This window comes from Vibrio profundi, from assembly GCF_005281835.1.
GTDB lineage: Bacteria > Pseudomonadota > Gammaproteobacteria > Enterobacterales > Vibrionaceae > Vibrio > Vibrio profundi.
This window is the reverse complement of sequence record NZ_RZIS01000006.1, coordinates 1-230686: the sequence shown is the minus strand read 5'-3', so window position 1 is coordinate 230686 and position 230686 is coordinate 1. Positions and strand designations below refer to the sequence as shown.

188 protein-coding genes, 1 tRNA gene, 1 rRNA gene, 1 other RNA gene, 3 pseudogenes and 2 other annotated features (1 of these 196 cut by a window edge) are annotated in these 230686 nt (G+C 44.2%); of the genes and pseudogenes, 120 read left to right on the top strand and 74 right to left on the bottom strand.

The window, feature by feature from the left end; all coding sequences use genetic code 11:
- Positions 1-829, top strand: the 3' portion of a protein-coding gene (gene tldD, locus ELZ11_RS16125) for a metalloprotease TldD (protein WP_137358440.1). Its footprint begins 617 nt before the window's first position; the window shows 829 of its 1446 coding nt (coding positions 618-1446); the start codon falls outside the window, past its left edge; it ends in the stop codon at positions 827-829.
- Positions 830-900: 71 nt separating this feature from the next.
- Here the strand turns inward: tldD and ELZ11_RS16120 are convergent, their stop codons facing one another.
- Positions 901-2277 carry a PhoH family protein gene (locus ELZ11_RS16120; RefSeq protein ID WP_137358439.1) on the bottom strand — a complete coding sequence of 459 codons (1377 nt, stop codon included), beginning with the start codon at positions 2275-2277 and terminating at the stop codon, positions 901-903.
- A gap of 449 nt (positions 2278-2726) precedes the next feature.
- Here ELZ11_RS16120 and rapA point away from each other — a divergent pair, with 449 nt between their 5' ends.
- The 3 genes and pseudogenes from rapA (at position 2727) to ELZ11_RS16105 (ending at position 7441) form a co-directional block, all read left to right on the top strand.
- Entirely contained in the window at positions 2727-5636 is a 2910-nt protein-coding gene (rapA, locus tag ELZ11_RS16115; protein ID WP_137358438.1) for an RNA polymerase-associated protein RapA, read from the top strand.
- Positions 5637-5666: 30 nt separating this feature from the next.
- Positions 5667-6440 (top strand): annotated as a pseudogene (gene rluA / locus ELZ11_RS16110) (bifunctional tRNA pseudouridine(32) synthase/23S rRNA pseudouridine(746) synthase RluA); the annotation flags it as partial.
- A gap of 38 nt (positions 6441-6478) precedes the next feature.
- Complete coding sequence (locus ELZ11_RS16105) at positions 6479-7441, top strand: D-2-hydroxyacid dehydrogenase (RefSeq protein WP_137358436.1); 963 nt, start codon at positions 6479-6481, stop codon at positions 7439-7441.
- Between the two features lie 96 nt (positions 7442-7537).
- On the opposite strand, the gene ELZ11_RS16100 is transcribed toward ELZ11_RS16105, so the two are convergent.
- The 4 genes from ELZ11_RS16100 to argR form a co-directional block, all read right to left on the bottom strand.
- The gene (locus ELZ11_RS16100; RefSeq protein ID WP_137358435.1) at positions 7538-7975 is read right to left on the bottom strand and encodes a universal stress protein; all 438 of its coding nucleotides are present in this window, start codon (positions 7973-7975) and stop codon (positions 7538-7540) included.
- A gap of 95 nt (positions 7976-8070) precedes the next feature.
- Positions 8071-10650: a TRAP transporter permease gene (locus tag ELZ11_RS16095; protein WP_137358434.1), complete on the bottom strand. Its 2580-nt coding sequence runs from the start codon at positions 10648-10650 to the stop codon at positions 8071-8073.
- A 262-nt stretch (positions 10651-10912) separates the two neighbouring features.
- Complete coding sequence (locus tag ELZ11_RS16090) at positions 10913-11881, bottom strand: TAXI family TRAP transporter solute-binding subunit (RefSeq protein ID WP_137358433.1); 969 nt, start codon at positions 11879-11881, stop codon at positions 10913-10915.
- 348 nt (positions 11882-12229) lie between these two features.
- Complete coding sequence (gene argR, locus ELZ11_RS16085) at positions 12230-12700, bottom strand: transcriptional regulator ArgR (RefSeq protein WP_137358432.1); 471 nt, start codon at positions 12698-12700, stop codon at positions 12230-12232.
- A 334-nt stretch (positions 12701-13034) separates the two neighbouring features.
- On the opposite strand from argR, the gene mdh reads away from it, so the two are divergent.
- A complete protein-coding gene (gene mdh, locus ELZ11_RS16080) occupies positions 13035-13970 on the top strand; it encodes a malate dehydrogenase (protein ID WP_137358431.1) in 936 nt (311 codons plus the stop codon).
- Between the two features lie 111 nt (positions 13971-14081).
- Here the strand turns inward: mdh and ispB are convergent, their stop codons facing one another.
- Complete coding sequence (gene ispB / locus ELZ11_RS16075) at positions 14082-15053, bottom strand: octaprenyl diphosphate synthase (RefSeq protein WP_137358430.1); 972 nt, start codon at positions 15051-15053, stop codon at positions 14082-14084.
- 268 nt (positions 15054-15321) lie between these two features.
- Between ispB and rplU the strand changes: the two genes are divergently transcribed.
- The 6 genes from rplU (at position 15322) to folA (ending at position 19220) form a co-directional block, all read left to right on the top strand.
- Positions 15322-15633, top strand: a complete 312-nt coding sequence (gene rplU / locus ELZ11_RS16070) for a 50S ribosomal protein L21 (protein ID WP_137358429.1) — start codon at positions 15322-15324, stop codon at positions 15631-15633.
- 19 nt (positions 15634-15652) lie between these two features.
- Positions 15653-15910: a 50S ribosomal protein L27 gene (gene rpmA, locus ELZ11_RS16065; RefSeq protein WP_032553028.1), complete on the top strand. Its 258-nt coding sequence runs from the start codon at positions 15653-15655 to the stop codon at positions 15908-15910.
- Positions 15911-16161: 251 nt separating this feature from the next.
- Positions 16162-17328: an Obg family GTPase CgtA gene (gene cgtA, locus ELZ11_RS16060; protein WP_137358428.1), complete on the top strand. Its 1167-nt coding sequence runs from the start codon at positions 16162-16164 to the stop codon at positions 17326-17328.
- Positions 17329-17450: 122 nt separating this feature from the next.
- On the top strand, positions 17451-18218 hold the full coding sequence (locus ELZ11_RS16055; protein ID WP_137358427.1) for a threonine/serine exporter family protein: 768 nt from the start codon (positions 17451-17453) through the stop codon (positions 18216-18218).
- Positions 18218-18691 carry a threonine/serine exporter family protein gene (locus ELZ11_RS16050; RefSeq protein ID WP_167494708.1) on the top strand — a complete coding sequence of 158 codons (474 nt, stop codon included), beginning with the start codon at positions 18218-18220 and terminating at the stop codon, positions 18689-18691. The genes ELZ11_RS16055 and ELZ11_RS16050 overlap by 1 nt, the downstream gene beginning before the upstream one ends.
- Positions 18692-18740: 49 nt before the next feature.
- The gene (gene folA / locus ELZ11_RS16045; protein WP_137358425.1) at positions 18741-19220 is read left to right on the top strand and encodes a type 3 dihydrofolate reductase; all 480 of its coding nucleotides are present in this window, start codon (positions 18741-18743) and stop codon (positions 19218-19220) included.
- Positions 19221-19273: 53 nt separating this feature from the next.
- Here the strand turns inward: folA and ELZ11_RS16040 are convergent, their stop codons facing one another.
- The 6 genes from ELZ11_RS16040 to lptD form a co-directional block, all read right to left on the bottom strand.
- Positions 19274-20077 (bottom strand): symmetrical bis(5'-nucleosyl)-tetraphosphatase, encoded by an 804-nt coding sequence (locus tag ELZ11_RS16040; protein ID WP_137358424.1) that lies wholly within the window; start codon positions 20075-20077, stop codon positions 19274-19276.
- Between the two features lie 12 nt (positions 20078-20089).
- On the bottom strand, positions 20090-20470 hold the full coding sequence (gene apaG / locus ELZ11_RS16035; protein WP_137358423.1) for a Co2+/Mg2+ efflux protein ApaG: 381 nt from the start codon (positions 20468-20470) through the stop codon (positions 20090-20092).
- A 133-nt stretch (positions 20471-20603) separates the two neighbouring features.
- A complete protein-coding gene (gene rsmA / locus ELZ11_RS16030) occupies positions 20604-21419 on the bottom strand; it encodes a 16S rRNA (adenine(1518)-N(6)/adenine(1519)-N(6))-dimethyltransferase RsmA (RefSeq protein WP_137358422.1) in 816 nt (271 codons plus the stop codon).
- Entirely contained in the window at positions 21416-22405 is a 990-nt protein-coding gene (gene pdxA / locus ELZ11_RS16025; RefSeq protein ID WP_137358421.1) for a 4-hydroxythreonine-4-phosphate dehydrogenase PdxA, read from the bottom strand. Before pdxA ends, rsmA begins: the two co-directional genes overlap by 4 nt.
- Positions 22395-23690 carry a peptidylprolyl isomerase SurA gene (gene surA, locus ELZ11_RS16020; RefSeq protein ID WP_137358420.1) on the bottom strand — a complete coding sequence of 432 codons (1296 nt, stop codon included), beginning with the start codon at positions 23688-23690 and terminating at the stop codon, positions 22395-22397. The genes pdxA and surA overlap by 11 nt, the downstream gene beginning before the upstream one ends.
- Before the next feature lie 51 nt (positions 23691-23741).
- The gene (gene lptD / locus ELZ11_RS16015; RefSeq protein WP_137358419.1) at positions 23742-26084 is read right to left on the bottom strand and encodes an LPS assembly protein LptD; all 2343 of its coding nucleotides are present in this window, start codon (positions 26082-26084) and stop codon (positions 23742-23744) included.
- 148 nt (positions 26085-26232) lie between these two features.
- Here lptD and djlA point away from each other — a divergent pair, with 148 nt between their 5' ends.
- Complete coding sequence (gene djlA, locus ELZ11_RS16010) at positions 26233-27087, top strand: co-chaperone DjlA (protein ID WP_137358418.1); 855 nt, start codon at positions 26233-26235, stop codon at positions 27085-27087.
- A 31-nt stretch (positions 27088-27118) separates the two neighbouring features.
- Positions 27119-27664, top strand: a complete 546-nt coding sequence (locus ELZ11_RS16005) for a DUF924 family protein (protein ID WP_137358417.1) — start codon at positions 27119-27121, stop codon at positions 27662-27664.
- A gap of 46 nt (positions 27665-27710) precedes the next feature.
- On the opposite strand, the gene ELZ11_RS16000 is transcribed toward ELZ11_RS16005, so the two are convergent.
- From ELZ11_RS16000 to leuA, 5 genes are all read right to left on the bottom strand, one after another.
- Positions 27711-28493: a DUF547 domain-containing protein gene (locus tag ELZ11_RS16000; RefSeq protein WP_137358416.1), complete on the bottom strand. Its 783-nt coding sequence runs from the start codon at positions 28491-28493 to the stop codon at positions 27711-27713.
- A 124-nt stretch (positions 28494-28617) separates the two neighbouring features.
- Positions 28618-29220: a 3-isopropylmalate dehydratase small subunit gene (gene leuD / locus ELZ11_RS15995; RefSeq protein ID WP_004740809.1), complete on the bottom strand. Its 603-nt coding sequence runs from the start codon at positions 29218-29220 to the stop codon at positions 28618-28620.
- 14 nt (positions 29221-29234) lie between these two features.
- A complete protein-coding gene (gene leuC / locus ELZ11_RS15990) occupies positions 29235-30647 on the bottom strand; it encodes a 3-isopropylmalate dehydratase large subunit (RefSeq protein ID WP_137358415.1) in 1413 nt (470 codons plus the stop codon).
- Positions 30648-30758: 111 nt separating this feature from the next.
- Positions 30759-31850, bottom strand: coding sequence for a 3-isopropylmalate dehydrogenase (gene leuB / locus ELZ11_RS15985; protein WP_004740807.1), 1092 nt, complete (start codon positions 31848-31850; stop codon positions 30759-30761).
- 98 nt (positions 31851-31948) lie between these two features.
- A complete protein-coding gene (gene leuA / locus ELZ11_RS15980) occupies positions 31949-33496 on the bottom strand; it encodes a 2-isopropylmalate synthase (protein ID WP_137358414.1) in 1548 nt (515 codons plus the stop codon).
- Between the two features lie 567 nt (positions 33497-34063).
- Here leuA and ELZ11_RS15970 point away from each other — a divergent pair.
- The 10 genes from ELZ11_RS15970 (at position 34064) to ELZ11_RS15925 (ending at position 48893) form a co-directional block, all read left to right on the top strand.
- On the top strand, positions 34064-34726 hold the full coding sequence (locus ELZ11_RS15970) for a TetR/AcrR family transcriptional regulator (RefSeq protein ID WP_137358413.1): 663 nt from the start codon (positions 34064-34066) through the stop codon (positions 34724-34726).
- Positions 34723-36033, top strand: a complete 1311-nt coding sequence (locus tag ELZ11_RS15965) for an efflux RND transporter periplasmic adaptor subunit (protein WP_137358412.1) — start codon at positions 34723-34725, stop codon at positions 36031-36033. The genes ELZ11_RS15970 and ELZ11_RS15965 overlap by 4 nt, the downstream gene beginning before the upstream one ends.
- On the top strand, positions 36030-39137 hold the full coding sequence (locus tag ELZ11_RS15960; protein ID WP_137358411.1) for an efflux RND transporter permease subunit: 3108 nt from the start codon (positions 36030-36032) through the stop codon (positions 39135-39137). Before ELZ11_RS15965 ends, ELZ11_RS15960 begins: the two co-directional genes overlap by 4 nt.
- A gap of 171 nt (positions 39138-39308) precedes the next feature.
- Positions 39309-39833 (top strand): phosphatase PAP2 family protein, encoded by a 525-nt coding sequence (locus ELZ11_RS15955; protein ID WP_137358410.1) that lies wholly within the window; start codon positions 39309-39311, stop codon positions 39831-39833.
- A gap of 9 nt (positions 39834-39842) precedes the next feature.
- The gene (locus tag ELZ11_RS15950; RefSeq protein WP_137358409.1) at positions 39843-40907 is read left to right on the top strand and encodes an MJ1255/VC2487 family glycosyltransferase; all 1065 of its coding nucleotides are present in this window, start codon (positions 39843-39845) and stop codon (positions 40905-40907) included.
- Between the two features lie 345 nt (positions 40908-41252).
- Complete coding sequence (gene leuO / locus ELZ11_RS15945) at positions 41253-42212, top strand: transcriptional regulator LeuO (protein ID WP_137358408.1); 960 nt, start codon at positions 41253-41255, stop codon at positions 42210-42212.
- A 185-nt stretch (positions 42213-42397) separates the two neighbouring features.
- Positions 42398-44206 carry an AMP-dependent synthetase/ligase gene (locus tag ELZ11_RS15940; RefSeq protein WP_137358407.1) on the top strand — a complete coding sequence of 603 codons (1809 nt, stop codon included), beginning with the start codon at positions 42398-42400 and terminating at the stop codon, positions 44204-44206.
- A gap of 456 nt (positions 44207-44662) precedes the next feature.
- Positions 44663-46402, top strand: a complete 1740-nt coding sequence (locus ELZ11_RS15935; protein ID WP_137358406.1) for an acetolactate synthase 3 large subunit — start codon at positions 44663-44665, stop codon at positions 46400-46402.
- A 2-nt stretch (positions 46403-46404) separates the two neighbouring features.
- Complete coding sequence (ilvN, locus tag ELZ11_RS15930; protein ID WP_137358405.1) at positions 46405-46899, top strand: acetolactate synthase small subunit; 495 nt, start codon at positions 46405-46407, stop codon at positions 46897-46899.
- A gap of 110 nt (positions 46900-47009) precedes the next feature.
- Positions 47010-48893, top strand: coding sequence for a sensor domain-containing diguanylate cyclase (locus ELZ11_RS15925; RefSeq protein ID WP_137358404.1), 1884 nt, complete (start codon positions 47010-47012; stop codon positions 48891-48893).
- Between the two features lie 453 nt (positions 48894-49346).
- Here the strand turns inward: ELZ11_RS15925 and ELZ11_RS15915 are convergent, their stop codons facing one another.
- Both ELZ11_RS15915 and pykF read right to left on the bottom strand, forming a co-directional pair.
- Complete coding sequence (locus ELZ11_RS15915) at positions 49347-50006, bottom strand: GntR family transcriptional regulator (protein WP_137358402.1); 660 nt, start codon at positions 50004-50006, stop codon at positions 49347-49349.
- 183 nt (positions 50007-50189) lie between these two features.
- Positions 50190-51599 carry a pyruvate kinase PykF gene (gene pykF, locus ELZ11_RS15910; protein ID WP_137358401.1) on the bottom strand — a complete coding sequence of 470 codons (1410 nt, stop codon included), beginning with the start codon at positions 51597-51599 and terminating at the stop codon, positions 50190-50192.
- Between the two features lie 428 nt (positions 51600-52027).
- Between pykF and ELZ11_RS15905 the strand changes: the two genes are divergently transcribed.
- The gene (locus tag ELZ11_RS15905; RefSeq protein WP_137358400.1) at positions 52028-52789 is read left to right on the top strand and encodes a DeoR/GlpR family DNA-binding transcription regulator; all 762 of its coding nucleotides are present in this window, start codon (positions 52028-52030) and stop codon (positions 52787-52789) included.
- 96 nt (positions 52790-52885) lie between these two features.
- Entirely contained in the window at positions 52886-54718 is a 1833-nt protein-coding gene (glmS, locus tag ELZ11_RS15900) for a glutamine--fructose-6-phosphate transaminase (isomerizing) (RefSeq protein ID WP_137358399.1), read from the top strand.
- Between the two features lie 236 nt (positions 54719-54954).
- Here glmS and ELZ11_RS15895 read toward each other — a convergent pair whose 3' ends face one another.
- The 7 genes from ELZ11_RS15895 to rpsU form a co-directional block, all read right to left on the bottom strand.
- On the bottom strand, positions 54955-55566 hold the full coding sequence (locus ELZ11_RS15895; protein WP_137358398.1) for a redoxin family protein: 612 nt from the start codon (positions 55564-55566) through the stop codon (positions 54955-54957).
- 157 nt (positions 55567-55723) lie between these two features.
- A complete protein-coding gene (locus ELZ11_RS15890; RefSeq protein WP_244291675.1) occupies positions 55724-56779 on the bottom strand; it encodes a TRAP transporter substrate-binding protein in 1056 nt (351 codons plus the stop codon).
- Positions 56780-57164: 385 nt separating this feature from the next.
- Positions 57165-57240, bottom strand: a tRNA-Ile gene (locus ELZ11_RS15885).
- Positions 57241-57404: 164 nt separating this feature from the next.
- Complete coding sequence (rpoD, locus tag ELZ11_RS15880) at positions 57405-59255, bottom strand: RNA polymerase sigma factor RpoD (protein WP_137358396.1); 1851 nt, start codon at positions 59253-59255, stop codon at positions 57405-57407.
- 98 nt (positions 59256-59353) lie between these two features.
- Complete coding sequence (gene dnaG / locus ELZ11_RS15875) at positions 59354-61105, bottom strand: DNA primase (RefSeq protein WP_137358395.1); 1752 nt, start codon at positions 61103-61105, stop codon at positions 59354-59356.
- A gap of 113 nt (positions 61106-61218) precedes the next feature.
- Positions 61219-61662 (bottom strand): GatB/YqeY domain-containing protein, encoded by a 444-nt coding sequence (locus tag ELZ11_RS15870; RefSeq protein WP_137358394.1) that lies wholly within the window; start codon positions 61660-61662, stop codon positions 61219-61221.
- Positions 61663-61687: 25 nt separating this feature from the next.
- Positions 61688-61903, bottom strand: coding sequence for a 30S ribosomal protein S21 (rpsU, locus tag ELZ11_RS15865; protein WP_001145625.1), 216 nt, complete (start codon positions 61901-61903; stop codon positions 61688-61690).
- A 230-nt stretch (positions 61904-62133) separates the two neighbouring features.
- On the opposite strand from rpsU, the gene tsaD reads away from it, so the two are divergent.
- Together tsaD and ELZ11_RS15855 are read left to right on the top strand one after the other, a co-directional pair.
- Positions 62134-63150, top strand: coding sequence for a tRNA (adenosine(37)-N6)-threonylcarbamoyltransferase complex transferase subunit TsaD (gene tsaD, locus ELZ11_RS15860; RefSeq protein WP_137358393.1), 1017 nt, complete (start codon positions 62134-62136; stop codon positions 63148-63150).
- A gap of 94 nt (positions 63151-63244) precedes the next feature.
- Positions 63245-64060 (top strand): alpha/beta fold hydrolase, encoded by an 816-nt coding sequence (locus ELZ11_RS15855; protein ID WP_137358392.1) that lies wholly within the window; start codon positions 63245-63247, stop codon positions 64058-64060.
- Between the two features lie 20 nt (positions 64061-64080).
- On the opposite strand, the gene plsY is transcribed toward ELZ11_RS15855, so the two are convergent.
- On the bottom strand, positions 64081-64677 hold the full coding sequence (plsY, locus tag ELZ11_RS15850; protein WP_137358391.1) for a glycerol-3-phosphate 1-O-acyltransferase PlsY: 597 nt from the start codon (positions 64675-64677) through the stop codon (positions 64081-64083).
- Positions 64678-64815: 138 nt separating this feature from the next.
- Here plsY and folB point away from each other — a divergent pair, with 138 nt between their 5' ends.
- From folB to ELZ11_RS15835, 3 genes are read left to right on the top strand one after another with little or no spacing between them, the layout of a single operon-like run.
- Complete coding sequence (gene folB, locus ELZ11_RS15845) at positions 64816-65175, top strand: dihydroneopterin aldolase (RefSeq protein ID WP_137358390.1); 360 nt, start codon at positions 64816-64818, stop codon at positions 65173-65175.
- A complete protein-coding gene (gene folK, locus ELZ11_RS15840) occupies positions 65172-65654 on the top strand; it encodes a 2-amino-4-hydroxy-6-hydroxymethyldihydropteridine diphosphokinase (RefSeq protein WP_137358389.1) in 483 nt (160 codons plus the stop codon). The genes folB and folK overlap by 4 nt, the downstream gene beginning before the upstream one ends.
- Before the next feature lie 14 nt (positions 65655-65668).
- Complete coding sequence (locus ELZ11_RS15835) at positions 65669-66472, top strand: undecaprenyl-diphosphate phosphatase (RefSeq protein WP_137358388.1); 804 nt, start codon at positions 65669-65671, stop codon at positions 66470-66472.
- Positions 66473-66538: 66 nt separating this feature from the next.
- Here the strand turns inward: ELZ11_RS15835 and ELZ11_RS15830 are convergent.
- Positions 66539-67780: pseudogene (locus tag ELZ11_RS15830) on the bottom strand (multifunctional CCA addition/repair protein); the annotation flags it as partial.
- 85 nt (positions 67781-67865) lie between these two features.
- On the opposite strand from ELZ11_RS15830, the gene ELZ11_RS15825 reads away from it, so the two are divergent.
- The gene (locus tag ELZ11_RS15825) at positions 67866-69503 is read left to right on the top strand and encodes an ExeA family protein (RefSeq protein WP_167494707.1); all 1638 of its coding nucleotides are present in this window, start codon (positions 67866-67868) and stop codon (positions 69501-69503) included.
- Positions 69503-70318: a general secretion pathway protein GspB gene (locus ELZ11_RS15820; RefSeq protein WP_137358386.1), complete on the top strand. Its 816-nt coding sequence runs from the start codon at positions 69503-69505 to the stop codon at positions 70316-70318. Before ELZ11_RS15825 ends, ELZ11_RS15820 begins: the two co-directional genes overlap by 1 nt.
- 72 nt (positions 70319-70390) lie before the next feature.
- Here the strand turns inward: ELZ11_RS15820 and ELZ11_RS15815 are convergent, their stop codons facing one another.
- From ELZ11_RS15815 to ELZ11_RS15805, 3 genes are all read right to left on the bottom strand, one after another.
- On the bottom strand, positions 70391-71002 hold the full coding sequence (locus ELZ11_RS15815; RefSeq protein ID WP_137358385.1) for a TIGR04211 family SH3 domain-containing protein: 612 nt from the start codon (positions 71000-71002) through the stop codon (positions 70391-70393).
- 191 nt (positions 71003-71193) lie between these two features.
- Positions 71194-72456, bottom strand: a complete 1263-nt coding sequence (locus ELZ11_RS15810; protein WP_137358384.1) for an inorganic phosphate transporter — start codon at positions 72454-72456, stop codon at positions 71194-71196.
- A gap of 128 nt (positions 72457-72584) precedes the next feature.
- Positions 72585-73265 (bottom strand): TIGR00153 family protein, encoded by a 681-nt coding sequence (locus ELZ11_RS15805; protein WP_137358383.1) that lies wholly within the window; start codon positions 73263-73265, stop codon positions 72585-72587.
- A 208-nt stretch (positions 73266-73473) separates the two neighbouring features.
- Between ELZ11_RS15805 and ELZ11_RS15800 the strand changes: the two genes are divergently transcribed.
- The gene (locus tag ELZ11_RS15800) at positions 73474-74991 is read left to right on the top strand and encodes a CYTH and CHAD domain-containing protein (protein ID WP_137358382.1); all 1518 of its coding nucleotides are present in this window, start codon (positions 73474-73476) and stop codon (positions 74989-74991) included.
- A gap of 38 nt (positions 74992-75029) precedes the next feature.
- Here ELZ11_RS15800 and ELZ11_RS15795 read toward each other — a convergent pair whose 3' ends face one another.
- Complete coding sequence (locus tag ELZ11_RS15795) at positions 75030-75782, bottom strand: potassium channel family protein (RefSeq protein WP_167494706.1); 753 nt, start codon at positions 75780-75782, stop codon at positions 75030-75032.
- Positions 75783-75874: 92 nt separating this feature from the next.
- On the opposite strand from ELZ11_RS15795, the gene ELZ11_RS15790 reads away from it, so the two are divergent.
- The 3 genes from ELZ11_RS15790 to hldE all read left to right on the top strand — a co-directional run bounded on the left by ELZ11_RS15790 (position 75875) and on the right by hldE (position 81661).
- Positions 75875-77131: a methyl-accepting chemotaxis protein gene (locus ELZ11_RS15790; RefSeq protein ID WP_137358381.1), complete on the top strand. Its 1257-nt coding sequence runs from the start codon at positions 75875-75877 to the stop codon at positions 77129-77131.
- 147 nt (positions 77132-77278) lie between these two features.
- On the top strand, positions 77279-80128 hold the full coding sequence (gene glnE, locus ELZ11_RS15785; protein ID WP_137358380.1) for a bifunctional [glutamate--ammonia ligase]-adenylyl-L-tyrosine phosphorylase/[glutamate--ammonia-ligase] adenylyltransferase: 2850 nt from the start codon (positions 77279-77281) through the stop codon (positions 80126-80128).
- A gap of 102 nt (positions 80129-80230) precedes the next feature.
- Positions 80231-81661, top strand: coding sequence for a bifunctional D-glycero-beta-D-manno-heptose-7-phosphate kinase/D-glycero-beta-D-manno-heptose 1-phosphate adenylyltransferase HldE (gene hldE / locus ELZ11_RS15780; protein WP_137358379.1), 1431 nt, complete (start codon positions 80231-80233; stop codon positions 81659-81661).
- Between the two features lie 93 nt (positions 81662-81754).
- Here hldE and tolC read toward each other — a convergent pair whose 3' ends face one another.
- Positions 81755-83065, bottom strand: a complete 1311-nt coding sequence (gene tolC / locus ELZ11_RS15775) for an outer membrane channel protein TolC (RefSeq protein WP_137358378.1) — start codon at positions 83063-83065, stop codon at positions 81755-81757.
- Positions 83066-83292: 227 nt separating this feature from the next.
- Here tolC and nudF point away from each other — a divergent pair, with 227 nt between their 5' ends.
- From nudF to parC, 6 genes are all read left to right on the top strand, one after another.
- Positions 83293-83922 (top strand): ADP-ribose diphosphatase, encoded by a 630-nt coding sequence (nudF, locus tag ELZ11_RS15770; protein ID WP_137358377.1) that lies wholly within the window; start codon positions 83293-83295, stop codon positions 83920-83922.
- A gap of 5 nt (positions 83923-83927) precedes the next feature.
- A complete protein-coding gene (locus ELZ11_RS15765) occupies positions 83928-84377 on the top strand; it encodes a DUF1249 family protein (protein ID WP_137358376.1) in 450 nt (149 codons plus the stop codon).
- 37 nt (positions 84378-84414) lie between these two features.
- Positions 84415-85239 carry a 3',5'-cyclic-AMP phosphodiesterase gene (cpdA, locus tag ELZ11_RS15760; RefSeq protein ID WP_137358375.1) on the top strand — a complete coding sequence of 275 codons (825 nt, stop codon included), beginning with the start codon at positions 84415-84417 and terminating at the stop codon, positions 85237-85239.
- A gap of 1 nt (position 85240) precedes the next feature.
- Positions 85241-85828, top strand: coding sequence for an esterase YqiA (gene yqiA, locus ELZ11_RS15755; RefSeq protein ID WP_137358374.1), 588 nt, complete (start codon positions 85241-85243; stop codon positions 85826-85828).
- Positions 85829-86056: 228 nt separating this feature from the next.
- Positions 86057-87937, top strand: coding sequence for a DNA topoisomerase IV subunit B (gene parE, locus ELZ11_RS15750; protein ID WP_137358373.1), 1881 nt, complete (start codon positions 86057-86059; stop codon positions 87935-87937).
- 3 nt (positions 87938-87940) lie between these two features.
- Complete coding sequence (gene parC / locus ELZ11_RS15745) at positions 87941-90208, top strand: DNA topoisomerase IV subunit A (RefSeq protein WP_137358372.1); 2268 nt, start codon at positions 87941-87943, stop codon at positions 90206-90208.
- 53 nt (positions 90209-90261) lie between these two features.
- Here parC and degS read toward each other — a convergent pair whose 3' ends face one another.
- The 3 genes from degS to zapG form a co-directional block, all read right to left on the bottom strand.
- Positions 90262-91323 carry an outer membrane-stress sensor serine endopeptidase DegS gene (gene degS / locus ELZ11_RS15740; protein ID WP_137358371.1) on the bottom strand — a complete coding sequence of 354 codons (1062 nt, stop codon included), beginning with the start codon at positions 91321-91323 and terminating at the stop codon, positions 90262-90264.
- A gap of 173 nt (positions 91324-91496) precedes the next feature.
- Positions 91497-92852, bottom strand: a complete 1356-nt coding sequence (locus tag ELZ11_RS15735) for a DegQ family serine endoprotease (RefSeq protein ID WP_137358478.1) — start codon at positions 92850-92852, stop codon at positions 91497-91499.
- A 123-nt stretch (positions 92853-92975) separates the two neighbouring features.
- Positions 92976-93419, bottom strand: coding sequence for a Z-ring associated protein ZapG (gene zapG / locus ELZ11_RS15730; RefSeq protein ID WP_137358370.1), 444 nt, complete (start codon positions 93417-93419; stop codon positions 92976-92978).
- Positions 93420-93571: 152 nt separating this feature from the next.
- On the opposite strand from zapG, the gene zapE reads away from it, so the two are divergent.
- The 8 genes from zapE to sspB all read left to right on the top strand — a co-directional run bounded on the left by zapE (position 93572) and on the right by sspB (position 99905).
- Positions 93572-94675: a cell division protein ZapE gene (zapE, locus tag ELZ11_RS15725; protein WP_137358369.1), complete on the top strand. Its 1104-nt coding sequence runs from the start codon at positions 93572-93574 to the stop codon at positions 94673-94675.
- 245 nt (positions 94676-94920) lie between these two features.
- A complete protein-coding gene (gene rplM / locus ELZ11_RS15715) occupies positions 94921-95349 on the top strand; it encodes a 50S ribosomal protein L13 (RefSeq protein WP_102405969.1) in 429 nt (142 codons plus the stop codon).
- A 15-nt stretch (positions 95350-95364) separates the two neighbouring features.
- The gene (gene rpsI / locus ELZ11_RS15710) at positions 95365-95757 is read left to right on the top strand and encodes a 30S ribosomal protein S9 (protein ID WP_004740758.1); all 393 of its coding nucleotides are present in this window, start codon (positions 95365-95367) and stop codon (positions 95755-95757) included.
- A 331-nt stretch (positions 95758-96088) separates the two neighbouring features.
- Positions 96089-96679 (top strand): ubiquinol-cytochrome c reductase iron-sulfur subunit, encoded by a 591-nt coding sequence (gene petA / locus ELZ11_RS15705; protein ID WP_137358368.1) that lies wholly within the window; start codon positions 96089-96091, stop codon positions 96677-96679.
- Entirely contained in the window at positions 96679-97944 is a 1266-nt protein-coding gene (locus ELZ11_RS15700; protein WP_137358367.1) for a cytochrome b, read from the top strand. Before petA ends, ELZ11_RS15700 begins: the two co-directional genes overlap by 1 nt.
- Positions 97941-98678, top strand: a complete 738-nt coding sequence (locus tag ELZ11_RS15695; protein ID WP_137358366.1) for a cytochrome c1 — start codon at positions 97941-97943, stop codon at positions 98676-98678. Before ELZ11_RS15700 ends, ELZ11_RS15695 begins: the two co-directional genes overlap by 4 nt.
- A 98-nt stretch (positions 98679-98776) precedes the next feature.
- Positions 98777-99412, top strand: coding sequence for a stringent starvation protein SspA (sspA, locus tag ELZ11_RS15690; protein WP_137358365.1), 636 nt, complete (start codon positions 98777-98779; stop codon positions 99410-99412).
- A 19-nt stretch (positions 99413-99431) separates the two neighbouring features.
- Positions 99432-99905 carry a ClpXP protease specificity-enhancing factor gene (gene sspB, locus ELZ11_RS15685; protein WP_208746717.1) on the top strand — a complete coding sequence of 158 codons (474 nt, stop codon included), beginning with the start codon at positions 99432-99434 and terminating at the stop codon, positions 99903-99905.
- Positions 99906-99967: 62 nt separating this feature from the next.
- On the opposite strand, the gene ELZ11_RS15680 is transcribed toward sspB, so the two are convergent.
- From ELZ11_RS15680 to ELZ11_RS15665, 4 genes are read right to left on the bottom strand one after another with little or no spacing between them, the layout of a single operon-like run.
- Positions 99968-100546 carry a BON domain-containing protein gene (locus ELZ11_RS15680; protein ID WP_137358363.1) on the bottom strand — a complete coding sequence of 193 codons (579 nt, stop codon included), beginning with the start codon at positions 100544-100546 and terminating at the stop codon, positions 99968-99970.
- Between the two features lie 11 nt (positions 100547-100557).
- Positions 100558-101148 (bottom strand): phosphoheptose isomerase, encoded by a 591-nt coding sequence (locus ELZ11_RS15675; protein WP_004729817.1) that lies wholly within the window; start codon positions 101146-101148, stop codon positions 100558-100560.
- 3 nt (positions 101149-101151) lie between these two features.
- The gene (locus ELZ11_RS15670) at positions 101152-101520 is read right to left on the bottom strand and encodes a YraN family protein (RefSeq protein WP_137358362.1); all 369 of its coding nucleotides are present in this window, start codon (positions 101518-101520) and stop codon (positions 101152-101154) included.
- Positions 101507-103318 carry a penicillin-binding protein activator gene (locus ELZ11_RS15665; protein WP_137358361.1) on the bottom strand — a complete coding sequence of 604 codons (1812 nt, stop codon included), beginning with the start codon at positions 103316-103318 and terminating at the stop codon, positions 101507-101509. The genes ELZ11_RS15670 and ELZ11_RS15665 overlap by 14 nt, the downstream gene beginning before the upstream one ends.
- A gap of 61 nt (positions 103319-103379) precedes the next feature.
- Here ELZ11_RS15665 and rsmI point away from each other — a divergent pair, with 61 nt between their 5' ends.
- The 21 genes from rsmI (at position 103380) to carB (ending at position 131046) form a co-directional block, all read left to right on the top strand.
- Positions 103380-104243, top strand: a complete 864-nt coding sequence (gene rsmI / locus ELZ11_RS15660) for a 16S rRNA (cytidine(1402)-2'-O)-methyltransferase (protein WP_137358360.1) — start codon at positions 103380-103382, stop codon at positions 104241-104243.
- A gap of 109 nt (positions 104244-104352) precedes the next feature.
- Positions 104353-104744: RNase P RNA component class A (gene rnpB / locus ELZ11_RS15655), an RNA gene on the top strand.
- Positions 104745-104951: 207 nt separating this feature from the next.
- The gene (gene rsmH, locus ELZ11_RS15650; RefSeq protein WP_137358359.1) at positions 104952-105902 is read left to right on the top strand and encodes a 16S rRNA (cytosine(1402)-N(4))-methyltransferase RsmH; all 951 of its coding nucleotides are present in this window, start codon (positions 104952-104954) and stop codon (positions 105900-105902) included.
- A gap of 9 nt (positions 105903-105911) precedes the next feature.
- On the top strand, positions 105912-106226 hold the full coding sequence (gene ftsL, locus ELZ11_RS15645; RefSeq protein ID WP_137358358.1) for a cell division protein FtsL: 315 nt from the start codon (positions 105912-105914) through the stop codon (positions 106224-106226).
- Positions 106223-107959 (top strand): penicillin-binding transpeptidase domain-containing protein, encoded by a 1737-nt coding sequence (locus ELZ11_RS15640; RefSeq protein WP_137358357.1) that lies wholly within the window; start codon positions 106223-106225, stop codon positions 107957-107959. The genes ftsL and ELZ11_RS15640 overlap by 4 nt, the downstream gene beginning before the upstream one ends.
- A gap of 18 nt (positions 107960-107977) precedes the next feature.
- The gene (gene murE / locus ELZ11_RS15635; RefSeq protein ID WP_137358356.1) at positions 107978-109468 is read left to right on the top strand and encodes a UDP-N-acetylmuramoyl-L-alanyl-D-glutamate--2,6-diaminopimelate ligase; all 1491 of its coding nucleotides are present in this window, start codon (positions 107978-107980) and stop codon (positions 109466-109468) included.
- Positions 109461-110822 carry a UDP-N-acetylmuramoyl-tripeptide--D-alanyl-D-alanine ligase gene (murF, locus tag ELZ11_RS15630; RefSeq protein ID WP_137358355.1) on the top strand — a complete coding sequence of 454 codons (1362 nt, stop codon included), beginning with the start codon at positions 109461-109463 and terminating at the stop codon, positions 110820-110822. Before murE ends, murF begins: the two co-directional genes overlap by 8 nt.
- Positions 110819-111901 carry a phospho-N-acetylmuramoyl-pentapeptide-transferase gene (gene mraY / locus ELZ11_RS15625; RefSeq protein WP_137358354.1) on the top strand — a complete coding sequence of 361 codons (1083 nt, stop codon included), beginning with the start codon at positions 110819-110821 and terminating at the stop codon, positions 111899-111901. Before murF ends, mraY begins: the two co-directional genes overlap by 4 nt.
- A gap of 30 nt (positions 111902-111931) precedes the next feature.
- Positions 111932-113245, top strand: a complete 1314-nt coding sequence (gene murD, locus ELZ11_RS15620) for a UDP-N-acetylmuramoyl-L-alanine--D-glutamate ligase (protein WP_137358353.1) — start codon at positions 111932-111934, stop codon at positions 113243-113245.
- Between the two features lie 21 nt (positions 113246-113266).
- On the top strand, positions 113267-114484 hold the full coding sequence (ftsW, locus tag ELZ11_RS15615; protein WP_137358352.1) for a cell division protein FtsW: 1218 nt from the start codon (positions 113267-113269) through the stop codon (positions 114482-114484).
- Positions 114471-115532: an undecaprenyldiphospho-muramoylpentapeptide beta-N-acetylglucosaminyltransferase gene (murG, locus tag ELZ11_RS15610; RefSeq protein WP_137358351.1), complete on the top strand. Its 1062-nt coding sequence runs from the start codon at positions 114471-114473 to the stop codon at positions 115530-115532. Before ftsW ends, murG begins: the two co-directional genes overlap by 14 nt.
- Positions 115533-115545: 13 nt before the next feature.
- Positions 115546-117006 (top strand): UDP-N-acetylmuramate--L-alanine ligase, encoded by a 1461-nt coding sequence (gene murC, locus ELZ11_RS15605; protein ID WP_137358350.1) that lies wholly within the window; start codon positions 115546-115548, stop codon positions 117004-117006.
- A 191-nt stretch (positions 117007-117197) separates the two neighbouring features.
- Positions 117198-117977, top strand: a complete 780-nt coding sequence (locus tag ELZ11_RS15600) for a cell division protein FtsQ/DivIB (protein WP_137358349.1) — start codon at positions 117198-117200, stop codon at positions 117975-117977.
- Entirely contained in the window at positions 117970-119235 is a 1266-nt protein-coding gene (gene ftsA, locus ELZ11_RS15595; RefSeq protein ID WP_137358348.1) for a cell division protein FtsA, read from the top strand. Before ELZ11_RS15600 ends, ftsA begins: the two co-directional genes overlap by 8 nt.
- Before the next feature lie 31 nt (positions 119236-119266).
- Positions 119267-120496, top strand: a complete 1230-nt coding sequence (ftsZ, locus tag ELZ11_RS15590) for a cell division protein FtsZ (protein WP_137358347.1) — start codon at positions 119267-119269, stop codon at positions 120494-120496.
- Positions 120497-120595: 99 nt separating this feature from the next.
- Positions 120596-121513 (top strand): UDP-3-O-acyl-N-acetylglucosamine deacetylase, encoded by a 918-nt coding sequence (gene lpxC / locus ELZ11_RS15585; RefSeq protein ID WP_137358346.1) that lies wholly within the window; start codon positions 120596-120598, stop codon positions 121511-121513.
- Positions 121514-122006: 493 nt separating this feature from the next.
- Positions 122007-124733, top strand: coding sequence for a preprotein translocase subunit SecA (secA, locus tag ELZ11_RS15580; protein WP_137358345.1), 2727 nt, complete (start codon positions 122007-122009; stop codon positions 124731-124733).
- 125 nt (positions 124734-124858) lie between these two features.
- Positions 124859-125257: an 8-oxo-dGTP diphosphatase MutT gene (gene mutT, locus ELZ11_RS15575; RefSeq protein WP_137358344.1), complete on the top strand. Its 399-nt coding sequence runs from the start codon at positions 124859-124861 to the stop codon at positions 125255-125257.
- A gap of 96 nt (positions 125258-125353) precedes the next feature.
- Positions 125354-126178 (top strand): 4-hydroxy-tetrahydrodipicolinate reductase, encoded by an 825-nt coding sequence (dapB, locus tag ELZ11_RS15570; RefSeq protein WP_208746716.1) that lies wholly within the window; start codon positions 125354-125356, stop codon positions 126176-126178.
- A gap of 481 nt (positions 126179-126659) precedes the next feature.
- Positions 126660-127799, top strand: coding sequence for a glutamine-hydrolyzing carbamoyl-phosphate synthase small subunit (gene carA / locus ELZ11_RS15565; protein WP_004740731.1), 1140 nt, complete (start codon positions 126660-126662; stop codon positions 127797-127799).
- A 16-nt stretch (positions 127800-127815) separates the two neighbouring features.
- Positions 127816-131046 (top strand): carbamoyl-phosphate synthase large subunit, encoded by a 3231-nt coding sequence (gene carB, locus ELZ11_RS15560; protein ID WP_137358343.1) that lies wholly within the window; start codon positions 127816-127818, stop codon positions 131044-131046.
- Between the two features lie 81 nt (positions 131047-131127).
- Here carB and ELZ11_RS15555 read toward each other — a convergent pair whose 3' ends face one another.
- The 10 genes from ELZ11_RS15555 to gltB (ELZ11_RS15510) all read right to left on the bottom strand — a co-directional run bounded on the left by ELZ11_RS15555 (position 131128) and on the right by gltB (ELZ11_RS15510) (position 148211).
- Entirely contained in the window at positions 131128-131694 is a 567-nt protein-coding gene (locus ELZ11_RS15555; protein ID WP_137358342.1) for a flavodoxin family protein, read from the bottom strand.
- Between the two features lie 372 nt (positions 131695-132066).
- Positions 132067-132687: a TRIC cation channel family protein gene (locus ELZ11_RS15550; protein ID WP_137358341.1), complete on the bottom strand. Its 621-nt coding sequence runs from the start codon at positions 132685-132687 to the stop codon at positions 132067-132069.
- Between the two features lie 72 nt (positions 132688-132759).
- Positions 132760-133572 carry a vitamin B12 ABC transporter substrate-binding protein BtuF gene (btuF, locus tag ELZ11_RS15545; protein ID WP_244291674.1) on the bottom strand — a complete coding sequence of 271 codons (813 nt, stop codon included), beginning with the start codon at positions 133570-133572 and terminating at the stop codon, positions 132760-132762.
- Positions 133573-133600: 28 nt separating this feature from the next.
- Positions 133601-134554, bottom strand: a complete 954-nt coding sequence (locus ELZ11_RS15540) for a cobalamin biosynthesis family protein (protein ID WP_137358340.1) — start codon at positions 134552-134554, stop codon at positions 133601-133603.
- A 9-nt stretch (positions 134555-134563) separates the two neighbouring features.
- Positions 134564-135259, bottom strand: coding sequence for a 5'-methylthioadenosine/S-adenosylhomocysteine nucleosidase (gene mtnN / locus ELZ11_RS15535; protein ID WP_137358339.1), 696 nt, complete (start codon positions 135257-135259; stop codon positions 134564-134566).
- Positions 135260-135349: 90 nt separating this feature from the next.
- Positions 135350-135784, bottom strand: a complete 435-nt coding sequence (locus tag ELZ11_RS15530) for a DUF1499 domain-containing protein (RefSeq protein ID WP_137358338.1) — start codon at positions 135782-135784, stop codon at positions 135350-135352.
- A gap of 113 nt (positions 135785-135897) precedes the next feature.
- Entirely contained in the window at positions 135898-137310 is a 1413-nt protein-coding gene (locus ELZ11_RS15525; protein ID WP_137358337.1) for an FAD-dependent oxidoreductase, read from the bottom strand.
- Positions 137311-137327: 17 nt separating this feature from the next.
- Positions 137328-141791 (bottom strand): glutamate synthase large subunit, encoded by a 4464-nt coding sequence (gltB, locus tag ELZ11_RS15520; protein WP_137358336.1) that lies wholly within the window; start codon positions 141789-141791, stop codon positions 137328-137330.
- 403 nt (positions 141792-142194) lie between these two features.
- Positions 142195-143664, bottom strand: a complete 1470-nt coding sequence (locus ELZ11_RS15515; RefSeq protein ID WP_137358335.1) for a glutamate synthase subunit beta — start codon at positions 143662-143664, stop codon at positions 142195-142197.
- Positions 143664-148211: a glutamate synthase large subunit gene (gltB, locus tag ELZ11_RS15510; protein WP_137358334.1), complete on the bottom strand. Its 4548-nt coding sequence runs from the start codon at positions 148209-148211 to the stop codon at positions 143664-143666. The genes ELZ11_RS15515 and gltB (ELZ11_RS15510) overlap by 1 nt, the downstream gene beginning before the upstream one ends.
- Before the next feature lie 528 nt (positions 148212-148739).
- Between gltB (ELZ11_RS15510) and mnmL the strand changes: the two genes are divergently transcribed.
- The 4 genes from mnmL (at position 148740) to ELZ11_RS15490 (ending at position 154382) form a co-directional block, all read left to right on the top strand.
- Positions 148740-149699, top strand: coding sequence for a tRNA modification radical SAM protein MnmL/YtqA (gene mnmL / locus ELZ11_RS15505; RefSeq protein ID WP_137358333.1), 960 nt, complete (start codon positions 148740-148742; stop codon positions 149697-149699).
- Between the two features lie 42 nt (positions 149700-149741).
- Positions 149742-151493 (top strand): sensor domain-containing diguanylate cyclase, encoded by a 1752-nt coding sequence (locus tag ELZ11_RS15500; RefSeq protein ID WP_137358332.1) that lies wholly within the window; start codon positions 149742-149744, stop codon positions 151491-151493.
- A 110-nt stretch (positions 151494-151603) separates the two neighbouring features.
- Positions 151604-153937, top strand: a complete 2334-nt coding sequence (gene arcB / locus ELZ11_RS15495; RefSeq protein ID WP_137358331.1) for an aerobic respiration two-component sensor histidine kinase ArcB — start codon at positions 151604-151606, stop codon at positions 153935-153937.
- A gap of 4 nt (positions 153938-153941) precedes the next feature.
- On the top strand, positions 153942-154382 hold the full coding sequence (locus ELZ11_RS15490; protein WP_137358330.1) for a hypothetical protein: 441 nt from the start codon (positions 153942-153944) through the stop codon (positions 154380-154382).
- An 83-nt stretch (positions 154383-154465) separates the two neighbouring features.
- Here the strand turns inward: ELZ11_RS15490 and arcA are convergent, their stop codons facing one another.
- Complete coding sequence (arcA, locus tag ELZ11_RS15485) at positions 154466-155182, bottom strand: two-component system response regulator ArcA (RefSeq protein WP_137358329.1); 717 nt, start codon at positions 155180-155182, stop codon at positions 154466-154468.
- Between the two features lie 329 nt (positions 155183-155511).
- Here arcA and ELZ11_RS23955 point away from each other — a divergent pair.
- Positions 155512-155913, top strand: a pseudogene (locus tag ELZ11_RS23955) (DUF3293 domain-containing protein).
- An 85-nt stretch (positions 155914-155998) separates the two neighbouring features.
- The gene (locus ELZ11_RS15470; protein ID WP_137358328.1) at positions 155999-156481 is read left to right on the top strand and encodes a putative 4-hydroxy-4-methyl-2-oxoglutarate aldolase; all 483 of its coding nucleotides are present in this window, start codon (positions 155999-156001) and stop codon (positions 156479-156481) included.
- Here ELZ11_RS15470 and ELZ11_RS15465 read toward each other — a convergent pair.
- The gene (locus ELZ11_RS15465; RefSeq protein ID WP_137358327.1) at positions 156478-156939 is read right to left on the bottom strand and encodes a ribonuclease regulator; all 462 of its coding nucleotides are present in this window, start codon (positions 156937-156939) and stop codon (positions 156478-156480) included. The two genes, ELZ11_RS15470 and ELZ11_RS15465, sit on opposite strands and share 4 nt — an antisense overlap.
- Positions 156940-157278: 339 nt before the next feature.
- Positions 157279-157397: a sequence feature (Thr leader region), on the top strand.
- A gap of 31 nt (positions 157398-157428) precedes the next feature.
- Here ELZ11_RS15465 and thrA point away from each other — a divergent pair.
- The 4 genes from thrA (at position 157429) to ELZ11_RS15445 (ending at position 162878) form a co-directional block, all read left to right on the top strand.
- Positions 157429-159888 (top strand): bifunctional aspartate kinase/homoserine dehydrogenase I, encoded by a 2460-nt coding sequence (gene thrA / locus ELZ11_RS15460; protein ID WP_137358326.1) that lies wholly within the window; start codon positions 157429-157431, stop codon positions 159886-159888.
- A gap of 17 nt (positions 159889-159905) precedes the next feature.
- Positions 159906-160862, top strand: coding sequence for a homoserine kinase (gene thrB, locus ELZ11_RS15455; protein WP_137358473.1), 957 nt, complete (start codon positions 159906-159908; stop codon positions 160860-160862).
- Positions 160859-162142 carry a threonine synthase gene (thrC, locus tag ELZ11_RS15450; RefSeq protein WP_137358325.1) on the top strand — a complete coding sequence of 428 codons (1284 nt, stop codon included), beginning with the start codon at positions 160859-160861 and terminating at the stop codon, positions 162140-162142. The genes thrB and thrC overlap by 4 nt, the downstream gene beginning before the upstream one ends.
- Positions 162143-162218: 76 nt before the next feature.
- Complete coding sequence (locus ELZ11_RS15445) at positions 162219-162878, top strand: NADPH-dependent FMN reductase (RefSeq protein WP_137358324.1); 660 nt, start codon at positions 162219-162221, stop codon at positions 162876-162878.
- Positions 162879-162969: 91 nt separating this feature from the next.
- Here ELZ11_RS15445 and grcA read toward each other — a convergent pair whose 3' ends face one another.
- Entirely contained in the window at positions 162970-163347 is a 378-nt protein-coding gene (grcA, locus tag ELZ11_RS15440) for an autonomous glycyl radical cofactor GrcA (RefSeq protein WP_137358323.1), read from the bottom strand.
- Between the two features lie 326 nt (positions 163348-163673).
- Between grcA and nfo the strand changes: the two genes are divergently transcribed.
- From nfo to ELZ11_RS15425, 4 genes are all read left to right on the top strand, one after another.
- Complete coding sequence (gene nfo / locus ELZ11_RS15435; RefSeq protein WP_137358322.1) at positions 163674-164564, top strand: deoxyribonuclease IV; 891 nt, start codon at positions 163674-163676, stop codon at positions 164562-164564.
- A gap of 75 nt (positions 164565-164639) precedes the next feature.
- Positions 164640-164762: a hypothetical protein gene (locus ELZ11_RS24035; protein WP_257619119.1), complete on the top strand. Its 123-nt coding sequence runs from the start codon at positions 164640-164642 to the stop codon at positions 164760-164762.
- A gap of 67 nt (positions 164763-164829) precedes the next feature.
- Entirely contained in the window at positions 164830-165516 is a 687-nt protein-coding gene (gene ung, locus ELZ11_RS15430; RefSeq protein ID WP_137358321.1) for a uracil-DNA glycosylase, read from the top strand.
- An 81-nt stretch (positions 165517-165597) separates the two neighbouring features.
- On the top strand, positions 165598-166149 hold the full coding sequence (locus ELZ11_RS15425) for a hemerythrin domain-containing protein (RefSeq protein WP_137358320.1): 552 nt from the start codon (positions 165598-165600) through the stop codon (positions 166147-166149).
- Positions 166150-166227: 78 nt separating this feature from the next.
- Here ELZ11_RS15425 and ELZ11_RS15420 read toward each other — a convergent pair whose 3' ends face one another.
- Complete coding sequence (locus ELZ11_RS15420) at positions 166228-166413, bottom strand: DUF3545 family protein (RefSeq protein WP_137358319.1); 186 nt, start codon at positions 166411-166413, stop codon at positions 166228-166230.
- 711 nt (positions 166414-167124) lie between these two features.
- On the opposite strand from ELZ11_RS15420, the gene ELZ11_RS15410 reads away from it, so the two are divergent.
- Together ELZ11_RS15410 and yaaA are read left to right on the top strand one after the other, a co-directional pair.
- The gene (locus ELZ11_RS15410) at positions 167125-168555 is read left to right on the top strand and encodes an alanine/glycine:cation symporter family protein (protein ID WP_137358317.1); all 1431 of its coding nucleotides are present in this window, start codon (positions 167125-167127) and stop codon (positions 168553-168555) included.
- Positions 168556-168757: 202 nt separating this feature from the next.
- Positions 168758-169534, top strand: coding sequence for a peroxide stress protein YaaA (yaaA, locus tag ELZ11_RS15405; RefSeq protein ID WP_137358316.1), 777 nt, complete (start codon positions 168758-168760; stop codon positions 169532-169534).
- Between the two features lie 81 nt (positions 169535-169615).
- Here the strand turns inward: yaaA and srmB are convergent, their stop codons facing one another.
- Together srmB and ELZ11_RS15395 are read right to left on the bottom strand one after the other, a co-directional pair.
- The gene (srmB, locus tag ELZ11_RS15400; protein WP_137358315.1) at positions 169616-170851 is read right to left on the bottom strand and encodes an ATP-dependent RNA helicase SrmB; all 1236 of its coding nucleotides are present in this window, start codon (positions 170849-170851) and stop codon (positions 169616-169618) included.
- A 107-nt stretch (positions 170852-170958) separates the two neighbouring features.
- Positions 170959-171678 carry a tRNA1(Val) (adenine(37)-N6)-methyltransferase gene (locus tag ELZ11_RS15395; protein WP_137358314.1) on the bottom strand — a complete coding sequence of 240 codons (720 nt, stop codon included), beginning with the start codon at positions 171676-171678 and terminating at the stop codon, positions 170959-170961.
- 316 nt (positions 171679-171994) lie between these two features.
- On the opposite strand from ELZ11_RS15395, the gene brnQ reads away from it, so the two are divergent.
- Positions 171995-173308, top strand: a complete 1314-nt coding sequence (brnQ, locus tag ELZ11_RS15390) for a branched-chain amino acid transport system II carrier protein (RefSeq protein ID WP_137358313.1) — start codon at positions 171995-171997, stop codon at positions 173306-173308.
- A gap of 98 nt (positions 173309-173406) precedes the next feature.
- Here brnQ and fldB read toward each other — a convergent pair whose 3' ends face one another.
- A complete protein-coding gene (gene fldB / locus ELZ11_RS15385; RefSeq protein ID WP_137358312.1) occupies positions 173407-173928 on the bottom strand; it encodes a flavodoxin FldB in 522 nt (173 codons plus the stop codon).
- 151 nt (positions 173929-174079) lie between these two features.
- On the opposite strand from fldB, the gene xerD reads away from it, so the two are divergent.
- The 9 genes from xerD (at position 174080) to ELZ11_RS15340 (ending at position 183330) form a co-directional block, all read left to right on the top strand.
- Entirely contained in the window at positions 174080-174997 is a 918-nt protein-coding gene (gene xerD / locus ELZ11_RS15380; protein ID WP_137358311.1) for a site-specific tyrosine recombinase XerD, read from the top strand.
- 28 nt (positions 174998-175025) lie between these two features.
- On the top strand, positions 175026-175847 hold the full coding sequence (locus ELZ11_RS15375) for a thioredoxin fold domain-containing protein (protein ID WP_137358310.1): 822 nt from the start codon (positions 175026-175028) through the stop codon (positions 175845-175847).
- Positions 175848-175904: 57 nt separating this feature from the next.
- Positions 175905-177644 carry a single-stranded-DNA-specific exonuclease RecJ gene (gene recJ, locus ELZ11_RS15370; RefSeq protein ID WP_137358309.1) on the top strand — a complete coding sequence of 580 codons (1740 nt, stop codon included), beginning with the start codon at positions 175905-175907 and terminating at the stop codon, positions 177642-177644.
- Between the two features lie 137 nt (positions 177645-177781).
- A protein-coding gene (prfB, locus tag ELZ11_RS15365; protein WP_137358308.1) for a peptide chain release factor 2 occupies positions 177782-178880 on the top strand; the annotation gives its coding sequence in 2 pieces (ribosomal slippage) (positions 177782-177856 and positions 177858-178880; 1098 coding nt in all).
- A gap of 34 nt (positions 178881-178914) precedes the next feature.
- Positions 178915-180432 (top strand): lysine--tRNA ligase, encoded by a 1518-nt coding sequence (gene lysS / locus ELZ11_RS15360; protein ID WP_137358307.1) that lies wholly within the window; start codon positions 178915-178917, stop codon positions 180430-180432.
- Positions 180433-180677: 245 nt separating this feature from the next.
- Positions 180678-182012, top strand: a complete 1335-nt coding sequence (gene vpsR, locus ELZ11_RS15355) for a cyclic-di-GMP-binding transcriptional regulator VpsR (protein ID WP_137358306.1) — start codon at positions 180678-180680, stop codon at positions 182010-182012.
- Positions 182013-182285: 273 nt separating this feature from the next.
- A complete protein-coding gene (locus ELZ11_RS24030) occupies positions 182286-182408 on the top strand; it encodes a hypothetical protein (RefSeq protein ID WP_257619113.1) in 123 nt (40 codons plus the stop codon).
- Between the two features lie 121 nt (positions 182409-182529).
- Entirely contained in the window at positions 182530-182781 is a 252-nt protein-coding gene (locus ELZ11_RS15345; RefSeq protein WP_137358305.1) for a DUF1127 domain-containing protein, read from the top strand.
- Positions 182782-183018: 237 nt separating this feature from the next.
- Positions 183019-183330 (top strand): DUF6482 family protein, encoded by a 312-nt coding sequence (locus ELZ11_RS15340; RefSeq protein WP_137358304.1) that lies wholly within the window; start codon positions 183019-183021, stop codon positions 183328-183330.
- A 9-nt stretch (positions 183331-183339) separates the two neighbouring features.
- Here ELZ11_RS15340 and mutH read toward each other — a convergent pair whose 3' ends face one another.
- Positions 183340-184005 carry a DNA mismatch repair endonuclease MutH gene (gene mutH / locus ELZ11_RS15335; RefSeq protein WP_137358303.1) on the bottom strand — a complete coding sequence of 222 codons (666 nt, stop codon included), beginning with the start codon at positions 184003-184005 and terminating at the stop codon, positions 183340-183342.
- Positions 184006-184620: 615 nt separating this feature from the next.
- Between mutH and rppH the strand changes: the two genes are divergently transcribed.
- The 5 genes from rppH to ELZ11_RS15310 are packed head-to-tail and all read left to right on the top strand — an operon-like array spanning position 184621 to position 189898.
- Positions 184621-185139 (top strand): RNA pyrophosphohydrolase, encoded by a 519-nt coding sequence (rppH, locus tag ELZ11_RS15330; RefSeq protein ID WP_167494704.1) that lies wholly within the window; start codon positions 184621-184623, stop codon positions 185137-185139.
- Positions 185140-185141: 2 nt separating this feature from the next.
- Entirely contained in the window at positions 185142-187391 is a 2250-nt protein-coding gene (ptsP, locus tag ELZ11_RS15325; RefSeq protein WP_137358301.1) for a phosphoenolpyruvate--protein phosphotransferase, read from the top strand.
- Positions 187392-187399: 8 nt separating this feature from the next.
- Positions 187400-188191, top strand: a complete 792-nt coding sequence (locus tag ELZ11_RS15320; protein WP_137358300.1) for a sulfite exporter TauE/SafE family protein — start codon at positions 187400-187402, stop codon at positions 188189-188191.
- 24 nt (positions 188192-188215) lie between these two features.
- A complete protein-coding gene (lgt, locus tag ELZ11_RS15315) occupies positions 188216-189037 on the top strand; it encodes a prolipoprotein diacylglyceryl transferase (RefSeq protein ID WP_137358299.1) in 822 nt (273 codons plus the stop codon).
- A gap of 9 nt (positions 189038-189046) precedes the next feature.
- Positions 189047-189898, top strand: a complete 852-nt coding sequence (locus ELZ11_RS15310) for a thymidylate synthase (protein ID WP_137358298.1) — start codon at positions 189047-189049, stop codon at positions 189896-189898.
- Positions 189899-190423: 525 nt separating this feature from the next.
- On the opposite strand, the gene ELZ11_RS15305 is transcribed toward ELZ11_RS15310, so the two are convergent.
- The gene (locus ELZ11_RS15305) at positions 190424-191569 is read right to left on the bottom strand and encodes a Na/Pi symporter (RefSeq protein WP_137358297.1); all 1146 of its coding nucleotides are present in this window, start codon (positions 191567-191569) and stop codon (positions 190424-190426) included.
- A gap of 384 nt (positions 191570-191953) precedes the next feature.
- Here ELZ11_RS15305 and nhaR point away from each other — a divergent pair, with 384 nt between their 5' ends.
- Together nhaR and ELZ11_RS15295 are read left to right on the top strand one after the other, a co-directional pair.
- Positions 191954-192844: a transcriptional activator NhaR gene (nhaR, locus tag ELZ11_RS15300; RefSeq protein WP_137358296.1), complete on the top strand. Its 891-nt coding sequence runs from the start codon at positions 191954-191956 to the stop codon at positions 192842-192844.
- 123 nt (positions 192845-192967) lie between these two features.
- Positions 192968-193261 carry an ArsR/SmtB family transcription factor gene (locus ELZ11_RS15295; protein WP_137358295.1) on the top strand — a complete coding sequence of 98 codons (294 nt, stop codon included), beginning with the start codon at positions 192968-192970 and terminating at the stop codon, positions 193259-193261.
- 122 nt (positions 193262-193383) lie between these two features.
- On the opposite strand, the gene rpsT is transcribed toward ELZ11_RS15295, so the two are convergent.
- The gene (gene rpsT, locus ELZ11_RS15290) at positions 193384-193644 is read right to left on the bottom strand and encodes a 30S ribosomal protein S20 (RefSeq protein WP_012603273.1); all 261 of its coding nucleotides are present in this window, start codon (positions 193642-193644) and stop codon (positions 193384-193386) included.
- A 248-nt stretch (positions 193645-193892) separates the two neighbouring features.
- On the opposite strand from rpsT, the gene murJ reads away from it, so the two are divergent.
- The 6 genes from murJ to ispH all read left to right on the top strand — a co-directional run bounded on the left by murJ (position 193893) and on the right by ispH (position 201426).
- Positions 193893-195455, top strand: coding sequence for a murein biosynthesis integral membrane protein MurJ (gene murJ, locus ELZ11_RS15285; RefSeq protein WP_137358472.1), 1563 nt, complete (start codon positions 193893-193895; stop codon positions 195453-195455).
- A gap of 70 nt (positions 195456-195525) precedes the next feature.
- Positions 195526-196461, top strand: coding sequence for a bifunctional riboflavin kinase/FAD synthetase (ribF, locus tag ELZ11_RS15280; protein WP_137358294.1), 936 nt, complete (start codon positions 195526-195528; stop codon positions 196459-196461).
- Positions 196462-196524: 63 nt separating this feature from the next.
- Positions 196525-199365, top strand: a complete 2841-nt coding sequence (gene ileS / locus ELZ11_RS15275) for an isoleucine--tRNA ligase (RefSeq protein ID WP_137358293.1) — start codon at positions 196525-196527, stop codon at positions 199363-199365.
- Between the two features lie 12 nt (positions 199366-199377).
- Positions 199378-199881, top strand: a complete 504-nt coding sequence (gene lspA / locus ELZ11_RS15270; RefSeq protein WP_137358292.1) for a signal peptidase II — start codon at positions 199378-199380, stop codon at positions 199879-199881.
- Between the two features lie 100 nt (positions 199882-199981).
- The gene (fkpB, locus tag ELZ11_RS15265) at positions 199982-200413 is read left to right on the top strand and encodes an FKBP-type peptidyl-prolyl cis-trans isomerase (RefSeq protein ID WP_137358291.1); all 432 of its coding nucleotides are present in this window, start codon (positions 199982-199984) and stop codon (positions 200411-200413) included.
- Positions 200414-200469: 56 nt separating this feature from the next.
- Positions 200470-201426: a 4-hydroxy-3-methylbut-2-enyl diphosphate reductase gene (gene ispH, locus ELZ11_RS15260; RefSeq protein ID WP_137358290.1), complete on the top strand. Its 957-nt coding sequence runs from the start codon at positions 200470-200472 to the stop codon at positions 201424-201426.
- 92 nt (positions 201427-201518) lie between these two features.
- Here ispH and btsR read toward each other — a convergent pair whose 3' ends face one another.
- The 3 genes from btsR to ELZ11_RS15245 all read right to left on the bottom strand — a co-directional run bounded on the left by btsR (position 201519) and on the right by ELZ11_RS15245 (position 205679).
- Positions 201519-202250, bottom strand: a complete 732-nt coding sequence (btsR, locus tag ELZ11_RS15255; protein WP_137358289.1) for a two-component system response regulator BtsR — start codon at positions 202248-202250, stop codon at positions 201519-201521.
- A 46-nt stretch (positions 202251-202296) separates the two neighbouring features.
- Positions 202297-203973: a sensor histidine kinase gene (locus tag ELZ11_RS15250; protein ID WP_137358288.1), complete on the bottom strand. Its 1677-nt coding sequence runs from the start codon at positions 203971-203973 to the stop codon at positions 202297-202299.
- A 209-nt stretch (positions 203974-204182) separates the two neighbouring features.
- The gene (locus ELZ11_RS15245; protein ID WP_137358287.1) at positions 204183-205679 is read right to left on the bottom strand and encodes a carbon starvation CstA family protein; all 1497 of its coding nucleotides are present in this window, start codon (positions 205677-205679) and stop codon (positions 204183-204185) included.
- A gap of 243 nt (positions 205680-205922) precedes the next feature.
- Between ELZ11_RS15245 and ELZ11_RS15240 the strand changes: the two genes are divergently transcribed.
- On the top strand, positions 205923-206267 hold the full coding sequence (locus ELZ11_RS15240) for a DUF2799 domain-containing protein (protein ID WP_137358286.1): 345 nt from the start codon (positions 205923-205925) through the stop codon (positions 206265-206267).
- A gap of 55 nt (positions 206268-206322) precedes the next feature.
- Here the strand turns inward: ELZ11_RS15240 and murQ are convergent, their stop codons facing one another.
- Both murQ and ELZ11_RS15230 read right to left on the bottom strand, forming a co-directional pair.
- The gene (gene murQ / locus ELZ11_RS15235) at positions 206323-207249 is read right to left on the bottom strand and encodes an N-acetylmuramic acid 6-phosphate etherase (RefSeq protein WP_137358285.1); all 927 of its coding nucleotides are present in this window, start codon (positions 207247-207249) and stop codon (positions 206323-206325) included.
- Between the two features lie 51 nt (positions 207250-207300).
- Positions 207301-208416, bottom strand: coding sequence for an anhydro-N-acetylmuramic acid kinase (locus tag ELZ11_RS15230; RefSeq protein ID WP_137358284.1), 1116 nt, complete (start codon positions 208414-208416; stop codon positions 207301-207303).
- A gap of 100 nt (positions 208417-208516) precedes the next feature.
- Here ELZ11_RS15230 and nagZ point away from each other — a divergent pair, with 100 nt between their 5' ends.
- The 3 genes from nagZ (at position 208517) to tyrA (ending at position 212012) form a co-directional block, all read left to right on the top strand.
- Entirely contained in the window at positions 208517-209503 is a 987-nt protein-coding gene (nagZ, locus tag ELZ11_RS15225; protein WP_137358283.1) for a beta-N-acetylhexosaminidase, read from the top strand.
- A gap of 259 nt (positions 209504-209762) precedes the next feature.
- Positions 209763-210836 carry a 3-deoxy-7-phosphoheptulonate synthase gene (locus ELZ11_RS15220; RefSeq protein WP_137358282.1) on the top strand — a complete coding sequence of 358 codons (1074 nt, stop codon included), beginning with the start codon at positions 209763-209765 and terminating at the stop codon, positions 210834-210836.
- Between the two features lie 48 nt (positions 210837-210884).
- Positions 210885-212012 (top strand): bifunctional chorismate mutase/prephenate dehydrogenase, encoded by a 1128-nt coding sequence (gene tyrA, locus ELZ11_RS15215; RefSeq protein ID WP_137358281.1) that lies wholly within the window; start codon positions 210885-210887, stop codon positions 212010-212012.
- Between the two features lie 82 nt (positions 212013-212094).
- Here tyrA and ELZ11_RS15210 read toward each other — a convergent pair whose 3' ends face one another.
- The 3 genes from ELZ11_RS15210 to ettA form a co-directional block, all read right to left on the bottom strand.
- Entirely contained in the window at positions 212095-213117 is a 1023-nt protein-coding gene (locus ELZ11_RS15210) for a M23 family metallopeptidase (protein ID WP_137358280.1), read from the bottom strand.
- A gap of 48 nt (positions 213118-213165) precedes the next feature.
- A complete protein-coding gene (locus tag ELZ11_RS15205) occupies positions 213166-213534 on the bottom strand; it encodes a PilZ domain-containing protein (RefSeq protein WP_137358279.1) in 369 nt (122 codons plus the stop codon).
- 100 nt (positions 213535-213634) lie between these two features.
- Positions 213635-215302 (bottom strand): energy-dependent translational throttle protein EttA, encoded by a 1668-nt coding sequence (ettA, locus tag ELZ11_RS15200; protein ID WP_137358278.1) that lies wholly within the window; start codon positions 215300-215302, stop codon positions 213635-213637.
- A gap of 265 nt (positions 215303-215567) precedes the next feature.
- On the opposite strand from ettA, the gene ELZ11_RS15195 reads away from it, so the two are divergent.
- Positions 215568-217517 (top strand): transglycosylase SLT domain-containing protein, encoded by a 1950-nt coding sequence (locus tag ELZ11_RS15195; protein ID WP_137358277.1) that lies wholly within the window; start codon positions 215568-215570, stop codon positions 217515-217517.
- Positions 217518-217644: 127 nt separating this feature from the next.
- Complete coding sequence (gene trpR, locus ELZ11_RS15190; RefSeq protein ID WP_137358276.1) at positions 217645-217938, top strand: trp operon repressor; 294 nt, start codon at positions 217645-217647, stop codon at positions 217936-217938.
- 74 nt (positions 217939-218012) lie between these two features.
- On the opposite strand, the gene yjjX is transcribed toward trpR, so the two are convergent.
- The 6 genes from yjjX to bamD form a co-directional block, all read right to left on the bottom strand.
- Positions 218013-218534, bottom strand: a complete 522-nt coding sequence (gene yjjX / locus ELZ11_RS15185; protein ID WP_137358275.1) for an inosine/xanthosine triphosphatase — start codon at positions 218532-218534, stop codon at positions 218013-218015.
- A 1-nt stretch (position 218535) separates the two neighbouring features.
- Entirely contained in the window at positions 218536-220857 is a 2322-nt protein-coding gene (locus ELZ11_RS15180) for an EAL domain-containing protein (RefSeq protein ID WP_137358274.1), read from the bottom strand.
- A 240-nt stretch (positions 220858-221097) separates the two neighbouring features.
- On the bottom strand, positions 221098-222273 hold the full coding sequence (gene pheA, locus ELZ11_RS15175) for a prephenate dehydratase (protein WP_137358273.1): 1176 nt from the start codon (positions 222271-222273) through the stop codon (positions 221098-221100).
- 12 nt (positions 222274-222285) lie between these two features.
- Positions 222286-222407: a sequence feature (Phe leader region), on the bottom strand.
- 112 nt (positions 222408-222519) lie between these two features.
- Positions 222520-222855 (bottom strand): ribosome hibernation-promoting factor, HPF/YfiA family, encoded by a 336-nt coding sequence (gene hpf, locus ELZ11_RS15170; protein ID WP_137358272.1) that lies wholly within the window; start codon positions 222853-222855, stop codon positions 222520-222522.
- A 368-nt stretch (positions 222856-223223) separates the two neighbouring features.
- Positions 223224-224681, bottom strand: coding sequence for an MltF family protein (locus ELZ11_RS15165; protein ID WP_137358271.1), 1458 nt, complete (start codon positions 224679-224681; stop codon positions 223224-223226).
- Between the two features lie 159 nt (positions 224682-224840).
- Positions 224841-225566: an outer membrane protein assembly factor BamD gene (gene bamD, locus ELZ11_RS15160; RefSeq protein WP_137358270.1), complete on the bottom strand. Its 726-nt coding sequence runs from the start codon at positions 225564-225566 to the stop codon at positions 224841-224843.
- A gap of 138 nt (positions 225567-225704) precedes the next feature.
- Here bamD and rluD point away from each other — a divergent pair, with 138 nt between their 5' ends.
- The 4 genes from rluD to ELZ11_RS15140 form a co-directional block, all read left to right on the top strand.
- On the top strand, positions 225705-226679 hold the full coding sequence (gene rluD / locus ELZ11_RS15155; RefSeq protein WP_137358269.1) for a 23S rRNA pseudouridine(1911/1915/1917) synthase RluD: 975 nt from the start codon (positions 225705-225707) through the stop codon (positions 226677-226679).
- Entirely contained in the window at positions 226679-227404 is a 726-nt protein-coding gene (pgeF, locus tag ELZ11_RS15150) for a peptidoglycan editing factor PgeF (protein WP_137358268.1), read from the top strand. Before rluD ends, pgeF begins: the two co-directional genes overlap by 1 nt.
- Positions 227405-227515: 111 nt before the next feature.
- Positions 227516-230089 (top strand): ATP-dependent chaperone ClpB, encoded by a 2574-nt coding sequence (gene clpB / locus ELZ11_RS15145; protein WP_137358267.1) that lies wholly within the window; start codon positions 227516-227518, stop codon positions 230087-230089.
- A gap of 520 nt (positions 230090-230609) precedes the next feature.
- A 16S ribosomal RNA gene (locus ELZ11_RS15140) occupies positions 230610-230686 on the top strand; the annotation flags it as partial.

Here is a 230686-nt window from a genome sequence, read left to right as displayed (position 1 = left end):
CCGTTTTGGCTACGACTTCTTTTTGAGTGATGATAACGGTACTCAGATCGCGTATCAGTTTGCCGATGAAGCGATTCGTCAAGCGCTTGTGAATCTAGAAGCGGTAGCGGCTCCAGCTGGCGCTATGCCGGTGGTATTGGGTTCTGGCTGGCCGGGTGTACTATTGCACGAAGCAGTAGGTCACGGGCTAGAAGGTGACTTTAACCGTAAAGAGTCGTCGGTATTTTCTGGCAAGGTTGGCGAGCAAGTGACGTCGAGCCTATGTACGATTGTGGATGACGGTACATTGAAAGATCTTCGCGGCTCTTTGAATGTGGATGATGAAGGTGTGAACGGTCAATACAACACACTTATCGAAAATGGTGTGCTGAAGGGCTACATGCAAGATAAGCTGAACGCTCGCTTGATGGGCGTTGCACCAACGGGTAATGGCCGTCGTGAATCCTACGCGCACTTACCGATGCCACGTATGACGAATACTTATATGCTTCCAGGCGAGCACACACCTGAAGAGATCATTGCTACCGTTGAAAAGGGTATCTACGCGCCTAACTTTGGTGGTGGTCAGGTAGATATCACATCGGGTAAGTTTGTATTCTCAGCCTCTGAAGCGTACATGATTGAAAACGGTAAGATTACTCATCCGGTTAAAGGTGCGACGCTGATCGGCTCGGGTATTGAGGCGATGCAGCAAGTATCGATGGTCGGTAACGACTTGAGCATTGATCGCGGTGTAGGCGTATGTGGTAAAGCGGGACAAAGTGTTCCTGTAGGTGTTGGTCAACCAACGCTTAAACTGGATTCGCTAACGGTTGGTGGCACAGAGTAACTCTGGCTTTAAATTGATAGTAAAAAGCGCTTCCAACTGGAGGCGCTTTTTTATTGCGTTTTCTAAAAAGGTTACATGTTTTCTTCGGCGAATTCGGCCAATCGACTACGAACCACACCATTGAGGTGAATATTGGCACTGCCTTCGAAGTTTTTGAAACGCTCAACCATATAGGTGAGGCCGGATGTCACAGGTGTGAGGTAAGGAGAGTCGATTTGCGCCAGGTTACCCGAACACACAATCTTAGTGCCTTCGCCACAACGAGTGATGATGGTTTTTATTTGTGAAGCCGTCAGGTTCTGACATTCGTCGAGCAACACAAAGGCGTTTTGAATGGAACGTCCACGCATGAAGTTGATCGATTTAAATTGAATGTTGGCTTTGTCACAAATGTATTTTAAGGATCCCTCAGTGCAATGATCATTTTTGTGTAAGGCTTCCAGAGTATCGGTCACGGCCGCTAACCACGGCAGCATTTTTTCTTCCTCGGTGCCGGGCAAGAAGCCGATAGATTCCCCAATGTCTGGCGTATTACGCGTCACAATGATCTTATCGAACATGCTACGTTCTATGGTTTGCTCAAGAGCCGCAGCCATCGCCAGTAGAGTTTTACCACTACCCGCTGCACCAGTGAGGATCACCAAGTCGATATCAGGATCGAGCAGCGCATCCATTGCCATGCCTTGATAGATGTTTTTTGGGGTGATATCCCACGCTCTGCGATGCATCATTCGCTCGCGGCTGAGGTCGCGAAGGGTGACGGTATCTTGCGTGATTTCTTCGACTCGCCCTGCGAAATCACTGTCTTGATCGATCACGTACTGGTTGATGAAAGTTGGTTCAAAAGGCGCGCGGTCTATTGTGTGGAATGTTTTTCCTCCGAGCACCTTGCTTTCGACTTGCTCTACATCTTGCCAGAACTCACCTTCACGTTGCTGAAATCCTTTGGTTAGATATTGAACATCATCGATCAGTTGATCGGTTTGATAATCCTCAACAAAACGCACACCGGCACCTTTGGCACGAAGGCGCATATTGATGTCTTTGGTAATGAGTATGACTTCACGTGGAGCACGTTTATTTTGGAGGTGGAGTACACCGTTGAGAATACGGTTGTCGCCTGCTTTGTCTGCAAACGCTTTTACCGTTTCTTGCAGTTCGTAATCCGCAAGTATGGAAATAGTGCCGGAGGCATCAATGTCTTTAGAAAATGGGATGCCTTCTGAGATCTTATCAGGGGTAGCATCATGGAAAAGGTCTTCTAAGGCTCGAATCGCGACACGTGCATCACGAGCAACATCACGCTTGCTGTCTTTGATTCGGTCTAGTTCTTCAAGCACTGTCATGGGAATGACGACGTCGTGCTCTTGAAATGAGTAAATGGCGAAAGGTTCATGAAGTAGGATATTGGTATCCAGTACAAACAGTTTCCGATCGGTATCGCCCATAGCATCTCCTTGCCGCGGTGCGGCTTGCCTAGCATTGATTTATTGCCAGCAGAGGTAGCGGAGCATTCTACTTAGGTTGGTATTTCGGTAGGTTACTCAGCTACATACTTGCAAACCCAATTGATACCAGATGCGTATTTTAAGTTGAATCAAAATACGCATCGTTAGTATGAGTATAGCAATCTGTTTTCAATAGATTAGTCATGATTTTTTGACAGTTTGATTTCAATATCGAAAACGGAAAAAAAACCGTTGAAACTGCCCCTTTAAGCGTGACCTAAATCACAGCTTCAAGTAAGATTAGCGACCTTTTTCTGCGCCATTTACTCACAAGCTTTATTATCGTGAGTCGCATTTTTAGTGGCGGAAAGTTGAGCGTTTTTGACTAAGATAAAATGACCAATTGAGAAAAGATCACATAACAATATAAAAGATGAGGTAGTCGATTCATGACATTTGCTTTGGGGCAACGCTGGATAAGCGATACGGAAAGCGATTTAGGTTTAGGTACCGTTGTAGCAATGGATGCTCGAACCGTCACATTAATGTTTGCAGCATCAGAAGAAAACCGTGTGTATGCACGAAGCGATGCTCCCGTAACCCGAGTAACATTCAACGTTGGCGATGTCATTGAAGCCCAAGAAGGCTGGTCGCTAAAAGTTGAGCAAGTCATCGAAGACCAAGGTTTATTTACCTATCTTGGTACGCGAGAAGATACCGAAGAAGCTGAAGTGGCGTTACGTGAGATCTTCTTAAGCAACCAAATTCGTTTCAACAAGCCTCAAGACAAACTGTACGCTGGTCAAATTGATCGCATGGACAATTTCGTCCTGCGTTACCGTGCGCTTAGCAATCAATATCAGCAGCATAAGAGCCCGATGCGTGGCCTATGCGGCATGCGTGCAGGTTTAATTCCCCATCAACTTTATATCGCCCATGAAGTTGGCCGTCGTCATGCGCCTCGTGTTTTATTGGCCGATGAAGTTGGCTTAGGTAAAACGATTGAAGCGGGCATGATCATCCACCAACAAGTGTTGGCGGGCCGAGCGGAACGTATTCTTATCGTGGTACCTGAAACACTGCAGCACCAATGGTTAGTGGAAATGATGCGTCGTTTTAACCTGCACTTTTCTATCTTTGATGAAGAGCGCTGTATTGAAGCGTTCGCAGAGTCGGACAATCCATTTGATACTCAGCAATACGTATTATGCTCTCTTGATTTCCTACGTAAGAGCCGTAAGCGCTTTGAACAAGCGTTGGAAGGCGAGTGGGATCTATTGGTTGTCGATGAAGCGCACCACCTTGAGTGGAGTCAAGATAAGCCAAGCCGCCAGTACCAAGTGGTAGAAGGCCTTGCAGAAAATACACCTGGCGTACTGCTACTAACGGCAACTCCAGAGCAGCTAGGCCGTGAAAGTCACTTTGCTCGCCTGCGTCTCCTTGATCCAGATCGTTTCTACGATTACGAAGCCTTTGTAGCAGAAGAAGAACAGTACGCACCAGTGGCGGATGCGGTGACCGCACTGTTTTCAGGAATCAAGCTAGAAAATGAAGCCAAGAACCAGATCACCGAACTCTTGTCTGAGCAAGATGTAGAGCCACTATTCCGCATTATCGAAGGGGCTAGCTCTGAAGAAGACAAAGCTGCGGCTCGTCAGGAGCTGATTGATAACCTGATGGACCGCCATGGGACCGGGCGTGTTCTGTTTAGAAACACCCGCGCAGCGATCAAAGGGTTCCCTAAACGTAACGTACACCTTCTGCCAATGGATATCCCGAGCCAGTACACTACCTCTATGCGTGTATCTGGCATGATTGGTGGCAAGATGGCGCCTGAAGCGCGTGCGATGAAAATGCTTTACCCAGAAGAAATCTTCCAAGAGTTTGAAGGTGAAGATTCTAGCTGGTGGCAGTTTGATTCACGTGTGAATTGGCTACTTGATAAGATTCAAGAAAAGCGCAGCGAGAAGATCTTAGTGATCGCGTCTCGTGCGAGCACTGCTTTACAACTAGAGCAGGCACTGCGTGAGCGTGAAGGCGTGCGTGCAACGGTATTCCACGAAGGCATGTCGATTCTAGAGCGTGATAAAGCCGCGGCTTACTTTGCTCAAGAAGAGGGCGGTGCTCAGGTCCTTATCTGTAGTGAAATCGGCTCTGAAGGTCGTAATTTCCAGTTTGCGAACCAATTGGTGATGTTTGATTTACCATTTAACCCAGACTTGCTAGAGCAACGTATTGGCCGTTTGGACCGTATTGGCCAGCAGCGTGATATTGATGTACATGTTCCTTATTTGAAAGGCACATCACAAGCGATTCTGGCACGTTGGTTTGATGAAGGCTTGAATGCCTTTGCTGAAACTTGCCCGACGGGACGCACGGTTTACGATAAGTTCTCGGCTGATCTGATTGATATGCTGGCTTCTGGTAACACCGAACAGCTAGACGAAGTGATTGAAGAATCTGCGAAATTAAATCAAGCGTTGAAAGCGGATCTTGAGAAAGGCCGTGATCGTTTATTGGAAATGCATTCGAATGGCGGCGATAAGGCGCACGAAATTGCAGAGAAAATTGCGGCAACCGATGGCGATACCAACTTAGTCACATTTGCACTAAGCCTGTTCGATACGATTGGCTTAAACCAAGATGATAAAGGTGAAAACGCATTAGTGGTGACGCCATCTGAGCACATGATGGTACCAAGCTACCCAGGTTTGCCATACGAAGGTGCGACAATCACGTTTGATCGTGAAACAGCTTTGTCTCGCGAAGATATGAATTTCATCAGCTGGGAACACCCAATGATTCAAGGCGGTATTGATTTACTACTGAGTGAAGGCGTTGGCGCTTCTGCTGTATCATTGTTGAAAAACAAAGCGCTGCCAGTAGGTACCATTTTGCTTGAGTTGGTTTACCTTGTAGATGCGCAAGCACCTAAACGTAGTGGCATTAGCCAATTCCTTCCACAAACGCCAATCCGTTTGATGATGGATGCTCGCGGTAATGATTTATCGGCTCAAGTGGAGTTCGAAAGCTTTAATCGTCAGTTGAGCCCTGTGAACCGTCACTTAGCGAGTAAGCTAGTGAATTCGGTACAAGCCGATGTTCACAAGCTGATTGAAGCCGGTGAAGCGCAAGTATTACCGAAAGTGGAAGCGGTTCGTGAGCAAGCTCAAAAAGATATGCAAGCGAATCTAAATGGTGAGTTAGAGCGCCTTCAGGCTTTGAAAGCCGTCAACCCGAACATTCGTGATGAAGAGTTGGAAGCGATTGAGTCTCAAATTGAGCAACTGACAGGCTATATTGCCAAAGCGCAAGTTCAACTAGACTCGCTGCGTTTGATCGTGGTTTCACACAACTAGTTAGTTGTTGATTTAGAAAAAGATAACAAAAGCTCGAGTGTGAACTCGGGCTTTTTTGTGAGGTATAAAATGGCAATGCTTGAGTACACACCGCCAACGGAGCCTTGGATAGACATTGTTTACCAAGATGACGATATTTTGGTGGTGAACAAACCTTCAGGGTTACTTTCGGTTCCTGGACGACTCGCAGAACACTACGACAGTATGTGGAGTCGCTTGGTTGTCGAGTTTCCTGAGATTCAAGTTGTACATCGCTTGGATATGTCGACGTCAGGCTTAATGCTATTAGCAAAGCATAAAGAAGCGGAGCGTCATCTTAAAAAGCAGTTTCAGTATCGTTTAACACATAAGATCTACTATGCGCGTGTTTGGGGAAAAGTCGAAGAACAAGAAGGGTTAATCGACTTACCTTTGATCTGTGATTGGCCAAATCGACCAAGACAGAAAGTGTGTAATGAAGATGGCAAACCTTCGCAAACGCGTTATCAAATCGCAGAGCATGAAGAGCAAACCACCTTGCTACGTTTGCTGCCAATCACAGGCAGGTCTCATCAATTGCGTGTTCACACGATGGAAATTGGCCACCCGATCGTAGGAGATGAATTTTATGCAACGCCGGAAGCGCTAGCGTACTCTGATCGTCTTGAATTACACGCCTGCGAATTGAGTTTTTATCATCCGGCTGATGACCAGTTGTTCACAGCGTTCGTGCCGTGTGACTTCTACCCACAAGCGACGCCACAGGTTAAAACACATTTCGAAATTGCGCCTGAACTACCAGATTATAAAACGTTGAAAGCGTAGACTATCGAGTTCTATTTATCGTTTTGCAAGGAAGTCATATGTCTAAGTTAACCGTGGTCTTTTTAGATAGGGCGACGATACCGACTCAAATTACACTGAATACTCCGAGTTTCGAGCATGAGTGGATTGAATATGACTTTACAAAGCCAGAGCAAGTCGCTGAACGAATCATTGATGCCGATATCGTTATTACGAATAAAGTCATATTGAGTAGTGAGTCTCTTAAAGAGGCTGCCAAATTACGGTTAATCGCAGTGTCTGCTACTGGGGTGAATAACGTTGATTTGAGTTATTGCGCAAGTGCGAATATTGCTGTGACAAATATTCAAGGTTATGCCACCCAATCCGTGCCTGAACATGTGATGGCGATGTTATTCGCGTTAAAGCGCAATCTCGTTGGTTATCATCAAGATATAGCGGCTGGTGAATGGCAACGTAATAAGCAATTTTGCTTTTTCACTCATCCTATTCAAGATATCGCGGGGAGCACGCTTGGTATTATTGGCAGTGGCGGTTTAGGGCAAGCGACGGCAGCATTAGCAAAATCTCTCGGTATGAATGTGATGTTTGCAGAGCGCAAAGGTGTTCAAAATTGTCGTGAAGGGTATCTTCCATTTGAGTTGGTCTTGCAGCTAGCCGATGCGATTACAATGCACTGCCCGTTAACAGACGACACGCATAATCTTATTGGTGAGCGAGAGCTGAACATGATGAAGGCTTCCTCTGTGTTGGTGAATGCTGGGCGAGGCGGTCTAGTCGATGAGCAAGCGCTCGTTGCGGCTTTAAAAGAAAGTAAGATCGCAGGGGCAGGAGTGGATGTGTTCACTCAAGAGCCTGCGGATGAGAGTAATGTGTTAATTGCTAACATGGCGATGCCTAACTTGCTACTTACACCGCATGTAGCGTGGGGAAGCGACTCCTCAATTCAAAAGTTGTCTGATATCTTAATCGACAATCTCAATGCATTTGTTCGAGGTGAGATGCAAAACCGAGTGGTGTAACTACTTGGCTATCGATTCAAATATTTATATCGATTCCAATAAAAAGGGTGACATTACGTCACCCTTTTTCGTTGTATTCCATTCAACGCTGCGTGTCTAACCTTGCGGTTTCACAACCAGTACGTTGATTGGTGAATTCTGTACGACTTTGCTCGCAACTGAGCCTAGTACCACCTTGTCGATCTTAGAGCGCTTATGGCTTGGCATGATGATAAGATCCGCGCCTAGCTTCTCTGCGTGCTCTAGAATCGTTGAGTATGCTTTACCTTCCGCTACGTGAACCTTATAAATCACTTCGTCATCGATATGTTGATCAGCGAATTCTTTAAGCTGGTTCTTAACGTCGATCTTCATTTGATTAGCGGCATCTTTTGGGAAGTAAGACGCGACCATAGACATATGAATGCCAGGTAAAACATTCAGTAGATGCACTTCTGCATTACTGTGTTTTGCATGCCAAACTGCAAGTTCAACGGCTTTGTCAGAAAAGCCTTTATCGTTTAAATCTACTGGAACAAGGATCTGTTTATACATGTTTTACTCTCTTATTAATGAACACCTAGTGATGACCTAGGTGCTGCCATTATCCTTTCCATTACTTAGGGCTAGCCAGAAGCTAGCCCTAGGTATTACGCGCTGATTTCATCCTTACGAGCGCGTCTTCTTTGATTCATTGCTAAGCCAATCAAAATGATTAGAGATGGTAAGAATACCCACTCTTTCATTGGACGGTCTGCATCTTGGATAACCGACTTGATTTCCCAATCGAAATCGATACCTGAAGCTTCAGCTGGACTACCAAACTCAACCATGTCGACAATCATCTTGCCGTCAGTTTCCGTTAGCATTAAACCCATTGACGCCACGCGGTCTTCACCGGTTGTTGCAGAATCTTCAAATGGAAGACGAACGGTTTTCTCTGAGTAATCACCTTCTAGGTTTTCACCACCCACTCTTAGCTCTAGCGATTCTCCCACAGATAGACCTTCTGTGATTTGAGCAATCTCAACTCCAGGAGAAAGAACCTTCGCCGGGTAAATCATGTCCCACCAGAAGCCTGGACGGAAAAAAGAGAACGTTAGTACGATAAGCAGTACCGTTTCCCACCACTTGTTCTTAGTAAACCACCAACCTTGCGTTGCAGCTGCAAAGATTAATACTGCGGTTACGGAAGAGAAGATCGTTAATGCTAAATGCCACCAAGAATCAATGCCCATCAACAGTAGTTGGGTATTGAAGATGAACATGAATGGCAATATCGCAGTTCGAATATCGTAGGTGAAACCTTGGATACCAGTTCGAATTGGATCTGACTTCGCAATTGCCGCTGCTGCAAATGCCGCTAGGCCTACAGGAGGAGTATCATCTGCGAGAATACCGAAGTAGAACACGAATAAGTGAACCGCAATCAGAGGGATGATTAAGCCGTGCGCCGCGCCTAAAGTCACAATTACTGGTGCCATTAGAGTCGATACAACGATGTAGTTTGCCGTTGTTGGCAAGCCCATACCTAAGATTAAGCTGATCACTGCGGTAAATAGCAACATAAGGATGATGCTACCGCCTGAGATAAACTCAACGAAGTCGGTCATCACAAGGCCAATACCAGTCAGTGTTACCACACCAACCACAGTACCAGCAGCAGCTGTCGCCACACCGATACCGATCATATTACGAGCACCAGAAACTAAACTCTCGGCTAGGTCAACAAAGCCCGCTTTAGTTTGTTCTGCAATATCATCAGTTTTTGACATCATCGCCATTAGTGGGCGCTGAGTGATCAAAATGAAGATCATGAAGACCGTTGCCCAGAATGCAGATAAACCTGGAGAGAAACGTTCAACTGTTAAACACCATACCAATACAACGATAGGCAATAGGAAGTGTAGGCCTGACTTAATCGTTGGGCCTGGATCTGGAACTTCTTTCAGATCTGCATCGATTTCCATGCCGCCTTCTTTCGCGTACTTCGCAGATACACGAACAAGTGCTAAGTATGAGATCAATAGAGCAACGGTGACAATTGGAGTTGCCGCAGCGCCAAAGACATCTTTCGTCCAACCAACACCGTAGTAAACTAGCGCGCTGATCACGCATAAACCTAAAATGGTTCCGGTGAACGACAGCAAGCTTTGTATGATAGTAGGAGTATGGCGACGAGGTAAACCAGTCATGCCCGCTTTACATGCTTCTAAGTGAACAATGTAAATTAGCGCTACGTATGAAATTAGCGCTGGCAATAGAGCCGCTTTGATAACTTCAACGTAAGAAATACCCACGTATTCCACCATCAAGAATGCGGCAGCACCCATGATTGGTGGAGTCAACTGGCCATTGGTTGAAGCCGCAACTTCTACCGCACCCGCTTTTGTGCCCGGGAAACCAACACGTTTCATTAACGGGATTGTGAAGGTACCAGTCGTTACTACGTTTGCGATAGATGAACCAGATACAAGGCCTGAAAGACCTGACGCTACAACGGCTGCTTTCGCTGGGCCACCTTTCATATGACCAAGCAGTGAGAATGCTACTTTAATGAAGTATGCACCTGCACCTGCTCGCTCAAGCATCGCGCCAAATAAAACAAACAAGAATACAAAAGAAGTGGATACACCTAGTGCAACACCGAATACGCCTTCAGTTGTTAGCCATAGATGTGACATTGCTTTATTTAGGCTTGCACCTTTATGTGCAATAACGTCTGGCATGTAAGGGCCGCCAAAGGTGTACAGCAAGAATACAGCTGCCACAACCATGAGTGGTGGACCTAATGCACGACGTGTCGCTTCTAACAGCAGTACCATACCGGTAACTGCAGCCACAATATCAAACGTGGTAGGAGCGCCCGAACGGCCGGCCAGCTCTGTATAGAAGACATAGATATAAGCCGCTGAAAAACTACCAGCCAGCGCGAGTACCCAATCCATTGCTGGAATGTAGTCACGTGGAGAATTTTTCAGAGCGGGATATGCTGTGAATGCTAAGAAAATAGCAAAAGTTAAGTGAATTGCTCGTGCTTGCGTGTCGTTTAGTACAGCAAAATCAAATATAAACGGTAGTGGTGATGCATACCAAAGTTGGAATAGCGACCAACACAGCGGTACAAACCATAAAATTCGTCCTTGAATACCTTTAGGGCTTCTTGCCCCAGTATCGGCTTGGGCCACCATTTCTTGCACATCTGAAGACGGTGTATTTGTCTGCGTCATGTACTTTATCCTTATTATTGATGGTCTAGTCATTATCAATGACTGATTAGAACCATATTTAGCATCTATTAGTGTAGTGAATAGATGGAAAATTGCTCTTAGTTTCGATTTATCTCAGGCTTATTACGAAGGTTAGTCATCAAAAATGAGACGACTTTAAAAGTGTTTCTCGTATCGCACTGAATTGGTTTTATTTTATAAAGTGCGAAAAACCAATAAGGAGGCTCAGGCCTCCTTATTGGGTCAGTAGGCTAAAGTCAGATTACTTTAGAAGACCTACTTCTTTGTAGTATTTAGCTGCACCTGGGTGAAGAGGGATAGAAAGACCAGCTTTCACCATGTCTTCTTTCTTCAGGTTAGCAAACGCTGGGTGTAGGCGTTTGAATGTATCGAAGTTTTCGAATACTGCTTTAGCAACATTGTAAGCAACATCTTCAGAAACTTCTGTCGTTGTTACCATAGTTGCTGCAACACCAAAGCTGTTTACGTCAGCATCAGTACCACGGTACATGCCAGCTGGAACTGTGCTGTATGCGTAGTATGGGTTATCTGCAACGATTTTATCGATTTGAGCACCAGTTGCTGATACTAATTTAGCATCACAAGATGTTGTTGCTTCTTTGATTGAACCGTTCGGGTGGCCAACCATGTAGATGAATGCATCAATCTTGTTATCACATAGTGCTTGAGAACGCTCAGAACCTTTAAGCTCAGATGCTAGTTTGAAGCTGTCGTTAGTCCAGCCCATAGCATCCATCACAACACCCATAGTTGCGCGGTCACCTGAACCAGGGTTACCGATGTTTACACGCTTACCTTTTAGGTCAGAAACGTTATCGATACCCGCGTCAGAGCGCGCAATGATGTTGAATGGTTCTGTGTGTAGAGAGAACATTGCACGTAGCTTCTTGTACTCGCCTTGCTCTGCAAACTTACTTGTACCGTTGTAGCCGTGGTACTGCCAGTCAGACTGAACAACACCAAAATCAAGCTCACCTGCACGCATAGTGTTTACGTTGTAGATAGAACCGCCAGTTGATTCAACTGAACAACGAATGTTGTGGTCTTTACGACCCTTGTTCACTAGCTTACAGATAGCACCACCAGTAGGGTAGTAAACACCAGTTACAGAACCAGTACCGATAGTGATGAACTCTTGAGCGTTAACCGCGCCAGCGCCCATTACAGCAGCTGCAATTGCACCGACTTTAACAAGTTTGTTAAATGCCATGAATTTCCCTTCCTTTATTCATTATTAACCCTGAAACAATTGTAGTTGTTTCTGGAGTTTCCTATGTGGAAACGGCATCTTTTTCAATCCGTCCGATGAAAAAGTGGCTGAATAATAACAAAAATTGGCAGAAAATTACCCAATTGTTAAAACATATAACGAAAAAGTCTAAATTTTGATGCAATAATAATGAAGTTTTAGTTAGATTATGTTTTTAAAAATCAATGATTTGCTGCGAAATTTGGAAGGGGAGGTGGATATTCTAGGATGTGAGATGGATCACGGAAGAAATGATTGTTAGTGATCCATCGAATTTTAGAATGTTTTACTGGATTTTTTGTATGCTTCTTAACCTGCGTATTCGAAAAGCTCACATACAGAATCAAATAACTGTTTAGTTGTAACAGAAAGAGTCGGTGTGATGAAGATTGTGTCATCGCCTGCGACGACTCCTAAAATACCTTCAGACTTACCTAAAGAATCCAGCAAGCGAGCGATAAGTTGTGCTGCACCTGGGCCAGTATGGATCACGACAAGCGCTGCGTTGTGGTCGATATCTAGAACCAACTCTCTAAGTGAGCTCGACACGGTTGGTACACCCAGCTCTGCAGGTAGGCAGTAAACCATTTCCATTTTAGCATTGCGAGTTCTCACTGCGCCAAACTTAGTCAACATGCGTGAAACTTTAGATTGGTTGATGCTTTCAAACCCTTCGTGTTTCAGAGCATCGACAATTTCACCTTGGGAGCCAAAACGCTCTTCTTTTAGTAACGCTTTAAAAGCGCGAACTAAGTTGTCTTGTTTTTCTGTATTGCGCATGGTTTTAATCTTTTTTGTTAACAAAGTCATTGCTGCATATTCTCGCATACATATTCACTATTAACCAAAGTATCCGAGTAATTTGTTAGTCACATCACTGTAAAAACTATATGGAATATTATGCTTTTTGGGCGTTTGGCTTTTGTCCTAAATCGTGTTTATCCGCATAATGCTATTGCCTTGCATCGCACGTGTTTATTGACTTGCGCAAGGTCGCAAAGATGACGTTAATTGATTGTAATCAGTTTGTGATTACTATAGTTTTCTACTCGAATTCGATTAGAAAACACCCTATAAAAACCTTATAAGAGAATTACTCTCAAGGAGAATAACAATGAAAGTAGCTGTTATTGGTGCCGCTGGTGGCATCGGTCAAGCCCTAGCTCTATTACTGAAAAACCGTCTTCCTGCTGGATCTGATTTAGCTTTATACGATATCGCACCGGTAACACCTGGTGTTGCTGCCGATCTAAGCCACATCCCAACACCTGTTTCGATCAAAGGTTACGCTGGCGAAGATCCAACGCCTGCGCTTGAAGGTGCTGATGTAGTACTTATCTCTGCTGGCGTTGCTCGTAAGCCTGGTATGGATCGTGCGGATCTTTTTAATGTAAACGCTGGCATTGTTAAATCTCTAGCAGAAAAAATTGCGGTTGTTTGTCCAACGGCTTGTGTAGGTATCATCACTAACCCTGTGAATACAACAGTGCCAATCGCTGCTGAAGTTCTTAAGAAAGCAGGTGTTTACGATAAGCGTCGTCTATTCGGTGTAACCACTCTTGATGTTATCCGCTCAGAAACTTTCGTTGCAGAACTTAAAGATAAAGATCCAGGTGATATCCGTGTTCCTGTTATCGGTGGTCACTCAGGTGTAACGATTCTTCCTCTTCTTTCTCAAGTTGAAGGCGTTGAATTTACTGCTGAAGAAGTTGAAGCGCTAACTAAGCGTATTCAAAATGCTGGTACTGAAGTTGTTGAAGCAAAAGCGGGTGGCGGTAGTGCAACTCTATCTATGGGCCAAGCAGCATGTCGCTTTGGTTTAGCACTTGTGAAAGCTTTACAAGGTGAAGAGAACGTAATTGAGTGTGCATATGTAGAAGGCGCAGGTGAGCATGCACCGTTCTTCGCACAACCAGTTAAACTAGGCAAAGAGGGCGCAGAAGCGATCCTTAGCTACGGCGACCTAAGTGATTACGAGCAGTCTGCACTAGACAGCATGCTTGATACACTAAACGGTGACATCGAAATTGGTGTTGAATTCGCTAAGTAGTGAATGACGTTAGATAAAAGAAAGCCGATCAAAAGATCGGCTTTTTTGTGTCTGCAATATAACTATTTATATTGAAGAACTGCTGACGTTAGCGACGCCAGCATTCAGTGATTACTTAGTTCGTTTAACGGCTAGGTGAGCGAGCGTCACCAAAGCTTGTTTGTATTCAGACTCAGGCAGCACATCAAGCTCTTTGATTGCTTTGTCTGCTTCTTCATAAGCTTTATTGGTTGTGTACTCTAGAGAGCCTGTATCACTCATAGCAGCCAGAATCTCATCGAGCCTTTCCATGCCATTTGCTTTTTCAATTGCTTCACGGATCATGGCAGATTGCGCTTCTGTACCATTATGCATAGCGTAAAGAAGAGGTAGTGTCGGTTTTCCTTCTGCTAGGTCGTCACCAACGTTTTTACCCATTTCTTTACCGTCAGAAGTGTAATCCATGACATCGTCAATGAGCTGGAATGCAGTGCCTAAATACTTACCGTAGTTCTGCATCGCTGTTTCTACTTCCGGAGATGATTCAGTCAATATCGCGCCAATCTGTGTGGCTGCTTCAAACAGTCGAGCTGTTTTTGAGTAAATCACCTGCATGTAACTTTCTTCGGTCGTGTCAGGGTTATTACAGTTCATCAATTGCTGAACTTCACCCTCTGCAATCACATTCACCGCTTCACTCATCAGGTCAAGGATCTTTAAAGATCCTAGTTTTGTCATCATTTGGAATGAGCGTGTGTAAATGAAATCACCAACTAGGACGCTTGCTGCATTTCCGAAAGCTGCATTTGCAGTCGCTTTGCCGCGACGCATATCCGATTCATCGACAACGTCGTCGTGAAGCAAAGTTGCGGTATGAATGAATTCAATAAAGGCCGCAGAGGTGGTGTGAGCTTCGCCTTGGTAACCCAGTGCGCGAGCTGACAAGATAGCAAGCAAAGGGCGAAGGCGTTTACCGCCACCGCTTACGATATAAAAACCGAGCTGATTGATTAAACTTACGTCAGAATTGAGTTGAGCTTGAATTGTTTCATTCACTTTTGCCATATCATCGGCAGTAAGCGCTTGGATAGCTTTAAAATCCATTATTCATCCGGCTGAGGTTAGAACCTGTAAGGCTTATTCGTTATATTTAATTGACGAATGATACACTAAAAAACGTTGATTAATACATCACTTAAGGGCATGATTGCCGCACTTTTCTTCGGCGATTAGCTTTTCGCCAATTTTTTAAAAATATGGCTTGTCATAGCCGCATGATTCCCGTAGAATCTGCGCCCTATTGATTAGTTTAGCGCACACCCGAGTTGTACAAATAACAACCATAGGCTGTGCGGAAAAAGCGGAGTAAAATATGTACGCTGTTTTCCAATCTGGTGGCAAACAACACCGTGTAAGCGAAGGTCAAACTCTTCGTTTAGAGAAATTAGACGTTGAAACTGGTGCAACTGTTGAATTTGATAAAGTTCTTCTAGTTGCTAACGGTGAAGAAATCACTGTTGGTGCACCTCTTGTTGAAGGTGGTAAGATTACTGCGGAAGTAGTACAACACGGTCGTGGCGATAAAGTAAAAATCGTTAAGTTCCGTCGTCGTAAGCACTCTCGTAAGCAAGCTGGCCACCGTCAGTGGTTCACTGAAGTGAAAATCACTGGCATCAACGCTTAAGTTATAGGAGAGTTTAACAATGGCACACAAAAAAGCTGGCGGTTCTACTCGTAACGGCCGCGATTCAGAAAGCAAACGTCTTGGTGTTAAGCGTTTCGGTGGTGAATCTGTTCTTGCAGGTAACATCATCGTTCGTCAACGTGGTACTAAGTTCCACGCTGGCACTAACGTTGGTATCGGTAAAGACCACACTCTTTTCGCTCTTACTGAAGGTAAAGTGAAGTTTGAAGTTAAAGGTCCTAAAAACCGTAAATTCGTTAGCATCGATTCTGAGTAATTAGATGTTAGCTGAATAGCTTTAATTAGCTTTAAGCTGAATTCAAAAGCCCTGCCGATTCGGCGGGGTTTTTTATTTATAGCGGGATCAAAAAAGCAGTTACTCTTTTAACGTGTACAGAGAGTCGCTTCTTTTTTGTTCCTGATTGCAGAAAGGCCCTAGATCTTAGGTGATCGATCTAAACTCGGATCTGCTAGAATTTATATCATCCCCTGAGGATGGTATTGCAACGCAAACATGCGGAGTGAAAGATGAAATTCGTTGATGAAGCGGTAGTAAAAGTTGAAGCCGGTGATGGCGGTAATGGTACCGTTAGCTTTTGGCGTGAGAAGTTTGTAGCTAAAGGTGGCCCTGATGGTGGTGACGGTGGCGATGGTGGTGACGTTTATATCCAAGCGGATGAAAACTTAAATACGCTGATCGATTACCGTTTTCAACGCTTTTACAACGCTGACCGTGGTGAGAATGGCCGCGGTGGTAACTGTACTGGTAAACGTGGTAAAGACATTACCTTGAAAGTACCAGTTGGTACACGTGCTGTAGACATCCACACAAATGAAATTGTGGCGGAAGTTGCTGAGCATGGTAAGAAAGTGATGGTCGCGAAAGGCGGTTGGCACGGCTTAGGTAACACGCGTTTCAAATCTTCGGTAAACCGTGCTCCTCGTCAGAAGACGATGGGTACTAAAGGTGAAGTACGTGAACTACGTTTAGAGCTTCTGCTACTTGCTGACGTTGGTATGCTTGGCTTACCAAATGCAGGTAAATCAACCTTTATCCGTTCTGTATCAGCAGCTAAACCTAAAGTAGCTGACTATCCATTTACTACTCTAATTCCAAGTTTGGGTGTAGTGAGTGTGGTTCCAGAGAAAAGCTTTGTTGTAGCCGATATTCCAGGTCTTATCGAAGGCGCTGCAGATGGCGCAGGCTTAGGGATTCGATTCTTGAAGCACTTAGAACGTTGTCGCGTTCTGCTGCATATGATCGATATCATGCCAATTGATCAGTCTGATCCAATTCAAAATGCTCTAACGATCATTGATGAGTTGGAACAATACAGCGAAAAAGTAGCGGCTAAGCCTCGTTGGCTAGTGTTCAACAAAGTTGACCTAATGCCAGAAGAGGAAGCGCAAGAAAAGATCCAAGAGATCTTAGACGCGTTAGGTTGGGAAGGTGAGTACTTCCAGATTTCAGCAGTGAACAAGCAGGGCACGAAAGAGCTTTGCTACAAGTTAGCTGATTTTATGGAAACTCTACCTCGCGAAGCCGAAGAAGTTGAAGAAGAAGATAAAGTCGACTTCATGTGGGACGACTACCACAAAGATGCAATGAGTGGTAAGAACGTCGTGACCGAAGATGACTGGGATGATTGGGATGACGAAGAAGATGACGGACATGTTATCTACGTTCGAGACTAATTAGCTCTATGCTTAATAAAAACCGCAATGAAAATTGCGGTTTTTTTGTATCTAAATCATGTCAGGGTCAGTGAAAGTCATGCAAACTTCTGTCTAGGAACTTTAATCACATGGAAGGAATCATGACTTCGAAACAAAGGGCGATTTCTCGCCTTGTAGCTCAGTCCGGGCAAACGCTGTTGGCTCATGGAGCGGAAAGTACTTTGGTCGGTGATATTATGCGAAGAATAGGTATCGCAAGTGGTGTCGATGAAGTGGAGGTGGCGCTCTCGGCTAACTCTTTAGTGGTTACTACTCGTATCGGAGATCATTGCATCACCACCACACGAAGTTGTGTTGATCGTGGTATTAACATGCGTGCTATTACTCAGATTCAACGCATTTGTATCATGATGGAGAAAGGCATTCTAGACGCTACGCTTGCTCAGCGTAAGCTGAATTCGATAAGCCCTGAGCGATACAATCGCTGGTTAGTTGTTTTTATGATCGGGCTATCGTGTGCTTCTTTTAGTCGCTTGGCCGGAGGTGATTGGCATGTATTTGCTATGACTTTTCTTGCGTCCTCCCTTGGAATGATCGTTCGCCAAGAAATCGGCCATCGTCACTTCAATCCACTCTTAAATTTTGCCGTAACCGCTTTTGTTACGACCTATGTATCTGCTCAAGCTGTGATGCATGGTATTGGGAATCAACCAACCATCGCGATGGCGTCTTCTGTACTCATGCTCGTACCCGGTTTCCCTTTAATTAACTCGGTTGCCGATATGCTGAAAGGCCATATCAATATGGGAATAGCGCGATTTACAATGGCGAGTTTACTTACTCTTGCGACCAGCCTGGGCATTGTGGGGGCAATGAGTATCACTGGTGTATGGGGGTGGATAAGATAATGGATCTAACTGCACTATTCACAGGCCTAGCTAATGATATGTTTTTTGCTGCGATCCCTGCGGTGGGGTTTGCTCTAGTATTTAACGTTCCACAACGAGCACTTATCTATTGCGCATTGGGTGGGGCACTTGGCCACGGAAGCCGATACTTGATGATGGAATTTGGCATACCAATCGAATGGGCGACATTTTTCGCTGCGACGGTTGTCGGAATGATCGGTGTTCATTGGTCGCACCGATTACTTGCTCACCCTAAAGTGTTTACCGTTGCTGCTTTGATTCCTATGGTGCCTGGGGTATTCGCGTTCAAAGCAATGATCGCAATGGTGGAAATTAATAATCTTGGTTATACGCCAGAATTGTTAGCAACGTTGATGGAAAATTTCTTGAAAGCGATGTTTATTATTGCTGGCTTAGCGATTGGATTAGCCATGCCGGGACTGCTATTCTATCGCCGTCGCCCGATCGTCTAGAGCGTATTCGGGATAACGGAACGTTACCAAGCACAGATAGGACCCAGAAATGATCATTAGTATGGTTGCCGCGATGGCAAACAATCGAGTTATTGGCAAAGATAATCAAATGCCTTGGCACTTACCTGCAGATTTTGCGTGGTTTAAGCGCTGCACTATGGGTAAGCCAGTCGTAATGGGCCGAAAAACTTATGACTCGATTGGCCGACCGCTCCCTGGACGTCAGAATATTGTGATCAGCCGTGATGAATCACTACAAATTGAAGGTGTGGCTACGGTAACGTCCATTGAGCAAGCGCTGGAAGCAGCAGGTGATGTTGAAGAAGTCATGATCATCGGCGGCGGCTCAATTTATGCGAGCTGCTTACCGAAGGCGGATAAACTATACCTTACTTATATCGAGCTAGAGGTCGATGGTGATACTCAATTCCCTGATTGGGGAAAGAATTGGAATCAGACTTTTTCTGAACATTATCAAGCGGATGAAAAGAATTCTCATGACATGGAATTTGTGGTTCTAGAGCGCTAGTTTGTTTAATGTGGCCTAATCAATGATTAGGCCATTATTTTCTGATTAAAGGCTCACAGAGCTTTTTGTGTAAAGAATTGCTTGTCTTCCCACCTGAGTAACGTGAGCTCACCGCCCCACACACAGCCAGTGTCTAAGCCAATGACTTTTTCCCCTGAATAGCCTTCAAGTGCTGCCCAATGACCAAAAATGACGGTCTTTTCAATCGGTTCACTGTTCTCAACTTTAAACCAGGGAAGCAAACCATTCCCAGATACATCACTAGGTGGCAGTTTGCAGGCCATATCGAGTTTGAAATCTTCGGAGCAATAGCGCATACGGGTAAAGCTATTAATAATATAGCGATAACGTTCAATCCCTTCTAAGTTCTCACTCCATGTATCAGGTTCATTACTGTACATATTTTCAATGAGCCATTGCCATTGCTCAGACTGTAGTAAAGCTTGAATTTCAGAGTTAGCTAGGCGAGCCGTAGCCAAATCCCACTGTGGTGAGATGCCCGCATGACACATGACAAACTCATCATGCTCTTGCATCAAAGGTTGTTGACGTAGCCAGTCGAGCAGTGCTTTTTTATCTTCCGCATCTAAAATGGGCTGAGTTTTATCTTTTTTCTTTATCGGAAATAGCCCTAGAGAAACAGCCAGCAAATGTAAATCGTGATTACCTAGCACCACTTTTGCTTGAGTACCTAAGCTTTTAATAAACCTAAGTGTTTCAAGGGATTTTGGGCCGCGAGCGACCAGATCGCCAGCCACCCATAAGGTATCGAGTTCGCGATTAAAGTCCACGTTATCAAGAAGCAGCTTGAGTTCATCAAAGCAGCCTTGTATATCACCTACGATATAAGTCGACACAATATTCTTCTTTTAGTTAAGTATGTTAGGGATAGCGAGTCGGAATGGATCAACTTGTGCTAAGAAGTCTTGACCCAAATGATCATTCATCACGTAGTGGCCTTGCATGACTCCAACTGGCGTTTCAATCACAGTGCCGCTGGTATAAGTGTATTCATCGTTGGCTTCAATGACGGGCTGTTTACCTACGACGCCATCACCCTCAATGGTTAGCTGCTTTCCGTTAGCGTCGGTGATCAACCAGCGACGAGTTAACAATTGAACGGGTGTTTTACTGAGGTTTTTAATCGTAATAATGTAGGCAAATACGTATCGGTTTTGTTCGGGCTCGGATTGCTCGGGGACGTATTTAGTGTGCACTTGGCATTTGATACAGGGCGTTGATATATCCATATTCGCTCCTTGGTTGAGCCAATTAGGCCTTTGTTATCTCAGACTAATATTTTAATACGGTATGTGAAAATGCAATTTAGAACAAGACATAGATAAAAAAGAGGCTCCTAATTGAAGTTTAGGAGCCTTTTTATTAATTCGCTGCGTTGTGGTTGTCTTCCAACCAGTTAGCCATATCGACGAACTGTTCTAAGGTCAGATTCTCAGGACGCATACTTGGGTTGATACCAAGTTCTTCTAAGATTTCTTTGCTGATTAAGCTCTTGTAACAGTTACGAACCGTTTTACGACGTTGGTTGAAGCCTTCACGGCAAACTCGATCTAACCATTTTAAGTTCTTGGCTGGGTATGGAAGCACTTCGTAAGGTTGAAGACGAACCACTGCAGAGTCCACTTTTGGCGGCGGAACGAAAGCAGTTGGTGGTACTTCTAGTACTGGTGTTACTTTACAGTAGTACTGAGCCATTACCGTTAGACGACCGTAGGCTTTGCTACCTGGGCCTGCTGCCAAGCGGTTAACTACCTCTTTTTGTAACATAAAGTGCATGTCTTGAATGTCTTTATGGAACTCAAATAGGTGGAACATTAACGGTGTCGAGATGTTGTAAGGCAAGTTACCAAAGATGCGCAGTTTGTTGTTTGGCTTCACAAGTTGCTCGAAGTCAAACTTCATCGCATCGCCTTCGTGAATCGTTAACTTGTCGGCTAAATCTGGGTGGTTGCGCAGACGTTCTGCTAGGTCTCTATCTAGCTCGATAACAGTAAACTTATCAACGAGCTTACCAACGGGTTCTGTAATAGCACCAAGACCTGGGCCAATCTCTACCAAGTTTTGGCCAGGTAAAGGGTTAATGCTAGATACGATCCCATCGATAATGTATGGATCGTTCAGGAAGTTTTGACCAAAACGTTTACGCGCTTTGTGTCCTAAGTGGACATCATTTCTCATTGCTTTTTCTCTACTAATTCAATGGCGTGCGTGAGCGCTGTTCTAAAGCTCCCTGTATCGGCTTGGCCTGTCCCTGCCAAGTCTAGAGCGGTACCATGATCAACCGAAGTACGAATAAATGGTAGGCCGAGTGTAATGTTCACTGAACGACCAAAACCTTTGTATTTCAATACAGGTAATACTTGGTCGTGATACATACCTAAAACAGCGTCTGCTTCTTGCAAATATTTTTCGTTGAAGATGGTATCTGCAGGCAATGGGCCTATTAGATTCATTCCATCTTGTTGTCGAATTTTTTCTAGGGTTGGTGTGAGCGTTTCGATTTCTTCATGCCCTAGACAACCATCTTCACCGGCATGTGGGTTTAGGCCACATACGTAGATGGTTGGTTTCTCTATAGCGAACTTTTCGACTAAGTCTTTGTGAAGGATTTGGATGATTTGTTCCAAACGGTCTTCAGTAACAGCTTTAGAGACGTAAGCGAGAGGAATATGAGTTGTTACTAAGGCAACTCTTAGACCTTCTGTTGCCAACATCATCACCACTAGGGGAGTGTCGGATTTTTCAGCAAAAAACTCAGTATGGCCGCTAAACGCTACGCCAGCTCGGTTAATTACCCCCTTATGAACAGGGCCGGTGACAATAGCATCAAATTCATCATTCATACAGCCTATTGCTGCGCTTTCTAGCGTATTTAATACATAATGGCCGTTAGCTTCGTTGAGGGTTCCCGCAACACTTGCTTCTGCTAATGGAATATCCTGTACAACTAAGGTGCCCGCGCTTTGTGCTTGAGCGGGTTGAGAGGCATCATAATCCAATAACTCAACCGTGATTCCTAGCAGCTCTGCTCGCTCAGCTAGCATACGCTTATCAGCTGACACAACAATTTGATGAGGCCAGCTTTCTTGAGAAAGAGCCAGAACCAAGTCTGGGCCAATGCCTGCGGGTTCACCAGCGGTGACTACAATACGCTTAATCGTCATTTTGTTCTTCCCCGACCATTTCAACAAATGCACTTGCTCGGATTTCTTGAAGCCAAGCGCCTGCTTCTTCATTGAACTTACGGTTGAATAAGATGCGGTAGGCTTTATTTTTCAAAGCTGAGTCTGTTCTGTCGACTTCGCGTCGATCCAATACTTCAACGATATGCCAACCGTGTACCGTTTTAAAAGGCTCACTGATTTTACCTTTTTCCAGCGTTTCAACTTGGTGCTTAAATTCCGGTACGTACAGATCTGGGGTTTGGTAGCCTAGTTCGCCATTCTGAACCGCGGAACCTGGGTCTTGGCTGTATTGCTGAGCTAAATCACCAAATGTGGTTTCACCATCATTGATACGGCGTATGAAATCTTTTAGTTGCTGCTGCGCGCCTTCATCACTCAAGATAACGGTTGGTTTTAGTAGAATGTGACGAGCATTGACCTCGGTTACTGCAACGGTCTCTAAGCCTTTCACATCTTCAATTTTTAGGATATGGAAACCAACTCCACTGCGGAATGGACCGATGATACTGCCTGTGTTTTGCATTTTGATTTGGTCTGCAAAAATGGTCGGCATTTCTTCTTTACGCATCCAGCCCCAATCACCGCCTTGGAGAGCTTTTGGGCCTTTGGAGTAGGTGTATGCCATTGTGCTGAAATCGGCACCATCGTTTAGCTTCGCTGCTAGCTCAGTTGCTTGCGCTTCTAGTTCTTCTTTCGTTTGTTCGTCATTGAAGCGTAGTTGGATGTGGCCAATCTTATACTGAACTGTTGCATTGGTTTCTTGAGCAAGAATATCGGCTAGGTTATCCACTTCAGCAGGAAGAATATTGATGCGCTGACGAACCAAGGCATTGCGAGCTTCACTGGCTGCAAGCTCTTTACGTACTTGTTCACGAAATGCACTATAGGTTAGACCTTCCGCTGCAACAGATGCTGTTAGTTCATCCAACGACTGATTATTGTTTTTGGCAATCTCGGCGATAGCTTCATTTAGACGGTTGTCATCAATACGAACACCTATACGTTCTGCTTCTTGAGTTTGAATTGTATCGACGATCAACTTTTCAAGCACTTGATCAATCAATACATCTTGAGGAGGTAAGGTTTGATTATTCTTTTTCGCATTAGCACGAAGCGTTTTCAATGAGGTATCGATATCACTCTGCAGTATTACGCCTTCGTTGACGATCACGCTCACTTTATCAAGTTCAACAGGCGCTGCGAATACAGTTGAAACGCTGCAAGTCGCGGCTAAACTGATTAAAGTTTTTTTCCACAATTTCATTTGTAGTCCTTTCAGATTTACCGATGGTAGTGAATCAGTAAATGATAAAAATTAGTTATTTAAGAAGAACGGGCGGCCATAACCAAGCGAGTTATCGCCGCTGTCTAAATCAACAGAATCAGAGCCTGAGCCTAAGTTGGTGCCAAAACCTACAATGCCAAAGTTGACGCTGAAGTTGTTTTCGTACACAGGATCAGCGTTGATGTCGCTGTAACCATCTCCGGTCCAGTTACGTAGCTGATTGCTGTAACTCACACCGAAATACCAACAATCCGAGGTGTATCGAACATTGGTTTGCCATTCGATATGAATATCTTCATTCATGTCATAGAAGTATTGCGCACTTGCTGCCCATTTCGGTGAAAATTGATAGCCACCTAATAGCCCTGCCTGGGAAATACCATCACGTGTAATGGAGTCAAGATCCTCAATACTTTCACCAACTGTATCTTCAATGTATTCCTTAGTTACGAAGCGGTAGTTCGCCTGGATAAAACCTTTATTCAGTTTGTATTCCAGCGTACTGTTGGCTAACTGCATTTGGCCTGAGTCGATATCGTATTGAACGCCACCGTGGTAGAAAAGGTAATCATCGTAGTTGAAGTCAGCTTCTACTGCCCAAGACGAATAGTTCGATTGCGATTCGCTATCACTGGCCCCGATATTGGGGGATTTAGTATCTTTGTCGATAAAGAAAATTTGGCCGAAAGAGATGTTTAGGCGCTCTTTATAATTGTCATCGAAAAAACGAGACGAAGCACCATAGCTGATTTGGTTTGCGGCGGCGACTTGATCTACGCCACTGAACTTTCTACTTCGAAACAGACCGTAGTAGTCAGTTTGCAATAGCGTAGTATCATATGAGCCTATATTACTTTGATCTTGCTCTGGCACATATAAGTATTGGACTTGTGGCTCTAAGGTCTGAGTGTAGTTATCTAAAAGCGTGGTATCACGTTCTAGTACAATACCAGCGTGAGTTCTAAACTCAGGAATGGTTCTATAAACAGTTTCTTCGAGTTCACTAAACTCGGAGCTGGTATTGGTTAGATCTTGTTGATAATAGGTACCGAGTAAGCGAGCTTCGGTAGTCCAAGTACCCCAAGTGTTACTTAAAGGAACAGTAATGCCAGGCTCAACGTGAAGTCGAGTAGCAGATGGTTTGCCTTCCGCTTCTGTTTCAAAGCGGGAAACATGGCTAACCATATCGAATTCAATGACTTCGAGTATTGTTGGTGCGTAGTAGTTGAATTTGACCTGAGGCATTAATTGATAGGGCTGGTTGCCGTCAGTCGTTAAAATTTGGAAATCACGAACTTCGATAGAAGTATCCCAATTCGCTGAACGGAACGAGGCTTTACCTGATTGGAGTAATTGTCCGTCTTCACGGCTACCGATAGACGAGTCAATATCGGTAAAGTAATCAATATCACTGACTCGTGAATAGTCGATATCAAACTTCCATGATTGCTGATAGATTCCATTGAATGTCAGTTGACCACCCCAACGGCTGTCGAGGTCTTCGTATTTTTTATCTTCGTGCAAATATTCAGACTTAATACTGCCTTGCCCGTATTCGGTTAAGTATCTGAATTCACTGTTGAGTTGATTACCACGCTGTTGCATGTGTTTGAGAGTGGTATTTAAGTCGTAATTTGGTGCTAGGTTCCAATAAACAGGAATCTCAGCTTCAAAGCCATCACTCGAACCATACGAAACCGTTGGGTACAGGAAACCCGTTTTACGCTTATCACCTACAGGAACCGTTAGGTAAGGTACGTAAAATACAGGGACTTCAAGAATTTCAAATCGAGGGTGAGTGAAGGTAGCTTGCTCCTCATCTTGATCGACAGTGATACTCGACGCTACGAGCCTCCATGATTTATCACCTTCAGGGCAAGAGGTTATGGAGCCATCTTCAAGTTCATAAACGGCTTTGCCTGTTTTCGCTATATAGTTAGCATCTCCGCGGCCGGGCTCACAAAGGAATTGATACTTGGTATTCTCCAGCGTGAATTCATTGGTGGTTAAGTTATTGGTAACTTTGTCAGAGACCGCTTTGACTTGACCGTCATTAAATGTCACTCCACCTTCTGCAACGACGATATTTTCTTGCTGATGCAGGGTGACATTATCAGCCAATATCGTTTTAGTGCCTTGCGTGACTTTAACATCACCAGAGTAATTCGCTTTGTCGCCGTTAATAGCCTCTAATCGATCGGCCTCAACTAATGCTGGCTCATTCAGTTCATTATCTGAAGAAGGTTCGATCAAACATTGATCTATAGAGGGCATTTCCTGCACACTATCGTTTGTAGTTTCAGCTTGAGTTGTCGACACGTATAACGCCGTGCTAATAGAAGCGGCTAACAAGGTGCGGGAAAAACATTGCATGAAGTTGAACTATCCTGTGTCACGAAAGAATCGGCTGAGTGAAATCATCCGAATAAATAAACTGTTTTCCTTATGATAAAGGAAATAATTGCATCCAGCACTATAAGACCGCTGAACACAGAAAAAATTCATTACTAGAGAAGATATAATGCAGATATTTGGCAAAATCCTTGGTGCCTTTTTTGGCTTCTTATTTGGTGGCGTTGTGGGCTCAATCTTTGGATTGTTTTTAGGTCACCAGTTCGATAAAGCTCGTCGTTTGAATCAAGCGGGTTTTAAACGTTCAGGATTTGGTGGAGGCCCAAGCCAAGCAGAGCGTCAAGAAGAGTTTTTTAAAGCCGCATTTGCTGTAATGGGGCATGTGGCAAAGGCTAAAGGCCAAGTGACTCGTGAAGAAATTCAATTGGCGAGTACTATGATGGACCGCATGAGCCTGCATGGTAATTTACGCAAATCTGCGCAAGATGCGTTCAGAGCAGGCAAAGAATCTGACTTCCCGCTTGAAGAAACGCTAGAGCGAGTGAAAATCTCATCAGGTGGCCGTTTTGACTTGATGCAGTTTTTTTTAGAATTACAAATATCAGCAGCATTTGCTGACGGGGATTTACATCCAAGTGAGCGCAATGTTCTACACAAAATCGCCCGTGGCTTAGGGTTCTCCTCTCAGCAATTAGAACAACGCTTACAGATGCAAGAAGCGGCGTTTCGTTTTCAGCAACAAGGCGGTGGCTTTGGCGGACAGCAAGGGCAGCAGCAATCTTCAGGTTGGCAACAAGCTTCACAAGTCGATCAAGTTGCCGATGCATACAAAGTGCTTGGGGTGAGTGATAATGCAGAAGGTAAAGAGGTGAAACGTGCTTATCGTAAACTCATGAACGAGCACCATCCGGATAAGCTGATGGCAAAAGGTTTACCTCCAGAAATGATGAATGTCGCGAAAGAAAAATCGCAGGAAATTCAAAATGCTTATGACCTAATCAAAAAAGTGAAAGGTTTTAAGTAGCTCCGATTATACCTAGCAAAAGGAATGCGTAATGAATATTGGCTATCAAGATGTTTTGGATTTTTGGTTTCAAGAGTTAACGCCTGCTGACTGGTTTATGGGAGGGGAGCGTGTTGATCAACTGATAATCGATAGATTTTCGTTACTGCTAGACTCGGCGGTTCAAGGTGAGTTATTTGAATGGCGAAAAAGTGCTCAAGGTCGATTAGCGGAAATTATTGTGTTGGACCAGTTCTCTCGCAATATTGGTCGTAACACACCCAAAGCCTTTTCAGCTGATCCCATGGCACTTATGCTCGCTCAAGAAGCCGTGGCTGCTGGCTTTGACAAAGAGTTATCCGTACAACAAAGAAGCTTTTTGTATATGCCGTATATGCACAGTGAATCTCTTGTTATTCATGAACAAGCGGTTCAGCTATTCAGTGAAAATGGCGTAGAAAGCAATCTCGAATTTGAAATTAAACATAAAGTCATTATTGAACGGTTTGGCCGCTATCCACATAGAAACGAGATTTTAGGACGGGAGTCGACGCCAGAAGAAGTGGCGTTTTTAACTGAACCTGGATCGAGCTTTTAGCTCCCTGTTTGAAGAAAAATAAAGGAGGCAAAGGCCTCCTTTATTGTTATTGAGCTTGGTTTAATGACCAATCGTAATCGTATTTTATCTTACCTTTAAAAGTAATCGGTTCTTTGCGGTAACTTTCCAAATGTTGGAGAAGTTGCGGTTGGGAGCCGAAGTCATCAATGAACCACTCATAAATAGAAGAGAGCTCTAACCTTCCATTAGAGATATTGACGCCTTTCTTACTATTCACAAATTCTTGCGCTGCTTGTTCAAGTAAAGCTTGGGTGTTATTTGCGGTGAAGGCTTGAGACTGTAGGTTTGGGCAACCTAAGCTGGCGCAATTGACTGCGTAATGTGTACGAGGGTCATTCCAAATGGGCCTTAGAATTCGATGTTCGATATCGTTTAACGTTAGGTCTTTGCCATTAATATTAATTACCTCGTCTCCCCACGGTCCGAAGCTGAATAGCCCGCCAAGTTTAGTGATTGATTTAATTGGGTAGGCGTCCAAAATCAAATCGACAGTAAGGGCATTATAAAGGTTGACCCAATACGCGTATTGCTCTGCTTTGGAATAGGCTAAAGGATCAAGCTGAGCACTAGTTTTTATGTAGCTTTTGAGTGCTTGTTTGTCGCTTTCAGATACATTTGAATATCGAATTAAGGTGTTTTCCCCTTTGGAGATGAGGTATTTGTTTAAAAAACTTTGCCATTCAATATGGGAAATAGTTTGAGTGCTATCAGATGAGTGCTGGTCCCAATAAGCCCATAAGTCAGATTTAGGAGCTGAGAATGCACTGAAAGGTAGCAATAGCAGAGTTAACCAAACGAATGATTTCATAGAAAAGCCTTCTTCAAAATAGAGCGTAAATGCTTCTTCATTAATTGACCTTATAAGGGGCAAGAATCTTTCAAATAAAAAAGGCTGACATAGTGTCAGCCTTTGAAGTTAATTGAAGAGGTGCCTATTTCAAGAAGCTTGGAATCTTCTCTTCATACGCAGAAATCTTATCAGCGTGCTGCAGCGTTAGGCCGATGTTGTCTAAACCATTCAGTAGGCAATGACGACGGAACTCATCAATCTCAAACGAGTACTCTTTACCATTTGCGCTTACTTTCATTGCTTCTAGATCAACGGTAACTTCTGCGCCTTCGTTTGCTTCTACGAATTGGAAAATCTCATCCACTTCTTGATCTGTTAGGCGAACAGGAACCATTTGGTTGTTGATTGAGTTACCGTAGAAGATGTCTGCAAAGCTTGGCGCAATCATCACTTGAATGCCGTAATCAGCAAGTGCCCAAGGTGCGTGCTCACGAGATGAACCACAACCAAAATTTTCACGAGCAAGCAGGATTGAAGCGCCTTGGTAACGTGGTGCGTTCATCACGAATTCTGGGTTTGGTTGTTCGCCCGCGTCGTCTAGGAAGCGCCAGTCATGGAATAAGTGTTTACCAAAACCAATGCGGTTCACTTTCTGTAAGAACTGCTTTGGAATGATCGCATCAGTATCGATGTTGGCCGTATCTAGAGGAACGACTAATCCGGTGTGTTGTTGAAAACCTGACATGTTAAATCCTCTAATTAAAGTTCACGAATATCGACAAAGTGGCCAGCGATCGCTGCAGCTGCAGCCATTGCAGGGCTAACTAGGTGCGTTCGGCCATCACGGCCTTGGCGACCTTCAAAGTTACGGTTTGATGTAGACGCACAGCGCTCTTGTGGACCAAGACGGTCGTTGTTCATTGCAAGACACATAGAACAACCCGGTAGGCGCCACTCAAAACCGGCTTCTTTGAAGATAACATCTAGGCCTTCAGCTTCAGCTTGCGCTTTTACTTGCTCAGAGCCCGGAACGATAAGCGCTTGTACATGTTTTGCAACTTGGCGACCTTTCGCAACTGCAGCGGCTGCACGCATGTCTTCGATACGAGAGTTAGTACAAGAACCAACAAACACTTTATCCACGTTGTAATCTGATAGAGATTTACCCGCTTCTAAGCCCATGTATGCCAGTGCTTTTTCAGCCGATGCTTTTTCAACAGGGTCTGCGAAGCTTTCTGGTGCAGGGATAGGTGCATCAACAGAAATTACCTGACCAGGGTTAGTACCCCAAGTCACTTGTGGCTTGATGTCTGCGGCTTCTAGAGTGACTACAGCATCAAACTCTGCGTCAGCATCGGTTTTTAGTGTGTTCCAGTATTCAACGGCTGCTTCAAACTCTTCACCCTCTGGAGAGAACTTACGGCCTTTGATGTATTCGTAGGTGGTTTCATCCGGTGCAATTAGACCTGCTTTAGCGCCCAACTCGATAGCCATGTTACATACCGTCATGCGGCCTTCCATAGTAAGGTCGGTAATCGCCTCACCACAGAATTCAACCACGTAGCCAGTACCGCCAGCTGCTGTTGTTTTACCGATGATCGCCAGCACGATATCTTTGGCAGTGATGCCTGGAGCAACCTTGCCTTTTACTTCGATCTTCATGGTTTTAGCACGAGCCTGTTTTAGCGTTTGGGTTGCTAGAACGTGCTCAACTTCTGAAGTACCGATACCGAATGCAAGAGAACCAAATGCACCGTGTGTTGCAGTGTGCGAGTCACCACAAACGATAGTCATACCCGGCAGAGTGATACCTAGTTCAGGGCCCATTACGTGCACAATACCTTGGTATTTGTGGTTTAGGTCGTAAAGCGTTACACCAAACTCTTCACAGTTTTTTGATAGCGTTTCCATTTGGATACGCGCCATCTCGCCAGAAGCATTAATGTCTTTGGTTTGGGTTGATACGTTGTGATCCATGGTCGCGAAAGTCTTACCTACTTGGCGAACTTTACGGCCTTTTTCACGCAGGCCATCAAAGGCTTGAGGTGAGGTTACTTCGTGAACTAGGTGACGGTCGATATAAAGAATCGGGTTTTCGCCTTCCGCTGCTACTGCAACGTGCGCGTCGTAAACTTTTTCGTATAAGGTTTTGGCTTGCTGGTTTGTCGACATAGCTTTTCTTCCTTGGGAGCATCAGTCCCAGTGTTTGTTTCTAGCCAAGTCACGCACTTTGGATGACTTGGCTGGATATTATTCTTATGTACTTGCTTTAGAGCGTTATGCTTATGAAGCTAAGATGTACTCTGCAATCTTGTCACCCATTTCAGAGGTGGTTAGCGCTTGTTTGTCGCCTGCAAGGTCAGCTGTTAGCTCGCCTGCTGAAAGTGCTTTAGATACCGCTGTTTCAATATCTTGTGCTGCCGCTTCTTCGCCTAGGCTGTAACGAAGCATTAGCGCTGCAGAAAGAATCTGCGCAACAGGGTTTGCGATGTTCTTACCTGCGATGTCTGGTGCGCTGCCGCCTGCTGGTTCGTATAGGCCGAAGTTGCTTTCGTTCAAGCTTGCAGAAGGAAGCATACCCATAGAGCCCGTGATCATTGCGCACTCATCAGAAATGATGTCGCCGAAGATGTTTGAACATAGCATTACGTCAAACTGAGATGGGTCTTTGATTAGCTGCATGGTCGCGTTGTCGATGTACATATGGTTTAGCGTGACATCTGGGTAGTCTTTTGCGATCTCTTCGACAACTTCGCGCCATAAGATAGAACTTTGTAGAACGTTCGCTTTATCAATGGAGTAAACGTTTTTGTTACGTAGACGTGCAGATTCAAAAGCAATCTTTGCGATACGTTCTATTTCGTAGCGGTGGTAAACCTCGGTATCAAACGCTTTTTCCGTTGCGCCTTCGCCTTCACGACCTTTAGGTTGGCCGAAGTAGATACCGCCAGTTAGCTCACGTACTACCACAATGTCAAAACCGCGCTCAGAGATATCCGCACGAAGTGGAGAGAAAGACTCTAAACCCTTGTGAATTTGCGCAGGACGTAGGTTACAGAACAGTTGGAAGTGTTTACGTAGAGGAAGTAGGGCACCACGCTCAGGTTGGTCATTTGGTGGAAGGTGTTCCCACTTAGGACCACCAACTGAGCCGAAAAGTACTGCGTCAGACTCTTCACAACCTTTCACTGTAGACTCTGGTAGTGGGCAACCGTGGTTATCAATTGCAATACCACCAACATCATACTCTTCGCGAGAGAAGCTAATCGCATGCTTCTTTTCGATCGCGTCTAGCACCTTATGTGCTTGCTGCATTACTTCTGGGCCAATGCCATCACCAGGTAGTACGGCAATTTTGTATGATTTATCAGTCATGTTAATCCTTTAATTCTTGTTACTGAGCACTTTTGGCTCGTTTAAATTTTCTGTCCCTAAAGCCAATAACGTGGCTCTAGGGCGCTGTTATTGGTTGCTTAAACGGTGGCGACTTTCTTTTGCTTAATTTCTGCAATTTGGTCTGCACGGTGAATGCTATTGATTACGTGCAATAGCGCCTGACCTGAAGCTTCAACGATGTCGGTTGAAACGCCCGTACCGTGGTATTTACGACCTTTATAGTTAGCAATGATATCTGCTTGACCTAGACCATCTTCACCTTCGCCTTTTGCGGTAAGGTCGAATTTATCTAGCGCAATTTCGTATCCAGTTAGGCGATAAATACATTGGTAAAGTGCGTCTACAGGGCCATTACCGACTGCGGCTTCACATTGCTCTTCATCACCACATTGCAGCTTAATGCTAGTAGTAGACATAACACTACCAGATTGCACGCTTAGGTAGTTAAGTTTATAGAAGTCGTCTTCTTCGCGTAGGTTTGCGAAGTGCATTAACGCTTCTAGGTCGTAATCGAATACTTGGCCTTTACGGTCAGCCAGTTTCAAGAAATCTTCATACAATGCATCTAGGCTGTACTCGTCTTCTTTATAACCCATCGCGTCCATGTGGCTCTTAACAGCAGCACGGCCAGAGCGACTGGTTAGGTTCAATGCCTTGTTTTTCAAGCCAATAGACTCAGGAGTCATGATCTCGTAAGTGTTTTTGTTCTTTAGCATGCCATCTTGGTGAATGCCTGAAGAGTGGCTAAATGCGTTAGCGCCCACAATTGCCTTGTTGTCTTGAATCGGCATATTACAAAGCTGGCTAACCAATTTACTGGTGCGGTGAATTTCTTCGTGTTTAAGGCCAGTATGAACACCAAGTAACTCTTGACGAGTTTTGATGATCATGGCGATTTCTTCTAAAGAACAGTTACCCGCGCGCTCACCAATACCATTGATTGTACCTTCAATTTGACGCGCACCCGCTTGAACAGCGGCGATAGAGTTCGCTACCGACATACCAAGGTCATCATGGCAGTGCACTGAGATAATTGCTTTGTCGATGTTTGGAACACGGTTGAATAGTGTTTGGATAATGCCACCAAACTCGTTTGGTACTGTGTAGCCTACCGTGTCTGGAATATTGATGGTTTTCGCACCCGCATCGATAGCGGATTCGACCATGCGACATAGGTTATCGATAGGTGTACGACCTGCGTCTTCGCAAGAGAACTCAACATCATCCGTGTATTTACGAGCGTGTTTAACCGCTTTTACACCCATCTCAACAACATCATCATAACTACGGCGAAGCTTATCTTGTACGTGAACGGTAGACGTTGATATAAAGGTGTGGATACGGAACGCTTCTGCGACTTTTAGCGCTTCTGCTGCAGCATCGATATCTTTCGCAACGGCACGAGAAAGGCCACAAATACGGCTGTTCTTAATGTGTTTCGCGATAGTTTGAACGGATTCGAAATCACCTGGAGAAGAAACAGGAAAGCCCGCTTCGATTACGTCCACACCCAGTCGCTCAAGTGCATACGCAATTTGCAATTTTTCCTTAACCGTTAGGCTTGCAGATAACGCTTGCTCGCCATCACGCAATGTGGTGTCGAAAATTATCACTTGATCGTTCATAGGTGCTTCCTTATGTCGATTATTAATCGATTGCTTCCAAAATATTATTGAGAATGATGTTCTTTAATTAGTGCTAGTTACAAAAAAACCCGCTAAGCGCGGGTTTTAATATTTGTGCGGTTCTTCACCCACAAGCTACCCACGCGATCTGGTCACGATAAGGAGGAGCTTTAGAAGTCGAGTTGAAGAAAATGTCATTGCACAAATATCCGTAAATAAACTGTTAACACCATATTTACCGCAATTTATTTAGGCCGTCAAACAAGAAAATCCAATATAGAGGCTGTGAGGAGGAAAATTCATTTTGTTTATGCTGTTAATTCTGGTTTTTATGGTTATATATTTTGGTTTTTCCTTGTTGTGTGGCGAGGAAGTTTATCGTCTATCGTATGTTTAGGTTAAAACTTTGTAGTAATTCTTTTTAATAGAACGAATAACGGGTAAAAACAGTACGAGTAAAAATTAATTAATCAAATGATTAAATAGTGAGTAATTAATGTTCTGCTGATTGTCGGAATTTGCCTCTATAATTAATCAAATGATTAATTCTTAAGTAAGGTACGCAGGATGACAGCGCGTAAAGCCGGGCGACCTCAGCAAAGCTTAGATGTCAGGGCGTTATTGATCCAGAACGCCCGAGATCTTTTTGTTGTGCAACCGTATGACAAAGTCTCTACTCGTTTAATCGCAGAGCGAGCAGGGGTCAATATCGCGATGATTCGCTATTACTTTGGTAATAAAGCGGGATTGTTTGAGGAAATGCTCCGTGAAACGTTACGGCCGATGCAGCTGCAAATGCAAAAGCTGGTGCAAGAGAGTAGCCATGAAAACTTTCTCGATTTGATGCGAACCTATTATAAAGAAATGGTGAAAGTTCCTAAGTTTCCTCGTTTGATTGCGCAAGTCATGAATATGCCTCCTTCCGAAGTGCAAAGAGAACTACTTGAAAAGGTGTTTATCGATGTTACTAAGCCTGCCCAGGATGTGATTTTCGAAAAATTGATGGACCAAGGCGTGATTAAGCAAGGTATGGATCCGCGCTTATGTCGTGTCTCTTACATGAGCCTGATGGTTTTCCCATTTATTGCTCCTCCTCCATTATTGGCGCTACATGGCATTGAACTAAACGAAGCTTTTTTAAACCGATTAATCGAACACAATATTCAGCTAATGACAGAAGGATTTGTCAATGTCCCAACGTCTGAGACCCATCAGGAAATAGAACAATGAAATTAAATCGAAAACTCTTATTTTTTCCGGCATTGGCTGTTGGAGTGTTGAGCTTAGTGGCTGCGATTAACTTACGTCCAGACTTACCGACTAAACCCGCTGGAGACCGAGCTAGGTTAGTGGATGTCATGCCTTTGGAGCTAAAAGCCATGGCACCAAAAGCGATTGGTTTTGGCAAAGTAACGCCTAAGGTTGAATGGAAGGCCATTGCAGAAGTCACGGGCAAAGTAGTTTATCGACACCCTTCGTTGAACAAAGGCCAAATTCTTGCAGCGGGTACCGAAGTGCTTCGTATCGACCCTCTCGACTATGAACTTAAGCTGGTTCAAGCTCAGGCTGACCTGAAATCGAGCCAAACCTCGCTAGCGAAATTAACTCAAGAAGAACACAATCTTAAGCAAACTTTGAAAATTGAGAAAAATCGCTTATCAATCAGCAATAAAGAGTTGGAGCGAAAGCTGAACTTGCGCAAGAAAGGGCTGACATCTCAGTCGGATGTCGACCAACAGCAGCAAAACACTTTGTCTCAGCAGAAATTGGTTTTAGATATAGAAAACCAAATTGGTTTGATGCCAGATGAAAAGCGTGTCGCGGAAGCCGTAGTCAAGGTGAATGTCTCTAAGGTGCAAGAAGCGCAGCGCTCTTTGGAAAAAACGTCGATTACCTTGCCGCAAGCAATGCGTATCGCTCAAGTGGATATTGAACAAAACCAAGTTGTAAACCTACAGCAGACCATGTTCGTTGGGCACGGTATTGATGTCATGGAAGTTGAGGCTCAGCTTTCTATTCACGACATGCAAGTGCTGGCGTCGAGCTTAAGTGATTTTACACGCGATGATTCGGGCATGCCTCGCCCAGATATGGCCAATATTAAAGCCAGTATTGGGCTTAATAGCGGAACTTTACATGCCACTTGGTCTGCGAAAGTTGCTCGCATTAGTGAAACTGTGGATGAGAACCAAGCGACGGCTGGAGTGATTCTTGAAATTGCCCAAGATTATGCTCAGCTCAAACCTAGCAGTGTACCGCCGTTGGTGAACGGTATGTTTATTCAAGCTGAAATAGAAGGTCAAGCTAACCCAAGTTGGGTGATCCCAGAGCGTGCGCTGCATGGTGACAAAATCTATCTAGTCGATGATCAAAGCCGCTTGCTCATCAAACCTGTCACTGTGCTGTACCGTCGAGACAATCAAGTGATCATTGATGGTGAATTAGAACAGGGCGATAAGCTGATTTTGAATGATCTTTTACCAGCTATAGAAGGCATGTTGCTGCGTGAATCTGATAAAGAGGAGAATCCATCATGATCCAATTCTTCTCTAGGCATCCGACAGCCGCCAATTTATTGATGTTGGCGCTGCTGATCATGGGTTTAGTTTCGCTACCAACGATTAAGCGAGAAACTTTTCCTGAATACGATCCGCCGTACATTATGGCAGGCGTGGTATACCCGGGAGCATCGCCTCAAGAGGTGGAAGAAAGCTTATGTATTCGTATGGAAGATGCGGTCGATGGGTTAGCTAATATTGAAGAAACACAGTGTGAAGCCATTGAAGGCAGCGCACGACTGATCTTGAAGTTGAATGAGAAAGCGGACATCGGGCGTATGCTGGTGGATGTTCAAACTCAGATCAATTCTATTAATGATTTCCCATCAGAAATTGAATCTCCAATCGTTCAAGAGTTGGATTGGAACGAGCCGGTGGTCGATGTGGCGATCACGGCGAATACGACTTGGCCAGAACTAAAGTCTTATGCAGAAGATCTCAAGCGGATCATGAAGCTCGATTACGGAGTCTCGCTGGTTGAAGTAAGTGGCTTTTCTGATCACCAATACCGAGTGGAATTAGATAGCCAAGCGATCCGTCAATTGGGGTTAAGTGTTGGTGACATAGCCGATCAAATTGGTCGTCAGAACATAAAGTTACCCAGTGGTAATGTCGAAACGCCAGACAAAAACTTTTTAATTCGTTTTGATGAAAGGCGTGTCACTCCTCTTGAACTCGAAAGTATCGTTGTCGGCTCTGCGCCAAATGGCTCTGTGATCCGTTTACGTGATATTGCCAAAATTACCGATCGTTTTGAGTTGGATGAACAAAAGGTACTGTTTGACGGCAAGCCTTCAGCCTTACTTAAGATCAGTAAGAATAAAGAAGACGATGCGCTGCGTATCAAAGAACGCGTGACCCAGTTTGTTGAAGATCAGCGAGAAGTGGCACCAGATGGCGTGACATTACAACTGACCAACGATCTGTCCTCAGTACTGTGGGATCGTTTGACTATGATGGTAAGTAATGGCTGGCAAGGGATTGTCCTCGTATTCGCTACTATGTGGCTGTTCTTCAGTTTACGTTACTCCTTCTGGGTGGCGGCTGGTTTGCCCGTCGCTTTCCTTGGCGGACTGTTCCTAATGGCGAACCTTGGCCTATCGATCAACATCATGTCGTTAGTCGGCCTGTTGATGGCGATTGGTATCATGATGGACGATGCGATCGTGATCGCTGAATCCATCGCTTCTCACTTGGATAGGGGGCAAAGCGTAGACGATGCGGTGTATAACGGAGTGCGCAAAGTATTCCCCGGTGTATTGTCGTCGTTTCTGACCACAGTATGTATCTTCGGTAGCTTGTTGTTTCTCGATGGGGAAATGGGCGCGGTATTAAAAGCAGTACCGCAGGTGCTGATCTTAGTCTTATCGCTGAGCTTGGTTGAAGCCTTTTTGATATTGCCAAATCACTTGGCACATTCGCTACACAAAGAGAAAAAAGAAAAACAGGCACTGCGCTTTAAAGTGGTATTGCTGGAAAAATTTGAGAACTTTCGTAACACCACTTTGATGAATGCGGTCGAAAAAGTCGTAAGCTTTCGCTATGCCTTTATGGGAGGCGTGATCGCGCTGTTGCTTATCTCGGTATCTTTGATCGCGGGTGGCGTTGTGAAATTTCAACCTTTCCCAGAGCTAGATGGTGATATCGCAGAGGCAAGAATCATTCTTCCACCGGGTGCATCGCTTTCACAAACTGAAAAAGTAGTAGAGCAAATCGTGGCGTCTGCACAAAAACTGAATGTGCAGTGGAGTGAGGAAGTGGAAGGTGGCCGTGAACTGGTACAACACATTACCAGTCAGTTCAATGTGAATGCGGATGCAAACGAGTCAGGGCCACACCTTGCCACTGTTCGTTTGGACTTACTCGGCGCTGAATCACGAAATACCTTAATTGATGAGTTCGTTGATGCGTGGCGAGAAGACATTGGTGAATTGGCCGATCCTATTTCCTTAGTGTTTAAGCAGCCGACTTTAGGGCCGGGTGGCCGTGCAATTGAGATCAGGGTTAAACACGACGATCTCGACGAACTCAAATCAGCATCAATAGACATTCAAAACTACCTCAATGAGTTTGAAGGTGTTCATGGGGTGCTCGATGACATGCGAATGGGTAAAGAAGAAGTTTTAGTGAAGTTGCGCTCTGGTGCTGAGACCTATGGCGTTAATGGGCAAATGATAGCGTCTCAACTTCGTGCTGCTTTCTTTGGCCAAACGGCCGATGAGATACAGTTGGGTGTTGAAAACATTGCTATCGAAGTTCGCCTAGATAAAGTGCAGGCTGGGGATTTACAACAACTGGCGAACTTCCCAATTATTACGCCAGAAGGATATCAAATTCCATTAGCGACGTTAGCTACCTTAGATTTTCAGCGTAACTACGTGCGCATCCAGCGTATCGATGGTTTAAGAACCATCAGTGTATTTGGAGATACCGATAATACCAAAGTCAGTTCTTCAGCGATCTTGGCTAAGTTCCAACAAGAAAAAGCGCCTGAGCTTCTCAAGAAATACCCTGGCCTGCGCTTCGATTTTGAAGGTGAAGCAAAAGATGCAGCGAAAACTGGGGCTTCAATGGGTAAAGGCTTCTTGCTTGGTTTGTTTGGAGTGTTTGCCATCTTAAGCTATCAGTTCCGCAGCTATTTAGAGCCAGCAGTAGTGATGCTTGCAATACCGCTGGCCTTTATCGGGGTGGTATTTGGTCACTGGTTATTAGGCCACTCTTTAAGTATGCCAAGCATGATGGGCTTTGTGTCACTGGCTGGTATTGTTGTGAATGACTCGATCTTGCTGGTGCAATACATTCGCCATCATGTGGATGAAGGTGATTCGGTACATGACTCTGTTGTAAAAGCGAGCCGAGAGCGTTTTCGCGCCGTATTTTTAACTTCGATGACCACTGCCGCGGGCTTATTACCGTTGTTGCTTGAAACCAGTTTACAGGCTCAAGTCATTCAGCCGTTGGTGATATCAATTGTGTTTGGTATTTTTGCTTCAACACTTTTAGTGCTGTTTATGATCCCAGCGGCCTACGCCATATTGGCGGACTTTGGGTTGGTGAAGAAGCATGAGCCTTTGACGGCGTAATCAATATCAGCAAGATAAGAAAAGCGACCTTGTGTCGCTTTTCTTTTGTTATCAACGAGTAAAAAGCGGCATATTCAAAGTTCATTTTACCTCCGCACAATCGTCACTCAATTGTCATTTACGACGCATAACGTGAGCCTAACTTAATAAAGGAATTTTAAGGAAGGTCGTATGCGTACCATCGAGCCTATTGTCCGCTGGGATGTGGCATTCTCTCTATTTTGTCTTCGTAGCCGATACAGTCAGCAAAGCGCCGCGATTAGTAAGGCGGTTTCACATACTGGTGACGGGCATTTGTACGTCTTGTTGGCCGTGGCTGCATTGTTTATTGACCAGCAAGCTGGTGGTCAATTTTTATTAGCAGGGCTGGCCGCTTTTGCTTTAGAACTGCCAATCTACTGGTTAGCCAAAAATACGCTCAAAAGGCGCCGTCCTTCTGAGTTTTCAACTCTGCTTCACTCTCATATTACGCCTTCAGATAAATACAGTTTGCCTTCTGGGCATACCGCTGCTGCGTTTTTAATGGCGACGTTAATCGGCCATTTTTATCCAAGTTTGTATCCGTTCTGTTTGGTTTGGGCGAGTGCGATAGGCTGCGCACGAATTTTATTAGGGGTGCATTTTTTAACGGATGTTTTGATTGGTGCAGCACTTGGCGTTGCGTGCGCCAACTTGGCAATTAATGGCGTGTTATAGGGATTGATGATGAAGATTTTGTATGGCGTACAAGGGACTGGAAATGGCCACATTGCAAGAGCACGTGCGATGGCGGTAGCGTTTCGAAAGCAGAACATCGATGTTGATTTCTTATTCTCGGGGCGTGAACAAAGCAAGTATTTTTCCATGGATGAGTTTGGCGATTATCAAACTCGTCGCGGCTTAACCTTTTACAGTGAGCAAGGTCAGGTTAACTATCTCAAAACTGTACTCAACAATAGCCTTTGGCAGTTCCATAAAGAAGTAAAGCAACTGGACTTAAGTGAGTATGACTTGGTGTTGAATGATTTCGAACCAGTGAGTGCATGGGCGGCGAAACAGCAAAATGTACCTTGCATTGGTATCAGTCACCAAAGTGCTTTCCGTTATTCCGTTCCTAAAAAAGGCTGTAGTTGGATTGATCATGGCGTGATCCGTTATTTTTCTCCGACTGAGCAATGTTTGGGGCTCCATTGGTATCATTTTGATCAACCAATACTGCCGCCGATTGTCCACACGATTGCATCCCATGAACTGAATTCTCAAATGGCAATGTCGAATGATTTCACCTTAGTGTATTTACCCTTTGAAGATACGCAAGAAATCAGTGAGCTATTGATGAAGTTCACTTCTCATCGCTTCATTTGTTACCACCCCGAAATCATCGAGCAACACACCGTTGAAAACACTGTCTTCAAACCTTTAAGCCATGAACGCTTTCAAACCGATTTGCATCTATGTTCAGGCGTGGTCGCGAACGGAGGTTTTGAACTGCCGTCTGAAGCGCTGACACTAGGCAAAAAATTGTTACTGAAACCACTCGATGGCCAGTTTGAACAACAAAGTAATGTCGCAACATTAGAGGCGTTAGGGCTAGCGCAAATGATGGCCTTTTTAGACCCTTCAGCACTGCGTTCATGGCTCGACGAGCAACAGGCTGAAATGGTCACTTACCCTGATGTTGCTAGTGCGATTGTTGAGTGGGTTTTGGCGGGAGAATGGCATGATCATGATGAATTGAGAAAGCAGTTATGGGGCAAAGCGGACTTCCCTAGTTATGCAACAATCTCATGAAGTATCAATGAGGCTTTTGCTTTGTGGCTTTCATTAATTCATCAATTCAATAAATTGTAACAAATGTAACCAAAACATTTAGCGTAATAATATGGGATTTTGAAATCATAAAATAATCCATTTTATGATTTTTTATAATTATATAAGTGTATGTTTTTAAATTAGATATTAATAAATGAGGTAAAATTACATTATTAATTATCAATCTTGTTGGTGACAGGCGAATGATTGGTTAATAGTAGATACCAGCTCAAACATATCGAGCACATAAATATTAGAAAGAACGGTTATCTATTCCAACCTAATTACAAATTAAAGCTGTCGAGACCAACAAGAGGCGACCTAATGTTAGATAAAAAAGATGCGATGAGTGCGATTGCAAGTTACAGAATGGAAAGCACATTACGTGGAGTAGATTTAAACCTATTAACTGTGTTTGATGCGGTAATGCAAGAGCAAAATATTACTCGAGCAGCACATAACTTAGGTATGTCTCAGCCAGCAGTTAGTAACGCTGTTGCTCGCCTAAAAGTGATGTTTAACGACGAACTATTTATGCGTCAAGGTCGTGGTATTCAACCAACGCAGCGCGCTCGTCAACTGTTTGGCCCGATCCGCCAAGCACTACAGCTTGTTCGTAACGAACTTCCAAGCTCAGTATTCTCACCAGAGACTTCATCTCGTCTATTTAAACTAGCGATTTGCAGCCCATGTGACATGCGTTTTGCTCCAAAAATCATGTCTACGATCAACACTCAAGCGCCAAATGTTCAATTGCACATGGACGCGGAATTTGACCGTCAGCTTTCAGAGCGCATGCGTTATCAAGAAATTGATTTCGTGATCGACTACGCTCGTTTCGATGAGCAAGGTTTCTCAAGCACTGAAATCTTCCAAGATGAGCTAGTGGTTGTGGCATCTAAGTCTCACCCTCGCATTGATGGTGACGTAACTGCAGCAGATCTACTAAACGAGAAGCATGCAAAACTGTCTAAGATCCACGGTCAGCGTAGCTTCTCTGAGCAAGCTTATCGTGAACTCGATTGCCAAGCGTACTACGAAGGCACAAGCCTAAGTAACGTTCTATATGTTGTAGGCCAATCTGAGTTGGTGACTATCGCTCCTCGTTGGATGGTAGAAAATGCAGCGAATAAAGACCAGCTTCAAGTTCTAGATTTCCCATTTGATAACGCTGCTATTTCAGGCTTCCTAAGCTGGCACGAATCAAGTGAAAAAGACAAAGGTCACATTTGGTTACGAGATCAACTAATGATGATCTGTGGCGAAGTGGTTGCACTAGCGTAACCTTAAGCTACATCTGTTATTGAGCCCCAAGTTATCTTGCATAACTTGGGGCTTTTTGTTGGTAATTATTTGAGTAAAAACTCACTAAAACAGAGAACTTTGACGTTCATCAGTTGCCTTTTTGAGTCCCAAAGGTACACTTGTGCGCTCAAAAAAGCTTACAGGTGTAAGCCAAAGGTAAAGACATGGCCAATTTAGATTTTCATATCGTAAAAAGACTTCGAGACCAGATTGCTCAGGGCGGTGATCGTACAGCGCTCAAACATAAAGTAAGCAATGCTTGGCAAGGCATTAGCTGGAAGCAATTTGGGCAACAAATCGATGCGCTTTCATTAGCGTTATTGGCTCAAGGACTGAGAGTTCAAGATAAGATAGGTATCTTTTCAAACAACATGCCTCAATGGACTGTGGCTGACTTTGCATCCCTTCAAGCTCGACTTGTTACGGTACCTATCTACCCGACCAACACTGCTGCGCAATCTTCTTATATCATCCAAAACGCCGACGTAAGGGTGCTGTTTGTGGGTGAGCAACCTCAATTTGACGCAGCGGTTAATATTTTCGGTGAGTGTGAACAGCTAGAGCTGATCGTGGCGATGTCTGATGACATTGATACCCAAGGCCATGAGTTTGCGATCGGCTGGCAAGATTTCTTAGCCCGTGGTTGTGATTCACAACAATCAGAGCTAGATACGCGCTTAGGCGATGCCAATATGGATGATTTGCTAACGCTCATTTATACCTCTGGCACGACTGGCCAGCCAAAAGGGGTGATGTTGGATTACGCCAACATTGGCTCTCAGTTAGAAGGCCATGACGAGCGCTTAAGCTTAACTAATGACGACGTGTCATTATGTTTCTTGCCTTTATCACACGTATTTGAACGCGCTTGGACATTCTATGTTTTGTATAAAGGAGCAACGAATTGCTACTTACAAGACACGATGCAAGTGCGTGATGCTCTGAGTGAGGTTCGCCCCACCGTGATGAGCGCTGTACCTCGCTTCTACGAAAAAATCTTTTCGGCGATTCATGAGAAAGTCTCTAAGGCTCCCGTTATCCGCAAAGTACTGTTTACTTGGGCAGTTAACATGGGCGCGAAAATGGTACTGTGTCATCAAGAAAATCGCAAGCCATCTTTCATGCTTCAAAAAAGCTACAACCTAGCGGATAAGCTAGTGCTGTCGAAATTACGTGCACTACTCGGCGGTCGTATTAACTTCATGCCTTGTGGCGGCGCGAAGCTTGACGAAACTATTGGTCGTTTCTTCCATGCGATTGGCATAAACGTTAAGTTGGGCTATGGAATGACGGAAACCACTGCGACGGTTTCTTGTTGGGATGATAAGTGCTTCAACCCTGACTCTATCGGTATGGCGATGCCTGGCGCAGAAGTTAAAATTGGTGAGAATAATGAAATTCTTGTCCGCGGGCCGATGGTTATGCGCGGTTACTACAAGATGCCAGAAGAGACTGAGAAAACGTTTGATGAGCATGGCTTCTTAAAGACGGGTGATGCTGGTCAGTTTGATGAAAACGGCAATTTGTTCATTACCGATCGTATTAAAGAATTGATGAAAACGTCAGGGGGTAAGTACATTGCTCCGCAAATGATTGAGGGTACGATAGGTAAAGATCACTATATTGAACAAATCGCGGTGATTGCCGATACACGTAAGTTTGTTTCTGCGTTGATCGTACCTTGTTTTGATACTTTGGAAGAGTACGCCAAAGAGCTGAATATTAAGTATCACGATCGCTTAGAGTTGATTAAGAACAACCAAGTGGTAGAGATGTTTGAAAAGCGCGTCAATGGCTTACAAGATGAACTGGCTAAGTTTGAACAAGTGAAGAAGTTTAAACTGCTACCAAAAGCTTTCTCTATGGATAACGGCGAACTGACACCAACTCAGAAACTGCGTCGTAAAGTCATTAATGACAAGTATCAAGATGAAATCGAAGAAATGTACACTGAAAAACCGAAAGATAAGTAATATCTGACGAGTTAATTTCTCAGTTGTTTAAAAATCCCTCTAAGAGCTTTTGTTCATAATTAGAGGGATTTTTTACATCTATAGAAAGTGAAATGTGCCAAAGCGCACACTGAAATCCCCGTTATATTGCGTATTGAATGTGTTTTTGTTGTTATTTATCTCTCTTTTTTGTTCTTTTCTTGGTTTGTTGTTCTTGATTTATGGTGTTGTTAGGCGTTTGAGCCTGATAAATGACCACTGAATAGCATATTGATATTTATGTGCGAAATGTGGGGTTAGACCGCATGCTAAGAAAGCGTTACAGTTGTTACGTAACCCTACTTGATGTTATGACAACAAGCGGGCATAGCCGAAAAAGTGGAAGTATTTCGAATTAGGCTACGAATAAGACCTAGACTATGTAAAACCAGGCCAATACGTTAACCAAACACATTGGCAACTGGTAAGGAGAGCAATATGACGAATAAACCAGAAACAGCAATGTTATCCGGTGCTGAGATGGTTGTGCAGTCTCTTATTGAAGAGGGTGTAGAGCAAATTTTTGGTTACCCAGGCGGTTCGGTACTCGATATCTACGATGCCTTGCACGCTAAAACCGATCAAATCAAACACGTACTTGTTCGTCACGAGCAAGCGGCAACCCATATGGCGGATGGCTATACACGTTCTACCGGTAAACCTGGTGTCGTTTTAGTGTGTTCTGGCCCTGGCGCGACTAATACTGTAACGGGTATCGCGACAGCATATATGGATTCGATTCCAATGATCGTAATTTCCGGTAACGTACCGAATAGCCTCATTGGTAATGATGCGTTCCAAGAGTGTGATATTGTTGGTGTATCTCGTCCAATTGTTAAACATAGTTTCCTAGTTAAGAAAGCGGAAGACATCCCAGAAACCGTTAAAAAAGCTTTTCATATTTCAACAACAGGTCGTCCTGGACCGGTTGTTATCGATCTGCCAAAAGATACGATGAATCCGCAGATCAAACTCCCTTACGAATACCCTGAAACCATCAAGATGCGTTCTTACAACCCAACAACAACGGGTCACAAAGGACAAATCAAGAAAGCACTGAAAGCCCTTCTTGAAGCTAAGAAGCCAGTACTTTATGTCGGTGGTGGTGCGGTTATCTCGGAAGCTGATGAGCACCTTCTAAAGTTAGCGGAAACGCTAAACTTACCGGTAGTCAGCACTCTAATGGGACTAGGTGCATTCCCTGGTACTCATAAAAACTCGCTAGGTATGCTTGGCATGCACGGTTTATATGAAGCCAATATGGCGATGCATAATGCTGATTTGATCTTTGGTATTGGTGTGCGTTTTGATGACCGTACCACCAACAACTTAGAGAAATACTGCCCAGACGCTAAAATCATGCACATTGATATTGATCCTTCGTCAATATCGAAGAACGTAAAAGTCGATCTTCCAATTGTTGGCTCTGCAGAGAAAGTACTTGAAAGCATGGTGAACTTATTGGTTGAACAAGGCGGAACCAATGATGCTGCAGCGATTGAAAGCTGGTGGAGTGAGATTAAAGTTTGGCAAGATCGTAATTGCCTGTCTTACGAAAAATCGCCAGAGCGAATTAAGCCTCAGCAAGTAATTGAAACTCTACATAAAGTCACTAACGGTGATGCGTATGTCGCGTCGGATGTTGGTCAGCACCAAATGTTCGCAGCATTGTACTACCCATTCAACAAACCACGCCGTTGGATTAACTCTGGTGGCCTAGGCACGATGGGCTTTGGCCTGCCGGCTGGCATGGGAGTTAAGTTCGCGAAACCAGACGAAGAAGTGGTGGTTGTGACTGGAGATGGCAGTATTCAAATGAATATTCAAGAGCTATCGACAGCGCTTCAATACAACATTCCAGTAAAAATCATCAATTTGAATAACCGTTTCTTGGGAATGGTAAAACAGTGGCAAGACATTGTTTATCAAGGTCGTCACTCAAACTCATACATGGACTCCGTTCCAGATTTTGCCGCTATTGCGGAAGCTTACGGTCACGTAGGTATGCGTATTTCCTCCCCAGATGAATTGGAATCTGGTTTGGAAAAAGCACTCGCAATGAAAGATCGCTTAGTCTTTGTCGACATTAGTGTTGATGATACTGAGCACGTATACCCAATGCAGATTAAAGGCGAGGGTATGGATAAGATGTGGCTAAGCAAGACGGAGAGAACATAATTATGAGACATATCATTTCACTATTAATGGAAAACCAACCGGGTGCACTTTCTCGAGTTGTTGGCCTGTTTTCTCAGCGCGGTTACAACATCGAATCACTCAACGTATCACCAACTGACGATCCAACGTTATCTCGTCTTAACGTGACGACTAACTCGGATGAAATGCAGCTAGAGCAGATCCAAAAGCAGCTTCATAAGCTGATTGATGTACTAAAAGTACAGGAAGTCTCGGAGCTTGAGCACATTGAACGAGAGCTTCTGATGGTTAAAGTTCGTGCTAGCGGCTTTGCTCGTGCTGAAGTAAAACGCACAGCGGATATCTTCCGTGGTCAGATTGTTGATGTCACTGCCTCGCAGTACACAGTGCAAATGGCTGGTACCAGCGAAAAGCTCGATGCGTTCATCCAAGCGCTGTCTGAAGTGACTGAAGTTCTTGAAGTTGCACGCAGTGGTGTGGTTGGTATTGCTCGTGGTGAGCGTGCTTTAAAAGCTTAATTTGATAATATTGTTAGAAAGCCACTCTTAATGAGTGGCTTTTTATTTTGTTCGAAATCGATAGTGGGTATACTTAGCGACCAATTACCCCCCGCTTGATCGAGCTACTGATGAGAAATAAAACAACCTTCCTGACTCTTCTCGTCACTTGCTTACTATTTTGTGTACTCGTTGGCCTGTATTACACCCAGCGCTATAAAGAAGTAAAACTTGATAGCTTTGAGCAAACGGCGAAACATGCCTTACATCAACTGGCTTATACCGAGCGTGAATACAGTAACATGCGCGATCAGTTGGTATCCATTATGGATCTCCTCAGTCATAGCCAAAGCTTAATCGATTTTGCTCATACTCCTTCGCATCAGAATCGTAAAGTACTAGAAGAAGTATGGAAGTCGGTTGCCGTTAACCAAAAATGGTATACCCAAATTCGCATGATCGATTTGACGGGCCATGAGCAAGTTAGGATCAATTACTCGTCTATTTCTGGTTTAGTTACGACCCCAAAGCAGCTGCAAGATAAATCACAACGTAGCTATTTCAAGTACGCACAAGGGCTAGACATCGATGAGATTGGTTCTTGGGGGATCGACCTAGAGCTGGAATTTGGTGAAGTTGCCACACCCTACAAGCCGATTTTACGAGTCGTCACGCCAGTTCAAGATGAAGGGGTAAAGCTAGGTTATTTAGTGCTTAATATCGATGTCATGTCACTGGCTTCTCGCTTAAATTACTCGCCCGATCATGACTTTAGAGCTGAGGTGGTTAACGACTCAGGCTATTACGTATCGAGCCATAATCAAAGTAAATTGTACGGCGATTTTATCCAAGAAAGGAAAACCTTCAATCTACAAACGTTGGCTCCTAAAGTGTGGAAGGCCTTGGAATCGGAACGCATGGGGTATGTGTTCGAAGATAATAACCTGTTCGCTTTCAACACTGTCTACTTAGCAAAAAACCAGCAGTTGATTCTGTTGATCCAATTGAATGAGAAACAGCTTCTCGCTCGTGCTGAACGTGATTTGATCGATGTTGGCCAAGAATCATTGATCTTCTTATTTGTCATGCTGATATTTGCGCTGCCTGCTGCATTGATCTTCATTCACTACCGTCGACGCAATATTGAAAGTAAGCTTGCTAGAGCTGCCTTGAATGGTATGTCTGCGGTCATGATTTCAGATAAATCGCATCAAACGATCATGGTTAACAATGAGTTTGAAAGCATGACTGGGTATGGGATCAACCAGGTCCGTGGAAAAAATGCGTTAAAGTTATTGTTCAACGATGAGCATGAATTGGGTTCCATGATCAATATCTGGTCGCATTTAGTCGAGGAAGATGTCTGGGAAGGCGAAGTGACCTGTAAAACTAAGTTAGGCATTCCTTTTACCGTGATCATGAGAGTGCACGCGATGAAGAGTTCTGTTGGTAGCGTGAGTTACTACATCAGTTCTTTGGTCGACATTACTGAGCGTAAAGAACTCGAAGATCAGCTAAGACGCTTAAGTGAAAAAGATTCTCTTACTCAGTTGTGGAATAGGCGTAAGTTCGAAGAACAGCTGGAGCATTATGCTCGTATCACCGAGCGTTACCCTGAAGACTCAAATATATGCTTAGCTTTAGTCGATATTGATCATTTTAAGCGGATTAACGATGAACTTGGTCATGATGAAGGTGATAGAGTCATTAAAGAAGTTGGCGCTTTCTTGGTAAAAGGCTTACGGACGACGGACTTTGTCTCCAGAGTGGGCGGGGAAGAGTTTGCTATCTTGATGCCAAACACTTCACTCCAAGAAGCTGAAGTGGTACTGAATCGCTTACGTTTATGTATTTCTATGGAAGAAGGTACGCCAATTACAGTCAGTATTGGTTTCACCGATCTCACTGCCAATACCACACGTTCATATAAATGTGCAGATATTGCGCTCTATGAGTCGAAGTCTTCAGGGCGAAATCTCGTTTCCTTATGCCGAAGTGATGATGACATCGCCTAGCTTTACTGTGCTAGCAATCACGAATTTCCTCTTCTTAGACTAAAGTCTAATACCTGTCTGAATTTGAACTACACTGAACAATAAGTTCGCTTCAATATAGTGCGTCTATGGCTGCGCTTCTGTATTTGGTGGTGTCTTAATTGGTAATAAAGATCGAGCTGTAATCCCTACGCTTATAACAAGATGATTAGCATTAGGCGCTTTTTACTTTGAGCGTGAAGCTAACAAATAAAGGGGACGAGCAGTCTGGTTTGTGGGGCAGGGTATGTTTGTCGATTTCTTAGTGAGATTAACGATCGGGTGCTTAGTCATTTTAGGATTTAAGATAAGCGCGATCTATTTTTTGTTAATGGTATTGCTGTTAAACACTCACCATAAAGAGTTTTTCGGATGGTAATATCATGCTAAACAAAGTAAAACCGGAGCGCATTGGCTCCGGTTTTTTATTTACTTTCATGCAGCTTCAATGATTTCTTCAATGCGCTTCATAGAACCTAATAAGTGTTGGTCCAGTAAGTCAGCCGCTTGCTCTGGGTTTTTCGCCAGAACTAACTTCATGATCATTTCATGCTCGTCGATATTAAATAGTTCATCTGAAGAAGAGTCAGAAGATAGCGCTAAGTAACGGTAGCGTTTCACTTGATTGATGAGGTCGCTAAAGAATTCAAACATATTTTTTGAATCAGAACCTTCTAGTAACGCTACGTGGAATTGTTGATGACGCTCTTCCCACTCGTTGTAGTTAAACTCTTCTGCAACGTTCTTTACGCGAGATAGTTTGTGGTAAGAGGTTAATACTTCTAGTTCCCAGCTTTCGTCACCTGACTCAATCGCTTTCTTAAGAAGCACAGAAGACACGACGCGTAGACTTTCGTATAGGTCGTTCAATTCTTCTTTTGATACAGGAGCAACCCAGCAGCCTTTTTGTGGCTCAAGTTTTACGTACTTGCTCCAAGAAAGCTGAACAAGCGCTTCACGGATAGGCGATGCACCTACGTGGTATTTGTCTTTCAGATCTGCAACCACCAATTTTTGGCCGGGACGTAAGTCGCCGCTCAGAATGTCTTGACGGATCATTTTTGACACTTTGTCGGTTAGAGTAGGGCTAGACACTGGATTTCCTCACATTGCTTTATTTGCGACGGCTAATTCTTTTGGACAAGTAGGGAAGAATTAACGGTACGAAGTTCTAATGAGGTTGATAATACAGCGTACTGATTAATCGAGCAAGTTTTGTTTCATAAAAAAAGAGGGCGTTAGCCCTCTTTTTATATTCTATGCAAATGAATTCATTTCTTATAGAACTTGAACAGATGCCGTGTTCGTGCATGAAGCAACTAGAGCACCAGAAACCATTACAACGATATCGCCTTTGTTACCTAGGCCTGATTGTAGTGCAATTTCTTTACCTTCGATGTAGAACGAATCCGTGCTTGCGATTGAATCAACAAGAACAGGTGTTACACCTTTAGTAAGAACTAGCTGAGCAGCTGTCTTCTGGTTAGTTGTCAGTGCAAGAATGTTTGCTGTTGGGAAGTACTTACGTACTGAACGTGCAGACTTACCGCCTTCTGTAGCAACAACGATTAGAGGTGCAGCAAGTTTCTCAGCTGTGTCTACCGCGCCTTTACATACCGCTTCAGTGATACGTAGACGAGGGCTATCTAGACGAGAACCTAGCTCAGCTTTAAGTGCGCTATCTGTACGCTCAGCGATTTGAGCCATGATAGTTACCGCTTCAACTGGGTACTTACCTTTCGCAGTTTCGCCAGAAAGCATTACCGCGTCAGTACCATCCATGATTGCGTTTGCAACGTCACCCGCTTCTGCGCGAGTTGGACGTGGGTTGCTGATCATAGAATCAAGCATTTGAGTTGCTGTGATAACCATCTTACGTGCACGGTTACATTTTTCGATCATCATCTTCTGAGCGAAGATTACTTCTTCCGCTGGGATTTCAACACCTAGGTCACCACGAGCAACCATGATGCCGTCAGAAGCTTCAAGGATTGAATCGAAGTTATCTACACCTTCTTGGTTTTCAATCTTAGAAATGATGTGGATGTTCTCGCCGCCGTTAGCGTTTAGAAGTTCACGGATTTCTTTAACGTCTTCTTCTTTACGGATGAAAGAAGCAGCAACGAAATCTACGCCTTGCTCACAACCAAATTTAAGGTCTGCTTTGTCTTTCTCAGAAAGCGCTGGAAGCTGAACAGAAACGCCAGGAAGGTTAACACCTTTGTTTTCGCCTAGAGCACCGTTGTTAAGAACTTTACACTTAACTTCAGTTTCAGTTGTTGCGATAACTTCCATCTCAATTAGGCCGTCATCCACAAGGATAGTGTTACCTGCTGTAAGGTCAGCAGCGAAGCCTGGGTAAGTTACAGCAACAACGTCTTTGTTACCTACAACTGAAGCGTCAGTTGTGAATGTGAATTCTTGACCCGCTACTAGATCAACGTCGTCGCCGTTCTCTAGTTTGATTGTGCGGATTTCAGGACCTTTAGTGTCAAGAAGGATTGCTAGTTGCTCACCTTTTGCTTCCATTACTGTACGGAAGTTCGCAATACGAGTGCCGTGCTCTTCAAAGTCACCGTGAGAAAAGTTCAGGCGCATTACGTTCATGCCTGCATTTACAAGTTCAGTTAGTTTCTCAACAGATTCAGTTTTAGGGCCAATCGTACATACGATTTTGGTCTTTTTCATGGAAGATACTCTCCGGTAAGTATTGTTACAATTTGAAATTTGTCTGTTCCCTGAAGGAGATACATTTATCGAGCAACATTTTGTGCCTGCTGTTCAAGATAAAGCTTCTTCATTTCTCTTCAGAGCTGTAAGTCTTTCATCAAGTTTAGTCATTTTATGACCAACTCATTTCGATTCAACGTCAGGTTTTTGTGACTTGCTCCACCATATCAGGAGAAAGTTGCAAAAAAATAACGGGTAATTTCGTAATTTTTTTTCTTTTCGGGGGCGGATTCTACCACCTAATGAGTTCAATATCACTGCTTAACAATTGTCTTAGGACAAGGTTTTGGCGCAATTTATTAATTTTTTAGATCGAAATAAATGGACGAAATAGTTTCAGTTTGACTATACTTGCTTTCAAATCGAAACTTAATGGTCTTTGTTTAATGTCGAAACGAAACACTCAGCTCAGAAGACACTCAATCTCTAACCTAGTAAATGAAAAAGGTGAGGTGAGCGTTGAAGAGTTGTCCATAAAATTTGAAACCTCTGAAGTCACGATTAGAAAGGATCTCGCCTCTTTAGAGAAAAATGGTCAACTTTTACGCCGCTATGGTGGAGCAATTGCCCTACCGAAAGAAGTTGTGAGTGATGAGTTGAGCTATAAAGTTTCAAGTCGAAAGGTTTCGCTGGCATCAGCCGCAGCTTCACTGATTCGTGACCATAACCGCATCGTGATTGATAGTGGCAGCACCACAGGTGCATTGATTCAGCAGCTCAATGATAAAAGTGGCTTAGTTGTAATGACCAACTCGTTGCATGTAGCCAATGCGCTAAATGAACTGGAAAGTGAACCGACGTTATTAATGACAGGTGGAACTTGGGACACACATTCCGAATCTTTCCAAGGGCAGGTGGCCGAGTCCGTATTACGCGCTTATGACTTTGACCAATTATTCATTGGAGCCGATGGCATCGACCTAGAGCGCGGAACCACCACATTTAATGAATTAGTCGGCCTAAGTAAGGTGATGGCTGAAGTCTCAAGAGAAGTGATTGTGATGGTTGAGTCTGAAAAGGTTGGGCGAAGAATCCCTAACTTAGAATTGGCTTGGCAAGACATCGACGTACTGATCACCGATGGCAATCTAGACAAAGACACGATAGAAAAAATTGAATCACACGATGTACGAGTGATTATTAGTTAATAAAATATGAAACTAAGGTCCTATAATTAACCTTTAGGTTGAAACGACATTGCTTGCAGTCGGTAGGAACGCAAAAATTATAATAGGGGTTTAACCATGTGTGGAATTGTTGGTGCAGTAGCACAGCGTGATGTAGCTGAAATCTTAGTCGAAGGTCTACGCCGTTTAGAGTATCGAGGTTACGACTCTGCGGGTGTGGCTGTGGTTGATGGCGAACAGAACCTGACGCGTGTTCGTCGTTTAGGTAAAGTAAATGAACTGGCGGAAGCGGTAGAGCAAGAGCATGTTGTCGGTGGAACTGGTATCGCACATACGCGCTGGGCAACGCATGGTGAACCATCTGAAGCCAATGCGCACCCACACGTTTCTGGTGATATTTCTGTTGTGCATAACGGCATCATTGAGAACCACGAAGAGCTGCGCACTTTATTGAAAGAACGCGGCTACGAATTTCAGTCTCAAACTGATACTGAAGTTATCGCTCACTTAGTTGAATGGGAGCGCCGTACTTCAGAAACTTTGGTTGAAGCTTTACAAAAAACAGCGGAACAATTGGAAGGCGCTTACGGCACAGTTGTCTTTGACCGTAAAGATCCGAGCCGCATTGTCGTTGCGCGTTCTGGTAGCCCAATTGTTATCGGTTTTGGTGTGGGCGAAAATTTCCTAGCTTCAGACCAACTGGCGCTTCTTAACGTCACACGTCGCTTCATGTACTTAGAAGAAGGCGATGTTGCCGAAATTACTCGTCGTGAAGTTTCAGTATTCGATATGCATGGCACTCGTGTTGAACGTGAAGTGATTGAATCTAACGCAGAGCATGATGCGGGTGATAAAGGTAAGTACCGCCACTTCATGCAGAAAGAGATTTTTGAACAGCCAACAGCATTGATCAATACGATGGAAGGCCGTATCACCGATAACGCTGTTGTGACTGAAAGCATTGGTGTTAACGCGGTTGAAATCCTCAATAAAGTCGAGCATGTACAAATCATTGCCTGTGGTACGTCATACAATGCAGGTATGACAGCGCGCTACTGGTTCGAGTCTTTGGCTGGTGTTAGCTGTGATGTTGAGATCGCTTCTGAGTTCCGTTACCGCAAATTTGTGACTCGTCCAAATAGCCTATTGATTACTCTGTCTCAATCCGGTGAAACGGCTGATACACTTGCAGCGCTGCGCTTGGCAAAAGAGAAAGGTTACATGGCGGCGATGACAGTGTGTAACGTAGCGGGTTCATCTTTGGTTCGCGAATCTGATTTTGCCTTTATGACTCGTGCAGGCACAGAGATTGGTGTAGCTTCAACAAAAGCTTTCACTACTCAGCTTTCTGCGCTACTGATGTTAGTGACGGCTTTGGGTAAGCAAAAGCAGCTGATCAGCACTGAGAAAGAAGCTGAGATTGTGGAAGCGTTACATGCGTTACCTAAACAAATTAATGCCGCATTAGCTTATGACAAAGAAATTGAAGCGCTTGCAGAAGACTTTGCCGATAAGCACCACACGCTTTTCCTTGGTCGTGGTGAGTTTTATCCAATTGCGGTAGAAGCATCGCTTAAGCTGAAAGAGATCTCTTACATTCACGCAGAAGCATACGCAGCAGGCGAGCTGAAGCATGGCCCGCTAGCTCTTATTGATGCAGATATGCCAGTTGTGGTCGTGGCTCCAAACAATGAGTTACTTGAGAAACTAAAGTCCAACATCGAAGAAGTACGTGCACGTGGCGGGCTGTTGTATGTGTTTGCTGACGAAGACGCTGGTTTTGAAGCTGATGACAGTATGAAGATCATCACTATGCCGCATGTCAGTGATATCACAGCGCCAATCTACTACACCATTCCAATGCAGTTGTTGTCTTACCACGTGGCTTTAATCAAAGGCACGGATGTGGATCAACCTCGTAACTTAGCGAAAGCGGTAACAGTAGAATAAGCAGAATATGCAATGGGTGGGAAGCCGATAAGTGGATGCAATGGCAGTTAATGTAATATTGCATTCATTTATAAGTCTAAATAATTTATAGCTCACAACTTATACAGATTTTGTATTCTAATCAAATTGTGACTGCTAAATTTATAAATGCGGGTAATCAACTAATCATAAAGTCGATACCACCTTTGTTTTGCTGACTGGAATAAAACGGGAGCCCTTGGCTCCCGTTGTTGTATCTAGATATTGTTTTGAGCGACTTTGATTGCTTCTTCAAGATCAGGCACTGTGGTTAGCTCTGGTACTCGCTGAATGTGTAACACTGTGCTGTCTTTGCCTACAACAATAATACTACGTGTGAGTAGACCAAGTGGCTCAATTTGAGTCCCTGTTAGTTCACCAAATTGGTGGCTACGAGCATCACTCAAGAAAGTCACTTTCTCGCTAATCTTTCCCTCTTTTTGGAAGTTAGCTTGCGCAAATGGAGTATCGGCTGATACGGCATAGAAGGCGATGTTAGAAGCTTCATTCTCTTCTAGGAACTCACTTAACTCATGTGCCTGCTGCTCACATACTGGCGTATCGATAGACGGCATAATGCTATAGATACGAACGCTATCGCTACTCTGTGAAGGGTCGTGATCACCAAAGCCACCATCTTTTAATATCGCGCCTGGCATCTTCTGGCCTACTTGGATAGCTTGACCTGATAGTTCAAAAGAATTCTCTTCCAAAGTAACTTGGTTACCCTCACCTAAACCTGAAGATAAGCTAGATACTGGAAATTGAGGTTGTTGAGCACAACCAGTTGTAATTAATGCGATCGCTGAGCAAAGAAGTAATTTCTTCATAAGTAAATATTTCCCTTAATGAATAGAATAAACTAACAGTATTGTGTTCTGTTTGTTTGTTCAAGCATAAAATGAGAATATTTATGTGGTTGGACGAGTGCGTTTATTGTCAAAGAATAATGAAAGCCCACCGATTGGTGGGCTTTATCTAGAAAGGTTAATCGTTATTCAAGTAAGCTTTTGTTGAGATGTCGGTCCATGCGCGTACCTTTTTGGAGTAACTGGCTTGCGATTCAATGATTTTTTTCGCTAATGGATCTTTACTTGCTTGTTGCTCAAGTAATTCGTTGGTCGCAATTCGCATGGTTTTTAATACTTCAGGTGGGAAGTCACGTACTTTGATATTTGGGTACTCAGTTAGCATTGTGTCCCAGCTATTGGCATTGGCATCAATCGCTTGTGTGTACATATCAAATGCTGCGACTCGGAAAGAGGTCTCTAAGATAAGTTGCAAATCTTTCGGTAGCTTGTCCCACGTCTTTTTATTCACTAAGAACTGAGTTTCTGAGCCTGGTTCATGCCAAGCAGTGTAGTAATAAGGTGCGATTTTCTGAAAGCCCATACGCAAGTCAAAAGCTGGCCCAACCCATTCAAGCGCATCGATTGTGCCACGTTCTAAAGATGTAAATAGCTCTCCAGGTGCGATATTGGTCGGCTTTGCCCCTACTTTGGCAAAAACTTCACCCGCGAAACCTGGGATACGCATTTTGAGGCCTTGAAGGTCTTCTATCGAGTTAATTTCGTTTTTAAACCAGCCACCCATTTGAATGTCAGAGTTACCACCAGGGAAAGAGAGCAGGTTATGAGGGGCATACACTTCTTGCATCAACTCCATACCGCCGCCACGATAAAACCATGCGTATTGCTCGGTAGTCATCATTCCAAAAGGCATTGAAGAGAAGAACAATGTATTCGGTACTTTTCCCTTCCAGTAATAAGAGCTTGAATGGCCAAGATCGTATTGACCAGACTTCACCATATCAAAAACACCTAGAGGAGCTTTGTGCTTGTTTGCTGAGTCGATGCGAATTTGCAATCGACCATTCGACATCTCATTGGCAAGCTTGGCCATATTCTTTGTCGCATCACCAAGAATCGGTGTATTGGGTCCCCAAGTTTCAGCCAGTTTTAGGCGATAAACTTTTTCTGCGGCGGAAGCGGACATTGCAAAGGTGGTAAGTGCTGCGATCGACGTGGTCTTGATGAGCAACATGACTTTGTTCTTTATATTCATTTATTATATTTCTCGTTAGTGTTTTATCTACTGTTCGATAAAACCAGATTCACGGGATCTTTAAATGAGGTCAATAAGTTATGAGCACTACCTAAAGGAATTGGTTAGCCTTATATATTATTGTAGATGTCAATTTATAGTGAATGATAAATGGTTTACGGGGCTGAATTAGATGAAGGTGCTGATTAATAGGTTTCATTAGGTGCGTTGTCGTTATTGTTTAAGTGATGCATTTATCACGTAATTTACGAGAGAGGCGCTGAGGTAGATCTGTTGGTATAGAGAGCTGGGGCGGTAAGAAATAGTGCTGGTCAGAAAAGCAAAAAGCCTGAGAAGTATAAATACTCTCAGGCTTTTCTATATTTGGTGGCCCCTCCCAGATTTGAACTGGGGACCGAACGATTATGAGTCGTGCGCTCTAACCACTGAGCTAAGGGGCCGATAGGGCATAGATTATAGGGGATGCGTTTTACGGTGTCTAGAGACTAAGTAGGTCAATTGCGTTCACATCTTAGCCACTTAAATCAATTAGATACAAAAAAGGTGAGCCAAAGCTCACCTTTTAGATTTTTTGTTCAAACTTTAATCACAAAGCTGTTTGTGTTTACTCGTCTAAGAAGCTGCGCAGAGTTTCTGAACGGCTAGGGTGACGAAGCTTACGCAGTGCTTTTGCTTCAATCTGACGAATACGTTCACGGGTTACGTCGAACTGCTTACCTACTTCTTCTAAAGTGTGGTCAGTGTTCATGTCGATACCAAAACGCATACGAAGTACTTTCGCTTCACGAGGTGTTAGACCTGCTAGTACGTCTTTCGTCGCACCTTTTAGACTAGTCGCTGTTGCTGAGTCTAAAGGCAGCTCTAGAGTCGTATCTTCGATGAAATCACCTAGGTGCGAATCTTCGTCATCACCGATTGGCGTTTCCATTGAGATTGGCTCTTTAGCGATCTTCAGTACTTTACGGATCTTGTCTTCAGGCATTTGCATGCGTTCAGCCAGTTCTTCCGGAAGAGGCTCACGACCCATCTCTTGTAGCATTTGACGAGAGATACGGTTTAGTTTGTTGATCGTTTCGATCATGTGAACCGGAATACGGATAGTACGAGCTTGGTCGGCAATCGAACGAGTGATTGCTTGACGGATCCACCACGTAGCGTAAGTAGAGAACTTGTAACCACGACGGTATTCAAACTTATCAACTGCTTTCATTAGGCCGATGTTACCTTCTTGGATTAGATCCAGGAACTGTAGGCCACGGTTGGTGTACTTTTTAGCAATTGAAATTACTAGACGTAAGTTTGCTTCAACCATCTCTTTTTTCGCACGACGAGCTTTTGCTTCACCGATAGACATACGACGGCTGATATCTTTGATGCTTTGAACCGTTAGAGACGTTTCTTGCTCAATGATGTCTAGTTTTTGAATTGAGCGACGGATATCTTGTTCGTGACGCTTAATCTTTTCAGCGTAAGGCTTATCAGAAGCCAGCACTTCATCTAACCAAGCTTCGCTTGATTCATTGCCTGTAAATAGCGCGATAAAAGATTTCTTAGGCATTTTGCCGTACTCAACAGTCTGGCGCATGATTAGGCGCTCTTGAGTACGAACACGATCCATAGAAGTGCGTAGTTCGTTTACTAGGTGATCAAATTGCTTCGGCGTTAGGCGGAACTCTTTGAATACGTCTTGCATCATAGTCGTTGCAAGAACCGCTTTCGGGCTTTCTGGGCCGTATTCGTTGATCGCTAGCTGACGGTTTTGGTAGCTGTTACGAAGTGCTGTGAATTTCTCAAGAGCAAGCTCAGGATCGATACCTGTATCTTCTTCTTCCTCTTCTTCTGAATCTGCGTCTTCTGCATCTTCAGCGTCTTCGTCTTCTAGATCTGTTTCAGCCAGTTCTGAACCGATGTGTGTTGCTGTTGGTGCTGCTGTACCGTCATCATCAGGGTCAACGAAGCCGTTGATTAGATCCGTTAGACGGATTTCTTCAGCTTGAACTTTATCGAACTGTTCCAAGATGTATGGAATAGTACCTGGGTATTCAGCAACCGATAATTGAACTTGGTTAATACCATCTTCAATGCGTTTAGCAATGTCGATTTCGCCTTCACGAGTCAGTAGCTCAACCGTACCCATTTCGCGCATGTACATGCGAACTGGGTCAGTAGTACGGCCAATCTCGTTTTCTACGCTAGAAAGCGCAGCAGCAGCAGCTTCAGCTGCATCTTCATCTGTAATGGTATCGTCATCATTTAACGCAAGATCATCGGCATCAGGCGCGGTTTCTACAACCTTGATACCCATATCGTTGATCATCTGAATGATGTCTTCTACCTGTTCAGAGTCAACAATTTCTGCAGGTAGGTGGTCGTTTACTTCGGCGTAGGTCAGATAGCCTTGTTCCTTGCCTTTAATAACAAGTAATTTTAGCTGTGACTGCGGATTTTGATCCATAGATGATATCCAACTTCAGGTCTGGTGAAGGACGTTGCATTCGAAATGCAAACCAATAATGTTAACAAATTTATTTATTGCTGACTAATCAAACAGGGTTACGCTTTTAAATCTAGCATTAGTGCTAGCAGCTCCCTTTTTTCGTCGGCTGATAAGCCGATACTTCTTGCTTTGGCCTGCAGGTTTTCAATTTGTTTTTCAACGCACTGGGCAAGTATATTGTCCAATGAGTCTAAAAATATATCTTCTTGATTGTCTTCATCGAGGGGGATTTCCCAGCTCGCGAGACGAGACAGAAGCGCCTCATTCTTACTATTTCGCCAATGTTCTAATAATTGGCCCGTGTTGATATGGGGATGCTCACGGCATTTATCAAGGACCTCGATTAATAAACTTAGCCCAGGAAGAGTGAGTTCTCTCACACTTGAAATATCCGGTACCATATCAGCATAGCTCGGATTTTGAATAAGCAAAGCGATTACCTCACGCATTGGAGTTCGCTTGAGCTCTTTATGCGGTTGAGGTTGCGTTTTATTTGTATGGACGCGTGCTCGCCTTAATTGGTTATCAAATCCAGTTCTCTCATCGAGTAATTTCTCAAGTAATTCTTGGAAATAGCTGTCTGGGATTTTGTTAATAAGTGCTGTCGCATGTGCACGTAAAGCTGACTTTCCTTCATTTGTACCTAAGTTAATTTGATGAAGCTCGATAAGGTTCTCAAATAAATAGGTAGAAAGTGGCGTCGCATTTTTCACTAATTGCTCAAAGGCTTCTTTTCCATTTTCACGGATGAAGCTGTCTGGGTCTTCGCCATCAGGCAAGAACAAAAACTTGAGCGTATTACCTGTCTTTAGGTATTCCAGAGCGTTTTCAAGTGCGCGCCATGCGGCTTCTTTACCCGCTCGGTCACCGTCATAACAACAGACAACGGTGTTGGTTTGGCGAAATAGCATTTGCACGTGATCGCCAGTGGTAGATGTACCCAAAGACGCAACAGAGTAATCAACGCCATATTGAGCCAGCGCGACCACGTCCATATAGCCTTCAACCACTAAAATTTGTGGCGGTTCACGATAGGCTTGCAGTACTTCATAAAGGCCGTAGAGCTCTTTACCTTTATGGAATATTGGTGTTTCTGGTGAGTTCAGATATTTAGGGGTACCGTCACCCAGTACTCGACCACCAAATCCAATCACTCGGCCACGGCGATCGCGAATCGGGAACATAACACGGCCGCGGAATCGGTCGTAGCGATTGCCTTTATCGTTTTCGATTAGCATGCCGCCAGTTACTAGCATGTCTTGCGCTTCTTTTTGCTGACCAAAATTCTTGCGAACTAGGTCCCATTCATCAGCAACAAAACCGATCCCGAACTTTTGAACTATCTCACCGGATAGGCCTCGATTTTTGAGGTACTCAATCGCTGGTTTATTGGCTGATAACTTTAATTGAGAGCGGTAAAACTGGCTGATCCCGCCCATTAAATCATACAGGTTACGTTTTTGTTCTGTGTTGGCTCTTGGTGCTGTCGATATTTCGCCGCTGCGTTGTTCTCTTGGAACATCGAGCCCTAAAAAAGAGGCGAGCTCTTCAATCGCTTCAACGAACTCTAAGCGTTCAAACTCCATAATGAAGTCGATGGCGTTACCATGTACGCCGCAGCCAAAGCAGTGATAAAACTGTTTCTCTTGGCTAACACTGAATGAAGGTGTTTTTTCGTTATGGAATGGGCAACAAGCGCCGTAGTTTTTGCCTTTTTTCTTAAGTTTCACGCGTGCGTCAACGATGTCGACTATATCAAGACGCGCTAGGAGATCATCAATGAAACTGCGAGGGATGTGTCCTGCCATAAAACCTTAGAAAAATGCACTAACCAGAAGGTGATAATAAATGAATAAGCTCTAGATACAAACAAGCCGTGCGTTCCAAAGGATTGCACGGCTTGTTGCAATTTGATCTGGGATTAAGCGAGTTTAGAACGAACTAAACCACTAACTTTACCCATATCTGCACGCCCTTGAATTTGTGGTTTCAAGATAGCCATTACTTTACCCATGTCTTGCATGCCCGCTGGGTTAGACTCTGCAACGGCGCTATCAACTAGTGCTGCTACTTCTTCATCTGTAAGCGGTTGAGGCATAAAGCCTTCAAGTACAGTAATTTCTGCTTTTTCCACGTCTGCTAGGTCTTGACGATCAGCAGATTCATATTGAGCAACAGAATCGCGACGCTGTTTAACCATTTTAACCAGCACAGCAAGAATGTCGTCATCGCTCAGAGTGATCTGTTCGTCAACTTCACGTTGCTTGATTGCTGAAAGGGCTAAACGGATAGTGCCAAGGCGCGGTTTGTCCTTGGCTTTCATCGCTAATTTTTGCTCTTCTTTGAGTTGTTCAATCAGAGCCATAACTCAGTCCTTATGGATTAAGTTATTAGTACAGGCGAACGCGACGTGCGTTTTCGCGAGCTAGCTTCTTAGCGTGACGCTTTTGAGCTGCTGCTTTAGCGCGTTTGCGAACTGTAGTTGGTTTTTCATAGTGCTCACGACGACGCACTTCAGAAAGGATACCTGCTTTTTCGCAAGAGCGCTTGAAACGACGTAGTGCAACGTCGAACGGTTCGTTTTCACGTACTTTAACTACTGGCATATGCCTTTCACCTCAGGGGTTATTCGTTAACGCTGGTAACTTAGTGGACTGAATCAATATTCTTCAGTCATAACCAGCTTGATCAAAAATGGTGCGGAATTTTAATCCGATCACAGTGGCTTTGTAAAGCACTTTGTCGATTATAGTCTGTACAATATTTGTTTGAGAAGCGAAGGCGAGGTAATATTGCGCCAATTTCCCATTTTAAACGAAAGCGTGCCGAGAAAATTATGCGCATTATTGGTATTGAAACCTCTTGTGATGAAACAGGTATAGCGATTTATGACGACGAGCAAGGCCTGCTTTCTCATCAGCTATATAGCCAAGTAAAACTGCATGCCGATTATGGTGGTGTAGTCCCAGAGCTAGCATCACGTGACCATGTTAAGAAGACTATCCCGCTGATTAAAGCAGCGCTAGCAGAAGCTAACCTAACATCGAAAGACATTGATGGCATTGCTTACACTGCTGGCCCTGGTTTGGTCGGGGCGTTACTTGTGGGCGCTACGATAGGTCGCAGCATTGCTTACGCATGGGATGTACCTGCTGTGCCGGTTCACCATATGGAAGGCCACCTTTTAGCACCAATGCTTGAAGATAACCCACCGCCTTTCCCATTTGTTGCTCTGCTGGTTTCTGGCGGACATACCATGATGGTGGAAGTAAAAGGTATTGGCGAATACAAGATTCTTGGTGAGTCGATTGATGATGCTGCTGGCGAAGCGTTTGATAAAACCGCGAAGCTCATGGGACTGGATTACCCAGGTGGCCCATTGCTGTCACGCCTTGCTGAAAAAGGCACACCGGGGCGCTTTAAATTCCCACGACCAATGACAGATCGCCCTGGCTTGGACATGAGCTTCTCTGGTCTAAAAACATTTGCAGCGAATACCATTCGTGATAATGACGACGATGAGCAAACTCGCGCTGATATTGCTTATGCATTCCAAGAAGCAGTCTGTGGCACATTAGTCATTAAATGTAAGCGCGCCTTGGCGCAAACTGGCATGAAACGTATAGTGATTGCGGGTGGCGTGAGTGCGAACAAGCAGTTGCGCGTTGAACTAGAAGCGTTAGCAGATAAAATCGGTGGTGAGGTGTACTACCCACGTACTGAATTCTGTACAGATAACGGTGCTATGATCGCGTACGCTGGCATGCAGCGTCTGAAAAATGGTGAAACTGCCGATTTATCGGTACACGCAACACCACGTTGGCCAATCGATCAGTTAGAGCCAATTGAATAATATCTCTTAAGCGTCTTTTGGCGCTTGATGAATTCCAGAAATGGTCGCTTAAATGCGGCCGTTTTTTTATGTCGCCTGTTATTAGGGAAGAAAAATGGAAAAGTTTACTGTAGACAATCAGACAATGACCTACCTCGATAAAGGGGAAGGCCCAGTATTACTGCTCGGCCATAGCTATTTGTGGGACAGCAATATGTGGTTACCTCAAGTTGAACACTTGAGCCAATCATACCGTTGTATCGTGCCTGACTTATGGGCTCATGGTCAGTCTGATTTTGCTCCCTCAGCTACTCGTAATTTAAAAGATTACGCAGAGCATATATTGGTTTTAATGGATCATTTGAAGATCGAAGAGTTTTCAATCATAGGTTTATCCGTTGGAGGTATGTGGGGGACGGAACTCGCGGCACTCGCACCAAGCCGAGTAAAATCTTTGGTATTGATGGATACCTTTGTTGGGCTTGAACCTGAAGTGGCGCATGCTAAGTATTTCGGGATGCTAGACACCATCAGCCAAGTAAAGTTAGTTCCGCCTCCAATTGTAGAAGCGGTTGTGCCATTGTTTTTTGCTAACGATGTGCAAATAGATTCGCCTGACCTTGTCTCTTCATTCACTAAACACCTAGAAAGCATTCAAGGTGAACAAGCAGTTGAAGTGGCACGAGTAGGGCGCATGGTGTTTGGTCGTCGAGACTTGATTGAGACGGTAGAACAGTTTGCGTTACCTGTATTAATTGCTGCGGGCCAAGAAGATAAGCCTCGTCCAGTATTAGAGTCTTATTTAATGCATGACTGCATTACAGGAAGTGAGTTAGTGCAAATTCCAAAAGCTGGCCATATCAGCAACTTAGAACAGCCTGAATTCGTCAATCAAATGCTATCTACGTTTTTAGATAAGGTATACGCCTAGATATAATGAGTGAGAAGCGATCAAGCGGATTTCTTCTCGCCAATTTTAGGTTCGCTGCCATCAAGAAGTCGACGGATGTTTTGGTGGTGGCGTAATACAATTAAGCAGCACAGCATAGCTACCGGCAGAGTATATTGAGGCTTGGCAAGCCAAGTATAAAAAGGCGCGAGCAAAACGGTGATGATGGCAGCCAGCGACGAGTAACGAAACAAAAATGCGATACATAGCCATGTCGCCATAATCATTCCTGTTAAATCTAATCCGATTGGCGCAATCGCACCTAAAGCCGTCGCCACCCCTTTTCCGCCTTTAAAGTGGAAAAACAGCGGGTACATATGACCAAGGCAAGCGGCAATCGCCACCACACCTAACATCAACGAATCAATTTCTAGGTAGTAACCAAGCCACACTGGAATTGTGCCCTTGAGCATATCGCAAAGCAGCACAGAGGCCGCTGCGTATTTTCCGCCAATCCGCAGTACGTTTGTTGCACCTGGGTTGTTTGATCCCACGGAGCGGGGATCGGGCAATCGGGCGATCCGGCAAATTAAGACAGCACTAGAGATTGAACCTAATAAATAGGCCGCAATGATCATGATTAGTGCTAAAGGGGTCATGTCTATCCTTACACGGTATTCAACCTAAAGGTGGGAAAGTAATGCTCTATCCAAGAGTAATTGATATCATATCTCGAATTTTGCAAATAATACGTTTTTTTCCCAACTTTGGGTATCCGACCTCTAAAAGGACAAGGCATGGCACTGGATAAAGTCTTTATTGAACAACTAGAAGTGATCACTACCATTGGTGTTTACGATTGGGAACAAGAGATTAAGCAGAAGTTAGTATTAGACATCGAAATGGCTCATGACAACCGCCCAGCGGGGAAAAGTGATGATGTGGTTGATGCTCTTGATTACTCAAAAGTGAGCACCGCAGTATTAGATCATATTGAGAATGGCCGCTTTCTGCTCGTTGAACGAGTGGCAGAAGAGATTGCGGAATTGATCATGACTCAGTTTTCAGTGCCTTGGATCAAAATTCGTTTAGCCAAACCTGGCGCAGTCCCACAAGCGAAATCGGTTGGAGTGGTCATCGAAAGAGGTCAAGCATGACGACTGTCTATGTTGGTGTTGGCACGAACATAGACCGCGATAAACATGCCCAAGCGGCATGGGATGAACTCAAGCAGATCGGCCAAGACTTAAAATGCTCTCCAATTTATGAGTGTGCTCCTGTCGGTTTTGATAGCAGTGCTTTCTATAACTTTATGGTTGAACTGAAAACTTCCCAGACCTTAACGGAATTTTCACAGACACTCCGTAAAATAGAGATAAAGTGGGGACGATCGGAAAATGCTCATAAGTTTCAGGATCGTAACCTCGATCTTGATATTGTGCTATTTGGTGATTTGGTTTCGGAAAAAGATCCAGAATTGCCCCGCAGCGATATTTTCAAATACCCATTTGTCATTCAGCCTCTCTATGATCTTTGCCCTAATAGGGTGATTCCAGATGATGGCCGTTCGGTTAGTGAAATCTGGCAGAAGATGGATCAATTAGACTCGTTGTCAGTTGTGGATCTACATTTGTAATTTTTAGGTAAGTCATGAGTTATTTTGAAGCATTTATTTTGGCATTAATTCAGGGGTTAACTGAGTTTTTGCCAATTTCTAGTTCTGCCCATTTGATTCTCCCTTCCGCTGTTCTTGGCTGGGAAGATCAAGGGTTAGCGTTTGATGTCGCAGTGCATGTAGGTACGCTTGCTGCAGTTGTGATTTATTTCCGCAAAGAAGTGATCTCGTTATTGAATGCTTTTTTCGCCTCGATCTTTAAAGGAGATCGCAGCAAAGAAGCTAAGCTAGCGTGGATGATCATTCTCGCTACGATCCCAGCTTGTGTATTTGGTTTACTGATGAAAGATTTCATTGAACTGTACCTGCGCAGCGCTTGGGTGATTGCAACCACAACCATCATATTTGGTTTGTTACTGTGGTGGGTGGATAAGAACTCCTCTCTTGCGAATGATGAATACAAAGCTGGCTGGAAACAGGCTCTATTTATTGGTGTGGCGCAAGCGTTAGCCATGATTCCAGGGACTTCTCGTTCTGGCGCTACGATTACGGCTGCACTCTATTTAGGCTTCACTCGCGAAGCTGCGGCTCGTTTTTCATTTTTAATGTCAATCCCTATTATCACCTTGGCGGGTAGCTACCTAGGGTTAAAGTTAGTTACCAGTGGGGAGCCGATTCATGTTGGTTTCCTATTAACAGGAATCGTGACTTCATTTATTAGTGCTTACATCTGTATTCACTTCTTCTTGAAGCTCATTTCTCGAATGGGAATGACGCCATTTGTGATTTATCGTTTGATTCTTGGTTTCGGATTGTTTGCATTCTTGATGCTGCAGTAAGCCGTTCACCTAATAGAAAAAGCCCGTTCAATGAAAGTTGAGCGGGCTTTTTATTTGAGGAACCAATTAGTGGCGGAGGGAAGCGAGCGCTTTGGTTATTGCAGCGATACGTCTTTTGTCTTGTTCGTCACGTATGTCCTTCCCTTTGAAACCATCCGCGATAATGTGCTTCACCTCTACGCTGAGTGCGGCTTGGAAGGCTTGTTCAAATAGGTGTTTTTGAGGGTAGGGGCTGTGCTCTAACCCTTTACGGCCAGCATGATCGGCTTGGCAGCAAAGAAGGATATCGTTCAAGCGTTCTGGTTTACGCCACACGTCCATTTTATTGAGCACTTTCAAGTAGGTTGAAGGTTTTAACTCAGCAGCGCGATGGACGTTCGAATGCTGTTCACATACAAGTAGGGCTAGATCTCTAAATTCATTAGGTACTCGAACTCGCTCGGAGAGAGCTTTGATGATGCTAAGCCCGGTATGACAATGCATCTTATGGCTTGGCCATTCATTTTCTGGCGTGACGGCTTTACCTAAATCGTGAACTTGAGAAGCAAAGCGGACGGGTAGGCTGTCACTTAATAGAGCGGCCTGCTGAGCGACCATTAATGTATGTATTCCTGTATCAATTTCAGGGTGCCATTTCTCTGGTTGCGGGATACCAAATAATGCGTCTAGCTCTGGCAGTACTACTTTGAGAGCTCCGCAATCACGCAATGTTGCCAGGAAAACTTCAGGGCTTTGAGTGCTTAGCGATTTGTGCCACTCTTGCCACACGCGTTCTGCGGTTAGGTGGCTTAACTCGCCTGACTGTACAATGTCAGACATTAACGTTTTAGTTTCAGGAGCAATAGAAAAGCCCAAATGCGCGAGTTTGGCTGCAAAACGTGCTACTCGTAATACGCGAAGTGGGTCTTCTACAAAGGCATCAGAGACATGGCGTAGCACTCTATCGTCGAGATCTTGCTGGCCACGATATGGGTCATATAATTTGCCGTTCTCATCTTGTGCAATTGCATTGATGGTAAGATCGCGACGCATTAAGTCTTCTTCGAGAGTAACGTCTGGTGCAAAGTGGCATTCAAAGCCAGTGTAGCCAGAACCTGATTTTCTTTCGGTACGAGCAAGTGCGTGTTCTTGTTTGGTTTCAGGGTGGAGAAAAACCGGGAAGTCTTTCCCTACAGCGGTAAAGCCTTGTGCTTGCATTTGTTCTGGCGTACTTCCAACCACCACCCAATCTTTATCGTAGCTTTCAATATGAAGTAATCGATCGCGAACAGCGCCACCTACTAAGAATATTTGCAATGTGTTACCTCGAACTTTTTCTAACAGTAGGCTTATCACTACTGGACATTATCATGAGCAATGGTACTTTCCTTTAATCATCATTATAGGGTTGCTCATGTATAAGGATTATTTTGGCTTTGTCGAAATGCCATTTTCGATTGTACCAAATTCTCGATATTTGTTTTTAAGTCAGCGCCACCAAGAGGCGATGCAGAACTTACAGGCAGGATTAGGAGAAGGTGGCGGCTTTGCCATGTTAACTGGTGAAGTAGGCACTGGGAAAACTACCGTTGCTAAAGCGATGTTGTCTGAACTTGATGAGCAGACTATTGCGGGCCTAATCCTTAACCCAACCTTCTCTAGTACAGATTTACTAGAAGCGATCTGTGATGAATTTGATATTGAGTACCCATCTCAGCCTAGTTTAAAAGAGCTTAACCAAGCCATTTACGATTACCTTCTCGATAACAATGATCAGGGCATTCAAACCTTATTGGTTATTGATGAAGCGCAGCATTTAGCTGCCGATGTATTAGAGCAGTTACGATTACTGACGAACTTGGAAACCGATAGCCGTAAGCTATTGAAAGTATTGTTAGTCGGACAACCCGAATTACAGCAGCACTTACAAACGACACAATTGCGCCAGTTGGCTCAACGAATTACTGGTCGTTATCACTTACTCCCGTTAAATATTGCAGAAACTGGTCAGTACATTGATTTCCGTTTAGATACGGCTGGTGGGCAAGTGGCTATGTTTTCTAACCGCAGTATTAAGTTGATCGCCCAACACACTCACGGTATTCCACGGCTAATCAATTTAGTCTGTGATAAAGCGCTGCAACTTACTTTTCATGCAGGCTTAGATAAACCTGATACCGCGACGGTAGAGCGTGCGTGTCAGCAAGTCATGTCTTTTCAAGCTTCTATATACCAGCAAGAAACTTCTTCAACGAATGGCGCGTTTCGTACTGCGATCGCCTATGCGGTTGCTGGTGTCATGGGTTTAGGGCTAGCAGCGGCTAGCTACACTTGGTTACCTCAACTAATGCAGCCAGACCAAGTTCAGGTGGAGCAAACTCAGAAACAGAAAGTAGCCCCCGCTCAAATTGAACGAATGATGATCGCTGCATTACCTGACTTTTCAGAACAAGCACAAGCTTTCTTAACTACTGCGACCAGTCGCGCTGCTGCGATTCAAAACTTATACCAGCTGTGGGGATATCAACCCTCAATGCGAGATGGATTATGCCTATCTGAACCGCAAAGCATTTTCACGTGCGGCCAAGCATCAGCAAGTTTGTCGGATCTCATTGAATGGGATATGCCAGTAGTACTTTCTCTGGAATATCAACAATCACCTACCTATGCGGTGCTGTATAGCGTGGATGACGATGAAGTTGAGCTACTTGCTAATGATCAACTGTTACGTATTTCTTACCAGCAGTTGACTCAGTTGTGGCAAGGTGAATATTTCGCAATTTGGCAGCAGCCGTTAAGGCAAACCTTAAAACGAAACTTCCAAGGCGATGCGGTCATGATGTTGGACTTACTATTATCCGAAGTGTTGAATGAAACGACTTCTGGCAGTGATGTCTATGATGCCGAGCTAGAGAAAAAGGTGGAAGCATTCCAAAGTTGGCAAGGCATGGCGGTCGACGGTATCGCAGGGCGGAATACACTGGCGCGATTGCAAAGGCTAGCTCAACTTGATGCGCCTAAATTACAGCGTTTACCTGAGGAGGAGTACTAATGTCTCAGGTCATGAAAGCGTTGGAAAGCACGCAGCGTGCGACGTTGAATCAGTCTAATTCAGGTATGTATCCATCTCCTCAAGGTGTAAGGTCCACAAAAAAATGGTCGCTTACGGGCATTGCTTGTGTGGTTTTACTGCCATCTATAGCGGTGGTAGGGTCTCAGGTGTTGCCAGATTACGTTAACAACGAACCCACTCCTGTACCTGTTGTGGTTGAGGTGGAGCCAATACCAGTTGAGGCGCCAGCAATCGAAATCAAAGACCTGCGGCCTGCTCCTCAGCTTACCGAACTCAAGCCTTTGCTTCGCCAAGAAAGCTATCTCACCGCGCAGCCAATGCTTAGAACTGTAGAAAGTAACTCATCAGCTCCGCGCCCCGTTGAAGCCCCTGTTCCAGCTACTGAAGCTGCTAACGTCCAGGGTCAGCCGACAGCAAATGAGAACTTGGCGCTAGAAAATTTAGACATGAGTGAATTCTCCCCTGAGTTAGCTTTGACGATTGAGTCTATTCTCAATGGTACTAACGACTCTAACTCTGCTGATGAGACCACAAGCTCGGTATACGGTGATGCATTGGATATTGAGAAAGATGCTGCTCAGCTTGAAGGGTGGTTACCTAAATTAAACTTCCAAGCGCATATGTATTCGAGCGATGAAAATAAGCGCTGGATAAAAGTGAATGGCCAAGAAGCGAGTTCGGGTGATTGGGTTGATGAAGGCATTCAGATCATTGATATCGAACCGCAGTTTGTGATGATTCAATTTAAGCGTTTGAATATTAGAGTACCAGCACTGTACGAATGGCAGGGCTAAAGGTTACTTCTGCCTCTCGAATTACAAGCAATAAAAAAGGTCACCGAGGTGACCTTTTTTATTGAAGAGAGATTATGCCCAACCGTTTGGAGACTTCTTACGGCGAGGAATAATATGCGGCAAGATCAGTCCAAGTAACAGACCGATGCCAGCCACGCCACCACCGTACATGAAGTACTTCAGTAGTAGGTCGTCTTTTTGAGTATCAAGTTTTGCGCGTAGCTCACGGTTCTCAGTTTGAGAAGACGTTAGTTGTTGGCTGATTTCGCTGTAGTTCTGCTCAAGATCTGAGATTTGCTTGTTACGAGAGTCAAGAGAGCTGATTAAGCCGGCTTTTTCACTGTCTGCACTTTGGCGAGCGTTAGCGAGCTTGTCTTTCACTTCAGCCAGTTCTTTTTCAAGTTTAGGTAAACGAAGCGCCATGCTTTCTTGACGGCTAACAAACTTACTTTCTACCCAACCTTTACGGCCACGACTATCCACGATTTCACTGTAGCCAGTTTGTTTGTTCGCTTGTAGAAGTTTGATTTTTTCACCTGCATCAACACTGCCAATAATACGGTATGTATTGTTCGGGCCAGAGTGCATGTAAGTAAATAGTTTATCGGCGATGTAACGGTCTTGAGCAAATGCCGCAGGAGCCGCTAGCATTGCGAACAAAACCATGCAGATCAGTTTTTTCACAGTAAATCCCTTAACGATTCTAATTGGGAGGCGAAGAGTCAGCCTTAATTACCAAATAGTATTTAGTTTCTTTATCTGGTGCAACAAAGAAGGGAGGCTAAGCCTCCCTTTCTGTGCGTTTGAGTCAATAATGACATTGTATTTACATATCGTTATTCGGACTCACATATTCTTGACTTAGTAGCAAGTGCTTACAGAGCGAACATTGCTTGAATCATGTAGAAGAATACAACCGCTAATAGTGCGCCAGCTGGCAGCGTTACAATCCAAGATGCCACGATGTTACGTACAACGCCTAAGTTTAGTGCTGCGATACCGCGAGCGAAACCAACACCTAAAACCGCACCAACTAGTGTTTGGGTCGTAGAGATTGGAAGACCAGTACCAGACGCAAGAACAACCGTACATGCTGTTGCAAGTTGCGCTGCAAAGCCACGGCTTGGTGTTAGTTCTGTAATACCAGTACCAACGGTTGCCATTACTTTATGACCCATTGTTGCAAGGCCAACAACGATACCAATACCACCTAGTGGAAGAATCCACCATGCGATAGTGCTTTTACCTGAGATTTCACCCATATGTTCAACTGTTGAAACAACCGCTGACAGTGGACCAATTGCGTTCGCTACATCGTTCGAACCGTGCGCAAATGCCATTGCACAGGCCGTGATAACCATAAGAACAGAGAAGATGCCTTCAACACCTGCAAAGCCGTGGTCGTCTTCGCGGTTAGCGAATTTCTTCTGGATGTATAGGTAGCCGCCAATCATGACCATAGCAGAAACGCCTGCTGACCAAACCCATGCTTCAGTATTGCTCAGGTGTAGTCCAACGTGCTTAAGACCTTTCTTGATGGTTACCAGTGCAATCACCATGGTAGTGATGAACATGTAAACCGGAACAAAACGTTTTGCATTGAACAGTGGGTTTTCAGTGTCGAAAATTAAACGTTGTGCACTGATGAATATGACGTAAGCAAAGAAGCCAGAGATAAGAGGGGTAACAATCCAGCTACCAACAATACCTTGAACACTGCCCCAGTCCACTGCTTCTGTACCAACAGAAATACAAGCGAAACCGATGATTGCACCGATGATTGAGTGAGTAGTAGATACAGGCCAGCCCATGTACGAAGCTAGAAGTAACCATGTACCCGCAGCAAGAAGTGCCGACATCATACCGAATACAAGTACGTCTGGTTGATGTGCGAATAGAGATGTCTCGATAACACCTTTACGGATCGTATCGGTAACTTCGCCACCGGCAAGATATGCACCAGCGAATTCAAAGATCATTGCGATAATGATCGCTTGTTTAACGGTTAGAGCTTTAGAGCCTACTGAGGTGCCCATTGCGTTTGCAACGTCATTTGCACCAATACCAATAGCCATCAAGAAACCGAAAGCTGCTGCAACAATAATCAGGACAGTGCCGTAGTTAGCAAGGATATCCATCGTAATACCTAGTTGTTTGATAACAAGCGGAGCAAATTTAGACGCAAAAAACCGCTCAGCGAGAGAAATACTCAACGCATAAGTGGTTTGTTTAAAAAATGCTCTTCGTTATATGGTTAACGTATGTTTTAAGATCGAGAAAGCATTACTTCAAGACGAGCGCCTACACGCTGAGCTTGATCTGCAATACCGCCGACCCATTCAAGAATTTTGTATAAGAACATGATATCAACTGGATTCAGATCGCCTTCAATCGCCATTAGTTGTTGGCGCAGTTCTATCTGCATCGCGTCCGTGTCATCTTCAATTACATCTAATTGATGAATCATCTCTGCCACAAGAGTCACTTCACGGCCTTTAAAGCCAGTTTCTAGTAGTTCATCTAGTTCGTTAATTACGTTTTGAGCTTGGTTAGCTGCATCAAGACAACGTTTAACGTAAGCAAGGAAGTTTTCTTGTAGAGGTGCTGGAATGACAAGCTGACGACCGTAAACACGGCCTGCAATGTCTTTCGCAAGGTTAGCTAATTTGTCTTGCTGAGTTAATAGCTCCAACATGTCGGTGCGATCAACTGGCATAAACAAACCGCGAGGAAGTTTAAGACGGATTTCGCGCTTAAGCACGTCGGCTTCTTTCTCTAGGTGAGAAATTTGAGCACGAATTTCAGCCGCTTTTTCCCAATCCCCTTTTGAACTTACTTCAAAAAAGTTAACTAGGTGAGAGCAACATTCATTCACGCACACAACGTGGCGCTGCAAAGGTTTAATTGGGGACTTTGCAAATAACCCCATAATTGTATTTACTGGCATGGTCGTCCAACCTAATAAATAATAACCTTGAAAAAACAAATCCCGTGATTCACGGTGAAATGTTGAGCGATGGCTACAAAGTCGCGCATGTTAACCCAATCAATCCCGCATTAAAACTGTTTTAGATCATCAATAGCGCGATATTTCTTTCTTGCCCACATTTAAAATTGGCAATATCCTGTTCCTATCTTCCCAGAAAGGCATAGCTATGGAAACCGAGATAGAACTGAAGTTTTTTGTTTCTCCAAACTTTTCAAAGGTTTTGCGAGAAAAAATCTCTGAAACGAAGGTACTTCAGCACAGTTGTCGTGAATTAGGTAACACTTACTTTGACACCCCAGATAACTGGTTGCGTAAGCATGATATTGGCTTGCGTATTCGACGTTTTGATGACGTTTTTGTACAAACCGTAAAAACTGCAGGCCGAGTGGTTGCAGGTTTACATCAACGACCTGAGTATAACGCAGAACACGACTGTGATGATCCTAAGCTATCATTACATCCTGCGGATATCTGGCCAACGGGCAAAGATGCAGACACGCTGCAATCTGAATTATTCCCACTATTCTCTACTAACTTTACGCGTGAGCAATGGCTGATTGGCATGCCTGATGGCAGCCAAATTGAAGTCGCTTTTGACCAAGGTTGGGTAATTTCGGGTGATAAAAAAGAACCCATCTGTGAAGTTGAGTTAGAGCTTAAATCTGGGCAAACAGATGCGCTATTCACGTTGTCTCGTCAGTTTGGCGAACAAGGTGGCATGCGTTTGGGTAACCTAAGTAAAGCTGCTAAAGGTTATCGTTTAGCGCAAGGTTACGCAGGCGATGAAGTGAAAGAGCTAGAGCTCGTAAAAACAGACAACAACGATACGGTTGAGTCTTGCTTTATTCAGTCTTTAGAACACGCACTTTCACATTGGCACTATCACGAGCAGATTTACACTGAGCGCCAGTCAATTGAAGCATTGCATGAAATCAGTCACTCGATCAGCTTTATCCGTCAAACCTTCACGATTTACGGTGGCATAGTTCCGAGGCGTGCAAGTGCGATCCTTCGTCAAGAATTAAAGTGGCTAGAACAAGAGCTGAAGTGGTTGAAAACCTATGACTACTTGGAAGACCTGCTTGAAGATAAAGGCCATGTCCTACGTAAACTGGATGCGCGAAAATTCTTAGTCGGTGAGCTCAAAGAAATGCAAGAACAACTTCCTGAGCGTGAAGAGTTATTAACGTTGCTGAGTTCTTCTCGTTATACCGGGTTATTGCTTGATTTAAGTCGCTGGATTTTGTCTCGTGGCTGGCAACCTTTCTTGGATGATAAAGCGCGTCAACAGATGTCTCGTGGTATTGAATGGTTTTCGGTCAAGCAATTAGACAGAACTTGGGCGGAGCTAATGGAAGCTTTCCCACCTGAACGAGTGATGTCTAGCCAGGCGTATATCGACCAGCAATATCGCTTGATGCGTAACCTGTATTCTGGAGTTGGCTTTGCGAGTTTGTATGATGCCGATGAGCGTAACAGCTTCCGTTTACCATGGGCAGATCTTATCCAAGGTATTGATGACTTGTTGATGTTGCGTACGTTGTCGCCGTTGACGGAAAAGCTTGAAGGCGATGAGAAAGATCAGTTAGAACGCTGGTTGGCTCGCCAAGAAGTTTCAATCTTGCATGCGATGGAGCAAACCCGCCAGATTAGCGTAGAAGTTGAGCCATATTGGCAAGATTAGCGCTTCAATGACATGATAAAAATAGAGCTCTGTGAGCTCTATTTTTTTGCCTGTTTTTCGAGCTTATCGAGCCGTTCGATAATCTGTTGTTGCTGATCGAGTATCTGTAACAGGAGCTTTTCTTTGTTTTCCGAGCGTTGGTCTTGCTGCTCTGTTGGTGACGTAATTAACGAAGTAATTAAGCCAGAAATCATACCGAAAATCCCTACACCGCAAATGATCACCAATGACGCGACTAACTTCCCTGCCATGGTTACTGGGTAGTGATCGCCGTAGCCTACCGTTGAAATTGTCACGAACGCCCACCACAGCGCATCTTGGCCTGTTGTGATGTTGGCGCCTGGGTCTTTCCCTTCGATAACTAAAACCGTGCCAGCACCGAGTGTCAGCAACACCACCAAAAGCAAAATAATTGAAGCTAAGGTGGTTTCTTTTCGGCTTTTGAGTAGCTGCGTAAAGATGGTTTGGCTAGAGCGAATAACAAGGATTACTCGCAAGATATGGAAGATGCGTGCGTAGCGTAGCGGCTCGATCATAGGAATGCTTGCTAGGAAGTCGATCCAGTGAGTTTTTAAAAACTGCGATCGATCCGACGATCTGACAAGATCGATGGTGAGCTGGAAAAGAAAAACGCTACAGATAATAAAGTCGAGGCCGATAAGAACTTGTCGAGATTCTTGATCAATCGGAGCAAACAATAAGCCGGAGATCACAAATAACGCCAAGAAAGACAGTATAAGTGACATTAAGCTCATTGGCCGAGTGGCGTCTTTGGTATCATGACAATTCATACGAAGCTCAAAATAAATAGCGAACCCCGTTATTTGTGAGATTGCGGCTAGTGTAAAAATATTAATATATAAGACTTAGTGGAGAACTGACAATGACAAAGCTGGCATTTAAGCCGTGGGAAAGGATTATCTCTGATATTCGTCTTGTTCCTAAGATGATCATGTTAATGGTGTTCAGTACTATTTTGATCATCGCTAAGCAGCTCTGGGATGCAAGTACATTCCATAAAGCTTTATTATCGGCAACTAACGATGCGGTAGTGGCTCAGCAGCATTATGAAGCATACTTAGTACAAGTAGCTTGGCAAACGGCAATCATGATTATCGTGTTTGTAGTGTTGTTGCTGGCAGCTGCGAAAGTGATGCTGCGTCAAACGCAATATTTAAGCGATTCGATCAAGCGCATGGCGAGCAAAGATTTATCGGTACCAATTGGTATGGACTGTAAAGATGAGTACGGCGACGTTGCTCGTGAACTAGAGAAGACTCGCGTTCAGCTGCATGATGTAATTAAAACGCAGGTTACATCATCAGCAGAGTTGTTCACGTTGACCGAAGTGATGACGATGAGCATGTCAGAAACCAAAGAATCGGCTCAGGAAGAATTCCAAGAGATTGATCAATTGGCGACAGCGATGAGCGAGATGACTTCTACCGTTCAAACGGTGGCTGACCATGCACAAAATGCGTCTGCTCTTACAGAACAAGCATCTACTCAAGCGGGTACAGGCCAACGCTTTGTTCAAGGCACCGTGACTAAGATGAGTGAACTATCGACAGACATTTCAGCGTCTGCAGCAGCCGTGAACCAAGTGGAAGAACGAGTGGACTCTATTGGCAGCGTAGTCGGTACGATTCAAGGCATTTCAGAACAGACGAACTTACTGGCATTGAACGCCGCTATTGAAGCCGCTCGTGCGGGTGAAGCGGGCCGTGGTTTTGCTGTGGTTGCGGATGAAGTTCGTAACCTAGCGCAGCGTACCCAAAATGCCACAATTGAAATTCAAGACATGATCAGTCAGCTGCAAAGCAGTGCTAACTCTGCCGTAGAGCTGATGGAAAAAAGTGTGGTTGAAGCGGCTGAAGGTGTTGAGCTGGTGACTAATGCTGGCAGTGAATTAGATGGTATCGTTGAACAAGTAAATCAAATCAATGACATGAATTTCCAAATTGCGACTGCTGCGGGTCAGCAAAGTAGTGTTGCAGAAGAGATGAATCAGAATTTGACCAATGTTCGTGAGTTAGTTGAAGCTTCAGTCGTAGTGGTGGGTGAACTTCTGGAAACTTCAGAAATGATGCAAGGCAATGCGGAAGAGCTCGACGGTAAGATCAAGTCATTCAAAGTTTAAATGTAACCCTTTGTCTTAATCGGCATAGTGAAAATATACAGATACTTAACGCCCACAATTCTTCTTGTGGGCGTTTTTTATTAGCTTAAGTTTGGTATAAATGTGACTCGGTGCTTGGTGCACCAAAGGTTACTACAAGGAAGAATCATGCAATTGCCGTCAGAACTCACTTCTTATTCTCAATCTGCTCTCGAACATTTAACTGAACACCAAGGTGAACACCTTGAATCGTGGGAGCCGTCGATGCGTGACCAACTTCAGTATGTACTCGGTTTGAGTTCTTTTGTTGGTGATTGTATGCAGCGTGACTCGCTATTGTGTCAGGCGCTTCCTGAAATGTTGTCTGACGACAGTCGGTCTGAAAACTATCGCAAGCGATTGGCAGAATTGCTACAAGGCTGCAGCGATGAAATGAGTGGGCAGCGTGTACTGCGACAATTTCGTAACCGAGAAATGACCTACATAGCATGGCGTGATTTCACGGCATCGTGGCCACTCCAGCAAAGCTTAGCGCACCTTTCAATGCTCGCTGAAGCGATGATATTTGAAACCTATCAGTGGCAATACGATATTTGCTGTAAAGAGTGGGGCACTCCTTGTAATAGTGAAGGAGTCGCTCAACCAATGCTTATTATTGGCATGGGTAAGTTAGGGGGTGGTGAGCTTAACTTCTCCTCCGACATCGATTTGATTTTTACCTATCCAGAAAATGGTGAAACGCAAGGCGCGAGACGCAGCATCGCCAATGCTCAATTTTTTACGCGCTTGGGTCAGCGAATAATCAAAGCGCTAGATCAACAGACTTTCGATGGCTTTTGCTATCGCGTTGATATGAGGTTACGCCCATTCGGTGAAAGTGGCCCGTTAGTGATGAGCTATGCGGCACTAGAAGATTACTACCAAGAGCAAGGGCGCGATTGGGAGCGTTATGCCATGGTAAAAGCGCGAGTAATGGGTAGTGAAATGTACCCTGAATATCAAGAGCTACGTCAAATGCTGCGTCCTTTTGTATTCCGCCGCTATATCGATTTCAGTGCCATTCAATCGCTGCGTCGTATGAAATCGATGATCAGCAGCGAAGTTCGACGTCGTGGTTTATCTAACAATATTAAGTTAGGCCCTGGCGGCATCCGTGAAGTTGAGTTTATTGCTCAAGTTTTCCAATTGATTCGTGGCGGGCGCGAGCCTAGTTTGCGAGGTCGAGGTTTACTCGAAACCTTGGCTGCGATTGATACCTTAAAGTTGTTAGAAGAAGGCGATGTTGAGAATTTGCACTCGGCGTACTTGTTCCTGCGCCGACTAGAAAACTTGCTACAGGCTATGGGGGATAAGCAGACCCAAACCTTGCCTGATGGTGAACAAGAGCAGTTGCAACTCGCAGTCGCAATGGGGTATCAAAATTGGACACTATTGATCGACGATACTCGTGAACATATGGCGAAAGTACACGCCGTCTTTGAAGAGTTGATTGGCGTCGATGAAGAAGACGCTACACCAATTGCTAGCCATTTCTCCGAGCTTTGGGATATGGCACATTCTCCTGATGTTCTGCAGCATGTGCTAGAAAATGACATTCAAGCTGAGAATCCGGACGAAGTGGTGAAAACCATCATTCAATTTAAAACGGATCTTGCAAAGAAAACACTAGGACCTCGCGGGCGAGAAGTACTAAACCGCTTAATGCCGAAAGTCTTTCAAGCGATATATGGCAATAAAGACGCAAAATTTGGCCTCGCGCGCGTATTGCATCTATTACATCGAATTGTTACACGAACTACGTATCTAGAGCTGCTTGATGAGCACCCAGCGGCATTAACTCAGCTCGTCCGGTTATGTACAGCAAGCCCGATGATTTCGGAGCAGCTTGGGCGCTACCCAATTTTATTGGATGAACTAATTGACCCGCAGCAACTGTATAACCCGGTTCCCCTAGAATCGTATAAAACGGAGTTACGAGACTACTTAGCTCGAATTCCTGAAGATGACATGGAACAGCAGATGGAAGGATTAAGGCAGTTTAAGCAAACCTGTATTCTGCGAATTGCAGCCGCTGATATTGCTGGGGTTTTACCTGTCATGAAAGTGAGTGATCACTTAACCTATCTTGCCGAAGCCATAGTGGAAGCGGGCGTGAATCAAGCGTGGCTACAAGTGGCGGCGAAGTATGGGGAACCTACCCATATTAAAGATCGTGAAGGGCGTGGTTTTGCCGTGGTCGGTTACGGAAAAGTAGGTGGCTGGGAGCTTGGTTACAATTCCGACTTAGATATCGTCTTTATGCATGATTGCCCGGTGCATGTTTATACCGATGGTAAAAAGGAAATTGACGGTCGTCAGTTCTATTTACGCTTAGCGCAGCGGATCATCCATATTTTCTCTACTCGTACCGCTTCGGGCATTCTTTACGAAGTTGATACTCGCTTACGTCCGTCGGGGGCCTCTGGATTATTGGTCAGCCCAACAGATGCGTTCGATGAGTATCAACATAACGATGCATGGACATGGGAGCACCAAGCGTTGGTTCGCGCGCGTATGATTTACGGGGATGAGGCTCTAGCAAGTGCGTTCAATAAAACGCGCCATGACGTACTTTGTTTAGCAAGAGATGAAACCAAACTGCGTAAAGAAGTGTCTGATATGCGTGTGAAAATGCGGGATCATCTGGGCAGTAAAAAAGAAGGGCGCTTTATGTTGAAGCAAGACGCTGGCGGCATTACCGATGTCGAGTTCTTAGCTCAGTATCTTGTATTACGTTATAGCCATGAAAAACCGAAACTTACGCGTTGGTGTGATAATGTACGTGTGTTTGAGTCGATGTTGTCGCAAGGTATTATCTCAGAGGAACAGGCTCAATCGCTAACGCATGCCTACACAACGTTGCGTGATGAAATTCATCATAGGAACTTACTGAATTTAGATGCTGACGTAGCCGAAGACAAATTTCTTCAAGAACGTGAGCAAGTAAAAACCGCTTGGCAGCAGTGGATGGGAAGTTAACGTTTCACTCGCCAGCTCGCTGTTTTATCAACTTTATCTATAGTTTAGCCGCTGTAATCAGTGTGCTAAACTCTATCCAGATTCGATTTTTGGAGATCCATAATGAAACCAATTCTACCTGACTACAGCCAATCAGGCGTTCTTATTGTCGGTGATGTGATGCTAGACCGTTATTGGTACGGTCCGACAGGCCGCATCTCACCAGAAGCGCCTGTGCCAGTTGTTAAAGTAGAAAATAACGAAGAGCGTCCAGGTGGTGCGGCGAACGTAGCAATGAATATTGCTTCACTTGGTGGACACGCTCATATCGTCGGTTTAACAGGGATGGATGAACCTGCCAAAGTACTGACAGAAACGTTAAGTGCTCTGAAAGTGAAATGTGATTTTGTGGCGTTACCAGAATATCCAACAATCACTAAGCTACGTGTCATGAGTCGTGGGCAACAGTTACTTCGTTTGGACTTCGAAGACAAGTTTGAAAATACGGATCCTGAGCTTGTACTTAATCGTATGGAGCAAGCGCTACCAAACGTGAAGTCTGTGATCCTTTCTGACTATGCAAAAGGCGCTTTAGAGCATGTTCAGCGCTTTATTCAGAAAGCACGTTCTGCAAACGTTCCAGTCTTTATTGATCCTAAAGGTGCTGATTTTGAGCGTTACCGCGGCGCGACTTTACTAACGCCAAATATGGCTGAGTTTGAGTTGGTGGCAGGTAAAGTTAAGTCTGAAGAAGATTTGATTGAAAAAGGCTTAGCACTGATTGAAGAATTTGATTTTGAAGCTCTACTCGTGACTCGTAGCGAGCACGGCATGACGTTGCTGCGTAAAGGAGTGGAACCTTTCCATTTGCCGACGCAAGCCAAAGAAGTATACGACGTGACTGGTGCTGGTGATACGGTTATCTCTGTGTTAGCTGCGTCAGTAGCTGCTGGTAAGCCACTTGATGAAGCATGTGCATTGGCGAATGCTGCTGCCGGTGTGGTGGTAGGTAAATTAGGTACTTCAACGCTATCGACGATTGAGCTCGCTGAAGCGATTCATGGTAGCCAAGATACTGACTACGGAGTGATCTCTGAAGCCGCTTTAGTTGAGGCGGTAAAACGTGCTCGTGAAAAAGGCGAGAAAGTGGTTATGACTAACGGCTGCTTCGACATTCTGCATGCTGGCCATGTGTCTTACATGAACCATGCCGCTGAATTGGGCGATCGCCTAATCGTCGCAGTGAACACTGATGAGTCGGTAAAACGTTTGAAGGGGCCTGGTCGCCCGGTGAATCCAACTGACCGTCGTATGGCCGTTCTTGCTGGTCTTGGTGCTGTCGACTGGGTGGTTCCATTTTCTGAAGACACGCCACAGCGCCTGATCTCTGAAGTACTACCAAGCATTCTGGTGAAAGGCGGTGACTATAAGCCTGAAGATATTGCTGGTGGTAAAGAAGTGATTGCTGCAGGTGGTGAAGTTAAAGTCCTGAACTTTGAAGACGGTTGCTCGACAACTGAGATCATTGAAGCGATTAAAGGTGGCCGAGGCTAAGCCTTAGTAATCGAAAACCAAGATCCAACAGACAATAAAAATGCCGCTCAATGAGCGGCATTTTTGTAGCTGTAGCTATTAGCGTAATACTAATTACTTGCTTGCGACTTTTAGACCTGCGTTTACATCAACAATGTCTTGTTCGCTTAGTGTACCAACCGCTTGACGCAATTGAAGCACACTTAAGATGTAGTTGTAACGAGCATCAGATAGGTTCTTGTTCGCATCGTATAGGCGGCGCGTTGAATCTAGAACATCAACGATAGTACGAGTACCTACATCGAAGCCAGCCTCTGTTGCTTCAAGTGCAGATTGAGCAGACACTACAGATTGCTCGTAAGCACGTAGAGCACCAATTGATGCACTGATGTTGTTATTAAATGCACGAACGTCTTTTACTACGCTGCGGTAGGTTGCTTCTAGGTCTTCACTTGCTGCTACATAGTTGTATTCAGCTTGCTTAGTCAATGAAGTCGTATTACCACCTGTATATAGAGGCACAACTAAGTTTAAGCCAATGTTTAGGTTGTCTGCATCGTAATCACTGTTGCTATTTGATTGGTCTGTAAGACCGTAGCTACCATCTAATGTTAGGCTAGGTAGGTGGCCAGAGCTTGCCAATGAGATGTTGTCTTTCGCAATATCTTGAGAAATTCTAGACGCTAATAGACTTAAGTTTTTCTGCTGAGCTTGTTCAACTAATGCAGCTGCAGATTCTGAAGACTTGCTTGCAGAGAAACGAGCTGTATCTAAAACGCTTAAGTTAGAGTGCTCTTGGCCTGTGATTTCACGTAAACCTTCGTAATTATTGGTTAACGTATTTTCTGCTAATACTTCGTCAGCAAGTACGCCATCGTACTGAGCTTGCGCATCATGTACATCGGTAATCGCAGACAAACCTACTTCAAAACGTTGCTTAGTTTGCTCTAGCTGGCGAGCAACGGCTGCTTTTTCAGCTCGAACAAATTCTAAGTTGTCTTGTGCGCGCAACACTTCGAAGTACGCTTGCGCAACACGAAGGATCAAACCTTGTTGTTCTGCTGCATACGCTGAATCCGCTTGGCGTGCTGTTTTCTCAGCTGTGTCTAGTGTGATCCAAGAAGAACGCTGGTATAGCTCTTGTGTGAAGCCAACGCCAACTCCCCATTGGTTGCTGTCGTTAGTAGAGCTATTTTGTTCACCACGATTAATATCGTAGTTAGCCGTTAAATTGATTTGCGGTAATAAAGAACTACGGCTAGAGGTGACTGCTTCAAACGCTGCGTCACGCTGCGCTGCTGAACGAAGAAGTGTTGGATCGTTCTGTTTTGCTTGGTCATAAACTTCAGCTAGCGTATCAGCGAATGCTGATGAACTCAGGCTGCCAATTGCTGCACTGATAAATAGTGGAAGCAGTTTTTTCATTTTCCTATTCCTGCCTTTAAAAGAAGGTTTATTCTCAAGAGTTTAACTCAAGTTGATGGTAATTTACTCGAAACTTTGCACTTTTTTACACTTAACTGTCCACTTGTGCAATATTTATTTTGCTCGACTTAACTTATTTGATAAGTTTTATATGAAAAGTTGAGCCATATCCTTGGTAGTTAAGTGCCACAATGAGTAAACTATAAGATCACCCAGTGAGGTAACGAATGCAACAGTATGACAATAGCGAACGTGAGTTTACTCCCGAAGATGTAGAAATAATCTCAAAAGAGACACTCTTTAGCGGTTTTTTCAAAATGGTTAAGTATCGCTTTAAGCATAAACGCTTTGAAGGAGGTTGGAGTCAGCCTGTAGAACGCGAAATGTTTGAGCGAGGCCATGCTGCTGCGCTGCTTCCTTATGACCCAATTCGAGATGAAGTCGTCATCATTGAGCAGATCCGTGTAGGTGCGATAGAGCACGCTCAACCTTGGCAATTAGAGATTGTCGCTGGGATTATTGATACGGATGAATCACCTGAGCAAGTTGTTCGTCGTGAAGCCATGGAAGAAGCTGGAATTGAAGTGGAGCAAATCTTGCCTATTACTTCATATTACCCTTCTTCAGGTGGGTGCTCTGAGAAGCTAGATGTGTTCGTTGGTCGAGTGGATTCTTCTCAGGCTGGTGGCGTTCATGGTCTAGATTATGAGGATGAAGATATCCGAGTACGTGTCATGACTCGCGAACAAGCTTACCAATTGGTTAAAGAAGGTAAGTTCGAGAATGGTGCCACAATTATTGCGTTGCAATGGTTGGAGCTTAACTACTTAGATTTACAATCGAACTGGATAGAGTAACGAATATGCCAAATGTAGCCGCTAAGAAACCATATCACGTCGATTTAGCTGAATTAATGCGTGTTTATGAAACCAATTATGCAAAATTGAATGCATTATTGCCGGCTGCACATAAAGTAGGTGATGTTCGCTGTTATCAAGCCGTTAATATGATGTATCAGCTGAAAGTGAAAGAAGTCACAAAATACACTACTTTAATCGACATATGTCAGAGTGATGCACTACCAGTATTTCCTTTACCAGAAATGTCTGTCAGGCTGTATCACGATGCTCGAGTGGCAGAAGTGTGCGCCAGCGGGCACATTTCGCGAGTAAAAGCGCGCTACGATTATCCAAACGCAAAACTTATGCAAAAAGATGAGAAGTTCCAGCTAAACAAGTTTTTAGGTGAGTGGTTAACTTTTTGTTTAAAAAATGGCATTAGCCGTACCCCAATCTCATTTTCAAATGACTAGGTAAGTCTAGGCAGAGAACGTATTTAGGTTTGTTATTTTGAAATTATCACACACTTCAAAATCTGAATTTGACAGTATCAAGCTTTTGCAGATTACCGATACTCATCTGTTTGCGCCTGATAATGGCAGTCTGTTGAGCATTAATACTCAAGACAGCTTTCATGCTGTTGTGGATGCTGTGTTAAAGCAAGATTTTGATTATGAAGCAATTTTGGCGACAGGTGATATTTCTCAAGATCACACGCCAGAGTCATATCAGAAATTCGAAGAAGGGATAAAGCCTTTAAAGAAGCCTTGCTACTGGCTACCTGGTAATCATGATTACAAGCCAAGTATGAGCAGTGTACTGCCTTCTCCGCAGATCCAATGTGTTGAGCATGTGATTCTTGGTGAGCACTGGCAAATGATTATGCTGGATTCTCAAGTGGTAGGGGTACCTCATGGTCGTCTAAGTGACCAACAATTATCTTTATTGGCTGATAAGCTTGAAGAAAACCCAAACTTACACACTTTGGTTTTGCTGCATCACCACCCGATTTTAGTTGGTAGCGCGTGGCTCGATCAGCATACCTTGAAAGACTCAGAGCAATTTTGGGATGTTGTCGGCCAGCATTCGAATGTTCGCGGCATCTTATGTGGTCACGTTCATCAAGACATGAACCGTTTACATATGGGTGCTCAAGTGATGGCGACACCATCAACGTGTGTTCAATTCAAACCTAACTCTGATGATTTCGCCCTAGATACCTTGTCTCCGGGATGGCGCGAGTTGGAGCTTAACGCTGACGGTACTATTGATACTCAAGTTAAACGTCTTGTGAATGGCTGCTTTTCACCGGACTTCAACGCAGAAGGCTATTAATATGTCGGCGAAACCTTCATTACTTTTATATATTCATGGCTTTAACAGCTCTTCGCAATCGCACAAAGCGAATGTGATGTTTGATTATTGTCAGGCTCATCGCCCTGATATTAAAGTGGTGAAACCTCAATTGCCGAGCTTTCCTCAGTTGGCGGCTGAACACCTTAAAACTCTCGTTGAACAATACAAAGATGATTACCAAATTGGTTTGGTTGGCAGTTCATTAGGTGGGTATTTGTCGACTTGGCTAAATAAGCAATATGGTTTTAAAGCAGTGGTTGTGAACCCTGCGGTTAAGCCTTTTGAACTATTGGCTGATTATTTAGGGGAGCAGACCAACCCTTATACTCAAGAAACTTATACGCTAGAACATAAACACATCGATGAGCTTAAAGCGTTAGAGGTAAAGCAGCTTTCGAACCCACAAGACTTTTGGTTACTGCAACAAACGGAAGATGAAGTTCTCGACTACCATCAGGCGGTAGATAAATACCAAAATAGCAAGCAGACTATTGAACAAGGCGGTGATCATAGCTTTGTTGATTTTGAGCGTTACCCCCAACAAATCTTATCTTTTTTAGAACTCTGAGTTCAGACCGTCAAATTTGAATGATAATTCGCCTATCAGTTGGGGAAATATCATAGTTTGGCGCCATAGTTTTTGAACGGGCTTGACATAAACAGTCAGCTTCCAGACTATATTCCCCAATACTTTCGCTCGTTTCGCATTGTGGTGATGGTTCACCATAAGAGTTCAAACGCCCTGTCATTTGAACCTCCGCGATTCAATGCAAATTTTTTGAGTAAACTCCGTATTATGACTGAACAATATAATGCTGGAGCCATTGAAGTTCTTAATGGCTTAGAACCAGTACGTCGCCGACCAGGGATGTATACGGATACAGCGCGCCCAAACCACTTGGGCCAAGAAGTTATCGATAACAGTGTCGATGAAGCGCTAGCCGGACATGCCTCAAAAGTGCAAGTTATTCTCCACGCCGATCAATCCCTAGAGGTTATTGATGATGGTCGTGGTATGCCTGTTGATATTCACCCTGAAGAGAAAATTTCAGGCGTTGAGCTTATTTTCTGTAAGCTGCATGCTGGTGGTAAATTCTCGAATAAGAATTACCAGTTTTCAGGTGGTTTGCACGGGGTTGGTATCTCAGTAGTAAACGCACTTTCTAAGCGTGTAGAAGTGATAGTTCGCCGTGATGGTCAAGTTTATGAGATGGCCTTTGAAAATGGTAATAAAGTCGAAGAACTGACGGTTACTGGTACTTGTGGTCGCCGTAATAAAGGCACCAGCGTACATTTTTGGCCAGATGCGAGCTATTTTGACTCTGGCAATTTCTCAGTTACCCGCCTAGTCAACAATCTACGTGCGAAAGCAGTGCTTTGCCCAGGTCTAGAGATCTCTTTCACTGATAAAGTGAATGACAAAGAACACAAGTGGTTCTATGAAGATGGCCTGAAAGATTACCTAGCAGAAGGCGTAAAAGGTTTCCCTGTATTACCAGAGTCGCCATTTACTGGTGAGTTTACTGCTGAAACAGAAGCGGCAACTTGGGCGGTGATTTGGCAGCCTGAGGGCGGTGATATGATCACCGAAAGTTACGTTAACTTGATCCCAACTGCTCAAGGCGGAACGCACGTCAATGGCCTGCGTCAGGGGCTATTAGATGCAATGCGTGAATTCTGTGAATTCCGCAACTTATTACCGCGTGGCGTTAAGCTTACGGGCGACGATATTTTTGACCGCTGTTCTTATGTTCTTTCTGTGAAGATGCAAGACCCTCAATTTGCGGGGCAAACGAAAGAGCGTTTATCTTCACGTCAAACTGCAGCCTTTGTTTCTGGTGTAGTAAAAGATGCGTTTAGCCTTTGGTTGAATGAAAAACCGCAGCTTGCAGAACTTCTAGCAGAAAGCTGCATTGCAAATGCCCATCGTCGAATGCGCGCTAGCAAGAAAGTTGTGCGTAAGAAAGTGGCTTCAGGTCCAGCACTTCCAGGTAAATTAACCGATTGTTCAGTTCAGGATTTAAGCCGCACCGAAATCTTCTTCGTGGAAGGGGACTCGGCGGGGGGCTCTGCTAAGCAAGCCCGCGACCGAGAATTCCAAGCGGTAATGCCACTTCGCGGTAAGATTTTGAATACTTGGGAAGTCTCCGCTGATCAAGTGTTGGCATCTCAAGAAGTACACGATATTTCAGTTGCACTTGGTATTGACCCTGACAGCGATAATCTTGAAAGCTTACGTTACGGTAAAATCTGTATTCTTGCCGATGCGGACTCGGATGGTCTTCACATTGCAACCTTGTTGTGTGCTTTGTTCACTCGTCACTTCCGTGCACTAGTGCAAGCTGGGCATATCTATGTGGCGATGCCGCCTCTTTATCGTATCGACTGTGGTAAGGAAGTATTCTATGCCCTTGACGACGATGAAAAAGAAGGGGTGCTAGAACGTCTCTCTAAGAAGAAAGCCAAAATCAACGTTCAACGATTCAAAGGTCTGGGTGAGATGAACCCACTTCAGCTACGCGAAACGACCATGGATCCAAACACTCGCCGTTTAGTTCAGTTGACTATTGATGATACTGAAGCGACTAACGAGATGATGGACATGCTGTTAGGTAAGAAGCGAGCTGATGATCGCCGTTCTTGGTTGCAAAATAACGGTGACATGGCCGAGGTATAATTGATGTCTAACGAAATTACATTTGATGGCGTTGAACAGTTGCCAATGCGCAAGTTCACCGAAGATGCCTACTTAAATTATTCAATGTACGTAATCATGGATCGTGCATTGCCTTATATCGGTGATGGCCTCAAGCCAGTACAGCGCCGCATTATTTATGCGATGTCTGAACTGGGCTTATCTGCGGCTTCCAAATATAAGAAATCGGCGCGTACTGTTGGTGACGTGTTAGGTAAATACCACCCACACGGTGATTCTGCGTGTTATGAAGCTATGGTACTTATGGCTCAACCGTTTTCTTACCGTTACCCGCTAGTTGATGGTCAAGGTAACTGGGGTGCTCCAGACGATCCAAAATCATTTGCGGCGATGCGTTATACCGAAGCTAAACTTTCTAAGTTTGCGGAAGTTTTACTTGGTGAATTAGGCCAAGGCACCGTTGAATGGCAGCCTAACTTTGATGGCACAATGAAAGAGCCACAAATGTTGCCAGCTCGTCTGCCTCATATCCTATTGAACGGTATTACTGGTATTGCGGTTGGTATGGCGACAGACATTCCCCCACACAACGTACGTGAAGTGGCGAATGCGGCTATCCATTTGATTGACAATCCTAAGTCTGAATTACCAGAAGTTATGGAGCACGTTCAAGGCCCTGATTACCCGACTGAAGCAGAGATTATTTCTCCTAAATCGGACATCGAGAAAATCTACCGAACGGGTAAAGGTAGCATTAAGATGCGTGCGGTATGGCACAAAGAAAGCAGCGATATTGTTATCACCGCTTTGCCACATCAAGTATCAGGTGCAAAACTGCTAGAACAGATCGCTAACCAAATGCGCGCGAAGAAGCTGCCAATGGTTGATGATTTACGTGATGAATCGGATCATGAAAACCCGACTCGAATCGTCATTGTTCCTCGTTCAAATCGTATTGATTGTGATCAACTGATGAACCATCTGTTTGCATCGACGGATTTGGAAAAAAACTTCCGTGTTAACTTGAACATGATTGGTTTAGATAACCGCCCTCAAGTGAAAGGCTTAGTTCAAATTCTTGCTGAGTGGATTGAGTTCCGCCGTACGACCGTTCGCCGTCGTTTGCAGCACCGCTTAGACAAAGTTCTGGCTCGCTTACACATCTTGGAAGGTTTGCTTGTTGCGTACCTAAACCTAGATGAAGTGATTGAAATCATTCGTACTGAAGACGATCCAAAAGCAGTATTGATGGAGCGTTTCGGTATTACAGAAATTCAGGCCGATGCGATTCTAGATACCAAACTTCGTCACTTAGCGAAATTGGAAGAGATGAAGATTCGCGGTGAGCAGGATGAACTAGAAAAAGAACGTGAGAAGCTAGAGAAGCTACTTGGTTCTGAGCGTCGCTTAAACACGCTAATCAAGAAAGAAATCCAAGCGGATGCGGATAAGTACGGTGATGATCGTCGTTCTCCGCTAGTGGTTCGTTCGGAAGCAAAAGCACTGACTGAACGTGATTTAGTACCAAGTGAACCAATCACGGTAGTATTGTCTGAAAAAGGTTGGATTCGTCATGCGAAAGGGCATGAAGTCGATGCTGAAGGCCTTAACTACAAATCTGGTGATAAATACTTAGCCAGCGCTCGCGGTAAGAGTAACCAACAAGCAGTATTCCTTGGCAGTGATGGGCGAAGTTACTCACTCGAGTCTCATTCTTTGCCATCTGCTCGTAGCCAAGGAGAACCGATTACAGGTCGCTTGAACATTAGTGTTGGTAGTTCAATTCGCCAAGTGATCATGGGTGAAGATGAACAGCTTTGGTTAGTCGGTTCTGATGCTGGTTATGGCTTTGTTTGTAAAGGCGTTGATTTACTGTCTAAAAATAAGAGCGGTAAAGCGTTGGTTAACTTACCTCAAGCGTCTGAGATTCTGCTGCCTAGCACTATTGGTGATTTAGAAAGCGATGAGATCCTTGCTATCACTAATCAAGGTCGAATGTTGTTGTTCCCAATTAAAGACCTGCCTCAATTGAGTAAAGGTAAAGGGAATAAGATCATTAATATTCCAGCGGCAAAAGCGAAAGAGCGCGAAGAGTTCGTTTCTCACTTGATGGCGTTACCTGCGAATGCAACGCTAACGATTTATGCTGGTAAACGTAAGCTTGGTCTGAAGCCTGCGGACTTAGATAACTTTAGAGGTGAACGTGGTCGCCGTGGTGGGTTGTTGCCTAGAGGGCTACAGCGAGTGACACGTATTGATGTGGACTCACCTATCGAAGATGTCTCTGAATAAATAAAGATAATAAAAAACCCAGCTTTCGCTGGGTTTTTTATTATCAAAATGAGTTAACGAACGTCTTCAGTGATCGTGACTTGTAGAGTCTTATTTTCCCCATTTCGTAGGATACCGACATCGACAGTTGTTCCCGGTCTTAAATCGGTCACTATATCCATGACACTTTGACGACCATTGATAGTCTGATTATCGATATTGAGGATGATGTCTTGAACTTCGAAACCGGCGCTAGCTGCAGGTCCATTTGGGTCTATGCCTAGTACCACAATCCCACCAATATTTTTGTTACCTAGTAAGCGTGAGGTGACTGAGTTGATGTCTTGGCCATCGATACCAATATAGCCTCGAATGACTCGCCCATCGGCGATGATCTTTTGCATGATTTTATTGGCAAGTGGGTAAGGGATCGCGAAAGAAATGCCGTATGTTTCTAAATCAGTCGCTTGTTGAAATGAAGCGGTATTAATACCAACCAATTCGCCTTGAGTATTCACTAAAGCGCCACCTGAGTTCCCTTCATTGATCGCAGCATCAGTCTGAATAAAGGCTTGGTGTCCGTCTAAGCTAATTGAAGAACGACCTGTTGCTGAAATAATGCCAAATGTGGTGGTTTGACCTAGGTTGTACGGGTTGCCAATCGCGAGAACGACATCACCGACATTTGCTTTGTAATTTGGATTGAGAGGAATAACTGGGAGGCTGTCGCCTTCGACTCGCAGAATTGCGATGTCTGTTCGTTTATCGGTACCGACAAGTTGCGCTGCGGCGATGCGGCCATCTTGCAGGGCAACGACAATTTGATCCGCTTGAGCGACAACATGGTAGTTGGTGATGATGTAGCCTTTTTCGCTCACAATCACCCCAGAGCCTAACCCTTGAGTTGAAAGCTTGTTGCGGTCACTTTCTACATATTTTCGGCTATAGATGTTTACTACAGCTGGTGCTGCTTTTCGTACTGCTTTATTAAAAGATATTTGGAGTGAACCAATATCATTAACTTGGTCCTCGATAACTTGGGGAACAATCGCTGGTCTTAGGTTGGGAAATGCGATCAGGATAATCGCTGCAGACGCAATCCCGAGAGCGATGGAACGAAGTAAGAAGCCCAGCATTTTTTTCCTCTTCAGCAAGTTCTTAAGATCTCAAGATTATTAAAGTGAGAACAATCAGTAGAAAGACTTGTGAAGCATAGCACTTTGGTTCAATTAAATAAAAGGGTGAGAAATAAGCAAATAGACAGCTATCTACTAAATTTTCTCACCCTAACTTTGAGTGGTAGATTCGTTTAGCGGACCACTAAGTAAATCGTACGGTCGCCTCGTTGAATGTTCAGTGCCAAAACATCAGGTTTCTTTTCTAAGATATCTCGCAGTTGAGCGAGGTTTTTCACTCTTTGGCGGTTAATGCCTATGATGATGTCATCTTTCATTAGCTGGTATGCTTCTGCCGGTGAACCTTTGGCCACACTTGATACTTTGACCCCTTGGATTGGTGAAGCATCCGTGGTGTTAGTTAGCTCTGCGCCAGCTAAGCCCTCATGGAGTTTTTCTGCTTGGGTCTTATTGTTAACAGATTCGCCGAGCGTCACATCGAATGATTTATTTTTACCGTCCCGGATAATACCCAGCTCAATTTCTTTACCTGCACCTAACGTTGCGACTTTTGCTCGAAGTTCACTGAAGGTATCAATCCGCTTTCCGTTGAGCGAGGTGATGATATCGCCTGCTTCGATGCCAGCTTTATCTGCGGCACTGTCAGGCATCACTTGACTAACAAAAGCACCTTTACTGGATTCATAGCCAAGTGCTTCGGCTAGTTCAGAAGTGATCTCGCCGCCTTGCACACCAAGCATGCCACGTTTTACTTCACCGAAATCTAGGATTTGCTCTGTGAGGTTCTTCATCATATTAGATGGGATCGCAAAGCCAATACCGACATTACCACCGTTAGGGCCAAGGATGGCGGTGTTAATACCAATGAGTTCGCCATTAAGGTTAACAAGTGCCCCACCAGAGTTGCCACTGTTGATCGCGGCATCGGTTTGGATGAAGTTTTCAAAGTTTTCCAGATTTAAACCGCTTCGGCCGAGTGCCGATACAATGCCTGAAGTGACGGTTTGGCCAAGACCAAAAGGATTACCAATTGCTACAGAGAAGTCACCAACTCGTAGTTTGTCTGAGTCAGCGAGCTTAATTTGAGTTAAGTTTTTCGCTTTCTCAAGCTTGAGTAAAGCGACATCTGACATTTCGTCCCCACCGATAAGTTCCGCATCATATTCGCGGCCATCGTGTAGTTTTACTTTTATTTTGTCAGCACCATTGATGACGTGATAGTTGGTAACGATGTGGCCTTTATCGGCGTCAATGATGACCCCTGAACCAAGTCCGCGGAAAGGGCGTTCTTGAAGTTGTTCTGGACCGAAGAAAAATTGGAATTGCTCAGGGATACGTTGGCGTTGAACTTGTTTGCCTTCAACAGCAATGCTTACCACCGCTGGGGTCACTTTCTCAAGCATTGGAGCAAGGCTAGGAAGTTGCTCACCATTAACACTTAGGGGTAGTGCTGCAGTCGCCTGAATTGGCGTGATGATTGAACTTAAGCTTAAAGTCAGTACCGATAAAGCAAGCAAAGGTTTTTTCATCATAAACTCCTCTCTGATTTAAGGTCTTCTCAACACATATATAGGTACGATATGTGTGAGTTCAATAGACCTGAGTGAAAGTTATGACTCAAAAACCTTTTGAAAGTTCAGCAAAAGATGAAGTTAAGACGCTTTGGCGGTTACCGCTTCTGGCGCTTCGATGATTTCTTTCTCTTTCTCTGTGAACAGCCCTGTCGACCCGTTAGCGTAGTCTTTTGGTGGCTGACTTATTGTGGTAACTGTGTCGTCAGCTTTTTCTGAATGCTGAGCCGCAGTCTTCACAAATGGGTTGTCTTGCTCTGGCAAATTAGGAAGTAGTTCAGACGTGGTTTTTTCCATGTGCTGATAAAGCTTAGTGTAATCTTTTCCTAATGTATCAAGCATTTCGGCTGTTTGAGCGAAATGGTCAGCTAGCTCTTGTCTTTGTTGCTCAAGGGCAAACTTTGCAGAATCTAATTCTTTCTGCACTGATTTTTGATTCTTATATTCTGGTTTTGTTAGGCGAGCGATCACTACACCCAAAATAGCGCCGACAAGTAAACCTACAATCGCATACATCCAAGGCATAACAGCTCCTTTTAGTTGTTTTTTAACATGTTTGTTACTGCTTAGTTACACGTATTTCGACTCCATGGTACTATGAGAACCTTAACGTATAAAGAAAAATGCGTGTGCGCTGCTTAGCAGTTTAGTGTTGCCTCCTTCGTGGATCTGTCGTGATGAACCCTATAAAAAAATACGAACTCGATATAGAAACTCATGGATTTCAGAGAGATCCAGCTCAAGAGCAAGCGGTGAAAAGCCTAGATGAGCTATTTTACCAATTTCAAGATTATTTACAGGCACCGGTCCCACAACTTAGCCGTTTACAAAAGTTGATGGGTAAAAAACCTCAGCTACCACAACCGCCTAAAGGTCTTTACTTTTGGGGCGGGGTAGGGCGAGGTAAAACTTATCTAATGGATACGTTTTATGATGCCTTGCCGACGAACAAAAAAATGCGTGTTCACTTTCATCGCTTTATGTATCGAGTTCATGACGAACTAAAAGCGCTGGGTGAAGTGAGTGACCCACTTCCTTTGGTCGCAGACAAGTTTAAACAAGAAGCCGATATTATCTGTTTTGATGAATTCTTCGTTTCGGATATTACTGATGCAATGATATTGGGCACTTTGTTCCAAGAGTTGTTTGCTAGAAAGGTAGTTTTAGTCGCAACTTCAAATATTCCACCTGCCGATTTATATCGAAATGGATTACAGCGCGCTCGCTTTTTACCTGCAATAAAATTGATTCAAGATAACTGTCATATTCTTAATGTCGATAGTGGTGTGGATTACCGATTAAGGACCTTAGAACAAGCAGAAATCTATCATTATCCTCTGGATGCCCAGGCAAACGTCAATTTAGAGACTTATTACCAACAATTAGTGGGTGAAGGAAAGCTCATCCAAAAGCAAGTTGAGATCAATCACCGCCAAATTGATGTAGTAGAGGCAAGTGAAGGGGTGCTTCACGCGACGTTTGAGCAACTTTGTCAATCAGCGCGTAGTCAAAACGATTACATTGAACTCTCTAAAATCTATCACACCGTTTTATTAGCAGATGTCATGCAAATGGGCGCCACTCTTGATGATGCAGCAAGGCGTTTTATCGCGTTAGTCGATGAATTCTATGAAAGAAACGTGAAACTTATTATTTCAGCCGAAGTTGCACTCGAATCCCTTTATACAAAAGGGCAACTAGAGTTTGAATTTAAGCGTTGCCAGTCTCGATTAGTGGAAATGCAAAGCCATGATTATTTGGCGAAAGAGCACCTTGGATAGCATTTGCTTGCGGACTTGAGAAAAGTGAATAAAAAAATCGTGATTTTGTTCAAAAAGAGGTGATTTTTTCTTCGCTCTTCTCTATAATCCTGCGACCTACCGTTACTGCGGGCCTCTAACGATGAGTTAAATCACGTTATGCCAAGAGTTGTCCAACACTCGAAGGGGTGATGAATGGGGCTCTTAGACAGTGGGAATACTAGGTATTCCTTAAGTGTAAATTTTTTTAATAGGTAATTATTAGCATGAAAACTTTCGTTGCTAAACCAGAAACTGTAAAACGCGACTGGTACGTTGTAGACGCTGAAGGTAAAACTCTTGGTCGTCTAGCAAGTGAAATCGCTTCTCGCCTACGCGGTAAGCACAAAGCAGAATACACTCCTCACGTAGACACTGGTGATTACATCATCGTTGTTAACGCTGAGAAAGTAACTGTTACTGGTAACAAAGCTAAGGGTAAGGTTTACTACCGTCACTCTGAGTTCCCAGGTGGTCTAAAATCAATCACTTTTGAAAAGCTGATCGATCGTAAGCCAGAGATGGCTCTTGAACTAGCTGTTAAAGGTATGTTACCACGTGGTCCTCTAGGCCGTGCTATGTACCGTAAGCTAAAAGTTTACGCTGGTGCTGAGCACAACCATGTTGCTCAACAACCAACAGTACTAGACATCTAATCGGGGATTATGAAAATGGCAGAGAATCAATACTACGGCACTGGTCGTCGCAAAAGCTCAGCAGCTCGTGTTTTCATCAAACCAGGCTCTGGTGAGATCGTAATCAACAAGCGTAGCCTTGATGTTTACTTCGGTCGTCCAACTTCTCGCATGGTTGTTAAGCAACCTCTTGAGCTAGTTGAACTAACTGAGAAACTAGACCTATACATCACTGTTTCTGGTGGTGGTATTTCTGGTCAAGCTGGCGCAATCCGCCACGGTATCACTCGCGCTCTTATGGAGTACGATGAAACTCTACGTCCTGCTCTACGTGCAGCTGGCTACGTTACTCGTGACGCTCGTTGCGTTGAACGTAAGAAAGTTGGTCTACGTAAAGCACGTCGTAAACCTCAATTCTCTAAGCGTTAATTTTTCTTTTACAGAAAAATACACGCTCCAGTTTTACTACTGGAATTGTGGTTCAAAGCTCGGCTATATGCCGGGCTTTTTGTTTTTTAAGACTTATCTAATCCCCCAGAATCGTTACATTTCCTTTCTCATTCTTATAATTTGACTTCTTTTGTGACCCCGCGTGCGAATTACCTCATGATTGTTACAAAAAGGTAGCTTTATCTTGTCAAAAAGTAGGGTTTTATTTATCATTTCCCGTCAATAAATAGAACTAAATTCGTATTTTGTTAGCCATGCTCTATAAGCGGAATAATAACAATCCAAAAGGAGCAAATGGGAGAATGTTTGGATGAGCAACGCGCCTTTAAATAACGGTCGCAGGCGTTTCTTAACCGCAACAACAGCTGTTGTTGGTGGTTTAGGAGCAGCAGCTGTCGCCGTGCCTTTTATTAAATCATGGAATCCGAGTGCCAAAGCGAAAGCTGCGGGTGCGCCGGTGGAAGTGGAAGTCAGCAAATTAGAAGCCGGTCAAATGGTTCGTGTCGAATGGCAAGGTAAACCTGTATGGGTTGTACGCCGTGCTGAGTCGGTATTGGAAAACCTAAAGTCTATCGGTGGTCAATTACGTGACCCACAATCTGAAGCTGAACAGCAACCTGAGTACGCTCAGAATGAATTCCGCTCTATTAAGCCTGAATTCTTTGTTGCAGTTGGTTTCTGTACTCACCTAGGTTGTTCTCCAACTTACCTTCCAGATTCATTTGCAGAACAAGTTCAAGGTGTGAAATCTGGCTTCTTCTGTCCGTGTCATGGTTCTAAGTTCGATATGGCTGGCCGAGTGTTCCAAGGTGTTCCTGCTCCTTTGAACTTAGTTGTGCCTAAGCATATGTACTTAAGCGACACTAAGATCCTTATCGGTATTGACGAGGGAGATGCGTAATGCAAGGACTACTTGATTGGGTTGAAAAACGTATACCAGCGATGAATGCTTACAAAAAGCACTTATCTGAATACCCAATGCCTAAGAACTTTAACTTTTGGTATCTTTTTGGTTCTTTAGCAATGCTTGTTTTGGTTAATCAAATCCTAACGGGTATCTGGTTAACAATGAACTACGTACCGTCTGGCGAAGGTGCGTTTGCTTCTGTTGAATACATCATGCGTGATGTTGAATACGGTTGGTTATTGCGTTACATGCACTCTACAGGCGCTTCGGCGTTCTTCGTGGTTGTGTATCTGCACATGTTCCGTGGTTTAATCTACGGTTCATACCAAAAGCCTCGTGAACTACTGTGGATCTTCGGTATGCTCATCTTCCTAGTATTGATGGCTGAAGCGTTCATGGGTTACCTACTTCCATGGGGACAAATGTCTTACTGGGGTGCTCAGGTAATCATTTCACTGTTTGGTGCAATCCCAGTTATCGGTGATGACCTAACGCTTTGGATCCGTGGTGACTACATCATCTCAGGTGCTACGCTAAACCGTTTCTTCGCACTGCACGTTATCGCTCTACCGATCGTACTTCTGCTGCTTATCGTACTTCACGTACTAGCACTACACGAAGTGGGTTCGAACAACCCTGACGGTATCGAGACTAAGCTTCCTAAAGGCACAATGGGCGACGACTACAAAACTCAATTCCCATTCCACAAGGATTACACTAAGAAATACGACATCATCGACTCTATTCCTTTCCACCCTTACGGGACTGTGAAAGACATGGTAGGTGTTGCTGGTTTCCTATTCTTCTTCTGTTACGTGCTGTTCTTCAACCCTGAAATGGGTGGATACTTCCTTGAGCCGCCTAACTTTGAAGCTGCAAACCCGCTGAAGACGCCTGAGCACATCGCTCCAGTATGGTACTTCACGCCGTTCTACGCGATTCTTCGTGCAGTTCCAGATAAGCTTCTAGGTGTAGTAGCAATGGGTGCCTCTATTGTGGTGCTATTCCTTCTACCATGGTTCGATCGTTGTAAAGTTCGCTCTTACCGTTACCGAAGTAAGCTTCATTTGCTTAATATCATCCAATTCACAATAAGCTTTATTGCGCTTGGTATTCTTGGTGCGCTTCCAGCAACACCAACTTATACGCTACTAGCTCAAATCTTTAGCTTAGGTTACTTCATGTTCTTCGTACTACTGTGGTTCTACAGTAAGAATGAAGCAACGAAACCATTACCAGAAAGGGTGACATTCAAATGAAAAAGTGGATTGTAATTTTATTTGCTATGTTGCCATCTCTAGCGATGGCAGCGGGTGCAAACGTACCATTAGATAAAGCGAATAATGATTTAACTGACAAAGCGTCATTACAAAATGGTGCTAAGTTATTCATGAACTACTGTTTTGCTTGTCACTCGACGCAGTACCAGCGTTATGAGCGAGTAGCAACGGATTTAGAGATCCCTGTGGATCTAATGAAAGAAAACCTGATTTTTGACCCAGAAGCAAAAATCGGTAACTTGATGGTAAATGCTATGCCTGCTAAGCAAGCGGCTAACTGGTTTGGTGCTCCGCCACCTGATCTAACGTTGGTTGCTCGTGTACGTGGTGCTGATTGGCTATACACTTACCTTCGTTCTTTCTACGAAGACCCATCTCGTCCATTTGGCGTGAATAACATTGTTTTCCCAAGTGTTGGTATGCCACATGTGCTTGAAGAGCTACAAGGTATTCCAACTCCAATCTACGACACTCATGTAGTAGATGGTGAGGAAGTAACCGTGGTTGTTGGCACTGAAACTGATGGCTCTGGCGAACTAAGTTCAAGCGAATACGATGATTCGGTTCGTGACCTAGTAAACTTCCTAGTTTATTCAGGTGACCCGGTACAGCTAGAGCGTCACGCACTAGGTTGGTGGGTAATGGGCTTCTTAGTTATCTTCACTATCATTGTAGTGCTGCTTAAGAAAGAGTATTGGCGTGATGTGCACTAATTGTGCTATCATACTGTGCTAATTCCTAAATTTTGTTGAATGTACAATGGAGGCTTAGCCTCCATTGTTTTTTTATTTTAAGTGTACTGGAGGGCTCCATGGCTGTAGCTGCCAATAAACGTTCTGTGATGACTCTTTTCTCAAGTGCTTCTGATATGTATAGCCATCAGGTTCGTATTGTTCTAGCAGAGAAAGGCGTAAGTGTTGAAGTTGAATTAGTCGACGAAGCAAACTTGCCGGCAGAACTTGTAGAACTGAACCCTTACAAGTCAGTACCAACTCTTGTTGATCGTGAGCTAGCGTTATACGACTCAAAGATCATTATGGAGTACCTAGATGAGCGTTTTCCTCATCCACCGTTGATGCCTGTTTACCCTGTTGCTCGTGGTAACAGCCGTCTAATGATGTATCGTATCGAACGTAACTGGTACTCAGTTGCTGAGAAGATTGTAAAAGGCAATGCTGAAGAATCAGAAGCAGCACGTATTAAACTACGTAATGACCTTCTTACTCTAGCGCCTATCTTTGCTGAATATGAATACTTCATGAGCGAAGAATTTAGCTTAATCGATTGTTACCTTGCTCCATTACTATGGCGCTTGCCTGAGTTAGGTATCGAGTTGATTGGCCCTGGTTCGAAAGAACTGAAAATTTACATGAACCGTGTATTTGAACGTGATTCATTCCTAGCTTCTCTAACTGAAGCTGAGCGTGAGATGCGTCTGACTCGCTAAGTTTATGGATATTGCAAATATGACACCTCGCCGTCCGTATATGCTGAGAGCATTTTACGATTGGCTAGTGGATAACGAGTTAACACCTCATTTGGTTGTTGAGGCGATGTTACCTGGTGTTCGAGTTCCTGAGGAATTCATCCAAGATGGCCAAATTATTTTAAACGTAGCTCCTCGAGCGGTTGGTCAACTTGAACTTGGTAATGAAGCGATTACGTTTAGCGCTCGCTTCGGTGGTCGCCCTCATTCTGTGATTGTACCGCTGTATGCGGTTCAAGCTATCTATGCCCGTGAAAATGGGGCAGGAACAATGTTTGAACCAGAAGAAGCCTATATGGAAGCGTTGGAAGAGGGAATTGAAGAAGTTCCTTTTGAAACGAAGCCGGCTTCTCCTTTAAGTGTTGCGAGTTCAGAAACAGAGCCAGTTGATGCGGAACCAGAGTCCGAACCAACTAAACCTAAAGGCAAGCCAAGCCTGAGAGTGATTAAATAAAAAAAGCAGCGTCTAACGCTGCTTTTTTGTATCTATTGCTTTTAGTTTCTAAACTTAAGAGCTTAAGCTTCAGGTGTTCCGTATTGGAAGGCTCTAATCACTTGCTTCACTCCTGATATATTTCTTGCTACTTCAGTCGCGATCTCTGCTTGCTCTTCACTTACCAATCCTAGCAAGAACACTTCTTGATTCTCAGTGATTACTTTCACCTTAATACCATTAAGTTCTGATTTAGCGAGTAAGGCGGATTTTACTTTTGTTGTGATCCAAGTGTCTTTACTGATTTCACTGACAGCGAGTGGTGGATGAACTCGTACTTGGTTGTGTATTTCGGTAACGCCAGCGACTTCACGAGCTTTGCTTTCAAAAGAGCGTCTTTCTTGTTCTGTCGTAGCTTGCCCCATTAGGATAACGGTACCTTTATAAGAACTTGCCGTAATTCTTACATTGCCACGATAAGGGGCTTTGTTTCCAATCGCTGCGACTTCAAACTCGATGTTGTTGTCGTTCCAAATTTGTTGAGTACTGCGTGTATCCGTGACTAAATTAGCGGTAGTAGCAGCGCCAGCAATAAACAAACCAGCACAGCCGGATAAGCTTACAGTTAATAGACCAACGCTGATAAGTTTTACTAGCTTCATTGATGTTACCTTTACTCTTCGTGGGCAGGGAAAAGAACTTGATCGATGAGATCACATAGGCAATGTAGTGTCACCATGTGAACTTCGTGAATACGTGCGGTACGGTGCGACGGGATACGGATTTCAACATCGTGCTCACCAAGGAGCCCTGCCATTTCACCGCCGTCTTTACCTGTGAATGCGATAATCGTCATATCACGAGTTACGGCTGCTTCCATCGCCTTGATGATATTTTTGCTATTACCGCTGGTCGAAATCGCGAGTAGGATATCGCCAGTCTGGCCGAATGCACGAACTTGCTTTGAAAAGATCTCTTCGTAGTGATAGTCATTCGCCACAGCCGTTAAGGTTGTGTTATCTGCGGTTAATGCCATCGCAGGTAAGCTAGGGCGTTCAGTTTCAAATCGATTTAGTAAACATGATACGAATTGCTGAGCATTGGAAGCGGAACCGCCATTACCACAACAAAGAATTTTATTACCATTCAATAGTGTTGCAACCATCGCTTGTGCTGCGTGGGTGATGGCATCAGGCAGCGCTTCAGCTGCTGCAATTTGAATCTGAATACTTTCTGTGAAACTTTCTTTAATGCTGTCTAGCATTGCTTATCCTTGAGTAATCGCATTTTTTATCCAGTTAATGTGTTTGCCATTTTGTTCTATTGCCATCACATCAAATCGATATTCTGTTGAGTGAGCTGAGAGCCCTTGTTTCTGTAGCCATACATTGGCTGTATTGACCAGTTTACGCATTTTCTGCGTGGTAACCATCTCAGCCGCATGGCCATATTGTGCTTGTTTTCGGTATTTAACTTCCACGAACACAATGCTTGATTGGTCACGCATTATAAGATCAATTTCACCGCATTTGGCTGAGAAATTTTCTTCAATCAGTGTTAATCCATGACGAGTCAAGTATTGGCTCGCCATGGACTCATAGTGGGAACCTATTTTACGGCGGCTAAATAGCCCCATGTTCGGCCCAACTAATTTGACGTTGTACGACACAATTATCATCGATTGTCAGTATACCTGTTTCCCCTTGAATGCTATGGCCCTCAACGGCTTTCATTTGAGGGAGAGATTCCATCAAATAGTAAGCATCCATGCCTAAAGCTTGTAAACGCTTCTCGGCATTTGAGTTATTTGGCCATAGGTTTTGCAACTGAGATTTTAGGCTGGTGTTATCTTCAATTAGTAAAGGAATGTCGCTGTAAACCACACCAGTTAGGTCTTCATACTGCTTGTCGCCGCTGTTGCTACGTGAATTAGAAAATAATTCTGGTTGTTTCGCATCAGGGTTTACGGCTACTTCAATAAACGGCTTAATAAGCGTGAGCTCAGAGTTTTTCGCAACGATATAGACTGAATCGATATCACGGCGGCTGCGTGGTTCTGTTTCTAAATCGATTTTTAACAAGCCGTCCATTTGAGCGATGCGCTGTTGGCTCTCTTGTAAACCAAAGACCTGATTAACGTTTCTTTGTAGCTGGCGCTTATCTGAGAAAAAGCTCGTTGCGACTTTATTATTGCTGTACTTGATCCACTCTTCTTCAAAAGCTTCTTTAACTCGATCACCTAAGCGCCCTTTTGGCGCTAAGATAAGTGGATATTTGTAACCTTTAGAGAACAAGTGTTTAGCAGCCTGTGCGACTTCTTGCTCCGGGGATAGCGTCAGGTAACACATGCTGCTATCTACGCTAACTTGATTAGGAATGTTCAGGGCTAACGCAGGGATTGGTTTGTCGCTGTTCATTTGAGCTTGCTGTAGTCGCTCAATGTTACTCTTTATTAGAGGACCAACGATGAAATCGACTTTATCTTCAATGATTTTAGCTTTAATTTCTTCTGCGCTTTGAGTATTGGTGTCCATGACCGTCAAAGTTGCATTTTGCTCTCGCTCTTTATCGTTCATCATTGCGAAAATGAAACCGTCACGAACCAATTGAGCTTGCTTTGAAAACTTACCTGTCAGCGGCAATAAAAGTGCGGTACTAGTTGGCTTGCTGATGTCTAGGTTTAAGATGTCAGTGATCGCAAGCGGAGTATAGATAGACGCTGGGTGAGTTGGATTTTCAGCAAACCAATGTTCTAGAGTGTTTTTAAGCTGGGGCAGGTTGTTACCCATAGTTTTCATATAAATAGCTAATTGCAGCCAGCCATCCAGTATTTCTTCATTTTGGCTTGTGACCAACGAAGTGATCTCATATTGCGAGTAAGTGTACAGGTTTTGCCAAATACGCTCCGCTAAGCGTTCGTCGTCTAAGCCATCACTATAGTCTGTAAGTAGAACTAACTCTCTGCTCGCGGCAAAGTAATCGCTTAATACTTCTAACATATCCGCGCGCAGGCTGTGGTAGTCCTTCCACTGTTCTTGTGGTAATTGCCACCATGGTTGGAAGTTCAGTTGTGTGTACGCTTCTTTTGCTTGGTGGTTATTGAAAAGGAGCTGTGAGCGTGACAATTGCCATTCAGCTTGCTGAACTTCAGACAGTGATTGTTTCGCTAAACGCTTAACGAGTAGTGATGCTTGGTCTGTACTGCCAGACTGCACGGCGGATTTTAACGCCATGATCAACCAATCATTTTGTAAGCTACCTTGGCTGCTATCGGCACGCATCATGTAGCTTTGAGTCGTTTGAGTTGGATCGAGAGTGATATCCACGCTAACAGGGGCTTCAGGCTTAGAAGAACAAGCCGCCAATGTAATTGCTAATGCAATTGGAGTTAATAAGCGTGGTACACTGAGTCTCTTATGGTTCATCATTGCCATGAGTCTTTATAATTCCGTATAAATTTGTATCTATATTAATCGTTGAAGTGATGGTAAACAAATGACAGACAACAAAACCTTGCTCACAGAGAGCCCAACTCTCTATATTGTGCCAACCCCAATCGGAAATTTGGGAGATATCACTCAAAGAGCCATCGAGGTCTTATCAAATGTTGATGTTATTGCTGCAGAAGATACGCGCCATACAGGCAAACTTCTCGCACACTTCAATATTTCAACTAGAACGTTTGCTTTACATGATCACAATGAGCAAACCAAAGCGCAAGTGCTTGTCGAAAGATTATTAGAAGGCCAGTCTATCGCATTAGTCTCTGATGCGGGAACACCTTTAATCAGTGACCCAGGTTATCACTTAGTTTCCCAGTGTCGTCAAGCCGGCGTAAGAGTTGTGCCATTACCTGGTGCGTGCGCCGTAATTACAGCTCTCAGTGCATCGGGGTTACCTTCTGATCGTTTTAGCTTTGAAGGTTTCTTGCCACCAAAGAGCAAAGGCCGAAAAGATAAATTTTTGGAAATTGCGAAAGCTGAACGAACCTGTATTTTTTATGAATCACCTCATCGTATTACAGACTCATTGCAAGATATGCTAGAAATCTTGGGGCCTGAGCGTGAAGTGGTCTTGGCTCGCGAGTTAACGAAAACCTTCGAAACCATTCAAGGGCTGCCATTAGGTAAGCTGATTGAGTGGATTGAAGAAGACGCGAACCGCAAGCGTGGTGAAATGGTGCTGTTAGTTCATGGGCACCGTGAAGAAGCGTCAACAGAGCTACCGGATGAAGCCACTCGCACGTTAAGTATTCTGACGAAAGAGTTGCCGTTGAAGAAAGCAGCGGCGATGGCGGCGGAGATCTATAACCTGAAGAAAAATGCCTTATATAAATGGGGCTTAGAAAATCTAGAGTAAGCCTAAATATACTGAGTTGGAGTTTATTTAATTGCGCTTGGCTTAGTTAATAACCAGTTAATGAGAGTTGACTAGACACCCTATAGGTTTATCTATACAATCCGCCCTCGGAGTTGAACGGGTAATCGCTGCTTCATTGATGTCCTTAGGGAGACTGATGGAGGGGAGGAACGTCCGGGCTCCATAGAGCAGGGTGCCAGATAACGTCTGGGGGGCGCGAGCCCACGACAAGTGCAGCAGAGAGAAAACCGCCGATGGCTTCATTTCTTCGGAAGAAGCACAGGTAAGGGTGAAAGGGTGCGGTAAGAGCGCACCGTGCGGCTGGCAACAGTCCGTAGCAAGGTAAACTCCACCCGGAGCAAGATCAAATAGGCCCTCACATAGCATTGCTCGTGTTTGGGGGCGGGTAGATTGCTTGAGCCTGTGAGCGATTGCAGGCCTAGACGAATGGTTACCGCCGCGCAAGCGGAACAGAACCCGGCGTATGTGTCAACTCCACCCATTTAAAGAACCCATCATTACTAACCAGTAGTGATGGGTTTTTTGCTTTATATTGACGTTAATAATCTTAGATCCACTAAACTTGGTGCAAAATCACGAGAAGTTGTACGCAAAGAGTGGAGATAAAGTACGAAATCAGTACACTAAAACGTTATCGAAATAAAACCATTGCCGTTCAAATGGCTTAATTCACTCACCGAGAAGACTATGACAGAAGCATTCAAACATATTTCAGTATTGCTTAACGAATCCATTGATGGACTTGCGATCAAACCTGATGGCACCTACATCGATGGCACATTTGGGCGTGGTGGACATAGTCGTACAATTTTGTCTAAGTTGGGTGAAAATGGTCGCTTATTCAGTATTGACCGTGATCCACAGGCTATCGCCGAAGCACAAAAGATTGATGATCCACGTTTCACTATTATTCATGGTCCGTTTTCAGGAATGGCTGAATACGCGGAACGTTACGATCTTGTAGGCCAAGTTGATGGTGTATTGCTTGATCTTGGTGTGTCTTCCCCGCAGCTAGACGATGCTGAGCGCGGCTTTAGTTTCATGAAAGATGGCCCATTGGACATGCGCATGGATCCGACTTCTGGTATGCCAGTTTCACAGTGGTTAGCGGAAGCTGATTTGGATGATATCACTTGGGTGATTCGTGAGTTTGGTGAAGACAAACACGCGCGTCGTATTGCGAAAGGCATCGTTGCTTACCGTGAAAACGAAGAGAACGAGCCTCTTACACGTACAGGTCAGTTGGCTAAGCTGATTTCTGATGTAGCACCAAAGAGTTTCAAAGAGAAAAAACACCCTGCAACTCGAGCGTTCCAAGCGTTTCGTATCTACATTAACAGCGAGCTAGAAGAGATCGATACTGCACTCAAGGGGGCGGCAAGTATTCTTGCTCCAGAAGGTCGCCTATCAGTGATCAGCTTCCACTCTTTGGAAGATCGTATGGTGAAACGTTTTATTCGTAAAGAAAGCCAAGGCCCACAAGTGCCTCACGGTATTCCTCTTACCGAAGAACAAATAAAGGCGTTAGGCAGTGCCGATCTTAAGCCTGTAGGAAAAGCAATTAAACCTTCCAAAAATGAAGTCGATGACAACACTCGCTCGCGTAGCTCTGTACTACGTATTGCTGAGAAGCTTTAAGTTGCCTTTATGAGTAGTAAACCTAACCTCGCCAAGATTATTGTACTTGACCTGTTTTCAGTGGGCAGAGTCCCACTGATGCTGCTCATTTGCATTTTTGCGAGTGCAATGGGGGTTGTGTTAACTACTCATATGTCACGACAAGCCATTACCGAAAAGGACCTAGCGCTAGTTGCCCGTGAGCAATTGGATGATGAATGGCGAAACTTAATGTTGGAAGAAACTGCCTTAGCAGAGCATAGCCGAGTGCAAGCCTTAGCTAAGAAAGAACTAGAGATGAAGCGTCCTGATTCAGATAAAGAAGTAGTGATTTCATTGAAATGATAGGCAAAAAGGATAAGGTGCAGGTGAAATCCCGCGGCACCGAAGAAAAGGATACCGGCCCAGTACTTATACGCTGGCGTTTTCATGTCATTTTACTGTTTGTCTTTTTGGCGTTTGCAGCGTTAGTAGGGCGGGTTGCCTATATCCAGATCGTTGAACCGGATAATTTGATTCGCCAAGGTGATTTGCGTTCTGTTCGTGTGAAAGCGCTCCCGTCCGCTCGAGGCATTATCTCTGATCGTAATGGTGAACCGCTAGCGGTCAGTGTCCCAGTCGAGGCCGTATGGGCCGACCCTAAAACTATTTTCGATAACGATGGGCTGAACGATAAAGATCGTTGGTATGCACTGGCCGATGTATTAGGGCTTGAACGCCAAGGGCTGATCTCTAAAATTTCTGCGAACAAATCCCGTCGTTTTATTTACCTTCAGCGTCAAGTTAGCCCGGCAATGGCAAAGTACATTCGTGAACTAAAGCTTGCTGGTGTAGGGCTTAAAGCAGAATCTCGTCGTTATTACCCTGCAGGTGAAGTTAGTGCCCACTTAATCGGTGTGACAGGTATCGATGGTCATGGCTTGGAAGGTGTTGAACGCAGTTACGATAAATGGCTGACCGGTGAAGCAGGTAAACGCACCATACGTAAAGATCGCTATGGACGTGTGGTCGAAAATATTTCATTAGAAGAGCGTGAGCAAGGTAAGCCATTAGAGCTAACCATAGACCAGCGCCTTCAAGCGATCGCTTACCGAGCGATCAAACAAGCCGTTGCCGATCATCGAGCTACCTCAGGCTCTGCGGTACTCCTCGATGTGAAAACCGGTGCGGTGTTGGCGATGGTTAATGCGCCTTCTTACAATCCAAATAACCGTTCCGACCTACAAAGCTTTAAAATGCGTAACCGCGTGTTAACCGATGCGATGGAACCAGGCTCCACAGTAAAACCATTTGTGGTTTTGGCGGCTTTAGAAAATGGTTCTGCTGATCCAAGTACTGTGATCGATACGGGCAATGGCATCATGCAAATCGGTGGCAGCCGTGTACGTGATACATCGAAAGTTGGCAAAGCTGATCTCGCTACCATCTTGAAAAAATCCAGTAACATTGGTGTCGCTAAGCTCGCGCTAGACATGCCATTAGAAGCGTTACTCGGAATGTACAGTTCGGTTGGACTGGGTGAAATGTCTGGTCTAAACCTGGTGGGGGAAACGTCAGGTATTTTCCCGAATCGTCGCCGTTGGTCTAAGTTTGAAATCGCGACCTTATCTTTTGGTTACGCTATCTCGGTCACTCCAATTCAATTAGCTCACGCCTATGCGACATTAGCTAACGCAGGTCGATATGAGCCGATCCATATTATTGAAAGCAATCAGCAAGAATTTTCCAAGCAAATAATCTCTCCAGAAAATGCCCAAATGGTGTTGGAAATGCTTGAAGGCGTGACACAGAAAGGCGGTACCGCGACAAGAGCAGCGGTACCCGGCTATCGAGTTGCAGCGAAAACCGGTACATCACGTAAAGCGGCAGCTGGTGGATATAGTGATGAATATATCGCGATTACCTCTGGTGTGGCGCCAGTGAGTGACCCGCGAGTGTCGTTAGTGGTTATTGTGAATGAACCTCAGGGTGACCAATATTACGGTGGCTCAGTGGCAGCTCCGGTATTCTCTGAAATTATGAAAGGTGCGCTTCAAATTTTGAATGTCGCGCCTGATGAAAATCAGTTTCAAAATTAATGCTTATTAGGAATGTATATGAGCAATAGTATTTCTCTATCTACGCTGCTTTCGCCTTGGGGGAAATTCCAGCAACCCACTTTCGAAGACATGCAAGTGACTCATTTAGAGCTGGATAGCAGAAAGGTTGGCCATGGTGATGTGTTTGTTGCCGTTATCGGTCATGCCATTGATGGGCGAGAGTTTATTTCGACGGCAATCGCTCAAGGTGCGTCTGCGGTCGTGGCACAATCGTGCGCGATTAAGCCTGCAGGGAGCGTGGATTTCATTGAACAAATCCCTGTGGTGTATATCGAAAATCTAAACTCAGAGTTGTCGCAACTCGCAGGGCAGCTTTATTCATTTGGTGACATGAAGTTGATTGGTGTAACGGGCACCAATGGCAAAACAACGATTACTCAGCTAATTACCCAATGGCTTGACCTTGTGAAATGTCGCTCTGCGGTAATGGGTACAACGGGAAATGGGTTTCTTGATGATTTGAAACCAGCGGCCAATACGACTGGCAGTGCCATTGAAATTCAACGTACGTTGAGCGAGTTGTCTGGAGAGTCTGCTCATTATGCGGCAATGGAAATTTCATCGCATGGCTTAGTGCAAGGGCGTGTGAAAAGTTTGAATTTTGATGTAGGTGTCTTCACTAATTTGAGCCGTGACCATTTGGATTATCACGGCACGATGGAAGAATATGCCCTCGCAAAATTGAGCCTTTTTACTCAGCATGGTTGCAAAGAGGCGATTATAAATGTTGATGATGAAGTGGGTGAGCAATGGATGTCTCAACTGCCTCATGCGATTGCTGTCTCTTTGAAAGGCAAGCCTGTATTTGAGCGTAGTTTGTGGGCCTGTGACGTGGCTTATGCTGAAACCGGCATTACTATCCAATTTGATGGAAGCTGGGGAGAAGGCACAATACAAGCGCCGTTAATCGGTGAGTTTAACGCCTCTAACTTGATGTTGGCATTTGCTACTTTGTTGAGCCAAGGCTTCTCGGTGCAACAGTTAATTGACAGCGCACCATTACTACAGCCCGTGATTGGGCGCATGGAGCTATTTCAAACTCCAGATAAAGCGAAGCTAGTCGTTGATTATGCGCACACTCCTGATGCTTTAGAAAAAGCCCTTTCAGCGTTACGTGTGCATTGCGCTGGTCAGCTGTGGGTTATCTTTGGCTGTGGTGGTGACCGAGACAAAGGTAAGCGTCCGATGATGGCGGCGATTGCTGAACAATTTGCGGATAAGATCATCTTGTCTGATGACAATCCACGAAGTGAAGACGCAAGTTTGATTGTGCAAGATATGTTGGTTGGCCTGTCAAAACCAGATGAGGCTTTCGTTGAACATGACCGCTATCAAGCCGCGAAGTTCGCGTTAGAAAACGCTTCTAACAGCGATATTATTTTATTGGCAGGCAAAGGCCATGAAGACTACCAAGTGTTGCAAGAAGGAACGGTTCACTATTCGGATAGAGAATCGGCTTGCCAGTTATTAGGTATTGCCAATGATTGATTTTACGTTACAGCAAATTTGTCATGTGCTTGATGGGAAGTTAGTAGGTAAAGATGTGTTAATTCACTCTGTGTCTACTGATACCAGAACGGTTGAGCCTGGAGCACTATTTATTGCTTTGGTTGGCGAGAGGTTTGACGCACATGATTTTTGTCAACAAGCAGCTGAGTCTGGCGCAAGTGCATTATTGGTTGAACGTGAATTGGATTTAGATGTTGCTCAAATCGTTGTTGAGGACACTAAAGTTGCGTTAGGTAAAGTCGGTGCGTGGGTCCACGAACAGTGTGCCATTCCAACCATGGCTATTACTGGCAGTTGTGGAAAAACCACGGTTAAGGAGATGGTTGCCAGTATTTTGCAGCATAAAGGAGAGGTTCTCTTTACTGCTGGCAACTTTAATAATGACATTGGTGCACCCTTAACATTACTGCGCAGTACGCCTCAGCATGACTTTGCCGTCATTGAGCTAGGAGCTAATCACATTGACGAAATTGCCTACACTACCAACCTAGTTAAACCGAAAGTCGCGCTGGTTAACAATGTTGCAGCGGCGCATTTAGAAGGCTTTGGTTCAATCGATGGTGTGAAACAAGCCAAAGGTGAGATCTTTCAGGGGCTGAGTGCGGGCGATACGGCAATTATCAACGTAGACAGTAATGGCGGTGAGATGTGGCAGTCGATACTCGCTGATAAGAGTGTACTGACTTTTTCAGACCGTGACACGAGCGCCGACTTTTTTGCTACGGATATTGAGATCAACGCAGTTGGTGAAGCCCAGTTTGAATTGCATAGCCCTAAGGGAAGTATCATTGTTCAGCTTGGCATTATTGGTAAACATAATGTTGCTAATGCGTTGGCTGCAGCAGCGCTGGCTCTGCAATTTGGTGCAACGTTACAAGATGTGCAATTCGGCTTAGCGAATTTGATGAAAGTGAAAGGGAGAGTGGAAGCTCTGCAGCTCTCTGATTCAATTAAGCTTATCGATGACAGTTATAATGCCAGTGTGCCAGCTATGAAAGCGGCAGCCGACTTACTCGCGGGTTTTAGTGGGCAACGCTGGTTTATTGTGGGCAATATGGCCGAATTGGGTGATGAAAGCCTTGCACTTCATCGCCAAGTCGGTGAACATGCTGCCCCATTTAAATTTGAGCACGTCCTTACTTATGGTGAGGATAGCAAGGTGATCAGTGAAGTGTGTCACGGTACTCACTTTACTTCTCATCAAGCAATGATAGAACACATAGAGCAGACGTTGTCTCTGCATAAGAACGCTACCCACACCTTGTTGGTTAAAGGGGCAAATAGTGCAGGCATGAGTAAAATTGCGGCTGCTTTAAAGGAGAACCTTTCATGATTATTTGGCTTGCTGAGTTATTACAGCCATACTTTTCTTTCTTTCGACTTTTCGAATACCTGTCATTTCGAGCGATCGTTAGTATCTTAACTGCGCTTTGTTTATCGTTGTGGATGGGGCCAAAGTTGATTGCACGTTTGCAAATGCTGCAAATCGGTCAGGTTGTCCGTAATGATGGGCCTGAGTCCCACTTTAGCAAGCGTGGTACGCCGACCATGGGCGGGGTAATGATTCTTGCCTCGATTGTGATTACGGTTTTGCTATGGGCTGATCTGTCTAACCCTTACGTATGGGCGGTTTTGGCTGTGCTGACAGGCTATGGTGCAGTTGGTTTTGTGGATGACTACCGTAAAGTTGTTCGTAAAAATACAGACGGTTTGATTGCTCGCTGGAAGTACTTTTGGCAATCAGCGATTGCATTGGTAGTGGCATTCGCTCTGTATGCTCACGGTAAAGATACTGCCGCAACTCAGTTAGTTGTTCCTTTCTTTAAAGATATCATGCCCCAATTAGGTTTGCTGTATATCGTACTGACGTATTTTGTTATTGTTGGTACCAGTAACGCGGTTAACTTAACAGATGGACTTGATGGCCTAGCGATCATGCCAACGGTGTTAGTCGCAGCTGGTTTTGCTGTTATTGCATGGGCGACGGGTAACGTCAATTTTGCCGCTTATCTGCATATTCCTTATATCCCTTACACGTCAGAACTGGTTGTTGTGTGTACTGCGATGGTTGGTGCTGGTCTAGGCTTCTTATGGTTTAACACGTACCCTGCGCAAGTATTTATGGGCGATGTTGGTTCATTAGCTTTAGGTGGTGCTCTGGGTACGATCGCGGTATTGGTGCGTCAAGAACTAGTATTGGTGATTATGGGCGGGGTTTTTGTGATGGAAACCTTGTCGGTTATCTTGCAAGTCGGTTCGTATAAGTTGCGTGGCCAGCGTATCTTCCGTATGGCACCGATTCATCACCACTATGAGCTCAAAGGTTGGCCTGAACCACGTGTTATCGTACGTTTTTGGATCATTTCGATCGTATTAGTACTGATTGGTTTAGCCACACTTAAAGTTCGTTAATCTCCCTCACTGAAGAGCAGTTAAGCAAAAATGGAACATTGGCAAAACATTCAGAGTGTTGTGGTTGTAGGGCTCGGTATTACCGGGCTCTCTGTCGTTAAGCATATAACTAAGTATCACCCTCAATGTAGTGTGAAAGTGATTGATACTAGGGTTCAGCCTCCAGGCAAAGATGAACTGCCAGTTGGGGTTTGCCTACATTCCGGAAGTTGGAATGTTCAGTGGTTGTTAGAATCTGATTTAGTGGTCGCCAACCCAGGAATTGCGTTAGCGACTCCCGAAATCCAACAGGCTATTGCTCACGGTGTTCCTGTTATTGGAGATATTGAGTTATTCGCATGGGCGGTGAAAAAGCCTGTGGTGGCGATTACTGGCTCCAATGGGAAAAGCACGGTAACGGACTTAACCGGTGTGATGGCTAAGGCTGCAGGGTTTAGTGTCGGAGTTGGTGGCAATATTGGTGTGCCTGCGCTTGATTTATTAGAGCAAGAGTGTGACTTGTACGTACTCGAGCTTTCCAGTTTTCAACTTGAAACAACCTCAAACCTCAAGTTAGCGGCAGCGGCGTTTTTAAATTTGTCTGAAGACCATATGGATCGCTACCACGGCATGGATGATTATCGTGCTGCTAAACTTCGTATTTTTGACAATACTGAGTTGGCTATCGTGAACCGTGAAGATACAGCCAGTTATCCTAACTCTGATATTGCATTGCAAACATTCGGCCTTGATGCGTCTGAGTTTGGTGTGATGGAACATGAAGGCCAAGAATGGCTGTGCGATCATGGTACTCCGGTCCTAGCAACGAGTGAGCTAACGTTAGTTGGTCGACACAATGTCGCGAATGCACTCGTTGCAATTGCTTTACTTAAGCAAGTTAACATCGATTACACGCTAAGCTTAAATGCACTGAAATCTTACAATGGCTTGACGCATCGCTGCCAAGTAGTGGCAGATAATCAAGGTGTTAAGTGGGTGAATGACTCAAAGGCGACTAATGTTGCAAGCACACTCGCAGCGCTTTCTGGCTTAGACTGCCAAGGAACCTTGTATTTATTGGTGGGTGGTACGGGTAAAGGCGCTGACTTTAGTGAGCTTAGCCCTGTGCTCGAACATTTACCGGTTAAGTTGTGCTGTTTCGGCGCAGATGCTAAAGAGTTCATGCCTTTGCACTCTTCCGCACAGAGGTTTGAAACCATTGAAGAGATCATTAAACACGTATCACCTAACCTTAATGCTGGTGATATGGTGATGCTTTCGCCGGCTTGTGCTAGTTTTGATCAATTTAGTAATTTTATGGCGAGAGGTGATGCGTTCACCGCTCTTGCACATCAATACGCATAGAGCTTTAGAAAGGCTAAGAGTTTGCAGAGAGTTAGGCAGATAAATCAAAACCTTATAGGCTGGTTCAGCCGTTCCGCACCAGACGCATTATTTGATCGTCAATTGGTGTGGATTGCGTTGGGGTTGATGCTGACTGGGCTGGTCATGGTTACATCTGCTTCTTTCCCTATTAGCTCTCGTTTAACAGACCAACCATTCCACTTTATGTTCAGACACGCGATGTTCTTAGTCCTTGCTCTGGGCGTGTCAGGTGTAATTCTGCAAATCCCGATGAAGCGTTGGTTGCAATACAGTTCTTACTTATTGGCAGTGTCGTTTGTATTGCTGATCATTGTATTGGCTGTCGGTAAATCTGTTAATGGTGCATCTCGCTGGATTCCCTTAGGGCTGTTTAACTTGCAGCCTGCTGAAGTCGCTAAGCTTTCATTGTTTATTTTTATGTCTGGCTATTTAGTCAGGAAGCAAAAAGAAGTGCGTGCGACTTTCTTCGGTGGCTTTATGAAACCGATTATGGTGTTTAGCGCATTAGCAGTTTTGCTTCTGGGACAACCCGACTTAGGTACCGTAGTCGTGATGTTGGTGACTTTGTTTGGCATGCTATTTATAGCTGGAGCTAAATTGTCGCAGTTTATCGCGCTAATGGTAGCTGGTATTGCAGCGGTAGTCGGATTGATCGCAATAGAACCTTACCGGGTTCGCAGGGTGACGTCATTTTGGGAACCGTGGAATGATCCTTTTGGTAGTGGCTATCAGTTAACCCAGTCTTTGATGGCGTTTGGCCGTGGTGATTGGTTTGGCCAAGGGTTAGGTAACTCGATTCAAAAATTAGAATATTTACCGGAAGCCCATACGGATTTTGTATTCGCTGTATTGGCAGAAGAGCTGGGCTTTATTGGTGTAACGCTCGTGTTGATGCTGATCTTTAGTTTGGTGCTAAAAGCGGTTTTTATTGGCAAGCGAGCGTTTGATAAAGACCAACAGTTTGGTGGCTATTTGGCGTTTGGTATTGGGATATGGTTTGCTTTCCAAACCTTGGTCAATGTAGGGGCTGCTGCTGGCTTGGTGCCAACCAAAGGGTTAACTTTGCCACTTATTAGTTACGGTGGTTCGAGCTTAATTGTGATGGCAACAGCCGTATCCATATTATTAAGAATTGATCATGAATGTCGCCTTGTCGAGACTGACCATTCGGAAGATTTAGAACAGATTAGTGCACGAGAATCCAATGACAAAAAATAAAAAACTCCTCGTTATGGCTGGTGGTACCGGTGGTCACGTATTTCCAGGGTTGGCGGTTGCCAAAAAGCTGCAACAACAAGGTTGGGAGATCCGTTGGCTGGGTACGGCAGATCGTATGGAAGCTGAACTGGTTCCCAAGCACGGAATTGAAATAGATTTTATTAAAGTAAAAGGCCTACGAGGCCAGGGTTTTAGTAAGTTAATTAAAGCGCCATTTCAGATAGTGAATGCAATCATGCAAGCTCGCCAACATATCAAAGCTTGGCAGCCGGATGTGGTGTTGGGTATGGGGGGCTATGTGAGTGGTCCTGGTGGAATTGCAGCATGGCTGTCTGGTATTCCTGTTGTTTTGCACGAGCAAAATGCGGTAGCGGGTTTAACTAACCAGTGGTTATCTAAAATAGCGAAGAAAGTATTCCAAGCTTTTCCTGGTGCTTTCCCTAATGCCGAAGTGGTGGGGAACCCTGTTCGTGAAGGTGTCGTTTCTTTAGCAGAGCCTAACGAACGAATGCAAGAGCGCACTGGTGACATTCGGATCCTGGTTATGGGTGGCAGCCAAGGTGCAAAGATACTTAACGATACGATGCCGCAAGTATTAAGTCAGCTGGGAAGCAACTTTGAAGTGCTCCATCAAGCGGGCAAAAATAATGCAGATATCGTTACTAAGGCTTATCAAACCGCAGGTGTGAATAAAGCGCAAGTTAGTGAATTTATTGATGATGTCGCACAAGCTTATGAGTGGGCTGATTTGTTAGTCTGTCGTTCTGGTGCATTGACGGTGTCGGAAGTGTCAGCGGCAGGTGTTGGTGCTATTTTTGTTCCCTTTATGCATAAAGACAGACAGCAAGCGCTGAACGCTGATCACTTGGTTGAATGTGGTGCGGCATTGATGCTAGAACAACCAGTGTTAACCGTTGAAAAGCTTTCAGAAATGATTTCACGCTTGGACAGAAAAGAATTACGAATGATGGCTACGAATGCCCGTCAGGCTGCTAAGCTTGATGCTGATGTGACCGTCGCTAAGGCGATTGAAGCCCTAGTAAAATAACGAGAAAGAATTGATGACGATTGAACATACTCAAGACCTTGCTCAGATTAGAGCAATGGTTCCAGAAATGCGCCGCGTAAAGTCTATCCACTTTATTGGTATTGGTGGTGCAGGAATGAGTGGTATTGCTGAAGTCCTTCTAAATGAAGGTTATCAGATTACGGGCTCTGACTTAGCGCAAAACCCAGTGACGGAACGTTTAACTGAAAAGGGCGCTACCGTATTTATTGGCCACCAAGAAAGCAATGTTGTAAATGCGAGTGTAGTGGTGGTTTCTACGGCAATCAATGAAGAAAACCCTGAGATTGTCGCAGCCCGTCAGGCGCGTATTCCAATTGTTCGTCGTGCAGAAATGTTAGCAGAGCTGATGCGGTTCCGACATGGTATTGCCGTTGCTGGTACGCACGGTAAAACCACTACCACGGCGTTAGTCACTCAAATCTATTCAGAAGCTGGTCTTGATCCAACTTTTGTTAATGGTGGTTTAGTGAAAAGTGTTGGTACAAATGCCCGCTTAGGCTCAAGCCGAATCCTTATCGCAGAAGCTGACGAAAGTGATGCTTCGTTTTTGCACCTTCAGCCTATGGTTAGCATAGTCACTAACATTGAAGCTGATCATATGGATACCTATGGCGGTGACTTTGAAACACTGAAGCAAACCTTTATCGACTTCCTTCATAATTTGCCATTTTACGGTCAGGCGATTATGTGCGTGGACGATCCTGTTGTACGTGAGTTGATTCCAAAAGTGAGTCGCCAAGTGATCACTTATGGTTTTTCTGAAGATGCAGATGTTCGTATTGAAAATTACCGTCAAGAAGGTCAGCAAGGTAAATTCACAGTTGTTCGTGAAGGCAAAGCAAACCTTGATATCACCTTGAACATACCTGGTCGTCATAATGCACTCAATGCTTCTGCAGCAATTGCTGTTGCAACGGAAGATGATGTGAGTGATGAGGCAATCTTAAAAGCAATGGCCGGCACACAAGGCACGGGTAGACGATTTGACCACTTAGGTGAATTTGAAACTGGTAAAGGCCAAGCGATGCTAGTTGATGATTATGGTCATCACCCAACAGAAGTGGATGTAACGATTCAAGCCGCTCGTAGTGGTTGGGAAGATAAGCGTTTAGTGATGATTTTCCAGCCTCACCGCTATAGTCGCACACGTGATTTATATGATGATTTTGCGAATGTACTAGAGCAAGTCGACGTATTGATTTTGCTTGATGTTTATTCAGCAGGCGAGCAGCCAATTGCTGGCGCTGATGGCCGGTCATTATGTCGAACGATTCGTAGTCGTGGTCGATTAGACCCTATCTTTGTCCCGGACATTGAATCTTTACCATCAGTTTTGGCTAACGTTATTCAAGGTGGAGATCTTGTTTTAACTCAAGGCGCTGGTGATGTGGGTAAGGTCGCGAAACAGTTAGCGGCTCTTGAGATAAATATTAATAGAATGCAAAACGCATAAACTTAGGCCAAACAGTTTGTGGTTAACTGCTCACTTCTAGTAATTGACCTAGAATTGTCTGAAAATCTATGTATCAGTGTTTGATAGTTTGTGTTAGCTCAGTATAATCCAAAGGTTAAAGTAAGTGCTTTTACCTCTATTAAGTATGAATAGGGAATAGAATTGCAAACCAATGACAGGGATGGCGGATTTTGGTAGAGAGTACTTTCAATGAATACCGCCAAGTATCCAGTTACCCATTATTAAAAAGGCATGCCGTAGGCGGCTCTTTTTTTGTAGTGGTGCTGCTCTTTATTGGGTTTCTCTTCTATACCACGCTAAGCTGGATGTGGGACGATCAAAGGCTTCCACTTTCTAAAATTGTACTCCAAGGTGAGCTCACTTATGTGTCCGCTAAAGATGTGCAACAAGCATTTGGTCAGTTAGACCACATTGGCACATTTATGTCGCAGGATATCGATACGTTGCAAAACAGCTTAGAGGGGTTGCCATGGGTATCCCAGGTCTCTATTCGTAAACAATGGCCTGATACAGTTAAAGTGTTCTTAACGGAGCATCAAGCGTCTGCGATATGGAATGGCAACATGCTACTCAATGAGCAAGGCGAAGTATTTAACGGAGATATTGGCATTCTTCAAGGCGATAGAGTCAAACTTTATGGCCCTGAGGGAACGAGTCAAAGTGTGATTGAACAGTGGCGAAAAGTCAGTCCAATGTTCAATTCATTAGGCCTAACGGTGACATCTTTAGTTCTAAATGAGCGCCGAGCATGGCAGATGATTTTAGATAATGGGATTCGTTTAGAGTTAGGTAAAGAATCTTTAGATGAGCGTGTTGAGCGCTTTATTTCGCTTTATACCGAATTGGGTGATAAAGCGAATCAAGTTAGCTACATCGACCTCCGGTATGACACGGGAGCGGCCGTAGGCTGGTTTCCAGAACAAGAGTTAGAAGAGAATACAGATGACTAAGACCGCAGATGACAACATTATTGTTGGTCTTGATATAGGCACTGCAACCATATCAGCTCTAGTCGGAGAAGTACTGCCAGATGGTCAGATCAATATTATCGGTTCGGGTAGCAGCCCATCTCGAGGTATGGATAAAGGCGGTGTGAACGATTTAGAGTCGGTAGTGAAATCGGTTCAACGCGCAATAGACCAAGCTGAATTAATGGCCGAGTGTCAGATCAGCCGAGTATTTATTTCATTGTCGGGCAAGCACATTGCTAGCCGCATTGAGAAAGGTATGGGGACTATCTCTGATGAAGAGGTGTCCCAAGAAGACATGGAGCGTGCTATCCATACTGCTAAATCAATTAAAATTGGTGAAGAGCAGAAAATTTTGCATGTGATACCACAAGAGTTCACGATTGATTATCAAGAGGGAATTAAGAACCCACTTGGTTTATCAGGCGTACGAATGGAAGTGAGTGTCCACTTGATTTCTTGTCATAGTGATATGGCGAAAAACATAATTAAAGCCGTTGAGCGATGTGGTTTGACCGTCGATCATCTGGTGTTTTCTGGGTTGGCTTCTAGTAATGCGGTCATCACAGAAGACGAAAGAGAGCTTGGAGTGTGTGTCGTTGATATTGGTGCTGGCACAATGGATATTTCCATCTGGACTGGCGGCGCATTGCGACACACAGAAGTATTTTCTTATGCAGGAAATGCAGTAACCAGTGACATCGCCTTCGCATTTGGCACGCCTGTTAGTGATGCTGAAGAGATTAAAGTTAAGTATGGTTGCGCTCTAAGTGAGCTAGTGAGTAAAGACGATACGGTTAACGTTCCTAGTGTAGGTGGTCGCCCATCACGCAGTTTACAAAGACAAACTTTGTCAGAAGTGATTGAACCACGTTACACTGAACTTATGGGACTGGTTAATCAAACTATCGATACCGTACAAGTTAAGCTGCGAGAAGATGGCATCAAACATCATTTGGCAGCGGGTGTTGTTCTTACTGGTGGAGCGGCACAAATAGACGGATTGGTAGAATGTGCGGAACGAGTGTTCCGCAATCAAGTTAGAGTCGGTAAACCATTAGAAGTTAGTGGTTTAACTGAATACGTGAAAGAGCCGTATCATTCTACGGCAGTTGGTTTACTTCATTATGCAAGAGATAGCCAAATGAATGATGAAGGTGAGTACAGCGAGCCAAAGCGCAGCTCATCGATGTCAGGATTATTTGGTAAATTGCGTAATTGGATACAAAAAGAGTTTTAACCTGAGTTGCAGGAAAAAACGGAGATAACACATGTTTGAACCGATGATGGAAATGTCTGACGATGCAGTAATCAAAGTCGTTGGAGTTGGTGGCGGCGGCGGTAACGCTGTTGAGCACATGGTACGTGAGTCTATTGAAGGTGTTGAATTCATTAGTGTAAACACTGATGCTCAAGCACTTCGTAAAACTAGCGTGAGCAGCGTTATTCAAATCGGTGGTGACATCACTAAAGGTTTGGGCGCTGGTGCTAACCCACAAGTTGGCCGTGATGCAGCTCTCGAAGATAAAGAAAGAATTAAAGAAGTTCTAACTGGTGCCGATATGGTATTTATCGCAGCTGGTATGGGCGGTGGTACTGGTACAGGTGCTGCTCCGGTTATTGCTGAAGTTGCGAAAGAGCTTGGTGTGCTAACTGTTGCTGTGGTAACAAAGCCATTTAGTTTCGAAGGGAAAAAACGTTTAGCTTTTGCTGAGCAAGGTATTGAAGAGCTATCTAAGCATGTAGATTCTCTAATCACTATTCCGAATGAGAAACTACTTAAAGTACTTGGTCGTGGCGTAACTTTACTTGAAGCATTTGCTAGCGCGAATGACGTATTAAAAAATGCGGTTCAAGGTATTGCTGAATTGATTACTCGCCCTGGCATGATCAACGTCGACTTTGCGGATGTTCGCACTGTGATGTCTGAAATGGGTCATGCAATGATGGGTAGCGGTATCTCTAAAGGTGAAGATCGTGCAGAAGAAGCTGCTGAAACAGCTATTTCAAGCCCACTTCTAGAAGATATCGATCTAGCCGGAGCTCGTGGCGTTCTTGTGAACATCACAGCTGGTCTAGATATGCGTTTAGATGAGTTTGAGACGGTTGGTAATACAGTTAAAGCATTTGCTTCTGACAATGCAACGGTAGTTATTGGTACTTCTTTAGACCCAGATATGACGGATGAAATCCGTGTAACAGTTGTAGCAACTGGTATTGGGACAGAGAAGAAGCCTGACATTACTTTAGTTGCTGGTGGAAAGGCTAAAGTGGCACCAGTGTCCCAACCTCAGGTATCAGCTCAAGCTGCACCTAAAGTTGAAGAGAAACTGGCACAGCCATTGCAGGAAAAAACTGAGGTTAAACCTCAAGTAAAACCGCAGCCAACACCGTCATCAGCACCTTCGACAGCAAATGCGAGCCAAAACACGGCTCCTAAAGCTGAAAAGGAAAGTGGATATTTAGATATCCCTGCATTTTTACGACGTCAGGCTGATTAACAAATAACCGTTAATTTGACACTGTTCAAAATAGACGGTAGAATTCTCGGTCAGTCAAAAAGCTGACCGTGATTTGTAGCACTGACAAGAGGCAAGAAGATGATCAGACAACGTACTCTGAAAGAAATTGTGAAAACAACCGGTGTGGGTCTCCACTCTGGTCGTAAAGTCACACTTACTCTTCGACCTGCAGCGGCAAACACGGGTATCGTTTACCGAAGAACCGATGTAAATCCTCCGGTAGATTTTCCGGCTGATCCAGCATCAGTTCGCGACACTATGTTATGTACGGCGTTAGTGAACGATGAAGGTGTACGTATCTCAACAGTCGAGCACTTAAACGCAGCTTTAGCGGGTATGGGTATCGACAATATTATTGTTGAAGTGGATGCTCCTGAAATCCCTATTATGGATGGTAGCGCAAGTCCATTCGTATACTTACTACAGCAAGCTGGTGTAGAAACACTAAACACTCCTAAGCGTTTTATTCGAATTAAAAAGCCAGTTCGCTTTGAAGATGGTGATAAGTGGGCAGAATTTGTTCCATTTAATGGCTTCAGAATGGATTTTGAAATCGACTTTAATCACCCTGCTATTGAAGCTGATGAGCAACGCCTGTTGTTTGATTTTTCTTCACAAGGCTTTGTTAAAGAGATTTCTCGTGCACGTACTTTCGGCTTCATGCGCGATATTGAGTATCTTCAGTCTCAGAACTTAGTTCTTGGTGGTAGTTTCGATAACGCTATCGTTCTTGATGAATACCGCATTCTTAATGAAGAAGGTCTTCGTTTTGATAATGAGTTTGTTACTCATAAAGTACTAGATGCCATTGGTGACTTGTACATGTGTGGACATGCGATTATCGGTGAGTTCCGTGCGTATAAATCAGGGCATGGATTGAATAACCAGTTACTACGCGCTGTTTTGGCTGATGCAGAAGCTTGGGAATGGGCTACCTTCGAAGAAGAAGCGGGTTCTCCAGTAGCATTTGCTGACCCTGCAATGGTTCTTGCGTAAGAATTATAGAATTTAGAAAACCAGGCTTAGGCCTGGTTTTTTTATGTCTAAAACTTAGCTGTAAAAACGACAAGATAGCTCCTTGTCCAGAGGTCGGCAAAATATTACCGCTAACGCTTTCTAAGCTAATATTACTTAGCACTAGAGCAGGTTAATTATCTGTATATTGACGCCTACTTGTTTGTTTTCGCAATCTAAGTTTGAGCTAAGAAATACTTGCGCCTGTTTATTCCACCACCAATCCCTCATAAAAGTTCAAAGCACATCAAACAAATGGCCTTCAAGATGGTCGTCTAACTGAAAATTACTTACACTAGACGGCAATATTTTTCACTTAAGCCTTGAAAACTCTACTCTCCAATACAATATCTGAGTAATATGATTTATCTCAGTATCCTTGGTTCGTAACTAAATAATAGTTAATAAACAGGTAGAGACTGACGGCATTAAAACTAGATCGCAGGCGATCTGATAAAGAAGAGATCCATAGCTAATGATTACTAAGCTGCTGACAAAGGTAATTGGCAGTCGCAATGACAGAACACTGCGCCGCCTTAGAAAAATTGTAAAAGAAATAAATAACTACGAACCAACCTTTGAGGCTCTTTCTGATGAAGAGCTTAAAGCGAAAACTGTTGAGTTCCGTGAGCGCTTAGAAAAAGGTGAAGAATTAGATAGTCTACTACCAGAAGCTTTTGCTACTGTCCGTGAAGCGTCGAAGCGTGTCTACGGTATGCGTCACTTTGATGTTCAATTAATTGGCGGCATGGTACTGAATGCTGGCCAAATCGCAGAAATGCGCACCGGTGAAGGTAAAACTTTAACCGCGACTCTTCCTGCTTACTTAAACGCACTGCCTGGTAAAGGTGTTCACGTTGTTACTGTGAATGATTACCTAGCGAAGCGTGATGCTGAGACTAACCGTCCTTTATTTGAATTTTTGGGCATGACTGTTGGCGTTAACGTGCCAAACATGCCGCCACCGGAAAAGAAAGAAGCTTACCTAGCAGATATTCTGTACGGAACAAATAACGAATTTGGCTTTGACTACCTACGTGACAATATGGCTTTCCGCGCTGAAGATCGTGTCCAACGTGCACGCTTCTTCGCTGTAGTCGATGAAGTGGATTCTATCTTAATCGATGAAGCTCGAACTCCACTGATTATTTCTGGCCCTGCGGAAGACAGCTCTGAGCTATATACTCGTATTAATACTTTGATTCCTCACCTTGAACTTCAAGAAAAAGAAGATTCAGAGGAATACCGTGGTGATGGTCACTACACCATGGATGAAAAATCTAAACAGGTTCATCTGACAGAAACTGGTCAAGAATTTGTTGAAGAGTTGATGGTGAAAAATGGTTTGATGGAAGAAGGCGATACGCTTTACTCGCCAACAAATATCAGCCTTTTACATCACGTAAATGCAGCATTACGTGCACATGTTCTATTTGAAAAAGACGTTGACTACATTGTTACTGAAGAAGGCGAAGTAGTTATCGTTGATGAGCACACTGGCCGTACAATGCCAGGTCGCCGTTGGTCTGAAGGTCTACACCAAGCTGTTGAAGCAAAAGAAGGTGTGAAGATTCAAAACGAAAACCAAACGTTAGCTTCGATTACTTTCCAAAACTTTTTCCGCTTATACGACAAACTGTCTGGTATGACGGGTACAGCTGATACTGAAGCATTTGAATTTCAATCTATCTATGGTTTAGAAACGGTTGTTATTCCAACGAACCGCCCGATGGTGCGTAATGATATGCCAGACGTGGTGTACCGTACCGAAGTTGATAAATTTAACGCGATCATTGAAGATATCAAAGAGCGTGTGGCAAATGGTCAACCAAGCCTTGTTGGTACGGTATCGATTGAAAAATCCGAGCTACTTTCTAATGCTCTGAAGAAAGCGAAGATCAAACACAACGTCTTGAACGCAAAGTTCCACGAAATGGAAGCTGAGATCGTTGCACAAGCAGGTACTCCTGGTGCGGTGACCATTGCGACTAATATGGCTGGTCGTGGTACTGATATCGTCCTTGGTGGTAGCTGGCAAGCTGAAGTTGACAAGTTAGATAACCCAACTCAAGAGCAGATCGATAAGATCAAAGCTGATTGGAAAGTGGTTCATGATAAGGTTCTAGAGTCTGGCGGTTTACACATTATTGGTACTGAGCGTCATGAATCTCGCCGTATCGATAACCAGTTACGTGGTCGTTCAGGTCGTCAAGGTGATGCTGGTTCATCTCGCTTCTACTTATCAATGGAAGATTCGCTATTACGTATTTTTACGTCAGATCGTATGGCTGGTCTTATCCAAAGTGGTATGGATGAAGGTGAAGCAATTGAAAGCCGTATGCTTTCTCGTTCTATTGAAAAAGCTCAGCGCAAAGTCGAAGGTCGTAACTTCGATATCCGTAAGCAGCTTCTTGAGTACGATGACGTAGCGAATGATCAACGTAAAGTCGTTTACGAATTACGTGATGAGCTCATGAGTGCTGACGATATCAGCGATATGATTGAGCAAAACCGCGCTGATGTTTTCACTTCTGTTTTGGACGAGTACATCCCGCCACAATCTCTGGAAGACATGTGGGATATTCAAGGACTGGAAGAGCGCTTGAAAAATGACTTTGATCTAGAAATGCCAATTCAGGCATGGCTAGACGAAGACGACAAGCTGTACGAAGAAGCACTACGTGAGAAAATCTTAGAAACGTCTGTTGAAGTCTATAAACAGAAAGAAGAAGTGGTTGGTGAGCAAGTTCTGCGTAACTTCGAAAAATCAGTGATGCTACAAACTCTCGACACTTTGTGGAAAGAGCACTTAGCGGCAATGGATCACTTACGCCAAGGTATTCACTTACGTGGCTATGCGCAAAAGAACCCGAAACAGGAATACAAACGTGAGTCGTTCGAACTGTTTGAAGGTTTACTTGATGCTCTGAAATCAGATGTGATCACAATACTGTCTAAAGTTCGTGTTCAGCAGCAAGAAGAAGTTGAGCGTATGGAAGCTCAGCGTCAAGCTCAAGCTGAAGAAGCAGCGCGTCGTGCACAAGCGCAACATGCTAATGCTGAAAACCAGCTAGCTTCTGAAGATGAAGAGGCTGCTGGTCACCAACCTGTTGTTCGCGAAGAGCGCAAAGTTGGCCGTAATGAACCTTGCCCATGTGGTAGCGGTAAAAAGTACAAGCAGTGTCACGGTAAAATTGCTTAAGCCTAATAACGCTTTGCTGTAGTTTAGCGTTAACAACCTTTGATAAAGAGTCGCTTAGGCGGCTCTTTTTGTATCTAGTTTATAGCGTCACAGATTAGAAGTACGCAGAAAAAGTGAGTGTCTTTATGAAACGTATTCATATTGTAGCGGGTATTATTTTTAACCCAGAGCAGTCGAAAATATTTATTACTAAACGACCTGACAATCTCCATAAAGGTGGATTTTGGGAATTTCCTGGCGGTAAAGTGGAAGCTGAGGAAACGCCCGAGAGCGCAATGGCGCGAGAGTTGGATGAAGAAATCGGCATCACCGTAACCAAACAATCCTTGTTTGAGCACTTAGAATATGATTACCCGGAGAAATCCTTAAAGTTTGATTTTATGGTGATCCATGAGTTTGAAAAAGATCCATATGGGAAAGAAGGCCAGCAAGGTGAATGGGTCCGAATCGAAGATTTATCTGGGTATGCATTCCCGGAAGCGAACGTTCCAATCTTAGAACGTGTAATAAAAGAGTTTACTTAAGCGCTAGCATGAATTTGAGATTGTTGTTAGTTTAATACGACTTATAAATTTTGTGATACAGCTAAGGTCAACGGCTTTGAGCTGTAACGATAGAGTATGGAGAGATACGCAGTGGTTAGAGTTGCGATTGCAGGAGCAGCGGGCCGTATGGGCCGTAATTTGGTTAAAGCTACACATCAAAACCCTCAAGCAAGTGTAGGCACAGGATCAGAGCGCCCTGAATCCTCATTGGTTGGTGTAGATATCGGTGAGCTATGTGGAGAAGGTCAATTTAACGTTGCGTTAGTTGACGACCTAGAAAAAGCGATTGATGATTTTGATGTGATTGTAGATTTCACAGCTCCAGTAAGCACAATCGCTAACATTGAGCTATGCAAAAAGCACAGCAAGAAGTTAGTAATTGGTACCACTGGTTTTTCAGAAGAAGAAAAGCTTGTTATTGATGCGGCATCTAAAGAAATACCAATCATTATGGCACCAAACTACAGCGTAGGTGTAAACCTTGTATTTAAATTGCTAGAGAAAGCTGCAAAGGTTATGGGTGACTACTGTGATGTCGAAATTGTTGAAGCGCATCACCGTCATAAAGTAGATGCACCATCAGGAACAGCCATTGGAATGGGTGAAGCGATTGCAGGCGCGATGGGCAATGAGCTTAATGATGTAGCAGTTTGGGCTCGAGAAGGCATCACTGGTGAGCGCACTAAAGATGAAATTGGTTTCGCTACGATTCGAGCTGGCGATATTATTGGTGAACATACCGCTATGTTTGCAGATATCGGTGAGCGCGTAGAAATTACACATAAAGCGACCGATAGAATGACCTTTGCAAATGGTGCAATTAAAGCTGCAGTTTGGTTAGACAGTAAGCCAGCAGGCTTTTATACCATGACAGATGTTCTAGGTTTGAATGATCTGTAATTAGATAATTATGCGTCAGCACTGTCTGGCGCATTTATCTTTCTATGTGTTTTCTATTGAGTTTATCTTTTTTATAAGCACTGAAATAGCTGTGCTTTACTTCTTTTTATAGCAGTTTGGCTCTAATGTTGGTCCAAGTGTTTATAAGTTGGTGTAAACTTGTCACCTTGATCGTTTGCGTCCTTCTCGTCACAAAATCCCTCTCTAACTTTCCTTGTTTGAATCTTCATAAATTATATATTTGATAAAATTGGGCGCTTTTATCCTTTAAAGTTTAACTTTTAAGGCTTCTAAATAGATATCTGTGTATGTAGCTTTAAATTATGAATTTCTTTTATAGTAAATGTTGACACAAATCACGCACATCACTAGAATACCGCCAATTTGTCTAATTTCCATAAACACGCAGTTTCTGGTGTTACAGGAAGGTAGATTTGCAAATTAAATCAATTTTAATGCATATTTATTTCTGGAGGTTGTCTTGAAAAAGTCAGCACTACTAGTCCTAGAAGATGGGACAGTATTTCACGGTGAAGCCATTGGCGCTGTAGGTTCCGCAGTTGGTGAAGTCGTTTTTAATACCTCGATGACGGGGTACCAAGAAATCCTCACTGATCCTTCCTATTCTCAACAAATCGTTACCCTTACTTATCCTCACATTGGCAATACCGGAACCAATTCCGAAGACGAAGAATCCTCTTCAATCCACGCTCAAGGCCTTGTGATTCGCGATCTCCCTCTTATCGCTTCTAACTTCCGTAATGAACAATCCCTTTCTGATTACCTTAAGTCGCAAAACGTTGTTGGTATCGCTGATATCGATACTCGTAAGCTGACGCGCATCCTTCGCGAAAAAGGTGCACAGAATGGTTGTATCGTAGCGGGTAACAACTTAGACGAAGCTTTGGCTCTAGCTAAAGCAAAAGAATTCCCTGGCCTGAAAGGTATGGACCTTGCGAAAGAAGTTACAACGAAAGAAGCGTATCAATGGAAACAAGGTTCGTGGACGCTTACGGGTGGACTTCCTGAAGCGAAAGCAGACTCAGAATTGCCATACCACGTTGTTGCTTATGACTTCGGTGCAAAACGAAACATCCTACGAATGCTCGTTGACCGCGGCTGCCGCCTAACGGTTGTTCCAGCTGAAACTTCTGCTGAAGAAGTGCTTGCACTAAATCCAGACGGTGTATTCCTTTCAAATGGCCCTGGTGACCCAGAACCATGTACTTACGCAATTGAAGCGACAAAAGTGTTCCTAGAAAAAGGCTTACCAATCTTCGGTATCTGTCTAGGCCACCAAATTCTTGCTCTTGCGTCAGGCGCTAAGACAGTGAAGATGAAGTTTGGTCACCACGGTGCAAACCACCCAGTTAAAGATTTAGATCGTGATGTTGTGATGATTACTTCGCAAAACCACGGCTTTGCTGCTGACGAAGACACACTTCCTGAAAACCTACGTGCAACGCACAAGTCTCTATTTGATGGTTCTCTGCAAGGTATCCACCGTACAGACAAACCAGCATTTAGCTTCCAAGGTCACCCAGAAGCAAGCCCTGGTCCAGAAGACGCAGCGCCGTTATTCGACCACTTCATTGAACTAATTAAAAAGCACACAGCGTAATTCGGAGTAGTAGACAATGCCAAAACGTACTGACATTAAAAGTATTCTAATTCTAGGTGCTGGCCCGATCGTTATCGGCCAAGCATGTGAGTTCGATTACTCTGGTGCTCAAGCTTGTAAAGCGCTTCGCGAAGAAGGTTACCGAGTTATTCTTGTAAACTCGAACCCAGCGACCATCATGACTGACCCAGATATGGCTGATGCAACTTACATCGAGCCTATCCAATGGGAAGTTGTTCGCAACATCATCGCGAAAGAGAAGCCAGATGCAGTTCTACCTACAATGGGTGGCCAAACAGCACTTAACTGTGCACTAGATCTAGAGAAACACGGTGTTCTTGAAGAGTTCGGTGTAGAGATGATTGGTGCAACGGCTGACGCTATCGATAAAGCAGAAGACCGTTCTCGTTTCGATAAAGCGATGAAGTCTATCGGCCTTGAGTGTCCACGTGCGGATACTGCTAAAACCATGGAAGAAGCTTATGGCGTTCTAGATATGGTTGGCTTCCCATGTATCATCCGTCCATCATTCACTATGGGTGGTACAGGCGGTGGTATCGCATACAACAAAGAAGAGTTCGAAGAAATCTGTCGTCGTGGTCTGGACCTATCTCCAACCAACGAACTTCTAATCGATGAATCTCTTATCGGTTGGAAAGAGTACGAGATGGAAGTGGTTCGTGACAAAGCGGACAACTGTATCATCGTATGTGCGATTGAAAACTTTGACCCAATGGGTATCCACACGGGTGACTCAATCACAGTTGCACCAGCACAGACGCTAACAGACAAAGAATACCAACTGATGCGTAACGCATCTCTAGCAGTACTGCGTGAGATTGGTGTTGAAACGGGTGGCTCTAACGTACAGTTTGGTATCAACCCGAAAGATGGCCGTATGGTTATCATCGAGATGAACCCACGTGTATCTCGTTCTTCTGCACTAGCATCTAAAGCGACAGGTTTCCCAATCGCTAAGATTGCAGCGAAACTGGCTGTGGGTTACACATTAGATGAACTGCAAAATGATATCACGGGTGGCGCAACACCAGCATCATTCGAACCAACAATCGACTACGTAGTAACTAAGATTCCTCGTTTCAACTTCGAGAAATTTGCAGGTGCTAACGACCGTCTAACGACGCAAATGAAGTCTGTTGGTGAAGTTATGGCTATCGGCCGTAACCAACAAGAGTCTCTACAAAAAGCTCTTCGCGGCCTAGAAGTTGGCGCGACTGGCTTCGACGAAATGGTTGACCTAGACGCGCCTGACGCACTAACAACAATTCGTCACGAACTAAAAGAAGCTGGCGCAGAGCGTATTTGGTACATCGCGGATGCATTCCGTGCGGGTATGTCTGTAGATGGCGTATTCAACCTAACGCAAATCGACCGTTGGTTCCTAGTTCAAATCGAAGACATCGTTAAGCTTGAGCAAGAACTTAAAGCGAAAGGCTTTGCTGGCTTGAACAAAGACGAGCTAAACAAGCTGAAGCGTAAAGGCTTTGCTGATGCACGCCTATCTAAGATTCTAGGTGTAGCAGAAAGCGAAATCCGTCGTCTACGTGACCAATACGACATCCACCCAGTTTACAAGCGTGTTGATACGTGTGCGGCTGAGTTCTCTTCAGATACGGCTTACATGTACTCATCTTACGATGACGAGTGTGAAGCTAACCCAACAGACAAAGACAAGATCATGATTCTAGGCGGCGGTCCAAACCGTATCGGCCAAGGTATCGAATTTGACTACTGTTGTGTACACGCATCACTAGCTCTACGTGAAGATGGCTATGAAACTATCATGGTTAACTGTAACCCTGAGACTGTTTCAACGGACTACGACACGTCTGACCGTCTGTACTTCGAACCAGTAACACTGGAAGACGTACTAGCAATCGCTCGTGTTGAGAAGCCAAAAGGCGTTATCGTTCAGTACGGTGGTCAAACACCACTTAAACTGGCTCGCGCACTAGAAGCGGCTGGCGTGCCAATCATCGGTACTAGCCCTGACGCAATCGACCGTGCAGAAGACCGTGAGCGTTTCCAAGTTGCTGTTGACCGTCTAGGTCTTCTACAACCAGAGAACGCGACAGTAACAACAATGGAACAAGCGGTAGAGAAATCTCGCGAAATCGGCTTCCCATTGGTTGTACGTCCTTCTTACGTACTTGGTGGTCGTGCGATGGAAATCGTATACGACGAGCAAGACTTACGTCGCTACTTCAACGAAGCTGTAAGCGTATCGAACGAATCTCCAGTTCTTCTTGATAGCTTCCTAGATGACGCAGTTGAAGTGGATATCGATGCTATCTGTGACGGTGAGCGCGTAGTTATCGGCGGTATCATGGAGCACATCGAACAAGCGGGTGTTCACTCAGGTGACTCAGCATGTTCTCTTCCTGCATACACGCTAAGCCAAGAAATCCAAGACGTAATGCGTGAGCAAGTTGAAAAACTGGCGTTCGAGTTGGGTGTTCGTGGTCTGATGAACACGCAGTTTGCTGTTAAGAACAACCAAGTCTACCTAATCGAGGTTAACCCTCGTGCAGCACGTACGGTACCGTTCGTATCTAAAGCAACTGGCGCACCAATTGCTAAGATTGCAGCTCGTGTAATGGCGGGTCAATCGCTAGAGTCTCAAGGCTTTACCAAAGAAATCATCCCACCTTACTACTCAGTGAAGGAAGTGGTACTTCCATTCAACAAGTTCCCAGGTGTTGACCCACTATTAGGCCCAGAAATGCGCTCTACTGGTGAAGTTATGGGTGTTGGTGCAACGTTCGCAGAAGCTTACTCTAAAGCGGAATTGGGTTGTGGCAACATCTACCCAGAAGGCGGTCGTGCACTTCTTTCTGTTCGCGAAGGCGACAAAGAGCGCGTTGTAGACCTAGCATCTAAGCTATCTAAGCTTGGCTACCAGCTAGACGCAACACACGGTACAGCAGTTATTCTTGGCGAAGCGGGCATCAACCCACGTCTAGTAAACAAGGTACACGAAGGCCGTCCTCATATTCTTGACCGTATCAAGAACAACGAGTACACCTACATCGTGAACACTGCAGCTGGCCGCCAAGCGATCGAAGATTCTAAAGTTCTTCGTCGTGGTGCACTTGCTGAGAAAGTGAACTACACAACAACGCTAAACGCAGCGTTTGCAACGTGTATGGCTCACACAGCTGACGCGAAGACGACAGTAACTTCTGTTCAAGAGCTACACGCACAAGTTAATGCATCAAAAGCGTAACTTTAGCGATATGTAATCGAAAGCCCACTCAATAGAGTGGGCTTTTTTGTATTAGCTGTCTGGCGGGCTTGGAGGGGAACGCTATTTGGCGCAAACAAGTTGAGCGAACCTGTCTCCATAATAAAAAGCAGTTTGTAGATCGTTTTCATGGATAAGTGACTCTTCTCCGGCGCTTGAGACCAAGCCGATGTTAGAACCTGTTCTGTTGAGCCCCAAATCATCGGTGTGCTTAGAGGCATCCAACCCCACCCAAAGCATTCCATGCTGGCAAGCAAGTGCAAAAAAACTCAGCAACGTTTGTTGTTGTTCTCCGTTAATGCTACCGCCTGTCGTAAACCCGCCGGCAAGTTTGTTGCGCCAAGCTTTTCTACAATATTGCTCGCTACTTGCATCCATAAATGATTTGAATTGGGCTGATGGAGAGCCCATGTAAGTAGGGGAGCCAAAGAGGATGGCATCGCAGTCATTGAGTTGCTCAATTTTTTCTTGGTTTATGTATCGACCTTCAACAATTTCACTAGGCAGAATTTCAATGCTGATGCTGCTTACTTGAGGGTGATGTTCAATTCCCTCTACTATATTTTGAGCAACCAACTTTGTTGCACCTGTCTTGGAAAAGTACACAACCCCGATTTTTTTGTCGTTCATAATTAAGCCTTATATTGATTACGTTATGAGAGTCTATTTAAAGGTATTGATTGAGTTTTTTATTCGACCACTTAACCTATTTCCTAACCATAGTGACTAATTCTTAGAACTTTATGGAATTAGGATGGAAGAGAGTTTCTAGTAAGGCCTACTGCCAAGTTGTATTGAAGCTCTCTGAATGGATATCAGCATGCTCTGGATATCCATTTCTTTAATTATATAAAGTTATTTGTTTACCAATATAGCTTGTTGGATAGTTAAGTAAACAAAAAACATTACTAATGTTTTGGGAGAGTGGTGGCTGAGACAATATGGAGCGTTGAAGAGTGATTCTCGGGTATTAAAAAGGGCTCTAAATAGAGCCCTAAGAATTTACTTGTTGATGGCAAAGGTCGGTAATGAAAGGTGCCAACGAATTGCGCCAAGCCTTATCAAGAGAGTGGAGAAAACCCCGGCTAGGAATGCGCTGGAGCTATCATGGCCCATGGCTAACGCAGTGGTATGGAAGATCCCCCCTACAATACAAGCAGTGGCATATACCTCGCTTCGTAACACCATAGGAACCTCGCGGGCTAGCATGTCACGGATAATGCCTCCGCCACAGCCAGTAATGACGCCCATGATGACAGCGACTAATGCTGAGTCTTGGTAAGCCATGGCTTTATCTACGCCAATCCCGACAAAGACTGCTAAACCGATAGCATCACAAACGGGAAGAACCCACCATGCTAGCCTTTTTGGGCGTCGAACGATGATCATTGTAAATAAGCAGGTAAGTAAAATAACCCAAAGGTAAGTGGTATCGGTGATCCAAAATACTGGAGTAGCACCTAAAGCCATGTCACGGATTGTACCGCCACCAATAGCCGTAACGCTGCCGAGAACAGCAACTCCAAAAGGGTCCATTTTTAAACGGCCAGCCAAAATCACGCCTGAAATAGCAAAAATAGCGGTGCCAAATAAGTCAATAAAGTAAAGCAGCATGGAATCCATGATACTAGCGCTCTTATAAAGTTAGGGAACAGGGTTTAGTGCGCGAATTGTACGAAAAATCTTGCTAAATAGTTAGCGATTTTGGCGTGCTTTATCGAAGAAATTACACACTTGCTGTATAGCGTTCAGTGTGCGCGGTGTTGGACGGTTAATCCAATCTGAATTGAGTGACCAAACTTGTTGTTTGGAGACGGCTGGAATTTCATCTTGCCAAGAGCGCCACATGTTACCGTTATCGATCGCATGTTGAGATGTGAAGATCACCTCTGGTGCATTAAGGACGACTTGCTCAATGCCGACTTGAGGGTAAGGGGAAGCACTGTTTGCAAAAATATTCTCACCACCACAAAACTCGAACACTTCACTTGGCCAGTGGCCTTGTGCGACCGAAATGATCGGCTTTTCACTTAACTGGTAAAAGTAGCGTACAGGAGAAGCGTCTTTATACTTATCTTTTAGAACCGCTAAGCGTTGTTTGTAGGCTTGGGCGTTTTTCAGGCCGACTTCTGGGTCATCTGAGTATTGACTAAGCTGCTCTATATTTGTCGCGATATTATCCAAGGTTTTTGTTTTTGAGTAGTAAATCTCAAAGCCAAATTGTTCTAGCTTTTCTAATTCTCTAGGCGGGTTTCCTGCTGGCCACGCTAAGATAAGGTCGGGTTGTAAAGCGATGATCTTCTCGACTTTAATTCCCTGATAGTTAGCAACTTTCTCAAGTTGTTGAGCTTGTGGGGGATAGTCACTGCGATCGCTGACAGCAACGAGTTTGTCGCCCAAACCAGCTTCATATGCCAGTTCTGTCGCATGTGGCGCAAGGCTGATGACTCGTTGAATGTCATCACTCGCCTGTGCTGAAAACGTAAATAAAACAGCACTGATAAGCAATGAACGGGAGTAACAAGTAGAGAGCAATTTATATTCCTTGATGGATGGCGAGCAATACGGCGCTTTGAAGAAGAATCCAAGCCATGATTCGCCAAGCGAGCATCTTTTGAAGTTGAGAAAGGTGTAATGCCGATGGAGCAATTCGGCCGCCTAATTTGGCGCGAATGGCTTTTTTGTCGTTGTAAATAGCAGGCCCGCCTAACGATAGCTCTAGTTTATGGCCTGCCGCAGTGATTAACCAAGCTGGGCCAGGCAAGGGCCAAGACTTACTTTGTTGCAGCATGTTCTGAAAGGTGTGAGTGGCTTTGGTGCCAAATACAATCATGAGTGCAAACAAGCGTAAGGGTATGAAATCGAGAACAGCAACAATGCGAATGACGGCTATACCAAATGGTGAAAACTCACTCCTGCTTGGTGACCATGCTCTGGCGAGCTCTGCAACCAATCGGTACATTAACGCGGCGATTCCACCACCAATGCCATACCAGAATAAAACGCAAATTACGTTTCTGCCGTAGCCCATGATGATCGTTTCGGCGCCTGCCTTACCTAATCCTAGAATAGAAAGGGTCTCGGTTTGACGGTTTACGACTGGAGAAAGTAATCGGCGTGCAAGTTTTTTATCTTCATTACCTAACGCTTTGATCAGTTGATTCGCGAGTTTTTCATTATTACGCCAATCTATCGCCAACAATAATAGCCCTAGCTCAAATAACTGAGGCTGCCAGACCAAAGGCTTGAGAGCCCAAAGAACAGCAAGTGCTGGTAAACACATTAGTAAGCTTGCTAGCGTACCCGACAATAAACTTTGTGAGTAACTATGATTATTGTTTACTTTGCTTGCGAGTAACTCTGCAAATTTATGCCAAAGAGTCGTGGGGTGCGCAGAGTAAGGAATAGGAAGAATTAAATGGAATAAAAGTGCGCCCCACATGACGAGGAGCACACCGTTCGCAAATATTTGTTCAAACATTGCTTGCATAACAGAGGGTTACTTCAGTAAATCAACCATCTTCAGCACCATTTCAGAAGAGCTTTGTGCTGCAAGAGGAAGGAACTCATCGAAGCTCATTGGAGATTCTTTGTCTGCTACGTCGGAAATTGCGCGAACCACTACAAATGGGACTTGGAATTGGTGACAAGCTTGAGCGATAGCTGATGCTTCCATTTCAACGGCAATTACTGAAGGGAAGTGTTTACGGATGAACTCTTGACGTTCTGCCGTGCAAACGAATGTATCGCCAGTACAGATCAGGCCACGCACTGCGTGCTTATCTTCCATTGCGGTTAGCGCTTTCTCTGCCACGGCCATTAATTTCTCGTCTGCTTTAAAGGCTGCTGGTTGACCTGCCATTTGACCAATTTCGTAGCCAAATGCTGTTACATCTGCGTCATGGTGACGAACTTCTGTAGAAATTACCACGTCGCCGAGGTTTAAACTTGCATCGAAGCCGCCAGCAGAACCTGTATTGATCACAACATCTGGTTGATACTCGCTTAGTAGAATTGAAGTACCAACCGCTGCTGCAACTTTACCAATACCTGACTGTAGCAATACAACATCAACACCGTTTAACTGACCTGAGAAAAAGGTACAACCGCCTTTGTTTACTTCTTGGATGTCAGTAATTGCTGTTTTTAGGATCGCAACTTCTTGCTCCATTGCTCCGATGATGCCGATTTTCATGTGTTATCTCTTTAAATAAAGTCGAAAGGAATAGTCGCTAAGTGTAGCAGGAACCAATCTAGTGAGCGACAGCAGCTTGTGCTATTGGGATTACTTAGTTAGTAATAACCCTTTTTGAGCCAGTATGCTTCTGAGCATTTCTGCTCGCTCGCGGTTCACCCCAAAATCTGAATGTCCCAACCGAGATTCAGAGCGCACAACTAGCTGATTATCAGCTAGTTTTAATTCTAAATCGTCGACAAATCGCATTAACTTCGTTGTACATTCTATTCGCAAATAGTTGTCTTGCTTCGCAGCTGTTTCTGCGCCAGGAAGTTCAAGTGCTGCCTCTTCAATTTGAGTGAGAGTGACGCCTTCTATTAACCAAAACTCTGTGAGTTGAAAATCATTACGAATATCTTGTGTCGAGACGCAATTCGGCTTGTCGCCGCATGGTTGCTCAGTTCTGTCAGTGATTGAAATATCGCTTTGGCTGCAAGCTGATAGAGCGAATATTGAGAGTAAAGATAAAGCCGTTTTCTTCATTGTTTTTCCTATTACTGGGTAAACAAATAGCACTACTATGATGGTAAAGATTATTGACGCAAAAAGAAAAAGGATCCATGAACAGGATCCTTTTATGTAAAATTGCTGAACGCTTAGATATCTAAATAATCCATGATCCCTTCTGCTGCTTTTCGGCCTTCATCAATAGCCGTCACAACTAAGTCGGATCCTCTCACTGCATCACCACCAGCAAATATCTTGGTATTAGTCGTTTGGTATTGGAACTCTTGTTGTTGGGGGGCTCTAATTCTTCCCCATTGATCAAGTTCCACTCCAAACGGTTCTAACCATTCCATTTTATGTGGCTGGAATCCAAATGCCATGATGACCGCATCGGCTTCAAGAATATGTTCACTGCCTGCAACAGGTTCTGGGCGACGACGGCCAGCTTCATCTGGCTCACCCAGTGCTGTTTTTACGACTTTAACACCATTAACTTTACCTTGAGTGTCAACTTCTAAACCAAGAGGTTGAAGGTTAAACATAAAGTTGACTCCTTCCTCTTTTGCGTTTTTAACTTCACGGCGGGAGCCAGGCATATTAGCCTCGTCGCGGCGGTATGCACAGATGACGTTACTTGCGCCTTGTCGAATAGACGTTCGGACACAGTCCATAGCGGTATCACCTCCGCCTAATACCACTACTTTCTTTCCAGCCATATCGACGAACGGGGCTGGGTTTTCCAATTCCATCACTTTATAGGTATTGGAAACAAGAAATGGCAGTGCATCGTACACGCCTGGTGCATTTTCGTTGTCTAAGCCTGCACGCATGTTTTTATACGTTCCCACACCCAGGAAAACCGCGTCGTAGTCGTCGACTAACGTTTGCAGGGCGATATCTTTACCGACCTCGACATTCATTTGGAATTCGACACCCATTTCGCTAAACACGCGGCGACGGTTTTCCATTACGCCTTTTTCGAGTTTGAATGAAGGGATACCAAATGTTAGTAATCCACCAATTTCCGGGTATCGGTCAAATACAACGGGTTTAACTCCGTTACGTACGAGTACATCGGCAGCGGCTAACCCTGCTGGACCAGCACCGATGATGGCGACTTTTTTGTCCGTCCACTCCACCTTTGACATGTCTGGCTTCCAGCCCATCTCAAACGCTTTATCGGTAATGTATTTTTCAATGTTGCCGATGGTGACGGCACCAAAGTCTTCATTCAAAGTACAAGAACCTTCACATAGGCGATCCTGCGGGCATACTCGGCCACACACTTCAGGCAGGCTGTTAGTTTGGTGAGAAAGCTCTGCTGCTTCAATAATTCTTCCTTCATTGGCGAGTTTGAGCCACTGAGGGATGTAATTGTGAACCGGACATTTCCATTCACAGTATGGGTTACCGCAATCTAAGCAGCGGTCAGCTTGAGCTTTAGCTTGCTGTTTGGTGAAAGGTTCATAAATTTCAACAAACTCAATTTTACGGATTTTGACGGGCTTCTTCGCTGGGTCTACGCGATTTACGTCAATAAATTGGTATACGTTCTGGCTCATATTTTGGCTCCTTCCAATTATTGCGCTTGAACACGTAGCTCTGCAGCACTTCGGCTTTGATGGCCTAGTAGTGTACGCAGATCAGCAGATTGAGGTTTAACTAGGTAGAACTTCGGAATCCATTCATCAAAGTTCGCTAAGATATCTTCAGCGTGGCTTGAACCTGTTTCTTCAAGGTGCTCAGCAATGAGGCCGCGAAGATGCTCTTGGTGAATGACCAGCTCTGACAAAGATATCGCGTCAACAGATTCACCATTTACACGTCCTTGGAAGTCGTCATTTTGGTCAAGCACATAAGCGAAACCTCCAGTCATCCCGGCGCCAAAGTTCACACCAGTCGCACCGAGTATGGCGACGATACCACCCGTCATATATTCACATGCGTTGTCGCCAGCGCCTTCGATGACAGCAATAGTCCCTGAATTACGTACCCCAAAACGTTCTCCGGCGGTACCTGCAGCAAACAACTTTCCTCCAGTGGCACCATACAAACAGGTGTTGCCGATGATGGTGGCTTCGTTACAAGTAAATGCAGTGCCTAAGTGAGGTTTGATAACTATCTTACCCCCGGCCATGCCTTTACCGACATAATCGTTAGCGTCACCAGTTAAATACAGTTCAACACCACCAGCGTTCCATACACCAAATGATTGGCCTGCGGTTCCGTTGAGATTCAGCTTAATTGGGGAGCCGGCCATGCCTTGGTTACCGTAACGCTTGGCTATCTCGCCAGAAATTCGTGCTCCTATCGAGCGATCTGTGTTGATTACATCGTAATAAAGGTTGGCGGCTTGTTTACTCTCAATTGCACTCAGTGCGTCATCCAGAATCTTTTGGTTGAGCTCTGCTTTATCAAAAGGAGCATTGGGCTCAGTCCAATAAACAGGGTGACCTGCAGGTGATACTGGCGTTTCTAAAATGCCAGATAAATCGAGTTTGTTTTGCTTAGCGGTCAAACCGTCGAGAGCTTCAAGCAGATCAGTACGGCCGATTAAGTCGGTTAGCTTTTCAACCCCTAATTCAGCGAGGTGCTGGCGTACTTCATCGGCTAGTCCGGTAAAGTAGTTCACCACCATGTCTGGTAGCCCTTTGAAGTATTCGCGGCGCAATGTTTCGTCTTGAGTCGCGACGCCTGTAGCACAGTTATTGAGGTGACAGATTCGCAAGAATTTACAGCCCATAGCAACCATAGGTGCAGTACCAAAACCAAAGCTTTCTGCACCTAAAATCGCGCCTTTAATGACATCGAGACCTGTTTTCAAACCACCATCAACTTGCAGGCGGATCTTATGACGAAGCCCGTTAGCAACCAGTGCTTGCTGAGTTTCGGCTAGCCCTAATTCCCAAGGACAACCAGCGTATTTCACTGAAGTCAGTGGGCTCGCAGCGGTACCTCCATCGTAGCCTGAAATAGTGATCAGGTCGGCGTAGGCCTTTGCTACACCTGTCGCGATAGTACCAACACCTGGTTCAGACACTAACTTCACTGAAACCAATGCGTTAGGGTTTACTTGTTTAAGATCGAAAATTAGCTGAGCCAAATCTTCGATTGAGTAAATATCATGATGTGGAGGAGGGGAGATCAGAGTGACACCCTGAACCGAATATCTCAGTTTAGCGATTTCTGCTGTGACCTTATGACCAGGCAGCTGACCGCCTTCACCTGGCTTCGCACCTTGCGCGACCTTGATTTGCAGAACATCCGCATTAGTTAGGTAATGTGGCGTCACGCCAAAGCGACCAGACGCAATTTGTTTGATGCGTGAATTTCGAACGGTGCCAAAACGTCGAGGGTCTTCACCACCCTCTCCTGAGTTGGAGTAACCACCCAAACGGTTCATTGCCGTTGCCAACGCTTCATGGGCTTCTGGACTAAGTGCACCAATCGACATCGCAGCGGAATCGAAACGTTTGAATAATTCGCTATTAGGTTCGACTTTTTCTAGTGGTAGTGGATTTTCTGTTTTCTTCAGTGACATAAGATCGCGAAGCATCGCGACCGGACGTGAGTTCACTTGCTGAGCAAAAGAATGATAATCTGACGCTTCGCCGGTCTTTACTGCGGTTTGCAGAGTGCCGACTACATCTGGGTTATAGGCGTGATATTCACCACCATGGACATATTTAAGTAGTCCACCATGTTCAATGGGTTTGCGTTTCGCCCATGCTTTGCGAGACAGATTGAAAATGTCTTGTTGGAAATCGCTAAAGCTTGCGCCTTGAATTCGAGTCGTTACGCCTCTGAAACAGAGTTCAACGACATCGCTATGTAAGCCAACGGCTTCGAAAAGCTGTGAACAGCGGTAAGAAGCAATGGTTGAAATCCCCATCTTCGACATGATCTTATATAGACCTTTGTTAATGCCGTTTTGGTAATTCTGCATTGCTTCACGGTAGTCTTTGTTTAGGGCTCCATCATCGATTATTTTACCTAGGGACTCATACGCAAGATATGGGTAGACGGCTGTTGCGCCAAATCCGAGTAAAACGGCAAATTGATGAGGATCTCTGGCCGTGCCTGTTTCAACAATGATGTTGGCGTCACAGCGAAGGTTAGTGTCTGCTAAGCGAGTTTGTACTGCACCCACCGCCATTGCCGCCGGGATTGGGAGTTTCCCTTTTTCTAATTGCTTATCAGAAAGAACAACTAATACAGTGCCGGCTTTAACTGCTTCTTCAGCTTGATCGCAAAGGTCGATGATCGCTTGCTTGAGATCTTTGTCGTCTGGATTGTAGTTAATGTCGAGAATCGAATGACGATAATGCTTTTGACTCAACCCAAGGAGTTGTTGCATGTCTGAGTAGAGTAAGATTGGAGAATCGAATGTAACTCGGTAAGCATGCCCGTCGGTTTCGCAGAAGACATTCATCTCTTGGCCAACGCTGGTGGCGAGAGACATGACGTGCTTTTCACGAAGTGGATCTATCGGTGGGTTGGTGACTTGTGCAAATTTCTGACGGAAGTAATCAGTGACTAGACGTTCTTTGGAAGACAATACCGCCATAGGTGTATCATCACCCATGGAGCCTACGGCTTCTTGTCCCATGTCACCTAGCACACGTAGCACCTGATCGACTTCTTCATTGCTCATCGCAAATTGTTTTTGATAAGTCGTCAGCTGATCTTTGTCGAAGCTTCGCTCACCTACTTGATCACCTTCTAGAGCAGAAAATGGCGTAAGTTTATGTACATTGTTTTCCATCCATTCTTTATAAGGATGGCGTCCTTTTAGATCATTATCGATCTCACTGGATTGCCACAGTTTGCCTCGTCGAGTATCGACGACGAGCAACTCACCGGGGCCTACACGGCCTTTTTCTGCGACCTCATCTGGAGCGTAGTCCCAAATACCGACTTCTGAAGCTAAAGTGATCAAGTTATCTTTGGTTATCACATAACGCGCAGGGCGCAGGCCATTTCTGTCGAGGTTACATGCCGCGTAGCGGCCATCGGATAAAACAATCCCCGCCGGACCATCCCAAGGTTCCATGTGCTTAGAGTTGAAATCATAGAATGCACGAAGATCTGGGTCCATGTCTGGGTGGTTCTGCCAAGCGGGCGGCACAAGCATACGCATTGCACGGAATACATCCATGCCACCAGCTAAGAATAGGTCGAGCATGTTATCTAGGCTGGATGAATCCGAGCCCGTTTCATTCACAAAAGGTGCTGCGGTCTGCAAATCTGGCAGCAGTGGCGAAGAAAATTTATATGCACGTGCTCGAGCCCATTGGCGGTTACCTTCAATGGTATTAATTTCACCATTGTGCGCTAAATAGCGAAATGGCTGAGCAAGAGGCCAACGCGGTTGCGTGTTTGTGGAAAAACGCTGGTGGAACAGACATATCGCTGATTCCATACGTAAGTCTGCAAGATCGAGATAAAATCTCGGAAGATCGGCAGGCATACACAAGCCTTTATAGACGATGACTTGCGTTGATAAGCTACAAATATAGAAATCTTTATCTTCGGTGATCTGTTTTTCAATTCTGCGACGAGCAATATATAAACGTCGTTCGATATCTCGTTCTCGCCAACCTGCAGGTGCTGAAATAAAGACTTGTTGGATGTCTGGAACTGAATCTTTGGCGATTGGGCCGAGGACCTCATCGTTAGTTGGAACTTGACGCCAACCTGCAACCGTTAGGGTTTCTTGTGCAAGTTCTTTATTAATAATGTCTTTTGCGGCTTGAGCTTTAATAGGATCTTGGCTGAAGAAAATCATGCCGATAGCATATTGTTTTCCTAGCTTTAGCTCGTTTTCTTCGGCGATTAATCTTAAGTAAGAGTCAGGCTTTTGTAGTAGTAGTCCACAGCCATCCCCTGTTTTTCCGTCAGCTGCGATACCGCCACGGTGGGTCATGCGGTCAAGTGCTGAAATTGCGGTTCGAACGAGTTTGTGGCTGGGCTGGCCTTCCATTTGCGCTATTAAACCAAATCCACAGTTGTCTTTTTCAAGACTAGGATCATATAGAGCCATTGCAATTCTCCCTTTGCTTCTCTGTCATCCAGACAGTAAATGACTAACTATTCATTATAGTCGTTGTATTTGCATAGTTATTTATTAATCGTTACTGAATCTGTTAACAATATTTATTGGTTTTATTTTCATCGATTTCACAACGTATAGCTAATTGTGCAAAAGGTCAAGTTTATGGTTATTTATCACGCAACCTTTGTAATACCTACGCAATTGTCTGGTTATGTTTATATATATCAATGGGATAAGGTTTTTAATGTTACAATTTTGCAACATTTATTTAAGGGGAAGAGCTGAGCGCAAAAACAAAAAAGGCTAGCATCGAGTGCTAGCCAAATATAAAAGTTAGGAAGGGTGTTGCTTTTCCTCTAGGCTAACGTCATTGACGTTAGCCCGAGAAATATTATGCGGAAAGCATTAGTGAATCGGCTTTCGCTTCTAGGTTTGAGTTGCCCATTAGGAAGTCATCAATGGCAATTGCACATTCACGACCTTCGTTAATGCAGCGAACGACTAGAGACTGACCTGTACGCATATCACCAGCGGAAAAAACACCTTTCTGGTTTGTTGCGTAACCTTCAGAAGCAACGTTACCGCGCTCGTCCAGTTTGATATCAAGTTGAGCAAGTACACCGGTTGGCTCTGGGTGTAGGAAACCCATCGCTAGGAATGCTTGGTCACATGGAATCACACGCTCTGAGTTTGCTACTTCATCAAATGTAGGGCGCTCACCTGGAGCTGCGTCTTTCCACACGATATCGGCGATACGCAGACCAGTCACTTCGCCTTGATCGTTACCGATGAACTCTTTAGTCAAGATGTTCCAGTGACGTTCACAGCCTTCTTCGTGAGAAGTCGTGGTCTTCATTATCATCGGGTATTGAGGCCAAGGCATGTTTGCTGGGCGTTTCTCTGGTGGGATCGGCATGATCTCAACCTGAGTAATGCTTGCTGCCTTATGACGGTTTGATGTGCCTACACAGTCAGAGCCAGTATCACCGCCACCGATAACCACTACATGCTTATCTTTAGCGTGAATCTCTTCTGTTTTCAGATCTAGGTTGTTAGCACGGCGGTTGTTTTGGCCAAGGAACTCCATGGCAAAGTGAACGCCTTTCAATTCACGACCTGGGATTGGTAGGTCACGTGGAACCGTAGAACCACCCGTCAGCAATACCACATCAAACTCTTGGCGTAGCTGCTGAGCGTTAACATCAACACCAATGTGTTGGTTAACTTTAAACTCAACGCCAGCTTCAGCCATTAGGTTGATCTTACGATCAATCACGTCCATGCCCAGTTTGAAATCTGGGATACCGAAACGCAGTAGGCCACCAACTTTCTCGTCACGTTCAAATACCGTCACCGAGTGGCCAGCGCTGTTTAGCTGTTCAGCTGCGGCTAGGCCTGCCGGGCCAGAGCCAACAATCGCTACGGTTTTGCCTGTACGAGAGCGAGGTGTTTTTGGTTTTGCGTACCCTTCACGGTACGCAGTTTCTACAATCGTTTTCTCGATATTACAGATGGTGATTGGGTCTTGGTTAATACCTAGTACACAAGCACTCTCACAAGGAGAAGGACACACACGACCTGTAAACTCAGGGAAGTTGTTGGTCGAGCTTAGGATGTTCCAAGCCTCTTCCCAGCTGTCACGGTAAACCGCGTCATTAAATTCTGGGATGATGTTACCAATTGGACAACCGCTGTGACAGAAAGGTACGCCACAGTCCATACAACGAGATGCTTGAGTATTGATCTTGTCGCCAAACTCTTCGTTAAGCACGAACTCTTTGTTGTCTTCAATACGAACCGATGGATCGAGCTTCTTTGGAAGCTCGCGACCGTGTTCTAAAAATCCAGTAGGCTTACCCATTATACTGCCTCCACTTCTTCCGTTTGTGCCTGTTGTGCTTCAGCTTTACGCTTCTCAAGAACTGCTTTGTAGTCGCGTGGCATAACTTTAATTAGTGATGCAACACTTGCTTCAAAGTTGTCTAGGAAAGACTGAGCAACTTCACTTCCTGTGAATTCAACGTGCTTGGTTAGCATATCTAGTAGAAGATCTTTATCTTCTTGTTCAATTGGATCTAGGTCTACAAGTTCAGGATTAAGCTTGGTTTCGAAGTCACCCGCTCTATCCCAAACATAAGCGACACCGCCACTCATACCCGCAGCAAAGTTACGACCTGTTGAGCCAAGGATAACGGCAACACCACCAGTCATGTATTCACAACCGTGGTCACCAACGCCCTCTACAACAACCTTCGCACCTGAGTTACGAACACAGAAACGTTCACCAGCCATACCGCGAATGAAAGATTCACCTGAGGTCGCACCGTAGAAACATACGTTACCAACCACGATGTTATCTTCAGCAACGATAGATGATTTCGCATCTGGGTACAGTACCAAAGTACCGCCAGACAGACCTTTACCCCAGTAATCGTTCGCGTCGCCTTCTACTTCGAACTTAACGCCTTTCGCAAGGAACGCACCGAAAGATTGGCCAGCACTACCGTGGAACTTAACGTTCATTGGTTGTGGTAAACCTTGGTCTTTGTAAACCTTCGAGATTTCGTTCGACAGCATGGTACCCGCAGAGCGGTCCGTGTTGATGATTGGGAAGGTCGCATTTACAGCTTCACCTTTCTCAAGTGCAGGAATCGCAGCTTGGATCAACTTGCGGTCTAGAACATCTTCTAGGTTGTGGTTTTGTTGTGTCTGGTTGTAGATACCATCTTCAGCACGCGCCTGTTCAATGTGCAGTACAGGTGTTAGATCTAGGTTCTTGTACTTCCAGTGGCCGATGTCGTCACGAACTTTAAGTTTGTGCGATTGACCTACCATCTCATCGATAGAACGGAAGCCAAGTTCAGCCATTACTTCACGTAGGCCTTCAGCCATGTATTGGAAGAAAGTTACTACGTCTTCTACGCGGCCGTCGAAACGCTCACGCAGAGTCTTGTTCTGTGTTGCGATACCAACAGGACATGTATTCTTGTGACACTTACGCATCATGATACAGCCTTCAACAACCAATGCTGCTGTTGCTACGCCCCATTCTTCAGCGCCAAGTAACGTAGCTACTGCAAGGTCACGTGGTGTTTTCATCTGACCATCTGACTGAACAACGATACGGTTACGTAGGCCGTTTTTCAGTAGTGTTTGGTGAGTTTCTGCTAGACCCAGCTCCCAAGGTAGACCTGTGTGACGGATAGAAGACATCGGAGATGCACCCGTACCACCATCAAAACCTGCGATAAGTACCACGTCAGCTTTCGCTTTCGCTACACCCGATGCAATCGTACCTACGCCTGCTTCCGATACTAGCTTCACGTTTACACGGCCATTACGGTTCGCATTTTTCAGATCGTAGATCAGCTGAGCCAAATCTTCGATTGAGTAGATATCGTGGTGTGGCGGTGGAGAGATAAGACCTACGCCAGGAGTCGAGTGACGCGTTGCACCGATCCAATCATCAACCTTATCACCAGGTAGTTGACCACCTTCGCCTGGTTTCGCACCTTGAGCCATTTTGATCTGCAGCTCATCAGCGTTAGATAGGTAGTAAGACGTTACACCAAAGCGACCAGAAGCCACTTGTTTGATTGCAGAGCGTTCCCAGTCACCGTTTTCTTTACGTTCGAAACGTGCTGGATCTTCACCACCTTCACCTGAGTTTGATTTCGCGCCAATGCGGTTCATTGCAACAGCCAGTGTTGAGTGAGCCTCGTGCGAGATTGAACCAAAGCTCATTGCGCCAGTAGCGAAACGCTTAAGAATGTTCTCGATGGGTTCTACTTCTACCAGAGGAATAGAGCCTGCAGGGTTTTTGATGAAATCCAGTTGGCTACGTAGTGTTGCTGCGTTGTCGCCTTGGTCATCGACTGCTTTTGCGTACTTCTTGAACTGGCCGTAGTCTTTGTTACGCGTCGATTCTTGAAGTAGAGAAATCGTTTCTGGGTTGAATAGGTGCTTCTCACCACGTTGTTTCCACTGGTAAACACCACCAACATCAAGGATCTGAGCTGGGATTTCACGAGCTGGGTAACCAACACGGTGACGAACCAGTACTTCACGAGCGATGTCGTCGATCGTTAGACCTTGAATACGAGAAACAGTACCGGTGAAATATTTTTCAACCACTGATTTGCTTACACCAAGTGCTTCAAAGATTTGTGCACCGTGGTAAGACTGCAGCGTCGAGATTCCCATCTTAGAGAAAATCTTTAGTAGGCCGCCGTTAACACCTTTACGGTAGTTATCGAATAGCTCACGTGGATGTACGTTTGGATCTAGTTTCTTCGTACGTTGTAGTTCAACAATCGTTTCAATAACTAGGTATGGGTTAACTGCGTTCGCACCGTAACCGATAAGCGTTGCAAAGTGGTGTGTCTCACGAGCGTCGCCCGTTTCAACAACGATGTCACACTTAGCACGTAGGCCTTTACGGATTAGGTGGTGGTGAACCGCACCAACGGCCAGCATAGCTGGAATAGCGGCATGGTTAGAGTTAACCGCACGGTCTGTCAGTAGGATGATAGAGTAACCATCAATCACTGCGTCTTCCGCGTATTGGCAGATACGCTTCAGTGCACGCTCTAACTTACCTTGGTCGCCATTTGCTTGGAATACGATATCCAGCGTCTTCGCTTGAAGGTGCTCGTTATCGATTGCACGCAGTTTTTCTAGCTCTGAGTTAGAAAGTACAGGAGACTCAAGCTCTACTTTTTGACAGTGTTCAGGTGTTTCAGTAAGTAGGTTCTGATCTTTACCTAGGTAAGTGTTCAGAGACATAACCATACGCTCACGAATCGGGTCGATCGGCGGGTTAGTTACTTGTGCAAACAACTGTTTGAAGTAGTTTGAAAGGTGCTGCGATTGGTGAGAAAGAATCGCTAGCGGCCAGTCAGCACCCATTGCAGAAAGTGGCTCGTAGCCCGTTTTCGCAAGAGGTAAAATGATTTCGTTAACTTCTTCAGAGCTCACACCAAACGATTGTTGTTTGTGGAGAAGTTTCTCTGGAGAAGGTTGGCTAAATTCGTTGCTCGCATCTGGTAGCTTTTTCAGGCTCAGAAGGTTCTCTTCAACCCATTTCTCATAAGGTTGTGCTTTAGCAATACTATCTTTCACTTCTTCATCAGAAATGATGCGGCCTTGCTCAAGGTCAGCAACGAAGATACGACCAGGCTGTAGACGACCACGGTACTCAACGTTTTCAGGTGCAATCTCAACAACACCAGACTCAGACGCCATCACTAGGAAGTCGTCTTTCGTTACTGTGTAGCGAGAAGGACGTAGACCGTTACGGTCAAGTGTCGCACCTACTTGAACACCATCGGTGAAACATACAGATGCTGGGCCATCCCATGGTTCCATTACGTTCGCGTGGTACTGGTAGAACGCGCGACGAGTTGGGTCCATGTTTTTGTTTTCTTGCCATGCTTCCGGGATCATCATCATCAGTGCGTGTGGCAGAGTACGACCTGAAAGAACAAGTAGCTCAAGCGCCATATCGAAGTTTGATGAATCCGAGCTACCTTCCTGACAGATAGGAAGCAGCATGTCGATTTCAGCTTGTGTAAACAGATCCGATTCTAGGATTGCTTCACGTGCTTTCATCCAGTTCAGGTTGCCGCGAACCGTATTGATTTCGCCATTATGCGCGATATAACGGAAAGGCTGAGCTAGACGCCAACGTGGGAATGTATTGGTAGAGAAGCGAGAGTGTACTAGTGCTAGAGCTGTTACCATGGTTGGGTTTTGCAGGTCTAGGAAGTACTGAGGAACTTGTTCAGTTGTTAGCTGACCTTTGTACACCAATGTCTTGTAAGACATAGAGTTGATGTAGAAGTCATCACCGATATTTGAAACGCTTTCTAGACACACGCGAACGGTGTAGTTACGTAGAACGTACAGTTTGCGCTCAAGCTCTTCTGGAGTAATACCAGGGCCGCCAGAGATAAATACGTGTTCAAATTGAGGTTCAGTGCTTAGTGGGTCAGCACCAATCATTGAATTGTCAGTTGGAAGTTCACGGTAACCGATTACTTCTAACTCAAGGCGTTGTGCATTGCGTTCTAGAATGTCACGACACTGTGCACGTTTGTGTTCATCTTTAGGGAAAAGTACAACACCAACACCATATTTTTCAAAAGATGGCAGCTTAATTCCAAGCTTTACGGCTTCTTCTAGTAAGAATTCGTGCGGCTTCTGTAGCAGGATACCCGCACCATCACCAGAACACGGATCGCAGCCTTGGCCGCCACGGTGTTCCATACGTGCAAGCATATCGAGTGCTTGAGTTACTACATCATGAGATTTGCGATTCTTTAGATGTGCAACAAAACCGATACCACAAGCGTCATGCTCCAATTCAGGAGTATACAGACCCTGTGAGTTCTGCTCTTGATCTACCATAGATACATCCTTCCAGTTAAATCTAGGCGCAACTTATTTGTATAAAGTCAGCCTTGTCCTTTTATATTTATGGGTCTAAACCTGCCTATGCTGGCGGTTTGAATCCTTTCCGTATCTCGCAGGAAAAGTATTGCGAGAAAAACAATCCTTGGTGATATCCGTTTATTTTTAGCCACAAACTAGTGGTTTATATCGGTGGGAGTGGGATATCACCGATTTATCTGCAAGCGATTCTGTAACTAAAATCACAAAAAATGCAGATATGTGTAAGTATCCTACAATTTTGTACTGGTTAATTGCAATGAAAGTTACGTCGTGTAGACCAATTTTTTCGCCTTTGCATGAATAAAGTGCGTCACAAATGCGCAACATTAGGCAAATAGTACCTATTTTTTGAATGTTTATTGATATTTGATAGGTTGCTCGCAAATCACTTTGAGTATTGTGTCTGGCTTAATTTTGCAAGGATGTAATTTATTTTCAAAAATGGAGTGAGATTCATTCTTATCCACTAGGTTGACCCTGATTATGCAGTTACATGAGTTGGTAAATACAATTGGCCAAGATTTACAGCGCCGTTACGGCGAGAAAGTACACAAGCTGACGTTGCATGGTGGTTTCAGTTGTCCAAATCGAGATGGCACAATAGGCAGAGGTGGTTGTACTTTTTGCAACGTGGCGTCGTTTGCTGACGAACAAACCCAAGTGAAAAGCATTGTGGAGCAACTGACCGATCGTGCGGGGGAAATTACGCGCGCGAAGAAATACTTAGCGTACTTTCAAGCGTACACGAGTACTTACGCAGAAGTTCAAGTGCTTAAAAATATGTATGAAGAAGCATTGAAAGCGGCAGATATCGTAGGGTTATGTGTCGGAACTAGGCCTGATTGTGTTCCTGATGCGGTGTTAGAATTACTTTCTGATTATGTGCAGCAAGGCTACGAAATTTGGCTGGAGCTTGGCTTACAGACAGCCAACAATCAAACACTTAAGCGAATTAATCGTGGTCACGACTTTGCTATATATGAATCCATTACCCGAAGGGCTAGAGCCTTGGGAATCAAAGTATGTACGCATTTAATTGTCGGGCTTCCAAAAGAAACAAAAGCCGATAATCTGAATACGTTAGAGCAAGTTTTAAACGTGGGTACCGATGGTATTAAGCTTCACGGTTTGCATATTGTTGAAGGAAGTACCATGGCGAAAGCGTGGAAAGCAGGGCGATTAGATGTGCCTAGCCTTGAAGAGTATGTTGATATTGCCACTGAAATGATTCAAGCCACTCCTGAGCACATCGTCTACCACCGAGTCTCTTCTGCAGCTCGTCGCCCAACTTTATTAGCGCCACTTTGGTGCGAAAATCGTTGGTTAGCGATGACCGAAATTGGTCGCTCGTTGAATCGTAGTGGGGCACAAGGCTGCCTAGCTGGGAGTACTTTCGAATACATCAAACCTGTATTATCAGCAGATAAAATGACCATAGAATGATATATTTATTAATGGTGATTGATGATAATAAAAAGAGGGTAAATGGAGCAGGTTTTAGATTGGCTGTGGAACTCAACGGATGGCTACGGTTTCGATATCGTTGTTGTGGTTTTATGCGTTCTTATTTGCGGCTTAGTTTACTCTTGGTATCAATCTCATTTAAAACATTTGTTGTTAGACTCCCCTGCTGCGGTATGCCTGATTGATGCCCGTAACGGTGAACTATTAAAAGCTAACCGACAGGCAATGCAACTATTAGGTATTCGCAAGGTTGGGAGCGCTTTTCGCTATCCTAAAAATACCGTTTCTGATTCTATTCTTGCCTTTTTAGACCGCCAGCCTAAACCTTCTTTTTCAAACAAAAACTATGTATGGGAGTTATCGACCTTTGATGTATTGAGGCTGAGCCTTACTGGTCGAAAAGTGTTTTTTCATGGTCGCCGAACTTGGTTGTTGTACGCCAGTGCCGCGCAAGTGACAGACAATGATCACAATGCAGAAATGAAAGTATTAGGCGTAGCAAAAACCGCTTTGGATTCTTTGTCCGAGCTTATTTATGTCAAAGACAATGAAGGTCAATTGATCGCAACGAACCGGGCCTTTAAAAAGTTTTGGCAAGACCGTCATGATGAGGGACTTGTCGATATTACGGGCAGCTTGATGAAAGGAAGAGTCAGCCAACGTTCGTGGACGACAGACCATGAAGGGCGTAGCTGTTTACTTGAGACCTATCAAAACGTGCTTCTTTCTGAGCAAGGTGAAAACCTCGGCTTACTATCGATCAGCCACGATGTGACCGATTGGCATGACATGCAGCAGCAACTGCGCAATGAAATGGAAAGACGTAAAGATACCGAAGTGGCTTTGGCGCAGCGCGACACCATTTTACAGAACATTCTTGAAGCAAGCCCGGATTCCATTGGTATCTTCAATGAGAACATGGTGTATCAGGCATGTAATAAGCCATTTGTCAGCGCTTTGGGTATCGGTGACGTTAACGATTTGATTGGCAAGCGCTTACAAGATGTTGTGCCAGATGAAATGTACGCAAGGCTTTCTGATACCGATAGCCAAGTTCTGCACCAGAATAAGTCTCTGCGTTATCTTGATAAAACGGTGTCGAGTGATGGCAGCCTGACTTGGTACGATGTCGTGAAATCTCCATTTAGAGATCCTGCTTCTGGCACCAACGGCGTACTTATCATGGCCCGTGATGTATCAGAGCGTTACCTCGCAGAACAAAAGCTTGAAGAAGCTAACTTGGAACTTGAACGCTTAAGCTTTATGGATAGTTTGACTCAAGTGTCGAACCGTCGTCGTTTCGATGAACAGCTATCGATTTTATGGCACCACCATGTTCGAGAAACCTTACCTATTACCGTTATGCTGTGTGATATCGATTTCTTTAAAGGCTATAACGATTTCTATGGTCATCAACGGGGCGATGAGGCTTTAGTCCAAGTATCACAAGCTTTCTTGAAAGTATTGAATCGTTCCTCGGATTGCGTCGCTCGTTACGGTGGTGAGGAGTTCGCATTCTTGCTACCTAATACTACGGGAACTGGCGCAGAGCTGGTGGCTAAGCGAATCCACCAAGAAATTGCTGACCTGAAACTAGAACATGAAAAGTCGACTGTGTCTGAATTTGTCACCGTTAGTCTTGGCATCATTTCCTATACGCCATCACCGGGTGATTCTATGGACTCAGCGGTAGCGTTAGCTGATAGTGCTCTTTATCAAGCGAAAGCAAACGGGCGAAATCAAACATGCCTTCATCCTTCTTCTTTAATTTAGTTAGATACTCCACAGATTAAGCTATATCAACGCTTCCATGTGAGTGAGACGCTTACCTGACTTAGTTAAACAGGTTAGAATATCGCTAGTCTTATCGCATGGAGCGCTAAATGAAACCCATGAAAAATCTCGCCCAGTACTATGTAGATTTACTAGTTAAACTGGGGATTGTCCGCTTTTCGATTCTTCTTGCCTTAGCTTTGGTTGCATTGGCTGTTGTCGTGCAAGTCGGCATTACTCTCGCATTAAAAGGTAACGTTGACGATATCGATATTGTCCGTTCTGTCTTCTTTGGTTTAGTCATTACGCCTTGGGCTGTGTATTTCTTATCCGTAGTCGTGGACCAACTTGAAGAGTCTCGTCAGCGTTTATCAAAACTCGTTTCTAAGTTAGGTGACATGCGCTCTCGTGACCAAGAGCTGAATAGTCAGCTTCAGCTTAATATTGAAAAGCTTAATCAAGAGATTGAAGAGCGTGAAAAGGCGGAAGAAGCGCGCCAAGAAGCAATGAAAGATCTTGAAAATGAAGTATTTCAGCGTGAGCGAACTCAATTAGAACTCGCAGAGAGAACCGCGCTGTTACGTTCATTTATCGATGCTTCCCCAGATCTGATTTATTACCGAAATGAAGAGGGCATTTTCTCGGGTTGTAACCGAGCGATGGAAGAACTGACTGGTAAGAAAGAAAGCCAGTTGGTCGGTCTAACTCCGTGGGAAGTTTACAGCAAGGAAGTGGCGCAGCAAATTGTCGATACCGACCAAAAAGTATTTGCAGACAACCAAGCGCTGACCTACGAACAGTGGCTAGAGTACCCAGATGGTCGAAAGAATTACTTCGAACTGCGTAAAGTACCTTTCTACAGTAAAGATGGCCGCCACCTTGGATTAGTCGGTTTCGGGCGTGATATTACGGAACGTAAACGACATGAAGAATCGTTAGAAAAAGCCAGCCGCGATAAAACCACATTTATCTCAACGATCAGCCATGAACTAAAAACGCCGTTGAACGGTATTATTGGTTTGAGTCGTATGTTGCTAGATAGCCAGTTAACGCAAGAGCAGCGTAAACATATGCAGACGATCAAAGTCAGTGCTGTGACGCTAGGTAATATTTTTAACGATATTATCGATATGGATAAGTTTGATCGAAACAAACTAGAACTTTTCCCGACCCCGCTTAACTTTGAAGATTTTGTCGCTGAGATGGAGAGCATTTCAGCGTTGATGGCAGAGCAAAAAGGGCTTCGTTTCGATTTAGAGAGGCTGTCTGAGTTACCAGGAATCATAGAAGCCGACGGTACTCGCTTAAGACAAGTACTGTGGAACCTTATCAGTAATGCGATGAAGTTTACCAAAGACGGTGGCGTGGTGATGACAGTCAGTGCAGATGTTGAAGATGGTTTTGCGAACATCACCATGGAAGTGGAAGACACTGGTATCGGCATCCCTGAAAGCGAAGTTGAGAAGATTTTTGCAATGTATTACCAAGTGAAGTCTGGAAAAGACAACTTGCATGCTGTTGGCACAGGGATTGGCTTAGCGGTATCTAAACAGCTTATAAATATGATGGATGGTGATATCTACGTAAGTAGTGAAGAAGGCTTCGGCAGCACCTTTACGGTTTCGATTCGCGTGCCTGTCACTCAAGATACTCAAGTGCTTAAAAAAGTGATTCGCAAGCAACCTAAACTGAAAATCTTTATGGTGGAAGATATTGAGCTGAATGTCACAGTAGCGCGTTCGTTGCTCGAAAGTTTAGGACATGAAGTGACGGTAGCGATGACAGGTCAAGATGCTCAAATTGAGTTTGTCCCAGAACAATATGATCTAGTGCTATTGGATATTCAGCTGCCTGATATGACTGGGTTTGATGTCGCACATTATTATCGAGATAAGTACCCAGAATTACCGCCGCTTGTCGCGCTCACGGCCAATGTTCTGAGTAATAAGCAAGAGTACATTGAAAACGGTATGGATGAAGCGATCAGTAAGCCGCTCTCTGTGAAAGCGATTCAAGATGTGATTGCTGAGTTTATTGAATGTGAAGTGGAAAAAGCGCCAGTAGAAGTTGCCAAGCCGAAGCCAAGTATGTCCGTGGATACTTCTTTGCTCGATATGGACATGTTGGAATCGTACATTGATATTGTTGGTCCACAGCCAGTGCTTGATAGCATCAAGATGTTTGAAGATATGATGCCGGATTACATGGCGATTCTAAATTCCAATATGGTGGCAAAAGATCAAGCGAGTATTGTTTCTGAAGCTCATAAAATCAAAGGTGCAGCAGGGTCGATAGGTTTGAAACGCATTCAGCAAGTCGCTCAAAAAGCTCAATCTCCTGATTTACCTGCATGGTGGGAAAATGTGGCAGATTGGGTTGATGAAATTAATAATGAATATCAAAATGATATCGATGTTCTAAAAAGTTGGTTAAACCAAAGGTAACAGAATGAAAAAAATTGCATTAGTGGGTTTACTGGCGTTAGCTGGCTGTACTACAACAGCGGTAAGCTGGCAGCAAGATAATCAAATCGAGGTTGCACAATCGACGGTGACCTTAAAAAGTAATCTGTGGCTAAACAAGATGCCAACGATTGGTGAAGAGCAAGATAAAAATTTACATGGTGCTTTGTACTTAGAAGCTAACAATGATCTTCCTGCTGATTTAGCAGTAAAAAGTGTGTCGATTAAGCAAGGTGATAACACGTGGATGATTGATGGAGACGCTTTAGAGTTGCGTACTCACAATGAAACTCAGTGGGAAGTGGCTTTTGTATGGCAGCTGGCCATCGACAATACAAAAACGGTGGACGTGGCATTAGAGCTAGAACATGGCGGTAACGCGCAATGGCTGGTGGAATCTGCCGTGAACATTGACTCTGTATATTAGAGCGGTTTACCCAGTAACAAGTATAAAAAAGGGTGATGTGTCGAACACATCACCCTTTTTTAATTTTGAGGTGTTTTAAAAGATTACTCTTCTAAGTCACCGCAGAAACGGTAGCCTTCACCGTGAATTGTCGCGATGATTTCCGGAGTACCTGACACTGATTCAAAGTGCTTACGGATACGACGGATAGTTACGTCTACTGTACGATCGTGTGGCTTAAGCTCACGGCCTGTCATCTTTTTCAGAAGGTCAGCACGAGTCTGAATCTTGCCTGGGTTTTCACAGAAGTGAAGTAATGCACGGAACTCAGAACGAGGCAGTTTGTAACCTTCGCCATCAGGACTAACCAGTGAACGGCTGTTGATATCTAAAATCCAACCATTGAATTCGTATTTCTCAACGCTACGTTTTTCTTCCGTTACAGCACTTGTGCTCATAGAACGGTTAAGAAGGTTACGTGCACGAATAGTCAGTTCACGTGGGTTAAATGGTTTAGTGATGTAATCATCAGCACCAATTTCTAGGCCAAGGATCTTATCAACTTCATTATCACGGCCAGTTAAGAACATTAGCGCTACATTTGCTTGCTCACGTAATTCACGAGCTAACAATAGGCCATTCTTACCAGGAAGGTTGATATCCATAATCACCAAGTTCACTTGGTTGTCAGATAGCACTTGGTGCATCTCTTCACCATCGCTGGCCTCAAAAACAGCATATCCCTCTGCTTCAAAAATACTCTTAAGAGTGTTACGAGTTACTTGCTCATCTTCTACGATAAGAATCTGCGGGGTTTGCATTTGGCGGTACCTAAATTTGTGACGAAACTGTGCTAATAGAATAAATTCTAGGCAAAAACATAACATACAGGTAATGTAATTTTGATAATAACCCAAAGTTTTCCAAAAAAACACTTACTTCAGCTATCCGCCATCCTTGAAGCTCTGCCTGAAAACGTAATTCCGAGTACGCCCTTTTGTCATTCTGTTAGTAATTGCTGAGAATTCTATAATGTTAACAGCTTGCTAACAATGCGAGAATGTTAATTCCATTCACTTTGTTGATTTATATCAATTGCTGAAATGTAACAAACTCTAATAGTATAAATACCAATATAACAGGAGCTCATTTGATTATAGACTCGAATCTTTGGCATGCTTATGCATCATCATACTTTCAATTTTCTGAGCTACCTTGTGATGACCGTTTCATAATAATTACAGCTTGGAACCCAAGAAGTGCCATACTGTCTATAGAAGAGAATAGACGAAATAATCAACAGCTTCAGAAAGGCTTATCGAAACACAGTTATACGTAAGGTGCGGTAGGTGATGAGCTGCTTGAATGGATTGAAGAAAGCTACGCAGTAGTAATGGAAGTAGAGCACGCCATTCGACTTGCTCAAAAATATCATCAAAATGCCATTTACTATGTGTCAGAAAAACAATTGTTTTTGCAGTCGTGTATTGGCGATAAGCAACACGAGTGCCTAGGAGATTTTCATTCTCGGCAAATTGCATGTCGAGAGTAACAATAAGATTTCATAACTATACGAGAGAGCAGTAAGAACTTAGCCAGAAGTTGATTTCCGGCAGCTCTTATCTCATGGAGGAAATATGCAAGACATTACACCGGATTTGTGTGACCAGTTTGAAGATCAGGTTACTCTGTTAAACATGCCTTTACAGAATTTTGGGCAGAAAGGAGCGTTCTGGGGAAAAATTGTGACGGTACGTTGTTATCACGATAACTCCAAGGTGCGTGAGATGTTGGAAACAGACGGTAAAGGGAAAGTTCTTGTTGTCGATGGGCATGGATCTTGTCAAAGAGCATTGCTTGGTGATCAATTAGCAATTCTTGCGATTGAAAATGGTTGGGAAGGCGTCATTGTGAACGGTGCGATTCGTGATGTTGGAATGATGTCTCAAATGGATCTAGGTGTTCAAGCACTCGGTGCTTGCCCATTTAAGACGGAGAAACGTGGTGCAGGGGATGTGAATGTGACTTTGACGATTCACAATCAGTTGGTACAACCGGGAGATTACGTTTACGCAGATTGGAATGGTGTGCTTTTGTCTGAGCATCAACTCATTAACTAGAACCTAAACCCTAGCCCAACTTCTATACCTTGTTGCCACTCTTCGTAATCGAGAGTGGCATGTATATCTAGGTTTTCGGATAACTTCATACGACTAGACACTTCTGCCCCAACCCCTGATTCCTTTTCGTCATTCACTTCATTCACATAGGTATGAAATGTACTATTGAGTGAAATCTTGTCAGAGATTTGGTAGCTCACACCACTCAGAAAGCCGTTCTCGTTACCTAGCGTTGAGTTGTTTACTCTCGCGCCTACATACAAATCGATACTCTTAAATACATTGTATGAGTAGCCGCCATCTATTTTCCAAATATCGAAGTTTTCACTTGAAGGTGATTGACTAGACAGAAAGAATTTATGGACGGGTTCATTCGATTGAGAAGGTAGTTCAGGTAAGGACGTTGCGTGAGATATTGCGGGCACGACCAAGGACAAAAGAAATAGCAGTTTTCTCATTACCCACTCCTTGGTCTTAATTATTATTTATTATGCGATAGCGTGATCAATTAAAGCATATAAATATGCGTATTGCTGCAATATCTATATAGCAATTAGTTATTAGCGATTGTGCAAGCGTGTTCATATTTGGTAACTGCTTGAACTAAGTGGAAGTTTATTGTTTGTACAAAATGATTAAAAAGTAGAAGTTTTTTCATTGAAATGACGCTTTTCGACTAAAAACAGCCTGAATGTAAAAAAAAATCAACTTTTCATTGACGTGGGCTACCAAAAATTGATACACGTAGAGTTAAGCAAACGCAGAGAATTAAACGAAGATTAATATGCAGAACACTCGCCACCTAGTAATGACCACAACCATTATTATTACCGACATTACAATTGTTGGGGCAGGCTGCTAAGTAACGGATTTAAAAGAAAAGGCCTGTATCCCACAAGATACAGGCCTTTTTTTGTACCAATTTTTTATGATTTATGGAGGAAGGGATGCGAGTTCTTAAATTTGGAGGCTCATCGTTAGCCGATGCAGATCGCTTTTTACGAGCAGCGGATATCATTGCTAATAATGCCCAGCAAGAAGAAGTAGCTGTTGTATTATCAGCGCCGGGTAAAACCACAAATAAACTGGTTGCTGTCATTGATGGCGCGTTAAAAAATGGTGAAGCTGAGCTACAAATCAGTGAACTTGAATCGTCATTTAAAGAGTTATTTGAAGGTATTAAAGCAGTATTGCCAAACTTAGAGGGTGCTGCTTTTGACAACCAAGTAAAAACGTCACTTTCTCAACTTCGCCAATTTGTACATGGCATCAATTTATTAGGCATGTGCCCTAATAATGTGAACGCTCGTATTATCAGCAAAGGTGAGCGCGTTTCTATCCAGTTAATGAAAGCGGTATTAGAAGCGAAAGGGCAACCCGCTAGCTTGATCGATCCTATTCAATATTTATATGCTCAAGGTGATCACCTTGAAGCTATGGTCGACGTTGAGGTTTCTACGCAAAACTTCCGCCAATCTCCACTTCCTGTTGGCCACGTAAATATCATGCCTGGTTTTACTGCTGGTAATGACAAAGGTGAACTCGTCACTCTAGGCCGTAACGGTTCTGACTATTCTGCTGCTGTTCTAGCTGCATGTTTACGTGCAGACTGTTGTGAAATCTGGACAGACGTAGATGGTGTATATAACTGTGACCCTCGTTTAGTCGATGATGCTCGCTTACTGAAATCGTTAAGCTACCAAGAAGCGATGGAGCTGTCGTACTTCGGCGCTTCAGTGCTGCACCCTAAAACGATTGCACCGATTGCTCAGTTCCACATTCCTTGCCTAATCAAGAATAGCTTTAACCCTCAAGGCGCGGGCACGTTAATTGGCCAAGATACTGGCGAAGATAATTTAGCTATTAAAGGCATTACGACACTCAGCGATTTGACCATGGTGAACGTGTCTGGTCCTGGTATGAAAGGCATGGTTGGAATGGCAAGTCGCGTATTTGGCGCTATGTCATCAGCCGGTGTTTCGATTGTACTCATCACTCAATCTTCTTCTGAATACAGTATCAGTTTCTGTATTGAATCAGCGGATAAAGCTCAAGCTCAGCAAGTGCTTTCTGACACATTTGAACTAGAGCTTAAAGATGGTCTATTAGAGCCCGTTGAGTTTATGGACGACGTTGCTATCGTCACTTTGGTTGGTGATGGTATGCGCACTTCTCGCGGCGTTGCATCTCAGTTTTTTGCTTCATTAGCGGAAGTTAACGTAAATATTGTGGCGATTGCACAAGGCTCGTCAGAGCGTGCGATTTCTGCGGTGATCCCTGAAGATAAAATTTCAGAAGCGATCAAAGCGTGTCATGAGAACCTATTTAACTCTAAGCACTTCCTTGATGTGTTTGTGGTTGGTGTTGGTGGTGTTGGTGGTGAGCTGGTTGATCAAATTAAGCGTCAGCAAACTAAGCTAGCAGAAAAAGGCATTGTGATTCGAGTATGTGGTTTAGCAAACAGTAAGGGCTTACTGCTTGATAGCGAAGGTTTACCACTTGAGCAATGGCGTGATCGCATGTCCGATGCAAGCGAAGACTTTAGCTTGTCACGTCTTGTGGCTTTAGTACAGCGCAACCACATCATTAACCCGGTATTAGTTGACTGTACGTCTAGTGAGTCGATTGCGAACCAATACGCTGACTTCCTTGCGGCTGGGTTCCACGTGGTTACTCCAAACAAGAAAGCCAATACCGCAAGCATGGCTTACTACCATCAGCTTCGTGGAGTTGCACGTAATTCACGCCGTAAGCTGATGTACGAAACAACGGTAGGTGCGGGTCTTCCCGTTATCGAAAACCTACAGAACCTAATCTCTGCTGGTGATGAACTTGAGAAATTCAACGGCATTCTGTCGGGCTCTCTTTCTTACATCTTCGGTAAGCTAGATGAAGGCATGACACTAAGCCAAGCAACCAACATTGCTAAAGACAATGGCTTTACTGAGCCAGATCCTCGTGATGATCTATCTGGTATGGATGTGGCGCGTAAGCTACTTATCCTTGCTCGTGAAGCTGGCATGGCACTTGAACTTGAAGATGTTGAAGTTGACCAAGCTCTACCACCTGGCTTTGATGATTCAGGCAGCGTTGAAGAGTTTATGGCACGTCTACCTGAAGCGGATGCATACTTCCAAGAGCAATCTGCGATTGCTGCGGAAGAAGGTAAAGTACTGCGTTATGTGGGTGAAATCGCAGACGGTAAATGCAAGGTTCGCATTGCGGCTGTCGATGGCGACGATCCAATGTTTAAGATCAAAGATGGTGAGAATGCTCTGGCCTTCTACAGCCGTTACTACCAGCCGATTCCACTAGTATTGCGTGGTTACGGTGCGGGTACTGAAGTAACTGCCGCAGGTGTTTTCTCTGACGTGATGCGTACTCTAGGTTGGAAATTAGGGGTTTAATAATGAGTTCAAGTGATATGGATGTTGTCGTTTACGCTCCTGCTTCAATCGGAAATGTTAGCGTAGGTTTTGATGTATTAGGTGCTGCTGTGTCTCCAATTGATGGCACGCTATTGGGTGACCGAGTACTAGTAAAATCGGGCAGTGAAGCTTTTACATTAAAAACAGCAGGTAGCTTTGTGTCTAAGCTGCCTACCGAAGCAAAAGAAAACATTGTTTATGATTGCTGGGTAGTATTCGCTCGCGAGTTGGCGAAAAAAGGCGGCGAGCTAAAGCCGCTTGAAATGACACTCGAGAAAAACATGCCAATCGGCTCTGGGTTAGGTTCAAGTGCTTGCTCGATTGTTGCGGCGCTAGACGCGTTAAACCGCTTCCATGGTCAGCCATTAAATGAAATGGAACTGCTTGCCTTAATGGGCGAGATGGAAGGGCAGATTTCTGGTGGTATCCACTATGATAATGTGGCGCCATGTTACCTAGGTGGCTTACAGCTAATGCTGGAAGAATTAGGCATCATTAGCCAAGAAGTGCCTTGTTTTGATGATTGGTACTGGGTGATGGCTTACCCTGGGATTAAAGTTTCAACGGCTGAAGCTCGAGAGATTTTACCTTCCCAGTATCGCCGCCAAGATGTGATTGCTCATGGGCGCCATCTAGCAGGCTTCATCCACGCGTGCCACTCGGGCCAGCCTGAGCTAGCGGCTAAGATGATCAAAGACGTGATCGCAGAACCATATCGTGAGAAACTGCTTCCAGGGTTTGCAGATGCGCGTAAATACGCTGCTTCTGCCGGGGCTTTGGCTACTGGTATTTCTGGTAGTGGTCCAACTCTGTTTAGCATTTGCAAAGAACAAGATGTCGCTGAGCGTGTTGCACGCTGGTTAGAACAAAATTACGTACAAAATGAAGAAGGATTCGTTCACGTTTGTCGTTTAGACAAGCAAGGATCGATCGTTACAGGAAGTGAGCTATGAAGCTGTACAACATCAAAGAAAATGACGAACAAGTATCTTTTGGCCAAGCCGTGCGCCAAGGGTTAGGCCGTAACCAAGGTTTATTTTTCCCATCAGAATTGCCTAAGTTTGACGATATCGATGCACTACTTGCAGAAGACTTCGTTACGCGCAGTGGTAAAATTCTTTCGGCTTTAATTGGCGATGAACTTCCAGCTGAGCAAGTAAATCAATTGGTTGATGCTGCATTTCAATTTCCAGCACCAATCAACAAAGTAAAAGATGGCGTTTATGCACTAGAGCTATTCCACGGCCCAACGCTAGCCTTTAAAGATTTCGGTGGCCGCTTTATGGCTCAATCTTTAGCTGCGGTTTCTGATGGCGGTAAGATCACTATCCTTACAGCAACGTCTGGTGATACTGGTGCTGCCGTCGCTCATGCTTTTTACGGCATGGAAGACATCAACGTAGTGATCCTTTACCCGAATGGCAAGATCAGTCCTCTTCAAGAGAAGTTGTTCTGTACTCTAGGTAAGAATATTCATACGGTCGCAATTGATGGCGATTTCGATGCCTGTCAGGCATTAGTGAAGCAGGCTTTTGACGACGCAGCATTGCGTGAAGAGATTGGTCTCAACTCTGCAAACTCAATCAACATCAGTCGTTTAATGGCTCAGATCTGTTATTACTTTGAAGCGGCTTCTCAGCTAAGCAAAGAACAGCGTGAGAACCTAGTGATTTCAGTGCCAAGTGGTAACTTCGGTAACTTAACCGCTGGTCTGCTAGCAAAAGCACTGGGCCTACCAATTAAACGCTTTATTGCTGCGACCAATGAAAATGATACGGTGCCACGTTACCTAGAAACGGGTAAGTGGGATCCGAAACCAACCGTTGCAACGACTTCAAATGCGATGGACGTAAGTCAGCCAAACAACTGGCCACGTATTGAAGAACTTTGCCAACTGAAAGGGTGGGGGTTAGATACGCTAGGTAAGGGTAAAGTATCTGATGAACAGAGCGCTGAATCAGTACGCGACCTAAAAGCACAAGGTTACCTATGTGAGCCACATGGTGCGATCGCTTACCGTCTATTAGACGAGCAACTGCAAGATGGTGAAACTGGCTTATTCTTATGTACGGCTCACCCTGCGAAGTTTAAAGAAGTGGTTGATGACATTCTTGGTTCAGACATCGATCTTCCAGGCCCGTTAGCGAAGCACGCAGCGATGGATTTATTGTCTGAGAATCTTGCTAACGACTTTGATGCTTTAAAAGAAGTACTACGTCGCGTTCAAAAATAGACTCACTTTAGAAGTAACAGCGAAAGGTGAATGACTTGTCATTCACCTTTTTTATTGAAAAGAATCGGAGGTGGTTATGAAGTTCTTAATATTTTTAGGTTCAGTAAGAGAAAGTACTCCGCCTCGCCCTGCAAGATTGGGAATGCGAGTCAGTAAAGCGTGCCAACGATTACTACGTAGTGCTTATCGTGAACATGATGTCGAGATCATCGATCCACTAGATTATGACTTTGGTGATGTTTTCAAACCGGAATTTTCATATCGCCGCTCTGCTGTGCCGACAGACTTAAAGGCGTTGGCTGAGAAAATTAAGCAGGCCGATGGCTATTTAATGGTGAGTCCAGAATATAATCACTCAATGAGTCCAGCGCTAGCACACATGCTCAACCACTTCGGTAGTTCTCTGTTTTCTTATAAACCAAGTGCAATTGTTACCTATTCCGCTGGTCAATGGGGCGGAGCGAGAGCGGCAGTATCGATGCGTACGTTTTTGTCTGAGCTGGGCTGCTTACCGGTATCCGCGATGATTCATTTGCCACATGCACATGAAGTGTTTGATGAAGATGGTGTGGTTATCGATGCTGGACAGCAAGGTAAATGGGATGATTATTTAAATCGAACCGTGGCGCAGCTAATGTGGTGGGCGGAAGGAGCGAAGACGCAACGCGCGTTTATTGAACCTACCTCTATTGCAGAGGTGTTTAATAAAAGCCCTTCTCAAAGAAATGCTCCATAGATAGAGCTACTGTATTTTAGTTCGTCGTGAAAACAAAAAAGCTTGGTTATCTCTAACCAAGCTTTTAAATAATTAGCGTATCACTAAGCTATTATAGAGACTCAGTGAACGTACGCGCGATTACGTCACGTTGCTGTTCTGTCGTTAGTGAGTTAAAACGTACAGCGTAGCCAGATACACGAATGGTTAGTTGCGGGTATTTCTCTGGGTTTGCTACCGCATCTTCAAGAGTTTCACGCTTAAGCACGTTTACGTTAAGGTGCTGGCCACCTTCAATGCGAGGCGCTGTTTCGATTGCCACTTCACGGCTTTCGTACTCACCTAGATCGCTTGCGGTGATTACTTGGTCTGCTTCAAAGCCAGCGGTTGCCACTACGCAACGAGCTTCATTTTTCTCGCTATCTAGTAACCAGATTGAGTTAAGTAGGTCGTCGTTTGCAGCTTTTGTAATTTGAATACCTTGGATCATCACTATCTCCTAGTCCACTGACGTGGGTTGATTATGGTGTTAACTTTCGAATTTGGTTGAGCTGGTTTATATATACCGAATTGAAGTTTGAATGATATTGATTTAAGTCAAAAAACAACCAAAAACCATATTTTTAAAGTGGCTTTTTTATTGAGTTAAATCAATAAAACCTTTGAAAACAATATGGTTACAATTTATTTGAAACTATAAAATTATTTTAACAGTTTAATTTGTTGTAAAATTACTACAAATTATGATTTTTTATTGAACTAGAGCGTATTCCAATACTCAATTTGATACGTATTCTGAAAGTACGAAGTGATTTAATGACGAACAATATTTCTTCCCAAGAACGTAAATTCATCGGCGCTCATGTCTCGGCTGCAGGCGGTGTTGACCAAGCGCCAATGCGCGCTCGTGAAATAGGAGCGAATGCCTTTGCTTTATTTACGAAAAATCAAAGGCAATGGGCTGCTAAACCGCTTGAAGCTAAGACAATCAGTGCCTTTAAAGCAAATTGTAAAATGCTTGGTTTTACTGCCGAGCATATTCTTCCGCATGATTCTTACTTGATCAATTTAGGAGCCCCAGAAGAGGAAAAACTAGAGAAGTCTCGCGCGGCATTCATTGATGAAATGGAGCGTTGTAACTTACTAGGGCTGACATTGCTGAATTTTCATCCTGGGAGTCATTTAAAGAAAATCTCAGAAGCGGATTGCTTGGCTCGCATCGCAGAGTCCATCAACCTTGCTCATCAAGCGGTACCGAATGTGATCGCAGTGATTGAGAATACGTCAGGTCAGGGCACCAATTTAGGATGGAAGTTCGAACATTTAGCGGAAATTATTGAGCAAGTCGAAGATAAAGAGCGGGTTGGCGTTTGCCTCGATACCTGCCACACGTTTACCGCAGGTTACGATTTACGTACTAAAGAAGCGTGTGAAACAACATTTGCCGAGTTCGACAGAATTGTCGGTATGCACTATCTAAGAGCAATGCACATTAATGATTCTAAAGCAGAATTTGCAAGCAGAGTAGATAGGCATCACGCACTTGGAGAGGGAGAGATAGGTTGGGATTGTTTCGAATATATAGCCTCAGATTCAAGGTTTGATGGTATCCCGTTGATTTTAGAGACAATAAAGCCTGAACTATGGAAACAAGAGATCCAGCAGTTAAGAAAATTTCACCAAGAATCAATGACTAGCACAGCGTAATGTCATTGTTGGCATCTTTCTTTCATTAGTTTTGTTGAATATGTAAACCACTAACAATGAACAGGAGGGTGCCTTATGTATTCTGTCTTAATTTCTAGTGCGCCAGTCGCGCGTGTTTCTATTCCTAGTCGGTTACCTGCACCGAATCGTCATATTCATAGTCATGGACATCACCGTACTCCGCAAAAAAGTGGATAATTCATTCTCTCCCTGAAAAAGTGCCGCTAGCGGTATACACTAGCGGCAAACATTTTTAGGGGGCCTTATGCATTGCATCGAAACTTGGGATGAATTCATTCATCAAGAACAACAGAAAGCGTATTTTCAGCAGACGCTTCAATTTGTCGAGAAAGAGCGTGAAAGTGGGAAGTCGGTCTACCCCGAAAATGAGCATGTATTTAGTGCCTTTTCGATGACGCCGTTCAAGCAGGTTAAAGTGGTTGTGCTTGGGCAAGATCCTTATCATGGCCCTGATCAAGCGCATGGCTTGGCGTTTTCTGTACTACCTGGCGTGAAAGTCCCACCTTCTTTACGCAATATGTACAAAGAACTTGAGCAAGATATAGAAGGCTTTGAGATCCCAGCTCATGGCTACTTAAAAGAGTGGGCTGAGCAAGGTGTACTATTGTTGAATACGGTTTTGACTGTTGAGCAAGGCAAAGCACACTCGCACGCTAAGTGTGGTTGGGAGCTATTTACCGATGCCGTCATTGAACAGTTAAACAGTAGAGAGGAGCCAATAGTCTTTTTACTGTGGGGGGCGCATGCACAGAAAAAAGGGAACAACATCGATAAGAGCAAACATATTGTGCTTGAGTCGCCACACCCATCTCCACTGTCAGCAAGGCGTGGATTTTTCGGTTGCCAGCACTTTTCCAAAACCAATCAGCACCTTAAACAGCTAGGACATTCTCCAATTCAGTGGAATCTGCCATTAAGTATATCTAGTTGATTGTTTTTCGACCAAGATCAATCCTTGATTAGCCATGCACCTATACACTTATAAAAAGTAGGTGAAATGGAGGTCGATTTTATGATGATTGAAAGGATCAGGCGAGAGCATGGCTATATGGTTCGTTTGTTGGCGATCTTAAAACAGAAGTTAGCTCAGCTTAATAGTGAACAAAGCATCAACTATAGCTTAGTCAAGGAAGTGGTCAGTTATTTGACCAACCACTCTGAGACGGTACATCACCCAAAAGAGGACATTATTTATCATCATTACTTGAAGAAGTATGGTGACCTCAAATCTATTGATAACTTAGAGCTGGAGCATCAAACGCTAGCGGAGCATACGGCTCAGTTCTTAGCGGTTGTTGAAATGATTTTGCAAGATGCTGTGGTGCCGCAAGAAGTCTTCATCGAGAAGCTAGAGCGTTTTATCCAATTGCAAAAACAACACTTGGAATTAGAGGAACGCTTCGTTTTACCTTTGATTATCGAGTCGTTCACGATTGAAGATTGGCAAGAGGTGGAATCGCAATGGATGCAACCAGAAGACGATCCTGTGTTTGGCGAAACCATTGCTGATCAATATAAGCAGTTGGCGCAACGAGTACGTGAAAACGAGCGGGAGTGCGTTTAATCGGGTTGTCGCGGCTTAGCTATCTGAAATAAAAAGGCACTTTAAACAGTGCCTTTTATCGTTGTGAGAGGAGGGACGTTAGAGTTTTATATCCTCGATACCAAAATCTACGCCTAGGTCCATATCCATGAGCTCCTTCTGTAAGCGGCGACGGTCATTGATCTCTTCAATTTCACGCCATTTACGTTTAACCGGCTTTGAGCGACTTCTCTGTGCTCTTGGTGTATCTAGCTCTGCGATTTCATCGAATTGAAAGCCTTCCATAAGCTACCTCTTTCCATGTTTGCGGTTCCTTTCGAACCATTTAGTACCATATTTGGCTTAACGATAACTTTGATTTGTTTCTCATTTGTTTCATTCCCATGAAGGTTTTGTGTGTATTTTCTACTAAAGATCACGTTATTTGGCATGTGGTGTGGTTAATTATTGTGCAAACGAACAAAGGGAAACGATTAAATTGTAGGGGCGAGAATGTTAATTCTAGCGACATATAAAATAGCATTTTGGTTACAATGTAATCATACTCATAATCGATGGGAATGACGGAAGAAAGAATCAACTCGGGGAAATGCTATCAAGTTCATCATACCTTACCCGCTCTAGGTTTAAGCTGTTTTTATAGGACGATATTCAGATAAAATAAATCAACAAAGTGTTGTTGTTGAATTGTCTGGTTTATGTGTCTTTTCATAGAGGGTGTTGTTACTTTTTATGTTAATAGATGGTGATTTAATAGTGAAAAGTTGCAATTGTAAGAAGTAGTTTGCATATTGATTTTTGCTTGAACTCGCTGCATTATCCGCCCGTCAAAAAATACACTGATACGTAAAATGGACGCATGAGGCGACGATTTACAATCTAAATTGCACAAATAACACGATATAACGAATGCCGACACAACATTGACACTGGCATTGGCAATTTAGAGGAGGGCTTGGACGCAGGATCAGTGCTTACACTCAATACGAGGTTCACGTGACAGATTTAATTAATTTAATGAATGATCTTCTTTGGGGATCAATCTTAGTTTACTTACTGGTTGGTGTGGGTATTTACTTCACCGTACGACTAGGCTTCATTCAATTCCGCCATTTTGGCCACATGTTCTCAGTTTTAAAGAACAGCCGTAAAGCAGACAACGCTGGTATCTCTTCTTTCCAAGCTCTTTGTACTAGTCTTGCTGCTCGTGTAGGTACAGGTAACATGGCCGGTGTGGCAGTTGCACTGACTGCTGGTGGCCCTGGTGCTATCTTCTGGATGTGGCTAATCGCTATGTTAGGTATGGCAACATCTTTCGCAGAAAGTACGTTAGCACAGCTATACAAAACGCGTGATAACGACGGTAACTACCGTGGTGGCCCTGCATACTATATGGAGAAAGGCCTTGGTATGCGTTGGATGGGGGTTCTATTCTCTATCTTCCTTATCATTGCATTCGGCCTAGTATTTAACGCGGTTCAAGCAAATGCGATTGCAAGTGCAATGAACACAGCATTTGATTTTGAGCGCAGCTACGTTGGTGTGGCTATCGTTATTATCTCTGCATTCGTTATTTTTGGTGGTATTCGTAAGATCGCTCGTACAGCTGAACTTATCGTTCCTGTTATGGCACTTGCTTACCTTGCGATTGCTATCTTCGTAATGTTCATGAACATCGAGAAAGTGCCAGATGTATTAGCGCTTATCTTCAAGAGCGCATTCGGCCTACAAGAAGCTGCTGCGGGTGGCTTAGGCTACGCAATCGCTCAAGCGATGATCAATGGTATTAAACGGGGTTTATTCTCGAACGAAGCTGGTATGGGTTCTGCGCCAAACGCAGCGGCATCAGCAACACCTTATCCGCCGCACCCAGCGTCGCAAGGTTATGTTCAAATGCTAGGTGTATTCGTTGATACTATCGTTATCTGTTCTGCAACGGTTGCTATCATCCTGATGTCTGGCGAGTACGTAGGCCAAGCAACAGAAGTAACGGGTATCGAACTGACTCAACGTGCACTAACTGCACAAGTTGGTGACTGGGGTGGTATCTTTGTTGCGGTAGCGATTTTCTTCTTCGCTTTCACTTCTATCATTGCAAACTACTCGTACGCTGAAACGAACTTAATCTTCCTAGAGCACAACAACAAGAAAGGCCTAGTGCTATTCCGTATCGTTGTTCTTGGTATGGTGATGTTTGGTTCTCTAGCGACGCTACCAACGGTATGGGCATTGGCTGACGTATCAATGGGCCTAATGGCGATTGTTAACTTGGTAGCGATTATCTTGCTATCTGGTATCGTGATTAAACTAGCAAAAGACTACAACCGCCAATTAGATGCGGGCAAAGTACCAACGTTCGATGCGAACGACTTCCCTGAGCTTAAGTCTCAGCTAGAAGATGGTATTTGGGATAACACTAAGAAATAATCTTATGCTCGGATGAAGAGCGTATTCCAAAACGATGAGAGGCCAAGGTGTATACCTTGGCCTTTTTGTTTATTGGGTGTTTGAGTTATACCAAGGTCGCCTATTGAAGTAATAGGAAGAGTCATAAAGACAAATTGGTGTTTTTTCTATACTCTAGCATCATCATTAATACTCACTTATCTAACCTAATAGGGTAAAAGTTATGTTAGTTGTCGTTTCTCCAGCAAAAACATTAGATTACGAATCTCCTTTAGCGACAGAGCGCTTTAGTCAGCCTGAGTTTGTTGAACATTCAGCTGAACTTATTGAAGTGTGCCGTAAGCTAACCCCAGCGGATGTTTCGGCATTAATGAAAGTGAGCGATAAAATCGCAGGGTTGAATGTGGCGCGTTTTGAGCAGTGGAGCGAAACCTTCACTCAAGAGAATGCTCGCCAAGCGATACTAGCTTTTAAAGGTGACGTATACACAGGGCTAGATGCAGAGTCTCTGACAGAAGAAGATTTCGATTACGCACAAAGCCATTTGCGTATGCTTTCAGGCCTTTATGGTTTATTGAAGCCTTTGGATTTGATGCAGCCGTACCGCCTAGAAATGGGGACCCGTTTAGCGAATGAGCGTGGCACAAACTTATACCAATTCTGGGGCAACTTAATCACAGATAAGTTGAATGAAGCGTTGAATGCTCAAGGTGATAATGTTCTGATTAATTTGGCGTCTAATGAGTACTTTAAAGCGGTGAAGCCAAAGAACTTAGATGGGCAAGTGATTACGCCAGTATTCAAAGATTGTAAGAACGGTCAGTACAAGGTGATTAGCTTCTACGCTAAGAAAGCTCGCGGCATGATGGCTCGTTACATCATTGAAAACAAGATTGATTCGATTGAAGCCTTAACCAAGTTTGATACCGCGGGTTACTACTTTGTTGAAGAAGAGTCGAATGCGAAAGAATTAGTCTTCAAACGAGAAGAACAAGCTTAAGTACTGACGTATTTTAGACTTAGCGAAACACCAATAAAAAACCGATGCATTAGCATCGGTTTTTTTGATCTTCAGAAGGAGTTACTTCTTTTTCTTCGCGGCTTTCTTTTTAGACGCACCGGCTTTTTTGTCGTCTTTTTTCACTTTCTTCTTTTTCTTGAAGACTGGTTTTTTGTGCGTTGGGCGCATACCTTCGATGAAGCGCTCTTTGATGCTTTCTTTCGTGTAGCGAGCAACACGTTCAATCATTGGTTGGTCGTGCGCTTCAATGATTGAGATGGCATTACCTTTCTTACCTGCACGAGCCGTACGGCCGATACGGTGTAGGTACACATCCGCAGTACGCGGCATATCGTAGTTAATCACGTGGCTAACGTCTGGAAGGTCGATACCACGAGCGGCGACGTCAGTGGCCAATAGCACATTAACGGTACCGTCACGGAAACGAGCAATCGCATTGTTACGACGATCTTGAGGCATTTCGCCTTGGATCCACGCACAAGGGATTTGCGCACTTTCCAGTTGCGCACGCAGTTCACCTAAACGCTCACGAGTTTTTAGGAACACGATAGTGCGCTCGGCTTGCTCGGTGATAATGTGTTTAAGCAGGTCCAGTTTATGGTCCGCTGTATCCGCACGGTGATACCACTGAGTGATCTTTTTACGTTCACGTAGTGATGACTGCGCGTTGATTTCTGCTGGGTTCTTAAGAAGATCTTCAGTGAAGCCTTCTACGCCTTTACCTTCTAGTGTTGCTGAGAATAGTAAAGTCTGTTTACGCCAGCGACACTCGGCAGACAATCGGTCAACCACTGGGCCAAAACCCATGTCCAGCATGCGGTCTGCTTCATCAAGGATAAGCCATTCAATCGCACGGCAATCAAAGCGTTCAGCTTCAATGTATTCCATTAGACGGCCAGGAGTGGCAACCACGATATCTTGAGTGGTGCCTAGGATGTCGGCGTGCTCTTGATACATCACACCACCAGTAATGGTGAAGATGTTTAAGCTGGTGTATTTAGCAAGCTCACGGGCTTGGTCGGTGATCTGCATCGCTAGCTCACGCGTGGGCGTAAGGATTAGCATACGTGCAGGGCCTGCTTTCTTACGTGGGAAGTCCAGTAAGTATTGCAGTGCTGGTAGCACGAACGATGCGGTTTTACCTGTACCTGTCGGCGCGGAAGCTAAAACGTCTCTTCCATCTAACGCTTGTGGGATTGCTTCAGCTTGTACCTGTGTTGGGCGTTCGTAGCCCATTTCGTCAATTGCTTTTAGCAGCTCTTGTTCTAGATCGAGTTCTGCAAAGGTTCTGATCACTGTTGTTTCTCCACAAGCAATAAATGTTTTCTGCATCAAGTAGCAGAAGATAAAAAAGAGTAGTCGGCCATTATAGAAGCATTAGTGATTAGGATCACATGGTATTTCTACATCTTCAGATAAAAATCTTTAGTTAGCGCAATAAACTCATCGCTATAGTCGGCTTTATGACGAATGGTGAGGTGATCATATTGAGTTTCTTGTGGGTGTTTAGTTAATTCAAACAGGACACGGCTTGCGGGTTTGGTGTCAGTAGGTTTTACATCTAATCGTCGAGATAGGTACCAGCCTGATTGTAAGGCGAGAGCGATGAAAGATTCTCCTTCGGTGATGGGCAAAATGAAGCTTGCTGTAACAGCCTCGGTAGTGATAGCTGAGCAGCGATCAATCAGGGCTTGGTGAGCCAATGTATCGGTATGCCTCGCGGTGGCCCTTTGTTGCTGCTTTGCTTGCTCGCCGTTATTGAAATACGGAGGGTTACAGATGATGCCTGCGAATTTCTCAGTGAAAGGGTGCGATAGCACATCGCCTTGTATTAACTGGATCCGAGGTGACCACGGAGAATGTTTAAAATTGAATAAGGCTGCTTCTATCGCGTGCTGGTTTATATCAATAGCTTGTACGTTAACGCCAGTAAACCTTTGGGCAGTCATCAAGGCCAGCAACCCGGTTCCGGTGCCGATATCTAAGATGTTGTTAGCATGGGGAAATTGAGCCCAAGCTCCTAGTAATACGCCATCGGTACTGACTGGCATGCCGCTTTGCCCGCCATCTATAGAGAACTGCTTAAAATTAAAGCCTTTAGTTTTCAATTTATCGCTTCTCATGTTTATTCTGTTTTCTCGTTATTTTTAAGATTATATATCCATTGTTAACAGTATGTTTGGTTTAACTGTCTAGTTGTGTTTGATCTGTTAATGAATATGTTTGGTGTATAATTTTGGTTATTTTTATTAATCCAGTGATTTGAACTGGTTTGTTGTTCAATGTGCAAATTAATATAGTGTTTTTTTCTTGTTACTTGCGAACTGGTGAGTGTTTCGTCATTATGCGCGCCTATTTTATAGATTGAGTGCACATTTTTTAACGTGAGCATTCATGCAAACACAATTTAAATTCCAAAAATATAATTAAGGGTTATCTGTGAATCAGAGTCTAAAACTAACAGATATAATCGCATTGGGCTTTATGCTTTTTGCTTTCTTCTTAGGTGCCGGAAACATCATCTTCCCACCTTTAGCGGGTCAATTGGCCGGTGAACACTTATTCCCAGCGATGTCTGGTTTCTTGCTAACAGCTGTAGGTCTTCCTCTAATTACTATCGTTGCTATTGCTGTTGCGGGTGGTTCTTGGGGCCACTTAACCAAAGATCTTCCAAAGCAAGCGGCTACTATTATGGCTGTGCTGATTTTTATCATCATTGGCCCTGCATTTGCAGCTCCGCGTACTGGTCTAGTGGCTTACGAAATGGCAGTGAAGCCGTTCTTCATTGATGCCGCGCAAGCTCACCTGACAATCTTCTCTATTGCGTTTTTCGCCATTGCGATGTTTTTTGCATGGTCGCAAGGCAAGTTGATTGATGTGATTGGTAAAGTGTTGACGCCTTTACTCTTCATTGGCTTAGTAATTCTGGCTATCGCGGTATTCGTAAACCCACAAGGTGCAATGGCAGCGGCGCAAGGTGATTACCTGACTCAGCCTCTGACAAAAGGTTTCCTAGAAGGCTACAACACGATGGATACGTTTGGTTCATTGATGTTCGGTATGTTGATTGTCGATGCGATTCGTAGCAAAGGCATCACTGACCGCGCTGCAACGACTAAGTACTTAATTAGCGCTGGTTGTATTGCCGCTGCGGGTTTAGCATTTGTTTACATTTCGTTGTTCTACCTAGGTGCAACGAGTGCGACAGTGGCCGCTGGCGTGGACAACGGTGGCGTAGTACTAAGCCAATACGTTCAAGCTCTGTTTGGCCCGTCAGGTCAAATCGTGTTGTCTGTAATCGTTTTACTAGCGTGTTTAACGACGGCAATTGGCCTAATTTCGGCGTGTTCTGATTACTTCAGTTCGTTGACACCACTGTCTTACAAGACTTGGGTGATTATCAATGGCGTAGCGTGTGCGACGGTTGCTAACGTTGGTTTGGCTCAGCTAATTTCATTGTCTGTACCGGTATTGTTCGCACTTTACCCTGTGGCGATTGCACTTGTGGCGTTAACTTTCATCCGCAAGAAGCTACCTAACCCACGTGTGGCATACCGCGTTGTGATTCTTGTATCGTTATTGTTTGCATTGATTGATGCAGCAAAAGTGGCGGGTGTGAATGTTTCAGCATTGAACATGTTGCCACTGTTTGAGATAGGTATGGGTTGGTTAATGCCGACAGCAGCAGCCATTATCTGCATGTTTTTCATTGGAAAAGCACCGCAAGAAGAGCTTTCTCAAGAAGCCGCATAATTGCTGACTAAAATAATAAAGGCCTCGTCATAGTGACGAGGCCTTTTCATTTGTGTTCAACCAATGGTTGGTTCTAAGACTGAACGTAAAGCTTATGGCTAAAGCTTATCGTGATATTCAACTAGTACTTGCTCAACCCAAGCTTCGATACGCTCGTCGCTCAATTCATATTGAGAATCTTCATCAAGAGCTAAACCCACGAACTGAGATTTATCTTCAGTGAGTGCCTTTGATGCTTCAAATTCGTAGCTTTCATTGTTAGGCCAGTAGCCAACAAAATCCGCGCCAGCAGTTTTAAGCTCGTCGTGCAATAAACCCATCGCGTCCAAGAACCATTCGCCATAGCCTTCTTGATCGCCCAGACCAAACAAAGCCACGGTTTTGCCTTTAACAGGTGTGGTTGCAATGTTGTCCCACGCTTCGTTCCAATCTTCTTGAATTTCTCCGAAATCCCAAGTGGAAATGCCTAAGAGCAGTAGGTCGTAATCAGCCATTAGCGATAAAGGCGTTTCCTTTACGTTATGAATATCGACAAGTTCTTCACCTATGATGGCGCGAATTTTTTCTGCTGCCATTTCGGTATAGCAGGTGGTAGAGCCGTAAAATAATCCAATTTTCATAGCATATGTTCGGTTTTTATTTGGGATGGCGAATTCTAACCATAAATTGCTTTTGATTGCAGCGATTATACGCGCAACTCGTAATTTTTATGGCAATCGATAGTGTGCTGGCATACTCTCAAATCTGTTTTGGAAATCGAGAGTAAATGCAATGCAGTCGCCGTCTCAAGGGCAAAGCTTAGATTATGGATTGGTCGAGCAATTTTTAGATACGATGTGGATGGAGCGCGGATTGTCAGAAAATACGCTGGCATCGTATCGCACCGATCTGACCAAACTTATTCTATGGATGGAAAACCATAACTACAAATTAGACTTCATCAGCTTATCTGGGCTTCAGGATTATCAAAGCTGGCTGGTGGATCAAGATTTCAAGCAAACTTCTCGTGCGCGGATGTTGTCTGCCATTCGCCGTCTGTTTCAATACCTTCACCGTGAAAAAATTCGTGCCGACGATCCGAGCGCACTATTAGTGAGTCCAAAGCTACCTCAACGTTTACCTAAAGATCTGAGTGAAGAGCAGGTCGACGCTTTGCTGGATGCCCCTGATCCTAACGATCCAATAGAGTTGCGTGACAAAGCCATGCTTGAACTTCTGTACGCGACTGGTCTGCGTGTGACTGAATTGGTAAGCCTGACAATGGAAAATATCAGCTTACGCCAAGGTGTGGTGCGAGTGACGGGTAAAGGTGGCAAAGAGCGTTTGGTGCCAATGGGAGAAAATGCCGTAGATTGGATTGAAACCTTTATGGAGCAAGGTCGCCCTGCGTTACTAGGAGAAAACACTTCGGATGTTGTCTTCCCGAGTAAACGCGCAAGGCAAATGACAAGGCAAACTTTTTGGTATCGAATTAAGCATTACGCAGTGTTAGCTGGGATTGATACTGAGCTTTTATCGCCTCACGTGTTGCGCCATGCATTTGCGACTCACTTATTGAACTATGGGGCGGATTTAAGAGTCGTACAAATGCTTTTAGGGCATAGTGACTTATCAACTACTCAAATTTATACTCACGTGGCAACGGAAAGACTCAAACAGATCCACACTGAGCACCACCCACGGGCTTAACAGAATTCTAATAATTAAGGTGACATGCATGAGCGTATTACGCCGTCTTCCATTATTAACTCTTCCAATCCTTCTGGCCGCTTGTAATGGTGCAGAAGACACAGCGTCTGTCGATAAAACGGAAGCACCTCAAGAAAGTGCGACGAAAGTGACTCAAACTGAACCAGTTCAGGCCGGTAGTACCGAATTTGACGCAAAAGCATTGACTGCACGTTTTGAAAAGATTGGCATTAAAGTGTCTAATATTGTGCCGTCTGATATTGAAGGTTTACTAGAAATTCAAACCAATAGTGGCGTGATCTTCTCATCACTCACAGGCGAGCACTTTATCGCAGGGACTTTGTACTCTTTGGATGAGAATGGAAAATTTAGCGATATTCTTGCAGAGCGCCAAGCGCCTATTAACGCAGAGAAAATAGCGGCATTCGCAGACCAGTCGATTGAATACAAAGCGGAAAATGAAAAATACGTGGTAACCGTGTTCACCGATATTACGTGTGGTTACTGTGTAAGGCTGCATAGCCAAATGGATGGTTACAACGCGCTTGGAATCACGGTTCGTTACTTAGCGTATCCACGCCAAGGCGCTAGCGGAAAAGTGGCGAGCCAAATGGCAACGATTTGGGCAGCAGCAGATCCACAAACCGCGATGCATGATGCTAAAGTGAATCGCAAGTTTCCAGACTCAGTAGGCGATGTCGCGAAGTCTGAGCAACAGATCCGAGAACAATATGCGTTAGGCCGTGAACTGGGTATCAGTGGTACGCCAGCAATCTTCCTACCGAGCGGTGAGTTGGTAAGTGGCTACTTACCACCAGCGCAACTACTGCAGCGCTTAGAGCAACAGTAATTCCGATTATAAACATGAAGGAGCAGGCCTGATTATTCAAGTTAGGCCTCAATCAATATGATAGAGATTCAACGCCGCCCTGAAGTCGATACTAGTGTCTTAGCTGGTAATCAACCTGACTTACTTAAACGCATTTATGTCAGCCGTGGAATTACCAGTGCTAGCCAATTAGAAACGGCAGCCAAAGGCTTACACTCGTACCAGAAATTGGGCGGGATTGATGCGGCGGTTGAGTTGTTATTCAACGCGATTCAGCAGCAAAAACGCATTATTATCGTCGGTGATTTTGATGCTGATGGTGCGACAAGCTCAGCGCTTTCAGTATTGGCGCTGCGTATGCTTGGCAGTTCGAACGTTGATTACTTGGTACCAAACCGTTTTGAAGATGGCTACGGCTTAAGCCCTGAAGTGGTGGAGCAAGCGATCGAGATTGGTGCTGAAGTGATCATGACGGTTGATAATGGCGTTTCTTCAATTGAAGGGGTTCGCTTCGCTAAGGAACAAGGGCTAGAAGTTCTCGTTACCGATCACCACTTACCTGGGCACGAGTTACCGATGGTGGATGCAATGGTCAACCCAAACCTAGAAAGCTGTGCGTTTCCTTCTAAAGCGCTAGCTGGAGTTGGGGTGGCTTTCTATTTAATGATGGCTCTATGTGTACATATGCGTAAATCGGGTTGGTTTGCTCAGCAAGGCATGCCTGAGCCTAAGTTAATGGAGCTTATTGATTTAGTCGCGTTGGGTACGGTAGCGGATGTTGTCCCACTGGATGATAATAACCGTATTTTGGTACATCAAGGCCTGCAGCGGATCCGTGCAGGTAAAGCTCGACCGGGTATTCAAGCGCTTATTGAAGTTGCGAAAAGAGATGCACGTCGCTTGGTTGCTTCTGATTTTGGCTTTGCACTTGGCCCGCGTATCAATGCTGCTGGCCGTCTCGACGACATGTCTTTTGGTGTTGAACTCTTAATGAGTAACAACATTCATGCAGCGCGTCGAATGGCAAGTGAACTCGATGGCCTAAATCAAACCCGTAAAGAAATTGAAGAAGGCATGAAGCAAGAAGCGATGGCTTTTTGTGAACGTCTGCAATTTGGTGAAGATGCGGAACTGCCTTATGGTTTAGCGTTATTCCAGCGGGATTGGCACCAAGGTGTGATTGGTATTCTTGCCTCTCGAATCAAAGATAAATTCCATCGCCCGGTGATTGCGTTTGCTGATGGCGGTGAAGGCTATATCAAAGGTTCTTGTCGCTCGATACCAGGGCTGCACATGCGAGATGCGCTCGATAGAATTGATACTCAGCACCCAGGTCTGATATTAAAGTTTGGTGGTCACGCGATGGCTGCTGGTCTAACTATCAAGGAAGCGGACTTTAACCGTTTCAGTAAATTGTTTGATGAAATCGTTAAGCAAGAGCTCGATGAAGCGGCGCTAAAAGGCATCATTTTGTCGGACGGTGAGCTCAAACCTGAAGAATTCTCAATGCATACAGCGGAAACATTGCGTGCTGGTGGACCTTGGGGGCAAGCGTTCCCTGAGCCAATTTTTGATGGTGAGTTTAAAGTGCTGCATCAAAAATTGGTGGGTGAGAAACATTTGAAGCTGATGTTAGAGCCTCTATTTAAAGGTCACCCAACAAATATCATGATTGATGGTATTGCGTTTAATGTTGATCTACGTCGCTGGCCAGATGCATCCGTGAAGACGGTTCGTTTGGCGTATAAATTAGATATTAATGAGTTTCGTGGCAATCAATCTTTGCAATTGATGATCGATCATTTAGAAGCAAAATAGGCATCCTTCCCCTTTTCAGAATCAATCCTTTCTAGCCTGTCTAATTGATGGGCTGGAAACGTATTTTTTTCTGTATCTCCGTCACATTTTTGAGTAGAATTCTTCGGTTAAATTCTACTCATAAATGATGAGCTAAAATGTTTGAAATCAATCCAATCAAAAACCGTCTGCAGGATGTGTCTGAGCGCACAAATATCCTGAGGGGGTACCTTTGACTATGACGCTAAGAAAGAGCGTCTAGAAGAAGTAAACGCAGAATTAGAACAACCGGATGTATGGAACGAACCTGAGCGTGCTCAAGCGCTAGGCAAAGAGCGTTCTGCACTGGAAGCGGTAGTAGAAACCATCGACTTGCTTGACCAAGGTGTTGAGGATGTAGACGGTCTACTTGAGCTTGCGGTTGAAGAAGAAGACCAAGAAACGTTCGACGAAATTGAACCAGAACTTGCAGAGCTTGAAGCTAAGCTAGGTAAACTAGAGTTCCGTCGTATGTTCTCTGGCGATCATGATGCTTCAGATTGCTACATCGATTTACAGTCAGGTTCTGGTGGTACAGAAGCTCAAGACTGGACTTCTATGATGCTGCGCATGTACTTGCGTTGGGCAGAAGCTAAGGGCTTCAAAACAGAAGTGATTGAAGTGTCTGAAGGCGAAGTCGCTGGCCTTAAAGGTGCAACGGTACGTATCTCTGGTGAGTACGCGTACGGTTGGTTACGTACTGAGACAGGTGTACACCGCTTGGTTCGTAAATCACCATTTGATTCAAGTGGCCGTCGTCATACTTCATTTGCATCTGCGTTTATCTACCCAGAGATTGATGACAACATTACGATCGACATTAACCCTTCTGATTTACGTATCGACGTATACCGTGCTTCAGGCGCGGGTGGTCAGCACGTAAACACCACAGAATCAGCGGTACGTATTACTCACGTACCAACGAATACTGTGGTGCAGTGTCAGAACGATCGTTCGCAGCATAAAAACAAAGATCAAGCGATGAAGCAGCTTCGAGCTAAGCTATTCGAACTTGAAATTCAAAAGCAAAATGCTGAAAAGCAAGCGAATGAAGATACGAAATCAGATATCGGTTGGGGCAGCCAAATCCGCTCTTACGTATTAGACGATTCTCGTATTAAAGATTTACGCACTGGCATTGAAAACCGCAATACTCAAGCGGTTCTCGATGGCGACCTAGACAAATTTATCGAAGCTAGCCTGAAATCAGGCCTGTAAGATTTTCACCGACTACAAACAGGATACATCGAAAATGACTGATGCTGTTCAAAACGACAACGTACAAGAAGAAAACAAACTGATTGCAGAGCGTCGTAGCAAGCTGGATCATATCCGCCAAAGCTGTAAAGCTAATGGCCACCCTAATGATTTCCGTCGTGAGCACTTAGCTGGCGACCTTCAAGCTGAATTCGGTGAAAAGAGCAAAGAAGAGCTAGAAGAATTAAACCACATCGTTGCTATCGCTGGTCGTGTTATGGCGAAGCGTGGTCCGTTCTTAGCGATTCAAGAAACATCTGGCCGTATTCAAGCTTATGCTGCGAAAGACGTTCAGAAAGTACTAAAAGAGAAGTACCAAGGTCTAGATATCGGTGACATCATCGGTGTTAAAGGCGCACTTCACAAGTCAGGCAAAGGCGACCTTTACGTGAACATGGAAGAGTTTGAATTGCTAACTAAAGCACTTCGCCCTCTACCAGAGAAATTCCACGGTCTGACTGACCAAGAGATGCGTTACCGTCAGCGTTACGTTGACCTAATCGTGAACGAAGATTCTCGTAACGCATTCATCGTGCGTTCTAAGCTTGTATCTTCAATCCGTAACTTCATGAGCTCAAAAGGCTACCTAGAAGTTGAAACGCCAATGATGCACGTGATCCCTGGTGGTGCGACTGCACGTCCATTCATCACTCATCACAACGCGCTAGACATCGACATGTACCTACGTGTTGCCCCTGAGCTTTACCTGAAGCGTCTAGTAGTGGGTGGTTTTGACCGTGTATTCGAGATCAACCGTAACTTCCGAAACGAAGGTCTGTCTCCACGTCACAACCCAGAATTCACAATGATGGAATTCTACCAAGCGTACTCGGATTACAAAGATCTGATGGATCTGACTGAAGAGATGCTAAGTACAGCAGCGATGGACGTTCTTGGTTCGACTTCTATGCCTTACGGTGACGAAACAGTAGAGTTTGGTGGTAAGTACGCTCGCATGAGCATGTTTGATGCAATCAAGCACTACAACCCTGAGCACGCCGAGATTCAAGCTCTAACAGAAGCTGATCTTCAAGACCGTGACAAGATGGTAGGTATTGCTAAATCAGTTCACGTTGAAGTAGAAACGTTCTGGACATGTGGTCAGCTACTTGAAGAAATCTTTGGTGAAACGGCTGAGCCTCAGCTAATTCAACCAACCTTCATCACTGGCTACCCAGCGGATATCTCTCCTCTAGCTCGTCGTAGCGATGATAACCCGTTCTTCACAGACCGTTTCGAGTTCTTCATCGGTGGTCGTGAAGTTGCGAATGGTTTCTCTGAGCTTAACGATGCACAAGACCAAGACGAGCGTTTTAAAGCGCAAGTGAACGCGAAAGACGCGGGTGATGATGAAGCAATGTACTACGATGCAGACTACATCACAGCGCTTGAGCACGGCCTACCGCCTACAGCAGGTCAAGGTATCGGTATCGACCGTCTAGCTATGCTATTTACAAACACGCACACAATCCGTGACGTGATCTTGTTCCCGGCAATGCGCCCTCAAGCTTAATTCTTTTTAAGCTGATTTGATAAAAGCCACCTCGTTAGGTGGCTTTTTTGTTTTATATATTCATCAAGCATTTCTGATATTGCCTCCTATTCATTCGAAAAATCATTATTTCTAACGTAGTCTTACTATTGAGACGGATTATCTAAGATAGTCTCAATACTGTAACGTCAGTGCTAAAGCTCATATAAATGGGTTGTTTTAGCGACTTTGGCTGGTATTTAACAAAATAGAGTAAGGAAGTAGGGATGGGGACTCAATTTAAGATGGACTCAGTACCGGGTTCTCTTATCGTTGTCGGTGGAGCTTATGAACCTTGGTTATCTGTTTTAGAACAAGTAGGTTGGCGTTGCACTCAATGCGCTGATTTACGTAAAGCCGATGCACTTATTTCTGAAACAGGCCCTTGTATTGGTGTTGTTGATTTAAGCCATGATGAATTTAGCTTGAATGGGATCGCCAATTTGGTGAGCACTCATAAGCAAGTTCGCTGGATAGCATTTATTCGTGAATCGCAATTGAGTTCTGACACTATTTGCCAGTTCATCGTGAATTTCTGTATTGATTTCTTTACTGCACCAATTCCAGACGCTCAACTCCTAAGTACCATTGGTCACCAGTTAGGCATGCTCAAACTCGAAAAGAAGGTATGGCCGAATTATGGGCACAGTAGTGATATGGGCTTATTTGGCGATTCTGTTCCTTTAAAGCGTCTCCGTGACCAAGTTAAGCGAATAGGGCCGACCGATGTCAGCATCTTGATCTATGGCGAAAGCGGCTCTGGTAAAGAGACCGTCGCTAAAGCTATCCATAAAACGTCTTCTCGATCTCAAAAGCTTTTTCTTACGGTTAACTGCCGCGCATTGTCTGAATCTAGAATCGAATCAGAGTTGTTTGGCATCAGTAGTGACGTATTAGTGAAGCCAAGTATGTTGGAACAAGCTGATGGCGGAACGATTTTATTGAATGATATTTTGGCCATGCCGAAATCACAGCAGATGAATCTTCTCAGGTTTTTACAAGAGGGCACGATAGATACGGCTGAAGGCACTAAAGCCGTTGATGTTCGTATTTTGGCTTCAAATTCTTCTGATATTGAAAAAGCATTGATAGAAGGTGAGTTTAATGAAGAGCTTTACCATTACATTAATGTGTTAAGAATCAATGTCCCAAGCTTAAAAGAGCGAGCTGGAGACATTGCAGTATTGTCTCGTTACTTCCTACAGGAATATTCGAAAGAGTTTAATGCGCAAGCCAGAAGTTTTTCTGAGGATGCTCTTAAAGCGTTGACTCGTTATCACTGGCCAGGGAATGTTAGAGAATTAACGAATCAGATTAAGCGAGTAGTGCTGATGTCTGATTCGGTGATGATCGATGAAGAGCAGCTGGATTTACCAAAACGTAGTGATGGTAGGCGGAGCTTGAAAAGTATTCGGGAACGCTCTGAGCGTGATGCGCTGCTATTAGTATTAGAGTCTCATAGCGGACAAGTTTCTTTAGCTGCGAAAGAGTTAGGGGTTTCGAGAGCGACCATGTATCGACTACTCAATAAACATAGTCTGATTTCGGAAAATGCCGTTTAATCTGATAATTCAAAAGATTTATTCAAGCCACGCTTAATGCGTGGCTTTATGTTTGTAGAGGAAAATGCTGTCTTTTTATATAACCTAGCCGAATAACTTATAGTTACTTTCATATGCAATTGGTTATTAGGTAAATAGTTTGTTTTTATAATGTTATGAAATTACTGGTTGAATAATATCCTCATTTGCATAGAATTTAACCGTGAAAGCAGTAATCTCGCTGCGGAAACACCCCTCAATTTTTGGATTTATTAGTTAGCTTGGAGGCGCAAAATGAAAACTTTTGATTTTATTCAGCATATTTGCGCATCGAACGTATCTCGCACTCATATGGTAGCGGCTATGCCTACCACCAGTGTAATGGCCGATCGAAACTCACAAGATAAACCTATCTAATTGATCCGTAACCTTATTTGGCTGCGGAAAAATGGCAGCCGAATAAGAGAAGAATCACCTCTCTATATTCCTTACATGAAACGCCATTTTTCCCAGTAATCTTTTTAACTGGAGAAACATTATGCGTCATTCTATTTATCTAAAATTAGCTACAGTATTAGTTCGTGCCGACTTACGTCGTGAAGAAAAAGCATGGCAACGAAAGTTACGCCGAAGCGCCTATGATTTACCGTGGAACAATGCTCATTTACTAAGAGATATCGGCTTAGAAAGTGATGGTCGTCCAGTTGGTTTTTCAGAGCCTGAAGCCGTTAAAGCCGAACGTCGAGTTCGTCATCTACGCCGTGTTTTAAGCGCTCGAATACCAACGTAATATTTGGGGCTTGTAATACCATTTGGCCCCTTACCAACGCCTGATATCAATTATGGTGTCGATTTCGTAGATTGGAATTTGAATTGATTAAGGTAAAAGGCAGAGAGCATCCCGCTTTCTGCCTTTACTCTGAATAGATTAAGCTATCAAACAGAATTATATATGTTAATATGATGTTAATTCCTAGCGAATTGAACTACTTTTACTAAGCTTTAAGACAAGATTTGGAGTTCATATATGCAAAAACATCAGCTTGATATGTGGTTACATGGCCACCACAAAGACTCATACATCCCACCTAAAGTTTATGTGATTGGTTGCTCTGACGTATCTGAATATTTATTAGCAGTGGAATACAAGCACAAGTTGGAGCCCGTAAAAGAAGACGATGAGCCACTTCATTACAACTCACTGGATAAAGTGAAAGAAGAGCTACTTCGACTTGGGATCAAGAAAGCGTACTTACGATTACATAACGCGTATGATGAATTTGGTGAGTCGCCAGTACAACCTTATTGCGATATAGAACTTTCGCTCACCACACACTAATTGAGAAAGCTAGGCGTAATTCTGAGTCAGGATCTTTCCTGTGAATTGAGTTCTTAAATAGAAGCCCCTTGGAAGGGTTTTTATAGGCTTACCACTCGCGCCATAGGCTTCAGTTAGTACTCGACTATTCGCTGCTTTTGGCCTTAAGTGCAGTGCTTCTCCGTGTCTTGCAGTGATTTGTTCGACGTTGCCTAGAACAATCAATTCCATTAACTCTTCCCAATCATTTTTGAGAATCTGCTCTTCTTCTTGATTTGGGATCCATAGCAATGGAGATCCTACATGTCTTTCGGCTAATGGGATTTCTCTTTCGCCTTCAACCGGAATCCACAGCACTTTTGAAAGCTTGTTACGGACATGGCTGGTTTCCCACGTAAGACCTTGTACACCAATTAAAGGCGCAACGCATACAAACGTCGTTTCTAGAGGTTTTCCTGTATAGCTTATTGGAATACTTTTTAGCTCAATCCCCAAGTTTGCAAAGTCTTGTTCAGGTTTGCTACCAGCAGGCGCGCCAAGGTGCCACTCCAACAGCTGTCCAACCCAACCTTTGTCACGTTTTAAGTCTGGCGGGACATCCATACCCGCTTCATCCGCTAGTTCTTTGAAGGTCATACCCGCAATAGTATGTGCGCGTTCTAACAGCTCGGCTTCAGATTGAGGTTCTTGTTTCATATAGATCTACAGGGAGAAAAAGGCGATTTTACCAGAACTACTGAGAAAAGGAGACTGGTGAAGAAATGATCTTGCTGGAGGTAAATTGATCAAATAAGAGGTTATCCACAGGGAGCGGTAGAAATTGAATGTATTTAAATGTTCATGTATGAATAAACAGTATAATACAGGCCAATAAATACTTGAATAAAATCTCTAAAAATGAAACAAGACCACTTTAGTGTGGATAAAGAACCTTGTGGTTGATCTTTGACCGATCTGTGTTTTGTGATGATCAAGCAATGTTGTGAGCTACATTTTCACTATTCCTTTGCTTTTAATTTATTGTTTTTTAATGGTTTTGTGTTTTTGTGTTGTTGTTCTAAGATCGAGTAAGTCTCTTGCTATTGTTAACTTTGATAATTGAGATGGAATTCTGCACATAGTTATTCACAGAAAAGGTGAATAAATGTGGGCTGTGTCTCACTCTTTTGTTGATAACTATTTTCTGAGCAAAACTTATCCAAAGTTGCGGCAAAAACGATAAATCTCGGTTTAATCACATCACTAAGTTTGCTCCGGTTGGGGATATGTGGAAAAATCAGTGTAATTAAAAATTTAAATAGAGGTTGGCCAGTGATAGATGGCGATGGTTACCGATTAAATGTTGGTATTGTAATCTGTAACAACCATGGTCAGGTCTTCTGGGCTAAACGATACGGGCAACATTCATGGCAATTCCCGCAAGGGGGGATCGATGAAGGTGAAACTCCGGAACAAGCTATGTACCGCGAGTTATATGAAGAGGTTGGCCTTACAAAAAAGGATGTGAAGATCGTTGCGACGAGTCGTCATTGGTTACGATATAAGTTACCTAAGCGGTTGGTTCGTTGGGATTCCAAACCTGTCTGTATTGGACAAAAACAGAAGTGGTTTCTTTTACGCTTAGACTGCGATGAATCGCGAATTAATATGCAGCGTGGAAGTACGCCTGAATTTGATGGTTGGCGCTGGGTGAGTTACTGGTACCCAGTTCGACAAGTCGTTTCTTTTAAGCGTGACGTTTATCGTCGTGCTATGAAAGAGTTTGCTTCTTTGGCTATGCCTTTTAAAGAACGAAAGGCAAAAGGAAAGCGTAAACAACGTAGAGGGTAAACATGCTCAGTCAACTAAGGGAAATAGTTGAACACGTATCTAGAGTAGAAGATGTTCACTCGGCATTAGACATTCTGGTTAAAGAGACATGTGGCGCGATGCAGACTGAATGTTGCACCGTGTATTTAGCCAATGATGAAATGCAGCGCCTTGAGTTAATGGCAACTCAAGGCCTGACTTTTCAAGGCGACAGTATTCATATTGATTACCAAGAAGGCTTGGTTGGTCTAGTCAAACGTAGCGCTGAGCCTATCAATCTAGCAGAAGTTTCTAACCACCCAAATTTCAAATTCTTTCCTGAACTAGGGGAAGAAATTTACCACTCTTTTCTTGGCACCCCCATTATCCATCGTAAACAAGTTTTAGGTGTGTTGGTTATCCAACAAAAATCGCCTCGACTGTTTAGTGAGATGGAAGAATCTTTCTTAGTAACACTTGCCGCTCAGCTTGCGGTGATCATTGCACATGCGCAAACTCAAGGTCATTGGCTGCTGGAAGAGCAGGACACTCCATCAACTAAAGGCATTGCGGCTTCGTCTGGTGTAGCAATTGGTGAGCTGTGGTGGGATAACACTCAACCTGAACTAACGGATGTCTATCCGGCTTCTACCGTCAATGTTGATCGTGAGCAGGAGTTATTGGCTGTTGCTATCGAAAGTGCTTTAAATGACTTCCGACGCATGCGTAAGCGTTTAGACAGTGATATTAATAAAGATGCGCTAGCGATTTTCGATTTATTCACGCACTTGCTGAATGATCCTATGCTACGTAACGATCTAAAAGCTCAAATTCAAAAAGGTGACCGTGCTGATTGGGCATTAAGACAGGTTGTCGAAACTTATTCGAACCGTTTTGCGCGTATGTCTGATGTGTACTTAAGAGAAAGGGCACAAGACGTTCGGGAGTTAGGTCAGCGTTTGCTGTATTTCCTCCATAATACCGAACAAGAAGTTCGTACTATTGAAGAGCCGATCATTCTGGTCGTTCGAGAGCTGACGGCTTCTGTCTTAGCATCTATCCCCAAAGAAAAGCTATTAGCGGTGATTTCGTTGGAAGGGGCTGCGAACTCTCACGCTGCCATTCTATCTCGTGCTCTTGGTATTCCTGCGGTAATGGGGCTCAATCTAAACCTTGAGCACATTAACCGTAAGCAAGCTATTGTTGATGGTTACAGCGGCGAAGTGTTTATCGCACCGAGTGACAACTTGTTGCGTGAGTATGGCGAGTTAGTGATTGAAGAGACAGAACTCTCTTTGATGGTTAACAAAGATTTGTTTGAACCCGCAGTGACTGAAGATGGTCGCAATATAGAAGTATTACTCAATGCAGGTTTAAGTGCCGACACTAATATAGCGATTAACCAAGGCGTTGATGGTGTTGGGCTATATCGAACCGAAATCTCTTTCTTGCTTCAGCATCGATTCCCTTCTGAAGATGAGCAAGTGAAACAGTATCGCTCTGTTCTTGAAAGTTACCCTAATAAGCAAGTGGTCATGCGTACTCTTGATGTCGGTGGTGACAAAGCTTTACCTTATTTACCAATTGAAGAAGATAACCCATTCCTTGGTTGGCGCGGGATCCGCTTTACGTTAGATCACCCCGATATCTTTATTGTTCAGCTTCGAGCCATGCTGAGGGCCAGCTGCGAGCATAACAATTTGAGTATTTTGCTACCGATGATATCTGGTGCTCAAGAGTTAGATGATGCTATTCAGTTGATTGAGCAAGCTTATGCTGAAGTCAGCTTGCTTGATGATAGAGTCAGAATGCCGAGAATCGGTATTATGATCGAAGTTCCGTCAATGTTGTACTTACTACCTCTCATTGCCGACAAAGTCGATTTTGTTTCGGTTGGTACTAATGACTTAACACAATATTTATTAGCAGTGGACAGGAACAATTCGCGTGTTGCGAATGTCTATGAGTCTATGCACCCTGCGGTGATCATGGCGTTGAAGCAAATCTTTGATACGTGTAAGCAATATTCTTTGCCTGTCTGTATTTGTGGTGAGCTTGCTGGTGATCCCATTGGAGCATTACTGTTAGTCGGTTTGGGTTACGATACGTTGAGTATGAACACCTCCAATGTGGCGAGAATTAAATATTTGATTCGCCAATCCACTCATGAAGAGTTACAAAAACTTGCACATAAGGCATTATCGCAACCTTACGGCAATGATATCTATAGTATGATGCTGGAATACCTTGATGAGCGAGGCTTCTCTGGGTTTATACGTGCAGGTAAAAAATAGGAAACAATGTGAACTTTGAACTAATTAGCCTACTCGTAATGTTGGGCGCGGTTATTGGCGTTTTAGCGGGTTTGTTAGGTATTGGGGGCGGTTTACTGATTGTTCCGGCGTTACTCTTTTTACTTCCTAAGGCGGGTATTTCTGCTGACATTGCAATGCAAATGGCGCTGGCGACCTCTTTATCTACCATCATAGTGACCTCTGGTTCATCAGCCTTAAATCACTTGAAGCTAGGAAATGTCGATGTGTTTGTCATTAAATGGCTAATGCCGGGTGTCGTAGTCGGTGGATTTTTAGGTTCGTTTATCGCTGATGCGATTCCTGCTCAGTATTTACCAAAGGTATTTGGCACCATTGTGCTGGTATTGGCGGTCCAGATGCTGTTATCCATCAAAAAGGTTTCGCAAAAAAATATGCCAAGCTCAGGAGTGACTATGCTATGTGGCAGTGGCATAGGCGTTGTTTCTAGCCTTGCTGGCATTGGTGGCGGATCGTTGTCGGTTCCGTTTTTGAATCATCATGGCATTGAGATGCGTAAAGCCGTTGGATCTTCATCGGTTTGCGGAAGTGTGATTGCCGTATCTGGCATGATTGGCTTCATATGGCACGGAAGTTCAGTAGGGCACTTGCCAGATTACAGTGTTGGTTATGTGTATCTACCTGCGTTATTAGCCATTTCCTGTGCGTCAGTTCTTACGACCAAAATTGGTGCTAGGTTAGCCACCCAATTACCCACTCCTATATTGAAGAAAATCTTCGCTGTATTTTTAGTTTTTATTGCAGGCACTATGCTGCTGTAAGTTTATTTTGATAGAGAGCAAACTATGTCTTCGGGTTTGATTGAATTTCCCAATATTGATCCTGTCCTAATCGAGTTAGGACCAATTTCTGTTCGCTGGTACGGTTTGATGTATCTAGTCGGATTTATGTTTGCGTTATGGTTGGCGAACCGCCGAGCAGATAAAGCAAACAGTGGCTGGACACGTGAGCAAGTGTCAGATTTACTTTTCGCGGGCTTTCTTGGCGTAGTTGTTGGTGGGCGCGTCGGTTACGTGCTTTTCTATAACTTTGATTTGTTCTTAGCCGATCCGCTGTACTTGTTTAAAGTATGGACCGGTGGAATGTCTTTCCATGGCGGACTGCTTGGCGTAATTACCGCTATGTTCTGGTATGCGAAGAAAAATGGCAGAACGTTTTTTGGTGTGGCTGATTTTATTGCCCCTTTAGTTCCATTTGGTTTAGGCATGGGCCGCCTAGGAAACTTCATGAACAGTGAGTTATGGGGACGAGTGACAGATGTGCCTTGGGGGATCGTGTTCCCAAATGGCGGTCCTCTACCACGCCACCCATCTCAACTTTATGAGATGGCGTTAGAAGGTATAGTGCTGTTCTTCATTTTGAACTGGTTTATTAAGAAGCCACGTCCACTTGGTGCGGTATCTGGTTTGTTCCTTGCGGGTTACGGAACATTCCGTTTCCTTGTAGAATACGTGCGTGAACCTGATGCTCACCTTGGCTTGTTTGGCGGATTCATCTCTATGGGACAAATCCTATCGCTGCCAATGGTTATCATCGGCGCATTGATGGTGGTTTGGGCGTATAAGCGCGGTCACTACAAAGATGAACTACCAAAACAAACGAAGTAAGGAATTGGTGTGAAGCAGTATTTAGAACTCTGTCAGCGTATTGTTGATGAAGGTACGTGGGTTGAAAACGAACGCACAGGCAAGCGTTGCCTGACGGTGATCAATGCAGACCTAACCTACGACGTTGGCAATAACCAGTTCCCACTTGTGACGACTCGTAAAAGCTTCTGGAAAGCAGCAGTAGCAGAGCTGCTGGGCTATATTCGCGGTTATGATAATGCTGAAGATTTTCGTAAGCTTGGCACTAAAACATGGGATGCAAATGCAAACCTAAACGAAGCATGGCTAAATAACACTTACCGTAAAGGTGAAGATGATATGGGCCGTGTTTATGGGGTTCAAGGTCGAGCGTGGGCGAAGCCTGATGGCGGTCATATCGATCAATTGAAAAAAATTGTAGATGATTTAACTCGTGGTGTAGATGATCGCGGCGAGATTTTAAATTTCTACAACCCTGGTGAATTTCATATGGGGTGCTTGCGTCCGTGTATGTATAGCCACCACTTCTCGTTGTTAGGCGATACCCTGTATTTGAATAGCACGCAACGTTCATGCGACGTTCCGCTAGGTTTAAACTTCAATATGGTTCAAGTGTATGTGTTCCTTGCGATCATGGCTCAGATTACGGGCAGGAAGCCTGGCGTTGCGTATCACAAACTAGTGAATGCTCATATCTATGAAGACCAGTTGGCTCCGATGCGTGATATTCAGCTTAAGCGTGAGCCTCTAGCGCCAGCGACTTTCCATATGAATCCAGAGATCAAGTCGCTTGAGGATTTAGAGACATGGGTAACGTTGGATGATTTTTGGGTGGAAGGTTACGAATGCCACGAAGCGATTAAGTATCCATTCTCGGTATAAACGTTATCTCAAAAGTTATTTGAAAGGCTGCCATTGTGCAGCCTTTTTTATATCTGTTTTTAGGGGAGAGGCGAATCATTAAGAGAACAAAGTGGTGCGTGGCATTGGAGCTTAGAAATCTTTAAGTGTTTACCAGTTCCCTGTATCTGAATATTTACTTTGAATAGATGCTAAACGAGGAGGGATGCTTGTCGTACGAGTTTGTCTTCATCCTGAGTTTTAGATAATAGCGTAAACCCCACTGCTTGATAGGTGCGTTGAGAGAAACTAGTTCCTGAGTTACACATACACATGACTCTCGTATGTGAGTTCAGAGCGTTAAACTGAAAAGTAAGTACGCTAGAGCTCTTATTGAGTGCTTATGTGTCGAATGGTTGGTGTGAGGTGAGGAAAACGTAGAGTGACGAGATAGATGCGGTGAGAGAAGAAAGCCGTGTTGCCTGCGAGCCTGATATTTTACTTCTTCGGATAACAAAAAAGCCCGCAACTCATGTTGCGGGCTTTCGTTATCTAGTGGACTTCGTCTTAAGCAGTTAGCGCTAGGATAGAGCCAGGTAGTACTAGGAATACTGCGATTAGGTAACCCGCTACTACAGACTTATTCTTCACAGCCATATCAGAAATCATGTCAGCTGCTTTAACTGGTAGTTCACGTAGGAACGGAATACCAAAGATGAATACTGTTGCCATGATGTTGAACACTAGGTGAACTAGAGCAATTTGCAGGGCAAATACCGCGAACTCACCTGATACCGCTGTCGCTGCTAGTAGTGCTGTGATACACGTACCGATGTTAGCACCTAGAGTGAACGGGTAAACGTCACGTACTTTAAGAACACCTGAACCTACTAGTGGAACCATTAAGCTAGTCGTTGTAGATGAAGACTGAACCAGTACCGTTACGATTGAACCTGAAGCGATACCGTGAAGTGGACCACGACCAATTGCATTCTTTAGGATTTCACGTGCGCGGCCAACCATTAGGCTCTTCATTAGTTTACCCATCACAGTGATAGCAACGAAGATAGTCGCGATACCAAGTACGATAAGCATTACACCACCCATGGTGTCGCCAAATGTAGCTAGAGGCTCTTTAATTGCGCTTACTACTGGTTTCGTGATTGGTTTAATGAAGTTCAAGCCTTTAATGCTCATGTCACCTGTTGCTAGCATTGGAGATACTAACCAGTGTGAAATCTTCTCTAAAATACCAAACATCATTTCTAGCGGTAGGAAAATTGCTACAGCTAACAAGTTGAAGAAGTCGTGAATCGTGGCACTTGCAAACGCTCGCTTAAATTCATCTTTACAACGTACGTGACCAAGGCTTACTAGAGTGTTGGTTACTGTTGTACCGATGTTAGCACCCATAATCATAGGGATAGCCATTTCAACCGGTAAACCACCAGCCACTAAGCCAACGATAATAGAAGTTACTGTACTTGATGATTGGATAAGTGCTGTTGCCACTAAGCCGATCATTAAGCCAGCTACAGGATGAGAAGCAAATTCGAATAGTACTTTTGCTTGTTCGCCTGTTGCCCATTTAAAGCCTGTACCTACCATAGAAACTGCAAGAAGTAGTAGGTAAAGCATGAATGCCAAGTTAGCCCAGCGTAGCCAACGAGTAGTGCTCGAAATTGGCGCTGCTGCAGTTGTAGCTTGGTTCATAATGTTTTCTCCGTGGACCGTTTAAGTCTGAGTTTGGTCTGTTAGTTAATCTGAGCGTGATGTTAGAGGGGAAATATTTCAGTAATATTACATTTTCATGTAGCTCTGATATTTTTGTGATTAATCGACGCTAAGTTATCTGGAGATTAAATGGTGAGTGTGTAAGTTATTGTTTTAATTTGCTATTTAGGGGTGTTTTAAACGGGGCTAGGAAAAAGAATTTTCTACTTTTTTTACTTTTTTCGTTATTAATATGACATTGTGAAAATTAAATGTTCGTAATTTTCGATGTTTTTGTTGTTTTATGTAGTATTTACCGATGTGTTTGAGGCGGGGTGACATATTTGCTATAACAAACCTTAAAACTTTAACCTGAAGATTGTCATGTCCCACTTAAATTATAACCACCTCTATTATTTCTGGATGGTGTGCAAACAAGGCTCTGTGACTAAAGCGGCCGATGCTCTATTTCTGACTCCTCAAACGGTAACGGGGCAAATTAAAGCGCTTGAAGAGCGAATGGATGGCAAGCTGACAAAGCGGAATGGCCGTAGTGTAGAGCCAACTGAGTTGGGGCAACTTGTCTTTAAATATGCTGATCGCATGTTCGGACTGAGTTATGAAATGCTCGATATCGTGAATTACAGTCAGCACTCCAATATTTTGTTTGATGTAGGGGTGGCGGATGCGTTGTCTAAGCGTTTGGTCAGTAAAGTGTTAATGTCGACTGTGCCACCAGATAACAGTATTCACCTACGCTGTTTTGAATCGACCCATGAAATGTTACTTGAGCAGTTATCTCAACATAAGCTTGATATGATCTTATCGGACTGCCCAGTAGATTCGGGGAAAATACCCGGCTTATTCAGTAAGAAGTTGGGTGAGAGCAGCATGAGTTTCTTCTGTTCAGGTAGTGTTGAGGATGTAAGTTTCCCTGCGGTACTCAATGAAAGAAAACTGCTTATCCCTGGCAGTCGAACCTCCATGGGACGAAAAGTACTGCAATGGTTTGATAGACAAGGGCTACAGCCGGATATTCTTGGTGAGTTTGACGATGCTGCTCTGATGAAAGCGTTCGCCCGCTACCACCCCGATGTTATTTTCCTCGCTCCCACTTTATATATGTCAGAAGTTGGGAAAGATACCTCCCTACAACTTATCGGTCATATCGATGAACTAAAAGAAGAATATTATGTAATTTTTGCTGAGCGGATGATTCAACATCCAGCAGTAAAAAACGTATGTGATGCAGACTTTAGTCAATTGTTTGAATGAGATCTTTTATCAAAGGTAACAAATCGATTACTATCAGGAAAAAGAATCCTAAGTAGTAGAGTTATTTAGCATTGCTATAAAGCTGCGGTTGGTGAAATGAGTGGTAATAAAGGGGGCCAACAAATGAATTTAAAGGAAATGGAGCAGAACTCTGCTCAAGCGGTTGTTTTATTAAAGGCAATGGCAAATGAGAGACGTTTGCAGATTTTATGTTTACTGCACAATACTGAGTTATCAGTCGGGGAGTTGTGTGGAAAATTAGAATTGAGCCAGTCTGCTTTATCTCAGCATTTGGCATGGCTACGTCGTGATGGGCTGGTTGAAACTCGTAAAGAAGCTCAAACGGTATATTACACATTGAGTAGCGATGAAGTGAAAGCCATGATAGAGCTACTTCACGGGCTTTACTGCAAATAACAGTGTTTGATATCACTAAATAGACTGCTCATATTGATGGGCAGTTAATTCAGCAACGAATTTTAGATATAAAAAAACCGGCCAAGGCCGGTTTTTTTGTTCACTGTGTAATCGCGACTCTATTAAAGAGCTTTGATTGCTGCAGCGAAACGAGACTTATGACGAGCAGCTTTATTCTTATGAATAAGGCCTTTAGTCGCCATACGGTCTAGAAGTGGTGTAACTTCTACAAGAGCAGCAGTTGCAGCTTCTTTATTGCCAGCTTCGATAGCTGCAATAGTTTTTTTCATGTAAGTGCGCATCATAGAACGACGGCTAGCGTTGTGCTGGCGACGTTTCTCAGCTTGGATAGCGCGCTTCTTAGCAGATTTACTGTTTGCCAAGGGTCTAACTCCCAAAAACTTAGTTCGGTGACAATTTAAGGGCGAGGACTATCCCTCATTAGCGCTTAATTGTCAAATGATTTGTGCAAAAACCCACCTAAACCAAACAAACTTTGGATTGGAGAGTCATCACGGTTAAGATGGCGGGGATTCTAACAGCATTTTTAGACCAATGCTAATAAATATGATTGCCAAAGATGGATCGTATGATCTTATTGGTAACTCATCAACCAGCGTCAGAGGTTTTTGTGAGTAAGCGACTCTTAAAGTCAGGGATGATAGTCAGTGCAATGACTTTTGTTTCTCGTGTGTTAGGGCTAGTGCGCGACGTTGTCGTGGCTAATCTTATGGGGGCAGGGGCAAGTGCCGATGTTTTTTTCTTTGCCAATAAAATTCCTAATTTTCTTCGTCGGTTATTTGCGGAAGGGGCGTTTTCTCAAGCATTCGTTCCGGTATTGACTGAATATCACGCAGAAGGTGATAAAGATAAAACCAGAGAGTTAATCGCACGAGTGTCGGGTACATTGGGCGTCTTAGTTTCGATTGTTACTTTGTTCGGCGTGATCGGTTCTGGGGTGATCACTGCGCTTTTTGGTGCAGGCTGGTTCATTGACTGGTTAAATGATGGTCCATCAGCAGGTAAATTTGAGCTCGCCAGTTTGATGCTCAAAATTACCTTTCCTTATTTATGGTTCATTACTTTTGTCGCGCTCTCAGGGGCCATTTTAAATACGCTAGGCAAATTTGCGGTCTCTTCATTCACACCGGTATTTCTGAACGTGATGATCATCGGCTCTGCTTGGTTTATTGCTCCTAATCTGGAACAGCCCGAAATTGGTTTGGCAATTGGTGTGTTTCTTGGCGGCTTGGTCCAATTCTTATTTCAATTACCTTTCCTTATTAAAGAAGGGGTATTGGTTAAACCTAAATGGGGCTGGAGAGATCCTGGCGTCGTAAAAATCCGTACTTTGATGATCCCTGCTTTATTTGGTGTGTCGGTTAGTCAGATAAACTTATTGTTCGATACCTTTATTGCTAGCTTCTTAGCAACGGGCTCTATTAGCTGGTTGTATTACTCAGACCGATTGCTGGAGTTTCCTCTGGGATTGTTCGGTATTGCCATCGCGACCGTTATCTTGCCAGCTTTATCTCGTAAACACGTCGATGCTCAAGGTGAAGGGTTTGCCCATACCATGGATTGGGGCGTTCGTATGGTGCTGTTATTAGGCATTCCAGCAATGCTAGGTTTGATTGTATTGGCCAAACCGATGTTGATGGTGCTCTTCATGCGCGGTGAGTTTTCTCCACACGATGTACAACAGGCATCGATGTCATTAGTGGCTTATGCGTCGGGCCTACTTAACTTTATGCTGATTAAAGTATTGGCTCCTGGCTACTACTCTCGTCAAGATACGAAAACTCCAGTGAAGTACGGCATTATCGCGATGGTCACTAACATGGTGTTTAACGCTATCTTTGCTTATTTCTATGGTTACGTTGGTTTAGCGATAGCGACAGCCTTGTCGGCCTTTGTAAACATGGCGCTACTTTATCGCGGTTTACATATTGCGGGTGTGTACCACTTAACGAAAACTACCTTACTATTCAGTGCTAAGTTGATCATTGCTGGTGGGGTGATGGTTGGTGCAATTTTATGGCAACTTGAACATATGGAACAGTGGCTGACTTGGAGCTTTAGCCATCGAGCTATCATGCTGACTGGATTGATTGGTTTAGGCGCGGTTGCGTATGTCATTACCGTGTTGGCATTGGGTGTCCGTGTAAAACATTTAAAAGCAGCGACAGATTAATACTGATTAGTATATAATCCGTCGGTTTCACACAATAAATGATGCAAATTACAGGTTTTAGCTGGTAACAATGGAACTGATCCGAGGCATTCACAATATAAAAGCGCAGCATAATGGCTGTGTATTGACCATAGGTAACTTCGATGGCGTTCACTTAGGACACCAAGAAGTGCTGAATCAAGTGTCCCATCAAGCAGAGCAATTAAACTTGCCTTCTGTGGTGATGACGTTTGAACCTCAACCCATGGAATTATTTGCGAAAGATAAAGCTCCGGCTCGTTTAACACGCTTGCGTGATAAATTTGTTCAACTTAGCAAGCTGGATATCGACCGTTTATTGTGTGTGAATTTCAATGCGCATTTTGCAAGCTTAACCGCTGAAGCGTTTATTGAAGAGTTATTGGTTAACAAGCTAGGAGTTAAGTTCTTAGTGGTTGGCGATGATTTTTGTTTTGGCAAGGGTCGCACAGGTAACTTTTCTATGCTTCAACAAGCTGGTAAAAAGTATGGTTTTGAAGTGGTCAGCACGCAAAGCTTTTGCTTGAATCAGTTACGAGTCAGCAGCACTGAAATTCGAAATGCACTAGCTAAAGATGAATTAGCATCTAGTGCCAAAATGTTAGGGCGTGATTACAGCATTAGCGGCCGTGTTTCCCATGGCCGTAAATTAGGTAGAACGATAGGTTTTCCTACAGCGAATATCCCCTTAAAACGTTGTGTTTCACCAGTTTCAGGCGTTTATGTAGTCCAAGTGTTGGATTTAGACGGTTGTGAAGTCGGCGGTGTGGCGAATATCGGCCAACGCCCGACGGTAAATGGTGTCAGACAACAGTTAGAAGTGCACTTTTTTGACTTTAAAGCCAATTTATATGGTAAACAGTTAGAAGTGATACTTTTACATAAGCTGCGCGACGAAAAGAAATTTGAATCGTTCGATGCACTTAAGAGTCAAATAGAATTGGATGCTGAAGCAGCAAGGGTGTGGCTGCGTCAGCTAAAGAATTAATCGGATGATTCCACCGATTAACATAATGTCTAACTTCGCCCAATATAACGGAATTAAGAATCGATGAGTGATTATAAAGATACCCTGAACTTACCTGAAACAGGGTTTCCAATGCGCGGCAATCTGGCAAATCGTGAGCCAGAAATGCTTAAGCGTTGGTACAAAGAAGATCTTTACGGCGAAATCCGTAAGGCAAAGAAAGGTAAAAAATCTTTCGTACTGCATGATGGCCCTCCATACGCGAACGGCGACATTCACATTGGCCACGCGCTGAATAAGATTCTTAAAGACATTATTATTAAATCTAAGACCCTTTCTGGTTTTGATGCACCGTACATCCCAGGTTGGGACTGTCACGGTCTTCCAATCGAGCTAATGGTTGAGAAGAAGAAAGGTAAGCCAGGTCAGAAGATTTCGGCTGCTGAATTCCGCGAAGAGTGTCGTAAGTACGCTGCGGGCCAAGTTGAAGGTCAAAAAGAGAGCTTCAAACGTCTTGGTATCATGGGCGAGTGGGACAAACCTTACCGCACTATGGATTTCGGCACAGAAGCGAACATCATTCGTTCTCTAGGCAAAATCGCAGACAAAGGTCACCTTCTTAAAGGTTTTAAACCAGTTCACTGGTGTACTGACTGTGGTTCTGCTCTGGCTGAAGCTGAAGTTGAATACAAAGATAAAGTATCTCCATCTATCGATGTGAAATTTACTGCAGCTGATGAAGCAGCATTGCTAGAGAAGTTTACTCTAGCTGACGGTCATGCTGGTGAAGGTGATATTTCAATTGTTATCTGGACAACAACGCCATGGACTCTGCCTGCTAACCGCGCGGTATGTCTACGTGATGATCTTGAATACGTACTTATCCAAGTTGAAGCGAATGGCGATCAGCCTGCTCAACGTATCGTTGTTGCTTCTGAACTAGCAAAAGACGTAATGGATCGTGCTGGTATCGAGCACTTCCACAACCTAGGTTTTGCAACTGGTGCTGATCTTGAGCTTTCTCAGTTCAACCACCCGTTCTACGATTTTACAGTTCCTGCCGTTCTTGGCGACCATGTTACGACTGATTCTGGTACTGGTGTAGTTCACACTGCTCCTGGTCACGGTCAAGAAGATTTCGTGGTTGGTAAGAAATACAACCTAGAAATCGCTAACCCAGTAGGCTCTAACGGCGTTTACCTGCCAGATACCGAGTTATTTGCTGGTCAGCACGTATTTAAAGCGAACGACTCTGTATTAGAAGTTCTAAAAGAGAAAGGGGCGCTTCTGCATCACCACGCTTACGAGCACAGCTACCCACACTGTTGGAGACACAAAACTCCAATCATCTTCCGTGCAACACCACAGTGGTTCATCTCTATGGATCAAGCAGGCCTACGTGCAAAAGCACTAGAGTCAACAAAGAATGTTGAGTGGATGCCTGAGTGGGGTCAAAGCCGTATCGAAGGTATGATCGAAGGTCGTCCTGAGTGGTGTATCTCTCGTCAACGTACTTGGGGTGTGCCAATTGCTCTGTTCGTTCATAAAGAAACGTCAGAACTTCACCCAGATAGCTCTGAGCTAATCGAAAAAGTAGCGAAGCTAGTTGAAGAGAAAGGCATTCAAGCTTGGTGGGATGTAGACGCAGCAGACCTAATGGGCGCTGAAGACGCAGACAAGTACGAAAAAGTGCTAGATACGCTAGATGTATGGTTCGATTCAGGCGTTACGCACTTCTCTGTTGTTGACTCTCGTGAAGAGTACAACGGTAACAGTGCAGATCTTTACCTTGAAGGTTCTGACCAACACCGTGGTTGGTTCCAGTCTTCGCTAATTTCATCTATCGCGATGAAAGACGAAGCACCATACAAGCAAGTGCTAACGCACGGTTTCGTAGTAGATGGTAACGGCCGTAAGATGTCTAAATCTATCGGTAACGTTGTTGCTCCTAAAGACGTAACCAACAAACTAGGCGCAGATATCCTACGTCTATGGGTTGCTTCTACCGACTACACGGGTGAAGTAGCGGTTTCTGATGAAATCCTGAAGCGTTCTGCTGATGCTTACCGTCGTATTCGTAACACAGCTCGTTTCTTCCTAGCGAACCTAAGTGGTTTCAATCCTGAAACTGATTTAGTGCCTGCTGAAGAGATGGTTGCACTTGATCGCTGGGCTGTTGGCCGTGCTCAAGCTGCACAAGAAGAGATCGTGAAAGCATATGGCGAGTACAACACTCACGGTGTAACTCAGCGTCTAATGCAGTTCTGTTCTATCGAAATGGGTTCTTTCTACCTAGACGTAATCAAAGACCGTCAGTACACAGCAAAACAGGGCAGCCATGCTCAACGTAGCTGTCAGACTGCGCTTTACTACATCGTAGAAGCTCTAGTTCGTTGGATGGCACCTATCATGTCGTTCACTGCCGATGAAATCTGGAACGAGATGCCTGGCGCTCGTGACAAGTTTGTGTTTACTGGCGAATGGTTCGAAGGCCTATTCGGTCTTGCTGAAGGCGAAGAGCTAAGCAACGAATTCTGGGCTGAAATTCAAACGGTTCGTGGTGCTGTGAACAAGCTTCTTGAAGACGCTCGTAAAGAGAAAACAATCGGTGGTGCACTGCAAGCTGAAGTTACGCTATACGCTGACGACGCACTAGCGGCTAAGATCAACAAGCTAGAAGATGAGCTACGTTTCGTACTGATCACTTCTGCTGCGGTTGTTAAGCCACTGAGCGAGAAGTCTGATGCGGCTCAAGCGACAGACGTTGAAGGTCTATTCGTTGAAGTTGCAGCAACAGAAGCTGAGAAATGTGACCGTTGTTGGCACCACACGCCTGACGTAGGCACAATTGAAGGTCACGAGAAAGTGTGTGGCCGTTGTGTTTCTAACGTTGATGGCGAAGGCGAAGTTCGTCAATTCGCATAAGAAAGGATTGCTATGAGTAATACATTTTCTCTTAAGCAATCTGGGGTTCGCTGGCTATGGCTGGCGTTCCTTATCTTTATTGCGGACATTAGCATTAAGCTCTTTGTCATGGATAACATGGGATATGGTTGGGCAAACCGCATTGAGGTGTTGCCATTCTTCAATTTCCTTTATGTTCATAACTATGGAGCCGCTTTCAGCTTTTTAAGTGATCAAGCTGGTTGGCAGCGTTGGTTATTTTCGGGTATTGCGTTTGTCGTCACCGGTATGTTGACGTACTGGATGAGCAAACTGCCTGCGACAGAAAAGTGGAACAATATTGCTTATGCTCTCATCATTGGTGGTGCAGTAGGCAATGTGTTTGACCGTGTGGTACACGGCTTTGTTGTTGATTACCTTGATTTCTTTTGGGGTGACTATCATTGGCCAGCTTTCAATCTTGCAGATACTGCTATTTGCATTGGCGCGGCAATGATCATTCTTGATGGTTTCCGAAAGAAAGATGAAAGCAACTAATCGCACTACAAATTATATATAACCCTAAGCGCTGTCCGTTGATTCGGGTAGCGCTTTTTGTTAGAAAGACCCTAATCCCCTTATTGATGGAAGCAATAACGTGACAATAATAAAAAACGATTCTGCTGTGACTCTACATTTCACAATTAAAATGAAAGATGGTTCGGTTGCTGACAGCACGCAAAATATGGGTAAACCTGCTAAGTTCATCATGGGTGATGGCAGCTTGAGTGATAACTTTGAGCAATGCCTATTAGGCCTTGAAGCAGGCACTCAAAAGTCGATTGAATTGAAAGCGCAAGATGCGTTTGGTATGCCAAACCCAGATCATATCCATCATATGGATAGAGCGAAGTTTGTCGGTGATGCAGAAGTGGAAGTGGGTACTATCATGGCATTTAGCGGCCCTGATGGCGCTGAAATTCCGGGTATCATTACAGAAATCGCGGGCGACTCAGTGACCGTTGATTTCAATCACCCACTTGCTGGGCAAGATGTAACATTTGATGTAGATATTCTAGCGGTAGAGTAGCCTCACGGTAGAATACAAACGAGTTATTGGAACTCCATAAGAATTATTTTTGGCTCATGAGCAACGAAATGAAAATACTGTTAGCAAACCCTCGCGGTTTTTGTGCTGGTGTTGATCGCGCGATCAGCATCGTTGAGCGTGCATTAGAAATGTACCAACCACCAATCTATGTGCGCCATGAAGTCGTGCATAATCGTTTTGTGGTGGAAGGTCTGAAGCAACGAGGCGCTATCTTTGTTGAAGAGCTAAATGAAGTTCCAGACGATAACATCGTGATCTTCTCGGCTCATGGTGTATCACAAGCGGTGCGACAAGAAGCGAAAGAGCGTGATCTAACGGTATTTGATGCGACTTGTCCGTTGGTGACAAAAGTTCATATGGAAGTGGCTCGTGCAAGCCGTAAAAATATGGAAGTGGTCTTGATTGGTCACGCAGGTCACCCTGAAGTTGAAGGTACTATGGGTCAATACGCGAGCCAAACAGGTGGTATGTACTTGGTTGAGAAGCCTGAAGACGTACAAAACTTAGTGGTGAACGATCCAACTAACCTGCACTATGTGAGCCAAACGACGCTGTCTGTTGATGAAACAGCAGATGTAATTGAAGAGCTACGCCGTGTTTTCCCTGAGATCCAAGGTCCACGTAAAGACGACATTTGCTATGCGACACAAAACCGTCAAGACGCGGTGCGTGAGATGGCAAACGACGTTGACGTTGTGATTGTGGTTGGTTCTAAGAACTCGTCGAACTCAACACGTTTGAAAGAGCTAGCTGAGAAACTTGGTACTCCAGGTTATTTAACGGATTGCCCTGAAGATATCCAAAGTGCCTGGGTTGAAGGCAAAAAGAAAATTGGCGTTACAGCTGGTGCGTCTGCTCCGGAAGAGTTGGTGAATCAGATTCTCGATCGTATTCGTGAGTTAGGTGCGAGTGACGTTGAAGAAATTCAGGGCCGTGAAGAAAACATGTTCTTTGAAGTGCCACGTGAGTTACAGATTAAACAGGTTGAGTAAGTTCAATTGCACTAAATATCAAAGCCAACCGAGAGGTTGGCTTTTTTGATCAATGGTGAAAGTTGAGTAGTCGTCAGAAAGGACGTCATTCTCTATTGAATACCAAGTTGTTCTTTTAGCGTTTTGAGATAACGCCTACTTACCGGGACTTCAAACCCCGTTAAGGTAACGATTTCAGCTAAGCCGTTTTCGAGTAGCTTAATTTCCTGTATCGATTTGATGTTTATTAGGTACTGCCTATGGCATCGAATCAAATCGGTTTTTTCTTCCAGTACTTTGAGCGTAAGCTGTGAACTGGCGGTAAGAGAAGGGCTACGCACGTGGACACCACTAATATCAGAATAAGCACATTCGACTGTTTGGCTTGCCATGATCACAATGCGATTATGCCCAATACATGGGATTTGTTCTAAGTGACTCGGGGCAATAGAATCGATATTTTGAACGGGTGTTGCTTGGCTTTGCACTACGACTTTATTCAGCCTTGAAACACTTTTCTTGAGTCGAGACGGTTCTACGGGTTTAAGCAAGTAGTCGAAGGCATTGTCTTCAAAGGCTTGGATAGCGTATTGATCGTAGGCCGTTACAAATACAACATAAGGCATGGTTTCAGGGTCGAGCATACTCAGCAATTCAATACCGGTCACTTGTGGCATTTGAATGTCTAGGTAAACGACATCTGGCTTTAGAAGGTTAATCTGTTTTAGCCCTTCAATGGCGTTACTGGCTTGGCCGATGACGTCCACTTCACCAGTTTCTGTCAGCAGTTCAATTAGCTCTTCGCGAGCAAATAACTCGTCGTCTACCACTAATGCTTTTAACATTGTTCAACCTTGCAACGCTGGTTATTCATGCTGTGTCTCTGTTCCACTATAGTTGCTTCCCTATAGGAATGATAAAGCTCATTCGTGTAAATTGCTGCGGTTGAGATTCTATTTTTAATGCTGAATCTTGGCCAAAAAAGTTCGTAAGTCGCTTATTTACAATTTCCATCCCTAGACCTACATGGTCTTTGTTTGGCTCTTGGTAGCTGCCAGCGTTGTCTTCCACTGTGATGGTGTGTTGGCCTTTTTCGATTCGACTATAGATTTTGACTTTGCCACCTTCGATTAAGTTGGAGATCCCGTGTTTAATCGCATTCTCTACCAGTGGCTGAAGTGTAAAGCTTGGTAGCTCTGCTTCATAAAGTTGATTGTCGATGTCCCATTCTATTTCTAACCTATCGGTGAATCTCGCTTTCTCTATAGTGAGGTAGGCATTGACGTGGGCCAGTTCGTCTTTCAGTTTGACGGTGTTGATGTTCTGTTTCAGGTTACTTCTGAAGAAGTGCGATAAGTGTTGAATCAGAGAGCGCGCTTTGTCTGGGTCTCGACGGGTTACCGCACTGATAGTATTGAGCGCATTAAACAAGAAATGTGGGTTCACTTGCGCATGCAGCAGCTTGATCTCTGCTTGGGTGAGTAAGGTTTGCTGTTGCTGATAGTTACTGAATAAGATCTGACTGGATAGCAGTTGTGCAATACCTTCTGCCATCGACATATTGATGGTCGAGAATAATTTAAGTTTGGGTTCGTAGAGTTTAATGGTACCGACGACTTCATTCCCCGCTCGCAGTGGAATAATTAACGCTGAGCCAAGTTTGCAATCAGGCGACAGCGAACATTGATAAGGGTTTTCTTTACCGTCGAGATAAATGATGTCGTTCTTTTCCATCGAAGTGAGTGTGCTTTGCGATGAAATCGGCGTGTTAGGGATATGGTGTTCAGCGCCTATTCCGACAAAGGCGAGTATTTTTTCTCTGTCAGTGATCGCGACCGCTCCGACATTGGTTTCTTCGTAAATAATACGCACGATTTTTTGAGCGTTTTTTGAATTAAATCCGCCATGAAGGATACCAACCGAACGTTCAGCAATCGTCAGCGCTCGGCGTGAAAAAGTTGCTGAATATTTTTCAAAGATAGTTTTTCGATCTTGGATGATACTCATGAACAATGCCGCACCCACAGAGTTGGCGATGATCATTGGCGCAGCAATATCAGAGACGAGCGCATAGGCTTGGTCGAATGGTTTTGCGACCAGCAGAAGAATGATCATTTGGATGATTTCAGCAAATAAGGTCACTGAAAACACCACCAATGGGTTGAAGAGTTGGCTCGCTTTATTCTTCCTCACTAAGTAGACATGCAGCAAGCCACCGATTAAACCTTCGGCTGTCGTTGAAATTGCGCACGCTAAATCGGTAAAGCCGCCTAATGAATAGCGATGAATCCCGCCTGTAAATCCGACTGCAAAGCCAACCACAGGGCCACCAAATAAGCCCCCCATTACCGCGCCCATTGCACGTGTATTTGCTATCGCGTCATTGATCTGTAAGCCGAAGTAGGTGCCCATAATACAAAATAGAGAGAACAGGACGTAGCAGCTAATTTTGTGGCTTAAACGCGAAGAAATACTTAATAGAGGAAGAATAATGGGCGTTTTACTTAGCATGTACGCTAAGACTAAGTAGACACAGGTTTGTTGAAGCAGAGAAAGAATGAGTTCCATAGATCCACCTATAAAGACGTCTACTTAGTGTAAAGCGCATTGAGAGTGAGTGACAGTTTTGCTCGTTTTTAATGGCGTTTTGTCTAAACCTTTAGCCAGCCCAAATAGTAAAGCCCATCAAAGGATGGGCTTTAGTGTATTTCCATTACTCGTTATGAACGGTAACGGAGCAAGCGAAGTTGTGTTTGCGTGCTTTTCTCGTTAAAGAGTTAAGCGGTTTCTGTCACGGCTTTGGTGTCTTTTTCTTTTGATTCGCCGTCAACTAAATCGATGTCGCCTTTGCCTTTAGAAATCTTGATAACGTAGGCTGCGATAGCCAGTGAGCTTACTACACCAATAATGGTCGATAGCTGCATTGGTAGGCCGAAACCAAGCTGACTGTTATTCAGGATAAAGGTGATACATACAGACGTCATAAAGATAGCTGGAACTGTTGTTACCCAGTGCAGCTTGTTGTGACGAAGTAGGTAAGCCGAAGCGGTCCACAGCATCATTACTGCTGTTGATTGGTTAGCGAAACCGAAGTAGCGCCAGATAATTCCGAAATCCACTTGAGTTAAGATGCCACCGATAACGAATAGCGGTAGAGCCATCAGTAGGCGGTTACGCAGTGTCTTCTGTTCCATGTTGAAGTATTCAGCAAGGATAAGACGGCTTGAACGGAACGCAGTGTCACCAGAAGTGATTGGCAGGATAACCACACCTAGGAAAGCAAGGATACCGCCAAATACACCCAGTAGGCCAAATGAAGCACTGTATACCACGTTACCTGGGCCACCGTTTGCTACTGCATCCGCTAGAGATTCAACAGAACCAAAGAACGATAGCGCAAGTGCACACCAGATAAGAGCGATGATGCCTTCACCAATCATTGCGCCGTAAAATACGAAGCGACCGTTCTTCTCATTTTCCATACAACGCGCCATCAGCGGAGACTGAGTAGCGTGGAAGCCAGAGATTGCACCACAAGCGATAGTGATGAATAGAGCAGGCCATAGTGGTAAGTCATTTGGGTTCATGTTGGTGAACATGTCGCTCATCTCAAAGCCGCCCATGATTTGGTGCTCGTCTGAGAAGCCAATCGCAGTGATAAGGCCAACCGACATGAAGATAAGCAGGGCACCGAACAGCGGGTAGAAGCGACCAATGATTTTATCGACAGGGACAACCGTTGCGATGATGTAGTAAGCAAAGATGATCACAACCATAGTGGTCATAGACATTGAGAAGTCTGTTTGATCGTTCACTAGGTTAGTGATCATGCCCGCAGGCGCTGATACGAATACCACACCAACAAGAAGCAACAGAACAATGGCAAAGATGTTCATAAAATGTTTTGCGCCATTGCCTAGGTAACGTCCCGTAATCGTAGGAACTGATGCTCCGCCATTACGAACAGATAGCATTCCAGAGAAGTAATCGTGCACCGCACCCGCGAAGATACAACCTAGGACAATCCAAAGCATTGCTGCCGGGCCGTATAGGGCACCCATGATTGGGCCAAAGATTGGGCCTACACCTGCGATGTTTAGCAACTGAACCAAGTATACTTTTGGTGTCGACATTGGAACGTAGTCCACGCCGTCTTGCTTAGTGATAGCTGGAGTTTGGCGCTTTTCGTTGATACCGAATACTTTTTCGATAAACGCGCCGTAAAGAAAGTAGCCACCAATAAGAGCTGCTACGCAAGTTAGAAACCACATCATAACCTGTTATCCCTGAATTAAATGAGTAAGTCAGGATGCATACTAGAATAGAGTTAGAGAAGCTTCATTCACTTGTCAGGTGAGTGGTCGAATAGCGAGTTAAGTGGTTCTGCTCTCGCTTAAGCGGTTTTGAGCAATCGCTAGCGGTATCTGGTTGAGCGTTAGTGGTGAGCGATGAAAGGTTAGTGGTTATTTCATGGTTTTAATGGCAACCTATCCAAGTTAATAAATTAAGGGACTGAAATGAAAAGAATAACATCGGCTTTTCTGGTATTGGCGGCGCTTTCTGGCTGTAGTGCTAGCGTCCAAGATCTTGCTCAGCAAGGAGATTGGCTAGAAATTGGCTACCGTGATGGTATTAAAGGCCACACTCAGCGTTCTTATAACGAAATGATGGAGCTCGGCACTGTGGATCAGGCGAGTTACGATACTGGTTATCAGCAGGGCGTTGAAGAATACTGTAACCCAGACCACGCTTATCAGATTGGCTTGTCGGGTCAATATTACGAAGGAGTATGCTCTGGTTTTGCGGATGCTCAAAAGTTTCGTATGGAATGGCAACGAGGCTGGGATGAGCACAGTAACTAAAGATTAAAATTAAAATGAGCTTCTGAGTCAGAAGCTCATTTTATTTGGGACAAAGCTATGATGATGGGTTGTTCTCAACCGCTTTACGTAAGAAGCCAGACTGTTTGCTTAGTTGCTGCTTGGCTGCTGTGAGATCAAGATCGGTCAAGATCATTAAGATCGCGAGCTTTACATCATAATCCGTTTGTTTGAGTACTGAGACCGCTTGGTTTTTGCCACAGTCAGTCGCTTGCATCACAATACGAGCGGCTCTTGCCACGAGCTTTTTATTGGTGGCTTTCACGTCGACCATTAAATTCTGATAGCTTTTACCAATACGAATCATACTGGCTGTCGTCAGCATATTCAGTACGAGCTTTTGTGCCGTTCCTGACTTTAAACGAGTGGAGCCTGTCAGTGCTTCTGGACCTACAACTGGGCTGATAGCAATTTTAGCGACATCAGCAATCGGTGAGTCTGGATTACAGGAAAGCGCTACGCTGGTGGCACCAAGTTCATTGGCATATTCTAACGCCCCAATCACATAAGGTGTTCGACCGCTGGCAGCGATGCCGACTAATACGTCGTCTTTGGAAAAGTTAATCGATTTTAGATCTTCTATTCCTAACTCTCGGGAGTCTTCTGCGCCTTCTTTAGCTTTCAAAATGGCCTCAGGCCCTCCAGCAATTAAGCCTATAACCATTTGATCCGATACACCAAAGGTCGGTGGGCATTCAGAGGCGTCTAACACCCCTAAGCGTCCGCTAGTCCCTGCCCCCATATAGATTAATCGCGCACCGCGCTTAAACGCTTCGGTGATCTTATCTACCGCTTGCGCGATTTCAGGGAGCACTTTTTCAACAGCTAAAGGGACTTGTGCATCTTGCTGATTCATACGCTCAACGATCTCTAGTGATGAGAGTAGATCGATGTCCATGGTTTCAGGGTTACGACCTTCAGAGACAAGGTGAGACAAAGCTGAAATAAGAGCGTCGTTGGTCATAGGTATCCTTTGTATTTTTCTATCGTGAAGGATTCTTCTTCGTGATAAAGGTTAATCGGCATAATACACAACACCAAGGGAAGCTGGCTTAGAGGCGCCTGTCACTTCCGGTAAATTGCTAGGCAAGCTATGTATTCTTCTTTGGGCTAACCACGCAAATGCCATGGCTTCCATGTTATCGCTGTCTACGCCTTTATCTGATGTCGAGCATACTTGCCACTTAGGCAGTAGTGAGGCTAGGCGAGACATTAATAATGGGTTTTGGGCACCGCCACCGCAAACGAGTAGTTCCGGCGTTTCTCCCTCGCGATACTGCTCTAACTCATGAGCAATAGTGAGTGCAGTAAACTCACACAATGTACGTTGCACATCGTAAGCGGAAAGGGATGGGTAGTGCGAGAGGATTTGCTCAAGCCAAGGTAGGTTAAATAACTCTCTTCCTGTGCTTTTTGGAGGCAGTTTATCGAAGTAAGTATCGTTGCGTAGGGCTGTTAGTAATGATTGATTAACGTCGCCTTGCTGCGCGAAACGGCCATCGCAGTCATACTTTTCTCCGGTGTGCTTGTGCACCCATGCATCCATTAACATGTTGCCTGGGCCAGTGTCGTAGCCCAGTACTTTTCGATTGGGTCTGAGCACTGAAATATTGGATATCCCACCAACATTTAGCACAACTACGCTAGAGTTCTCTGCGGTAAAAATCGTGTTGTGGAACGCTGGCACTAACGGTGCACCTTGCCCTCCTAACGCCATGTCTTTGCGCCTGAAATCTGCCACAGTAGTGATGCCAGTTCTTGAGGCGATGATGTTGGCATCACCAAGTTGCATGGTGAAAGGATAAGCCCCCACAGGCTGGTGGAAGGCGGTTTGCCCATGACAACCGATAGCGGTGATGTCTGAAGCGTCAGTTTGCGATTTTTGTAGGAGCTGCAGTATCGAATCAGCAAATAGGTGACCTAGTTGATGGTCTAACTCACCGAGTTGCTTGAGGTCGGTTTGCTGGCCAATACATACATCAAGTACTGCTTGTTTGAGTGCTTCAGGCATAGGGAATTCGTCATGAGCCAATAAGCGAAGGTTATTGTCTTCAATGGAGACAAGCGCTGTATCTACGCCGTCCATACTGGTACCGGACATCACTCCGATATAAAGCTCTTTATGATCCATTTCTAAACTCTTCTGCCATGGGGTCAAAAACATTGTAATGCAAATTCAAACGGAATAATCTCGGTAAGCTTATGAAATTTGGTTTGAGTTAAGGATAAATATGGGACCGTTGTGGCTTGATGTAGAAGGGTGTGAACTTAGCGCTGAAGATAAAGAAATTATTGAGCATCCTACCGTTGGTGGTGTGATCCTTTTTGCTCGTAATTATCACGATAGTAAGCAGTTGCTGGCGTTGAATACAGCGATTAGAAAAGCAGCCAAGCGACCTATATTGATCGGTGTGGATCAAGAAGGTGGGCGAGTTCAACGTTTTAGAGAAGGTTTCTCTATCATCCCGGCAGCTCAGGAGTTCGCCAAACACAATAACGGCGAACAACTGGCGGAACAAGCGGGCTGGCTGATGGCGGCTGAGCTTGTTGCCCATGATATCGATTTGAGCTTTGCGCCTGTGCTGGATAAAGGACACGAGTGTAAAGCGATAGGTAGCCGTTCCTTTGGAGAAGATGTTTCTACCATTATTCGTCATAGTTCTGCGTATATGAAAGGCATGAAATCTGTTGGTATGGCGACCACAGGTAAGCACTTTCCAGGGCATGGCGGGGTGATTGCAGATTCGCACTTAGAAACACCATTTGATGACCGTGATGATATTTTTGAAACCGACATGGCGGTATTTAAAGCACAAATTGAATCTGGGGTTTTAGATGCGATGATGCCAGCGCACGTGGTGTATTCACATTATGATAAGCACCCTGCAAGCGGCTCTCAGTATTGGCTGCAAGATGTTTTACGTAAACAACTTGGTTTCAAGGGATTAATATTCTCAGATGATTTAACTATGGAAGGTGCAGCAATTATGGGCGGACCAGCGGAGCGTTCGCATACTGCGTTAGCAGCTGGTTGTGACATGGTATTGGTATGTAACCAACGAGCTGCACAAGTAGAAGTGTTGGATAATCTGCCAATCATGGAAGTTCCAATCGCAGATACTTTGATTAAGCAGCAATCTTTCTCTCTTTCTGAACTGCACACCACAGAGAAGTGGAAACAATCATCAGAAGCAATGAAGCGTTTATTGGATAGTTAAACGTCGCGTGTTTTTTCATCGATAATTTATTTTAAAGAGCCATAATCATTGATTTGGCTCTTTTTTATTGTGGAATATGAATGTTTACATCGCTTTTCTGTGTCAGCTTTCTAATTTTCGTTGATGTAAATCTTTGTTTACAGTAAATGTTTTTCTTTGTTTACACTTGCAATCCTTTTTATTGCTGTTATTTTAGTTTCAAAGATTGATTGGCCCAGATGGAAGTATTGGGTGTAAAAATAAATATACAGGTTGAGTTATGCAGAAAAGTGAATTAAGCAATGTCAATATTATCGACGAACAGGTACTGATTACTCCTGAGGAGCTAAAAGCGAAATTACCATTGAGCGATAACGCTCGTCGCTTTATTCAAGAGTCTCGTCAGACTATTGCCAACATTATTCATAAGAAGGATCACCGCCTATTAGTTGTATGTGGCCCTTGTTCTATCCATGATGTGGAAGCGGCTAAAGAGTACGCGAAGCGTCTAAAGGCACTTTCTGAGCAACTTAGCGACCAACTGTATATTGTCATGCGTGTTTATTTCGAAAAACCTCGTACAACAGTAGGTTGGAAAGGTTTAATCAATGACCCACATCTAGACGGCTCATTCGATATTGAGCATGGCCTGCATGTGGGACGTGAATTGTTAGTAGAACTTGCTGAAATGGAAATTCCACTGGCTACTGAAGCTCTTGATCCAATTAGCCCTCAATACTTAGCCGATACGTTTAGCTGGGCAGCAATTGGTGCTCGTACTACTGAATCACAAACGCACCGTGAAATGGCAAGTGGCCTTTCAATGCCGATTGGTTTTAAAAATGGTACGGATGGCAACTTAGGCACGGCGATTAACGCGATGCAAGCAGCTTCTTCAAGCCACCGTTTTATGGGTATCAGCCGTGAAGGTCAGGTAGCACTACTGACAACGCAAGGTAACCCAAATGGTCATGTAATCTTACGTGGTGGTAAACAAACAAACTACGATTCAGTTTCAGTACATGAATGTGAGCAAGAGCTAGGAAAAACAGGCTTAGATGCGTCACTAATGGTGGACTGTAGCCACGCTAACTCTCGTAAAGATTTCCGTCGTCAGCCATTGGTTGCTGAAGATGTGATTCATCAAATTCGTGAAGGGAATAAGTCAATTATTGGCTTAATGATTGAGAGTCATTTGAACGAAGGTAACCAATCTTCAGATATTCCATTGAATGAAATGAAATACGGCGTTTCAATTACCGACGCGTGTATCAATTGGGACTCAACTGAGGCACTATTGAAGCATGCACACACGGAACTAGTCCCGTTTTTAGAAAATCGCCTAAAGGGCTAGTACTGGCTTAAATAATAGTCAGAGCTTAAAGATTGGTAAGGAAGAAAAATGGCCGTTGAACTGAACGAATTACGCGACCAAATTGATGCAGTCGATAAACAAATGTTGGACTTACTCTCTCAACGCTTAGCGTTAGTAGAGAAAGTCGGTGAAGTAAAAAGTGAACATGGTTTACCTATTTACGCACCAGATCGCGAAGCGGCTATGCTTGCTTCTCGTCGCCAAGAAGCTGAGAAGAAAGGTATCCCACCTCAGCTGATTGAAGATATTTTACGTCGAACAATGCGTGAATCTTATGCAAGCGAAAAAGATTCGGGTTTTAAGTGTTTAAACCCTGAATTACGTTCAGTGGTCATTATTGGTGGTAACGGCCAGCTTGGTGGTTTATTCGGGCGTATGTTTACTCTGTCTGGCTACGAGGTAAAAGTGTTGGGTAGCCAAGACTGGGACCGTGCCGATGAGATTTTAGATAATGCTGGTTTGGTTGTCGTGACTGTGCCAATTAATCTCACGCAGAGTGTGATTGAAAAGCTAGGCAACTTACCATCAGACTGTATCTTATGTGATTTAACATCGATAAAGTCTAAGCCATTACAAGCTATGCTAGACGTTCACCAAGGTCCTGTTGTTGGTCTTCACCCTATGTTTGGCCCAGACGTTCCAAGCCTTGCAAAACAAGTGATTGTCTACAGTGACGGCCGTGGTGAAGAAAGTTACCAATGGTTGTTGAAGCAGTTTGGGATTTGGGGCGCAAGCCTTTGCCAAATGGATGCCAGTGACCATGACCAAGGCATGACGTTGATTCAAGCCCTGCGCCACTTCACTTCTTTCGCTTACGGTTTGCACCTAAGTAAAGAAAACCCGAATATCGATCAATTGCTTAAGCTGAGCTCCCCTATTTACCGATTAGAAATTGCGATGGTGGGTAGGCTGTTTGCTCAAGATCCTAACTTGTACGGCGATATCATTTTATCGTCAGACGAGAATATTGAAATGATTCGCCGATTCCACGCTTGCTTTGGAGAAGCGCTGAAGATTCTCGATGGCAAAGATAAAGCGACATTTGTTGAAAGTTTCAATGAAGTGAGTCACTGGTTTGGTGACTACTCGCAGCAGTTCTTAGATGAAAGTCAGAACCTTTTGAAACAAGCAAATGACGCAATCCACCGTGGGTAATTGAACGAACATAGAATTAAAAAAAGAGCAGCTAAGGCTGCTCTTTTTTGTGCTTTCGAGAAAAGTTTCTAATTCGTGATTGCTAGTTAGTCTCAAGTTCCTGACTGGTATCTTCACTAGAGACGGTTTCAATACTCGAATCTCTATACGGCACGTTGGTCAAATTGATTTGTAGACGAACGACATTATCAATCAATTGAACGAGCGGTCCCCATTTCACCTTTTTCTCTTTTTCGAACACGTAATTAAAATTGTCAGGTGTCCAGTCCATCAAATATTGTGGATTCAAAGAGCGTCCTAAAAAGCGTACTTCATAATGAAGGTGAGGGCCGGTAGAGTTTCCTGAATTACCACAAGTCGCAATTACATCGCCTTTGCTAACAAACTGCCCGCTACGAGCTTTAAATTTTTGTAGGTGTGCGTATGAGCTCATGAAGCCGAATGAATGGCGAAGAGTCATGAAATTGCCGAAGCCTTTTTTACTTGGCCTTACGGTTTCAACAACACCATCCGCGGGTGCGAGAATTTGCTCGCCACGTTTACAAGTTAAGTCGATGCCGGTATGGGTATGGCGCTTACCGGTAATTGGGTTCGTACGGCGACCATAAGAGGACGATATTCTCTGATAAGTCATCGGACTGTCGTTAGGGATTAACCTAAACATCGTCGCTCGTACTGCCGAATCGATCGCGGCTGTATTTATACGCTCTTCTAACGAGGTATCGTTAGTGACTAAGTCCTCACTCGCCAGTCCTAAGACAGATTCGACATCGTAGACACGCTTACCTAGCAGTTGAATTTTGCCTTCTTTTTCATCTAGGGCTTGAGACAGTGAGTGGTTGGTGTCGACTTGCTCTTGGTACAGAGACTCAAGCTCACCATTTTTGCTACTAAGCTGAGCTAAGGTGTGCTGAAACTCGGTTCGAGTTTTCAACATAGCTTGTTCGGCTTGCTGCTTATTATCAAGATGTAAGTAAATCGCACCGCCTAGTAGTAGGGGAGCTGAAACTAAGGTCAAGACGATAGCAGAGACGGACTTTCGGCCAAGGTGAAAGGTTTGCTTCCCTTGGCTCGAGGGAATGGTGATGGAAACTTTTTGGGACATACTAACTAATAAATTGGTGTGACAGATCCGCTGTCTACAGAGTCAAAATTATTCATCACCTAAATCAGATAAATATTCTAGCTCACGATGGAGAAGACTATCGTCACCGACATTGAGTTCAACCAAGCGTTTTAAATGGCTAATACTATCAATATCTAAATGCTCTATTCTCAAGCGCATTGAGGTATTGTTAGTCGAAATAATGGACGCTTCCAATTGAATTTCAATATCACTTTCATTGAGCGTAAAGCCCACGGTGATAGGTAAAGATTCATTAAGCTTTGAGCTGCTATCACATTGCAATAACACACCATGTAAAGACAGGTCTTGAACGAAACTTTCAAGCACAAGATTGCCTTGAGCTACTTTGGCTGGAACCTGATAAAGGATGCGTGAAAAACGCCTTCTTTCTACCATGATTAGTTCTCTCTTATCTATCAATAAGTTAAAGTATGGTGGCTCATAAACTATATAAGGCCGCTGATCATAGCGGCCTTTGGTTTAAATACAAGCAATATTATTTTGCGATGCGCTTGTATTTGATGCGGTGAGGTTCAGCCGCTTGAGCACCAAGAGTTTTTTTCAACCACTCACTGTACTCAGTATAGTTACCTTCGTAGAAGTTAACCTGACCTTCATCACGGTAATCTAGAATATGTGTCGCAATACGGTCTAAGAACCAACGGTCGTGCGAGATAACCATTGCACAGCCTGGGAATTCAAGCAGTGCTTCTTCTAGTGCACGTAGTGTTTCAACGTCTAGGTCATTGGTAGGCTCATCGAGTAGTAATACGTTACCACCTGTTTTTAGCAGCTTAGCTAAGTGAACACGGTTACGCTCACCACCAGACAGCTCGCCGATGATCTTCTGCTGGTCGTTGCCTTTAAAATTGAAGCGAGAGCAGTAAGCACGAGCAGGGATTTCGAAGTTGTTGATCTTAATGATATCAGCGCCTTCAGAGATCTCTTGGAATACTGTTTTCTTGTCGTCCATGCTGTCACGGAACTGATCAACAGACGCTAGTTTAACGGTTTCACCTAACTCAACAGTACCTGAATCTGGTTGTTCTGCGCCGCTTAGCATTTTGAATAGCGTAGATTTACCCGCGCCGTTAGCACCCACGATACCCACGATAGCGCCTTTAGGCATGCTGAACGATAGGTCGTCGATAAGAACGCGATCACCAAATGATTTAGTCAGGTTTTTCACTTCCAGAACTTTATCGCCTAAACGCTCACCTGGTGGGATGAATAGTTCGTTGGTTTCGTTACGCTTCTGGTATTGGCCAGTAGTAAGCTCTTCGAAACGTGCCATACGAGCTTTAGACTTAGCTTGACGGCCTTTCGGATTTTGACGAACCCACTCAAGTTCTTTTTCAATGGTTTTCTGACGAGCACTTTCGCCCGCTTTTTCTTGCTTAAGACGTTCGTCTTTTTGCTCTAGCCAAGAAGTGTAGTTGCCTTCCCATGGGATACCTTCACCACGGTCAAGTTCTAAAATCCAGCCAGCAGCGTTATCTAGGAAATAACGGTCGTGGGTAATTGCCACAACAGTACCACTGTAATCCACAAGGAAGTGCTCAAGCCACGCAACAGATTCTGCATCCAGGTGGTTGGTTGGTTCATCTAGAAGCAGCATGTCTGGCTTTTCTAGAAGCAGGCGACAGATAGCCACGCGGCGACGCTCACCACCCGATAGGTGTTCAATTTTAGCGTCCCATTCAGGAAGGCGAAGTGCATCAGCAGCACGCTCTAATGCGCTTTCTAGGTTATGACCGTCTTTCGCTTGAATCAGCGCTTCCAGTTCACCTTGCTCTTTCGCTAGTGCATCGAAATCTGCACCTTCTTCCGCGTAAGCTGCGTAAACTGCGTCTAGGCGAGTTAATGCGCCAGCAACATCAGACACGGCTTCTTCAACGATTTCACGAACCGTTTTAGATTCATCAAGAACAGGCTCTTGTGGTAGGTAACCTACATTTAGGCCTTGCTGTGCGCGAGCTTCGCCATCAATGTCAGTATCAATACCTGCCATGATACGTAGTAAGGTAGATTTACCTGAACCATTTAGACCTAAAACACCGATTTTAGCGCCAGGAAAAAAGCTAAGAGAAATGTCTTTAAGAATTTGACGTTTAGGTGGCACAGTTTTGCTCACCCGAGACATGGTATATACGTATTCAGCCATTTGCCGATCGTTCCTAATTATTGTTCAAAATTAGCCACTATTTTATACCAATATCGTCAAGTTTGTTACTCCTTGACTAGGAAATCATTGTTGAGCGTTCTAGATTGGAATTACGATAATCGTGCAAAGTTCATAATTTAAAACAAAGGCTGAATCAGAATTGTTAAATTAATAATATTTACATTCAAATCCTTTACATTTGAGTCTAGATTTGTCGTTAATAGTTATCTATACGCATTCAAACACGCACTAAGGAATAGAGCGCATGTTTTCTCAATTGTTAAAGCCCAAAGTCGCCGCAATTACTTCTGCTGTTTTCTCGACTTTGTTCTTCAGCCAAACGGCTACCGCGACTCCTGCATCTGAGCTTGATATGCAGCGAGCGACGTATCAAAAAGCGCAAGACTTGCTAGACGAGAAAAATATAACGGCTTACCAGAAAATCCGTCCAAATATTGCGAGCTATCCATTAACACCCTATACCGATTATCGAGCGTTTTTAGCAGGGTTGTCTGATAAAGAACCGAAAGAAGTTGAAGCTTTTATTGAAGATAACCAAAACTTTCCATTTTCTAATCGCATTCGAGCACCTTACCTGACCACACTTGCGAACCAAAAGCGTTGGGATTTAATTGTAGATTTTCAGAAAGTGGAACCTGTTGGTGAACAGTACCAATGCATTTATTACCGCGCCCACTTAGAGCAAGGAAATCAAGATTTCGCGTATGAAGGGGCGGGTAAACTTTGGTTGAGTGGTAATGGTATCAATGATTACTGTGATCCGCTTTTTGAAAGTTGGGATAAAGCTGGATTACGCACTGACGACTGGATCTTAGAGCGCATGTTACTGGCGTTTGATAATCGTAATGGCAAGTTAATGAGCTATTTGATTAAGCAAGTCAATGCTTCAGAGAAGAAAAAACAGGCTGTGGCGATGAAAGCGCTATATCGTAACCCTGAGTCTGTACTGAATTTTGCGAAGAAACATAGCCCAAGTGATTTTAACCGCTCTCAAACTGAATACGCGTTTGAAAAACTGGCTCGAAAATCGGCTTCACAGGCCCAGTCGAAGTACAGCGCAGTGATGGAAGCGCAAGAGTTCGAGGTTAAGAAACAGCAAGAACTCGCGGAGTACATCGCGTTTCGTTTGATTAACACGAACGATGAGAGGTTAGCGGAATGGCGAGATCAGGTTCTGAATAAGTCTTCAAGGCAAGTGTTGTTAGAGCGACGTATACGCCTTGCCATTCAGTACGCTGATTGGTCTGGTGTGCAACATTGGATTAGTAAGCTTGATGACAAACACCAAGCTTCATTGCGCTGGCAGTACTGGTTAGGGCGAGCTGAGGTCGCGCAAGGTCAATCGAAAGAAGGTTATCAAAGATTACGTTCTCTTACAGGCGAACGTAATTTCTACAGCGTGGCGGCAGCTAAAGAGCTCAAACAATCGGTGCAGTATTCAACGTCAACCTTGAATTTTGAACGTGCCGTTATTGAACCTTATCTCGTAGATTTATTGAGAATCGAAGAGCTTATCTCACTCGATAAGATAGCGGCAGCGAAAAGTGAGTGGCGTTGGTTATTGCGGAGAACGAGCAAACAAGAACAATCGATGTTGGCGGCTTACGCAGCAGAAAAAGGCTGGAACCACTTAACGGTGACCGCCAGCATTACAGCCAAAATGTGGGACAACCTGACGTTGCGCTTCCCTGTCGCTCACGAGTGGTGGTTTAAGTTCTATGCTGAAAAACACGATATCGACCCAATCACATTGATGTCATTGGCGAGGCAAGAAAGTGCTCTAGACAGTGAGGCTCGTTCTCCTGTAGGTGCCCGTGGTATTATGCAAATCATGCCAACCACGGCTAAATACACAGCTAAGAAATACAAGCTTTCTTATCAAGGCAGTGAAGATTTATACCAAGTAGGTAAAAATATCGAAATTGGTAGCCACTATTTGGATGGACTGCTTAACCAATACGATAACAACCGTATCTTCGCTTTTGCTGCTTATAATGCAGGGCCAAACCGAGTGAAGCAGTGGCGTGAAAGGACAGCGGGGAAGTTGGATGCGTACGCTTTTATTGAAGCGATCCCTTTTAAAGAAACCCGTGGTTATGTGCAGAACATTTTAATGTTCGAAACCTATTACCGAGATATTCTAGGGATTGATGGGGCATTCTTAAAAGAACACGAAGTGAAAACTAAATATTAATCGAGCATGTCACTCACCAATACAAACTCACTTTGTATTGGTGGGACGTTCTTAGTGTTAATTTAGACACTTAACGGTGGTTTTCGGTATACAATGCTCAAATAGTTCAGCAGTAAATGTAGGTAACATGACATCACAACCAGAATATAATGATTGGCAGCAGTTAATGGATCTTGTGAAAACTGCAGCGGAAAATGACCAACACGAATTGTTACTGACGATGATGATGACTCCAGATGAGCGGGATGCATTGGTCGCTAGAGTGAATATTTTGTGTGAGCTACTGAAAGGGGACTTATCCCAGCGACAGGTAAGCCAGATGCTTGGTGTCGGTGTAGCGACGATCACCCGAGGTTCAAATGAACTGAAAGCGAAATCCGAGCAAGAAAAAGCGGAAATTGCTAATTTACTTCTGAAATAATATCGAATAAAAACGCTAGCTTCGGCTAGCGTTTTTGTTGAAGCTGCGTTGTTGTTGGTTCAGTAAGGTGAGGGTTACTTTGCGAAGTGCTCTGGGTTTACGAACGGAATGAGTGCAAGAATTAATGCTTGGTGATACACCGAGCTACGCGACAGCTGATTGTGAGTGAGTAATCCAATTGCGCCGCCTTTTTGCTTGATATTGTCAGTACCAAATACTTCATCCATCACGTCACCTAATTCATTCGCATGTTCAAGCTTTGCGAGAACCGCTGGTGGCAACATTAGGCTGGCCGAACGTGATTCACCACGCTGCCCGTCAGATTCAATCACCATCCATGCAAAAGTCACGTTACCTTCAATGCCGGCTTCTAGTCCTACATAAAAGTCAGCATTGGCAATCGCTTGCTGAGCATTCTTAACACGGTTGACCGCCCCTAGATGGGTTTCCTCATTAGACATTGGTTGGTCGGCCACTTCACTGGCTACACTTACGCCTTGAAAGTTAAAAGTGTGTTCAGGAAATGCAGATTGAAAGGCACTCTTTACCGCATTGATTTTTGCCGGGTTTAAGGATGCGATAATTACGGATTTCATTTTAGTTCGTTTTCTCTTTTAATTCTTGGTACCAATTAGCGAGTTCTTCCACCTTCATAGGCTTTCCAAAGTAGTAACCTTGCATGAAGTCGCATTGATAATCAGATAGCCATTGCTGCATTTCTTGGGTTTCAATCCCCTCAGCAGTGACCGATTTATTTTGAGCGTGACACAAGCCAATAATAGGTTTGATGATGTTTTGGTTATCAGTACGGATCAGTGTTTCCAAAAAGCCTTTGTCTAACTTTATTTTTTGCACTGGATACTGAACTAATTGAGTGATTGAAGTATACCCCGAACCAAAGTCATCGATAGCAAGTTTGTACCCCAAACGTGAAAGCTCATTGAGTAACGGGAAACCTTGAGACTCTGTGGCAAAGGTTTCTGTGATTTCAAAATCTATGAGACTTGGTTCAATGTTATTTCTAGTCGCATGATAATCAATGAAATCGGCCAAATGAGTGGTTTCCAACTCAGCAGAAGAGAGGTTAATTGATAAATGAATATCGTGTTCAAATTGAGCCTGCACGTTGTGATAATTTTCAAACGCGGTTTTGATGACCCACTTATCGACTAGCTGGAACAAACCGGTTTGCTCGGCAATAGGAATGAACTCATCAGGAGAGACTATTCCAAGCTGCTTTGAATGCCAACGTAATAACACTTCCACCCCGATGACCTGTTTCCCGGGAGTATCCATGTACGGCATATACACTAGGTGGAATTCATCATCGAAGTTATGCTCTCGTAACGCGCGCTCGATGTTTCCACGGCGTTGAACCACTTTGTCTAAATCGAGTGAGTAGAAAGAGAATTGATTCTTGCCTGCTCGTTTGGCTTGGTACATTGCTGTATCGGCATTAGAAAGCAATTTTTCGATATTATCGCCATCATTCGGATAAGTGGCGATACCGATACTTACCGTGATCGGGAAACTGCCCATCTTCGTTAAGAAGCCATTTTGCAGCGGTTCAATCACGCGTTGAGAAAATTCCTCAGCGGCTTTTTTTGCCTGCTTCGGCGCATGTAAATAAATGGCGAATTCATCCCCAGAAAGACGAGACGGCATGCTGACAGCAAAATGCTGGCTTCGAAAATCTTCACAGACTTTCGCCATATGCTCAGCAAAGCTCACGAGTATGGAGTCGCCAATTTGGTGCCCGTACTTGTCGTTTACAAACTTAAAATTATCTAGGTCTAAATACAGGATCCACACATTGCTGCTGAGGTGTGGTTCAACTAAAACACGTTCAACGTAATTTTGAAATTGGTGACGGTTAGCCAGTTGAGTCAGGTGGTCATTCTCAGCCAGTTTTTTGGTTCGTTGGTAAGTATTGTCCAGCTCTTGATACATATCGTAAAAGCGTTCAGAGAGGTGACCAATCTCATCATTACTCCCGAGCTTTTCAATATTTTTTCGTTTACGCCTTTCAACCAAAAGTAGTTGCTGATTCAAGCGAGTGATGGGGTTGATCACCGTTTTATATAAAAGCGCTAACAACAGTGCCATGGTCAGTAAAGCAGACAGCGCAAACGAAGCACTCAGCTTGTTCCAGATATCGTTGAGTCGGTTATCCAGTAGGAACTGAGCAGGATCAACGGTAGCGTATAAGCTTGGAGCCAATTCAATGGATTGGGTCAGACCGTTGTCGACAAGAATAGGGCTATCCGAGAAAAATAGGCTAGTTTGGTAGTCGTATTCGATTTGTTTGCGCAGTGTGTTGAATTTATCCAGTGATACGGCAATAACCAGAAAAAACACGTCATCTAGCTGATAATTGAGCGGAGCAGAGATAGTGCGTCGGTCTAAAACTTCGTAACGCACGAGCATCCCTTCGCCTTGAGAATTTCTGGTAAAGCTGATGTTGGAAGTATCGAGCGTCTTTTGATATTGGGAACGAATGTGCTTGAGCAGTTTTGGGTCAATCTCGGTTAATGACTCATCGTTATTTTCAGCGTAATAGATGGGCTCTTGTCGCCCGTTCAATAGTGCTAGACCTGTGAAACTACGGTCACCATCTTGGAGTAGTTTAATGGTTTGGTGCAGACTATCGACAAGTTCTAAATCACGGTCAGGGTTTTGTTCGAGTAAAAAGTAGCGCCTGACAATATCGCTTTTAGTCAGAGTATAAGAATAGCTATTGAGAAAGGTTCGAGCTTGTCGAAAGTGTCCTGCCAACTTTTCCATGTTGAGCTGCAAGGCATTGTCTTCACGCTTAATGAAAACACTTTTTTGGTTGGTGTAAATAATATAGCTGGACGCTGCAGCACTACAGAGTATGACCGGTGCTATGAGAAGTAGAATCTTAGTACTTAGCTTCATGATTCCTAACTATATTATTCAAAACAAGCGCGTCAGTTTATAGATGTTTTAGCCAATTCACTATTTTTACTGATAATTTCAATGAGCACGTGTGATGTGAGCCCAGTTTCATTTTTAGAGGCTGGTGTTAGGGCTTGAATATTGATGTGTTTTTAGTGGTTTTTTATGGATTTTGGTTGGTGTATTTGTATGGTGAATTGCTCTCACAGCTCGCGATGAACTGTGAGAGTGTTACACGAATTATTGAAGTTTTACTTGGGTCGCTTTTACGTTCTCGCTTGGATAGCAGCCTAGTACTTTCAAGTGGCGAGTAATCTTAGTGAGCTCAGAAATGGTGCGCTGCATATTATCTGAGTCTAAGTGTGCTTCCAGGTCGACGTAGAACATCTCTTCCCATGGGTTGCCCATGATTGGACGTGACTCTAATTTGGTCATATTGATGTTATGACGCTGAAGTACTAGTAGTGTTTCAACCAATGAGCCAGCCTCTTGAGAGGTGGACATGATCAGCGTTGTTTTCGCTGGGATTTGAGGTGAAACTTCTACTGGCTTACGAGCGACAACGATGAAGCGAGTATGGTTTTCCGTCTGGTTAGCAATGTTGCCTTGGATTGGTTGTAAACCGTAAAGCTTACCGCTAGACGAGTTTCCAATAGCGGCTACATCGTCAGTGCCTAACTCTTTTACTTTTAGCATGGCATCAGCGGTACTCGCGCATGATTCTAACGTCACACCTTTTAATCGACTCAAAAACTCGCTGCATTGTTGGTGCGGTTGAGGGTGTGAATACAGCGTTTTAATATCTTCGATTTTGATGTCATTTTTGGCGACTAAACAATGCTCAATCGGTTGGGTTAACTCGCCGACGATATAGAGCGTGGTGTGCTGCAATAAGTCATAAACTTCATTGATTGAACCTGAGCTTGTATTTTCAATCGGTAACACGCCGTAATCGGCATGGCCAGACTCTACGGTGTTCGCCACTTCTTTAAAGTGTTCGCAGTTTAACTCGATCAACTCTGTATTCTTGCGGCTAAAGTATTCGCGGCTCGCCAGGTGTGAGTATGAACCTTTAGAGCCAAGAAATGCCACGCGAGCCAGTGGTTTACGGCTTTGTGGGTTGGCTAAGTTTTGCAGGTAAGATTGCTGAAGTAATACTGAGTCTTCAATAATGGTATGAAACAACTTAGTGATGTACTGGGCATCCAGTTCGTATTTGTCTTTACCGTTATTGATCAATTTTACGAGAAGCTGTTGTTCACGTGTTGCGTCACGTACCGGTTTGGATGTCTCTACTTTGCTCTTGGCTACTTCAATACTGAGCTTGCGTCGCTCTGAAAGTAAACTGAGTAGTTGATCATCTAATTCGTTTAAGCGAAGGCGAATTTCATCAAGCGAAATTTGGCGGTCAGTCATGAATGTGTCCTTATAAAAAAGCCTCCCTTCTTTGGGAGGCTTTCTGTTCGTTTTTGACTTGTTTTTCTAAAACGACTTAGCCTCCGATTTACGGAAGAAAAAAGAAGTCAAAAATAAACAGATGAGTTGTGTGCATAAAAAGTGATTACTTTATGAATGTTTAAACACAATAAGCAAGCTAGGGTAGAGCGTCAAGCAAAAAAATAGCGCCTCAACGGCGCTATTTTTTAAATCCTTTCTTGTTACTTATTCAGCTTCGGCTTCGAGCTCTTCAATTTCAGGTTTCTCTGCTCGGCGTGCTTCTGGTTTGTGACGAAGTTTGTTTAGCTGTCGCTCTAGTTTCTGTTCAACTTCGTTGACGGCTACGTAAAGGTCGTCATGAACTGATGAAGCCACAAGTTTGCCTTTTGGTACTGTGATTACGGCTTCAAATTTCTTTTTCTTGTTTGGTTCTTCGCTAAAACTTGCTTGGCAGCCAATGATGTCTACTTGCCACTTTTCTAGTTTTTTAAATTTGCTTTCTATGTGCTCACGGATTGCAGAGGTGATGTCGATATTTTTACCAGTGATGTTCATTCTCATAGAAGTTTTCCTCTGTTGTATCCCTCATGGGTTAACTCCAGATTACTGATCAGGCACAAAATAAATGTGATCTAAATCACCTTTGTGTGAGGTGCTAAAGGGAATGAAATCAAATGTGATCTTACGCAAATGTTTGTTCTTTATTGGATAAAATATCTTGTTATCAATGCGTTTTGGGATAAATTGGGAGAAAGGTAAGCGCTAGAAATTATTCATTTTTGGGGCCCTGTGACAACCTTAAAAAAGGTTTGATTATTTCGTAATCATCATCGTTATGTGATTTTGCTTCATGCATAGTGAAAATACTTAGCCTAGCTCTGAATTAGAAAATGCCGCTCTTCTTAGAGCGGCATTTTTAATGGTGGCGATCACTGCGAAATGTGCATCAGTGAGACAGGCTGTTTCGGCAATAATTGGGCGTTCCCTTCTTTGCGAATCTGCTGGATCTTATCGAGTTGTTTATAGATGACATAGTAACGATTGATGTTCGCTACATAGTGCACTGGTTCCCTGCCGATATTTCTTCTCGCAATGACTTCCACATTTTTAAACCAAATATTAGGGTTATAGCCATGTTTAATGGCTAAGCGCCTCATTTTTCGAATCTTGGCAGGGCCAGCATTGTAGGCGGCTAATGAAAAGTAGATTTGGTTATCAATGGAGATTTCTTCATTATCGAAGTACCTGTCCTTTATGAAGCGCATGTACTTTACGCCTGCGTGGATGTTGTTTTCTACTTCGTAGATATTTTTGATGTTAACGTTCGGGTCTTTGGCTGTGCTCGGTAGAACTTGCATTATGCCTACCGCCCCACGGTGAGAGACTTTACTCTGATCAAGCCCTGACTCTTGATAAGCTTGCGCTGAAATCATTAATGAATCGAACTCATATTGATTTGAATATTGGCTGAATAAGGCAGATAAATGCTCAAGCTTTGCAATTTTGCTGGGGTTTAAAGCGCGGCTAAGCCATTTTGTATTCCCCAAGTATTTCCCATAGATAACATTTCCAAGTAGGGTGCCTGTCTTTGCTTTCTTTAAATACTGGTTCACTTCGCTTTTCAGTTTTGGGCTGTTGTGACGCAGCGCCCAAGCAATTTGTCCCGAATCGCGTAATGGAAAATCTCTGTGTACTTGAATGTTGTCTAATACATTGAGCCATAGAGCGGTTTTATGGCTATCGAGGACCGTGGCTTCGATGTAACCTTGGTTGATCATTTCAACGAGCTCATAGTCTTGTAGTGTTTCTTCTATGAACTGAACAAAGACCGGTGGTAAGCCTTTTTCATTGAGCTGTTGGTTGATGTTCTGAATACTTTCAAAATAGCTGGAACTGGCACGAACCCAAATTTCTTTGCCGCTCAATTGTTCGATGGAAGAAATAGGTGGGTGGTTTTTCCCTGTAACGATCAACTCTTGCACGTCTTTAATGACGGGATTACTAAAATCCACGTTTTTTAAGCGCTTCTCTGTGATGGTTAAGTTGGCGACAGCAAGATCACCATAACCGCGTGATAAGGAGGGAAGTAGATCATCTCGTTGTACTGGGATGATCTGAATGTTCATGTATTGGTTTTTTTGTTTGAGTTGTTTTTCAAAGTAATAAAGAAGCTCGGCGATGATCCCTTTGGGGCGGCCTCCTTCAATGTAGTAAAACCCAAGATCGGCAGAAACAAGAACACGTACAATGTTCTTTTTTGTGAGCTCGTCTAAGTCCCCAGTGTAGGGTTCTTTGCTTAAAGGAGAGAGCTCCAAAGCCCCTAATTTAAAGGGAGCGCATATTAATATGCTTAAGATAATAAGTAACTTTTTCACACCCACGTCCATGTTGATGTTTTGTTAATATTATTTTCAGCATATATACATAATGGATGAGTGGCAAGTTGCTGTAGGGTATATGATATGGCTCTAAAATTTGGGAAAAGCTATTAAAAAAGCGCCATTTATCGAAATAAAGGCGCTTTTGAGGATTTTACGAAATTGAGTTTATAGTGGGTTCAATTCAATCAGCTTTTCCGTTCTAGCTACGGCATCTTCAAGGCCTAGCTGCTTATACGCTTCTAATTGAATTTCTAAAGATTTTCGAGCTGCCACCGTGTCTGGGAAAGTTCGTTGCAATTCTTGGCTTCGGTTGACAGCCGCAATCCATGCTTCACGGCGCAGATAAAAATCAGCGGTCGCTAAATCGTAATTTGCTAAACGGTTTTTCAAGGCGAACATGCGTTTTTGCGCATCTTCGGCATATGGGCTGTTAGGGCTGCGCTCTAACAGTTTTTTGAAATCAGCAAATGCGAGTTTTACTGGCTCAGGATCTCGGTCGCTACGATCAATGTTGAAAATGTCGTGCATAAAATTACGGTCTTGTGCCATGTGCGTTAATCCACGCATGTACAGTACCCAATCCAGTTTTTCATGAGTTGGATTTAGGCGCATAAAACGAGAAATGGTTGCTAGGCCAAGAGCTAGGTCGTCATTTTTGTAGTAAGCGTAAATCAGATCGAGCTGTACTTGTTCCGAGTACGCACCAAATGGGTAGCGAGAGTCCAGAGCTTCCAGCTTTTCAATTGCAGTTAACCAACTGCCGCTTTGCAGAGAAAGTTGCGCTTCTGAATACAGCACAGAAGGTGGAACATCAGGAACAATTTCGTCACTGCTTGAACAGCCAACTAAGAGTGTTACGGCTAATAGACCCGATAAAGTAAGGTGTTTCATGTCAGGAGTCGATTCCTTGAATTTAAATATTTCGTAAGCTTCCGTTACTTTCTAACCAGTAACAGATACAATGATGCAATTATTCTATTTTATCCATAGTAATGGGTATTAGTCTCACGGTTTTTAAAAAAGTTCGATATGGCTCAGCAGATCACATTAACAGACACAGTAAAAAGCAGCCAGTTAGGTCAACGTCTAGACCAAGCTGTCGCTGAACTCTTTACCGATTTTTCACGTTCTCGCATTAAAGAATGGCTTCTTGATGGCAAAATCCAAGTGGATGGAGAAGTTATCACTAAACCACGCGTTAAAGTAATGGGCGGTGAAGAAATCGTCTTACAAGCTGAACTGGAAGATGAAGAACGCTGGGAAGCACAAGACATTCCTCTAGATATTATCTATGAAGATGACGACCTTTTGGTAATAAACAAACCACGTGACTTTGTTGTTCACCCTGGTGCTGGTACTCCTGACGGTACGGTATTGAATGCCTTACTGCATCACTACCCTCAGATCGCTGAAGTTCCGCGTGCAGGTATTGTGCACCGTCTTGATAAAGACACCACAGGCTTAATGGTGGTAGCGAAAACCGTACCTGCTCAAACTCGTTTGGTTCGTGCGCTCGCAAAGCGTCGTATTACTCGTGAGTATGAAGCGATCGCAATTGGCAAAATGACGGCTGGTGGCATGATTGAGAAGGCGATTGGTCGTCACTCAACGAAACGTACTTTAATGGCTGTGAATGAGCTGGGTAAACCTGCGATCACTCACTACCGTGTAGCGGAGCATTTCCGTGAACATACGCGTATTCGCTTACGTCTAGAAACTGGCCGTACTCACCAAATTCGTGTCCACATGTCATATCTACAACACCCTCTTCTTGGGGATATTGCATACGGCGGCCGTGCTCGAATCCCTAAAGGTGCTTCTGAAGAGCTGACTCACATGATCCGTTCATTTGATCGTCAAGCTTTGCACGCCGTGATGCTTAAGTTTGTTCACCCTATCTCAGGTGAAGAGATGGAGTTTCATGCGCCGGTTCCTAACGATATGGTCGTTATGGCTGAAGCATTACGAGTTGATGCTCGTGAAAATAAAGAAGACGACATCTAATGCAGATGATCATCCCTAACTGGAATGCACCAAAGAATGTCAAAGCGTTTGCTTCGACGCGTCAAGGTGGCTATTCGTCTCGCCAATACCAAGGTCTAAATCTTGGGGCGCATGTTGGGGATGAGCTTTCTCTTGTTGAGCGAAATAGGCAGTGGTTAGCTGAGCAAGCTTCTATGCCTACCCCCCCAATTTGGTTGAACCAAACCCATTCAACAGCGATAGCGACTTGTAAAACGCCTACTTCAGAAATATTGGATGCTGATGGTGTATTTACTACAGTTTCAGGTGTGGTGTGCTCTGCAATGACGGCTGATTGTTTACCTGTGTTATTAACTAACACTCAGGGGACACAGGTTGCAGCGGTGCATGCTGGTTGGCGAGGACTGGCTGGTGGTATTGTTGAAAATGCTGTTGCTAAGTTTGATGGCGAAGTTCTGGCATGGCTAGGCCCTGCAATTGGCCCAGCTGCGTTTGAAGTTGGCGTCGATGTTTTAGATGCGTTTGTAACGTTTGATAGCAATGCGATTCAAGCCTTTGAAAAAAAACAGGAACAAGGTAAATGGCTTGCCAATATGTCTCAATTGGCGACACAGCGCTTACAAAAAGTAGGGGTCACGCAAGTCTTTGACTCAAACCTTTGCACTTTTGCTGAACCAGATAACTTTTATTCTTATCGCCGCGATGGCGTGACTGGCCGCCAAGCGTCATTTATTTGGATTGAATAGTCCTTTTTCAGTTAAGTAAACTCCAGCTTAACGCTTCTCCCCTTGAAAATGTGTCATACCGTATCCATCTTCTAACCATAAGATAAATATCTATGATTTAGGAAGGTTGGTATGCGTCTCGATCGATTCACTAGTAAGTTTCAAGTTGCGATTTCTGATGCTCAGTCACTCGCACTGGGTCGTGATCATCAATATATAGAACCAGTCCATCTAATGGTGTCATTACTGAACCAAGATGGCAGCGCCATTCGCCCACTATTGACCATGTTAAATATCGACGTGGTACAACTTCGCTCCAAGCTTAGCGAAATGTTAGACCGTGTACCTAAAGTCAGTGGTATTGGTGGTGACGTCCAGCTTTCTAGTGCTATGGGGACGCTTTTTAATTTATGCGATAAAGTGGCTCAAAAGCGTCAAGATACGTATATCTCGTCAGAAATATTCCTCCTTGCAGCCGTTGAAGACAAAGGTGCGCTGGGTAAATTACTCAAAGAGCTTGGCTTGACCGAAGAAAAGCTCTCCAGCGCGATAGAACAGATCCGTGGCGGGCAGAAAGTCGACGACCCAAATGCGGAAGACAAACGTCAAGCACTCGAAAAATTTACGATCGATCTAACTGAGCGAGCCGAACAAGGGAAGTTGGATCCGGTCATTGGCCGTGATGATGAAATCCGCCGAACGATCCAAGTTCTTCAACGTAGAACCAAAAACAACCCTGTAATCATTGGTGAACCAGGTGTGGGTAAAACCGCGATTGTTGAAGGGTTAGCGCAGCGAATTATCAATAATGAAGTGCCTGAAGGCCTAAGAGGACGCCGAGTTCTTTCTCTTGATATGGGAGCACTTGTGGCAGGTGCTAAATATCGAGGTGAATTCGAAGAGCGTTTGAAATCAGTATTGAATGAACTGTCAAAAGAAGAAGGCAATGTCATTCTTTTTATTGATGAGCTTCATACTATGGTTGGTGCTGGTAAAGGTGAAGGCTCGATGGATGCGGGTAACATGCTAAAGCCTGCGCTTGCTCGCGGTGAACTTCACTGCGTGGGCGCTACAACATTAGATGAATTCCGCCAGTATATTGAAAAAGATCCTGCATTGGAGCGTCGTTTTCAGAAAGTTCTAGTAGATGAACCAACGGTTGAAGACACGGTGGCTATTCTACGTGGCCTGAAAGAGCGTTATGAGCTTCACCATCATGTTGAAATTACCGATCCTGCCATTGTGGCCGCGGCGAGCTTATCGCATCGTTATGTATCCGATCGTCAATTACCCGATAAAGCGATTGATTTAATCGATGAAGCGGCATCAAGTATTCGCATGCAAATTGATTCTAAACCAGAGTCACTTGATAAGTTGGAACGCAAAATCATCCAACTAAAAATCGAGCAGCAAGCTTTAACAAATGAAGTTGACGAAGCCAGTGAAAAGCGGCTTAAAACCTTGCAAGAAGAATTGCAGGAAAAAGAACGCGATTTTGCCGAGCTTGAAGAAGTATGGAATGCAGAGAAAGCGTCATTGTCTGGTACGCAACATATTAAGGCTGAGTTAGAGCAAGCTCGAATGGATATGGATTTTGCCCGGCGTGCCGGAGATCTTAATCGCATGTCTGAGCTTCAATATGGACGTATCCCGGAATTAGAGAAGCAACTTGATTTAGCCACTCAGGCGGAAATGCAAGAAATGACTCTGCTACGTAATAAAGTCACGGACGCTGAGATTGCCGAAGTATTATCGAAGCAAACAGGTATTCCGGTATCTAAGATGCTTGAAGCTGAAAAAGATAAGCTCCTAAAAATGGAGTCGGCTTTACACAAGAGGGTCATTGGCCAAGTTGAAGCGGTTGAAGTTGTGTCTAATGCGATTCGTCGTAGCCGAGCAGGTTTATCTGATCCAAATAAGCCGATTGGTTCGTTCCTATTTTTAGGGCCAACTGGGGTGGGTAAAACTGAGCTATGTAAGACATTGGCAAACTTCATGTTTGACAGTGAGGATGCGATGGTTCGTGTGGATATGTCTGAGTTTATGGAAAAACATTCAGTGGCAAGGCTGGTTGGCGCACCTCCTGGTTATGTTGGCTATGAAGAAGGGGGCTACCTAACAGAAGCTGTTCGCCGTAAACCTTATTCAGTAATTTTGTTGGATGAAGTAGAAAAGGCGCACCCTGACGTATTCAACATCTTACTTCAAGTTCTTGATGATGGTCGGTTAACAGATGGTCAAGGTCGAACTGTAGATTTTAGAAATACAGTACTCATCATGACTTCTAACTTAGGGTCAACACGTATCCAGGAAAACTTTAATACGTTAGATTATCAAGGAATAAAAGATGAAGTTATGGATGTCGTGGGTAAGCACTTCAGGCCTGAATTTTTGAATCGAGTGGATGAAAGTGTTGTGTTCCATCCATTAGGGCGCGAGCACATTAAGTCGATTGCTTCAATTCAGCTTGATCGATTAGGTCAACGAATGGAAGAAAATGGATATCAGTTAGATGTGTCTGATAAAGCTCTCGAATTGATTGCTCAAGTTGGTTTTGACCCTGTATTTGGTGCTCGCCCACTGAAGCGAGCGATTCAGCAAAGTGTCGAGAACCCGTTAGCGAAAGCTATTCTTGCCGGAAAGATAAATCCCGAGAAAAAAGTAAAACTGCTAGTTAGTAACGATAAAATTATTGCTCATCAATAGCGGTTGAATAAATGAAGCGGTAAATAGAGTAATTAGTGCTCCATTTACCGCTTTTTTAGTCTATTTGTTTAATACTTGTTCGAACGGGATGGTTTGCACTAATTAAAGGTTGTACTCCACAAGTAAGTGCCTATAATGCGCCACCGTTGTCACGGGAAACCAAACTTATTATGAGTTAGACAACATGACGGTGAGTTAGAAAGTTAACTCTCAGAGAAATAACTAAAAAGTGTTTGACACTAAGTGTTATCTCGCTAGAATGGCCGTCCACTTCGAGAGTCCTAAGCGATTTGATGAAGTAAGCTCTTTAACAATTTAAACCTATCAATCTGTGTGGGCACTCGTTGATGAATATCAAAAATTGATACTTAGGTATCACTTTGGTTTCAATGAGCTGAGTGACCAATCAAGACTTCGGTCTTGGCACAGTCAATTCATTATCGTTCTGTTGGAACGATAATAAGCTTTAAAATTACATTAGTAGTTTTGAAGTCAGTATTCATTGAGCCGACAAAATCTTAAATTGAAGAGTTTGATCATGGCTCAGATTGAACGCTGGCGGCAGGCCTAACACATGCAAGTCGAGCGGAAACGACT

Coding starts and splice junctions, on each gene's coding strand:
- tyrA (WP_137358281.1), top strand. CDS start 210,885: ATGGCCGTTGAACTGAACGAATTACGCGACCAAATTGATGCAGTCGAT.
- ELZ11_RS15855 (WP_137358392.1), top strand. CDS start 63,245: ATGGAAAAGTTTACTGTAGACAATCAGACAATGACCTACCTCGATAAA.
- clpB (WP_137358267.1), top strand. CDS start 227,516: ATGCGTCTCGATCGATTCACTAGTAAGTTTCAAGTTGCGATTTCTGAT.
- murD (WP_137358353.1), top strand. CDS start 111,932: ATGGAACATTGGCAAAACATTCAGAGTGTTGTGGTTGTAGGGCTCGGT.
- ELZ11_RS15700 (WP_137358367.1), top strand. CDS start 96,679: ATGCAAGGACTACTTGATTGGGTTGAAAAACGTATACCAGCGATGAAT.
- ELZ11_RS16100 (WP_137358435.1), bottom strand. CDS start 7,975: ATGTATAAACAGATCCTTGTTCCAGTAGATTTAAACGATAAAGGCTTT.
- ELZ11_RS15340 (WP_137358304.1), top strand. CDS start 183,019: ATGCAAAAACATCAGCTTGATATGTGGTTACATGGCCACCACAAAGAC.
- ELZ11_RS15680 (WP_137358363.1), bottom strand. CDS start 100,546: ATGAAGCTAGTAAAACTTATCAGCGTTGGTCTATTAACTGTAAGCTTA.
- ELZ11_RS15800 (WP_137358382.1), top strand. CDS start 73,474: ATGGAAACCGAGATAGAACTGAAGTTTTTTGTTTCTCCAAACTTTTCA.
- murF (WP_137358355.1), top strand. CDS start 109,461: ATGATTGATTTTACGTTACAGCAAATTTGTCATGTGCTTGATGGGAAG.
- parE (WP_137358373.1), top strand. CDS start 86,057: ATGACTGAACAATATAATGCTGGAGCCATTGAAGTTCTTAATGGCTTA.
- ELZ11_RS15790 (WP_137358381.1), top strand. CDS start 75,875: ATGACAAAGCTGGCATTTAAGCCGTGGGAAAGGATTATCTCTGATATT.
- ung (WP_137358321.1), top strand. CDS start 164,830: ATGCATTGCATCGAAACTTGGGATGAATTCATTCATCAAGAACAACAG.
- ELZ11_RS15205 (WP_137358279.1), bottom strand. CDS start 213,534: ATGGTAGAAAGAAGGCGTTTTTCACGCATCCTTTATCAGGTTCCAGCC.
- nfo (WP_137358322.1), top strand. CDS start 163,674: ATGACGAACAATATTTCTTCCCAAGAACGTAAATTCATCGGCGCTCAT.
- parC (WP_137358372.1), top strand. CDS start 87,941: ATGTCTAACGAAATTACATTTGATGGCGTTGAACAGTTGCCAATGCGC.
- zapG (WP_137358370.1), bottom strand. CDS start 93,419: ATGCCTTGGATGTATGCGATTGTAGGTTTACTTGTCGGCGCTATTTTG.
- hldE (WP_137358379.1), top strand. CDS start 80,231: ATGAAACCAATTCTACCTGACTACAGCCAATCAGGCGTTCTTATTGTC.
- ELZ11_RS15305 (WP_137358297.1), bottom strand. CDS start 191,569: ATGAACCAAGCTACAACTGCAGCAGCGCCAATTTCGAGCACTACTCGT.
- surA (WP_137358420.1), bottom strand. CDS start 23,690: ATGAAATTGTGGAAAAAAACTTTAATCAGTTTAGCCGCGACTTGCAGC.
- ELZ11_RS15905 (WP_137358400.1), top strand. CDS start 52,028: ATGTCGAAACGAAACACTCAGCTCAGAAGACACTCAATCTCTAACCTA.
- lysS (WP_137358307.1), top strand. CDS start 178,915: ATGACTGATGCTGTTCAAAACGACAACGTACAAGAAGAAAACAAACTG.
- rpoD (WP_137358396.1), bottom strand. CDS start 59,255: ATGGATCAAAATCCGCAGTCACAGCTAAAATTACTTGTTATTAAAGGC.
- ELZ11_RS15820 (WP_137358386.1), top strand. CDS start 69,503: ATGTCTCAGGTCATGAAAGCGTTGGAAAGCACGCAGCGTGCGACGTTG.
- leuO (WP_137358408.1), top strand. CDS start 41,253: ATGTTAGATAAAAAAGATGCGATGAGTGCGATTGCAAGTTACAGAATG.
- vpsR (WP_137358306.1), top strand. CDS start 180,678: ATGGGGACTCAATTTAAGATGGACTCAGTACCGGGTTCTCTTATCGTT.
- ptsP (WP_137358301.1), top strand. CDS start 185,142: ATGCTCAGTCAACTAAGGGAAATAGTTGAACACGTATCTAGAGTAGAA.
- pykF (WP_137358401.1), bottom strand. CDS start 51,599: ATGAAAAAGACCAAAATCGTATGTACGATTGGCCCTAAAACTGAATCT.
- ELZ11_RS16120 (WP_137358439.1), bottom strand. CDS start 2,277: ATGGGCGATACCGATCGGAAACTGTTTGTACTGGATACCAATATCCTA.
- ELZ11_RS24035 (WP_257619119.1), top strand. CDS start 164,640: ATGTATTCTGTCTTAATTTCTAGTGCGCCAGTCGCGCGTGTTTCTATT.
- plsY (WP_137358391.1), bottom strand. CDS start 64,677: ATGACCCCTTTAGCACTAATCATGATCATTGCGGCCTATTTATTAGGT.
- ELZ11_RS15470 (WP_137358328.1), top strand. CDS start 155,999: ATGCAAGACATTACACCGGATTTGTGTGACCAGTTTGAAGATCAGGTT.
- ELZ11_RS24030 (WP_257619113.1), top strand. CDS start 182,286: ATGAAAACTTTTGATTTTATTCAGCATATTTGCGCATCGAACGTATCT.
- btsR (WP_137358289.1), bottom strand. CDS start 202,250: ATGTTAAAAGCATTAGTGGTAGACGACGAGTTATTTGCTCGCGAAGAG.
- dapB (WP_208746716.1), top strand. CDS start 125,354: ATGGAGAGATACGCAGTGGTTAGAGTTGCGATTGCAGGAGCAGCGGGC.
- ELZ11_RS15825 (WP_167494707.1), top strand. CDS start 67,866: ATGTATAAGGATTATTTTGGCTTTGTCGAAATGCCATTTTCGATTGTA.
- thrC (WP_137358325.1), top strand. CDS start 160,859: ATGAAGCTGTACAACATCAAAGAAAATGACGAACAAGTATCTTTTGGC.
- ELZ11_RS15195 (WP_137358277.1), top strand. CDS start 215,568: ATGTTTTCTCAATTGTTAAAGCCCAAAGTCGCCGCAATTACTTCTGCT.
- gltB (WP_137358334.1), bottom strand. CDS start 148,211: ATGGTAGATCAAGAGCAGAACTCACAGGGTCTGTATACTCCTGAATTG.
- ELZ11_RS15665 (WP_137358361.1), bottom strand. CDS start 103,318: ATGGCAATGATGAACCATAAGAGACTCAGTGTACCACGCTTATTAACT.
- leuB (WP_004740807.1), bottom strand. CDS start 31,850: ATGACTGATAAATCATACAAAATTGCCGTACTACCTGGTGATGGCATT.
- gltB (WP_137358336.1), bottom strand. CDS start 141,791: ATGGCTCTATATGATCCTAGTCTTGAAAAAGACAACTGTGGATTTGGT.
- ELZ11_RS16055 (WP_137358427.1), top strand. CDS start 17,451: ATGACTTCGAAACAAAGGGCGATTTCTCGCCTTGTAGCTCAGTCCGGG.
- glmS (WP_137358399.1), top strand. CDS start 52,886: ATGTGTGGAATTGTTGGTGCAGTAGCACAGCGTGATGTAGCTGAAATC.
- ELZ11_RS15530 (WP_137358338.1), bottom strand. CDS start 135,784: ATGAAGAAAACGGCTTTATCTTTACTCTCAATATTCGCTCTATCAGCT.
- trpR (WP_137358276.1), top strand. CDS start 217,645: ATGACATCACAACCAGAATATAATGATTGGCAGCAGTTAATGGATCTT.
- ELZ11_RS15940 (WP_137358407.1), top strand. CDS start 42,398: ATGGCCAATTTAGATTTTCATATCGTAAAAAGACTTCGAGACCAGATT.
- yqiA (WP_137358374.1), top strand. CDS start 85,241: ATGTCGGCGAAACCTTCATTACTTTTATATATTCATGGCTTTAACAGC.
- ELZ11_RS15490 (WP_137358330.1), top strand. CDS start 153,942: ATGAAAAAAATTGCATTAGTGGGTTTACTGGCGTTAGCTGGCTGTACT.
- ELZ11_RS15445 (WP_137358324.1), top strand. CDS start 162,219: ATGAAGTTCTTAATATTTTTAGGTTCAGTAAGAGAAAGTACTCCGCCT.
- rpsU (WP_001145625.1), bottom strand. CDS start 61,903: ATGCCAGTAGTTAAAGTACGTGAAAACGAACCGTTCGACGTTGCACTA.
- xerD (WP_137358311.1), top strand. CDS start 174,080: ATGCAGTCGCCGTCTCAAGGGCAAAGCTTAGATTATGGATTGGTCGAG.
- mnmL (WP_137358333.1), top strand. CDS start 148,740: ATGCAGTTACATGAGTTGGTAAATACAATTGGCCAAGATTTACAGCGC.
- pheA (WP_137358273.1), bottom strand. CDS start 222,273: ATGACTGACCGCCAAATTTCGCTTGATGAAATTCGCCTTCGCTTAAAC.
- ELZ11_RS15165 (WP_137358271.1), bottom strand. CDS start 224,681: ATGGACGTGGGTGTGAAAAAGTTACTTATTATCTTAAGCATATTAATA.
- ileS (WP_137358293.1), top strand. CDS start 196,525: ATGAGTGATTATAAAGATACCCTGAACTTACCTGAAACAGGGTTTCCA.
- murC (WP_137358350.1), top strand. CDS start 115,546: ATGACGATTGAACATACTCAAGACCTTGCTCAGATTAGAGCAATGGTT.
- ELZ11_RS15735 (WP_137358478.1), bottom strand. CDS start 92,852: ATGAAAAAACCTTTGCTTGCTTTATCGGTACTGACTTTAAGCTTAAGT.
- ftsZ (WP_137358347.1), top strand. CDS start 119,267: ATGTTTGAACCGATGATGGAAATGTCTGACGATGCAGTAATCAAAGTC.
- ELZ11_RS15210 (WP_137358280.1), bottom strand. CDS start 213,117: ATGTCCCAAAAAGTTTCCATCACCATTCCCTCGAGCCAAGGGAAGCAA.
- ELZ11_RS16000 (WP_137358416.1), bottom strand. CDS start 28,493: ATGAAATCATTCGTTTGGTTAACTCTGCTATTGCTACCTTTCAGTGCA.
- pdxA (WP_137358421.1), bottom strand. CDS start 22,405: ATGACGATTAAGCGTATTGTAGTCACCGCTGGTGAACCCGCAGGCATT.
- ELZ11_RS15375 (WP_137358310.1), top strand. CDS start 175,026: ATGAGCGTATTACGCCGTCTTCCATTATTAACTCTTCCAATCCTTCTG.
- ELZ11_RS15950 (WP_137358409.1), top strand. CDS start 39,843: ATGAAGATTTTGTATGGCGTACAAGGGACTGGAAATGGCCACATTGCA.
- fldB (WP_137358312.1), bottom strand. CDS start 173,928: ATGAAAATTGGATTATTTTACGGCTCTACCACCTGCTATACCGAAATG.
- ilvN (WP_137358405.1), top strand. CDS start 46,405: ATGAGACATATCATTTCACTATTAATGGAAAACCAACCGGGTGCACTT.
- leuA (WP_137358414.1), bottom strand. CDS start 33,496: ATGAACGATCAAGTGATAATTTTCGACACCACATTGCGTGATGGCGAG.
- arcB (WP_137358331.1), top strand. CDS start 151,604: ATGAAACCCATGAAAAATCTCGCCCAGTACTATGTAGATTTACTAGTT.
- ELZ11_RS15395 (WP_137358314.1), bottom strand. CDS start 171,678: ATGAGAAGCGATAAATTGAAAACTAAAGGCTTTAATTTTAAGCAGTTC.
- yjjX (WP_137358275.1), bottom strand. CDS start 218,534: ATGAAATCCGTAATTATCGCATCCTTAAACCCGGCAAAAATCAATGCG.
- ELZ11_RS15805 (WP_137358383.1), bottom strand. CDS start 73,265: ATGCCAGTAAATACAATTATGGGGTTATTTGCAAAGTCCCCAATTAAA.
- ELZ11_RS15180 (WP_137358274.1), bottom strand. CDS start 220,857: ATGAAGCTAAGTACTAAGATTCTACTTCTCATAGCACCGGTCATACTC.
- mtnN (WP_137358339.1), bottom strand. CDS start 135,259: ATGAAAATCGGCATCATCGGAGCAATGGAGCAAGAAGTTGCGATCCTA.
- folA (WP_137358425.1), top strand. CDS start 18,741: ATGATCATTAGTATGGTTGCCGCGATGGCAAACAATCGAGTTATTGGC.
- ELZ11_RS16090 (WP_137358433.1), bottom strand. CDS start 11,881: ATGGCATTTAACAAACTTGTTAAAGTCGGTGCAATTGCAGCTGCTGTA.
- rpsI (WP_004740758.1), top strand. CDS start 95,365: ATGGCAGAGAATCAATACTACGGCACTGGTCGTCGCAAAAGCTCAGCA.
- ELZ11_RS15835 (WP_137358388.1), top strand. CDS start 65,669: ATGAGTTATTTTGAAGCATTTATTTTGGCATTAATTCAGGGGTTAACT.
- pgeF (WP_137358268.1), top strand. CDS start 226,679: ATGCAGATGATCATCCCTAACTGGAATGCACCAAAGAATGTCAAAGCG.
- ELZ11_RS15425 (WP_137358320.1), top strand. CDS start 165,598: ATGATGATTGAAAGGATCAGGCGAGAGCATGGCTATATGGTTCGTTTG.
- ribF (WP_137358294.1), top strand. CDS start 195,526: ATGGAACTGATCCGAGGCATTCACAATATAAAAGCGCAGCATAATGGC.
- ELZ11_RS15420 (WP_137358319.1), bottom strand. CDS start 166,413: ATGGAAGGCTTTCAATTCGATGAAATCGCAGAGCTAGATACACCAAGA.
- secA (WP_137358345.1), top strand. CDS start 122,007: ATGATTACTAAGCTGCTGACAAAGGTAATTGGCAGTCGCAATGACAGA.
- recJ (WP_137358309.1), top strand. CDS start 175,905: ATGATAGAGATTCAACGCCGCCCTGAAGTCGATACTAGTGTCTTAGCT.
- rplM (WP_102405969.1), top strand. CDS start 94,921: ATGAAAACTTTCGTTGCTAAACCAGAAACTGTAAAACGCGACTGGTAC.
- ELZ11_RS16050 (WP_167494708.1), top strand. CDS start 18,218: ATGGATCTAACTGCACTATTCACAGGCCTAGCTAATGATATGTTTTTT.
- folB (WP_137358390.1), top strand. CDS start 64,816: ATGGCACTGGATAAAGTCTTTATTGAACAACTAGAAGTGATCACTACC.
- ELZ11_RS16005 (WP_137358417.1), top strand. CDS start 27,119: ATGAATATTGGCTATCAAGATGTTTTGGATTTTTGGTTTCAAGAGTTA.
- djlA (WP_137358418.1), top strand. CDS start 26,233: ATGCAGATATTTGGCAAAATCCTTGGTGCCTTTTTTGGCTTCTTATTT.
- murQ (WP_137358285.1), bottom strand. CDS start 207,249: ATGACCAACGACGCTCTTATTTCAGCTTTGTCTCACCTTGTCTCTGAA.
- ELZ11_RS15670 (WP_137358362.1), bottom strand. CDS start 101,520: ATGGGGCTATTTAGCCGCCGTAAAATAGGTTCCCACTATGAGTCCATG.
- ELZ11_RS15540 (WP_137358340.1), bottom strand. CDS start 134,554: ATGCAAGCAATGTTTGAACAAATATTTGCGAACGGTGTGCTCCTCGTC.
- dnaG (WP_137358395.1), bottom strand. CDS start 61,105: ATGGCAGGACACATCCCTCGCAGTTTCATTGATGATCTCCTAGCGCGT.
- mdh (WP_137358431.1), top strand. CDS start 13,035: ATGAAAGTAGCTGTTATTGGTGCCGCTGGTGGCATCGGTCAAGCCCTA.
- folK (WP_137358389.1), top strand. CDS start 65,172: ATGACGACTGTCTATGTTGGTGTTGGCACGAACATAGACCGCGATAAA.
- lptD (WP_137358419.1), bottom strand. CDS start 26,084: ATGCAATGTTTTTCCCGCACCTTGTTAGCCGCTTCTATTAGCACGGCG.
- ELZ11_RS15695 (WP_137358366.1), top strand. CDS start 97,941: ATGAAAAAGTGGATTGTAATTTTATTTGCTATGTTGCCATCTCTAGCG.
- ELZ11_RS15245 (WP_137358287.1), bottom strand. CDS start 205,679: ATGATGTGGTTTCTAACTTGCGTAGCAGCTCTTATTGGTGGCTACTTT.
- tsaD (WP_137358393.1), top strand. CDS start 62,134: ATGCGCATTATTGGTATTGAAACCTCTTGTGATGAAACAGGTATAGCG.
- ELZ11_RS15515 (WP_137358335.1), bottom strand. CDS start 143,664: ATGGGTAAGCCTACTGGATTTTTAGAACACGGTCGCGAGCTTCCAAAG.
- zapE (WP_137358369.1), top strand. CDS start 93,572: ATGAACCCTATAAAAAAATACGAACTCGATATAGAAACTCATGGATTT.
- ispB (WP_137358430.1), bottom strand. CDS start 15,053: ATGGATTTTAAAGCTATCCAAGCGCTTACTGCCGATGATATGGCAAAA.
- ELZ11_RS15810 (WP_137358384.1), bottom strand. CDS start 72,456: ATGGATATCCTTGCTAACTACGGCACTGTCCTGATTATTGTTGCAGCA.
- mutT (WP_137358344.1), top strand. CDS start 124,859: ATGAAACGTATTCATATTGTAGCGGGTATTATTTTTAACCCAGAGCAG.
- nhaR (WP_137358296.1), top strand. CDS start 191,954: ATGTCCCACTTAAATTATAACCACCTCTATTATTTCTGGATGGTGTGC.
- ELZ11_RS15970 (WP_137358413.1), top strand. CDS start 34,064: ATGACAGCGCGTAAAGCCGGGCGACCTCAGCAAAGCTTAGATGTCAGG.
- ftsL (WP_137358358.1), top strand. CDS start 105,912: ATGAGTAGTAAACCTAACCTCGCCAAGATTATTGTACTTGACCTGTTT.
- arcA (WP_137358329.1), bottom strand. CDS start 155,182: ATGCAAACCCCGCAGATTCTTATCGTAGAAGATGAGCAAGTAACTCGT.
- petA (WP_137358368.1), top strand. CDS start 96,089: ATGAGCAACGCGCCTTTAAATAACGGTCGCAGGCGTTTCTTAACCGCA.
- mutH (WP_137358303.1), bottom strand. CDS start 184,005: ATGAAACAAGAACCTCAATCTGAAGCCGAGCTGTTAGAACGCGCACAT.
- carB (WP_137358343.1), top strand. CDS start 127,816: ATGCCAAAACGTACTGACATTAAAAGTATTCTAATTCTAGGTGCTGGC.
- ELZ11_RS15925 (WP_137358404.1), top strand. CDS start 47,010: ATGAGAAATAAAACAACCTTCCTGACTCTTCTCGTCACTTGCTTACTA.
- grcA (WP_137358323.1), bottom strand. CDS start 163,347: ATGATCCAAGGTATTCAAATTACAAAAGCTGCAAACGACGACCTACTT.
- murE (WP_137358356.1), top strand. CDS start 107,978: ATGAGCAATAGTATTTCTCTATCTACGCTGCTTTCGCCTTGGGGGAAA.
- rsmA (WP_137358422.1), bottom strand. CDS start 21,419: ATGAGAAATGATGTCCACTTAGGACACAAAGCGCGTAAACGTTTTGGT.
- ELZ11_RS16095 (WP_137358434.1), bottom strand. CDS start 10,650: ATGACGCAGACAAATACACCGTCTTCAGATGTGCAAGAAATGGTGGCC.
- tolC (WP_137358378.1), bottom strand. CDS start 83,065: ATGAAAAAACTGCTTCCACTATTTATCAGTGCAGCAATTGGCAGCCTG.
- leuD (WP_004740809.1), bottom strand. CDS start 29,220: ATGTCAGGTTTTCAACAACACACCGGATTAGTCGTTCCTCTAGATACG.
- rluD (WP_137358269.1), top strand. CDS start 225,705: ATGGCTCAGCAGATCACATTAACAGACACAGTAAAAAGCAGCCAGTTA.
- thrB (WP_137358473.1), top strand. CDS start 159,906: ATGGATGTTGTCGTTTACGCTCCTGCTTCAATCGGAAATGTTAGCGTA.
- ELZ11_RS15870 (WP_137358394.1), bottom strand. CDS start 61,662: ATGGCTCTGATTGAACAACTCAAAGAAGAGCAAAAATTAGCGATGAAA.
- ELZ11_RS15895 (WP_137358398.1), bottom strand. CDS start 55,566: ATGAAGAAATTACTTCTTTGCTCAGCGATCGCATTAATTACAACTGGT.
- rapA (WP_137358438.1), top strand. CDS start 2,727: ATGACATTTGCTTTGGGGCAACGCTGGATAAGCGATACGGAAAGCGAT.
- ELZ11_RS15295 (WP_137358295.1), top strand. CDS start 192,968: ATGAATTTAAAGGAAATGGAGCAGAACTCTGCTCAAGCGGTTGTTTTA.
- apaG (WP_137358423.1), bottom strand. CDS start 20,470: ATGGATATATCAACGCCCTGTATCAAATGCCAAGTGCACACTAAATAC.
- ELZ11_RS15935 (WP_137358406.1), top strand. CDS start 44,663: ATGACGAATAAACCAGAAACAGCAATGTTATCCGGTGCTGAGATGGTT.
- ettA (WP_137358278.1), bottom strand. CDS start 215,302: ATGGCTGAATACGTATATACCATGTCTCGGGTGAGCAAAACTGTGCCA.
- ELZ11_RS15525 (WP_137358337.1), bottom strand. CDS start 137,310: ATGAGCCAGAACGTATACCAATTTATTGACGTAAATCGCGTAGACCCA.
- lpxC (WP_137358346.1), top strand. CDS start 120,596: ATGATCAGACAACGTACTCTGAAAGAAATTGTGAAAACAACCGGTGTG.
- ispH (WP_137358290.1), top strand. CDS start 200,470: ATGAGCAACGAAATGAAAATACTGTTAGCAAACCCTCGCGGTTTTTGT.
- lgt (WP_137358299.1), top strand. CDS start 188,216: ATGTCTTCGGGTTTGATTGAATTTCCCAATATTGATCCTGTCCTAATC.
- rsmI (WP_137358360.1), top strand. CDS start 103,380: ATGACAGACAACAAAACCTTGCTCACAGAGAGCCCAACTCTCTATATT.
- ELZ11_RS15555 (WP_137358342.1), bottom strand. CDS start 131,694: ATGAACGACAAAAAAATCGGGGTTGTGTACTTTTCCAAGACAGGTGCA.
- ELZ11_RS15640 (WP_137358357.1), top strand. CDS start 106,223: ATGATAGGCAAAAAGGATAAGGTGCAGGTGAAATCCCGCGGCACCGAA.
- ELZ11_RS16105 (WP_137358436.1), top strand. CDS start 6,479: ATGTCTAAGTTAACCGTGGTCTTTTTAGATAGGGCGACGATACCGACT.
- nudF (WP_137358377.1), top strand. CDS start 83,293: ATGCAACAGTATGACAATAGCGAACGTGAGTTTACTCCCGAAGATGTA.
- cgtA (WP_137358428.1), top strand. CDS start 16,162: ATGAAATTCGTTGATGAAGCGGTAGTAAAAGTTGAAGCCGGTGATGGC.
- rplU (WP_137358429.1), top strand. CDS start 15,322: ATGTACGCTGTTTTCCAATCTGGTGGCAAACAACACCGTGTAAGCGAA.
- ELZ11_RS15230 (WP_137358284.1), bottom strand. CDS start 208,416: ATGGATCATAAAGAGCTTTATATCGGAGTGATGTCCGGTACCAGTATG.
- ftsA (WP_137358348.1), top strand. CDS start 117,970: ATGACTAAGACCGCAGATGACAACATTATTGTTGGTCTTGATATAGGC.
- ELZ11_RS15675 (WP_004729817.1), bottom strand. CDS start 101,148: ATGCTAGACAGCATTAAAGAAAGTTTCACAGAAAGTATTCAGATTCAA.
- murG (WP_137358351.1), top strand. CDS start 114,471: ATGACAAAAAATAAAAAACTCCTCGTTATGGCTGGTGGTACCGGTGGT.
- ELZ11_RS15465 (WP_137358327.1), bottom strand. CDS start 156,939: ATGAGAAAACTGCTATTTCTTTTGTCCTTGGTCGTGCCCGCAATATCT.
- yaaA (WP_137358316.1), top strand. CDS start 168,758: ATGTTAGTTGTCGTTTCTCCAGCAAAAACATTAGATTACGAATCTCCT.
- ELZ11_RS15220 (WP_137358282.1), top strand. CDS start 209,763: ATGCAGAAAAGTGAATTAAGCAATGTCAATATTATCGACGAACAGGTA.
- ELZ11_RS15795 (WP_167494706.1), bottom strand. CDS start 75,782: ATGAATTGTCATGATACCAAAGACGCCACTCGGCCAATGAGCTTAATG.
- ELZ11_RS15765 (WP_137358376.1), top strand. CDS start 83,928: ATGCCAAATGTAGCCGCTAAGAAACCATATCACGTCGATTTAGCTGAA.
- mraY (WP_137358354.1), top strand. CDS start 110,819: ATGATTATTTGGCTTGCTGAGTTATTACAGCCATACTTTTCTTTCTTT.
- ELZ11_RS15250 (WP_137358288.1), bottom strand. CDS start 203,973: ATGGAACTCATTCTTTCTCTGCTTCAACAAACCTGTGTCTACTTAGTC.
- ELZ11_RS15550 (WP_137358341.1), bottom strand. CDS start 132,687: ATGGATTCCATGCTGCTTTACTTTATTGACTTATTTGGCACCGCTATT.
- rsmH (WP_137358359.1), top strand. CDS start 104,952: ATGACAGAAGCATTCAAACATATTTCAGTATTGCTTAACGAATCCATT.
- leuC (WP_137358415.1), bottom strand. CDS start 30,647: ATGTCGACAAACCAGCAAGCCAAAACCTTATACGAAAAAGTTTACGAC.
- degS (WP_137358371.1), bottom strand. CDS start 91,323: ATGCTGGGCTTCTTACTTCGTTCCATCGCTCTCGGGATTGCGTCTGCA.
- ELZ11_RS15960 (WP_137358411.1), top strand. CDS start 36,030: ATGATCCAATTCTTCTCTAGGCATCCGACAGCCGCCAATTTATTGATG.
- ELZ11_RS15965 (WP_137358412.1), top strand. CDS start 34,723: ATGAAATTAAATCGAAAACTCTTATTTTTTCCGGCATTGGCTGTTGGA.
- ELZ11_RS15240 (WP_137358286.1), top strand. CDS start 205,923: ATGAAAAGAATAACATCGGCTTTTCTGGTATTGGCGGCGCTTTCTGGC.
- lspA (WP_137358292.1), top strand. CDS start 199,378: ATGAGTAATACATTTTCTCTTAAGCAATCTGGGGTTCGCTGGCTATGG.
- ELZ11_RS15955 (WP_137358410.1), top strand. CDS start 39,309: ATGCGTACCATCGAGCCTATTGTCCGCTGGGATGTGGCATTCTCTCTA.
- ELZ11_RS15500 (WP_137358332.1), top strand. CDS start 149,742: ATGGAGCAGGTTTTAGATTGGCTGTGGAACTCAACGGATGGCTACGGT.
- ELZ11_RS15890 (WP_244291675.1), bottom strand. CDS start 56,779: ATGTTGCTCATCAAGACCACGTCGATCGCAGCACTTACCACCTTTGCA.
- glnE (WP_137358380.1), top strand. CDS start 77,279: ATGCAATTGCCGTCAGAACTCACTTCTTATTCTCAATCTGCTCTCGAA.
- hpf (WP_137358272.1), bottom strand. CDS start 222,855: ATGAGAATGAACATCACTGGTAAAAATATCGACATCACCTCTGCAATC.
- thrA (WP_137358326.1), top strand. CDS start 157,429: ATGCGAGTTCTTAAATTTGGAGGCTCATCGTTAGCCGATGCAGATCGC.
- ELZ11_RS15345 (WP_137358305.1), top strand. CDS start 182,530: ATGCGTCATTCTATTTATCTAAAATTAGCTACAGTATTAGTTCGTGCC.
- bamD (WP_137358270.1), bottom strand. CDS start 225,566: ATGAAACACCTTACTTTATCGGGTCTATTAGCCGTAACACTCTTAGTT.
- nagZ (WP_137358283.1), top strand. CDS start 208,517: ATGGGACCGTTGTGGCTTGATGTAGAAGGGTGTGAACTTAGCGCTGAA.
- sspA (WP_137358365.1), top strand. CDS start 98,777: ATGGCTGTAGCTGCCAATAAACGTTCTGTGATGACTCTTTTCTCAAGT.
- argR (WP_137358432.1), bottom strand. CDS start 12,700: ATGCGCAATACAGAAAAACAAGACAACTTAGTTCGCGCTTTTAAAGCG.
- sspB (WP_208746717.1), top strand. CDS start 99,432: ATGACACCTCGCCGTCCGTATATGCTGAGAGCATTTTACGATTGGCTA.
- rpmA (WP_032553028.1), top strand. CDS start 15,653: ATGGCACACAAAAAAGCTGGCGGTTCTACTCGTAACGGCCGCGATTCA.